This is a genomic window from Vibrio sp. 1S139, from assembly GCF_041439475.1.
Lineage (GTDB): Bacteria > Pseudomonadota > Gammaproteobacteria > Enterobacterales > Vibrionaceae > Vibrio > Vibrio crassostreae_C.
On the sequence record NZ_JBGOOD010000003.1, the window covers coordinates 1 to 162,004 of the forward strand.

The 162,004-nt window shown below is 44.8% G+C and carries 143 protein-coding genes, 5 pseudogenes, 1 riboswitch and 1 other annotated feature; of the genes and pseudogenes, 57 read left to right on the forward strand and 91 right to left on the reverse strand.

Going from position 1 to position 162,004, the window contains the following annotated elements; genetic code table 11:
• Nucleotides 1-203 precede the first annotated feature (203 nt).
• Nucleotides 204-2,651 carry a molybdopterin guanine dinucleotide-containing S/N-oxide reductase gene (locus ACED46_RS01540; RefSeq protein WP_017060333.1) on the reverse strand — a complete coding sequence of 816 codons (2,448 nt, stop codon included), beginning with the start codon at nucleotides 2,649-2,651 and terminating at the stop codon, nucleotides 204-206.
• Nucleotides 2,652-2,673: 22 nt separating this feature from the next.
• On the reverse strand, nucleotides 2,674-3,768 hold the full coding sequence (locus tag ACED46_RS01545; protein ID WP_371720792.1) for a NapC/NirT family cytochrome c: 1,095 nt from the start codon (nucleotides 3,766-3,768) through the stop codon (nucleotides 2,674-2,676).
• Nucleotides 3,769-4,075: 307 nt separating this feature from the next.
• Here ACED46_RS01545 and ACED46_RS01550 point away from each other — a divergent pair, with 307 nt between their 5' ends.
• Both ACED46_RS01550 and ACED46_RS01555 read left to right on the forward strand, forming a co-directional pair.
• On the forward strand, nucleotides 4,076-4,351 hold the full coding sequence (locus ACED46_RS01550) for a nitrogenase-stabilizing/protective protein NifW (RefSeq protein ID WP_017060331.1): 276 nt from the start codon (nucleotides 4,076-4,078) through the stop codon (nucleotides 4,349-4,351).
• Between the two features lie 135 nt (nucleotides 4,352-4,486).
• On the forward strand, nucleotides 4,487-5,611 hold the full coding sequence (locus ACED46_RS01555) for a M14-type cytosolic carboxypeptidase (protein ID WP_017060330.1): 1,125 nt from the start codon (nucleotides 4,487-4,489) through the stop codon (nucleotides 5,609-5,611).
• A 143-nt stretch (nucleotides 5,612-5,754) separates the two neighbouring features.
• Here the strand turns inward: ACED46_RS01555 and ACED46_RS01560 are convergent, their stop codons facing one another.
• Nucleotides 5,755-6,111 carry a hypothetical protein gene (locus ACED46_RS01560; protein ID WP_017060329.1) on the reverse strand — a complete coding sequence of 119 codons (357 nt, stop codon included), beginning with the start codon at nucleotides 6,109-6,111 and terminating at the stop codon, nucleotides 5,755-5,757.
• 267 nt (nucleotides 6,112-6,378) lie between these two features.
• Nucleotides 6,379-7,005 (reverse strand): LysE family translocator, encoded by a 627-nt coding sequence (locus tag ACED46_RS01565; RefSeq protein ID WP_017060328.1) that lies wholly within the window; start codon nucleotides 7,003-7,005, stop codon nucleotides 6,379-6,381.
• A gap of 209 nt (nucleotides 7,006-7,214) precedes the next feature.
• Here ACED46_RS01565 and ACED46_RS01570 point away from each other — a divergent pair, with 209 nt between their 5' ends.
• The 3 genes from ACED46_RS01570 to ACED46_RS01580 all read left to right on the forward strand — a co-directional run bounded on the left by ACED46_RS01570 (nucleotide 7,215) and on the right by ACED46_RS01580 (nucleotide 9,337).
• On the forward strand, nucleotides 7,215-8,453 hold the full coding sequence (locus ACED46_RS01570) for a DEAD/DEAH box helicase (protein ID WP_371720793.1): 1,239 nt from the start codon (nucleotides 7,215-7,217) through the stop codon (nucleotides 8,451-8,453).
• 232 nt (nucleotides 8,454-8,685) lie between these two features.
• Nucleotides 8,686-8,907: a hypothetical protein gene (locus ACED46_RS01575; RefSeq protein WP_017057116.1), complete on the forward strand. Its 222-nt coding sequence runs from the start codon at nucleotides 8,686-8,688 to the stop codon at nucleotides 8,905-8,907.
• 127 nt (nucleotides 8,908-9,034) lie between these two features.
• Complete coding sequence (locus ACED46_RS01580; RefSeq protein ID WP_017065764.1) at nucleotides 9,035-9,337, forward strand: thiamine-binding protein; 303 nt, start codon at nucleotides 9,035-9,037, stop codon at nucleotides 9,335-9,337.
• A gap of 57 nt (nucleotides 9,338-9,394) precedes the next feature.
• Here ACED46_RS01580 and ACED46_RS01585 read toward each other — a convergent pair whose 3' ends face one another.
• Entirely contained in the window at nucleotides 9,395-9,562 is a 168-nt protein-coding gene (locus ACED46_RS01585; protein ID WP_017060325.1) for a hypothetical protein, read from the reverse strand.
• A 109-nt stretch (nucleotides 9,563-9,671) separates the two neighbouring features.
• Nucleotides 9,672-9,935 (reverse strand): DUF1289 domain-containing protein, encoded by a 264-nt coding sequence (locus ACED46_RS01590; RefSeq protein WP_017060324.1) that lies wholly within the window; start codon nucleotides 9,933-9,935, stop codon nucleotides 9,672-9,674.
• Nucleotides 9,936-10,123: 188 nt separating this feature from the next.
• Here ACED46_RS01590 and ACED46_RS01595 point away from each other — a divergent pair, with 188 nt between their 5' ends.
• The 5 genes from ACED46_RS01595 (at nucleotide 10,124) to ACED46_RS01615 (ending at nucleotide 15,094) form a co-directional block, all read left to right on the forward strand.
• The gene (locus ACED46_RS01595) at nucleotides 10,124-10,570 is read left to right on the forward strand and encodes an META domain-containing protein (RefSeq protein ID WP_004734625.1); all 447 of its coding nucleotides are present in this window, start codon (nucleotides 10,124-10,126) and stop codon (nucleotides 10,568-10,570) included.
• 428 nt (nucleotides 10,571-10,998) lie between these two features.
• Entirely contained in the window at nucleotides 10,999-12,165 is a 1,167-nt protein-coding gene (locus ACED46_RS01600) for an ABC transporter substrate-binding protein (protein WP_017068055.1), read from the forward strand.
• Nucleotides 12,166-12,170: 5 nt separating this feature from the next.
• Nucleotides 12,171-13,871, forward strand: coding sequence for an ABC transporter permease (locus tag ACED46_RS01605; RefSeq protein WP_371720794.1), 1,701 nt, complete (start codon nucleotides 12,171-12,173; stop codon nucleotides 13,869-13,871).
• The gene (locus ACED46_RS01610) at nucleotides 13,837-14,487 is read left to right on the forward strand and encodes an ATP-binding cassette domain-containing protein (protein ID WP_017068056.1); all 651 of its coding nucleotides are present in this window, start codon (nucleotides 13,837-13,839) and stop codon (nucleotides 14,485-14,487) included. The genes ACED46_RS01605 and ACED46_RS01610 overlap by 35 nt, the downstream gene beginning before the upstream one ends.
• The gene (locus ACED46_RS01615; protein WP_371720795.1) at nucleotides 14,477-15,094 is read left to right on the forward strand and encodes a CDP-alcohol phosphatidyltransferase family protein; all 618 of its coding nucleotides are present in this window, start codon (nucleotides 14,477-14,479) and stop codon (nucleotides 15,092-15,094) included. Before ACED46_RS01610 ends, ACED46_RS01615 begins: the two co-directional genes overlap by 11 nt.
• 93 nt (nucleotides 15,095-15,187) lie before the next feature.
• Here the strand turns inward: ACED46_RS01615 and ACED46_RS01620 are convergent, their stop codons facing one another.
• The 4 genes from ACED46_RS01620 to ACED46_RS01635 all read right to left on the reverse strand — a co-directional run bounded on the left by ACED46_RS01620 (nucleotide 15,188) and on the right by ACED46_RS01635 (nucleotide 20,264).
• Nucleotides 15,188-16,141, reverse strand: a complete 954-nt coding sequence (locus ACED46_RS01620; RefSeq protein ID WP_017068057.1) for a class I SAM-dependent methyltransferase — start codon at nucleotides 16,139-16,141, stop codon at nucleotides 15,188-15,190.
• Between the two features lie 8 nt (nucleotides 16,142-16,149).
• On the reverse strand, nucleotides 16,150-16,848 hold the full coding sequence (locus tag ACED46_RS01625) for a TIGR01621 family pseudouridine synthase (RefSeq protein ID WP_017060318.1): 699 nt from the start codon (nucleotides 16,846-16,848) through the stop codon (nucleotides 16,150-16,152).
• Between the two features lie 177 nt (nucleotides 16,849-17,025).
• The gene (locus tag ACED46_RS01630) at nucleotides 17,026-18,642 is read right to left on the reverse strand and encodes a methyl-accepting chemotaxis protein (protein ID WP_371720796.1); all 1,617 of its coding nucleotides are present in this window, start codon (nucleotides 18,640-18,642) and stop codon (nucleotides 17,026-17,028) included.
• Nucleotides 18,643-18,830: 188 nt separating this feature from the next.
• A complete protein-coding gene (locus tag ACED46_RS01635) occupies nucleotides 18,831-20,264 on the reverse strand; it encodes a sodium-dependent transporter (protein ID WP_050546918.1) in 1,434 nt (477 codons plus the stop codon).
• Between the two features lie 366 nt (nucleotides 20,265-20,630).
• On the opposite strand from ACED46_RS01635, the gene cls reads away from it, so the two are divergent.
• Nucleotides 20,631-22,085: a cardiolipin synthase gene (gene cls, locus ACED46_RS01640; protein WP_371720797.1), complete on the forward strand. Its 1,455-nt coding sequence runs from the start codon at nucleotides 20,631-20,633 to the stop codon at nucleotides 22,083-22,085.
• A gap of 182 nt (nucleotides 22,086-22,267) precedes the next feature.
• The gene (locus ACED46_RS01645) at nucleotides 22,268-23,452 is read left to right on the forward strand and encodes a cystathionine beta-lyase (protein ID WP_371720798.1); all 1,185 of its coding nucleotides are present in this window, start codon (nucleotides 22,268-22,270) and stop codon (nucleotides 23,450-23,452) included.
• 244 nt (nucleotides 23,453-23,696) lie between these two features.
• On the opposite strand, the gene ACED46_RS01650 is transcribed toward ACED46_RS01645, so the two are convergent.
• The 7 genes from ACED46_RS01650 to pspA form a co-directional block, all read right to left on the reverse strand.
• Nucleotides 23,697-24,263 carry a DNA-3-methyladenine glycosylase I gene (locus ACED46_RS01650; protein WP_017065337.1) on the reverse strand — a complete coding sequence of 189 codons (567 nt, stop codon included), beginning with the start codon at nucleotides 24,261-24,263 and terminating at the stop codon, nucleotides 23,697-23,699.
• Nucleotides 24,264-24,339: 76 nt separating this feature from the next.
• Entirely contained in the window at nucleotides 24,340-27,450 is a 3,111-nt protein-coding gene (locus tag ACED46_RS01655) for an efflux RND transporter permease subunit (protein ID WP_017065336.1), read from the reverse strand.
• Complete coding sequence (locus ACED46_RS01660; RefSeq protein WP_029222096.1) at nucleotides 27,443-28,528, reverse strand: efflux RND transporter periplasmic adaptor subunit; 1,086 nt, start codon at nucleotides 28,526-28,528, stop codon at nucleotides 27,443-27,445. The genes ACED46_RS01655 and ACED46_RS01660 overlap by 8 nt, the downstream gene beginning before the upstream one ends.
• 1 nt (nucleotide 28,529) lies before the next feature.
• Complete coding sequence (locus tag ACED46_RS01665) at nucleotides 28,530-29,564, reverse strand: efflux RND transporter periplasmic adaptor subunit (RefSeq protein WP_102429172.1); 1,035 nt, start codon at nucleotides 29,562-29,564, stop codon at nucleotides 28,530-28,532.
• A gap of 157 nt (nucleotides 29,565-29,721) precedes the next feature.
• Complete coding sequence (gene pspC, locus ACED46_RS01670) at nucleotides 29,722-30,108, reverse strand: envelope stress response membrane protein PspC (protein WP_371720799.1); 387 nt, start codon at nucleotides 30,106-30,108, stop codon at nucleotides 29,722-29,724.
• Nucleotides 30,101-30,334 carry an envelope stress response membrane protein PspB gene (pspB, locus tag ACED46_RS01675; protein ID WP_004734605.1) on the reverse strand — a complete coding sequence of 78 codons (234 nt, stop codon included), beginning with the start codon at nucleotides 30,332-30,334 and terminating at the stop codon, nucleotides 30,101-30,103. Before pspB ends, pspC begins: the two co-directional genes overlap by 8 nt.
• A gap of 14 nt (nucleotides 30,335-30,348) precedes the next feature.
• Entirely contained in the window at nucleotides 30,349-31,020 is a 672-nt protein-coding gene (gene pspA, locus ACED46_RS01680; protein WP_010440091.1) for a phage shock protein PspA, read from the reverse strand.
• A 273-nt stretch (nucleotides 31,021-31,293) separates the two neighbouring features.
• Between pspA and pspF the strand changes: the two genes are divergently transcribed.
• From pspF to ACED46_RS01715, 7 genes are all read left to right on the forward strand, one after another.
• Complete coding sequence (pspF, locus tag ACED46_RS01685; RefSeq protein ID WP_017060309.1) at nucleotides 31,294-32,316, forward strand: phage shock protein operon transcriptional activator; 1,023 nt, start codon at nucleotides 31,294-31,296, stop codon at nucleotides 32,314-32,316.
• 102 nt (nucleotides 32,317-32,418) lie between these two features.
• Nucleotides 32,419-34,041 carry an ABC transporter substrate-binding protein SapA gene (gene sapA, locus ACED46_RS01690; RefSeq protein WP_371720800.1) on the forward strand — a complete coding sequence of 541 codons (1,623 nt, stop codon included), beginning with the start codon at nucleotides 32,419-32,421 and terminating at the stop codon, nucleotides 34,039-34,041.
• Nucleotides 34,041-35,003, forward strand: a complete 963-nt coding sequence (locus ACED46_RS01695) for an ABC transporter permease subunit (RefSeq protein ID WP_010440077.1) — start codon at nucleotides 34,041-34,043, stop codon at nucleotides 35,001-35,003. The genes sapA and ACED46_RS01695 overlap by 1 nt, the downstream gene beginning before the upstream one ends.
• Nucleotides 34,990-35,877: a putrescine export ABC transporter permease SapC gene (gene sapC / locus ACED46_RS01700; protein WP_371720801.1), complete on the forward strand. Its 888-nt coding sequence runs from the start codon at nucleotides 34,990-34,992 to the stop codon at nucleotides 35,875-35,877. Before ACED46_RS01695 ends, sapC begins: the two co-directional genes overlap by 14 nt.
• Nucleotides 35,877-36,878, forward strand: a complete 1,002-nt coding sequence (locus tag ACED46_RS01705) for an oligopeptide/dipeptide ABC transporter ATP-binding protein (protein ID WP_017060305.1) — start codon at nucleotides 35,877-35,879, stop codon at nucleotides 36,876-36,878. Before sapC ends, ACED46_RS01705 begins: the two co-directional genes overlap by 1 nt.
• Nucleotides 36,875-37,657, forward strand: coding sequence for an ATP-binding cassette domain-containing protein (locus ACED46_RS01710; RefSeq protein WP_017060304.1), 783 nt, complete (start codon nucleotides 36,875-36,877; stop codon nucleotides 37,655-37,657). The genes ACED46_RS01705 and ACED46_RS01710 overlap by 4 nt, the downstream gene beginning before the upstream one ends.
• A 36-nt stretch (nucleotides 37,658-37,693) precedes the next feature.
• Nucleotides 37,694-38,473, forward strand: a complete 780-nt coding sequence (locus ACED46_RS01715) for a DUF2927 domain-containing protein (RefSeq protein ID WP_029235328.1) — start codon at nucleotides 37,694-37,696, stop codon at nucleotides 38,471-38,473.
• 98 nt (nucleotides 38,474-38,571) lie between these two features.
• Here ACED46_RS01715 and ACED46_RS01720 read toward each other — a convergent pair whose 3' ends face one another.
• A complete protein-coding gene (locus ACED46_RS01720; RefSeq protein WP_004734596.1) occupies nucleotides 38,572-38,961 on the reverse strand; it encodes a DUF2750 domain-containing protein in 390 nt (129 codons plus the stop codon).
• 149 nt (nucleotides 38,962-39,110) lie between these two features.
• A complete protein-coding gene (locus ACED46_RS01725; RefSeq protein ID WP_017065328.1) occupies nucleotides 39,111-40,016 on the reverse strand; it encodes a manganese-dependent inorganic pyrophosphatase in 906 nt (301 codons plus the stop codon).
• 201 nt (nucleotides 40,017-40,217) lie between these two features.
• On the opposite strand from ACED46_RS01725, the gene ACED46_RS01730 reads away from it, so the two are divergent.
• The gene (locus ACED46_RS01730) at nucleotides 40,218-41,432 is read left to right on the forward strand and encodes a putative manganese transporter (protein WP_371720802.1); all 1,215 of its coding nucleotides are present in this window, start codon (nucleotides 40,218-40,220) and stop codon (nucleotides 41,430-41,432) included.
• Between the two features lie 294 nt (nucleotides 41,433-41,726).
• Here the strand turns inward: ACED46_RS01730 and torA are convergent, their stop codons facing one another.
• Genes torA through torE form a run of 3 tightly spaced genes read right to left on the reverse strand, consistent with a single transcriptional unit; the run spans nucleotide 41,727 to nucleotide 45,628 of the window.
• Nucleotides 41,727-44,189, reverse strand: a complete 2,463-nt coding sequence (gene torA, locus ACED46_RS01735) for a trimethylamine-N-oxide reductase TorA (RefSeq protein WP_017067667.1) — start codon at nucleotides 44,187-44,189, stop codon at nucleotides 41,727-41,729.
• A gap of 24 nt (nucleotides 44,190-44,213) precedes the next feature.
• Nucleotides 44,214-45,395, reverse strand: coding sequence for a pentaheme c-type cytochrome TorC (gene torC, locus ACED46_RS01740; RefSeq protein WP_004734592.1), 1,182 nt, complete (start codon nucleotides 45,393-45,395; stop codon nucleotides 44,214-44,216).
• Between the two features lie 50 nt (nucleotides 45,396-45,445).
• The gene (torE, locus tag ACED46_RS01745) at nucleotides 45,446-45,628 is read right to left on the reverse strand and encodes a trimethylamine N-oxide reductase system protein TorE (RefSeq protein ID WP_010440051.1); all 183 of its coding nucleotides are present in this window, start codon (nucleotides 45,626-45,628) and stop codon (nucleotides 45,446-45,448) included.
• 437 nt (nucleotides 45,629-46,065) lie between these two features.
• Between torE and ACED46_RS01750 the strand changes: the two genes are divergently transcribed.
• Complete coding sequence (locus ACED46_RS01750) at nucleotides 46,066-46,860, forward strand: ABC transporter permease (RefSeq protein WP_371720803.1); 795 nt, start codon at nucleotides 46,066-46,068, stop codon at nucleotides 46,858-46,860.
• Nucleotides 46,861-47,179: 319 nt separating this feature from the next.
• On the opposite strand, the gene focA is transcribed toward ACED46_RS01750, so the two are convergent.
• Complete coding sequence (gene focA / locus ACED46_RS01755) at nucleotides 47,180-48,022, reverse strand: formate transporter FocA (RefSeq protein ID WP_010440048.1); 843 nt, start codon at nucleotides 48,020-48,022, stop codon at nucleotides 47,180-47,182.
• Nucleotides 48,023-48,384: 362 nt separating this feature from the next.
• Nucleotides 48,385-49,692 carry an ATPase gene (locus ACED46_RS01760; protein ID WP_371720804.1) on the reverse strand — a complete coding sequence of 436 codons (1,308 nt, stop codon included), beginning with the start codon at nucleotides 49,690-49,692 and terminating at the stop codon, nucleotides 48,385-48,387.
• A gap of 257 nt (nucleotides 49,693-49,949) precedes the next feature.
• Here ACED46_RS01760 and ACED46_RS01765 point away from each other — a divergent pair, with 257 nt between their 5' ends.
• The 3 genes from ACED46_RS01765 to ACED46_RS01775 all read left to right on the forward strand — a co-directional run bounded on the left by ACED46_RS01765 (nucleotide 49,950) and on the right by ACED46_RS01775 (nucleotide 51,828).
• Nucleotides 49,950-50,180 carry a TIGR02647 family protein gene (locus ACED46_RS01765; RefSeq protein WP_017060280.1) on the forward strand — a complete coding sequence of 77 codons (231 nt, stop codon included), beginning with the start codon at nucleotides 49,950-49,952 and terminating at the stop codon, nucleotides 50,178-50,180.
• A gap of 114 nt (nucleotides 50,181-50,294) precedes the next feature.
• Nucleotides 50,295-51,149, forward strand: coding sequence for an NAD(P)H-binding protein (locus ACED46_RS01770; RefSeq protein WP_371720805.1), 855 nt, complete (start codon nucleotides 50,295-50,297; stop codon nucleotides 51,147-51,149).
• Complete coding sequence (locus ACED46_RS01775; RefSeq protein WP_371720806.1) at nucleotides 51,142-51,828, forward strand: YdcF family protein; 687 nt, start codon at nucleotides 51,142-51,144, stop codon at nucleotides 51,826-51,828. The genes ACED46_RS01770 and ACED46_RS01775 overlap by 8 nt, the downstream gene beginning before the upstream one ends.
• Before the next feature lie 60 nt (nucleotides 51,829-51,888).
• Here the strand turns inward: ACED46_RS01775 and ACED46_RS01780 are convergent, their stop codons facing one another.
• A complete protein-coding gene (locus ACED46_RS01780; protein ID WP_017060277.1) occupies nucleotides 51,889-52,467 on the reverse strand; it encodes a thymidine kinase in 579 nt (192 codons plus the stop codon).
• A gap of 98 nt (nucleotides 52,468-52,565) precedes the next feature.
• Complete coding sequence (gene cysS / locus ACED46_RS01785) at nucleotides 52,566-53,951, reverse strand: cysteine--tRNA ligase (protein WP_017060276.1); 1,386 nt, start codon at nucleotides 53,949-53,951, stop codon at nucleotides 52,566-52,568.
• 365 nt (nucleotides 53,952-54,316) lie between these two features.
• Here cysS and ACED46_RS01790 point away from each other — a divergent pair, with 365 nt between their 5' ends.
• The 4 genes from ACED46_RS01790 to ACED46_RS01805 all read left to right on the forward strand — a co-directional run bounded on the left by ACED46_RS01790 (nucleotide 54,317) and on the right by ACED46_RS01805 (nucleotide 57,607).
• Nucleotides 54,317-54,811, forward strand: coding sequence for a peptidylprolyl isomerase (locus ACED46_RS01790; RefSeq protein WP_017060275.1), 495 nt, complete (start codon nucleotides 54,317-54,319; stop codon nucleotides 54,809-54,811).
• A gap of 77 nt (nucleotides 54,812-54,888) precedes the next feature.
• Nucleotides 54,889-55,623, forward strand: a complete 735-nt coding sequence (gene lpxH / locus ACED46_RS01795) for a UDP-2,3-diacylglucosamine diphosphatase (protein ID WP_017060274.1) — start codon at nucleotides 54,889-54,891, stop codon at nucleotides 55,621-55,623.
• A gap of 123 nt (nucleotides 55,624-55,746) precedes the next feature.
• Nucleotides 55,747-56,964: an EAL and HDOD domain-containing protein gene (locus ACED46_RS01800; protein WP_371720807.1), complete on the forward strand. Its 1,218-nt coding sequence runs from the start codon at nucleotides 55,747-55,749 to the stop codon at nucleotides 56,962-56,964.
• Between the two features lie 118 nt (nucleotides 56,965-57,082).
• Nucleotides 57,083-57,607, forward strand: a complete 525-nt coding sequence (locus tag ACED46_RS01805; protein ID WP_171342026.1) for a YchJ family protein — start codon at nucleotides 57,083-57,085, stop codon at nucleotides 57,605-57,607.
• A 184-nt stretch (nucleotides 57,608-57,791) separates the two neighbouring features.
• Here ACED46_RS01805 and hisIE read toward each other — a convergent pair whose 3' ends face one another.
• The 9 genes from hisIE to ACED46_RS01850 form a co-directional block, all read right to left on the reverse strand.
• Nucleotides 57,792-58,442, reverse strand: coding sequence for a bifunctional phosphoribosyl-AMP cyclohydrolase/phosphoribosyl-ATP diphosphatase HisIE (gene hisIE / locus ACED46_RS01810; RefSeq protein WP_010440017.1), 651 nt, complete (start codon nucleotides 58,440-58,442; stop codon nucleotides 57,792-57,794).
• Nucleotides 58,439-59,212 carry an imidazole glycerol phosphate synthase subunit HisF gene (gene hisF / locus ACED46_RS01815; RefSeq protein ID WP_010440014.1) on the reverse strand — a complete coding sequence of 258 codons (774 nt, stop codon included), beginning with the start codon at nucleotides 59,210-59,212 and terminating at the stop codon, nucleotides 58,439-58,441. The genes hisIE and hisF overlap by 4 nt, the downstream gene beginning before the upstream one ends.
• Nucleotides 59,194-59,931: a 1-(5-phosphoribosyl)-5-[(5-phosphoribosylamino)methylideneamino]imidazole-4-carboxamide isomerase gene (gene hisA / locus ACED46_RS01820; RefSeq protein ID WP_017060269.1), complete on the reverse strand. Its 738-nt coding sequence runs from the start codon at nucleotides 59,929-59,931 to the stop codon at nucleotides 59,194-59,196. The genes hisF and hisA overlap by 19 nt, the downstream gene beginning before the upstream one ends.
• Nucleotides 59,932-59,974: 43 nt before the next feature.
• Nucleotides 59,975-60,589, reverse strand: a complete 615-nt coding sequence (gene hisH, locus ACED46_RS01825) for an imidazole glycerol phosphate synthase subunit HisH (RefSeq protein ID WP_010440008.1) — start codon at nucleotides 60,587-60,589, stop codon at nucleotides 59,975-59,977.
• Nucleotides 60,590-60,613: 24 nt separating this feature from the next.
• Complete coding sequence (gene hisB, locus ACED46_RS01830) at nucleotides 60,614-61,702, reverse strand: bifunctional histidinol-phosphatase/imidazoleglycerol-phosphate dehydratase HisB (protein ID WP_371720808.1); 1,089 nt, start codon at nucleotides 61,700-61,702, stop codon at nucleotides 60,614-60,616.
• 131 nt (nucleotides 61,703-61,833) lie between these two features.
• Entirely contained in the window at nucleotides 61,834-62,874 is a 1,041-nt protein-coding gene (hisC, locus tag ACED46_RS01835) for a histidinol-phosphate transaminase (protein ID WP_017060266.1), read from the reverse strand.
• A gap of 9 nt (nucleotides 62,875-62,883) precedes the next feature.
• Complete coding sequence (gene hisD, locus ACED46_RS01840; RefSeq protein ID WP_017065318.1) at nucleotides 62,884-64,185, reverse strand: histidinol dehydrogenase; 1,302 nt, start codon at nucleotides 64,183-64,185, stop codon at nucleotides 62,884-62,886.
• The gene (gene hisG, locus ACED46_RS01845) at nucleotides 64,185-65,081 is read right to left on the reverse strand and encodes an ATP phosphoribosyltransferase (protein ID WP_017060264.1); all 897 of its coding nucleotides are present in this window, start codon (nucleotides 65,079-65,081) and stop codon (nucleotides 64,185-64,187) included. Before hisG ends, hisD begins: the two co-directional genes overlap by 1 nt.
• A gap of 53 nt (nucleotides 65,082-65,134) precedes the next feature.
• Nucleotides 65,135-65,270, reverse strand: a sequence feature (His leader region).
• Nucleotides 65,271-65,460: 190 nt separating this feature from the next.
• Nucleotides 65,461-67,053, reverse strand: coding sequence for a Na+/H+ antiporter NhaC family protein (locus tag ACED46_RS01850; protein WP_017060263.1), 1,593 nt, complete (start codon nucleotides 67,051-67,053; stop codon nucleotides 65,461-65,463).
• A 112-nt stretch (nucleotides 67,054-67,165) separates the two neighbouring features.
• A riboswitch (Lysine riboswitch) is annotated at nucleotides 67,166-67,343 on the reverse strand.
• Between the two features lie 364 nt (nucleotides 67,344-67,707).
• Between ACED46_RS01850 and ACED46_RS01855 the strand changes: the two genes are divergently transcribed.
• The gene (locus ACED46_RS01855; protein ID WP_017060262.1) at nucleotides 67,708-68,118 is read left to right on the forward strand and encodes an H-NS family nucleoid-associated regulatory protein; all 411 of its coding nucleotides are present in this window, start codon (nucleotides 67,708-67,710) and stop codon (nucleotides 68,116-68,118) included.
• A 188-nt stretch (nucleotides 68,119-68,306) separates the two neighbouring features.
• Here ACED46_RS01855 and ACED46_RS01860 read toward each other — a convergent pair whose 3' ends face one another.
• Both ACED46_RS01860 and ACED46_RS01865 read right to left on the reverse strand, forming a co-directional pair.
• The gene (locus tag ACED46_RS01860) at nucleotides 68,307-69,611 is read right to left on the reverse strand and encodes an inosine/guanosine kinase (RefSeq protein WP_017060261.1); all 1,305 of its coding nucleotides are present in this window, start codon (nucleotides 69,609-69,611) and stop codon (nucleotides 68,307-68,309) included.
• A 102-nt stretch (nucleotides 69,612-69,713) separates the two neighbouring features.
• The gene (locus ACED46_RS01865) at nucleotides 69,714-69,983 is read right to left on the reverse strand and encodes a hypothetical protein (RefSeq protein ID WP_371720809.1); all 270 of its coding nucleotides are present in this window, start codon (nucleotides 69,981-69,983) and stop codon (nucleotides 69,714-69,716) included.
• Nucleotides 69,984-70,187: 204 nt separating this feature from the next.
• Here ACED46_RS01865 and mnmA point away from each other — a divergent pair, with 204 nt between their 5' ends.
• The 3 genes from mnmA to purB all read left to right on the forward strand — a co-directional run bounded on the left by mnmA (nucleotide 70,188) and on the right by purB (nucleotide 73,499).
• Nucleotides 70,188-71,324: a tRNA 2-thiouridine(34) synthase MnmA gene (gene mnmA / locus ACED46_RS01870; RefSeq protein WP_017060260.1), complete on the forward strand. Its 1,137-nt coding sequence runs from the start codon at nucleotides 70,188-70,190 to the stop codon at nucleotides 71,322-71,324.
• 43 nt (nucleotides 71,325-71,367) lie between these two features.
• Nucleotides 71,368-71,985 (forward strand): high frequency lysogenization protein HflD, encoded by a 618-nt coding sequence (gene hflD / locus ACED46_RS01875; protein WP_017060259.1) that lies wholly within the window; start codon nucleotides 71,368-71,370, stop codon nucleotides 71,983-71,985.
• A 143-nt stretch (nucleotides 71,986-72,128) separates the two neighbouring features.
• Entirely contained in the window at nucleotides 72,129-73,499 is a 1,371-nt protein-coding gene (gene purB, locus ACED46_RS01880) for an adenylosuccinate lyase (protein WP_371720810.1), read from the forward strand.
• A gap of 314 nt (nucleotides 73,500-73,813) precedes the next feature.
• Here purB and htpX read toward each other — a convergent pair whose 3' ends face one another.
• Nucleotides 73,814-74,677, reverse strand: a complete 864-nt coding sequence (gene htpX, locus ACED46_RS01885; RefSeq protein WP_029235495.1) for a protease HtpX — start codon at nucleotides 74,675-74,677, stop codon at nucleotides 73,814-73,816.
• Nucleotides 74,678-74,954: 277 nt separating this feature from the next.
• Here htpX and ACED46_RS01890 point away from each other — a divergent pair, with 277 nt between their 5' ends.
• Nucleotides 74,955-75,122, forward strand: a complete 168-nt coding sequence (locus ACED46_RS01890; RefSeq protein WP_017060256.1) for a hypothetical protein — start codon at nucleotides 74,955-74,957, stop codon at nucleotides 75,120-75,122.
• 114 nt (nucleotides 75,123-75,236) lie between these two features.
• Here the strand turns inward: ACED46_RS01890 and bioD are convergent, their stop codons facing one another.
• The 4 genes from bioD to bioB are packed head-to-tail and all read right to left on the reverse strand — an operon-like array spanning nucleotide 75,237 to nucleotide 78,971.
• Nucleotides 75,237-75,920, reverse strand: coding sequence for a dethiobiotin synthase (gene bioD, locus ACED46_RS01895; RefSeq protein WP_371720811.1), 684 nt, complete (start codon nucleotides 75,918-75,920; stop codon nucleotides 75,237-75,239).
• Entirely contained in the window at nucleotides 75,917-76,720 is an 804-nt protein-coding gene (gene bioC / locus ACED46_RS01900; RefSeq protein ID WP_371720812.1) for a malonyl-ACP O-methyltransferase BioC, read from the reverse strand. The genes bioD and bioC overlap by 4 nt, the downstream gene beginning before the upstream one ends.
• A complete protein-coding gene (gene bioF, locus ACED46_RS01905) occupies nucleotides 76,721-77,932 on the reverse strand; it encodes an 8-amino-7-oxononanoate synthase (RefSeq protein ID WP_371720839.1) in 1,212 nt (403 codons plus the stop codon).
• Nucleotides 77,919-78,971 (reverse strand): biotin synthase BioB, encoded by a 1,053-nt coding sequence (bioB, locus tag ACED46_RS01910; protein ID WP_016792500.1) that lies wholly within the window; start codon nucleotides 78,969-78,971, stop codon nucleotides 77,919-77,921. The genes bioF and bioB overlap by 14 nt, the downstream gene beginning before the upstream one ends.
• Before the next feature lie 159 nt (nucleotides 78,972-79,130).
• Between bioB and bioA the strand changes: the two genes are divergently transcribed.
• Nucleotides 79,131-80,408, forward strand: a complete 1,278-nt coding sequence (bioA, locus tag ACED46_RS01915; protein WP_371720813.1) for an adenosylmethionine--8-amino-7-oxononanoate transaminase — start codon at nucleotides 79,131-79,133, stop codon at nucleotides 80,406-80,408.
• Between the two features lie 124 nt (nucleotides 80,409-80,532).
• Here bioA and ACED46_RS01920 read toward each other — a convergent pair whose 3' ends face one another.
• From ACED46_RS01920 to lrp, 6 genes are all read right to left on the reverse strand, one after another.
• Nucleotides 80,533-80,799, reverse strand: a complete 267-nt coding sequence (locus tag ACED46_RS01920) for a DksA/TraR family C4-type zinc finger protein (RefSeq protein WP_136981604.1) — start codon at nucleotides 80,797-80,799, stop codon at nucleotides 80,533-80,535.
• Between the two features lie 221 nt (nucleotides 80,800-81,020).
• Nucleotides 81,021-82,328, reverse strand: a complete 1,308-nt coding sequence (gene serS / locus ACED46_RS01925; protein WP_017060250.1) for a serine--tRNA ligase — start codon at nucleotides 82,326-82,328, stop codon at nucleotides 81,021-81,023.
• A gap of 142 nt (nucleotides 82,329-82,470) precedes the next feature.
• Nucleotides 82,471-83,826 (reverse strand): replication-associated recombination protein A, encoded by a 1,356-nt coding sequence (locus ACED46_RS01930; RefSeq protein WP_017060249.1) that lies wholly within the window; start codon nucleotides 83,824-83,826, stop codon nucleotides 82,471-82,473.
• A 64-nt stretch (nucleotides 83,827-83,890) separates the two neighbouring features.
• Nucleotides 83,891-84,487, reverse strand: coding sequence for an outer membrane lipoprotein chaperone LolA (gene lolA / locus ACED46_RS01935; protein ID WP_371720814.1), 597 nt, complete (start codon nucleotides 84,485-84,487; stop codon nucleotides 83,891-83,893).
• Between the two features lie 75 nt (nucleotides 84,488-84,562).
• Entirely contained in the window at nucleotides 84,563-87,739 is a 3,177-nt protein-coding gene (locus tag ACED46_RS01940; protein ID WP_102332951.1) for a DNA translocase FtsK, read from the reverse strand.
• 163 nt (nucleotides 87,740-87,902) lie between these two features.
• Nucleotides 87,903-88,397 (reverse strand): leucine-responsive transcriptional regulator Lrp, encoded by a 495-nt coding sequence (gene lrp / locus ACED46_RS01945; protein ID WP_004734558.1) that lies wholly within the window; start codon nucleotides 88,395-88,397, stop codon nucleotides 87,903-87,905.
• 156 nt (nucleotides 88,398-88,553) lie between these two features.
• On the opposite strand from lrp, the gene ald reads away from it, so the two are divergent.
• Nucleotides 88,554-89,678: an alanine dehydrogenase gene (gene ald, locus ACED46_RS01950; RefSeq protein WP_371720815.1), complete on the forward strand. Its 1,125-nt coding sequence runs from the start codon at nucleotides 88,554-88,556 to the stop codon at nucleotides 89,676-89,678.
• 161 nt (nucleotides 89,679-89,839) lie between these two features.
• Here ald and ACED46_RS01955 read toward each other — a convergent pair whose 3' ends face one another.
• Nucleotides 89,840-91,042: a methyltransferase gene (locus ACED46_RS01955; protein ID WP_371720816.1), complete on the reverse strand. Its 1,203-nt coding sequence runs from the start codon at nucleotides 91,040-91,042 to the stop codon at nucleotides 89,840-89,842.
• 149 nt (nucleotides 91,043-91,191) lie between these two features.
• Complete coding sequence (gene cysB, locus ACED46_RS01960; RefSeq protein WP_004741986.1) at nucleotides 91,192-92,166, reverse strand: HTH-type transcriptional regulator CysB; 975 nt, start codon at nucleotides 92,164-92,166, stop codon at nucleotides 91,192-91,194.
• A gap of 322 nt (nucleotides 92,167-92,488) precedes the next feature.
• Between cysB and ACED46_RS01965 the strand changes: the two genes are divergently transcribed.
• Both ACED46_RS01965 and ACED46_RS01970 read left to right on the forward strand, forming a co-directional pair.
• Nucleotides 92,489-93,253 (forward strand): hypothetical protein, encoded by a 765-nt coding sequence (locus ACED46_RS01965; protein WP_017060243.1) that lies wholly within the window; start codon nucleotides 92,489-92,491, stop codon nucleotides 93,251-93,253.
• 143 nt (nucleotides 93,254-93,396) lie between these two features.
• On the forward strand, nucleotides 93,397-94,152 hold the full coding sequence (locus tag ACED46_RS01970; RefSeq protein ID WP_017060242.1) for a tRNA-(ms[2]io[6]A)-hydroxylase: 756 nt from the start codon (nucleotides 93,397-93,399) through the stop codon (nucleotides 94,150-94,152).
• Between the two features lie 104 nt (nucleotides 94,153-94,256).
• Here ACED46_RS01970 and pyrF read toward each other — a convergent pair whose 3' ends face one another.
• From pyrF to ACED46_RS02025, 11 genes are all read right to left on the reverse strand, one after another.
• Nucleotides 94,257-94,952, reverse strand: a complete 696-nt coding sequence (pyrF, locus tag ACED46_RS01975; protein WP_017060241.1) for an orotidine-5'-phosphate decarboxylase — start codon at nucleotides 94,950-94,952, stop codon at nucleotides 94,257-94,259.
• A gap of 124 nt (nucleotides 94,953-95,076) precedes the next feature.
• Nucleotides 95,077-96,252 carry a lipopolysaccharide assembly protein LapB gene (gene lapB, locus ACED46_RS01980; RefSeq protein WP_017060240.1) on the reverse strand — a complete coding sequence of 392 codons (1,176 nt, stop codon included), beginning with the start codon at nucleotides 96,250-96,252 and terminating at the stop codon, nucleotides 95,077-95,079.
• 12 nt (nucleotides 96,253-96,264) lie between these two features.
• On the reverse strand, nucleotides 96,265-96,537 hold the full coding sequence (locus tag ACED46_RS01985) for a LapA family protein (protein ID WP_017060239.1): 273 nt from the start codon (nucleotides 96,535-96,537) through the stop codon (nucleotides 96,265-96,267).
• A 129-nt stretch (nucleotides 96,538-96,666) separates the two neighbouring features.
• Nucleotides 96,667-96,951: an integration host factor subunit beta gene (gene ihfB / locus ACED46_RS01990; protein WP_017060238.1), complete on the reverse strand. Its 285-nt coding sequence runs from the start codon at nucleotides 96,949-96,951 to the stop codon at nucleotides 96,667-96,669.
• A gap of 121 nt (nucleotides 96,952-97,072) precedes the next feature.
• The gene (gene rpsA / locus ACED46_RS01995) at nucleotides 97,073-98,743 is read right to left on the reverse strand and encodes a 30S ribosomal protein S1 (RefSeq protein WP_010439921.1); all 1,671 of its coding nucleotides are present in this window, start codon (nucleotides 98,741-98,743) and stop codon (nucleotides 97,073-97,075) included.
• A gap of 106 nt (nucleotides 98,744-98,849) precedes the next feature.
• Entirely contained in the window at nucleotides 98,850-99,530 is a 681-nt protein-coding gene (gene cmk / locus ACED46_RS02000; protein ID WP_017060237.1) for a (d)CMP kinase, read from the reverse strand.
• A gap of 279 nt (nucleotides 99,531-99,809) precedes the next feature.
• A complete protein-coding gene (gene kdsB / locus ACED46_RS02005; RefSeq protein WP_017060236.1) occupies nucleotides 99,810-100,556 on the reverse strand; it encodes a 3-deoxy-manno-octulosonate cytidylyltransferase in 747 nt (248 codons plus the stop codon).
• Nucleotides 100,556-100,735 carry a Trm112 family protein gene (locus ACED46_RS02010; RefSeq protein ID WP_004736429.1) on the reverse strand — a complete coding sequence of 60 codons (180 nt, stop codon included), beginning with the start codon at nucleotides 100,733-100,735 and terminating at the stop codon, nucleotides 100,556-100,558. The genes kdsB and ACED46_RS02010 overlap by 1 nt, the downstream gene beginning before the upstream one ends.
• Nucleotides 100,716-101,723 (reverse strand): tetraacyldisaccharide 4'-kinase, encoded by a 1,008-nt coding sequence (gene lpxK / locus ACED46_RS02015; protein WP_371720840.1) that lies wholly within the window; start codon nucleotides 101,721-101,723, stop codon nucleotides 100,716-100,718. The genes ACED46_RS02010 and lpxK overlap by 20 nt, the downstream gene beginning before the upstream one ends.
• Before the next feature lie 13 nt (nucleotides 101,724-101,736).
• Entirely contained in the window at nucleotides 101,737-103,485 is a 1,749-nt protein-coding gene (gene msbA / locus ACED46_RS02020) for a lipid A ABC transporter ATP-binding protein/permease MsbA (protein WP_371720817.1), read from the reverse strand.
• Between the two features lie 31 nt (nucleotides 103,486-103,516).
• Complete coding sequence (locus tag ACED46_RS02025; protein WP_371720818.1) at nucleotides 103,517-105,847, reverse strand: DNA internalization-related competence protein ComEC/Rec2; 2,331 nt, start codon at nucleotides 105,845-105,847, stop codon at nucleotides 103,517-103,519.
• A 17-nt stretch (nucleotides 105,848-105,864) separates the two neighbouring features.
• Between ACED46_RS02025 and ACED46_RS02030 the strand changes: the two genes are divergently transcribed.
• On the forward strand, nucleotides 105,865-106,377 hold the full coding sequence (locus tag ACED46_RS02030; protein WP_017060232.1) for a DUF2062 domain-containing protein: 513 nt from the start codon (nucleotides 105,865-105,867) through the stop codon (nucleotides 106,375-106,377).
• A gap of 205 nt (nucleotides 106,378-106,582) precedes the next feature.
• Here the strand turns inward: ACED46_RS02030 and lolE are convergent, their stop codons facing one another.
• Genes lolE through lolC form a run of 3 tightly spaced genes read right to left on the reverse strand, consistent with a single transcriptional unit; the run spans nucleotide 106,583 to nucleotide 109,721 of the window.
• The gene (gene lolE, locus ACED46_RS02035) at nucleotides 106,583-107,827 is read right to left on the reverse strand and encodes a lipoprotein-releasing ABC transporter permease subunit LolE (protein ID WP_371720819.1); all 1,245 of its coding nucleotides are present in this window, start codon (nucleotides 107,825-107,827) and stop codon (nucleotides 106,583-106,585) included.
• Nucleotides 107,828-108,520 (reverse strand): lipoprotein-releasing ABC transporter ATP-binding protein LolD, encoded by a 693-nt coding sequence (gene lolD, locus ACED46_RS02040; protein WP_017060230.1) that lies wholly within the window; start codon nucleotides 108,518-108,520, stop codon nucleotides 107,828-107,830.
• Nucleotides 108,513-109,721 (reverse strand): lipoprotein-releasing ABC transporter permease subunit LolC, encoded by a 1,209-nt coding sequence (lolC, locus tag ACED46_RS02045; protein ID WP_371720820.1) that lies wholly within the window; start codon nucleotides 109,719-109,721, stop codon nucleotides 108,513-108,515. The genes lolD and lolC overlap by 8 nt, the downstream gene beginning before the upstream one ends.
• A gap of 227 nt (nucleotides 109,722-109,948) precedes the next feature.
• On the opposite strand from lolC, the gene ACED46_RS02050 reads away from it, so the two are divergent.
• From ACED46_RS02050 to ACED46_RS02065, 4 genes are all read left to right on the forward strand, one after another.
• On the forward strand, nucleotides 109,949-110,518 hold the full coding sequence (locus ACED46_RS02050; RefSeq protein ID WP_017065300.1) for a hypothetical protein: 570 nt from the start codon (nucleotides 109,949-109,951) through the stop codon (nucleotides 110,516-110,518).
• A gap of 6 nt (nucleotides 110,519-110,524) precedes the next feature.
• Entirely contained in the window at nucleotides 110,525-113,986 is a 3,462-nt protein-coding gene (gene mfd / locus ACED46_RS02055; protein ID WP_371720821.1) for a transcription-repair coupling factor, read from the forward strand.
• A 63-nt stretch (nucleotides 113,987-114,049) separates the two neighbouring features.
• Entirely contained in the window at nucleotides 114,050-114,817 is a 768-nt protein-coding gene (locus ACED46_RS02060; RefSeq protein ID WP_371720822.1) for a peptidoglycan binding protein CsiV, read from the forward strand.
• 137 nt (nucleotides 114,818-114,954) lie between these two features.
• On the forward strand, nucleotides 114,955-115,500 hold the full coding sequence (locus tag ACED46_RS02065) for a GNAT family N-acetyltransferase (RefSeq protein ID WP_017060225.1): 546 nt from the start codon (nucleotides 114,955-114,957) through the stop codon (nucleotides 115,498-115,500).
• Between the two features lie 111 nt (nucleotides 115,501-115,611).
• Here ACED46_RS02065 and ACED46_RS02070 read toward each other — a convergent pair.
• The 7 genes and pseudogenes from ACED46_RS02070 to hinT form a co-directional block, all read right to left on the reverse strand.
• Nucleotides 115,612-116,824 (reverse strand): annotated as a pseudogene (locus ACED46_RS02070) (NAD(P)/FAD-dependent oxidoreductase).
• Between the two features lie 492 nt (nucleotides 116,825-117,316).
• A complete protein-coding gene (gene ycfP, locus ACED46_RS02075; protein WP_009847155.1) occupies nucleotides 117,317-117,856 on the reverse strand; it encodes an alpha/beta hydrolase YcfP in 540 nt (179 codons plus the stop codon).
• Between the two features lie 108 nt (nucleotides 117,857-117,964).
• Nucleotides 117,965-118,819 carry a phosphotransferase gene (locus tag ACED46_RS02080; protein WP_371720823.1) on the reverse strand — a complete coding sequence of 285 codons (855 nt, stop codon included), beginning with the start codon at nucleotides 118,817-118,819 and terminating at the stop codon, nucleotides 117,965-117,967.
• 206 nt (nucleotides 118,820-119,025) lie between these two features.
• Nucleotides 119,026-119,616, reverse strand: coding sequence for a penicillin-binding protein activator LpoB (gene lpoB / locus ACED46_RS02085; RefSeq protein ID WP_017060223.1), 591 nt, complete (start codon nucleotides 119,614-119,616; stop codon nucleotides 119,026-119,028).
• 86 nt (nucleotides 119,617-119,702) lie between these two features.
• Nucleotides 119,703-120,086 carry a YcfL family protein gene (locus tag ACED46_RS02090; RefSeq protein WP_017060222.1) on the reverse strand — a complete coding sequence of 128 codons (384 nt, stop codon included), beginning with the start codon at nucleotides 120,084-120,086 and terminating at the stop codon, nucleotides 119,703-119,705.
• The gene (locus ACED46_RS02095; RefSeq protein WP_371720824.1) at nucleotides 120,086-121,477 is read right to left on the reverse strand and encodes a COG3014 family protein; all 1,392 of its coding nucleotides are present in this window, start codon (nucleotides 121,475-121,477) and stop codon (nucleotides 120,086-120,088) included. The genes ACED46_RS02090 and ACED46_RS02095 overlap by 1 nt, the downstream gene beginning before the upstream one ends.
• Nucleotides 121,478-121,754: 277 nt before the next feature.
• Nucleotides 121,755-122,105: a purine nucleoside phosphoramidase gene (gene hinT / locus ACED46_RS02100; protein WP_017065295.1), complete on the reverse strand. Its 351-nt coding sequence runs from the start codon at nucleotides 122,103-122,105 to the stop codon at nucleotides 121,755-121,757.
• A 277-nt stretch (nucleotides 122,106-122,382) separates the two neighbouring features.
• Between hinT and ACED46_RS02105 the strand changes: the two genes are divergently transcribed.
• Together ACED46_RS02105 and ACED46_RS02110 are read left to right on the forward strand one after the other, a co-directional pair.
• Nucleotides 122,383-124,374, forward strand: a complete 1,992-nt coding sequence (locus ACED46_RS02105; protein ID WP_229648073.1) for a methyl-accepting chemotaxis protein — start codon at nucleotides 122,383-122,385, stop codon at nucleotides 124,372-124,374.
• A 197-nt stretch (nucleotides 124,375-124,571) separates the two neighbouring features.
• Complete coding sequence (locus ACED46_RS02110) at nucleotides 124,572-125,738, forward strand: DUF1887 family protein (RefSeq protein WP_017065293.1); 1,167 nt, start codon at nucleotides 124,572-124,574, stop codon at nucleotides 125,736-125,738.
• Nucleotides 125,739-125,951: 213 nt separating this feature from the next.
• Here the strand turns inward: ACED46_RS02110 and udp are convergent, their stop codons facing one another.
• The 4 genes from udp to ACED46_RS02130 form a co-directional block, all read right to left on the reverse strand.
• On the reverse strand, nucleotides 125,952-126,710 hold the full coding sequence (gene udp / locus ACED46_RS02115; protein WP_017065292.1) for a uridine phosphorylase: 759 nt from the start codon (nucleotides 126,708-126,710) through the stop codon (nucleotides 125,952-125,954).
• A 282-nt stretch (nucleotides 126,711-126,992) separates the two neighbouring features.
• The gene (locus ACED46_RS02120; RefSeq protein WP_371720825.1) at nucleotides 126,993-129,350 is read right to left on the reverse strand and encodes a zinc/cadmium/mercury/lead-transporting ATPase; all 2,358 of its coding nucleotides are present in this window, start codon (nucleotides 129,348-129,350) and stop codon (nucleotides 126,993-126,995) included.
• A 153-nt stretch (nucleotides 129,351-129,503) separates the two neighbouring features.
• Nucleotides 129,504-130,967 (reverse strand): MATE family efflux transporter, encoded by a 1,464-nt coding sequence (locus ACED46_RS02125; RefSeq protein ID WP_017065289.1) that lies wholly within the window; start codon nucleotides 130,965-130,967, stop codon nucleotides 129,504-129,506.
• Nucleotides 130,968-131,138: 171 nt separating this feature from the next.
• Entirely contained in the window at nucleotides 131,139-131,555 is a 417-nt protein-coding gene (locus tag ACED46_RS02130) for a CBS domain-containing protein (RefSeq protein WP_017060213.1), read from the reverse strand.
• 302 nt (nucleotides 131,556-131,857) lie between these two features.
• Between ACED46_RS02130 and ACED46_RS02135 the strand changes: the two genes are divergently transcribed.
• On the forward strand, nucleotides 131,858-132,091 hold the full coding sequence (locus tag ACED46_RS02135) for a hypothetical protein (RefSeq protein WP_017060212.1): 234 nt from the start codon (nucleotides 131,858-131,860) through the stop codon (nucleotides 132,089-132,091).
• Nucleotides 132,092-132,258: 167 nt separating this feature from the next.
• The gene (locus tag ACED46_RS02140; protein WP_050622140.1) at nucleotides 132,259-132,555 is read left to right on the forward strand and encodes a hypothetical protein; all 297 of its coding nucleotides are present in this window, start codon (nucleotides 132,259-132,261) and stop codon (nucleotides 132,553-132,555) included.
• A 98-nt stretch (nucleotides 132,556-132,653) separates the two neighbouring features.
• Here the strand turns inward: ACED46_RS02140 and ACED46_RS02145 are convergent, their stop codons facing one another.
• Nucleotides 132,654-133,640 carry a glycosyl transferase family protein gene (locus ACED46_RS02145; RefSeq protein ID WP_371720826.1) on the reverse strand — a complete coding sequence of 329 codons (987 nt, stop codon included), beginning with the start codon at nucleotides 133,638-133,640 and terminating at the stop codon, nucleotides 132,654-132,656.
• A gap of 167 nt (nucleotides 133,641-133,807) precedes the next feature.
• On the opposite strand from ACED46_RS02145, the gene ACED46_RS02150 reads away from it, so the two are divergent.
• Both ACED46_RS02150 and ACED46_RS02155 read left to right on the forward strand, forming a co-directional pair.
• The gene (locus ACED46_RS02150) at nucleotides 133,808-134,416 is read left to right on the forward strand and encodes a TetR/AcrR family transcriptional regulator (RefSeq protein ID WP_017060209.1); all 609 of its coding nucleotides are present in this window, start codon (nucleotides 133,808-133,810) and stop codon (nucleotides 134,414-134,416) included.
• Nucleotides 134,417-134,539: 123 nt separating this feature from the next.
• Nucleotides 134,540-135,034 carry a peptidylprolyl isomerase gene (locus ACED46_RS02155; protein ID WP_017060208.1) on the forward strand — a complete coding sequence of 165 codons (495 nt, stop codon included), beginning with the start codon at nucleotides 134,540-134,542 and terminating at the stop codon, nucleotides 135,032-135,034.
• Between the two features lie 130 nt (nucleotides 135,035-135,164).
• Here the strand turns inward: ACED46_RS02155 and ACED46_RS02160 are convergent.
• The 5 genes and pseudogenes from ACED46_RS02160 to ACED46_RS02180 form a co-directional block, all read right to left on the reverse strand.
• A pseudogene (locus ACED46_RS02160) lies at nucleotides 135,165-135,281 on the reverse strand (cytochrome c); the annotation flags it as partial.
• A 42-nt stretch (nucleotides 135,282-135,323) separates the two neighbouring features.
• Complete coding sequence (locus tag ACED46_RS02165; RefSeq protein ID WP_017060207.1) at nucleotides 135,324-136,190, reverse strand: DMT family transporter; 867 nt, start codon at nucleotides 136,188-136,190, stop codon at nucleotides 135,324-135,326.
• A 110-nt stretch (nucleotides 136,191-136,300) separates the two neighbouring features.
• Nucleotides 136,301-137,398: an alkene reductase gene (locus ACED46_RS02170; RefSeq protein ID WP_017065285.1), complete on the reverse strand. Its 1,098-nt coding sequence runs from the start codon at nucleotides 137,396-137,398 to the stop codon at nucleotides 136,301-136,303.
• A gap of 14 nt (nucleotides 137,399-137,412) precedes the next feature.
• A complete protein-coding gene (gene gloA, locus ACED46_RS02175) occupies nucleotides 137,413-137,790 on the reverse strand; it encodes a lactoylglutathione lyase (RefSeq protein ID WP_371720827.1) in 378 nt (125 codons plus the stop codon).
• Between the two features lie 203 nt (nucleotides 137,791-137,993).
• Complete coding sequence (locus ACED46_RS02180; RefSeq protein ID WP_017068098.1) at nucleotides 137,994-138,929, reverse strand: LysR family transcriptional regulator; 936 nt, start codon at nucleotides 138,927-138,929, stop codon at nucleotides 137,994-137,996.
• A gap of 773 nt (nucleotides 138,930-139,702) precedes the next feature.
• On the opposite strand from ACED46_RS02180, the gene ACED46_RS02185 reads away from it, so the two are divergent.
• The 4 genes from ACED46_RS02185 to ACED46_RS02200 all read left to right on the forward strand — a co-directional run bounded on the left by ACED46_RS02185 (nucleotide 139,703) and on the right by ACED46_RS02200 (nucleotide 144,317).
• Entirely contained in the window at nucleotides 139,703-140,377 is a 675-nt protein-coding gene (locus ACED46_RS02185) for a magnesium transporter (RefSeq protein ID WP_371720828.1), read from the forward strand.
• Nucleotides 140,313-141,302 (forward strand): efflux RND transporter periplasmic adaptor subunit, encoded by a 990-nt coding sequence (locus tag ACED46_RS02190; RefSeq protein WP_012604427.1) that lies wholly within the window; start codon nucleotides 140,313-140,315, stop codon nucleotides 141,300-141,302. The genes ACED46_RS02185 and ACED46_RS02190 overlap by 65 nt, the downstream gene beginning before the upstream one ends.
• A 329-nt stretch (nucleotides 141,303-141,631) precedes the next feature.
• The gene (locus ACED46_RS02195) at nucleotides 141,632-143,608 is read left to right on the forward strand and encodes an alkyl sulfatase dimerization domain-containing protein (protein ID WP_371720829.1); all 1,977 of its coding nucleotides are present in this window, start codon (nucleotides 141,632-141,634) and stop codon (nucleotides 143,606-143,608) included.
• Between the two features lie 220 nt (nucleotides 143,609-143,828).
• Complete coding sequence (locus ACED46_RS02200) at nucleotides 143,829-144,317, forward strand: hypothetical protein (protein WP_102321364.1); 489 nt, start codon at nucleotides 143,829-143,831, stop codon at nucleotides 144,315-144,317.
• Between the two features lie 96 nt (nucleotides 144,318-144,413).
• Here the strand turns inward: ACED46_RS02200 and cyoE are convergent, their stop codons facing one another.
• From cyoE to ACED46_RS02235, 7 genes and pseudogenes are all read right to left on the reverse strand, one after another.
• Nucleotides 144,414-145,286, reverse strand: a complete 873-nt coding sequence (gene cyoE, locus ACED46_RS02205) for a heme o synthase (protein ID WP_371720830.1) — start codon at nucleotides 145,284-145,286, stop codon at nucleotides 144,414-144,416.
• A 7-nt stretch (nucleotides 145,287-145,293) separates the two neighbouring features.
• On the reverse strand, nucleotides 145,294-145,605 hold the full coding sequence (gene cyoD / locus ACED46_RS02210; protein ID WP_371720831.1) for a cytochrome o ubiquinol oxidase subunit IV: 312 nt from the start codon (nucleotides 145,603-145,605) through the stop codon (nucleotides 145,294-145,296).
• Nucleotides 145,605-146,240, reverse strand: a complete 636-nt coding sequence (gene cyoC / locus ACED46_RS02215) for a cytochrome o ubiquinol oxidase subunit III (RefSeq protein ID WP_080967339.1) — start codon at nucleotides 146,238-146,240, stop codon at nucleotides 145,605-145,607. The genes cyoD and cyoC overlap by 1 nt, the downstream gene beginning before the upstream one ends.
• Nucleotides 146,212-148,085 (reverse strand): annotated as a pseudogene (locus ACED46_RS02220) (cbb3-type cytochrome c oxidase subunit I). The gene cyoC and the pseudogene ACED46_RS02220 overlap by 29 nt, the downstream one beginning before the upstream one ends.
• A 5-nt stretch (nucleotides 148,086-148,090) precedes the next feature.
• The gene (gene cyoA / locus ACED46_RS02225; RefSeq protein ID WP_371720832.1) at nucleotides 148,091-148,987 is read right to left on the reverse strand and encodes a ubiquinol oxidase subunit II; all 897 of its coding nucleotides are present in this window, start codon (nucleotides 148,985-148,987) and stop codon (nucleotides 148,091-148,093) included.
• 754 nt (nucleotides 148,988-149,741) lie between these two features.
• Nucleotides 149,742-152,840 carry an efflux RND transporter permease subunit gene (locus tag ACED46_RS02230; protein ID WP_371720833.1) on the reverse strand — a complete coding sequence of 1,033 codons (3,099 nt, stop codon included), beginning with the start codon at nucleotides 152,838-152,840 and terminating at the stop codon, nucleotides 149,742-149,744.
• Between the two features lie 8 nt (nucleotides 152,841-152,848).
• The gene (locus tag ACED46_RS02235; protein WP_371720834.1) at nucleotides 152,849-153,961 is read right to left on the reverse strand and encodes an efflux RND transporter periplasmic adaptor subunit; all 1,113 of its coding nucleotides are present in this window, start codon (nucleotides 153,959-153,961) and stop codon (nucleotides 152,849-152,851) included.
• Nucleotides 153,962-154,197: 236 nt separating this feature from the next.
• On the opposite strand from ACED46_RS02235, the gene ACED46_RS02240 reads away from it, so the two are divergent.
• Nucleotides 154,198-154,812, forward strand: a complete 615-nt coding sequence (locus tag ACED46_RS02240) for a TetR/AcrR family transcriptional regulator (RefSeq protein WP_017078915.1) — start codon at nucleotides 154,198-154,200, stop codon at nucleotides 154,810-154,812.
• 94 nt (nucleotides 154,813-154,906) lie between these two features.
• Here ACED46_RS02240 and ACED46_RS02245 read toward each other — a convergent pair whose 3' ends face one another.
• The gene (locus tag ACED46_RS02245; protein WP_017060193.1) at nucleotides 154,907-155,425 is read right to left on the reverse strand and encodes a lipocalin family protein; all 519 of its coding nucleotides are present in this window, start codon (nucleotides 155,423-155,425) and stop codon (nucleotides 154,907-154,909) included.
• A gap of 317 nt (nucleotides 155,426-155,742) precedes the next feature.
• Between ACED46_RS02245 and ACED46_RS02250 the strand changes: the two genes are divergently transcribed.
• Complete coding sequence (locus tag ACED46_RS02250) at nucleotides 155,743-157,497, forward strand: amidohydrolase (protein WP_371720835.1); 1,755 nt, start codon at nucleotides 155,743-155,745, stop codon at nucleotides 157,495-157,497.
• Nucleotides 157,498-157,596: 99 nt separating this feature from the next.
• On the opposite strand, the gene ACED46_RS02255 is transcribed toward ACED46_RS02250, so the two are convergent.
• Nucleotides 157,597-158,085, reverse strand: coding sequence for a hypothetical protein (locus tag ACED46_RS02255; protein WP_371720836.1), 489 nt, complete (start codon nucleotides 158,083-158,085; stop codon nucleotides 157,597-157,599).
• Between the two features lie 267 nt (nucleotides 158,086-158,352).
• Here ACED46_RS02255 and ACED46_RS02260 point away from each other — a divergent pair.
• The 3 genes and pseudogenes from ACED46_RS02260 to ACED46_RS02270 all read left to right on the forward strand — a co-directional run.
• Nucleotides 158,353-159,590: pseudogene (locus tag ACED46_RS02260) on the forward strand (amidohydrolase family protein).
• Nucleotides 159,591-159,747: 157 nt separating this feature from the next.
• Nucleotides 159,748-160,998, forward strand: coding sequence for a lipase family alpha/beta hydrolase (locus ACED46_RS02265; protein WP_371720837.1), 1,251 nt, complete (start codon nucleotides 159,748-159,750; stop codon nucleotides 160,996-160,998).
• A gap of 556 nt (nucleotides 160,999-161,554) precedes the next feature.
• Nucleotides 161,555-161,674: pseudogene (locus ACED46_RS02270) on the forward strand (IS6 family transposase); the annotation flags it as partial.
• A 53-nt stretch (nucleotides 161,675-161,727) separates the two neighbouring features.
• On the opposite strand, the gene ACED46_RS02275 reads toward ACED46_RS02270, so the two are convergent.
• The gene (locus ACED46_RS02275; protein WP_371720838.1) at nucleotides 161,728-161,955 is read right to left on the reverse strand and encodes a GNAT family N-acetyltransferase; all 228 of its coding nucleotides are present in this window, start codon (nucleotides 161,953-161,955) and stop codon (nucleotides 161,728-161,730) included.
• Nucleotides 161,956-162,004 lie beyond the last annotated feature (49 nt).

Here is a 162,004-nt window from a genome sequence, read left to right on the forward strand (position 1 = left end):
TGGCGGTATCTGTGTTGAGGCTTGAAAGTCAATGAGTCGATTTAAAGACGCTTACGATTCATGAGTTTATTTCTCGCTTAGATGTCATTGATTATTATGGATTGTCTAGCCGACACTGAGTAATAGTCTTCGTCGCAAGAAAAGGATCAAAAAAAGCCAGCGATTAGGCTGGCTTCATTCAGTTAGCTATTACTTGTTAAAGATTAGCCGTTTTTAGGTGGATCAAATGCCGTGAGTTCTAATACTGGACCTGTGTATTTTTCAATCTTCACAAGCGCAGAGTTTGCAGCACAGCCATTCGCCAAACGAGAAGTCGGGATATCCAACGTAAGCACGTTACAGCCACCGTTTTTACATAGACCTGTGTCTTTATCTAAATCAGGCCAACCGCCTTCATGGATACATACAGAGCCTTGTTTGATGCCATCCGTCACTAATGCACCCACCAATACTTGTCCACGACCATTATGTGCACGAACCAAGTCACCCGTTTTAATGCCTCGAGCTTTCGCATCTTCAGGGTGAATTGAAATCGGCTCACGGTCTGCAATCGCATACTCTTCGCGGATCTTCGCGTAGTTGAACTGGCTATGCAGACGGTGCGCGGCGTGCGCTGTCATCAGTTGCAGTTCGCCATCTTTAGCGTTGCCTGTGTACTCTGTTGGTTCTAACCAAGTTGGGTGTGCAGGGCAATCATCTAGTTGGTAACCTTCAATGGTTCTTGAGAATATCTCGAACTTGCCACTTGGTGTACCTAGTGGGTTCATGATTGGGTTCTCACGAAAATCAGCGTAACGAACAAACTGTGCGTTCTTCTCGTTCCACTTCATCTCGATCAACTGATTATCTTCCCAGAACTTGCTGAAGTTAGGCATTACGATACGCTGACCACGACCACCTTGCTGTGCGGTTTTGTAAAAACCATACAGCCATTCCATCTCGGTCTTGCCTTCGGTGTACACATCACGACCACCCGGAGCAAGTAACTCAGACATGTCCGCAAATACATCGAAATCGTTACGAGCTTCACCTTGTGGCTCAACCACTTTCTTCATTGGCACTAAGTGTTGGTTACTGTAGTCACCCGTCATCGTCATATCATTACGTTCAAACGATGTAGTAATTGGCAGAACAATATCCGCGTGCTTAGCTGCTGCTGTCCAGTAAGGTTCTGAGATAACAATCAGCTCAGGCTTTTGCCAAGCTTTGATCAAGCGGTTGGTATCTTGGTGGTGAGTAAAGTTCGCACCGCCTGCCCACCAGATCATTTTGATCTCTGGGAACGTTAGGTTGTGACCATTGTGATGGTAGCTTGAACCCGGGTTTTCTAGCGCTTCAACAATACGCGCTACAGGGAATGCGTTCACAGATCCTGAAACAGCCCAATCGTTACCCGCCGAAGAACCACCGCCAAGTGACGCTGAAATCGCAGGAAGTACGCCTGCATCACGAGCAGGGTTACCACCGTTTGAGTAGTGGTAAGAAAGACCGAAACCACCACCAGGCAAGCCAACTTGACCTAGCATTGTCGCTAGCGTAACCAACATCCAGTGACGTTGTTCACCGTATTGTTGACGCTGCATACCCCAGCCAGACATCAGCATAGTACGGTTCTTACTGAAGATATCCGCAAGTAGCTCAAGCTGCTTCACTGGCACACCACAGATCTCAGACGCCCACTCAGCAGATTTTTCTACGCCGTCTTCCTTACCCATCAAGTAAGCTTCGAATACGTCGTAACCTGTTGTGTATTTACCCAAGAATTCTTTATCGTGCTTGCCCTGTTTCACTAACGTGTGTGCGATACCCATCATCATGGCTACGTCAGTCATTGGGTGAGGAGCAATCCACTCTGCGTTGTCACCAAAAAACTCGATAGTCTCAGAGCGCATTGGGTCAATCGCAATCACTGTCTTGCCCGACTTCTTCAACTGGTGGAAGAACTCAAGACCTGCACAGTCGGTTGAGCTCCAAGCGATCTTCAAGGTGTTAATTGGGTTTAGGCCCCAAAGTACCACCACATCACTGTGCTCAAGGATAACTGGGTAAGTCGTCTGCTGTTCATACACCTCAATCGAACCCACAACGTGCGGCATGATAACTTGCGCAGCACCTGTTGAGTAATCACCTAAGTGACCAGAGTAACCACCAGCCATGCTCATGTAACGTTGTAGAAGCGTTTGCGCTTTGTGCAGAACACCACTTGAACGCCAGCCATAAGAGCCTGCGAATACAGATTCCGCACCGTGCTCTTGACGAATACGTGAGTGTTGTTGGTGAATCAATTTGTACACTTCATCCCAAGAGATACGAACAAATTCATCACTACCACGTACACCTTCAGGTGCAGATGGGTTAGCCAAGTAGCCTTTACGAACCATAGGGTACTTAACACGCGCTTTGGTGTGTACTTGATCAGGGCCTGTGGTCTGCAGGCTATTTGGAACCGTTTGTGCCAGTGCATTCGTCGTCGACACTAACTTGCCATCTTTCACTTCACACAGCATTGGTCCCATACGACCTGATGTTAGAACACCAGAACCACGTTTGTCCGAAGCAATTGCGCTCATCGGCGTCAAAGATGTGAATGCCAACGCACCAGCTGTAATACCTGTGCCTTTCATAAATCCACGACGTGTCATATTAGTCATAATTTTATCCTTCTAATTCTCTTTAGTGACCAACAACGTCTTTCGCGTGGTTTTGGAAGTACTTAGTCAGCAGCTCAAGGTTTTGCTCAGAAATGTCTGTACGGTCGCCCATACTTTTCGCAACAGGTCCCCAAGCATTCACAGTGAAGTGGTTTGAAGGAATTTTCGCGTGACACGTTGCACAGTAAACGTTGTCCAACTCTTCTGCGTAAGACCAGATTGGGTCTAGTTTATCGACAACTGGAGAAGTGATATCACCCGTTAGCGCAACTGAACGCCACTCGTTACCGTAAGCATCGGCTTTATAGTCACCAGTAGTCAGTGCTTCTTGACCTTTGTCTGTCAATGTCGCAACGATTGCACGTTGGCCTTCACCGAAGTAAAGCACTTGCTCTGCACCTTTCATTTGGAATGCATTCAAAGTCACAGTACGGTTGTCGCCTTCAGCCTTGACCACTTGCAGTTCTGCTGTTGGGTTTACACTGCCGAAGTCACCCATTGCGATATCGGTTACTGGGTAAACCACTTTCGCATCTGCTGGCGTGTTTTTCGTAAATGCGATCAGGGTATCGAACGCTTTGCTATCTAGCTGAGCTTCAGGAGCAAAATGTGCAACGCCTTTGTGACAATCGATACACGTTTGATTATTTTCACGACCATAAGCATGCATTTTTGCTGCATCACGAGATTGCTCGAACTCTTCCATTGCATCGAATTCGTGACAAGAGCGACAAGCCGCTGAGTCATTCTCGCGGAATTGAGCCCAAACTGTCTCAGCCATCTCTTCACGGTGTGCTTCATATTTCTCAGGCGTGTCTATCTTACCTGAAATAAATTCGTGGTAGATGTCTTTGGACGCTCTTACTTTGGTGATCACGTAGTCAATCGGATCTGTTGGAATGTGGCAATCGGCACATTCAGCTCGAATGCCTTTTGCGTTACTGAAGTGTACAGAACCTTGGTATTCTTTGTGGGGTGCTTCCATTGTGTGACAAGAAACACAAAACTCAGTGCTCGATGTATAGTGCATAACGGCTGCAGTTCCCCCTAAGGTTAACCAACCAATACCTATACCAACCGCCGCTATTAGTGCGATATAACGTTTTTTTATTGTCATAATTCTTAATCATCTTCAACAATTGGTTACAATTAAGATCAGAATAGTACTTTAGGGGTAGATCAGTTTGATTTGGAGCATAAATCGCATTCTGAGGAACAAAAATTGAACCTTTATGAGAACCCAAGGTCACTTCACGAAATTATTCCCCACCAGATACAATCACCCACCAAATAAGAAGCAGCGGTTAAATATTCATTATTGACTAATCCAACATCAACGAGACAAAACGGCTTTCTAAGTCAAAGAAGTAAATTGTAAATCTATTACAATATTGGCTATCTATTTTTCATAAACTCCTCACTCAATGAACCAAACAGAATTCCAACAAAAAATGGCGAGTTTCACCTCGATTGAACAAGCGCTTGATTACTTCGAAATTGGGTTTGATAGCAAGTTCATCAACCAAAATAGAGTCGAGCTTATGAAACGCTTTAATGGTTATCTGATCCTGTCAAAACCCGATGATTGGTTCTCAGGAAGAAGAGCGCTGAAAAACGCTTATTGTAAGGTTCAACGCAGCAAGTTAGATCGCCACACACGTTCAGCCTGTCGTGGGTGTACAACTTGTCAGCGTCGATAGATAGGAAGTACTGCTCAAAGTAGAGAACTAAAAAGTAGATAGTTGAAATAACATCTCATTACGATTTAGTTAGTGGTTTGCTCGAAAAAAAGTGTGCTAGTCTTACGGCAACTCAACTACGAGATAAAAACTACAATGAAAATTTTCAGCAATTTCGAAAGCGGCAACATTCACGTCGTTTCTGCAGATTCACCACAAAACATTCAACTGACGATCCCAGCAGACTACCAAACTGAAATCTCTCAGTGGTTTCACTTCCGCTTAGAAAGTGAAGCTCAACAATCTCACCACTTTGAAATCGGTCAATTGGCAACATCTGCCTACCCTGAAGGCTGGAAAGATTACGATGTAGTTGCATCGTATGACCGTGAAGAGTGGTTCCGTATCCCATCTCAGTTCGATGGCGATACATTAAGCTTCGATATCATCCCTGAACACGATTCAATGTACTTCGCGTACTTCGCGCCGTACTCATACGATCGTCACCAAGATCTTCTGCACAATGCTCAAACGCACCCTGCTTGTAAGCTTGAAACTCTAGGTCAGACGCTAGACAACAACGACATCACTTTGCTAACCATCGGCGAGCCAAGTGAAGAGAAGAAAAACATCTGGGTTATTGGTCGCCAACACCCTGGCGAGACGATGGCTGAATGGCTGATCGAAGGCCTGCTACAACGCCTACTTGATGAAACAGATACGGTTGGTCGCTCTCTTCTAGACAGCGTTGTGTTCAGAGTTGTACCAAACATGAACCCAGATGGCAGCATCCGCGGTCACCTGCGTACTAACGCGATTGGCGTAAACCTGAACCGCGAATGGCAATCACCTTCTATGGAACGCAGCCCAGAGGTATTCCTTGTTCGCGAGCGTATGCTGGAAACGGGCGTTGACCTGTGTCTAGATATTCACGGCGACGAAGCGATTCCATATAACTTTGTAGCAGGTAGCGAAGGCACACCTTCTTACAACGAGCGCATCGCGAAGCTAGAGAGCCACTTCAAGCAAGCACTGCTCACTATCACGCCAGAGTTCCAAGATGAATTTGGTTACGATAAAGACGAACCAGGCAAAGCAAACATGACAGTTGGCACAAACTGGATTGGTGAGCAATTCAAGTGTTTGGCTTACACCGTCGAGATGCCATTTAAAGATCACATCAGTCACGCTGACGAACTTTACGGCTGGTCTCCAGAACGAAGTGTCGCGTTTGGTCACGATATGCTAGCCGCAGTTTGGGCTACAGTAGACGAGCTATAAGGCGAACTAAGCTCATTAGCTTTACCTGTATCGCCTTTGGTTTATAAGAATCTGGGCTATAGATAGAACAAAGCCCAGCACTTGTGAAAGTGCTGGGCTTTTTAATATCGGCTTGGATGAGTGAATCTAACTTTAAAAGCTTTCTATGCCACTCTGAGGCTAGCAAAAAACACTGGGTATCTTTGCCTAATGTGGCGTTGTTCAGACACCATATCTTTGAAGCTCGGACCTTGTGATAACTGAACGATCACTTCGTCACCTTCTTGTCGCAATACAGCACCGCTAATATCGATACTGTTGTTGTCATGCAACCTCAAGGTGCCGGCCATTGAAAAGCCACGATAAACCGGAATGATGTTACGCATCATCAGGCGTACACCCTTTTCAGAAACTTCGCTGACATGAAAAAGCTCATCCTTAATTCGCATCACCGGACGAGCCTTTTGAGGGTACTTTAAGCGGTAATATTTGCGTTTCTGGGTGAATGAATCTTCACGCATTAGTGACTCCCTGTCTCTGTTATTTCGGTCAAGCAATAGGCTGTAGCTTCAATTGGTCTCAAATAAACACATTCACCAAATTGATAGCTAATAATTATATCGACTTTCCGAGCTAATGCTTTAGAGATTTATACAGAGAAACACGGATTGCTTAGCATTCAGTAAAAAATGAGAACTGAATCGGAAATGAAAACTAAGATGGAAACGAGAACTAAGCCGGAAATGAACTGAACCAATAGCTAAAAACCCAATTCTTCGCATCGCACCCTAAAGCTGAAACAATGCCAACTGAATGCTGAAGCCCACGAATAGAATCCCACACACAATGTTCATCATTTGCGAGGTGCGCTTTTGAACTAACAAGCGCTTAAAGGTATCCGCCATTAAGATCACAACTAAGAACCACATCGACACCACTGACGCTTGAATTGCACCAAGTATCAAACTGTCTGTCACAATCGCATCTGTTGAAACAAATTGAGGGAATATAGAAAGATAAAACAGGACAATTTTAGGATTCAGTAGATTAGTGAGAAGCCCTTTGAAAAATTGCTTATAAAGCTTACTTCCCGATGCACTGACCACAGAGAGCACGCCCTCTTGAGCGCGCAGCGCCGCACGAAAATGGTTATACCCAAGCCAGACAAGATACAAAACCCCAGCCCACTTTAGCCCTTCAAAGGCCATGGGAGTGTTCGACAGTAATAAGCTTATGCCGTTAGCCGAGATAAAGGCATGAAAAAAGAAACCACATGACACGCCCAACACGTTCACAAATGCGAACAGCTTCCTTTGAGTTAAGGCTGTGCTTAATACCAACAGCGCATTTGGGCCCGGGATAATGGCAATAAAAAACACGATAACGATAAACAGCCAGATACTGTCCCAACTCATTTCGATCTCATTTCATGAACATTTTTAGGGCGGACATTGTACGTCCATTCAGTGCCATTACAATATGATAAACGCTTAATTATCGCGTATAGCTAACAGACATAATTCGCGCGTATAATGAATGTGTTTATCGTCTAACATACAAAACTGATTCTCTAACATTTGTAGCCCTGATAGACTCCACCTCCTTTTTGATACTTGGTTCATTTATGTCATTTGATAGCCTAACCCTTAACGCAAAAACCGTCTCCGCGCTCTCATCTCAATTCAATAAGCCGACAGAGATACAGCAAGCGGTAATTCCTACCATTATTGCGGGGAAAGACGTACTCGCATTGGCTCAAACGGGCAGCGGTAAAACATTGGCGTTCGGCTTACCTTTACTGAATAACATCAACCAAGATGTGAATGAACTGCAAGCACTGATCATTGTTCCAACCCGTGAACTTGCATCTCAAGTGACCAAATCTTTAGAACCGATCGCGACAACGCTCAATATCAAATTGGTAACGCTAACGGGCGGCGTAAATACTGATGATCAACAGCAACAATTATCGACTAAATCACAATTAGCCATCGCCACACCGGGCCGCCTACTTGCTTTAATCAAAAGTGATGAACTGGATATAGCTCGGTGTTCATCATTGGTTCTTGATGAAGCCGACCGCCTGATCGACATGGGATTTTGGCCAGATATTCAAGCGATTACTGCAGCACTACCAAGTAAACGTCAGTCACTGTTGTTCTCTGCGACACTTCCGCCCGAATTAGTAGGGCAAGCTGAAGAGCTTCTTTTAAATCCAGTTAAAGTCACGACACATCAAGAAAACAGCGTGGTCGCGACTATTGAAGAAACCCTGTATTTAGTGAACAAAGGCAGTAAAGCTCAAGCGCTCATCGCACTACTCAATCAACACACATGGCCGCAAGTATTGGTATTTATTGGCGCAAAAGACAATGCCGATGCATTAACCAAACGATTGAATAAAGCCAAAATCAGTGTGAGTGCGTTACATGGAAATAAGAGCCAAGAAGAACGAGAGCAAGCATTAGAAAGTTTCAAAAATGGCGAGACTCGTGTGCTTATCGCGACAGACGTGATGGCTAGAGGCATTCATATTGATCAGTTACCTGTCGTAATTAACTTCGAATTACCTTCTCACTCAGCAACTTACGTACACCGCGTTGGTCGTACAGCAAGAGCAGGAAGTACTGGCTGCGCGGTCTCTCTGGTTAGCCACAGCGAAACTGACTACCTCAATGCGATTCGCACCTTGACCAATAAGCCGTTAGTGCTGCAACCATTAGAGGGTTTCCCGGTTACCGACAAACCTGCATCTGAAACGACCGCTCGCAAGCGTCCACCTAAAGATAAAATGGCCAATCGAAGAACAGCTAAAAAGAAAAGCATTAAGCAATTTAAAAGCAAACCAAATAGCTCTAAGTAACCAGAAATAGAATGGTCAGCTCAGTTTGTACTGGGCTTTTTTATATGCAACAAAATACAAATTCACACCCGAAAACTTCCCTAAAGTTGCCAACTTAAATGACACTTTTGTGAATTATGATGCCAACGTATTGATTCTTGGTTGCTCAAAAAAATACTCTTAAATCACGTTGACGCCCCTATATCTAGCAACTAGATTTTTCTATTAGTGTCTACAACAGGAGGTCATTGAAATGAAACGTGCTAGCTCTACATATCGATTACAACTGATTAAGGAAGTGGCAACTCGCCGAGATCGTCAACGTTCCAATGACCCGATGGCAAACTACATACAAACCCTAATAGATAATAAAGATGATTGTGATACTTCGGTTGAACGCAACCAGAGGTTCAGTGGCAGTCATTTTGATGAGCACATAGGTGGTTGGGTAAGTGACCACTGGGGTAACAAGTAGGACAAAGAGAGTAATCCAACCAGCATAATCGCTGTAGAATTCGTCTCCGCATTAACCTATCATCTGCAACAATTCCCTATCCTAGAGTAAGCAGAAAGTGTCTGAGTTAAAAAGAGAAAAAGAAGTGATGGTTGCCTTCCAAGTGATACCTCGCGTTAAAGAAGGCAACAACTTCGAAGTGGTTGATAAAGCCATTGAAGTTGTGAAAGCTGCCGATGTGCCTTTCCAAGTCGGTGCGATGGAAACTACGATGAAAGGTGAACTCAACCAATTACTCGATATCGTTAAAAAAGCAGAACAAGCTTGCTACGATGCAGGGGCGGTAGAAGTGATCACAAACATTAAGATTCACAGTAAAACCACCGAGGCCGATGATACATTTTGCACGTACCATCGTGGTGTAACGAAAGCGAATCACATGTTTGTTTAATCACATTTTTGTTTCTGAAAACTGAGCTTTAAGAAAGGCTCTGAAGAACCAGTGGTGTTATTGGAAAGGCATGTCTGAGAGGTGAGAAAGGATTTCCATTCGTTCTTCTTCTGACATCGAATGCCAATCACGCGGAGTCTCTTCAGGGTCATCTTTTGCCCCGATCGGTTTTCGGTCAAGTGCTTTGACTGGCTCTTTTTTGATTTTTACGTTCTTTTTATTCATACCGACACCACTCCTTCAGGTACAAAGGTACCTACTTTAATATTACACCCCAACCATTATGTAAAGTAATAGTTACTTCGGAGTTAAATAAAATCTAAATACTTCCTCTTTAGCCAAAAAGATCTCTTTGGGGACTGGTATTTCCCTCTTCATCGACCTGCTTACCAATCAAGTTTTTTTGATTCATTATTTTTCTTCTATAGCGCTGACGACACAGCTTTATCACGTGCAATTGTTCTGACGGTGTCATCGACATCCAATTAAAGCGCTCTTCTCTCTTGCGCATACAACCGTTGCAATAGCCTTTGTCATCGCTTGAACAAACCCCAACGCAAGGGCTTGGAACTTGGAAAAACTCTAACTGCTCCACCATGCCTCCTTACACATTCAAAATTACGCTTACTCTCTCAAAAATAAGCGATTAATTTGTCGCCTGGATCATGAAATCCATACTAAACTATGACCTTATACTGACACATATAGTGTTTTGTAAACTATACTTTGAACCCATCAAGTTACACTTATCCGGTAACTTCGTTCTTTCCTTTGGAGCCTTATAATATGAAGTTTAGTTCAAAAAAATTACTAGCAGTAGCCGCTTTACCTATGATGCTAGCAGCATGCACAACAACAGGTGACAACGCGATGCAAGTAACACCAACCGATCTACAGCACCATAATTGGGAACTTGCGCAAATTGATGGCAAGGACATTGTGAAAAGCGAAGACCAAGCAGCTCCTCGTCTAGAGATCGGCGAAAAGATGACTGCAAACGGCATGGCTGGTTGTAACAACTTCTTCGGTCAAGGCGAGCTGAAAGACGGTCAATTCCGTATCAAGCAAATGGGCATGACAATGAAAATGTGTCACGGCTCTGCGATGGAAATCGAACAATCGGTTTCTGCTACTCTAAGCGAGTGGAGCGACGTAACGCTAACAAACGATACGCTAGTACTGAAAAACGATGTACACACGCTAACGTACACAATTCGTGACTGGGTAAACTAATCCGTCATCGAAACCAAATACTGATTAAAGGAGCCTGATGGCTCCTTTTTTATTGTCAGCTTGCCCTCACTACTTCTTCAAAATTGACACTCATCGCCGACTTTTCGTACCAGCCTCCAATAAACCTCAAAAATCTCTCATTTAGATGCAATAAATTCAACGGTTCAGCGGTCTGTTGCTAGGATGGCAAAAGCCTAGAGTCTGTCGAGTTTTCGAGGTGATTACAGATCGAACAAAACTCAACCGAGAACTCCCTGCTTGTTCTCAAGTAATTGATTGAATTTACTGTTGAATTAGAATTTATTTCAGAAACAGATAGAATAACTATTAGGGCATGTTGATCTTTCGTTAACCACGAAGGGTCAACACGCCCTAGGTCGTTTGAAAATACAATGCTCTTGCCCGTTCACTACCAAATGGAAAAGTTTATGAACAATATAGTAAGTACGTTAGGAATCATGGCAACCGTTGCATACAGCGCAACCATTTATGCTGATGAAGCAACATCCATCGACAGCTGGAACCAAATAGAACAGCAGGCAGAGGGAGAAACTGTCTACTTTCACGCTTGGGGCGGAAGCCAAGAGATCAATCGTTACCTACAGTGGGCAGGCAAGAAATTACAAAGTGACTACGGTGTCACGTTAAAGCATGTGAAAGTGACCGATATTGCGGAAACCACCACTCGACTGCTTGCTGAAAAAGCAGCAGGAAAGAACAGTGAAGGCAGCGTCGATATCGTCTGGATTAATGGCGAGAACTTCCGCTCGATGAAAGACAACGCGCTATTGTTTGGGCCATTTACAGAGTCACTTCCAAATTGGCAGTATGTCGATAAGTCTCTGCCGATTGATGTTGATTTCTCAGAGCCGACAGAAGGCTTGGAAGCACCGTGGGGCGTGGGACAACTGGTGTTCATTCATGACCAAGAAACACTTCACAACCCGCCACAATCATTCTCTGAGATGTTAAGCTACGCTCAGGCTTTCCCGAACCGCTTAAGCTACCCTCGCCCACCAGAGTTTCATGGCACGAGCTTCATTAAGTCACTACTGATTGAACTAACAAACAATAACCCTGCGCTGGCTCAGCCGGTTTCAGAAGACAACTTCCAAGAAGTAACGGCACCACTGTGGGCTTACTTAGATAAATTCCATAAAGTGGCGTGGCGCGGTGGAAAGCAGTTCCCAGCAGGCACATCGGAAAGCATCCAACTTCTGGATGACGGACAGATCGATCTCGCGATTACGTTTAATCCAAACTCTGTTTATTCAGCACAAGCCAGTGGTCGCTTAGCCGAAACCACTAAGGCTTATGCTCTAGAAAGCGGCGCTCTATCTAACATTCACTTCCTTGCGATTCCTTGGAACGCCAATGCAACCGCGGGTGCTCAAGTGACCATTAACTTCTTACTGAGCCCTGAAGCACAGTCTCGCAAGGGGGACCTCAATGTTTGGGGCGATCCTTCGGTTCTGAGCAGCAAGTACCTCACTGGCAGCGCTAAAAACACCCAGCAATTTAAATCGGTTGATGAACCACACCCTAGCTGGCAAAACGCGCTCGAGAAAGAGTGGCTTAAGCGATACGGTAACTAGTCTTCATGCTACGCGCTCTATATTTTGTTGTTATAGCTGTATGCATTATCCCGACCATTCCTGGGGTAGCGGGAGTCGTGGCTTCGTCACTGAGTTTCATCCCGCCCCTTGGTTTAGAGGAGCCGACACTCAACGGTTTTAGCCAAGTCTTTCAATGGGAAGGGGCTTGGCACTCTATTGGCTTAAGCCTAGGTTCAGCAATTGCAAGCAGCTATATAGCCTGCTTCCTGACCTTTTGTATTCTTCAAGCCTCTTGGGGAAACAAGTTTTGGAGAAAGATTGAGTTTACACTATCGCCAATGCTTGCCATTCCACATGTAGCTTTCGCTATCGGCTTTGCTTTTCTGTTTAGTCCAACGGGGCTTGGCGCAAGAGCGGTACATCACTTGCTCGGCGAATCGGCTACCAGCTCTGAATTGGCGTTATTGGTGAAAGACCCATACGCGTTCGGCTTAATTATTATGCTCGCACTCAAAGAAGTCCCCTTCTTATTGCTGATGAGCATTTCGATACTTCAGCAAATTGATGTAGAGCGTATCACCAAGGTCAGTGCATCGCTCGGTTACAGCCGCGCTCAGATCTGGTGGAAATGTATTTTCCCACAATGGTTTACTAAGCTTCGTTTCCCAATGCTGGCGGTACTCGCTTACAGTGTCTCGGTTGTCGATATTGCTTTGATCATAGGCCCAACCAACCCGCCGACCTTTGCCGTTTTGGTATGGCAATGGTTCAACGATCCGGATCTTAACCTACTTCCGCGAGCTGCTGCTGGTGCCATCGTTTTGTTTGGTTTAGCTTCGTTGATCATCGCCTTGGCGCGTTTAGTTGAATGGGCGGTTCTTAAGTACTTTCGAACTTGGCAGTATTCCGGAAGAACAGGGGAAAACCTTCCGGGGAAAACGGTATTCACTGTCCTTGCTAGCCTTTCACTGCTGATCATTCCTTTAATGGTAATTTGGAGCGTTGCTCAGCGTTGGCGCTTCCCTGATTTACTGCCGAGCCGCTACAGCACGCGCTTCTGGGAGTTCGAGTGGGAAGGCATCATGAGCACCGTTGGTCAAAGCTTATGGATTGGTCTGATTGCTGCTTCAATCGCTTTGTTGCTTGCGCTGGTTGCTCACGAATACAGAATCAAATACAAGTGGCAAGTTCCGGGCTTCATTATCGCTATTCCAATGCTAATACCGCAGCTTTCAGTGTTGTTTGGTATGCAAGTCACGACCCTCTACATCGGCAGTAGTGCCTATGAGTTCTGGGTGATTTGGGCGCATGTTTTCTTTGCTTTCCCGTTTGTGTACCTGTCTTTGGATGGCCCGTGGAAAAGCTTCAATGATGGGTTGATTAAAGCCTCGCTGAGCCTAGGTAAATCGCCATTTCAGAGTTGGTATTCGATCAAACTACCAATCTTGCTTCCTGCGATTGCCTTTGCTTGGGCGGTCGGGATCAGCGTGAGTTTGGCCCAATACCTTCCAACATTAATGCTCGGCGCGGGCCGTATTAGCACGATCACCACAGAAGCCGTTGCACTTACCAGTGGTTTCGACCGCAGGGTGACAGCAATCTATGCCATTTGGCAGGCCCTATTGCCTCTGTTCTTTTTCTCTTTAGCGATATTAGTCAGCCGACTTCAACTGAGATATCGCCGTCTTACTTTTAAAGGTTTCCTAAGTAATGAGTCTGTACCTCAACGACCTCGCCATCCGTAAAACCGATGGAGATTCGCTGTTCTCAGCGCTAAACGTCACATTAGAATCTGGCCAAATACTGGCTTTGATGGGGCCGAGTGGCTGCGGAAAGTCGACCTTACTGGATGCGATTGCTGGTCACTTAAGTGAAGATTTTTCGTACTCTGGCACCGTTGTGTTGAACAATATTCAGCTCGACGAGCTTCCATCACATCAGCGTGAAGTCGGTATTTTGTTTCAAGATGACTTGTTGTTTCCGCACCTCAAAGTATGGGAAAACTTGGCCTTTTCGTTACCGAACTCTGTTAAAGGTTCCGCTCGCCAAAAACAAGCAATGGCTGCACTAAAAGACATAGAGCTAACTCACTTAGCTGAATCTTTCCCGGATCAAATATCCGGCGGTCAACGCGCAAGAATAAGCTTGACTCGTATGTTGTTAGCCAAGCCTAAACTCGCCCTGCTTGACGAACCGTTCAGTAAGTTAGACCAAGAGCTCAGAGCACAATTTCGCGATTGGGTCTTCGAACAGCTGACCAAAGCGAATATCCCTACATTAATGGTCACGCACGACGAAGCCGATGTACCTCAAGGGGCAGAAGTACTGTCTTGGCCATGGAGAAGTAACCATGCTGGATAAGTACTCCATTAAGGTCATTAAGTGGCCATTAAATCAGTCTGCTAAGTTACTAAACCAATTGGGTATCACGGCCAATAAAACCACGTTATTCGGATTTCTGATTGGGTGTTTAGCGTTTCCAGCGTTGGCATTTCAACAATATGAGTGGGCGTTAGGCTTCATTGTGTTTAATAGAGTATGTGATGGGCTTGATGGAGCCTTGGCTCGAATCCAAGGCATTAGTGATGCGGGCGGTTTCCTCGATATCAGCCTAGATTTCCTATTCTACTCGCTGATCCCTTTTGGATTTGTCATTGCCAACCCAGAACACAACGCCATTGCCGGTGCATTTTTGATCTTCTCTTTTATCGGCACAGGCAGCAGCTTTTTAGCGTTTGCGGTTATGGCAGGCAAGCGAGGCATTGAAAACCCAGTCTATAAGCATAAGTCTCTGTACTACATGTCAGGGCTAACCGAAGGCACTGAAACCATCGCCTGTTTCATCGCGTTTTGTATTTGGCCTCAACACTTTGCGGTTATCGCTTACACCTTTGGTGCAGCTTGTTGGCTAACCACGTTCATGCGTATTTATTTTGGTTTTCAGACACTAAAAAACCAAGCTAGTTAATAAATGAGTTAGTTTCTTGCACCTATAAAAACGCCGCTCATTGTGAGCGGCGTTTTCTATATTAGTATGGATAATGCCCGCTAAATCATGACATCAAGCTTCAGCTGAAGCCGTGATTTTAAACCTCAATACCTTTAGGCTTGAATCAAGGTCGACATCGACAAACTCAGGCGGGTTGTCCAGACGCTCAATGAACTCAACGCTTGGTGCTTCTTCTGCCATCGTCTCAATCAGGAAGTTTGGTGATACTGCTGGTGAGTTCACACACGCAATCACTTCACCGCCTTCAGTTAGAAGTTCAGGCAAACGACGTAAGATTTTTTTGTAATCTTTGGTTAGAGCAAAGCTGCCTTTTTGGAACGAAGGTGGATCGATGATAACGAGCTCGTAAGGACCGCCCTTCTTGATTTTCCCCCACGACTTAAAGATATCGTAGCCAAGGAAGTTAACCGAGCGCATATCGTGTTCATTCAGACGGTGGTTATCGCGACCTTTGTTTAGCGAGCCACGTGACATGTCCACGTTCATGCATTGACGAGCGCCACCAGCGATAGCCGCGACAGAGAAACCACAAGTGTATGCAAACAGGTTAAGAACGTTCTTATCCTTGGCATTATCTTGTACCCACTGACGACCATTACGCATGTCTAGGAACAAACCGAAGTTCTGATTACGGCCAATGTCTAATTGGTACTTAAGGCCATGCTCAACCACAACCGGAGAGTCATTCAACTCACCCCATAGAACCTCTGAAGGCGCACCATCGGCATAACGGTGTTGCAGAACAATGCTTGTGCCCTGCTTTGATTGCCAGATATCTTTGTTGGTGAGTTCAACCAATCCAGCTTTAAGAGATGACAAGAATTCATCGTCGACTTCTTTAAACACGTTAACCAGTAGCTGTCCATCAACCCAGTCACATGTCAGTTGCTCTAGACCAGGCCAAAACTTACCGCGCCCGTGGAAAATACGGCGTAGTTCGTTTGGTACTTCATTAAGTTGCTGTTCAATATGACTAAAAAACAGAGGTAAAGCTGATGCTTCCATTATTTCACTCACTTAGTGTTTAGCTTTGGCCAAGTTAATGACCAAGGTTCAAGCCAACTGTCCAAACCGTTCGACACGGTTTCTTGATGCCACTTCTCACCCAAGGAGTTTAGGCTTCTTGGATCGCAGACATATTCGTAGGCTTGTGATTGATAGGCAAATCGAATCGCGAAGGCATGCAGATAACCTCTGTCAGCCTCACTCGATGGATTATAAATAGGGTCACCAACAATGGCTGAGCCGATCGACTTCATCGCGACACGGATCTGGTGAGTTCGCCCCGTATAGGGTTTGCATAACAGCAGACGCTCACCGGGTTCAGCCGTTGCTGATAAAAACTGAGTAATCGCAGGGTTCTCTTTGGATGTCAGAAGTTTCCAACTTGAGCGTCGTGAGCGCTCCATGTCTCCTGAGATCAAACCTTGCTTTTTCTTTGGCTTCTTAGAACCGATCGCAAGGTAGTATTTCTCTACTTCACGCTTTGCAAATAGCTGTGAAAGCTCGCTCGCCGCCGACGCATTTTTTGCCAGCAGCAGAATGCCCGAAGTCATTTTATCTAGTCGATGAACGAGATACAACTTAGGCTCATTAATTGCCTTAGCAACTTCTTGAAGCAACATGGTATCGCCATCGTCTTTGTGGACGCTGACTCCAGGGTGCTTATTGATAAGTAAAAAATCAGAGTGGTTCAGAAGAATATCGAACATTAAAGGCTAGCTCCATTGTAGAACGTGGAGTATACCTCGTCTGAACCCAGATTCCAGCTACGAAAAAGCCCAACTCACTCAATAAATATTGAATCGTTGGGCTTCTTTTCAGCAACTAGCGATCAGTGCGTGGTCTTTACTCGATTACCAATAGGTAAATAGAACCAAGCTACCGCTTTACCCCAGTTTAAACTTACCAACTAATGCTTCTAGCTCAGCAACCTTAGCGTTCAAGCCTGATGTATTTTCGGAGCTACGAGTTGCTAGCTGCAGAGATTGCTCAGAGATATCGCTAATCGCGGTAATGTCCGCTGCAATTTCTTTGGTCACAGCCGTCTGTTCTTCTGCCGCAGTCGCAATAGAGTTAACCATGCTTTGTACATTGCCCGCACCGCTCACAATCGCTTCTAGAGCCGAAACAGCACCTGAGCTTTGCTCAACACCAATCTCAACTAAACGACAGTTATCTTGAGTGTAAGTCACCGCTTCTTGAGTGCCCGATTGAATCGATTGAATGATGCCCGAGACTTCTCGTGTCGCTTTGGTTGTTCTTTCTGCTAGCGCTCGCACTTCATCGGCTACCACAGCAAAACCACGACCAAACTCGCCTGCACGTGCCGCTTCAATTGCAGCGTTAAGAGCTAACAGGTTAGTTTGCTCAGCAATGTCTTCGATTACCTTGATAACGCTACCAATCTGCTCACCGTGAGAACCTAGAGTATTCATTTGCAACGACATATCGCTCATTTGAGTCGACACTTGTTGAATACTCGCCACCATCTCAACAATCACGTTGCGGCCATCTTCTGCAGAGGTTTCTGAGCGACGTGCTTCTTCATAAGTTGAAGTACCTTGCTGCGCCACTTCAGAAATGGTCAAGCTTAGCTCTTCAGCAGCCGTTGCAATCAAGTTAGCTTTGTCTGCTTGAGCTGATGCACCAGTAACGATGTCTTGGCTAATAGAAGAGAGCTCCCCTGTCACCGATTGGACTTGGTGAGTCACAGACGAGATTGAACCTAATAGGTCTACTAGTGATTTCTGCATCTGGTTAATCGATTTAGCCAGTTCAGCCAATTCATCACCAGAATCATCAATAATGTCGCCTGCCGTTAGGTCACCATTTGCTACACGTCGTGCTACTTGTTCTACACGAGTAAGACGATTGGTAATAGAGCTAGACAATAGATACGCAATCACACAACCAAAGACAATCGCAATAGCAGACAACACCATGGTGGTGCGCTCGATGGTAGTAAACGTGTCGGTTAGTGTCAGTAGTGACTGTTCTGTATCTGCGCGCTCACTTGCTGACGCTTGATCCAGTAAGTTCTCAATAGGGATAAGATTGCTCTCATACAAAGATCGTAGCTGTTGAATATTGGCTAGTAGCGCAGCTTCATCATTGATCTTCGGCACAAGCTTTGATTCAAACTCTTGAGTGAAACGCCCCATCAGGTCTTCAATTCGCTGAATACGGCGGTGGTCTTCCGAACCTCTACTCTCCAAACGCTTAGCCTGCTCGATAGCTTGAGCAAATTCGTTCTTGTTGGTTCGATAATCATTGAGTGCATTATCGACCAGAGTGATTGCACCAAGCGCATCTCGATATACATCACCCGCTTCATCAATCAGTACCAGGTAGGTAACAGTACCCGGAACATCGTCCATTCTAATTTCATCTGCGCTCTGGTGCGCGCCGATAACTTCTATCCATACAATACTGACTAACGTAACAAGCACCGCCAATATAGAGCCAAAACCGGCATACAGTTTCTTTCTCACTGACAATTTCACACAACACCTACCTAAATTAAATACCGATCAAAAATTCTTGATATTCAATATATCGGCTAGGTGACGGATAACTTTAGTGAATGTAATGTTTTATTTTTTGATAAGAATTAAGTATTTGAATAAAAAAACGGGAGCCATTGGCTCCCGTTTCTTAACTTACTTTAGCTCGCGATTGTAGCTTCTTAAAACTATAGCTTCTTAGAGATAAGCGCAGAGCCAGCAATAATACCAATACCTAGTAGCATGATTGCACCTTTACCGCTGTCGAAGCCAGAAGAGATACCCATGAATGCAACGATTGCGATAGCTACTGGGATGATGTACTTAACTAGCGTGTACCATAGACCGAATAGTGGGAAAGATACTTCACCATCGTTAGTGATTTCTTTCTCTAGGTCAGCACGGTTTAGTCTCCAACCAGCGAAGATACATACTAACATACCGCCAACCGCTAGGAAAATCTTATCCGTTAGTAGGTCGAAAATGTCGAACGCGCCAGTATCAAACAGTGTTGGACCGAAGCCGCCAAGTGATAGAGAAGCGAAGATACATAGAATCGCCATTACAACACTTGCAGACAGTACCGCTGTTACACGCTTCATGCCTTTCTCATCGATTAGGTAAGAAACCACAACTTCAAGTAGAGATACTGAAGATGTTAGTGCCGCAACACTCAAACCAACGAAGAACATAAGAGCAAATAGAAGACCAACTACGCCGCCCATTTCAGCGAACAGCTGAGGAACAACAACGAATACTAAACCAGGGCCCGCTGCAGGTTCCATACCGAACGCGAACATTGCAGGGAACATTGCAACACCAGCTAGAATAGCAACACCAGTATCCATTGCGGTTACCATTGCTGTTGTCTGAACTAGGTTCTCTTTCTTCTTAAGGTAAGAACCGTATGTCATCATACAACCCATACCAAGACTTAGAGAGAAGAATGCTTGACCTAGAGCGGCTAGAATTACATTGCTGTCTACTTTAGAGAAGTCAGGACTGAATAGGAACTCAAGACCAGCCATCGCGCCCGGAAGCATAATGCCTTTGATAGATACTACAATAAGGATAATGAAAAGAAGCGGCATCAGGATCTTACCTGCTTTCTCAATACCACCAGAGATACCTTTCATAACGATAACAACGTTAAGTAGTAGATATAAGCCCATCCACATTAGTGGTTGAACTGGGTTTGAGATAAAGCCACCAAAGCTATCACCAATTGCTTCTGGTGCGTCTAGAAGACCACCTGCAATTTTACCGATGTATGCGATTGACCAACCGCCTACTACTGGGTAGAAACCCATGATAAGTAGACCACTGAATACGCCGATAACGCCAGCGAACGTCCAACGACGGTCAGTTGTTTTAAATGCACCTACTGCTGATTTTTGCGTATGACGGCCAATCGCAAATTCAGTCAGCATGACACTGAAACCAATAAAAATTACAAAAAACAGGTAAATGGCAACGAATGCACCACCGCCACTTTCGCCTGCTGTGTATGGGAATTTCCAAATGTTACCTAAGCCAACAGCAGAACCTGCTGCAGCCATTACGAATCCTAACTTCGAACCCCAGGTATCGCGGGGTGTTGTGGTTGTATTACTAGTAGCCACGTGTACTCCAAACTTTTGTGTTATGTGATGTTGTGTTTTGCTTTGGGTGGCGTCTTTAAAAGGAAGGTGTATACAAAAGTTTACATACCTAAAAGATTTGATTGACGCTCGTTGTCTAGCAAGTAAACCAGTTTAAGAATAAAATTGGAAGCCCGAACCGTACAAATTTCGTTGCCAATGTAAATTTTTATGGTTAAATGCCGCCTTTTCATACAAAACAATCGTTTTCGTCTTAAGTTAACCAAAACTTAACAACTATTACCTATTTACAGCTTTTGCTCTATTTTGTAAATAGTTGATTCCTTAAATTCCCATATCCGCAAAATAGCATTACTATCTAAGTGTCTCTTTTTTCGAGTATTCAATGTGGAAAAGTTCTACCATTTTTTAACTTTAGCTTCTGTCGCTTTGTACTGGGTACTGGTTGCCGGTGTGACCTTCCGTGTTGTACTAAAACGGCGCTCTGTCAGCGTTTCTCTCGCGTGGTTGATGGTTATCTACATTATCCCAATTGTAGGTGTCGCTTGTTACTTCCTTTTTGGAGAGCTAAACCTAGGCAGAAAAAGGGCTGAACGCGCTCATCGTATGTTTACCCCTTTCGGCGACTGGTTCCGTCAATTGAATGATTGCCAACTTCACCAACCAGGGAAAGTCGGCTCCCCTATCCATAAGATTGACGAACTTTGTAACAATCGAATGGGCATCCCTGCGCTCAGTGGAAACACTCTATCGCTGCAATCTTCACCAAACGAGATCCTACACGCAATTATCGAAGATATAGAAAATGCACAAACCAGTATCAAGATGGTTTTCTATATTTGGCATCCAGGTGGCCTGACCGATTCGGTTGCCTCTGCGCTGATTCGCGCTGCAAAACGTGGCGTAGATGTTAAAGTTTTGCTCGATTCAGCAGGTAGCCCACGCTTTTTCAAAAGCCACTGGCAGTCAATGATGAAGGACGCAGGCGTTCAAGTCGAACAAGCACTAGAAGTGAGCCCATGGCGTATTTTTTTACGTCGCCTAGATTTAAGACAACACCGCAAAATCATTGTGATTGACGAGACTATCGCCTATACGGGTTCAATGAACATGGTCGATCCTGCTCACTTCAAACAAAGTTCCGGCGTTGGTCAGTGGATTGATGTAATGGTCAGAGTGACTGGGCCAACCGTTAATGTTTTATCCGCTATTCATGGCTGGGATTGGGAAGTTGAGACTGGTGAACGCATTCTCCCTGATATACCTGAATGCCCAGTTGAAGAAATCATGACACATCATCCGGTTCAAGTAGTGCCGTCTGGCCCTGGCATGCCGGAATATTTGATCTTACAAGTACTGACCATCGCCATCAATCAAGCGAATCATTCTGTACGTATTACTACACCTTATTTTGTGCCAAGTGCTGACTTACTCGAAACACTTAAGATGACAGCTCAACGCGGCGTAACTGTAGAACTGATCATTCCACACAATAACGATTCACTAATGGTTAAATGGGCTTCTCGTGCGTTTTATACCGAGTTGCTTGAAGCTGGCGTGAAGATCTATGAATTTTACGGTGGCCTTCTTCATACCAAATCGGTAGTGATCGATGAAGAGTTTTGCTTGATCGGAACCGTCAATATCGACATGCGCAGTTTGTGGCTCAACTTTGAAGTGACTCTGGCTGTGGATGATGTGCATTTCACGCAAAAACTGTCTGAGCTGCAGAAATCTTATATCGCTTCATCCCACTCTGTAGAGTTAGAACAGTGGGAGCAAAGAAACCTTAGTAATCGCTTCTTTGAGAGGCTGTTCTACTTGTTCAACCCACTCCTATAATTCCAGCAATGAGTCGATTATGGCTCGTTGTTTCCCCATCGATCATTTTTAACCTTTCACTGTTAACTGAGTGAAAGGTTAAAAATCGTAAGAAAAGCGCAAAAATCCCCGCTCCGCTCTTGCTTTGAACACTCTTGGCATGTTTTAAATAGGACATAACCGATTGATAAGGAATTCACAGCATGTCCGAGAACAAAACCACTAAACTTATCACTGCCGGTCGTGATAAGAAGTGGACCAATGGTGTTGTTAACCCACCAGTACAACGCGCTTCAACTGTCGTATTTAACTCAGTAGAAGAGAAGCGTAAAGCTACGATTAACCGCGCTAACAAGACCCTTTTTTACGGACGTCGTGGAACCAACACTCATTTTGCCTTCCAAGATGCGATGGTTGAAGTAGAAGGCGGCGCGGGTTGTGCACTGTACCCGTGTGGTACAGCAGCAATTTCGAATGCTATTCTCTCTTTTGTAGAAACAGGTGATCATATTTTAATGGTTGACACCTGCTACGAACCTACTCGTGATTTCTGTGACACCATCATGAAAAAGATGGGGGTAGAGACAACTTACTACGAGCCAACGATTGGTGAAGGCATCCAAGACCTTATCAAGCCAAACACTAAGGTGCTGTTTACTGAGTCTCCAGGCTCTGTCACCATGGAAGTGCAGGATATTCCAACACTAGCGCGTATCGCTCATGAACATGACATCATCGTTATGCTAGACAATACTTGGGCGGCTGGCGTGAACTTCTCACCGTTTGATTTTGGTGTTGATATCTCGATTCAAGCAGCGACCAAATACATCGTGGGTCACTCTGATGTGATGCTAGGTACGGCAGTCGCCAATGAGAAATGCTGGGATCAACTAAGAGAGCAAAGTTACTTGATGGGGCAATGTGTCTCACCTGATGATGCTTATTTAGGGCTTCGCGGCATTCGTACTCTTGATGTGCGTCTACGCCAACACGCAGAAAGCAGCTTGAAGGTCGCAAAATGGTTAGAGACTCGTCCTGAAGTTAACCACGTTCGTCACCCTGCTCTTGAGTCTTGCCCAGGCCATGAATTCTTCAAACGAGATTTTACTGGCGGTAATGGCTTGTTCTCTTTTGTACTAAACAACTCTAATATCAAAGCGACGACAGCGTTACTTGATGGAATGACACATTTTAGTATGGGTTACTCTTGGGGTGGATTTGAAAGTTTGATTCTAGCTAACGAACCAAGCAGTTTTGACAACTTGAGAACTGTTGCCAATCCTAATTTCGAAGGTACCTTGATACGTGTTCATATTGGGTTAGAAGATGTTGATGACCTGATTGCTGATCTAGAGGCGGGATTAGAACGTTATAGCGCTCTGATTTAATCTGAGACGATAGGTCTAATATGCAAAAAAGGCTGGATATTCCTGCCTTTTTCTGTTTAAAGCATAACTCAAAATACTCATATTCAGATACTTCAGCTCATAATACAAACCGCTCATAGTCCAGAAGCTTTCAAAGCCAATATTGAACCTTAAAGCACATCTACTTAAAGATCTCAGAGCGATGAAAAAATGGCTATGAATTTTTCAATTTCTAAGTGATTGTTCCGCTGAAATAAATAACACTTTATTTGTGTGGGCAACCGACTAAATGATCATTGACCATACCTGTTGCTTGCATAAATGCGTAACAGATTGTTTCTCCTACAAACTTAAAGCCTCTCTTCTTCAAAAACTTACTCATCGCTTTAGATTGCTCGGTAGAAGCGGGAACTTGAGACATCTCAGTCCATTGATTCACGATCACTTCATTATCAACAAATTGCCATAAGGCATTAGAAAGAGAGCCGAACTCTTTCTGTAATTCAAGCGTTGCTCGTGCATTGTTGTATACCGAAGCAATCTTACCCCTGTGTTTAACCACATCGAAGTTTTCAATGATGTGCGGCACGTTGTCTTCATTCAGCTCAGCTAGCTTGTTTAGATCGTAATTATCGAACGCGGCACGATAGCCTTCACGCTTTTTAAGGATCGTAATCCAACTCAGACCTGCTTGAGCGCCTTCTAAAGTAATGAACTCAAACAGAACTTGGTCATCATAAACAGGCACGCCCCACTCTGCATCGTGGTACTCCCTTTCAAGCTCATGTTTAAGCGCCCATGCACACGTTCTATCCACTGTATTCGCTTCCATTTCGATAGTCTCTTTTAGTAATCGTACATAAAAATAATGCCCCAATTAGGGGCATTATTTCAAAGGTTAGTTGACGTTAAGCCACTTCAATTTTATGGAATAAACGATACAGCACAGGTACTACGATTAGCGTGAGTACAGTCGCAAAGCCTAAACCAAACATGATGGTTACTGCCATTGGTTTAAAGAAGATATCCGGTAGTAGAGGGATCATACCAAGAATGGTGGTGATCGCTGCCATACATACCGGACGAACACGACTCAGAGCCGCATCAACAACCGCTACATACGGATCTTTACCAGATTTCATCTCAATCTCAATTTGATCAAGTAGTACGATACCGTTCTTCAGAAGCATCCCAGATAGACTCAAGAAGCCCAACAGCGCCATAAAGCCGAATGGTGTATTCAAGGCTAGCAAGCCTGTCGTCACCCCTATCAACGCCAATGGAACCGTTAACCAAACGATCAGAGGCTCTTTCACCGAGTTAAACAAGAACACAGTGATTAAGAACATGAACAAGTAACCCAGAGGCATGGTTGTGAACAGTGACGCCTGTGCATCTGCTGACGACTCATATTCACCCCCCCATTCCAATGAGTAACCCGGAGGCATCTCAATCGCTTCAATCTGTGGTTGTAAGCGTTTCTGTAGAGTTGAGGCCGTCTCTTCACCCAATAGATCAGGATCCGCCATTACCGTTAGCATACGCTTACGGTTCTTACGGATGATCAGTGGATCTTCCCATTCTAGCTCGTAACCTAACGTTACTTGTTGAAGTGGGATGTACTCACTTAATGCTGGGCTCCAGATCTTCATGCCTTCGATGTTACGAATATCGACACGCTCGTCTTCAGGCAAACGAGCCACAATCGGCATTAACGTTGTACCATCACGATACACACCAATCGACTTACCAGAGAAAGACATTGCTAGGAAATCATCAACGTCAGATTTAGTAATACCATAACGACGCGCTTGGCTTTCATTGAACTGAGGCTCTAATACCTTAGTTCTTTCACGCCAATCGTGACGAACGTTAAATGCGCCTTCATCAGCACGCATGATGTCCATCACTTGTGCAGCGATTGAACGTAAAACCGTTGGATCAGAACCCACAATTCGCGCTTCAATTTTCGCACCGCCACCAGGACCTAATTCGATCTGTTTAAGCTTGTAGTCAATCTCTGGGAACTGACCATTTACATGTTCACGGAAGCGTTTCATTAGCCCTTCAAGTACTTCATAACTTTTCACACGAACCGTTATCTCGCCGTAAGCGCTATAACTTTTCTCTGGCGCATAAGTCAGCATGAAACGTTGCAGGCCTTTACCCGCGGTTGTCGTGATATGTTCAACTTCGTCCTGCTCAGCTAGCCAACTCTCAAGCACTTTAAGCTTGGTATTGGTCGCTCGAATATCGGTACCTTCTGGCATCCACACATCCACTTGGAACATAGGTGTGGTTGAAGACGGGAAGAAGGCTTGCTTAACGAAACCAAAACCGTACACACTCGCGCCTAAACCAATAATCAGAACAAACATGGTTAACCAAGCACGCTTCATACAGAACTCAAGGAAGTTTTTGTAGATAACAAAAACCATCCCGTTGTATGGGTCCTTACCTTCGTTATCTGGATCGACCTTCTGACCTTTAAAGAACATGTCGGCAAAGAACGGCGTGAGCGAGATGGCAGTAAACCAACTCAGCATCAAGGAGATCAGTAGCACCGTGAACAAGGTGCCACAGTATTCGCCTGTTGAGTCTTCAGATAAACCAATTGGAGCAAACGCAGTCACCGCAATAACCGTCGCACCAAGCAGCGGCCATTTGGTTTGGGTTACGATATCGGTGGCGGCCTGCATCCGGGTTCGCCCCTTCTGCGTGCCGATCAATATCCCTTCCACCACCACAATGGCATTATCCACCAGCATCCCCAAGGCGATAACCAACGCGCCCAGTGAAATACGTTGTAGGTCGATCTTGAAGTACTGCATGAAAATGAATGTACCGAATACGGTCAATAGCAGTATCAAACCAATCAATAGGCCCGATCTTAGTCCCATGAAGAACAGTAACACCACGATTACGATCGCAACCGCCTGCCCTAAACTCACCACAAATCCGCTTACCGACTTGTCTACCTCTTTAGGTTGGTTATAAACCTCGGAGATGTCGATGCCGACGGGTTGTTGATACTTTAGCTCGGCCAATCTTCGATCAAACGCTTCACCAACCGCTACTACGTTCACGCCTTGCGCAAAAGAGACACCAAGGTTAAGTGCGAGCTTGCCGTTATAGCCAATGATGTTACTTGGCACTTCAACATAACCACGAGTTACATTCGCCACATCTTTTAAATAGATGAGACCTTGAGCACCACCTTCTGTCAGAATTAAATCGCCAAGCTGCTCAACATTCTGGAACTCACCCGTTGGATGGATTCGAATATATTCATCACCAATCCTTACCGCTCCTGCACTTGATACAATATTTTGAGTCGATAAAAGGTTAAATACCGTGCTTGGAGACAGACCCAGAGAGCTTATCCGTTTCATCGATATCTCAATGAACACTTGCTCTTGTTGTTGGCCGGAAACGGAGACTTTACTGACCCCATCAACCAACTCTAGCTCTCGCCTTAGGTAATCAATGTAATCCAGCAGCTCTTTGTAGCTATAGCCATCCCCCGTCACCGCCAGCAAAATACCGTAAACGTCACCGAAATCATCGATGACTTGAGGATCATTGACGCCGGGTGGCAGTTCAACCTTGAGATCATTCACTTTTCGGCGAAGTTCATCCCATATTTGCGGAAGATCATCTGGGCCGTAGTTGTTCTTCATCGTCACCGTTACCTGTGATAGGCCGCGGCTAGAGATAGAGTTCACTTCGTCCACATAGGTAAGTTGTTGAATCGCTTTTTCTAGTGGGTAAGTAACTTCTTCTTCAACTTGTTGAGGTGTGGCCCCTGGGTAAGAGGTCACAACCATCGCATCTTTGATGGTAAAGGCAGGATCTTCTAAACGACCCAAGCCGAAAAAGGCAGAGACACCACCAATAAGAAAGATCAGAGATAGCATCCAGCTAATGACTTTGTTACGTATAAAGTAAGAAGCAACACCTGTGATCTGATCATCACCCTGTTGATCGTCATTTTGGGGCTTGTTATTTACTTCACTCATTGTTCGTCTCCTGAGACAATACTTCCACTGTCATCCCATCTCGCAATCGCGATACGCCTGCAACAACGACATGCTGCCCCATTTCTAATCCTTTCATGATCTGCAATGTTTTCTGATTGGCTTTTCCTATTACGACTTGCTGTTTTGAGACGGTACTGTCGTCATTAAGCACCCATACATAAGAGTTCTGGCGCGTTAAATCATCGCCATCCGCATTAAACACAGCTTCGATTGGGATAAGTACCCCAGCTTTTAACTCCAAGCCGATATCTCGCCCATTTGACGTCACCTCAACGGCCATACCATCCAGAATCAAATCATCTTCCGGCATAGGTAGAGCAAGCGTCACCGTGAACGTGCCCGTGCTTGGGTCAGGTTCAGTGGTAAACTCCTTAATAGCCGCCGTGTATTCATTGCCACTGGGTACTCTTACCACAGCCTCAACATTCGATAACAGCTGTTCGCTAGGCTGATTCACGTAAATCTGGTCAGGCAGTTGGATAACAACCTCAACATCCTCGACACTGTGAATGTTCACGACCTGCTGGCCTACCTGAATATTTTCATATTGATCGACACTGACACGAGAAATGATCCCATCAACAGGAGCACGAAGCTTAGTGAACGACAAGCGCAGTTTTGCGAGTTCCAGCTCGGCATAAGCGATCTGGCGTTGAGCAGCAATTTCATCAAACTGTGACTTCGCCAATAAGCCTTTCTTCACTAGCGGACTTGAACGTCTGTATTGGCTGTTAATTACCGTGTAACGCGCCTGAGCATTGTCGACATCCAGTTGATAATCGGTAGGGTCAAGCTCTGCAATGATGTCTCCTTGTGAAACACGCTCACCTTCTTTCACATCAAGCTTATTGATTTCACCAGCGACTCGAAAGCTGAGATGAGCCTTCTCGGCAGCGTTTGCAACCGCTGGGAAATAGAGTTTGTCGCTAAAGTCGATGACTGAAATCTCGATAGCTTTAACCAAGGGCGTGTTATTCACTTCTACAACTTGTTTATCTTCACAAGCCGTAAGTAAAGCCAAACACGACAGTCCAGCGGCCACTTTAAGTGTTTTCATGTTATAGCCCCCTTTCCTTGATCCACTCTCGAACTTTAACGCCCGGTTCAAGACCATTAACACCAGAAGTTACGATGCGATCACCATCGTTCAACCCTGAAACAATATGGCGCTTTTCATCGATGATGATTGCGACATTTTCAACAATACCGTCGCTATTCACGCGCCACACAGAGACATCATCGCCATCAGTCATCATTGCTGATGTGGGAATTTTTGTGGCGGCTGCTAACGCTGAAACTAAATGAACTGTGCCTGACATACCCGGCAAAATACCAACATCGGTGGGTCTTTCCATTACCATGGTGACTTTGTACGACCCGGTTTTGGGATCCGCTTCAGTATCAACTTCTTGGAATGCTAAAGCGTAGGAGCTACCAGGGAAAGCATCAAAAACCATGGTTGCATCCGTCTCAAACCCTGAAGAAAAGCGCGTGATAAGTTGGTCGGGTAATAAGAATACGACTTTGAGGATTTGATTCGTTTGAATATTCATCACGCCTTGTTTAGCCGCAATGTATTCATGGTTTTCAGCAGGAATGATGGAAATGGTTCCGTCATACGGCGCAACCAAAGTGGTGTAGCGAAGATTCGCGTTAGCTTGATTAAGCACCGCGCGAGCTGAATTGTGGTTCGCTTTCGCTTGGTCGAAATCTTGCTCTGATACCACACGATCTTTACGAAGTTTGATCGCACGTTGATATTGAACATCGGCTAGCTGAAAATTCGCTTTTGCTTGCTTCTCGAGTAGTTGATATTCATCGGGATTTAACTTAGCAAGCTCGTCGCCTTTAGACACGTGCTGCCCAGCGGTCACATCGATGCTCTGCAATAACCCAGGAACACGGAATGCGAGTACCGCTCTGTCACCAGCTTCTGTGGTGGCTGGAAAGCTACGTTCAAAAGCATTACTACCGACGGAGACAGTGAAGAGTTTGGCGGGTCTAGAATCAGGTTCAGGTACGGGAGGAAGCTCCTTACCACACCCAGACAACCCAGCTAAGGCTGTCAATAGGACAACGGAGGCTCTATACATTAGTGATCATCCATAACTATAAATATTTTTATAACATAGATTAATTACATGTAACTTACCAGTTATCGTAAGATTTATTTAGACAAAATTATTAAAAAAAATAACGGCTTGGAATAAATTTTCCTAAACCGTTATCTAATGTTTTTCAGGTTTACCACTACATGTTCTTAAATGCGCGGTCGACTTTGAAAGTATCCGAAGTCACATAAGCTTCCATGTTGCGGACACTGGTCTCTAACTTCTGGAAATCACCCTCTAAAGTGTTCAATAGCGACTCTGCAGTTTGCCCTTTTTCCCAAGGCTTTTGCTTCAGCGTATGCTCTTGTTTCGCCTTCATTTGGTCGACATACTGAGGTGGTTGTTTTTCAAGCATAAATGTCAAAGCTAAATACGCTAATAACACCAGAAAACTACCACCAAGCAGTGCTGCTGAGATAACTAAGATGCGAACCAACCACACTTCAAGGCCAAAATAGTTCGCTAACCCTGCACACACACCAGACAATTTGCCGTTAATCGTGTCGCGATACAGTTCTCTACTCATAGTTTCGTCTCCAGTTAGGCGACTCCGCATCCAGTATTTTTTCTAGCGTTTTCACTCGGTCTTGCATGGATTCGGCTTGCGCAGAAAGCTTATGCAGACGTTGAAGATCCGTTTCAGAAAGACCATTGCTGGATTTCTTCTTGCTGCGGTAATGTAAGAATAACCATAGCGGTGCCACGAAGATTAAAAAGACAATCAGTGGACCTGCAATTAGAAATGTTGACATAGACAACTCCTAGATTATTTATCGCGGTTTTCAACTTGTTGCTTCAGTTTCGCTAGCTCTTTTTCGATTTCATCTTGAGCTTGTAGCTCGGCAAACTCTTGGTCTAAAGATTTTGCGTTGCCAGTCTTAGCGTAAACGTCCGCTTCAGCTTCTAATTCATCCACTTTACGCGAGAATTGCTCAAACTTCGCCATTGCTTCGTTGGTTTTGCTTGAGTGCAGGTGTTTTTGAACATCACGACGGTTGCTTGCCGCATTGTTACGAATCATTAATGCTTGTTGCTTTGCACGAGTTTCTGCGATCTTTGTTTCAAGTTTACCAATTTCACTCGTCAATTTTTCGATGGTTTCATGAACCAAGGTTTGTTCGGTGTGAAGGCTCTTGATGATGTCTTCCAGTTTTTGCTTTTCGATTAGCGCCGCTCTCGCCAAATCTTCGCGTTGTTTGGTCAGGGCAAGTGTCGCTTTATTTTGCCAATCTAGAATCTGTGTTTCGATAGCTTCTACTTTACGCGCTAGCTCTTTCTTGTCAGCAATTGCTTTTGCTGAGTTGGTACGAACTTCAACTAAGGTGTCTTCCATTTCTTGGATAATAAGACGAATCATCTTTTCTGGATCTTCAGCCTTATCTAATAGTGCACTGATGTTTGAATTTACAATGTCTGCAAAGCGAGAAAAAATACCCATGAGGAACTCCTTAATTACAATGATGGCAAATGCGTTTCAAATCGTTGTGCGACTTTATCAATCCACTTGCTCAAAAATTTACGTTTGTTGTTAAACCTACCATAAATAATCCAAGTAGCGTGCCAACTTTTAAGCCATTTATTATCAGTTACTTACAATAAAATGGTGATTAACTCGAACCATGCTATGATGAATTTAGCCAAGTATTGGTATTTTTCACCACTATGGCTCTTACATGACCTCTCCAGCGATTAATTCATACAAGGACCCGCTATGCAGCAGAACCTCATTGGTGAATCACCTAGCTTTCTCTCTGTGTTAGATAAAGTTTCCCAACTCGCACCAATAGAAAGACCCATTCTGATCATTGGCGAACGTGGCACAGGTAAAGAGTTGATCGCACAAAGACTGCATTACCTTTCAAGACGTTGGGATCAACCTTTGATCTCATTGAACTGCTCAACCTTAAGTGAAGGTTTGATTGATTCAGAACTGTTTGGTCATGAATCGGGATCCTTTACGGGTTCGAAAGGGCGTCATCAAGGTCGTTTTGAAAGAGCAGAAGGCGGAACGCTGTTTCTGGATGAGCTGGCGACCACTCCCCTTGCGGTTCAAGAGAAACTACTGCGCGTTATTGAATACGGGCAATATGAACGTGTCGGTGGGCAAAAGGCGCTAAGTGCCAATGTCAGACTGGTGTGTGCAACCAATGCCGACTTACCAGACATGGCATTAAAGGGCGAATTCCGAGCAGACCTATTAGATAGACTGGCGTTTGACGTCATTACTATCCCTCCTTTGCGTGAGCGAAAAGAAGACATCATGCTACTGGCAGAATATTACGCCATTAAGATGTGTCGTGAATTGGAATTGGAGTTGTTTGTTGGCTTTGCCCCCTCTGCCGTTGAATCGCTTTTGGATTATTCTTGGCCAGGGAATGTACGAGAACTCAAAAACGTCATTGAGCGAGCTATCTATCAGCACGGAAAAGATCCATATCCTATTGAATATTTGGTGTTTAACCCATTTAAACCCGCATGGAAAACAGAGCAAGATTCCTCTCCGGAAACTGGCAATGAGCCGTCTAACAGCCATACTTCATCAGAGAGCTTGTTTTCTTTGCCGCTTGATTACAAAGCATGGCAAGAACAACAAGACATCAAGCTACTCAACCAAGCCCTCAAACAGAGCAAATATAACCAGAAACAAGCCGCAGAATTACTTGGGTTAACCTACAACCAATTACGTGGAATGGTGAGGAAGTACGCGATTGTCGGACAAGCTAACGATAAATAGCTGTCCACGCTTGATTATTATTTGGAGCCGAATAAATAAAATGTTAAATTGTCCGGATCTTGAGGCTCCTCTAACGCCTCGTTTCGAAAAGTATTTCTTTTTATGAAAGCACTAATAAGACTATCACTGAGCATCTGCACGTTGAGCTTTCTCGCTGGATGTGGTGAGAGTGTGAATCACGAGCAAATCCGTGAAAAAGGCTTCATTTATTGCGGCCAAGGTAATCCTAGTACCTTCAATCCACAGCTAGTTGATAGTGGCATTACCGCAGAATCGCTGAGTCCTCAAATCTTCGATACACTGCTCACTCTTGATCCGATGACGTACCGACCAAAACAGAACTTAGCGACAAGTTGGTCTGTTGATAAATCAGGTACAGAATACACGTTCAAACTGCGCCCAAATGTTGCGTTCCAAACCACAGACTGGTTCACCCCAACTCGTAGCATGAATGCACAAGATGTGGTGTTTAGCTTTGAACGTGTCATTGATAGTTCAAACCCATTTCATTATGTGGGTGGCGGCCTATACCCATGGTTTGCCGGAATCGACTTCAAAAACCTGATTGTCGATATCACCGCAGTTGATGACCTAACGGTGAAATTCCAATTAAGTCGCCCAGACAATTCGTTTCTCAATAACATCGCCACCAGCTATGCAGTCATTCACTCTAAGGAGTATGCCAATCAGCTCATTGCAGCGGATGAGAAAAATCGAATCGATTCCAATCCAGTCGGCACTGGCCCTTTCTACTTAGATGAATACCAAATCAACGACCTAGTGCGCTTGAAAAAGAACAAGCACTACTGGAAAGGTGAAGTACAAATGGACCAAGTTGTGTTCGATACTTCGCAACGTGGAACAGGCACACTTGCCAAGCTTCTGCGTAGTGAGTGTGACGTGCTCAACTCACCAATTTCTAGCCAAATCCCTATTATTCAGGCTCATGAAGAGTTGAAGATTTCTGCTACTCCGGCGGTTAATGTCTCTTTCATCGCGCTGAATACTGAGCACCCTGCACTGCGTGACTCTCGAGTTCGTAAAGCGCTCAACTTAGCCATCAATCGTCAGAACATTCTTGATTCTGTGTATTACGGTACAGGAACCAAAGCCTACACCTTGCTTCCTCCGACTTCTTGGGCTCACCAAAAAGACAGCGTTCAGGTTCGCTATGACCGAAACTACGCCTTAGCGCTTCTTAAAGAAGCCGGTGTTGAACCAGGTTTAGAGCTTTCAATGTGGGTACCGCTAGAACCAAGAGCATACAACCCAAGCCCGAGAAAAACGGCAGAGCTTATCCAAGCTAACTTTGCCGATATCGGTGTTGAACTGAAACTCTATACCGACGACCGATTCGACCGTACACAGCTATCATCGATTGCCTCAACAGATCTGCTTCTTACTGGTTGGATAGGCAATACCGGAGATCCTGATAATTTCTTGCGTCCTTTACTCTCTTGCAGCTCTGAACGTGCCGGGCTAAACGTCTCTATGTGGTGTAATTCGGATTTTGATTTCCTTCTCGACTTAGCCTTGGAAATAAATCAACAAAGGCACCGTGTGAACCTGTATCGACAAGCCCAAAACATATTGAACGAAGAAGTTCCTGTGATACCTCTCGCACACGGCGTGCAATTCCGCGTCCACGATCGTTCACTGACCGGTTTCAAACAGAGCCCGTTCAACGCTCAACCTTTTGATCAAGTCAGAAGAGAGGTGAACTGATGTTTTGGTATACATTAAGACGTGTAAATTTATTTGTTATTACGCTTGCGATCCTGACTTTAGTGGGCTTTTCGCTACTTCGACTAGACCAAACTTCTCCTTGGGCAATTCAAGATTTCTGGCCCGGTTGGATTAGCTATATTACTGAGTTATCGACCCTTAATTTTGGCCTAAGTAAACACGGTGCACCTATCATCGATGAACTTGCCATCGTATTCCCAGCAACGTTAGAACTGTGTTTCTTTGCTTTCGTTCTGGCTCTATTTATTGGCATTCCTTTCGGCACCATCGCCGGTATGAGACAAGGTAAATTGGTCGATACCACGATCTCGTTTACCTCAATGGCAGGTTACTCTGCTCCTATATTTTGGGTCGCGTTGTTGATGATCATGGTGTTTTCACTGCACTTTGAAATGTTCCCTGTTGGCGGTCGCTATGATCTGCTTTACGAGATTGAACACGTAACTGGGTTTGCCATGATCGATGCCTTTTTTGCAGAAGGTCGATACCGAGCACATGCACTACAAAGTGTTATCGAGCATATGGCGTTACCTTGTCTTGTTTTAGCGTTAGCCCCGACAACTCAAGTTATCCGACTGATGAGATCATCGGTGGCTGAAGTGATGACGCAAAACTACATCCGCGCGGCACGTATTAAAGGTCTGTCTACCAGAGAGATCGTCATGCAACACGTATTAAGAAATGCGATCCCACCGATCATTCCGAAAGTCGGCGTTCAACTATCAAGTATGTTAACGCTCGCTATTATTACCGAATCCATCTTTAACTGGCCTGGTATTGGCCGCTGGTTGCTAGATGCTCTTTCGAATCAAGATTACGTTTCGATTCAAGCTGGCGTAATTGTAGTAGCGACACTGGTTTTGACCGCAAACATTCTGTCCGATCTATTGGGCGCAATGGTTAACCCACTGGTAAGGAAGGAATGGTATGCTAACAAATAACGTCTACCAAGAAGAGCAAGTTCCAACCCAGTTCGAACGTTTCTGGCGCAGCTTTCGCAGCAATAATCTAGCTATGTTTGGCTTGTGGTGTTTGGTGCTTATCATTCTGGTCACCGTCACTTCACCGTGGCTAGCCCCGCATGATGCACAAGAACAAACCGGTCACCTATTAACGCCGCCCTCTTGGGATCCTGCGGGAACGGTAGAATACTTTTTGGGTACGGATGACTTAGGCAGAGATATTCTCTCTCGCCTAATAATTGGCTCTCAGTTAACCTTCGGCGCCGCGGTGGTGATTACCTTTATCGCAGCCGTCATTGGTTGTCTGATTGGCGTACTTGCTGGTATGACGCGCGGTTTACTATCAAGCACGCTAAACCACCTGCTTGATACTGTTATGTCGATTCCATCTCTTCTGCTGGCGATTATCTTCGTGGCATTCCTTGGCTTTGGGGAGTTTAATATCTTGCTCGCCTTGTGCTTGGCACTGATCCCGCGCTTTATACGCTCGGTGTACATTGCCGTGCATGCTGAAGTAGAAAAAGACTATATTCTGGCTTCTCGCCTTGATGGTGCGAACGATTTTTACCTGCTATGGAACTCAATCCTTCCGAACATCCTTACCGTGATCGCTCTTGAAGTTACGCTGGCACTGTCAGTCGCAATTCTTGATATCACGGCTTTAGGTTTCCTAGGGCTTGGCGCTCAAGCACCGAGTACCGAATGGGGCTCCATCTTGGGTGATTCGGTCGAGTTGATTTACCTTGCGCCATGGACAGTTACCCTACCCGGCTTAGCTATTATGTTTACAGTTATCGTGATTAACCTCGTCGGTGAAGGTGTTCGCCAAGCGCTAAATGCAGGAATCGAATAATGCCGTTACTTGATATTCGACATCTAACCATCGAGATTGAGACCCCTCAAGGGATGGTTAAAGCCGTAGATCGAATGAGTATTACCCTCAATGAAGGGGAAATTCGTGGCTTAGTAGGTGAATCAGGCTCAGGTAAGAGTTTGGTTGCAAAAGCGATCGTCGGAGTATGTAAAGAAAACTGGAAGGTTTCTGCAGACCGAATGCGCTTAGGTAATATCGACCTACTGCAACTGACGCCGAAAGAAAGACGCCGAGTGATCGCCCGCGATATCGCAATGATCTTCCAAGAGCCATCAACGTGTCTTGACCCTTCTGAAAAAGTAGGTAACCAGCTCGTTGAAGCGATCCCTTCCCATTCGTTTGAAGGTCGTTGGTGGCAACGATTTAAGTGGCGTAAGAAGCAAGCGATCGCATTACTACACAAAGTCGGCATCAAAGACCACTCTCGCCTAATGGACAGTTACTCTTATGAGCTGACAGATGGTGAGTGTCAAAAAGTCATGATCGCAATGGCGATCGCTGCCAAGCCAAAAGTCTTGATTGCTGACGAGCCAACCAACGATTTAGACCCAATTACACAGTCTCAAATATTGCGTCTTTTGAGTCGTATGAACCAGATCAATAACACCACCATCGTGTTGATCGGCCATGACTTAACCACCATTACCCAATGGGCGACTCGCATTACCGTGATGTACTGTGGTCAATCGGTAGAATCCGCTGATACACCGAAGCTGTTGGATGCACCAAAGCACCCGTACACCGTTGCTTTGTTAAAAGCGATGCCAGACTTTAACGACTGGATTCCCCACAAGGAGAAGCTCCAGTCTTTGCCGGGGTCAATTCCACCGCTGCAACATCTTCCTATTGGTTGTCGATTAGGGCCTCGCTGCCCATACGCACAAAGGCAGTGTGTCGAGATCCCACATACGAAACGTATCAAGAACCATAAGTTCAACTGTCACTTCCCTCTGAATATGGAGAAGAAAAAGAAATCATGAGTGCATTATTAGAAGTCAGTGATTTGTCTAAAGACTTTACGACTCGCTCTGGTCTTTTCCGTAAAAAGATTCATCAGGCGGTGAAGCCAGTTAGCTTTTCTCTTGAAGCAGGCCAGACAATTGGTTTTATCGGCCAGAATGGTTCTGGCAAATCAACATTAGCCAGAATGCTCGCAGGCATGGTGGAGCCAACCGCAGGCGAGATCCGCGTGAATGGCGAAAAGCTAGAGCACAAAGACTACTCGACTCGTTGTAAGCTGATTCGAATGATCTTCCAAGATCCGAATACGTCACTTAACCCGCGCATTCAGATCGGTCGAATTCTTGAAGGTCCATTAAAGCGAAACACCAACATGCCTCCAGAAGCTCGTATGCGTCGTGTGAAAGACACACTACTGCGCGTAGGCCTTCTACCGGAACATGCGTATTTCTACCCTCAGATGCTTGCTGCAGGCCAGAAACAAAGGGTTTGTTTGGCTCGTGCCTTAATACTTCAGCCATCCATCATTGTTGCTGATGAAGCTTTAAATGGTTTGGACATGGCAATGCGCTCGCAAATCATCAATCTGTTCTTAGAGTTACAAGAAGAGATGGGCGTATCGTTCGTTTATGTATCTCAACACCTCGGTATTGTTAAGCACATTACCGACAAGATTATTGTCATGCATGAAGGCAATGTGGTTGAGAGTGGGGAAACAGATCAAGTGCTAACCAATCCAACTCACCAAATCACCCAAAGATTGGTTGAGAGCCATTTCTCCAAAGCGCCGAACCACTAACCTGGAATCACGCTACATTTAGCAGAGGGGAAAAGTATGTATCGAACAGCTTCAATGCTTCCCCTCTTGTTGGTGCTGTTGTCCTTTAACGCGACAAGCACACCGCTCACATGGCTAGATAGAAGCTTCGTCGAAACTGCCTTTTATAACGTCGCGCTTCAACACGAATACTCCCAAGGCAACAAACCGCTCGCCAAGTGGAAACAACCGATCAAGATTTGGATCGATCATCGAGTGGGCGATGAGGAACTGCATCAAGAGATCACAGAGCTTCATATCAAACACTTATCTGAAGTCACCCAACATCCAATAACAATCGTCAGTAAAGAGTCCGAAGCGAACGTTAAATGGATATACACAAGGCAGAGCCAGTGGGTATCTGAGGCGAAATCGGTGCTCAAGCTCAAATCAACTCAACATTTAAATAGCGCCATCTGCACGGCGGGCTATAGAACCAATTCTAAAGGCGAGATTGTATACGCTGGGATTGTAATCCCGGTTGATCAGGCAAGATCGCGAGGTAAGCTGGTCGCCTGTATCGTGGAAGAGATCACACAAGTTCTAGGCCTGCCGAATGATTCAGATAAAGCCTACCCTTCTATTTTCAACGACCACACGCCAGAAGACTTATTATCGCCGTTAGACGTAGTGCTACTGCAATTGCTGTATGAACCAGAATTGAAAGCTGGAATGACAAAATCTGAAGTAAAACCTATCGTTCGAAAGATACTCAAGAGATACAGCAAAACAGGTGTGCTTCAGCAAGCTTCTAAAGCCGCACAGCAAGCGCCTTTGTATCAGTTGATTGGGTATTGACGAATATACGTTGGAAGTAACTTAGATGGGATAATTGAATGATAGCGCTGCCTAAGAAAGGCAACGCTGACTTACGATGTTACTGTATTACGAAAGAACTAGCGCTTAGCTGCCTGCTTTTTCAATTCGAAGTCGAACTCATCCGGGAACAAGATAACGCCTTCTTCTTGCTCGTTCGGGAATACTACAACAGCAAGTTCGTCGTCTTCTAGACCGTTCGTCCAGCGACTGTGCCATTTGTTCAACGAAATAGACTCAGCTTTACACTCAGACCAATCACCCGTTGCCCATGATTCTGCGAACTCTTGGTTTGGCCATACTGGAACACAATCTTCATCTTCTGTGTTCAGCATTACACAACCGTGTTCATCGGTTAAGATCCATACTTCACGGTTTGCTACGATTTCTTTCACACAGTATTTCAGGCGTTGCTCGCCCGTATACTTGTTGATTTCAGCGATTTTTTTATCGTCTAGCTGTGTAGTCATCTTAATTTCCTACTTTAGTCAGTAACTTTGCTCTTAAAGCTATTTTATGCCGAGTGTTGTTAACTTCAAACATTATCGATGAAGAAGAAAGTCTACTTCAAAGAAAAACGCCTGCTAAATAAGCAGGCGTTTAATATTAAGCGACTTGATTAAACAAGCTCACCTTGTAGCCAAGGCCAGCCTTGCTTCTTACGGCTTAGTGTATTTTCCATCATTAATACGCCGCCTTTCTCGTGCTTAACCAATTTCTCAGCCCACTCACCTTTGTATAGAAGACGAGTTTGAGCAGTAGTGATATCTGTTAGCATTACCGCAGCGAACGCTAGACCGTCTTTCTCACAACGCTCTTCAAGATCAGCTTCTAGCGCTTCGATCATGCCGTCTACTTGCTCAAGAGTCGCAAGTTCAACTTGACCAACAACAACATCACGACCGTTGAATGGGTAGCCTTTAAGGTCTTTTTCTACTAGCTGTGCAGCAGATAGGCCTTCGATGTTTGTTTTTGCGATTAGAAGCGCTTTGATGAATGCATCAACGTCAGTTACGCCAGCAATTTCAGCAAGCTCAGCAACCGCGTCTTTGTCTTTTTGAGTACATGTTGGAGAAGCGAAACCAACTGTGTCTGAAAGAATTGCAGACATCATTAGTTTAGCGATTTGTTGAGAGATTGCGTGACCTTCAATCTTGAACATGTTGAAAAGTACAGTGTTTGTACAACCAACAGGCCAGATCCAAGCTTCCATTGGGTTTACTGTCATCACGTCGCCTAGACGGTGGTGATCAACAATACCTACGATCTCTGCATCAGCAACATCATCTGGTGCTTGTGCTAGATCTGAGTAGTCTACTAGCCAGATTTTCTCACCAGCAACAGAAGTACGAAGCTCTGGCTTTTCAGCACCAGCGACTTCTAGAATGTGTTGAGTTTCGCGGTTGATCTCGCCTTGGCGAATTGGTGTCGCTTCCTCGCCACGAGCCTTAAGAAGCTCAGTTGCAACTAACGCACTACAAATACTGTCACTATCAGGGTTTTTGTGACCAACAACTAAAATCATGTTTCTTCCTATTACACTAACAATTATGACTCTACCTTTAGAGCCTCTCTTTATTAGCCATACTTTACCTCATTTTTTTAGATTGGTCATGTTTCGTGGGTTTAGCCAATAGTAACAATAGATAAAAAAACAACAAATGCAATTGATAATTATTATCATTCGTATATATTTATCTTAAGCCACTAATTTTGAGTAACACCTATGGATCGACTAATCTCTTTTTTGCCAAGCAGTAGTGCTGCGAAAACAACTCAGTTTTCACTGTCATTTAAGCGCCTGCTTTTGCCTGTCTCACTTGCAGCTTTGGTTGCAGCCCCAGCTACACGAGAGCTGACGGTGACTACTTTGTCAGACGCGTTTTGGGCAGTGTCTTGTTATGTTGCTTTAACCTTGGCTATTTACCACTGGTTAAGTCTGTACATAAACAAAGATAACGTCTTCAATAAGCTCGTCCATCAATCTCGTTCAAACCAAGTGGTATTCGCGGCTCTCATGGGCGCGTTGCCCGGCTGTGGCGGTGCGATAGTGGTAACCACACAATTTATCTCGGGAAAACTCGGATTTGGTGCGGTAGTTGCGGTGCTCGTCTCAACCATGGGTGACGCGGCGTTCCTGCTCATAGCGAGCGAGCCTAAGACAGGTTTAGCCATGATGGCGATGGGCGTGATCGTGGGTACTGCGTCAGGCCGAATCATTAACTTGTTTCACGCAGACGACTTCTTACGCCCAAAAAAAGCACAGAAAAATGAAGCCGTTCACAGTTGCTCATCTCAATCCCAAGACAAAGAATCCGTCTCTAAAAAGGCGATCAACCTGCAAGGTTACCTATGGTCAGTGCTGATTATTCCCGGCGCTGCAGTAGCTCTACTTGGCTCTTTTCAAGTCGATGTGAACGAGTTACTCGCGTTGCCTGAAATGTCGATGGAATGGGCGGGAACAATTTTATTGATTAGCTCGATGTTTCTATGGGGCCTCACTCGGGAAATTGAAGATTACAAATCAGCAGTAAGTGAAGATGAGAAATGTTTAGGCTCACATCCACTGCAAAAAACCGCTCAAGACACCAACTTTGTGACAGCGTGGGTTGTGGTTGCCTTTCTTTTCTTCGAATTTGGTTCTGTGCTAGCAAATGTGGATTTTGCGACGCTATTCTCAAGTTGGGGGATCATGCTCCCCCTGGCTGGCGTGTTGATGGGTTTGCTACCGGGCTGTGGACCGCAATTATTGGTCACTAGCTTATACCTTTCAGGCGCCCTGCCACTTTCGGCTCAGGTAGGTAACGCAATTTCAAATGATGGTGACGCGCTATTCCCTGCGATTGCGATGGCTCCCAAAGCGGCACTGGTCGCGACCTTATACTCTAGTGTGCCCGCACTAATCTGTGCTTATAGCTACTGGTTTATATTTGAGATCTAACTTGAGTAGAGTTAACTCCATAGGCTTCTGTAAGGTCGGTACTTTGTATCGGCCTTTTTGTTTCCGCCTGCTTAAGTCTTTCCACAGGTTCTTTTTACATTCCCTTCCTGCTTCACTGCTTATACCACCTCTCTCAAACAGCGCGTTACAGCCTGTCTCAAAAACGCCCTCTATTAGCCCTGTATAATGCTTATTTAGAAACACCAACACTGATATCAAAAATACAAAAAGCCCCTGTAAGAGTGCTTACAGGGGCTTTAATTCAAGCTTTAATCTTGGTTCTTAAGACAAGACTTAAGAAACTTCGATTGGACCACCGAATGAAGTTACTGGAGGCAGTTTGCCTTGGAACTTCTCGAAATCAACCAAACATGTGTTTGCTGACGTTGCTTGAGCAAGTTCAGACGTACCGATATCTTGAGTCAGTGTGTTTGGATCGCCGTATGTATCTAGCGCGCCCACTTTCTCGTTGATCGGACCGTACCAAGCACCTTCTTCGATACGAACAACACCAGGAGCGTAGCTATCCATTAGAACAGCACCTGCTAGTAGTTGACCACGGTCGTTAAACACACGTACTACATCGCCATCTTTGATGCCTTTCTTCTTAGCATCTACTGGGTTGATGTAGATTGGCTCACGGCCTTGTACCGCGTAAGTCGCACGCCACTCTTCAGATTCACACATCTGAGAGTGAAGACGCTTGTCTGGGTGACAAGATTGTAGCCAGTACGGGTGCTTGTCAGAGCCTGGACCACCGTGTGAACGTTCAGATTTCTCGAACCACATTGGGTGTTCTTGACAGTGCTCGTAACCCATGTTGCCAACAGTACGGCTTGTGATTTCGATGAAACCAGAAGGCGTGCCTAGTGCGTTGATCTCTGGATCTTCACGGAATGAAGCGTGACGAGTCCATGGCTTACCTTTGCCGAAGTCTAGGAAACCTTTCTCCCAGAACTCAGCAAACTCAGGCATTTCGAAGCTACCTTCGTTTGATGCGCGACATTCGTCGTACAGAGATTTAACCCACTGCATTTCGTCCATACCACGCGTGTAATCGTCGTAACGACCCCAACGCTTAGTTAGGCTAGACATGATCTCGAAGTCAGTCTTAGACTGGAACAGAGGATCCACTAGCTTGTGCATTGCGATCAAACCACGGCCAGAGTACGCGCCGTAACCATCGATATCGTTACGTTCCCACTGAGTACAAGCTGGAAGAACAATATCAGAGTGACGACAAGTTGCAGTCCAAGCGAAATCAACAGCCACTACAGTTTGTAGGCTCTTGAATGCTTTACGCATCTTGTTGCGATCTTGGTGGTGGTGCCACGGGTTGTTACCACTGAATACCATCATCTTGATGTCAGGCAGTGTCACTGTTGCGCCGTTTGCTTTGATCTTCTTACCTGGCTCTAACAGGCTATCTACCCAACGAGCAACAGGGATTACGCGGCTGTAACCGTTGTAATCAGTGTTAGTGTGCTTAGGCGATTGACCTTTGTCGATGTTCAGCGGGAATGAACCCGGAGCAGCGAAGCCAGTTGAAGATACACCGATACCAGAGTAGTGGTGACCGTAAGAGATACCACCGCCCGGAAGACCAATTTGGCCAACCATTGCTGCGATAACTGCACACATCCAGTAAGGCTGTTCACCGTGTTCTTGACGTTGGATACTCCAACCAACAAGAATCTGTGTACGACCGTTAACCAGCATCTTAGCGAAGTCACGAATAGAGTCCGCGCTTGCGCCACAGATAGCAGAAGCCCATTCTGGCGTCTTCTCAACTCTGTCTTTCGTTTCACCTTGAACGTACTTGATGAAATCTTCAAAACCTAGACAGTAAGTTTCGATGAACTTCTTGTCGTATAGGCCTTCGTTGTAAAGAACGTGAGCAACACCAAGCATGAACGCCACATCAGTTTGTGGGTTGATGTACATTTGCTCGTTTTCTAGGTAACGACCTGTTTTGTTTTTAACAGGGTCAACAGAAACAACGTTGATCTCTTTCTTAGCAACTTTTTCTTTCAGCTGTTCTAGGTATGCGAACGACTCGTGAGTCTCACATGTCCAACCTACTTGAAGGTTTTTAACTGGATCGTTACCCCAAAGAACAATGTTGTCACTGTTTTCTAGGATAAGTTCCCAAGATGTACCTTGTGCGTACACTTCAGTAGAACCTAGCACGTAAGGCATGATCGTTTGACCAGCACCTGTTGAGTAGTCACCGATTTTCTTCACAGAGTAACCGTGAAGTGCCATTGCACGTTGCATGTGGTTAGTACAGCTATGGAACTGACCCGTTTGTCTCCAACCAGTTTGACCGGTGTGAAGTGCCCATGGACCGTAATCTTTCTGTACGCGCTCTAGCTCGCGGTAAACAAGGTCTAGTGCCTCATCCCAAGTCACACGAATAAAGCGGTTGTTACCACGCGTGTCTGCGCTGTACTTATGCTTCTTCAACCAATCTAGGCGAACCATTGGGTAACGCACACGTGATGGGCTGTAGATAATACCTTTAATACCTTTCAGCATCTCTGTTGGGTGCTGATCGATTTCTAGAGGTTTAATTTCTTGTACTTTACCCGCGTAAACGCGAGCTCGGAATGCACCCCAGTGAGAACCAGAGACTTTCCACGCGCCGTCTGTTTCTGCAGCAGACGCTGATGCCGACGCCAATAAGCTTGGACCGATAACCGATGCCGCACTTGTAGTAGCGACACCTTTCAGGAAACTTCTTCTTGTAATTGCCATTGTGTTACTCCAATTGACGTCTTATTAGTGATGGCCTTCAGAAAAATCTGATGAGTGCTTCTGTAGATACTTAAGAACAAGTGCTTCTGTATCTGTATCGAAGTTAACGAACGCAATCATACCATCTAGCATGCCTACCCAACCGTTGGCGCTGAAGTGAGCTTCATCTGGCTGTGAGTGACACGTTGAACAGTTAGATTGGTACGCTTGACCCGCTGCGTTCCAGATTGGATCGAAGTTATCAACCATAGACTCTTTCTTCATCCAAAGTGCTAGGTTAACTTCTTCCCATGGAAGGCCAGTAAGCTCATCTTCTTTCTTCTCACCAACAGTGATAACGTCACTTTGAGATACTTCTTTCGTCAAGATTGCAGTCGAGATGTTCATACCGAAGTCTTCTTGGATTACACGTCCGAAGCCTTTCGCTTTACGCCAACCGTCGATTTGAATCTTGATCATATCGCCTTTTTCGTCGATAACCGCAACTTTACTTGCAGGGCTTAGTAGACCCGCTTCAACTGTTGCTGTTTCATCTGTGTACATTGGTAGGTGACGAATAGAGATCACGTCAGAACCATTTGCGTAAGATGTGCTGCTTGCTACATTTTCTAGCTCGCCAACAATACCGCTCGCTGATGCCATATCTAATGGAAGGTTGTGAGCAATACCTTTGTGACAGTCAACACAGCTTTGATCACGCTCTGCCGCGTTCTTCATCTGGATACGCGCTGTTGGGCGCATGTTTTCGAAATCCATTGAATCGTAGTTGTGGCAGTTTTTACACTCTAGAGATTTGTTCGAAGAAAAACGATCCCATTCATGTTTAGCCAGTTCAATACGACGCGCTTCGAATTTCTCTGGTGTGTCTAGGTCACCAAATACTTGAGCGAATACTTCTTTAGATGCTTGCATCTTACGAGCAATTTTTGCTGTCCATTCATGTGGAACGTGACAGTCAGGACAAGTTGCACGTACACCTGAAGTGTTTTTCCAGTGAACCGTTTCTTGTAGCTCTACGTACACGTTGTCACGCATAGTGTGACAGCTTACACAGAACTCTTCTGTATTTGTGTGTTCTAGCGCTGTATTGAAACCGCCCCAGAAAATAACACCGGCGATAAAGCCACCCATAGTTAGTACACCAAGACTGATGTGTACTGCTGGGCGAGTCATTGTGCGCCATAATTTAACTAAAAATGATTTCATGTTTAGCTCTCTTAAATATTGATTTTAAAAAATGTTGTTACTAGAGGGCATTACATGCCGCCATGAGCACCAGGAGGTCCGAATACAAATACTTGCAGTGCCCAAACTATGAAGCCGTAACCGCCTACAAAAGCCACACTTAATATTGGAAAGAGAACAACCGCAATGAAGAGGAATGACTTCCACTCCAACGAGCGTTTTTCGCCAGTTTCAATTTTTTTAACATCACTCATACATTTTGCCTATTTTGTATTTAGTAATTCTGAGTAGCTCATTCTAAGGAGCTAAAGTTCTTGAGTATCTAACAACAAATTTTAGACCATACACAAAGTAAGGTTCAATCAAATCCCCCGTTATAACCCTTGCTAATCAATACTTTTTTGAGCTCATCCAAACTTGTTTTCAGTTAAACAAAGTTATTAAAAACTATTAACAAATGTGAAGAATTAAGTAAATTTCACAAATGTTAAAAACAAACATTTGCGCAACTATTTAGCAACCAATTTTAACCTTTCACCTACTAAGTAGTAGCTAAAAAAGCCTAAAATCACCAATATTTTGTGTTTTGTTTGTTAAATCATTGGGTGTTTTTTGAGTAAGCTGGAATGAAGCTAAAATGCATCATTTAACACTTTCATATATGATGTGTATCCACTTAAAAGGAAGCACTATGCAAGACGTTATTGATATATCTTGGTGGCAATTGTTGTTATTCAGTACACTTCTAGTACTCCCCATAGGGATAAATTACTGGCTAAAACTGGGCCTTGGCAAAGAAGCTTTTATCGGTATTGTTCGCATGGTTGTGCAGCTGTTTCTTGTCGGTCTCTACCTAGAATATTTGTTCACTCTGAACAGTTTGTGGATCAATGTATTGTGGCTGTTCACCATGATAATCGTCGGTGCAAGCTCGATTGTTGAAAAGTCTAAACTACCGAAAAACCTACTTTTGGCCCCAGTTGCCGTGAGCCTCTCTGTTACATGTGTGCCCGTAGTCATGTTTATCTGCTTCTTTATTATTAAACCGACACCGATTTTGAACGCGCAATACCTTATCCCTATCGCAGGAATGTTATTGGGTAATAGCTTGAGCAGTAATATTGTGGCACTGCAGAACTTGTTTGGCACTTTTGAGACGCAGAAGTCAGAATATGAAGCGGCAATCGCTTTAGGCGCTGCTCCAACCTATGCTGCAGCACCTTTTATACGTAATGCTATACAGAAGGCGATGTCTCCTATTATGGCTTCCATGGCAACCACAGGCTTAGTGACACTTCCAGGAATGATGACAGGACAAATCCTAGGTGGTGCTTCACCAATGATTGCTATCAAATATCAGCTTATGATCATGTTGGCGATTTTCGTGATGATGAGCTGTTCTTTGGCACTCTCACTTCACCTAGCTTTGAAGACCTCTCTAACAAAAGAAGGTCGAGTTCTCGCCCGTATACAACCAACAAACTAGCTACCTCCTCCCCCTCAGTTCTGGTTACTCACCGAATTTGAGACAGGTTATCCACAGAAATTGTGGATAACCAAATCAACATCGATCCTTTTTTGGTCACTTTGACTCAACAAAAGATCATTGCCATTGATCCTTGGGGGTTTTCAAAGACATATGCACACATGAAAATCAGCGTTGTTGGGCGTTCGTTTCAATAATTAGAGAAATGAATAAGTAAGTTTTCCACAAATAAAAAACGGCCTGCAATGCAGACCGTCTTGTAAATGTCATAAGTCAGTTCAGCGTTTTTACTGAGCCCGAGTTAATTTTGTAAACTGGATTAATCGCGTAAGTAAATTAGCCAATACCACATACCCACAAAGATACCGCCGCCAATGATGTTGCCTAAAGTCACAGGTAACAGGTTGTTCATTAAGAAATCCATCATGTTTAGGTCAACATAGTCGGCAGGGTTAGCACCCGTCATTGTCCAGAATTCAGCGGGAGCAAAGGTTTTAATTCCGATAGCGAGTGGTACTTGGAACATGTTCGCAATACAGTGCTCAAAGCCTGCCGACACGAACATCGCGACAGGTAAAATCATTACTGCGATTTTGTCCGTTAATGTACGGCCACTGAATGTCATCCACACCGCAATACAAACCAAAACATTACACATGATGCCTAACGCGATAGCTTGGATAAAATCATGGTGCATCTTGTGTTGTGAAATAGCCATGGCATTCAAGCCCACTTGTCCGTTGTCGAACATGTATTGTTTGGTCAGAAGCATACAAGCTACTAGTAGCAACGCGCCAATCAAGTTACCGATATAAACCGTAGCCCAGTTCTTCATCAGGGTACGCCAGCTAATTTTTCCGCTCGCTCTTGCCACTAAAGTTAAAACAGAGCTAGTAAATAGCTCACCACCAGTCACGACGACTAGAATCAAGCCCAAGCTAAATGCAAGGCCACCCAATAAGCGAGTAATACCCCATGGTAAATCACCCGCACCCGTCGTTACGATGGTATAGAATACAAAGGCAATACCGATATGAATACCCGCAGAAATAGCGAGAAGAAAAGATTTAATGGGATCTTTGGTTGCTTTACCTACGCCAATATCTGCAGCGCGCTCAGCCATTTGTGGCGGTAATAATGAGTCAAATTGGTTTAGATTCATGTGATTTACATTTTGAAACATGTTGTCGGGGAGCGCGATAATCCTCTCTTTCATTTCTTAATTCAAGAGCTATTTTTCTCACAAATTCACTTTAACTATGCATAAAGCACTAAATTCTGAATGATATTAAAATTTCATACGACTTTAGTAGTAAAATCAAAACTATTATGAATGAATCGTTATCAACAATAAAAATAACACATCCATAAATATCAACAGGTTACGAAAAAACCAAAAGAATAACGTACACTCTAACCGTGTTTAACGGGCTTTTATTTCGAGATTTTGATATAGATCAACAGAACGTAAAAAAGCGCCCTTAGGCGCTTTTAAGTCAGTCACAAATAAAGACATTAGTTATGCTAAACTGCTGGCTCAATCACTTCTTCTGATGGTTGTGTTAAAGTCTCATCTTCAAGGTTAGATTCAACGTTAGAAGGAACAAGATCAGAATCGCTTCCGTTAGCAACTTTACCATCTAATCCTTTCAAACTATCCACCAGCTCTTCTAAGCTCTTTATGTGTGCATCGCTCTTAGTGACCTGCTCACCTAATAACTCATTGTGCTTAGTCGCTTCAAACAATTGCTGAGCTTGCTTTTGATTATCGCTTTCTAACTTAACTAATTGTTCAGTCAAAGCTTCAATCTCTGACTTTAATAAAGATGTCATATCCGAACTTTTTAATGCCTTAACGCTAGCAACAATCTTTTGAGATTGGAGGCGCAACACAACATCACGATAGTCCTTGTCATTAATTACCTGAGAAATACTTAACAATTGGTTCTCTGCATTCAAAACCGACTGTTCGAACTGGTCGCCTTTTACGCTCGCCAGCACTTTGACTTCATGAGCAACACTACGTACGTGGTTTAATTCGAACTCCGCAGCGTGAACTGCGTCTTCAATGATAGACTTTTCACGGGGACTGGCTTTCACTTGGCTTTCTGCCAAAGCAATTTGAGATGCCGCTTTAGCAAACGTCAGTGGAACAACGTCATCGAAATCTTCATCTTCCAAGAACTCTAATTCGTTCTTCAAAGGTTCGATGTATTTCTTATGCGCCACTTTAACTTCTAGTAAGCGAGCATTGTTAAGAAATTCCACCTGCGCTTCTTGAGCGTCTTCAAGCTCATCGACCAGCACATACTCGAACAACTCGCTGTATTCTGAATACAAACGTTTGTAGCTCGAGGTAAACATGGTATCTGCGCCAAGAAACTTCAGGTAATCCATTTGGACAATCGAATCCGCGAGTACTCGATCAGCCTTCTTCTTTAACACTAAGATCGAGTCATAGTTTGATTTGATCAAAGCGATTTTTTCATCGAAGGCTTCAGCGTAAGTTAGGCTCGAAAAAATGGAGTAACTCTTGGTTATCCGAGTTTCGTCTTTAAGTAAGTCCGCATAAATGCTTTCAGCATCATCCCATGCGTCTAATAGTTCATTGTAATTCTCTGGTGCATAGAGAGACAATTGAGCATGGTCTTCAAGCTTAACTTCCCATTCGGAGTAAACGCTTTGGACAGACTGAAATGAACGGACCTCTATTGTCGATTCATTATTGTTGTTTGTGGTTTGGTTCGCGTCTGTCTGCTCTGAGGGTGTACTTTGACAACCTGAGATAGCAAATAGCATACTGATCGTTAATGCTACTTTGTTCGCTCTCACTTATGCATATCCTTTTTATACAATATTCGCTCAATGCAAATTATTTCTAGTCACAATATATTACAACCACTTAGCAATAAACATCACTGATGATTTAAGTGGGTGCAAATCACCCAATATAACCAAAATAAACTCATCACTCGATGATTAATCATTCAATTTGGTATCACTTATCAATTCTATTTATTTGCTATTGCTTGAGCCGTGAATGCGCACTAAGGTGAAGGTAGAGAACGTTATGAATATATAGGTTAATTATGAAGTACAACGCTGAACATATTGCTGATTTAAACCTCCTTCTTCAATTTGATGTAAGTAGCGCCGCTACTGGAATTAAAGTTCATCAAGAGGCTGCTCAAGAAACTCAAGACGCTGTTAAGCGCCTATTCGAAAAGAATCTTTGCACTCAGCCAGACGGTGGTTACCTAACAGATGAAGGTATCGAGATGGCAGAGCGCGCAGACAAGCTTCTTCGCGTACTGAACTAAAACTCCACGGTTCTAGTAAAAACTCCACTCGCTTCGGCCGTGGAGTTTTTTCATTTTTGGCCAAAGGTTTGTTAGGCTTATTGTAAATTCGTCATTTGCAGTTGTGAGGAACACATGGCTTCTATATTTATAGTTGGTGCAGGATGGGTCGGTGCACCTTTATCTGAACATTTAGAAAAACATGGTAACCAAGTTGTGGTCACGAAAACGACCCAAGCAGGTGCAGACGCTGTTGGGAACAAACGAGTTCCATGTGAAGTGTTTAGTTTTGACTCATCAAAGCCAGATGAGACTATCGGCGAACTCTATTCGTTGTTACTCGAAAACAACACTGAGATAGTGATTGGTAGCTTCCCTCCAGGCTTTAGAAAGGGAGCAGGACAAGAGTACGCCGACTACTGGCAGCAACTCACCAATTCATGCCAAAAGGCCAACATTAAAAAGCTCATTATGGTTAGTTCAACTACGGTATACCCAACTAAGCCGGGTGTGCTGAACGAGCTGGATGTATCACTCCCTCTTTCGACCTCAGATAACGAGCACGCGTCTTTATTTTCCGATAACGCACGAATCATGCTGCAAGCTGAACAGTCAGTGATTGATTCCGGTATCGACTACACCATTCTTCGCTTTAGTGGCTTAATCGGCCCAAGCCGTCACCCATCACGCTTCGCAAGCAAGTTAAAACAAGTCAGCACTCAAGCTCCAGCCAACATGCTGCACCTTGATGATGCAATTGGTGCTGTCGATTTCGCTATCAGTCAACTGCACAATGAAATAGTTAACGTGACCACACCAAATACAGTCAGTAAGGCGGAGTTTTATGCCGCGGCACTGAAAAGCGCCAACAGCAGTGAGCCTCTGCCCGCTGTTGTTGATACCCCAGACAAGTTAATCTCTTCGAAGAAGATTCTCGACTTAGGTTATTCATTTAAATTCGAATCCACACTGGACGCACTTCATGACTGAACAATCTATTGCTAACAAAAATCCCAACATAAAACTGCATCGCTCAGTCGACACCCTTTGGAACTTTATGTCGATGGGTCACAAGGTTACGCCTTCCGACTGTATCTTTGTATTGTGTAGCAACGATACTCGCGTAGCTGAATATGCAGCCGAGCTTTATCACCAACAGATCGCGCCTTACATCGTTTTTTCTGGCGGTGTGGGGCGCTTTACCGAAAGAAGCTTTGAACGCTCAGAAGCAGAAACATTCGCTTCTATCGCACGAGATTGTGGCGTGCCTGACTCTGACATTATCATAGAGAAACACGCAACAAATACTGGGGAAAATGTACGATTCACTCATGAGTTGCTGACAGAAAAAGGGTTATCGCCGAAGAGGCTAACCTTAGTTCAGAAGCCCTTCATGGAGAAACGTACCTACGCAACCTTCAGTAAACAATGGCCTGACGAAACTTCCGAGATTACCGTGACGTCGCGATGGCAAACTTGGGATGATTACTTTAACGAAGAGTTGCCGTTAGATATGGTGTTAGGCGCATTAATTGCTGATTACGAGCGAATCAAATCCTACCCAGAGAAAGGCTTTCAGATTGAGATGGCGATCCCCGACGACGTTGACCACGCCTATCAAGCATTGAAGAAGCTCGGCTTGGAAGAAAGCAAAACACAGGCCCAATAAACAAAAACGGTGACACTTGGTCACCGTTTTTCGTTCTTTCGCGTTAGCAAATAGAGCTGCTTATTTACCTAACGCTTCTTTGTAGTGCAGACGGCAAACAGAAACGTATTTGTCGTTACCGCCAATAGCCACTTGGTCGCCCTCAGCAATCGCCACACCGTGCTCGTCGGTACGAATTACCATGTTCGCTTTACGGCCACAGTGACAAATTGTTTTAAGCTCAACAAGTTTATCTGCCCAAGACAGTAAGTAACGGCTACCTTCAAACAGTTCACCCAGGAAATCGGTACGTAGGCCGTAACAAAGTACAGGGATGTGCAGCTTATCAACCACTTCTGTTAATTGGTACACCTGCTCCTTCGATAAAAATTGGCACTCATCGATCAAAACACAATGACGCTTTTCTTCCTCATTGAGCTTTTTGATCGCATCAAACATGTTGGTGTCATTTTTAAACAGCTGAGCTTCAGATTGCAGACCAATTCGTGAGCTCACTTTACCGATACCATAGCGATCGTCCAAAGCTGCCGTAAAGATCACTGGCGTCATGCCACGTTCTTGGTAGTTGAATGAAGATTGAAGAAGCGTTGTTGATTTACCCGCATTCATTGCCGAGTAATAAAAATACATCTGAGCCACAGAAATATTCCTGTTAATTAAAAGTTGAAGATAGAAAAGGTGAAAATAGAGAATTCGTGCTAGAAAAAAGGGCTGAAAATCAGCCCTTTTTATAAGATTTACTTACGACGCCAAGTCGTACCTTCTGGGCCATCTTCCAGAACAATACCCAACTCGTTTAGCTTATCACGTGCAAGGTCGGCATTTGCCCAATCCTTTGAAGCACGAGAGTCGTTACGCAGTTTGATCAACGCTTCGATTTCAGCCACTTCGTCGTCGTTACCTGCCGCATCACCTTGTAGGAAGGCTTCTGGCTCTTGGTGAAGAATACCGATGATGTCTGCTAGTTCACGCATCAATGCACCCAGTCCGCTTGCTTTTTCAATGCTTTCAGGCTTGATACGGTTGATTTCACGAGCCATTTCAAACAGTACTGAATAAGCTTCAGGTGTGTTGAAATCATCGTTCATCGCTGTAGAGAATCGAGTCACGTACTCTTCGCCACCGGCAGGAGCGGCTGTAAGGTCTAGGCCACGAAGTGACGTGTATAGACGCTCTAGTGATGCGCGAGCTTGGTTTAGGTTATCTTCGCTGTAGTTTAGCTGGCTACGGTAGTGACCAGACATTAGGAAGTAACGTACCGTTTCAGCATCGTAATGTGCTAGCACGTCACGGATAGTGAAGAAGTTACCTAGTGACTTAGACATCTTCTCTTTGTCTACCATCACCATACCACTGTGCATCCAAGTATTTACATACTGAGTGCCGTGCGCGCAGCAAGACTGTGCGATTTCGTTTTCGTGGTGAGGGAACTGCAGATCTGAACCACCACCGTGGATATCGAAGTGGTTACCAAGAATAGACGAGTTCATTGCTGAACATTCGATGTGCCAACCTGGACGACCCGGGCCCCATGGCGATTCCCATGTAGGTTCACCTGGCTTAGACATCTTCCAAAGAACGAAGTCTAGTGGGCTGCGTTTTGCAGATTCAACATCAACGCGAGCACCCGCTTGAAGCTGATCAAGGTCTTGCTTTGAAAGCTTACCGTATTCGTCGAATTTCTTTACTTCAAACATCACGTCGCCGTTGCTTGCAACGTATGCGAAACCACGTTCAATCAGCTTTTCAACAAGCTCGATGATTTCAGTGATGTATTCTGTCGCACGAGGCTCAACATCTGGACGCTTCATGTTCAATGCATCAAAGTCAGCGTGCATCTCACCGATTAAACGCTCAGTCAGAGAGTCACAAGACTCACCGTTTTCGTTAGCGCGTTTGATGATTTTGTCATCGATATCTGTGATGTTACGAACGAAATTCAAATCGTAACCAAGGTAACGAAGGTAACGAGTTACTACGTCGAAAGAAACGAACGTACGACCATGACCAATATGACAGAGATCGTATATGGTTACCCCACAGACATACATGCCGACTTTGCCAGCTGTAATTGGTTTGAATTCCTCTTTCTGTCTTGTGAGCGTGTTATATATCTTCAGCATGATCTCTATCTATTTTATGGATTAATCAAAATAAGCTCGCAGTATAACAAGTCATACCTTAATAGGTAATCCCTAAAAGCAGGAATTATACCAATCACGGTAAGTAGATGGTCATAAATAGCGCAGAAAAAATGCTTGAGAACAAGGAAGCTCTTTTCGACAAAAAGTTTCGATAAGTAGTTATTCTACATTCAAAATTTCTAACGACGTTATCAAGTGTTTTAACAAGCTAGGATGGCCAGTTATTTACTACGATTGGTATTACCTCAAACATCCGAGTTAAGTTAATGATTTGGTGATTTGAAAGTCTGCCAACATGCGCTAGAATTCGAACTTCATATTAAAAAGACAGTAAGGTAACAATCATGATCATCCTTCACACAAATTTTGGTGATATCAAAGTTCAACTTAACGAAGAAAAAGCACCAGAAACAAGCGCAAACTTTCTACAGTATTGCCGTGACGGTTTCTACGACAACACACTATTCCACCGTGTTATCGATGGTTTCATGATTCAAGGCGGCGGCATGACTTCTGGCCTTAAAGAAAAGGCAACTCGTGCAACGATCAAGAACGAAGCAAACAACGGTCTAGCGAACAAAGTTGGTACGCTAGCAATGGCTCGTACTATGGAACCACATTCAGCGAGCTCTCAGTTCTTCATCAACGTTAACGACAACTCTTTCCTAAACTTCCGTAGCGAAAGCCTAGACGGTTGGGGCTACTGTGTATTCGCAGAAGTTGTTGAAGGCATGGACATCGTAAACAAGATTAAAGGTGTTAGCACTGGTTCTATGGGTATGCACCAAGATGTACCTCTAGAAGAAGTGATCATCACTGGTACTACAATCGAAGCTTAATTCATCGCTTTCGGTTAGTATTGATGAGCCGATAAAATCAGGATATAGGGAGCGAATCGCTCCCTTTTTTTAGACCTATGAAAACATATTTTATATCAGATCTGCACCTTTCTCCGTCACGAGAAGACATCACAGATTGCTTCTTAACCTTTATGAAGAAAGAAGCCGTAGAAGCGGATGCACTTTACGTATTAGGTGACCTTTTCGAATTCTGGATTGGTGACGATGATAAGAGTGAATTCGCGACTTCTATCCGCCAAGCGTTTATCGACTTAGTGAAAACAGGCGTGCCTTGTTACTTTACTCAAGGGAACCGCGACTTCTTAGTCGGCAAAAAATTTGCTAAGCAAACGGGCGTACAACTTCTCGACGAAGTTTCTACGATCGATATCTACGGGCAAAAAGCGGTAGTATTGCATGGAGACACTCTATGTACTGAAGATGTAAAGTACCTCGCCTTTCGCGAAAAAGTGCATCAGCCATGGTTACAATGGGTCTTCAACCGAATTCCATTTTTCATCAAGAAGAAAATTGTTTCAAAGGTTCAATCAGATATCAAAGATGACAAGCAGACCAAGTCTCTCGACATCATGGATGTGACACAGCAAGAAGTCGAAGATGTGATGGAACGAAACAATGTCGATCTGATGATCCACGGCCATACTCACCGCCCAGACATCCATACATTTAATGCTAACAATTGCACTAAAACCCGTATCGTACTTGGCGATTGGTATACGCAAGGCTCAGTGCTGGTGTTCACGCCGCAAAGTTTTGAACTACAGAATCGAGCGTTTAGCAATAGCTTTTAACATAACGCTTAAACTTTCACTTTGATTATTATTGTCGGTCAGACTTTCTTAGAAAGTGTATGGTAATTTCTAGTGAATTAGCTATTATCTCTCTACCAGAAATAAACCGAACACAGTACCAAGTTGAAATATTCATACGTAGCGCGTCAACCAATACTCGACACAGGCAAGAAAACCATAGGTTACGAGTTGCTATTCAGGGATGGTCCTAAGAACACTTTCCCTGAAGTAGAGCCGGAGCTCGCTACTAGCCGTTTGCTTTCCGATCACTTCTTATCGACCCACTATAATACGTTGGGTGATAAGCTTGGGTTCGTGAACTTCCCATATGCAAGCCTAATCAACTTAGTCCCTACTCTGTTCCCCAAAGAAAGCCTCGTTGTTGAGGTTCTTGAAGACTGCGAACCAACAGACGAATTACTTGAAGCAATCAAAACCATCTTTGACGCGGGTTATACCATTGCGCTAGACGACTTTGTGCCAAGTAAAGCTTGGAAGCGCTTCTTACCCTACGTTTCAATTATCAAGTTCGATATCCGTTTGACGCCAATTGCCAAAGCAGTGATGTTTATGAACTCTCTCAAAGGGCTAGATATCAAGTTCCTTGCTGAGAAAGTAGAAACGTACGAAGAATACCAAGAAGCGAAAAAAGCAGGCTTCACCTACTTTCAAGGTTATTTCTTTAGCAAGCCAGAGATGATCCAAACGCGTGCGCTCAACCCGGCATTCCTGACTATCGTTCAGTTACTAAAAGAAATAGCCCACGATCCTATCGATTTCAGTGAAGTCGAACGTTTGATCACATTGGATGTAACACTCTCTTATAAGCTACTCACCTACGTAAACTCTGCGGGCGGTTCAGCGACGACTATCCGTTCATTTCGCCAAGCACTCATTTACCTTGGGGAACAGAAACTGCGTAAGTTCGTTTCACTAGTGGCAATCGCATCTGCGAAAGAAGATAAACCGGATTCACTTTATGGTTTAGCGGTACTGCGCGCTCGTCAATGTGAACTGTTAGTAGAAAAGATGAATGTGAAAGTTGAACCTGGACAAGCCTTTTTAACCGGCATGTTCTCGCTACTCGATTCACTCTTTGATCAGCCTTTAAAGCAAGTATTGGACTCAGTACCCATCGATGAAGAGATCAAACAAGCTCTTATTCAGCGTAAAGGTGTACTTGGTGCGATCATGGCGATGGTCATTGCGTACGAGCAAGCTCGCTGGGATGAAGCGACACGCATTCGTAAGCTGCTCAAACTGAGCGAAGCAGACCTCGGACAAGCGTATGATGAGGCCACTACTTGGGCTCAAGATCTGTTATCACCTTCATTGAAATAATACACTCCCTACAAAAACAGCAATAGAAACTAAGCTTTGGTGAGCGATCGTTTCTTGCTAAACTCCAATGCATTCATTTATGGCCTCTTAATCGAGGCCATTTTTACAGGAACTGACTATGTCTTTATGCCCTTGTGGTAGCAAAAATACTTACCAACAGTGCTGTGAATCCGCACATCTTGACCACAATTCAGTCGAAACACCTGAACAATTGATGCGCTCACGCTATTCTGCACATGTACTTGGTTTGGTTGATTATGTGGTTGCTACTTACCACCCGACTTGTAATGCAGAAGCGCAGAGAGAAGGTATTGCTGAATCCATTGATAGTGATTGGGCGGGTTTAGAAGTCATCGATACTGCCGCAGGTTCACATGAGAACGAAGGCTTTGTTGAGTTTAAAGCTTACTTCAACGACGGGGCTGAGCAGTTCTGTATGCAAGAACGTTCTCGCTTTGTTCGTGAAGACGGTATTTGGTTCTACATTGATGGCGCTTTCCCCAATCAAGAAAATGAACAAGAAGACGCTACACAACCAGAGATAGATCCTCGCCTAAACCAAACTGTAGAGAGCTTCAAGATCGGCCGTAATGACCCGTGTATTTGTGGTAGCGGTAAGAAGTATAAAAAGTGCTGCGGCTAACTCATGTGTCTAGGAAGTTAGATTAAGAGGAGAGTTTCCTGATGTCGCTTAGACTCCTCGGAATGACGAGGCCTAAAGTCGAAGAGATATGCTCAAGAATTGAACGCTAAAAAAGCCCCGTAAACATAATTGTTTAAGGGGGCTTTTATCTATCTGTTACGTAGTCGATTAATCTAAAGAGAGCTTACTTATGACGCTCTTTTAATTTGTTCACCACATCGTTCATCGATAAGCCTTGGTCTTGTAAAAGAACCATCAAGTGGTAAATCAAATCTGCTGATTCACACACTAATTCCGCCTTATCGCCCGACGTCGCCGCAAGCGCGACTTCAACGCCTTCTTCGCCCACTTTTTGCGAAATACGCTTGGTGCCACGGGCATATAAACTGGCAGTATAAGAAGACTCAGGGTCTGCGTCCTTGCGGGCAGCCAGTAGCTGCTCAAGCTGATGAAGCCACACCATCTGTGTTTCTTCTTGTTTGTCTCCATCCCAACACGTTGTTGTACCTGTGTGGCACGTTGGGCCAATGGGATTTACCTTAACAAGTAAAGTATCGTTATCGCAGTCCAAAGCGATGTTTTTCAGTTGCAATACGTTGCCCGACGTTTCACCTTTCGTCCAAAGACGCTCTTTAGTACGAGAGAAAAACGTAACATTGCCAGTTTCACCGGTTTTCTCAAGTGCTGCAGGGTTCATGTATCCCATCATTAACACTTGGCTAGATTGGTAATCTTGAACAATGGCAGGAACTAAACCATCTACTTTTTCCCAGTTAATACGCTCTGATAATGCGCCTACTGTTGTTTTTGATAAGCTTGCGGTTTCAAAACTCATAGTCGCACCTCTACATCTTGTTGTTTTAAATACTGTTTAAGTTCACCAATATTGATGACTTGTTTGTGGAATACCGAAGCCGCTAGTGCCCCGTCCACGTTTGTCTTCTTGTAGGCTTCAGCAAAGTGTTCCATCGCACCTGCACCACCAGACGCAATCAAAGGTACATTACACACTTCGCGTACCATGTTTAACTGATCAATATCGTAGCCATTACGAACACCATCTTGGTTCATCATGTTTAACACAATCTCACCTGCGCCACGCTTTTGTACTTCCTTCACCCAATCTTTGGTTTCCCACTTGGTTGCTTTAGTACGCGCTTCATCGCCAGTGAACTGGTAAACCTGATATTTACCGGTATCTTTATCGAAGTATGAATCGATACCAACAACAATACACTGCACGCCAAACTTATCAGCAAGGTCAGTAATCAGTTGTGGGTTAGCCAATGCAGGCGAGTTAATTGAGACTTTATCTGCACCAAACTCAAGAATGCGTGCTGCATCTTCCGCTGACTTGATACCACCAGCCACACAGAAAGGAATATCAATCACTTCTGCTACGCGTTTCACCCAGCTTTTATCGACCACACGTCCATCACTTGATGCAGTGATATCGTAAAACACTAATTCATCAGCGCCCTCTTCTGCATAGCGTTGTGCTAGCGGAACGATGTCACCAATAATTTCGTGGTTGCGGAATTGAACGCCCTTAACCACTTGTCCATCACGGACATCCAAACAAGGGATTATTCGCTTTGCCAGCATGCAAATGCCTCCTCTGCGGTGAATTTGCCATCAAGCAGTGCGCGACCAACAATCACACCCGCAACGCCGCTGCCTTTCAGAGCTTCGATATCAGCTAGGCTGCCAATGCCACCCGATGATTGGAATTGCACTTGTGGGTACTGCTTACAAAGATCAACATAGAGCTCTACGTTTGATCCTTCTAGCGTGCCATCGCGTGAAATATCGGTACACAGCACGTGTTTAAGACCAACTGTGAGGTAGTCTTCAATCAGCGCTTCAATGGTCACACCTGAATCTTCTTGCCAACCTGAAATCGCCACTTTACGTATGCCGCTTTCGTCAATATTGATGTCCAGAGCCAGCACGATTTTTTCCGCGCCGTACTTCTCCATCCAACCTTTCACCAACTCAGGTTGCTTAACGGCTGTAGAACCAACCACAACGCGCTGTGCGCCAGCTTCTAGCAGATCAACGACATCTTGTTCGTTACGCACGCCACCACCAATCTGGATGTTCGCAGGCGTGCTTGCAAGTAGCTTGGCGATTAAGTCTAGCTGGCGAGCTGTTGTATCTTTTGCGCCGGTTAAGTCTACTAGGTGAAGCCAACCTGCGCCTGCTTGGTGATACAGATTAAACTGCTCTGCTGGGTCTACTTTGTATTCTGTTACTTGCCCGTAATCGCCTTGGAATAAGCGAACTACTTGGCCTTCAATTAAATCTAATGCGGGAATAATCATTTACATTCCTTATAGGGCAGCGTTAGCCGATGCCTAATCCTTATTACAGTTCCAAGAAGTTTTGAATCAATTTAGAGCCTGCTTTTGACGAACGCTCTGGGTGGAACTGAACACCATAATAGTTGCCACTTTGAACGGCAGCGGTAAACGGATTGCCGTAATCACATTGTGCGATTGTGTAGTCACCTACTGGCATTGCAAAGCTATGTACGAAGTAAAAATACTCGCCTTCTTCAATGTCTTTAAATAGCGGGTGATTCGGTGTTGCGGTTACAGTGTTCCAACCCATGTGTGGTAGTGGCAAATCCCCCGTTTCAAGCAAGCGAACTTCGCCATCACACAAACCTAAGCATTCCACTATCTCGTCGGCTTTTTGGCCTTTCTCTTGAGACAGTTTACCTAACAGTTGCATACCTAAACAGATACCAAGCAGAGGCTTCTCGACTTGCTTCACAAGGCTAACGAGGTCACGCTCTTGCAAATTCTTCATTGCCTCACTTGCTGTACCTACACCGGGTAGGAATAACTTATCGGCAGCTAGAACAACTTTTGGTTCTTTCGAAATTTCAACTGCGTAGCCCAGACGTTCAATCGCAAACTTCACTGAGGAAACGTTGGCACAACCAGTATCAATAATAACGACTTTTTGATCTTTCATTGTTTTTCCTTGCTAACGTTAGCCTTACAGTACGCCTTTGCTGCTTGGTAACTCGTTACCTTCAACTTTAATTGCTTGACGAAGAGTACGACCAAACGCTTTAAATAGGCTTTCAATGATGTGGTGGTCATTATTGCCATTAGAAGAAAGGTGTAGCGTACAAGCTAGCGTATCGGTTAGAGAACGGAAGAAGTGAACCACCATCTCAGTCGAAAGATCACCCACTTGTTCGCGGCTGAACTTAGCATCAAATTTCAGGTATGGGCGGCCAGAAAGGTCTAGTGCACACTGCGCCAAACATTCATCCATTGGTAGACTGAAACCAAAGCGGCCAATCCCACGTTTATCACCTAGCGCATCTTTAAGTGCTTGGCCTAGAGCTAAAGCCGTATCTTCTACTGTGTGGTGATCATCAATGTGTAGATCGCCTTTCACAGTTAGATTCATCTGGAAACCACCGTGTGTCGCGATTTGATCAAGCATGTGATCGAAGAAACCCATGCCCGTATCGATCTTGTTGCCACCGGTTTCATCAAGGTTTACTGCAACCTTGATATCAGTTTCTTTAGTCGTACGAACCACTTCAGCAACACGTGCATTAACCGTCAGATCTTTAACAATCTGTGGCCAGTTAAGCGTACCTTCCGTTTCCTCATCTGGGCCATATTGAATCCCGCGAATTGCCATGTTCTCAGCAAGTTGAAGATCAGTCATTCGATCGCCAATCACAACAGAGTGTTGGAAATCGACTTTACCGCCTTGTAGGTACTCTTTAACCATACCCAGTTTAGGCTTACGGCAAGAGCAGTTGTCTTCGTCAAAGTGAGGGCAAATAAGCACGTCGTCAAACTTAACGCCTTGAGATTCGAAGAACTCCATCATCATATTGTGTGGTGCATCGAAATCTTCTTGTGGGTAGCTATCGGTACCTAGACCATCTTGGTTAGTCACCATCACTAGACGGTAACCAGCGTCTTGCAGTGCAAGTAGGCTAGGAATTACTCGCGGTTCGAATTTTAGCTTGTCTAAACGATCTACTTGAAAGTCAACTGGCGGCTCTACAATTAAGGTGCCGTCACGGTCTATAAAAAGTATTTTCTGTTGTTTACTCACTTGAACTTCCTTTTAATTTTAAATCTGGTGGCCTAGCTAAAATCAAACGCTAACCCAAAATATTGGTTTCACTTGCCAATCTGCGATTAATCAACTCAAACTGGCAAATGTTATTACTGGTAAGCCTTTCGTTACTGATAAAAGTTACGAATGAATCCAAGTGTCTTTTCGCACTCTTCGCGGTTACCAATACTAATACGAACACAGTCTTCAATAGGTGAATTACGCAAAATAATGCCCGTATCCCAAGCCGCTTTAAATAACTCATCGCCGTTCGGGAATTTCACCAGTAAGTAGTTACCCCAGCCATCAAAAACCGTCACTTGAGGCATACCTAATAGACCCGCCTGCAAATACGCTCGGTTAGCACTTAAATCCAGAACTTGGAACTTAGCTCGCGCGAGTCCTTGCTCTGAAAGTGCTTGAACGGCAATGTCAGCAACAGGGATTGGCACTGGATAAGGAGCAATCACTTTCAACAGTACATCGATAAGCTCTTTGTTCGCTAGCGTAAAGCCACAACGTAAGCCCGCCAAAGCAAAGGCCTTCGACAAGGTGCGCAGAATCGCTAGGTTTGGATATTGCTCAAGCAAATCAACGGTTGACGCTTCTGGACAAAAATCGATATACGCTTCATCCATCACCACAATCGCTTTGTCTTGTGTCATTTCAAGCAACTTGATGATGTCTTTGCGATCAACCAAATTACCGGTTGGGTTATTTGGGCTACAAACAAACACCACTTTTACGTTGTCGAGCTGAGCTTCGATAGCTGGAAGATCCAATTGCCATTCAGAAGTCAGAGGCACAACCTTACGCTCAACACCAATCGTCTCTGCACTGATTGCGTACATACCGTAAGTGGGTGGGCAGTAAAGAATAGCGTCTTCGTTCGGCTCACAGAAAGCACGAATCAGTAATTCAATACCTTCGTCAGCACCACGCGTTGTCAGAGTTTGCTCTGATTTCACGCCTGCGTATTGAGCGTAAGCATCAATCAGCTCTTTTGGCTGACATTCGCTGTAACGGTTAAGACGAGACAAGTTCAGGTTGTACTCGTTATCAAACGGAGATTCGTTGGCGTTTAGCCATACATCACCAGTACCGCCTATGCGTCTTGCAGACAAGTAAGGTGTTAGAGCCTGAACTTGTTTTCTTGCTAACTTTTCCATGCCCTACCCTTATTTCGCTTTATTTAACTTTTCAACTCGGATAGTCACAGCGCGTTTGTGTGCATCCAAACCTTCGGCTTCCGCCATTGTTACTACTGTTGGCGCTAGGCCTTTCAACCCATCGGCTGTTAGCTCCTGCACCGTCATTCGCTTAGAGAAATCAGCCAAACCTAGGCTTGAATAGGTTTTGGTATAGCCGTAAGTAGGAAGAACGTGGTTTGTACCTGATGCGTAGTCACCTGCAGACTCTGGAGACCAGTCACCAAGGAAGATTGAACCTGCATTGTCTAGTAACGGCAGCAATTCACGTGGGTTCTTGGTTTGAACGATCAAGTGCTCAGGACCGTAGAAATTCGAAATCGCAATCGCTTGAGTGATCGATTCAGCAATGATGATTAAGCTTGAAGCCAATGCTTGCTGAGCGATGTTCGCACGAGACAGTTCTTTCAGTTGCTTTTGAACCGCTTCTGTTACTTGGTCTGCAACCACTGGAGATGGAGTTACCAATACTACTTGAGAGTCAGGCCCGTGTTCCGCTTGGCTCAACAAATCCGCTGCAATGAAGTCTGCATCAGCCGTTTCATCAGCAATCACTAACACTTCAGATGGGCCAGCTGGCATATCAATAGCTGCTCCGCGGAAGTCATTACTCACTTGGCGCTTTGCTTCCGTAACGTAGGCATTACCTGGGCCGAAGATCTTATCGACTTTAGCCACACTCTCGGTACCGTAAGCCATTGCTGCAACCGCTTGACCACCACCAACGTTGTAAACTTCGTCGATCTTACAAAGCTTAGCGACATACAAGATTTCATCAGCGATTGGCGGAGGTGAACAAAGCACAACCTTACGACAACCCGCGATTTGAGCAGGAACACCTAACATAAGAACCGTTGACGGTAGTGGCGCACTGCCACCGGGAATATAAAGGCCAACAGTATTAATCGCGCGCGTCACTTGCTCACACACAACACCAGGCTGTGTCTCAACCTTAATTGGCTGCGGCTTTTGAGCTTCGTGAAACTTAGCAATGTTGCTATAAGCTTGCTCTAACGCTTGCTTCATCTCTGGTGTTAGACGAGCACACGCCTCTTCAATCTCACCCGAACTGACTCGGATAGATTCTGGAGTTACACCATCAAACTTTGCAGTCAGCTTTTTAAGCGCGGCATCGCCTTCATTTCGTACTTTTGCAATAACATCAGAAACAGTCGCTGTGATGTTTGCACCTTCAGTAATAGCTGGACGCTCTAATACCGAGTCTTGCTGTGATTCACTTAAAGATTGCCAAACAACGGTTCTCATCGTCACTACCCCATCATTTTTTCGATTGGTAATACTAGAATCGAGCTTGCACCCAACTCTTTCAGCTGTTCCATTGTTTCCCAGAACAAGTTCTCTGTACTTACTAGGTGCACGGCAACTTTGTCTTTGTCTGTAGATAGAGGAAGAACCGTTGGATCTTCAGCACCAGGCAGTAGTGCTTTGATTTGCTCTAGTTGAGAGGTTGGCGCGTGAAGCATGATGTACTTCGACTCTTTCGCTTGTTGAACACCCTGCATACGAGTCAGTAGTTTTTCAATCAGTGCGGTCTTGTCTGCGTCGAAGTCGCCAACACGTTGAATCAGTGTTGCTTTCGATTGGAAGATAGCTTCTGCTTCTTTTAGGCCGTTCGCTTCAAGCGTTGCACCTGTAGAAACTAAATCAGCGATAGCGTCTGCAAGGCCAGCGCGAGGCGCGACTTCAACCGAACCTGTTAGCATACAAGTGCTGAACTCAACACCCTGCTCGTCCATGTAGGCTTTAAGTAGTTGTGGGTAGGTTGTCGCAATACGTTTGCCCGCTAAGTCTTGTGGGCCGTTGTATTCTTCGTCTTTATTAATAGCGATTGAAAGGCGGCAACCACCGAAGTCTAAACGACGTAGTGTGCGGAACTCTGAAGGCTCTTTAAGAGCAACACGATCTAGACGAACTTCTTCTAGTTCATTTTCACCGATGAAACCAAGGTCAACTACACCATCCATGATAAGACCTGGGATGTCGTCATCACGAACGAGTAACAAGTCGATTGGCATATTTAGTGAGTGAACCACTAGGCGCTCACCCATGATATTAAATTTAACACCACATTTTTTAAGTAGGTCTTGGCACTCTTTACTTAAGCGACCTTTCTTTTGAATTGCGATTCTTAGGCGTTGTGTCTGCATTGCTGTATCCCTGTGCAAGTATTTGAATTTATTGATTATTTAAAAGCGCTAAAACTAAAAAACCCTCGGGGACTTTGTCATCCCGAGGGTTTAAATCTAAATTCTTTTGACTTAACCTCCGGGAGTAATCTTGCTCCCGGGTATACGTAAATCTCCCCGAAAGACTAGATAGGGTGATGATGGTGATGAATGTTCATTACTAATTTACGCATACTTATCAGCTCTTAGGTTGTTTGCTGTCTTGTCTCCACACTAACTAAGCTGACATCCTTTTTCAACCATTTATTCGAACTTTTTTCACGAAACTTAAAATTAAATTAACAGGCACAAAAAAGGGAGGCAAACGCCTCCCTGATAGTTTACTGATTAACTTTCAATTTTAGCTTTTGCACGTCGCCATTTTGCAGCGAGAGAAGTAAGCCAATGCAAAACATACAGCAACAAACGTTAGAGACGCTGCGCCAAATGCGATGCCAATTGAAGATGTCATACCTAGAGTGATGAAACCAATGCACGATACGAACGCTACAGACAACGCGTATGGAAGCTGAGTCGAGACGTGGTCGATGTGGTTACAACGAGCACCAGTAGAAGACAGAATCGTCGTATCTGAGATTGGAGAACAGTGGTCACCAAATACTGCACCCGCTAGAACCGCACTTAGCATTGGAAGAATCAGTGCGATATCCGATGCTGCAGCCATATCACCCGCGATTGGTAGCATGATACCGAACGTACCCCAAGATGTACCTGTAGAGAACGCCATAACGCCCGCTAGAAGGAACAACATAACCGGTAACCAGTGGTAATCAATGCTGCCTGTTACTAGAGACGATAGGTAAGAACCCGTTTTCATGTCGCCGATAACAGAACCGATAGTCCATGCAAACACAAGAATCAGAATCGCGCCAAACATAGAGCTAGCACCGATCCACATTGTTCTTGCGATATCAGTCATAGATAGCTTTTGCTTGAATACTGTCGCTAGTGCTACTAGTAAGCCAATAACACCACCGTAAACAAGAGACTTACCTACATCCGTGTTTTCGAATGCGCCTAGAAGGTTGAATGCTTGGCCATCAGCAGCCAGCGCTTGGCCGCCTGTGTAAAGCATTGCAGCCACTGTCGCTACAATTAGCGATACGATTGGCATAACAAGATCAGAAACTGAACCGTTTTCGCTCTCTTCGATATCTAACTCTTCGTTTAGATCGTGAGCTTGCTTTTGATCGTTGTCACCTTCAAAGCCACGGCCTTGAGATGCTTCGATCTCATGCTCACGCATCTTACCAACGTCTAGACCGAACCATGCTACTGCGAACACCATTAGTAGTGCGAATACAGCGTAGAAGTTCATTGGGATAAGACGAACGTAAGCACCCAGTGCAGAATACTCTGTCACACCGTGTGTCACTAAGATGCCACCAATGATCGTGATGATGTAAGCACCCCAGCTAGAAGCAGGCATGATCACACACATAGGAGCAGCAGTTGAATCTAGGATATAAGCAAGCTTAGCGCGAGATACATAGAAGCGGTCTGTTACAGGACGAGAGATAGCACCAACCGCTAGGCTGTTAAAGTAGTCATCAACAAAGATGAATACACCTAAGAAAGCAGCAAGTAGTTTTGAACCACGTTTGCTCTTAACGCGAGACTGTGCCCACTCCGCGAATGCGCGAGTACCGCCAGACAGTGTTAATAATGCCGTTGTCATTCCAAGAATAATTAGGAATGCAATGATGCTCATGTTCCAAGTGTTGATGCCACCATCTTCGATGAAAACACCAGATGCTTTAGTAAACACGTAGCTAGCTGCGTTACCTACTGAGTAATCAGCAAGTAGAATCGCACCCATGATGATACCGACACCCAAAGAAACCAATACACGGCGGGTAACAATAGCAAGGCTCAAAGCCACAAGGGGCGGAAGCAAAGATAAAGGTGATGTTGCAAAATCTATTAAATTCATGATCTTCAAAAACCAGTTTTTTATTTGGCTAGAGATCTACTGCAGACAAACTTGATACGGCTGACCAAGCTCATGTTGAACTAAGCGAAAGGGAAGTGAACACTTCACCCAACCCTACAGTAGCGCTCCATAGTTTAAAATTAAGACTATGGCAGTGTTGTACCTATTGAGCACAACCCCAGCAAATTGCTTAGATATACAATTTACTTCGGCAATTACACCTTTCATTCCCGTTCATTGGCATCACCCCAACGGAAGTTACTTTTTATAATTGCACCTCTACGTGCGATAACATTATTAACCGTGTAAACCAGAGTTTAACAACAAATTAACCAACACCTCGCATCAGGTAGCCGCAATTGTACTCATCAAGAGCAACAATGCAACATATCATTCCGAGAAAAATAGCTTTTTGTTAATGAACTAATCAATAGAAGAATAGTCTACATAAGTTGACTACTCCACCTGTCACATATCATTTTTTAAGATATTCTTAATAATTATTATAAATTCAATAGAAATACTGCTCTGAATTTTCAACTATTCATCTCACTTTTATATTTAAATATGTAATAGAAGAAATACTATTTGTTTTATTCCTAGGCTCTGTTTATTATTAGGAAGATTATTTAGTTTACCTTGATGGAAAATATCATGTCTGAATTAACAAAAACTCTATTAAATATCCGCAGCCTTCGTGCGTTCTCACGTGAATTAACTCTTGAGCAACTTGAAGAAGCGCTAGACAAGCTGACTATTGTTGTACAAGAGCGTCAAGAGTCTGAAGCTGAAGAGCGTGCTGCTAAAGCAGAGCAAGAAGCTAAGCTTTCTGCTATTGCTGAACAAATTGCAAAAGACGGAATTGATGTTGCCGATCTTATTGCTGCACTTTCTGGTGAAGCAAAATCTAAAACAACAAAAGCTAAACGCGCTCCTCGCCCAGCGAAATACAAATACGTAGACGCAAACGGCGACGAGAAGACTTGGACAGGTCAAGGCCGTACGCCTTCAGCTATCCAAGAACAGCTAGATGCTGGTAAATCTCTAGAAGAGTTTGCTATCTAAACATTTAGTTTACTTAGTGAGTAATCAATTACACGCTAAGCGATAGAATTAATATTTAAGTCGACCAAAGTATTATTTACGACTTCAATATATTCAGAAACAAAAAAGGCTCCTTTCGGAGCCTTTTTTATATTTGTACTATCAGTATTAGAAACCAACTGATAGTACTACTGATTAAAGAAAGTAACTTATCTTTCCCAGTACGCTTCTTCTAGGCTATCTTCTCTTTCAGGAAGGCCACGAGATAAACGTGGAGAGTGTTGAACCAACACTTCATAGCTAGCACGGTTAGAATATTTACAAACTTGTGAGAACGAAGAGTACGTCAAGAATGAATGTTGGTGTTTACTTGAGTTTGGCACGTTTTCTTTGTGGTACTTATTAGCAGCCATATCATGTAATAAAGCTGATAACGCAGCATCACCTGCACCATTGGTATTTTTGATCTTTTCTGGTCCACCCATGTATGGCGCAATGTGCGAATACACTTTAGTTGGGTTTTCACATAAATCTTTATGCGCAGGACGGCTAAATTCAAAACGGTTGAATTCCGCAATTGAACCTGGAAGTAAAGGCAGTGACGTTTCACGCTTAGCTGCATCTTCTGTATAACCAGCCATAAATAGGCCAACAGGTCCCGCAGTACATAGAACAAGGTCTACCCAGTCTAGCGCTTTATCTGATGCAGCCAGTGGATCGCTTTCACCCGTTAACGCTTCAGCTTCGTCTTCATTCATTGCAACAACCGTTACGTGTTGCTCAAGGAAATCTTTCCAGAATTCTGGATCATCTTGAATAACGAACTTAGTACCTAGTGTAAGAACGACTGGCACATCGTATTTCTTCGCGTATTCGATCGCTTTCATTGTTGCTTCAGGCATCGGGTCGCCTGGCTTACAGCGAACTAAATAAGCCGTTAAAACTAAAGCAGAAGCACTTTTGAAGATTTTTTCAGGAATGCTTTCTGGTTTTAATTGGTTCATTTGTCCTTCGCTAATTGCGAAAGTACGTTCACCGTCTTCTGTAATTAATGCAAAGCAGCGACCAATTGCGCCATCTACCCCTTGTAAATGGTTCAGATCCATTCTGCTTGATGTATTACATAAATAGCGATAACCGTAACTACCAATCTTAATATCTTGGCTCATTACACCTAACAGTGTAGAACGGTCATCCGCTAGCACTGAATAGTTGTGTAATGTGTTACCAATTGTGCCACCAGCGTATTCATTGGTAATCAGGCACTGCTCTTTTAATTCTTGATACAAAGATTCAGCGGCTGCGTCGCCAATAACCAGTGAATGTCCCTTGCTCAAACCATACTTCTCAATAAGTTCAGAACTCACCTTTGCTTCAATATCCACCAATGTTTGGTCAATACCGATAATATGAGTGCGTGACATTCTTTTACTGCTTTGAGCTTGGCTCACTAGAGGATCACGAGCGTGAACCGGAAAGTAGTGCTTTGATTTACGTTGTCCAGGGAATTTCATAGGGCTAGTCTAAGTCAAGGGGAAATAGGTGGCGGATTCTACCGCGCTATATTTAACGCGGCAATCTTTCAAACTATAGCAAACGTTTGCTGAAGGTTTTTTTTATTCGGCTTCCATAAAGCTTAAATCAGGCAGCATGCCCAAATGCTCTGCGTAACGTTTTTGATTAAACTCCGCGCCGTTTTTCATAACGTCAAATACTTCAATTGCCAGTGCACATGCCATAGCCGCAATTGCTTCTTCACGTGGAGTGCCTGTCATCATTAAACGCATCAACGTCTCTTTCACTTTCACTGGTTCGCCATCTTCAAGCTGGTTCTCGATGATCTCAATCAGCTCTTCTTCTTGCATAAATTCATTTTGTTCAGACATTTTTTTATCTCAGGTCTTGGATTTCGAGCGACTATGCCACATATACTTCTGACATCATAGCGACTCACCTCGCTCTCATGCGATTCTCCAACAAAGTCAGCGCACTATTTGTGCAAATGAAACTGTGATTCCGGTCTCGGATCTGTCACGGCGTTTCTCTTTCTGTTAGAATCTGCGACCAAGTAATAGTAACGGTGTTTAGACATGTCAGATATCAGCTCTGGAAACAGCGAAAAGAAAGTAATTGTCGGTATGTCCGGCGGTGTAGATTCGTCAGTATCGGCGTATCTTCTTCAGCAACAAGGCTATCAGGTAGAAGGCCTTTTCATGAAAAACTGGGAAGAAGACGATAACGAAGAATACTGCACGGCAGCTGAAGATCTTGCTGATGCTCAAGCGGTATGTGACAAACTAGGTATCCACCTTCACACTATCAACTTTGCTGCAGAATACTGGGACAACGTATTCGAATACTTCCTTGAAGAGTACAAAGCAGGTCGTACACCTAACCCAGATATTCTTTGTAACAAAGAAATCAAATTTAAAGCATTCTTAGAGTTTGCGGATGAAGTGCTAGACGCAGACTACATTGCGATGGGTCACTACGTTCGTCGTACTTTCCCAACTCAAGAAGAGCTTGATGCTGGCGTAAAACCAGAAATGCTACGCGGTCTAGACAGCAACAAAGACCAAAGTTATTTCCTATACACGCTAAGCTCAGATCAAGTGGCACGCAGCCTATTCCCTGTCGGTGAATTAGAGAAGCCAGAAGTGCGACGTATTGCTGAAGAGCAAGACTTGATCACAGCTAAGAAGAAAGATTCAACAGGCATCTGCTTTATCGGTGAGCGCAAGTTCACTGAGTTCCTAGGCAAATACCTACCAGCACAACCGGGTAACATCGAAACACCTGAAGGCCAAGTGATTGGTCAACACCAAGGTTTGATGTACCACACGCTAGGTCAGCGTAAAGGCCTTCATATTGGCGGCACTAAAGGTGGTGGCGGTAACGAAGAACCATGGTTTGTTGGTGAAAAAGACCTTAAGCGTAATGTACTTATCGCAGTACAAGGTAAAGACCACCCTCTTCTGAAATCAGAAGGCTTGATCGCATCTCAACTTCATTGGGTAAATCGCACACCAATTACTGAAGTTATGACATGCACGGTAAAAACACGTTACCGTCAAACAGATATTCCTTGTACAATCATCCCAATTGATGATGAGAACATTAAGGTTATTTTTGATGAGCCACAAATCGCAGTGACCCCAGGTCAATCTGCAGTGTTCTACCAAGGCGAAGTATGTCTTGGTGGTGGTATCATCGAAAAGCGCATCTAATCAATCAAACGACAAACGATAGAAGACAACTAGGAGTTACTACGTGGCTAATACACTTTATGACCGTACTATTGCTTTCGCCGGAATTTGCCAAGCTGTGGCTTTGGTTCAACAAGTAGCGAAAGACGGCCATTGTGATAAAGATGCCTTTGAAGCTTCACTCAGTGCCATTTTAAATACCAACCCATCGAATACCGTGGGCGTATTTGGACGTGAAGCGAACCTAAAGCTTGGCCTTGAGTGCTTAGTAAAAGGTATCGATAGTACTCCAGCAGGTAGCGATATCACGCGTTACATCATCAGCTTGATGGCGCTTGAGCGTAAGCTGTCTTCTCGCAACGACTCTATGTCTCAGCTTGGTGACCGCATTCAAACTGCAGAGCGCCAAACTGAACACTTTGATCTGTTTGACGAGCAAATGATCAGCAACCTTGCAAGTATCTACCTTGATGTCGTCAGCCCTATCGGCCCTCGCATTCAGGTTTCTGGTACTCCGTCTGTACTTCAGCAGACATCGAGCCAACATAAGGTTCGCGCACTGCTTCTATCAGGGATTCGAAGCGCTGTGTTATGGCGTCAAGTTGGCGGTAAACGTCGCCACCTTATCTTCGGTCGTAAGAAGATGATCGAGCAGGCTCAAATCCTACTAGCTCGAATGTAGTTTATTAGCTCGCGCCTCGTCGCGAGCTTGTTTTTTGTATCAACACAACTCTCACGCAAACGATTGCGCAATGTGCGTGACAATTGAGATTGTTACTGGTATAAACCTCTCAAAATTTAGAAAACTCAATTCAGGAGAACACCATGGAACTGTCAGCATTGACTGCTGTTTCACCAGTAGACGGCCGTTACGGAAGTAAGACTATTGCATTACGCAGCATCTTTAGTGAGTTTGGACTACTAAAGTACCGCTCTATCGTTGAAATTCGTTGGTTACAAAAGCTTGCAGCAACTGATGCAATCAAAGAAGTACCAGCGTTCAGTGCAGAAGCTAACCAGTTTCTTGATGAACTAGCCGCTAACTTCAGCGAAGAAGATGCTCTACGTATCAAAGAGATCGAGCGCACGACTAACCACGACGTTAAAGCGGTTGAGTACTTCTTGAAAGAGAAAGTTGCTGGCGTTCCTGAACTTCACGCTGTAAACGAATTTATTCACTTTGCATGTACTTCTGAAGACATCAACAACACCTCTCACGCGCTTATGCTTAAAGAAGCTCGTGACACAGTGATTCTTCCAGAAATCCGTAACGTAATTGATGCTATCAAAGCACTTGCGAACGAGTACCGTGATATTCCATTACTGTCTCGTACACACGGTCAGCCAGCTTCTCCTTCTACTATGGGTAAAGAGATGGCTAACGTTGCGTACCGTATGGAACGTCAATACAAGCAAATCGAAAACGTTGAGATCCTAGCGAAAATCAACGGTGCTGTAGGTAACTACAACGCACACCTTTCTGCATACCCAGAAGTTGAATGGCACCAGTTTAGCGAAGAGTTCATCACTGAATCTCTTGGCGTAACTTGGAACCCGTACACAACTCAAATCGAACCTCACGATTACATCGCTGAGCTATTCGATGCAATTGCTCGTTTCAACACTATCCTTCTAGACTTCGACCGTGACGTTTGGGGCTACATCGCTCTTGGTCACTTCAAGCAGAAGACTATTGCTGGCGAAATCGGTTCTTCGACAATGCCGCATAAAGTTAACCCAATTGACTTCGAAAACTCTGAAGGCAACCTTGGTCTAGCGAACGCAGTATTCAGCCACCTTGCACAAAAACTTCCAGTTTCTCGCTGGCAGCGTGACCTTACTGACTCTACGGTTCTTCGTAACCTAGGTGTGGGTGTTGGCTACGCAATCATTGCATACACTTCGACTCTGAAAGGTATTAGCAAGCTTGAAGTTAACCGCGCTGCGCTACTTGCTGAACTAGACAAGAACTGGGAAGTATTGGCTGAACCAGTACAAACAGTAATGCGTCGTTACGGCATCGAAAAACCATACGAGAAGCTAAAAGAGCTAACTCGTGGTAAACGTGTAGATGGCGAAGGCATGCGTGCATTCATCGATTGTCTTGAGATTCCTGCAGACGAGAAAGTTCGTCTGAAAGAGATGACTCCAGCAAACTACATCGGTCAAGCAATCGAGCTAACTGACAAGCTGTAATATTCGAATTTCGAATCACAGAATAGACTAAGGCTTCCCATGTGGAAGCCTTTTTGTTGAGCGGAACAAAGTGTATTGAGCACAAGAGACGTCAGCAAAATAATACAAAGCAACCCAGTATCATTACCCTACTCATCTCAATCCGTGCGATATCAACCAATCAATATCGTAATGCTTCATCACCAGTAACCCTCTATCGCCAGACACCTATTCCTCGAATACTTACTGTCTTAGATGCCAAGATCAAAAAAGACCTCCCGAAGGAAGCCTTTCAAATGTATCTTGTCGATTAGCGACTGAAGAATACGTAGCGATTACATGTTACGTAGAGAAGCAATACGCTTGTCTAGCGGCGGGTGGCTCATTAGAAGCTCTGTTAGAGACTTCTTACCGTTGATACCAAATGCCATCATAGAACCTTCTAGTTGTGGCTCATGGCTCACCTTTAGGCGCTCTAGCGCTGCAATCATCTTCTCTTTACCTACTAGGTTCGCTGCACCTGCATCGGCATGGAATTCACGATGACGGCTGTACCACATCGTAATGAAGCTTGCTAAGAAACCAAATACCAATTCCAACACCATAGACACACCGAAGTACACCATCATGTTGCTGCCACCCTCTTCTTCGTTGTCATTCGACGCAACAATGTTGGCGATGAAACGAGATAGGAAGATAACGAACGTGTTCACTACACCTTGCATTAACGTCATGGTCACCATATCACCGTTCGCTATGTGGCTCACTTCATGCGCTAATACTGCTTCAGCTTCATCACGCGTCATGTTGTGCAGCAGGCCTGTTGATACTGCTACCAATGAATCGTCACGCTTAGCACCTGTCGCGAATGCGTTGATGTCTGGCGAATCGTAGATCGCCACTGTTGGCATACCAATACCAACTTGTTGAGATTGACGGCTTACCGTCTCCATCAACCAATGTTCTGTTTCGTTACGTGGGCTTTCAATGACCATGCCGCCTACCGAGCGTAGCGCCATTTTCTTCGACATCATTAATGAAATGAATGAGCCGCCAAAACCAAATACCGCAGCCATCACCAATAAACCTGAGAGGCTACCGGGTTGCATACCTGTAACTGCGTATACAACATTAAGAACAACACTTAGTACCAATACAACCGCTAGGTTAGTTGCAAGGAACAACATTACTCGCTTCATTACTTATCTCCGCATGAAAGCTGTTTTTATAAAACTTATTGTTATAGACAAGGCAGACAGCAATAGATTCCAACCTTGAAGACTTATACTTACTTATACATATAGTCTTAGATTAAGAAAACAAGGTTAAGCATTAAATTGCAACATTTGATTACGAGACCATATCCGAATTAAATCCACTCTATTAGACCTAAGTCGTATGGTGTCGATATAACAATCCGTTTACAGTGACTTCAGATGATTTATTGGCTAGTCCATGTACAAAAAGGAAAGGATCATGGTTGAAGGTACTAACACTCAAATGGCTATCGATTTACTGTGCTGTCACCTAGGGATTACTGAAGAAGAAGCGAAAAAGCAGGTTGGAATCCTAACACCGCAAACGGCACAGACAAAAATCACAGAAACTCAGCAAGCTTTAATGGGACTGACTAAAGAACATTAGTTCTAAGCTTGTTTATTAAAAGACCGGTTGTTTATCAACTCAAGGTCTAAAGGCTTAAAATAGCAAAAGGGCTGCAATCGCAGCCCTTTTCTTATTTAGTACATAACGTGGTAATTAACGCTCAAGCAATGGCTGTACATTAATGTACTTGCCAATATTCTTAGACTTCGCTTTTGGTACGTAAGGGATCTCACCTAACTTTGGTGCACCTAACTTATCTTCAAGCATCGCAATAATATCTGCGTAGTGCTCAGTACCTGGATTGATACGGTTTGCGACCCAACCTACTAGGTTTAGGCCATCAGCACGAATCGCTTCTGCCGTTAATAGAGCGTGGCTCAAACAACCAAGTTTAATACCCACAGTCAGTACCACTGGCAGTTGCTCTTTTTTAACCCAGCTAGAAAGATATTCATCGTCTGAAACCGGGACTCGCCAACCACCAGCACCTTCAACTAACACGATGTCAGAGTTTTTCTTATGCTCTTCTAGCTTCGCTGATAATACCGCCTCATCAATTACAACACCATCATGCTTAGCAGCGATGTGAGGCGATGATGGTAGCAACAACGCGTATGGATTGACGTCTTCGTAAGCAATATCTTGCGTCGCCGCTTCTTGAAGATGCAGTGCATCACTATTACGTAGTCCTTCAGGGGATTTTTCACTCCCTGCAGCAACTGGCTTGTAACCAATTGTTGATAAATCTTGTGCGGCCAAAGCTTGAAGAATCGCTTTTGAAACCACAGTTTTTCCCACTTCGGTATCCGTACCTGCAATGAATAATGCATCAATCATAATTGAATAACCCCTAAACAAACTTGATATGTTGCTGGTAAGAAACCTTGATGGTTCTTAAACTCTCGATATTCCCGATCAACAAGCTGCAACATGCGACGACTTGTTAAACCTTGTGAGCGACCACTTACGTGATTAGCGCCGATACCTTTAAGGTCGCGCATCAGTTCAAACGCAGTGTCGTACCAAACGGTGATGGTGGGCAAGTCTAGTTGATGAACGGTACAGCTAGATTGCGCTAACGCAATTTTTACCTTATTGATTGTAATAAAACGGTTAACGTGTTGATGTGCGTCAATTTTGGACCACGACTTTTTCAGTTCAAACAGCGACCCATCAAGCAAAGTTGAGAAAATAACACGCCCACCAGCCGCTGTAACACGCTTCATCTCTCTCAAAGGCGACGACAAATCGTCACACCATTGCAACGCAAGGCTAGAGAAAACGATGTCAAAGCACCCATCTTCAAACGGCAATTGTTCGGCATCGGCTTGTTGATATAAAGATACAGATGCACCACACCGCTTCTCTGCTGTTGCTAGCATTCCAACAGAAAGATCAGCGCAAACCACTTCGGCGCCTCGTTTTACAAGTTGCTCGGAGAAATAGCCAGTACCACAACCTAGATCCAGCACCTTAAAGCCTGACAGATCGCTGGGTAATTTATCCAGTAATCGGTGGCCAACATCGCGTTGAAATTCAGCGTGTTTGTCATAGGTTGTTGCCGCTTTACCAAAGGCTTCGGCAATCGCACTCTTATCTTGGCCAACGTAATTATGCACTACTGCTTCTTGTGACATTTACTGAGCCTCTTTATTTGATTCAAAGCTTGGATGGATACCCGGTTCAGTGCTTAAGTCGATGTTTCGTTCAATGGCTTGATGCAACGACCTGGTTAACTGGAGAATCTGTTTTGGGCTATGGTTAGCTGTTAACGTGATTCGTAATCGAGCAGTTCCAGCAGGTATGGCTGGCGGCCTTATTGCGGTCACCCAAACTTGGTTTTGCTTTAACTCTTCAGCTATTGATAATGCCGCTTGTGCTTCACCTATCACAAATGGCTTAATCGGAGTCTGAGTATCCACAAAGCCTTTCAAGCCGCTCACCTGCTCTGCATAGAGAGACCCTAACTCAGTCAGCTTTTCTCGGCGCCACTCTTGAGTTTGAGTCATCTTACAGGCATGAGATAAAGCCACCGCTTGTGAAGGTGGCATCGCCGTCGAGTACACATGATGACGAGCAAACTGAGTTAAGTAATCACCCACTTCTGACGAACAAAGAATCGCAGCACCAGAAACGCCAAATGCTTTGCCAAAGGTCACCACCAAAATATCGGGGGAGATTTGTGCTGCACTGCAACTCCCAGCTCCTTTATCACCTAATACGCCGATACCGTGGGCATCATCAACCGCCAACCAACTGTCGTATTGATGAGTCAGGTTAGATATCTGGCTGAGAGGCGCTTGATCGCCGTCCATGCTGAATACGCCCTCAGTGACGACCAAGGATTGTAGAGATCGGCTTAATAGAGACTCTAGATGCTGCGTGTCGTTGTGTTTAAAGCGTTTCATGGTTGCATGAGAAAGCATCCCCGCTTCCATCAAAGAGGCGTGATTAAGCTTGTCTTGCAGCAGAGAGTCGTCTTTTTCGAGCAGAGAAAACAACAAGGCTTGGTTCGCACTGAAACCAGAACTAAAGAGAATCGCACGTTCAAAGCCCAACCATTCACACAGTTGAGCTTCTAAATTTCTATGAGCAGGACTAAAACCCGTGACCAATGGCGATGCCGCACTGCCAGCACCATAAAGGGAAAGCCCCGCTTGCCACGCCTCTACCAATTCAGGGTCGTTCGCCAAGCCTAGGTAATCATTACTCGAAAAATTAATAAAGCGAGAACCTTCGCAATTAAGCAAAGGACCATTACTGTTTTCGAGCACTTTAAGTTGACGAGTTAGCCCATGCTCACGGCGTTGAACAAGGGCATCTTTGATACGGGATTTAAACAGTGGCATCGTAGAACATGTCATCTTTCGTTGGACGAGCAGCAACGCGCTCCACTACTTGATCTAACAGTTCGTTTTCTTGAATTTCATCAGGCTTCTGAGCCACTTGTTGGCTGTTGATGCCTAACTTCTTAAACAGCTGCATGTCCGTGTCTTCATCTGGGTTTGGCGTAGTCAGTAGCTTACAACCGTAGAAAATAGAGTTCGCGCCAGCCATGAAGCACATCGCCTGCATCTGTTCATTCATATTCTCGCGACCTGCAGATAGACGAACCGCTGACATTGGCATCATGATACGAGCAATCGCAATCAACTTAATGAAGTCAAAAGATTCAACATCATCGACGTTTTCCATCGGTGTGCCTTTCACTTTCACGAGCATGTTGATTGGCACACTCTCAGGGTGTACCGGAAGGTTCGCTAGCTCTACCAGCAGGCCTGCACGGTCATTGGTACTTTCGCCCATACCAATAATGCCACCAGAACAGATCTTCATACCGGCATCACGTACGTGAGATAGCGTATCTAAACGATCTTGGTAAGTACGAGTGGTGATGATGCTGCCGTAAAACTCGGGAGACGTATCAAGGTTATGGTTGTAGTAATCCAAGCCTGCATCCGCTAACTCGCCAGCTTGATCAGGGGTTAACATGCCTAGTGTCATACAGGTTTCTAGACCCATACCTTTCACACCTTTGATCATATCAGTCAAGTGAGGCATATCGCGTTCTTTCGGGTTTTTCCACGCCGCGCCCATACAGAAACGAGTCGAGCCCGCGTTCTTGGCTTTTTGCGCCGCATCCAAAACACGCTCTACTTCCATTAGGCGTTCTTTGTCGACATCCGTTCGGTAGTGAGCACTTTGAGGACAATACTTACAGTCTTCAGGACAAGCACCAGTCTTAATCGATAGAAGCGTACTCACCTGCACGTGGTTGTGCTCTTGGTACTGTCTATGAACCACTTGAGCTTCAAACATTAAATCCATAAACGGTTTTTCAAGCAGTGCTGTTACTTCAGCAACTGTCCAGTCATGACGAACTTCCACGTGTCGATCCTTTTTTATTATTTGATGTTTCATCTCTATCAATAGAGATTGCATTTATGCTTGGCTAGTCTACCGACAAGCTTTAGACTGTCAACACATTGATAATATCAAAAGTTTACATCTGGTTATTTTTTAATCACACCAAGAATGGAAGTTACTATGGATCTCGCCTTTGATCGCCAGCATATCTGGCATCCCTACACATCAACGTTAACACCTCTGACCTGCTATCCAGTCACCAACGCAGACGGTGTTCACCTAGAATTAGAAGGCGGAAAACGAATTATTGATGGTATGTCATCTTGGTGGTCAACCATCCACGGCTACAATCATCCAGAGCTAAACGCTGCAGCTCATAGTCAAATCGATAAGGTTTCACACGTTATGTTTGGTGGCATCACCCACCAGCCCGCTATCGATCTATGTAAGAAGCTTTTGAATCTCGCGCCAAGTAATCTTGAGCATGTATTTTTGGCCGATTCAGGTTCAGTTGCCGTAGAGGTTAGCCTCAAGATGGCATTGCAATATTGGCACGCTAAAGGACAACCTCGTTCAAAGTTCCTCACACTAAGAGATGGCTACCACGGTGATACCTTTGCGGCGATGTCAGTGACCGACCCTGACAATTCGATGCACAGCCTCTACAAAGGCTTTTTGCCGGAACATATTTTCGCTGATTCGCCAAAAACAGGCTTTTGGGATGAGTGGAACTCAAGTGACATCGATAGTTTTCGAGAAAAGCTGGCAGCACACCATCAAGAAGTCGCAGCGGTGATCTTAGAGCCTATCGTTCAAGGGGCTGGCGGCATGCGCATCTACCACCCTGAGTTCCTAAAACAAGTTCGCTTGCTGTGTGATGAATTCAACGTATTGCTGATCTTGGATGAGATTGCGACCGGATTTGGCCGCACAGGGAAACTGTTCGCTTGTGAGCATGCCGATGTTCAACCGGACATATTATGCGTAGGCAAAGCTTTAACTGGTGGCTATATGACATTGTCAGCGACGCTTGCGAGTAAGGAAGTTGCTGACACGGTATGTGGCGGTGAAGCAGGCTGCTTTATGCATGGGCCAACCTTTATGGGCAACCCATTGGCTTGCGCAGTCGGTGCGGCAAGTTTATCCATCATCGAGCAAGGCCATTGGAAAAATCAGACTCAACAGATTGAACAGCTCTTTTCTGAGTTGTTACCACCGTTGCGAGAACATGAACTGGTTAAAGACGTGCGTTGGTTAGGCGCTATTGGCGTCGTTGAAACTCACACACCCGTCGATATGGAAGCCATTCAAGCTCACTTTGTAGAGCAAGGCGTTTGGATCCGTCCGTTTGGTAAGCTAATTTATATGATGCCTCCGTTTATTATCAAACCACAACATATTGAGCAATTGGTCGCTGCTATCGACACTGCATTACAAAATACTCATTGCTTTAAATAAGGCGTTTATTGCTCTAAACAAGAGCGACGATTATTTCTATATATCTTCATTAATAAATCATTTAATTAAACTAAAAGGCCTTACATAAAAGTAAGGCCTTAACTGCTTGAAGGTAACCGTCAGTTTAACGTAATTGGCTATCTTTACTTGCTCGACGGTTAAACAATGAATGTCGATGTGCGTCATGCTCTAATATTGACTGACATTCTATACACAAACGAACGCCTTTGATCGCGCGTCGTCTTTGTTCCGGAATCTCATCACCACACTCATAACAATAACGCAAACCCTCACCACCTCGAAGGTTTCCTCTTACACGAGAGATCTCATCATCAATGGTATTTTGTATTTGCTGGCTGACACTATCGTCACCAGCCCATCCTACGGCCATAAGCCCTCCTCAGTATTTGAACGAGAAAATCTATACCTACCGCGGTAAGAGCATATTATAGCCACATTTAAGGATTGTAATAATTATCAAAATCAATAAAACACTATTACACATAGGTAACAAAAATTATTTATTTCTCGCCACTGCACTATTCTAAAGGCAATAAAAAACCCAGCCTGTTGGCTGGGTTTTATAAGTAACCTAATGCTTAATCAATCTAATTAACCGATGTGCGTTACGCCGCCCATGTATGGTTGAAGTACTTCTGGGATAGCAATACGGCCATCTGCTTCTTGGTTGTTCTCAAGGATAGCAACCATAGTACGACCAACAGCAAGACCAGAACCGTTTAGTGTGTGTACAAGTTCAGGTTTTTTCTCGCCTTTACGACGGAAACGAGCTTGCATACGACGCGCTTGGAAATCCCACATGTTTGAACAAGAAGAAATCTCACGGTAAGTCTCTTGTGCTGGAACCCATACTTCTAAGTCGTAAGTTTTCGCAGAACCGAAGCCCATGTCACCTGTACATAGAATCACTTTACGGTAAGGAAGCTCTAGAAGTTGAAGTACTTTCTCAGCGTGGCCAGTTAGCTCTTCAAGCGCTGCCATTGAGTCTTCTGGCTTAGTGATTTGTACTAATTCAACTTTATCGAATTGGTGCATACGGATAAGACCACGAGTGTCACGACCGTAAGAACCCGCTTCAGAACGGAAACACGGCGTGTGAGCTGTCATCTTAAGTGGCAGTTCAGCTTCATCAGTGATCGTGTCACGAACCATGTTCGTTACCGGTACTTCCGCAGTAGGGATAAGCGATAAAGTCTTAAGAGGTACGTCACTTACTTGCTCAGTTAGCGGGCTTGTGTGGAACAAGTCTTCGCCGAACTTAGGAAGTTGACCAGTACCGTAAAGGCTATCGTGGTTCACTAGATACGGTACGTACATTTCTGTGTAGCCGTGCTCATCAGTGTGAAGGTCCAGCATGAACTGAGCAATAGCACGGTGTAGACGTGCAAATTTGCCTTTCATCACGATGAAACGAGAACCCGAGATTTTAACTGCGCTAGCAAAATCAAGACCGCCAGACATTTCGCCAAGATCGACGTGATCTTTCACTTCAAAGTCGTAAGTCTTAGGTTGACCCCAACGAGAAACTTCTACGTTATCGTCTTCATCTTTACCATCTGGCACTTCTGCATCAGGTAGGTTAGGAATAGACATTGTGATCGTTTCTAGCTCAGATTGAAGATCAGCCAATGCTACTTTAGCTTGGTCTAGTTCTGCGCCTAAGTTGCCTACTTCTGCAAGGATACGCTCAGCTTCTTCATGGTCGCCTTTTGCTTTCGCTTGACCAATGGACTTCGATCGAGAGTTACGTAACGCTTGTAGCTCTTCAGTTTTCATCTGAAGGGACTTACGTTTTTCTTCAAGTTCACGAATTGTCTCTACATCAAGGGTGAAGCCTCGACGTGCTAATTTTGCCGCTGTTTCATCCAGCTCAGCTCGAAGTAATTTAGAATCCAGCATTGCTAATCCTATGCTTTAGTTATTTGAATATTCAGTAGCTTGCTACTGAATCACTGCTAAACCCCTAAAACTGGTGTTATTTCGACCAATTTATAACGATTTAATTGAAATTTTATGACTAGGTAACGATATCCAAAAAAGACTACTTTTCATAGCGTTTTTGTGGGCTTTTTGCGTCCAAATCCGCCAGATAATCTAGCTTCTCGCCAATTTTGGTCTCTAAGCCTCGTTTTGTTGGGAAATAGTATTGCTTCTCTCCCATTTCAGGAGGCAGATACTTTTCACCAGCGGCGTAGGCTCCTGGTTCGTCATGAGCATAACGGTATTCTTGCCCGTAGCCCATGTCCTTCATCAAAGTTGTCGGTGCATTTCGCAAATGATGCGGCACTTCATATTCAGGAAGATTGTGAGCATCTGTTAACGCTTGCTTCCACGCGGTGTAAACGGCGTTACTCTTTGGTGCACATGCGAGATAAACAACCGCCTGCGCAATCGCACGCTCCCCTTCAGCAGGGCCAATGCGCGTGAAGCAATCCCAAGCCGACATCGCTACCTGCATGGCGCGAGGATCAGCGTTACCGATATCTTCAGAAGCAATCGCCAGCAAGCGTCTAACAATATACAAAGGATCACAACCCGCAGCAATCATTCGTGCTGACCAGTACAAGGCCGCATCAGGGTTTGAGCCACGAATTGACTTATGAACCGCGGAGATTAGGTCGTACCAAATATCACCCTTGTTATCGAAACGAGCGACTTTCTCACCAGCCACTTCAGCCAACAACTGCAAGGTTATCGCTTTCTCGCCTTTATCGTTGTCTTCTGCCATGTCATACAGCAGTTCAAGGTAGTTAAGCGACATACGCGCGTCGCCGTTAACCAGTTCTGCAAGGCGATCTAAAACATTATCAGCAAAATCAACAGGCACATCACCTAACCCACGTTGCTTATCTTCAATCGCTTGGCGAATGACAAGAGAAATATCATCTGTGTTCAGGGACGTCAGTTTGTAGACACGCGCACGTGACAACAAAGCGTTGTTCAGTTCAAAAGATGGGTTTTCTGTCGTCGCACCAATAAAGGTCACGGTGCCATCTTCGATATGAGGCAGAAAAGCATCTTGCTGACTTTTGTTAAAGCGATGGACTTCGTCCACAAACAGGATGGTTCTGCGCCCTGCTTGCTTGTTCTCGCGCGCTTTTTCAATTGCAATACGAATGTCTTTTACGCCCGAGGTTACCGCCGATACGCGTTCCACTTCAGCATTCGCATAGTTTGCTGCAACTTCGGCTAACGTCGTTTTACCGGTGCCCGGAGGCCCCCACAAAATCATCGAGTGGATATGGCCCGCTTCCAACGCTCTGCGAAGTGGTTTACCTGGGCCTAATATATGCTGCTGACCGATGTACTGTTCGACAGTTTCCGGTCTCATACGAGCAGCAAGGGGACGAAAATCTTCGTCCCCCGCAAAATCTAAGCTGTAATTACTCAATTGCAATCTCTTGATTCGTTGATGGCATTAATGCCTATCGACGTACTACCAAACGATCTGCTTGTTTAGATCAGTTTCTTTGGTCGTCGACCTCGACACCTTCCGGTGCCACAAAAGTAAAGCGGTCTGCTGCAGGTTTACCCAAATCAACATTGCTAAAGGTAAACTCACCTTTTTGACCGTCTTGTTCAATCACATTAAAGCCCTGAACAATGCCCTTTTCGGTGATATTAATCTGGAAGTCGCCCTGATTAGAATCGACAGCAGTTGGCGTTAGCGTGAATTGGTTACTCGTTTGCACCACATTATAGTTATCCCAATCACTTTCTTGGTTACGTGTAAGCAGGACAAAAGGTGTCTGTGATGTCGCTTGCTCTTGCCAATAAATGCTCACTTGCTCAATGAACGGGCTGTAGTACCACAAGCTTTGGCCATCAGATACCAACAAGTTTTCATCAGGGAACGTGGTCTCCCAGCGGAACAGGCTTGGGCGTGCAATCTCTACCGTGCCCTCACCTTCCATAACAACATCACCATCAGGGCTGGTCACGACTTGTTTAAAGTCAGCGCTGAAGCCTGCGTTTAATGCCAAGCGGCTACTCAACTCTTCTTTCGGAGAAGCAAACACTGAGAAGCTCATAAATAAAAGTGCGAATACTTTTTTCATCAATAATCCTGTTAGAACATAAGTCGGTCATATTTTCGATTTGACCGACTGAATAGTTATGAGTTCCTACCGGAACTAATCTTTTGGTGGCGCTGGTGCTAAGACTTCTCGGTTACCGTTATGACCTGGAGCACTTACTATACCTTGAGCTTCAAGTTGCTCGACAATACGTGCAGCACGGTTGTAGCCAATCTTGAATCGACGCTGTACGCCTGAAACTGAGCCACGACGTGAATGAACAACGTGTTCTACCACTTGATCAAACAGAGGATCGACCTCTTCATCACCTTCCATCTTCTCACCCGGAAGCAAGGTTTCTGGGGTTTGTTCGCCGTTGGTGATTTCATCAATATAGTTTGGCTTACCACGCGCTTTCCAGTTATTCACGACTGCGTGTACATCGTCATCAGATGCAAAGGCACCGTGAACACGAGTTGTATGGCTAGAACCCGGTGGCAAGTAAAGCATATCACCCATGCCCAATAGTGATTCCGCACCACCTTGGTCAAGGATAGTTCGTGAATCCGTTTTAGTTGATACCGTAAAGGCCACACGGGTTGGAATGTTCGCTTTAATAAGACCAGTAATAACATCCACTGATGGACGTTGCGTCGCTAGGATCAAGTGAACACCCGCCGCACGTGCTTTTTGTGCCAAACGTGCAATCAGTTCTTCAACCTTCTTACCAACCACCATGATTAGGTCGGCAAATTCATCAACGATAACCACAATGTAAGGCAGTTTCTCAAGCAATGGCGCTTCTGGGTCCATGCTGTCGCCCGGCTTCCACAGTGGATCGTGAATTGGGTGACCCGCTTCCGCTGCCATCTTAAGCTTATCGTTGTAACCTTTAATGTTACGAACGCCTAATGCTGACATCAGCTTATAACGTCGTTCCATCTCGCCAACACACCAACGAAGGGCGTTCGACGCATCTTTCATGTCGGTTACCACTTCAGACAATAGATGAGGAATACCCTCATAAACCGATAGCTCAAGCATTTTCGGGTCGATCATGATGAAGCGAACATCTTCCGGTGATGCTTTGTAAAGCATACTCAGAATCATTACGTTCACACCTACCGACTTACCAGAACCGGTTGTACCTGCAACCAGAACGTGAGGCATTTTCGATAGATCAGCAATAACGGCTTCACCAGCGATGTCTTGTCCTAGAACCACTGTCGTTGGCGATTTCGCTTCTTGGAACTGAGGGCTAGCAACCACGTCTGAGAAGAATACCGTTTGGCGACTCATATTCGGCAGTTCTAAGCCAACATAAGGTTTACCCGGAATCACTTCTACGACACGTACTGCCAATGCAGAGAGCGAACGCGCTAAGTCCATAGAAAGGCCAGAAATACGGCTTACTTTCACACCTGGAGCCAGATCAAGTTCGAATCGAGTGATTACTGGACCTGGGAAAATGTCGACAACGTCTGCTTTGATCTTGTAGTCCGCTAGCTTAGATTCAACAAGACGAGCAATTGCCTCTAGCGCATCACGGTCAATAAAGGTTTCACGCTTTTCAGGGTGGAATAACAATTCAAGCGTGGGTAATGGCTCAGCAGGCTTAGGTAAATTAACATCTTGTTGAACCAAGAACGGATTCTGCGCCGCTGCCATATTCGCTTGGGCTTCAGAAACAATGCTTTGGAATGCGGCGACATCTTGATCTTGATCTTGATGCGCAGGTTCTTCTTCCGTTACTTCTTCCCAAGGAAGATCAACAGTTGGCTCTAGGTTTTGTGCTGTTGGCTGTTCAGGTTCTGAATGTTCTTCTTGATAAGGGAAAGGTTCAAACTGTTCTTCGATTAATGCTGCGTCAGCTAATTCAGCTTCAGCCTGTTCTGATTCAAGCTCTGAGCCCTGTTGGTAGCTTTGCTCTTCCGTAACATCAAACGGTGAAGGTTGTGCAGAGAAATCGTCTTCCACGGTTGCTTCTGGCTCGCCCATAGGTGAAGCGTATAAAGATTCAGGTTGAACATCTTCAGAACCAAATTCGCCATTTACTTGTGGTGAGCTATCTAATTCTGGTTCAGCACTTCTAAGGTCAGCATGAGCAGGGCCAACTTCTGGTTGTTCGTTCTGCATGTATTGTTGGTAAGCAACCTGAGAATCATGCGCGTCAACCTGATCTTGTTCTGCTAGGTCATCTTCATACATGGCCGCATTTTCTAGCTGCTCTATCGTTGCATTCAACTGTTTAGAGCGCTCAATACCTTCTTCTAGCGGTTCTTCTGGCGCTTGGTAAACAGCTGCTGCAGGGATCGTTTGCTCTGACTCAATTACCGCTTGAGGCTGAACCTGAGGTTCTTCATGAACAGGAGCTTCTTGTTTCGCAGGAGCATCGACAGGCATATGAATATTGTAATGACGCTTCGGCGATGCAGCATTGTCTCGCGCATTTGTCGCCACGTCTGCCGACTCATTGGTCGCAGAAAAACTCATCGCAGGATCTAGCGGATCATGCTCTGTTGATTCTTTGTTGCCTTCTATAGCAGGAACATCGCGGTAAGTTGGCGCTTGATGCTGCTGATGACGTTCTTCGATTAAATCGCGGTCTGCTGATTCTCTTAATTGAGGCTCAAGCAGCTCTTGGTCTTGGCCACGAGCCTTATTAACAGTAGACGTGAAAAATTTGATGGCACATTCACCCAACCATTCCACAATGCTTAGCCAAGAGATACCGGTTAATAGAGTGAAACCAGCACCCCATAAGAAAAGAAGAACCAGCGTACTACCAAGAACATTCAACGTTGGAAGTGCAAGGCTTGTTAAAACGTCACCTACCACGCCACCGGATGAAAAGTACCAGATGTCGTCAAAGTTGATATCCGCTAAACCACAACTCGTAAGAATTAGGATAGTCAGGCCAAGTAAGCGAGTGCCCCACAGCATGAAGTCGATCTGCTCGTCTTCATTACGTTTGCGGAATAAAACCCACGCAGCAACCGTCACTAAGATAGGCAGAGGGTAAGCCAAAGAGCCAAATACGAAGAAAAGCGTATCCGCCAACCAAGCACCTAGGTAGCCACCCGCATTTTGAATGTCACCACCCCACGCCGTTTGCGACCATGATGGGTCTGCAGGACTAAAAGTTAATAACGCAACGGCAAGTAGAATAGAGAAGAGAACACCGAGAATCAGACTGCACTCTTTGAGACGTTGAGAACCACTCAAACGAGGAGACTGAGGCTCTTCACTCGTTTTAATGATTGTTTCTACTTTATTACTGCTCTGCTTGAACATAAACCAACTTAATAATTAAACGGGATAAAAACATCTCGAGCGGCCAAAGCCACTCGTTTCAATGAAACCACTGTTGATTTAACCATATCAAACAGAAAAACCCAATTCCAGAAAGCAAGAAAGCGGAACAAATGTCCGCTTTCTTTCATTTCACCAATTGTGACTAACGAGTTTTAATCACAAGTTGATTGGTTTGTTTCACTTCTTCCATTACTACGTAAGTTCGAGTGTCGTTTACGCCCGGTAGACGAAGTAACGTATCACCCAGTAGCTTACGGTAAGCACCCATATCAGATACACGTGTTTTTAGAAGATAGTCAAAATCACCCGACACTAAATGACACTCTTGGATGTCATCCAGTTTCTGCACAGCGGTGTTGAATTGTTCGAACACATCTGGCGCACCACGGTTCAACGTAATTTCAACAAACACTAAAAGTGAAGCATCAAGGTACTGTGGGTTCAGCAACGCTGTGTACCCAGTAATGTAACCTTGACGTTCTAAACGACGAACACGTTCAAGACATGGAGTTGGAGAAAGTCCTACTCGTTTTGAGAGTTCAACGTTTGAGATACGACCGTCTTTTTGCAACTCATTAAGAATGTTGCGGTCAATACGATCTAGTTCCTTGGACGGCTTCTTATAATTGTCTGCCATTTTTTATTCCACCTTATTACTTCCTTGCAAAAAAATATACTACAACTTTTTAATATTCAGTATCAAATTTTATCTAAACCTATCTATACTAGATATTAATTCGACAGAATTACCCTACACATAGATAAAACAACCAAAATAAAATGAGGAGTCAGGATGATCATTGGCGTACCTAAGGAAATCAAGAACCACGAATACCGCGTTGGTATGACCCCAGCTAGCGTGAGAGAACTAATCTCACACGGCCACCAAGTTTTTGTAGAAACCAATGCCGGTACTGGTATCGGTTTTTCAGACGATGATTACATCGCTGTAGGCGCATCCATTCTTCCTACTGCTGCTGACGTTTTCGCGAAAGCAGAGATGATTGTAAAGGTTAAAGAACCTCAAGCTGTCGAGCGAGCTATGCTTCGCGAAGGGCAAATATTATTTACTTATTTACACCTTGCACCAGATTTTCCACAAACTGAAGAGCTTATCAAGAGCAAAGCTGTCTGCGTAGCCTATGAGACTGTAACAGATAATATGGGTCGCTTGCCACTATTAGCACCAATGTCTGAAGTAGCTGGTCGCATGTCTATTCAAGCAGGTGCACAAACATTGGAGAAATCTAACGGTGGTTGTGGTCTTCTTCTAGGCGGCGTTCCTGGTGTTGAACCAGCGAAAGTTGTTGTTGTTGGCGGCGGTGTTGTAGGTGCTAACGCAGCACGTATGGCTGTTGGCCTTCGCGCTGATGTAACGATTCTTGACCGTAACGTGGACACGCTTCGTCGCCTTGATGAAGAGTTCCAAGGTCGCGCAAAAGTGGTTTATTCTACTGAAGACGCTATCGAGAAGCATGTTCTAGAAGCAGACCTAGTGATTGGTGCAGTACTGATCCCTGGTGCAGCAGCACCTAAACTGGTTACAAAAGAGCACATCGCTAAGATGAAACCAGGTTCAGCGGTTGTTGACGTTGCTATCGACCAAGGCGGTTGTTTCGAAACTTCGCACGCGACGACACACGCAGATCCAACTTACATCGTTGACGACGTAGTTCACTACTGTGTTGCAAACATGCCTGGTGCTGTTGCTCGCACTTCAACTTACGCACTAAACAATGCAACACTTCCTTACATTGTTAAGCTAGCGAACAAAGGTTACCGCGAAGCACTTCTATCAGACAAAGGCTTCCTAGAAGGTCTTAACGTGATTCACGGTAAAGTGACTTGTAAAGAAGTTGCAGATAGCTTTGACCTAGAATACGTAGATCCAGCTGAAGCTATCGCGATGTTCAACTAATGATGTCATGAGTCACTGAGCGTCAAATTTTCTCGTTGAGGCGCTCAGTTGAATCATACATATGAAAAAAGCCAGTCCGATTATGTCGAACTGGCTTTTTTGTCTCTGTAACACTAACGTTCGAAAGCTGTAAGGAGCATGCTTTCTACTAGACGCATCGTCTATCGGTCGTTCTTAACACCATGAATCAACAGGTTTCTGGGTGTGATACTACGTCCACAAAACTCTTCGATGCTCGCCTCATAGCCTTGCTCTTGTAGGTAAATCGCTTTATCTAAAGCTAGCCATATCTCCAATGGTCGTCTGAAAACTTGTTGAACCAAACTCAGCTTCTCCATTTCCCAGAAAAGTTTCTCGCCTTGAGCAAAATAGGATTCAAAATCGATATCCGAACCAAGTGTTATCTCTTTCACTTCAGAAGCCCAACGGCAGAAAGATTCAAAACCCTCAGCTAACTCTGATTTTTTGATGCTCGGTACAGGAATGTATTCGTCAATGTTAAGTTCAGCCTTAAGCAACTGGCTGAAGCCTAGACGATAGCTCATCTCTAGTTGACGATGTCTTTTTACTCTTTCACCACCAGTAACGGTTTCTTGAAGTGGGATTCGCAAATCACTCTTGCTCAATGTTAACGCTGAGGCTTTTGCCACTGATGACATTGTCTGGTAGTTGTCGTCTCGAATAAGGTGGTAACAACAAGGGGATATAGTCACCGCAGGAAGCCCATGCGATACGGACTTTTTAACTAACTCAACATGTAGATCGCCACAAGCATGCAGTGCTACCGCATGTTGATTGGCATTAAACACCTTGTCAGCACTATCACTGAAGGCATCACCTTGAACAAATGTCATTTCTAAACGTTGTGCATCTGCAATCTTTTGGCCGCTTTCACACAATGATTGTTGCCATTCAAAACTGGTCACCTTTTGGCTCGATTGCTGAGACAAAATTCGTCCTAGGAATCCTTTACCAGAACACCACTCCAACCACTCTTCACCGTGATGATGTTCAAGCGCGGCCTCCCCCATAGATACGATTTGCTGTAGCTTTCTTCCAGGGATACCGTCTTCAGTCCCTCTAGGAAGCTGCAGACCTTTGAGAGCTGTATTAGTAAATTGAGTGCTTTGATGAACCAGCGTAAGCTGAGGCAGAAAACGAGCGAGCTCAGTAATCAACAGATCAGGCTGCTCTTTTAACGTCTGAATATTTTCAGTCGTTAAGCTATTTAACCAGTCAACGAGTGGCGAGTTAACTTCTTGCCATGGCTGCTGCTGTGTTTGGCATAGGTGAAAAGGCTCAGAACGCCAATAAACTTGGTGCTCAAGCAAAAATGAGTCGAGTATTTTAAATCGTGAATGCATGCTTCCCCCTATGGTGCGTGGATTGTAGGGGTAACCGGCGTAAATGAAAAGGATCGAGGTAAAGAGAACGAAAGGTGAACGCTAAATGCCAAAAAGAAAAACGGCCTGTAAATACAGGCCGATTAAGAATCTAGTTTTGTATGTTGTGATTAACGAACTGGAAGCTCGATATCTTTAAACATCTCTTCGATTTCTTCATTTGATTTCAAAGAGATAGCTTGCTCTACCACTGGACGAGTTAAGTGAGGTGCAAAGCGCTCCATGAAATCAAACATGTAAGAACGCAGGAACGTACCTTTTCTAAAGCCAATGCTGGTTGTGCTCGCACCAAATAGGTGGCTCGCATCAATAGCAACCAAATCGGTATCTTGTTCATGGTCAATCGCCATGCTCGCAATCACACCAACACCAATGCCCATACGAACGTAAGTTTTGATTACATCGGCATCCGTAGCAGTAAACACAACACGTGGCGTTAGACCTACTTTATTGAAGGCAGTATCCAATTCAGAGCGACCAGTAAAGCCAAAGACGTAAGTCACCAGAGAATAAGCAGCCAGATCTTCGATGGTGATATTTTGCTTTTGAGCCAGCGGGTGATCTTTTGTTACCACGATAGAACGGTTCCAGTGGTAACAAGGCAGCATTATCGCATCTTGGTAAAGGTGAAGTGCTTCTGTCGCAATCGCAAAATTCGCTGTACCTTTAGCGACGGCTTCTGACATTTGGCTTGGCGTACCTTGGTGCATGTGAAGCGATACTTTTGGATAGCGCGCCGTGAAACCTTTAATCACATCAGGCAGTGCATAACGAGCTTGAGTATGAGTCGTTGAAATATTCAATGTACCCATCTCTGGATGTGTGTGTTCACCCGCTACCGCTTTAATACTTTCAACGCGCGCCAAAATCTCTTGAGAGATACGAATGATATCCTCACCCGCTTGGGTAACCTGCGTTAGATGCTTGCCGCTACGCTCAAAAATCTGAATGCCTAGTTCGTCTTCAAGTAATCTAACTTGCTTACTAATGCCAGGCTGAGATGTGTACAAACTCTCTGCTGTAGCTGAAACATTTAGGTTATGGTTTACAACCTCAACAATGTACTTCAGTTGCTGTAACTTCATATCTAACCTCGTAATCCTTTACTCATTTCTGTGCTAACTTATTTGCAAAGAGAGCGTTATAGTCGCGTGTAATATAATTAATAGTTATAACGCTTCGAACACAAAAATGACAGGAAAATTGAGTTTTTCTAGCTTAACAAACAAAAACATCACTAACGCTTTGCAACCCAACCCTCATTCTCATACATTAGTTGGTAAGTTTTGATTGCCGATTTCGCTCAACAAGAGATAATCAGAAATTGCAATTTACGAGTGCCGATACACAATGGAATCGTGTATCCTCTCCAGTTAGCTATAGAAAATAATAAGCAGACTCAAATATATGAATATTGGTTTAATAATCGTCTTAGTAGCCGTTCTTTTGGTGTTAGTTTTAGGCTACAACATCATGCTTCAATATAAAGTTAAGGTAGAAACAGCGAAGAAACAGGAAGCTTCTCGTTATCTAACCATTATTGACGGTACAGAAGAACTGATTGGCAACGCTCATCACATGCCGTTTAGCCAAGATCTTCTTGTATGCTTAAACAATCGAATTCTTGATGCATTAGAAAACATGTATCAACTCGATCCAAAAAATAAGCAGCTTGCCCAACGCATTGAAAGCGTAAAACAACAAATCACTCAGCTAAAAGAGAACTACAAAGGTGGCGAGAGTACCGCTTTCCGCGTACCAAGTAGTGACAAGCAAGCGATCATGATGCTTAAGTTAGTTAAACGCCTGCGTGATACGGTGCGCAACGAGCACAATAAAGGCCGTTTCGAGACTCAAGCTTATGTGGTTGAAAATGCTCGCCTAGAAACAATTCAAATCCGTATTAACATTGAAAATGTTATCAAACGTGCAAACGATTCGATTTCTCGCGGACAACCGGGAACAGCGATTCAGCTATTACGCAAAGGTATTGATGCTTTGGCGACTAAGAACGACTCGTACTCTAATCAAGCCAAAGAAAAGCTTCAACAGATGCTTAACGAGCTTGACCAGAAACGCCAAGACAAAAACGCTCAAGATTTGCAGCAGATGGAATCTAAAGAACGAGAAGACGATATGGATGCCCTCTTCGGTCAGAAGAAGAAATGGTAACAGTCTAACTCAACACTTAAAGGCCGCCTTATTTACATTAAATAGGCGGCCTTTTTTGTAGCTGTTGAATTTCCTTTCTCTGTATAGGGAGATCTCTTGAGCTGTGATAAAATCCCCGCATTATCAACAAACTTTCCCTGACCATGTATCAAGAATTACTCGCTCCAATCCACTCTTTTCTTAAAGCCGAAACGCCAGATTCATGGATAGATGAAGCCAAAAAGCCAGAAAATCTTCACATCATTCTACGCGATCACATGCTGTGTGAACTTAAGGCGGCACAGAGTGCTTTATTCCTTATTCGCAAGTACGCCGTCGATAAAGAAAGCGCGAAGCAACTGAATGAATGGATTTTGCCATACGAGCAATTTGCTTACCGTCGTATCGGAGACTTAGAGTCTCTGCGTGGTAAAAGCAACGTATCCAAGCAAATCACAGCGAAAGAAGGCTGTAATTACGGTGCTGACCTAATCGATAAGATGGTTTTACTGATCAAAGAAGAGCTGCATCACTTCTACCAAGTCATGGAGTTGATGGAGAAGAAAGGCGTGACTTACCAGCCAATCGAGGCGGGTCGTTACGCTAAGGGCTTGATCAAACAAGTTAAGACTTACGAGCCTGATGCTCTGGTTGATAAGCTTATCATCGGTGCGTTTATTGAAGCTCGCTCTTGTGAGCGCTTCGCTAAATTGGCTCCTTTCTTGGAAGAAGACATGGAGAAGTTTTACGTGTCTCTACTTCGTTCAGAAGCTCGCCACTACCAAGATTACCTTGAGCTAGCAGAACAGATCGCAGGGAAAGATATTTCAGAGCGTATTTCGCATTTTGCTCAAGTAGAAGCTGATCTTATCACTTCAGAAGACAGCGACTTCAAATTCCATAGTGGTGCTCCGGTTTAGGCTCCACACAGAACATTCAGTCCAGTTTAGACTAATCCAGACTAAAAAATTAAGGCCAGCAATTTGCTGGCCTTCTTTATTTATATCTCAATCCAAATATAGACTTAAGCAAGCGTACCGTTGATCTCTGCAAGTACAGCAGCAGGGTCTATCGCTTGCGTAATCGGACGACCAATAACAAGGTAGTCTGAACCTGATTCAATCGCTTTAGAAGGCGTCATGATGCGCTTCTGGTCACCAACATCTGCGCCGACAGGACGAATACCTGGAGTAACTAGCTTGAACTCTTGACCAAGTGCACCTTTAAGCAAAGAAGCCTCTTGTGCAGAACATACAACACCGTCTAAGCCAGAGTTTTTCGTTAGAGAAGCCAAGCGCATCACGTGTTGTTGTGGTTCAAGATCCAGACCGATACCCGCTAAGTCAGATTGCTCCATACTGGTGAGTACCGTTACACCGATTAACAGTGGACGATCTTTGCCATAAGGTTCTAAGATTTCGCGAGAAGCCGTCATCATACGCTCACCGCCACTTGCGTGTACGTTCACCATCCAAACACCCAGTTCAGCGGCAGCACGGACTGCTTTTGAACATGTGTTCGGGATGTCGTGGAATTTAAGGTCTAAAAATACTGAGAAACCACGCTTATGTAATTCACGAACAAATTCAGGGCCAAACAGGGTAAACATCTCTTTGCCCACTTTTAGGCGGCAAGATGCTGGGTCAATTCGATCGACAAAGGCTAACGCATCCGCTTGATTATCATAATCCAAGGCTACAATGATTTTTTGGTCGTTCATTTCATCTCCTAACGCAGTTAACTTTCTAAAAATTTCTAATCACCTAAGCAGGTGATAAATAACAGTCATAAAAATGCAGCCCGAAAGCTGCAATTAATAATTTGGTCTTAAAGTGACCACAAATCTATTCACCATCAAGCCCACGAATAGGCTTGATCGTCCCCCACCCTTTACATGAAGGGCAGTGCCAATACAAAGAGTGTGTCGAGAAACCACACTGACGACAACGGTAATGAGGCTTAACCTTAAGCTGTTCACCAACCATAGATTGAAGTGTGGTTAAGCTGTCTTTTGCTCGGCCTTCTTCTGCTTCCGCTAGGTGGTAATCGATTAATCGATAAAAACCTTTCATGGTTGGATTTTTAACAAGCTGCTTTGTCAGTAACTCTTGAGCAGAGCCTACATCTTCATGGTGAGCAACCAATTGCGCCAGCATCAGTTCGGCAGATACACCGGCTTTCTTCTGAATACACGCTTTGAGGAACTCGACCAATTGAGCTTCTTGTCCAAGCTTGTGGTAACACTCAGCAAGGGTTGGCAACACCTCACTGATAAAATCGATATCTTGTTCAAGTACCGATTCAAGACAATCAATTGTCTTTTGGTAATCTTCGTTCGCTAAGTGGAACTTCCCTAGTGCGATACTTGCGCGAACACATTTAGGGTCTTCAGAAAGCGCCTTCTTAAAATGCTGAAGCGCTTTAGAACGATTACCATCGGCTTGTTCTTGCATTGCAAGCTCACACCAGAAATGCGCGACTGTGGCACGCATCTTCATTTTTTTCTTGCCGAGCTTAACTAAGATATTTCCGTAATGGATAGCCTTGTTCCACTCACGGGTCTGCTGATAAATAGCCACCAACTGCTGTAAAGCGCCCTCTTTATGGTCAGGTTCTTCTACAAGTTGTTCAAAGATTTTTTCAGCGCGATCAAGGAAGCCAGAGACCATGTAGTCTTTAGCTAATTGTTGCAGTGCGAGATTTTTCTGATCGAGGGTAAGCCCCGAACGAGAGATGAGATTTTGGTGAATACGAATAGCGCGGTCGACTTCGCCTCTTGAGCGGAACAAGTTGCCCAAAGCCAAGTGAGTATCGATGGTTTCATTGTCTACTTGAAGCAGTTCAATAAAGTGATCAACCGCTTTGTCAGATTGATCTGACAGTAATAGGTTCAAACCCGTCACGTATTGACGGGAGATCTGGTGTGATTGCTTTTGTTTTTCTTGCTGAGCGTTACGATTACCCATATACCAGCCATAAGCGGCTGCGATGGGCAAAAGTAAGAACAGTAACTCTAACATCAAATATAGCCTTTAAGCTTTAGTATCAGCAGGGACCTGCTTTGATTGCTTATTGAGTTGCTTCTTCAAGCGATGAATTTTTAGCTGAGACCGCATGTGCATATTACCAAAGACTAACCAAGCAAGGGCGAAGCCTGAAACGAATACAACACCTAATAAACTTGATAGGTGGAAGTCACCTTGCGCTAGCAGATAGTTGAAATTCACAGTTGTTTGGTTTTGAGAGCCTAAAGCCAGTGCAATTAGGAAAAGTGCGATAACGGCGACTATTTTTATAATTTTCATAGTTCATCACTCATTGGTTGGTTAGCTGTACGATTATGCAGGAAAATTACTAATCAGACCACCATATTATGGTCATAAAAAAGCGGCATACATTATAGTATGCCGCTTTTCTTAATTCCGATAAGTAGGCTACATTCCTGAGTTTACTCGTTCACGCAGCTCTTTACCTGGTTTGAAGTGAGGAACGTATTTACCTTCTAACTCAACCTTGTCACCAGTCTTTGGGTTACGTCCAACACGAGGCTCACGATAATGCAGAGAAAAGCTGCCAAAACCGCGAATTTCGATTCGATCACCACTTTCTAGTGTTGAAGCCATATGCTCTAAAATGTCTTTTACAGCGTCTTCAATTTCTTTTGCAGAAAGATGCGTTTGCTCAGCGCACAGTCTTTCAATCAATTCAGACTTAGTCATAGTTACCCTCGTTGGTTTTCTTTTTAGAAATTATAGACCTATCGGAAAAATAAGCAAAAAAAAAGGAGCCTTACGGCTCCTTTCTTGGCTAGATAGCTATAATTCTCTTAATGAGAAGCTATTATTCGCCTTTAGCAGCTTTGAATGCGTCTGCCATTGCGTTACCGAACGCGCCTTCTTCAGACTTGTTCAGTGAAGCCATTGCTTCTTGCTCATCAGCTTCATCTTTAGCTTTGATAGATAGGTTGATTACGCGGTTCTTACGGTCTACACCAGTGAACTTCGCTTCAACGCTGTCGCCAACGCTTAGGATTAGAGATGCATCTTCGATACGGTCGCGAGAAACTTCAGAAGCGCGGATGTAACCTTCAACGCCTTCGATTAGCTCGATAGTAGCGCCTTTCGCGTCAACTGCAGTAACAGTACCGTTTACAAGAACACCTTTCTTGTTGTCAGCAACGTATGCGTTGAACGGGTCGTTTTCCATTTGCTTAACGCCAAGAGAAATACGCTCACGCTCTGCATCTACTGCTAGAACAACAGCAGAGATTTCGTCGCCTTTCTTGTATTCACGTACAGCTTCTTCGCCGGCAGCGTTCCAAGAAATGTCAGATAGGTGTACAAGACCGTCGATACCACCTTCTAGACCGATGAAGATACCAAAGTCAGTGATAGACTTGATCTTACCAGTAACTTTGTCGCCCTTAGCTTGCATTTCTGCAAATGACTGCCATGGGTTAGCTTTACACTGTTTCAGACCTAGAGAGATACGACGACGTTCTTCGTCGATATCAAGAACCATAACCTCAACTTCGTCGCCAACATTAACAACTTTAGAAGGGTGGATGTTCTTGTTAGTCCAATCCATTTCAGAAACGTGTACTAGACCTTCAACGCCTTCTTCGATTTCAACGAAGCAGCCGTAGTCAGTTAGGTTTGTAACACGACCAGAAAGCTTGTGACCTTCTGGGTAACGCTTAGCGATTGCTACCCATGGATCTTCGCCTAGTTGCTTAAGACCTAGTGAAACACGAGTGCGCTCACGATCGAACTTAAGAACTTTAACTAGGATTTCGTCACCAACGTTAACGATCTCTGATGGGTGCTTAACGCGCTTCCAAGCCATATCTGTGATATGTAGAAGACCGTCAACACCGCCAAGGTCAACGAATGCACCGTAGTCAGTAAGGTTCTTAACGATACCTTTAACTTCAGTACCTTCTTGTAGAGTTTCAAGAAGTTCGTCACGCTCAACACTGTTTTCAGATTCGATAACAGCACGACGAGAAACAACAACGTTGTTACGCTTCTGGTCTAGCTTGATTACTTTGAACTCTAGCTCTTTGTTTTCTAGGTGAGCAGTGTCACGGATAGGACGTACGTCTACTAGAGAACCAGGAAGGAAAGCACGGATACCGTTAAGTTCAACAGTGAAACCGCCTTTAACTTTACCATTGATGATACCAACAACAGTTTCAGCTTCTTCGCAAGCTTTCTCAAGTACGATCCAAGCTTCGTGACGCTTAGCTTTCTCACGAGAAAGTTGAGTTTCACCGAAACCATCTTCAACAGCGTCTAGAGCTACGTCTACTTCAGCACCAACTTCAACTTCAAGTTCGCCAGCAGCGTTCTTGAATTGTTCAGCAGGGATAGCAGATTCAGACTTAAGACCAGCGTCTACAAGAACGAAACCGTTCTCGATAGCTACTACAGTACCTTTAACGATGCTGCCTTGTTGGAATTCAGTTTCAGATAGAAACTCTTCAAAGAGTTGAGCAAAAGATTCAGTCATTATTTAATCTTCAATAATTAAACGTCCATGGGTATCCTACCGCATGGGGTTGATAAATTCGCCGGTCATCATCCTTGCGACCAACGTTCGTACTAGCTCGGCGAAATTACCCAGCCAGTTTCGATTCAATATAGTGTAGTGCTTTTTCTACTACCTGCTCAATATTCATTGAGGTGGAATCAAGCACTAGAGCATCCTCTGCAGGGCGAAGTGGCGCCACTGGGCGATTACGATCTCGGTCGTCTCGCTCTTGGATCTCGCTCAAAAGGTCGTCAAATTTAACATCTAACCCCTTCTGTTGCAACTGTTTAAGGCGGCGACTCGCACGCTCTTCAGCACTTGCATCTAAAAATATTTTCGCTTCAGCTTCAGGAAACACAACCGTTCCCATGTCACGACCATCTGCAACCAAACCAGGCGCAGCGCTGAATGCACGTTGACGACGAAGCAGTGCTTCGCGAACGCGAGGTAAAGCAGCAACTTTTGAAGCCGCCATGCCTGTCTCTTCTTTACGAAGTTCACCAGACACATCTTCACCTTCTAGGATAACCTTAACTAAGTCGCCTTCAGCAATAAACTGCACGTCTAAGTGTGTAGCAAGCGGTACTAAAGCATCCTCTGATTCAGTATCCACACCATGGTGAATTGCCGCTAAAGCCAATACGCGATAGATCGCGCCTGAGTCTAGAAGATGAAAGCCTAGCTTATCTGCTAGCAACATACACAGGGTACCTTTACCTGCACCACTTGGTCCATCAACCGTAATCACTGGGCTTTGAGAAGGCATCTTTTACTCCACGTTTTGTCGTAAGTTTTATTCTGTACTAGCGATTCGCCACTACTTTATAGGCGGCATATTATAGAGAAAAATTGGAACTCGAGCGAGGTAAATCTCAGATAATTCCGAGTTGATGATGCATAAACCAATGCAACCAGCCCAATATCCGTTTGCTTAGGTCAATACGCGAGCTTAGATCCATAAGACACGTTCGCAATTTTCTATAGACATAAAAAAGCCTCGCAATAAGCAAGGCTCAGTGGTGTTCTGTAAACAGCTCAAAGAAGCTTAGCCAATAATAGCTCGAACCGCTTCTAGGTCTTCAGGCGTATCAACACCAGCAGCCGGTGCTTCCGCCGCAACGTCTACGTGGATTTTTTCACCGTACCAAAGTACTCGTAATTGCTCTAGGCACTCAATACGTTCAAGAGTGCTTGGTTCCCAATTAATGTAGGTATTGATAAAACCCGCTCGGTAAGCATAGATACCAATATGACGAAGCAAAGGAGATTCCGCTGCAGTACCGTTGTTCGCGTAAGCATCGCGATCCCAAGGGATGGTTGCTCGGCTAAAATACAAGGCGTAACCGTCTTTATCGGTTACAACTTTAACGGCATTAGGGTTAAACACTTCATCAGCATGAGTAATTTCCACACCTAACGTTGCCATCGGGGCTGTACTGTTAGCAAGATTGTTGGCAACCTGATTAATGATTGAAGGTGGGATAAGTGGCTCATCACCTTGAACATTCACGATAATATGATCATCAGGAATATTCATAACTTCAATCACTTCAGCTAGGCGTTCAGTGCCCGATTCGTGATTCGGTGATGTCATACAAACGGTCGCGCCAAATGCTTTAGCCGCTTTTTCAACTCGAGCGTCGTCGGTAGCGATAATAACGTTATCGGCACCCGCTTTCATTGACTGTTCGTATACCCATTGAATCATCGGCTTTCCACCAATGTCAGCAAGTGGCTTCCCTGGTAAACGGCTCGATTGGTATCTTGCAGGTATAACAACCGTATAAGACATTACTTACCCTCATCCATAGAAACGGTGCGAGCTTCAGGTTCTAAAAGAACAGGAATACCCTCTTTAATTGGGTAAGCAAGGCGATCAATTTTACAAACAAGCTCTTGCTTATCCTTGTCAAAAGTTAGTTTACCTTTACATACAGGGCAAGCAACGATCTCAAGTAGACGGTGATCCATAGTATTCCATAACCTCTTTTATTCTTTTTAAAATTTGCTGTTGCGAATCTTCATCAAACTGCGCAGAAACTGGAAGATACCACCAGTTATCTTGCGCATATTCTTCGCATTTTACAGCGTCTTTTTCTGTCATAATCAGATTCATACCTTTATTAGCTAAGGCATGAAGTTCATCTTTATCAAAATCTTGATGGTCGGCGAAGCCCTGTGTGAAAACCACATCACCATCAAGATCTTCCAATGTTTTAAAAAAGCGCGGTGGGTGGCCAATACCGGCAAAAGCCACCAGCTTGTGTAATTTTGCCACAGACCTTTTCTGACCAGTCTTTAGGTTAACTGCTTGGCTTGGAAGCAAAGACATCGAGAACTCTCGACCGTGCGCTTTACCGCCATTGTTTACCAAAAAGTCGACTTCATCTAAACGAGAAACCGGCTCTCGTAATGGACCTAAAGGAATCAAACTCTCACTACCAAAGCGTCTTGCGCCGTCGATAACTGCAAATTCAATGTCGCGTTCAAGCGCGTAATGCTGAAGGCCATCGTCAGTGATAATCACATCAACGCCTTTGCTCAGCAATGCTTTCACTGCGTTAGCTCGCACAGGGTCGACTGCGACTGGCGCACCAGTTCGCTTACGAATCAAGCGAGGTTCATCACCCGAATGCTCAGCTGGGGTATTTTCATCCAACACCAACGGATAGCTTGGTGCTTTTGCACCGTAGCCACGAGATACGACTCCGGGTTTAAAGCCGTGAGCCTGAAGCATCTCAACTAACCAAATCACAACCGGTGTTTTACCATTTCCACCAGCAGTAATATTGCCCACAACAATAACAGGTAAAGGCGGGCGGTAGGTCTCTTTATTCCCTGAGAGATAAGCGTTACGACGCCGACTACTGATCATTTTGAACAGCAGACTCAGTGGCCACAAAAGCGGCCAGAGAAGATATTTCAACGGGTGATTGTTAAACCAAATCTTTTCGATCACAACAAGACCTAATTTATCCGCTGAACTGAATTCGGTGTAATTGTGCATAAGCACCATCATGCGCGATTAGCTCAGCATGTGCGCCCCTTTCTACAATATGTCCATCATCAACCACTAGAATTTCATCAGCTTGCTCGATGGTAGAGAGTCTGTGTGCGATAACTAATACTGTTTTGTCTTTCTGCAGTTCTTCTAGTGCAGATTGAATAGCTCTCTCTGACTCTGTATCCAGTGCAGACGTTGCCTCATCAAGAATCAAAACCGGTGCATCTCTCAATAGCGCTCGTGCAATCGCAATACGCTGTCTTTGACCACCAGATAGACTCGCGCCATTCTCGCCCACAACCGTATCAATGCCATTTTCCATACCATCGATAAACTCACTTGCATGAGCAAGCTTAGCCGCGTATTCGATCTGTTCACGTGAATACTGTTCTTCTGCTGCGTAAGCGATGTTGTTAGCCACCGTATCGTTAAACAGATGTACATTTTGAGAAACGAGCGCAAAGTGCTCACGCAGATTTCTCAATTCGTAATCACGAATGTCGTGGCCATCAAGCTCAATTGAACCAGAGTCTACGTCATAAAAACGAGTAAATAGGTTGGCAATGGTACTCTTACCCGAACCCGATCGCCCAACAAGCGCAACCGTTTTACCTTTCGGTATATTAAAGCTGACCTTATCAAGTGCTGGTTTTTCTGCACCGTCATAAGTAAACGTGACATCTTTTACTGCAACTTCACCCGTTACAGTTTCAGGTTTCAACGTTCCTTTGTTTTGCTCGGTATCTAGATCCATCAAGCCAAATAGAGTCGTACTCGCAGCCATACCACGTTGGAATTCAGACGTTACGTTAGTTAACGCCTTTAGCGGACGTAATAGACCAAACATTGCAGAGAAGACAACGGTAAACGTACCAGCAGTAAGCTCGGCTTTAATAGAATCGACACTAGCAAGGAATAGAACAACAACAATCGCAACTGATGCGATCATTTGAATAATCGGGTTAGCGGCCGCTTGAGCAGTGATTAACTTCATGCTTTGTTGGCGCATTTGGTTACTAACTTTATCAAAGCGGTGTTTTTCTAGATCTTGACCACCGTAAGTTAGAACCACTTTATGCCCTTTCAGCATTTGTTCAGCTGAAGAAGCAACGTGACCCATGCTAGTTTGCATGTTCTTAGAGATCTTTCTGAATCGCTTCGATACGATACTGATCGCCCACGCAACCAAAGGCGCTACAGCAAATAACACCAAAGATAACTGCCAATTATTCCAGAACATCAGCGTCAACAAGCCAATAATACTTGCACCTTCACGGACAATACTGACTAACGCTTTACTGGTTGCTGCAGACACTTGCTCTGAATCGTAAGTAATTCGAGATAGCAATGCGCCTGTCTGTTCTTTATCGAAGAAAGAAACAGGCATGTGCATGAAATGGCTGAAAATCTTACGACGAATTTCCATCACCACATTGCCAGAGACCCAACTCAAGCAATAGGTTGAAACAAAGCCACTGACGCCACGAACGAACATCATGGCAAAGATAATAAGTGGAAGTGTACGTAAAAAGTCAGATTCAGCATTACCAAAGCCTTCATCAAGTAACGGCTTTAGTAAGGAAATCATATAGGTATCAGAAACGGCATTTATAATAAGCGCAATTACCGCAACACCTAGGCCGGCCTTATATAATCGAATATAAGTCCAAAGTCTTTTAAATGTGACCCAGGTAGTTTCATCTGTTTGTGTTGACATAGAATCGCTTAATTTTCTCACAATAATCTATCTATTCTACTCCCTTACGGAGCATCTGCCTATACCACTGCCCGCCTTGTTGTTCTCTAATCGCATGATATTGCCAACCTTCTTTGCTAAGAGTGATGGTTATTTGTCCGCTTTCTCCAGTATCTAGCCAAGTACTCCCCGCTTCCTGATAACGTTCAATAACAAACTCACTCGGCATTCCCCACTGGTTGCCTTTGGCAAGAGAAGCTATCGCCAGCTGAGGAGACACCGCCTCAATAAACGACTTAATCGATGACGAATCGCTGCCATGATGCGGAACCAACATAACATCACTCCTTAGCTGTTCTCCTTCACGAGCAAGTAACCACTCACTTACCAGTTCAATATCACCAGTGAGCAACATTGAGAAATCAGCACTATGATCTGAGATCTTGACCACACACGAATGTGGGTTATACGCCCTCTTTACTTGCTTAGGCGGCCACAACACCTCAAAAACAACATCTTGCCAGTTCCAAACCTCTCCAATAGTACATGTTTGAATATTAGACGGGGCTTGAGTGATAGATTGGCGTTCTTGAATAATGTTCTGACTGGTTCTTATCCACTTTGGCGTATAGTTCTCAAGTAATGCCGGATAACCACCAGCATGGTCAGAATCGAAATGACTCACAATCACGCCTTCTAATTCATAAATCCCCCGCTGATTCAAAGTAGGAATCAACAAAGACTCAACAACCGAGCCTCCTGGCCACGCATTGCCAAGATCATAAACAACAATCTGATTGTTCTTTTCCAAGACCAAAGACAACCCATGCCCAACATCCAAGATATCAATAGTTAGTTTGTCTTGCTGGGGTTTGCTGAACTCCCACCACAGCACAAACACTGCAGTTACCAATATCGATAATGTTCGCTTGAAATACCGACTAACAAAGCTCAAAAACAAGATAAGGAATACTGATAATGCAATCGTCTGATTATCGACTTGGATCCAAAATCGCTCAGAGAAAGGAAGACTAAATACGAGAGGCTCAAGCGATAAGTCGACTAACTTCCACAGCTGACTGACCAAATCATTGTCTAGCGCTGTTATACCAACCACGCCAGACACTGACTCCGATATTAAGCTTAGAAACATTGCCAGAAACAACAGCGGGATCGTCACCATCGATACCCAAGGCAAAAGGAACAAGTTGTAGAAAACAGAGACTAAACTGACTCCTTTGAAAAACAACATCGAGGAAGGCGCGATAAGGAATGTCAGCATCAGTTGAAGCTTAATAAGTTGGAGTGCGTGGTCGATAAATGTAAAGCTTGAAGCTGAGCGCTGAGTATTACAGGCGATATAGAAAACAGCGCCCAATGCACCAAAGGACAACCAAAAACTGCTCGACAAAGCTGAAAACGGCCAAATCAGCAGAACCACGCACACACTTAAAGTAACATACCGAAGCAAACTGATATTTTGCCCACGCCACAAGAAATAACTCGCGATAACGCACATCACCAAAGCTCTCAAAGTTGGCAGCGTGAATCCAGCAAACCAACTATAGAAATACGCCAAGCCGAGCCCGAATATTGTAGGTAACCAAAGAAATGAAGGGGAAAGTAACCTTAATATCTTGCCAATCTGATAGCCGATACCAAAGGCAATCCCAATATGCAGCCCCGAAATAGCCATCAAGTGAATCAGGCCACTGCTTTTAAGCATATCCCACCGCTGAGGCGGAATAAGGTCTCGATATCCAAAACTCAAAGCGATAATGAGATCTTGATTTGCCAGCAGACTTAACCTTTCAAGGCTGGCTTCCAACCATTGGGCGCGTAAGTTGGTGCTAGAATGAATTCGGTACTTGGTATCTGCTCTGTAAGTTGCATTGGCAACCACGCCAGCACTAAACAAGTACTTTTCTTGGTCAAAGCCGGCTTCGTTGAGTTTGCCCCATATCGGCTTTATTGAGGCCGATAAATAGACATCATCTCCAAGCGTTAGCTTGAAAGGAGTAAACAAACGCAATTTTATCAATTGAGGAAAGATTAATTTTTCGCCGCCAATTGATCTGACTACTATTACGCTTTCAAAACCGTGGCTATTTTCACTAAAAAGGCTAACAACCGACGCATTTATGGTAGTATTCTGCCCTGATTGGAATAAGCGACTCGTTTGTATTTCAATCGCATTCCCTAGGCAGATAACTAGTATCAATGCTGTTACTGGACCTCTTTCACTCCGGAAAACGCTATACTTTGTTGGTGCTAGCAGTAACAACAGCATCAATGGTGCCCAAACCCAATGTGGCATCACAGGCCAGAAGCTGGCAGACACAACTGTCGCAGCAAATGAAATCAAGAACCAAGTGTTAAACAAGAGAGTAGCTTCCTCCTATGCCAAGAAAGTTTATCAAACGATTTATGCCTGACCATGATCTAATCAAGCGTCAGAAAGCATTGAAAGTTTTTGGCAATGTTTTGTACAACCCCAACTTATGGTGCCTTAATCGTCGCTCTGCGGCTGGCGCGTTTGCTGTTGGGTTATTCATGGCGTTTGTCCCTCTACCAAGTCAAATGATTATGTCTGCAGGCCTTGCTGTCGCATGTGGCGTTAACCTGCCTTTAGCTGTCGCACTTGTTTGGATCAGTAACCCGGTTACCATGCCTGTTCTCTTCTACTTTGCTTATAAAGTCGGGGCGTTTGTTATGCATGTGCCACCTCAAGCCTTCCATTTCGAATTGTCTTGGGACTTCATCTTGGCGCAAATGAGCACTATAGGGCCTCCGTTCTTATTGGGTTGTCTGATTTGTGGCGTGGTTTCAGCAATGATTGGCTACTTTGGTATTCGCGGTTTATGGCGCTACTCAGTAGTAAGAAGTTGGAAGAAGCGACAAGCAAGGCACTGAACGCCATTTCTTGTTATTCAATCTAACCTTGTATGCGCTTCACTTAAAACGTACACAAGTTAAAATCGGATGAGCTACTTACCTCTGCAAGATTGGCATGTAACGAAAGTCGTAAAGAACACGAATTGAATTCAATAAAAAAGGATCCCACTGGGATCCTTTTTTGTATCGACTGAAAACTGACGGCCTGTTATTTAGGCGAATGCTATTTAGAACTCAGCACTGAGGCTGGATTCAACTTCGCCGCGCGTGATGCTGGGTACCATGTCGCCAGTAAACTCAGCACAATCGCAGTGCCGGAAACCACAACAACATCCGTCATATCAAGTTGTGATGGCAAGAAGTCGACAAAATAGATATCACCGGACAAGAACTGGTGATCGACCAACTTTTCAAGTCCTTTGATTAGTGTCGTGAGATTAAGAGCGACTAGCACACCTATTGCACTGCCCACTAAACTGCCTAACACGCCTGAGAATACGCCCTGCCAAACAAAGATGCGCTTCACAAGGCCGTCTGATGCACCCATGGTTCTTAAAATCGCGATCTCTGATGCTCTGTCTTTTACTGCCATCATTAGCGTCGAGACAATATTGAAACAAGCCACACCAATAACCAGTACCATCACCAGATACATGATGGTACGAACGAGTTGGATATCTCGATACAAGAAACCAAACTTCTGCTGCCAGCTTCGTAGATACACATACACATCAAGCTGATTGCCCACTTCACGCACAATAGAGTTCGCGTTCAGCACATCGGTCACTTTTAAAGAGACTCCAGTTACCGCCTCACCTAAGTTGGCGTAGACCTGAGCATCACCAATCGGAATCAGAGCCAAGCTGTGGTCAATCTGGCCATTAAGCGTCAGCAAGCCAACCACTTTCACTCGAACACGCTTTGGCGCCTGAACCTTCACAGAACCGTTTACCGCTGGAATCATCAAAGTCAGATAATCACCGACTTTCGCACCCAGCACATTCGCTACACCAGAACCTAAGATGATTTGTTGTTGCCCTGCTTTAAACTCACTCCAAGCTTGCTTATCGATAAAACTCGACAGGCTCGATACTTGTTGCTCAAGTTGTGGGTCAACGCCGCGAACTTCAATTGCTTTGAGTTCTTTGCCCTTTTCAGCAAGCGCTGTAATTTTTACATAAGGCGCAGCAGCAACGACTTTATCGTGCTTAACCGACTCCTCAATCACGAGCTCCCAACGAGTCACAGGCTCATTCACGCCTTCAAATTCACCATGAGGAATGACAGAAAGTACTCGTGATTGAAGCTCTCGCTCAAAGCCATTCATCGCAGATAAGCCGATAATGATCACCGCGACACCAACCGCAATACCAATGGTCGAAGACAATGAGATGAACGACACCATCTTGTCTCGTTGTTTCGCACGGCTAAATCGGCCGCCTATCAATAGAGATAAAGAGGAAAACACTTAGCTCTCCTCTTTTTCTACGTTGACCAATAAACCATCTTGCATGTGAAGCTGGCGATCCATCTTACCGGCAAGTTCACCATCATGAGTTACTACCAAAAAGGCCGTGTCGTACTCGCGGTTTAGTTCACGCATTAAGTCGTAAATAGAAAGTGCGGTGTTGTGATCAAGGTTGCCGGTAGGCTCATCCGCCAACACCAAAGCAGGTTTATTCACTAAAGCTCGAGCAATCGCCACACGTTGCCTCTCGCCACCAGAAAGCTCTGAAGGTCGGTGGTCCACGCGGTGACTCAATCCAACTTTGTCCAACAAACGTTGTGCTTCTTGCTTTGCTTTAGCGGGCTTTTCGCCGCCAATCAATAACGGCATCGCCACGTTTTCTAAAGCTGAAAAGTCAGATAGAAGATGATGGAACTGATACACAAAGCCAAGATGCTGGTTGCGAAGCTTCGCCTGCTTATTCGAACTCAAAGATGCTAAATCTTGACCAAGAAAACTCACACTGCCCGCAGAAGCATCGTCTAATGCGCCTAAGATATGCAGTAAGGTACTTTTGCCCGAGCCAGAGGTACCGATGATTGCTACTAGCTCACCCTTTTCGATGTCAAAGCTGACTCCCTTGAGCACCTCAGTATCTAACGAGCCTTCACGGTACGTTTTACGGATATCATTACATTGAAGAAAATTACTCATAACGAAGGGCCTCAGCAGGTTTCACAGACGATGCACGATAAGAAGGGAATACAGTGGCAATCAGGCTAAGTGCAATAGCCAGAACCACAACAACAGCGATTTGAATTGGGTTAATCAAAATAGGTAACTGACCACCAAACGAGAATAGAGCAACACCCATCGCTTCTAAAATCGGGTTAAGGTTCATTGCCAGAACAACACCTAGTGCGCCGCCGGATAGTGCGCCAATCACGCCACTACTCGCGCCCTGAACCATAAAGATGCCCATCACTTGGCCGTCAGTCATGCCCTGAGTTTTAAGTATCGCGACCTCAGATTGTTTCTCCATCACCACCATAATCAGCGCAGAGATAATATTAAATGCAGCAACCCCGATGATCAGACCAAGCATTAGGCCCATCATGTTTTTCTCCATACGAACCGCTTGGAACAGCTCGCCACGTTGGTCACGCCAATCGCTCCACAACCATCCATCAGGTAAGGGTTGGTTCGATAGTTCCGCGACTTCAAATGGGTCTTCAAAAAACAGTCGCCAACCTGAAATGGTGTCTGACTTATAACGCATCAAACGCCCAGCGTCTTGGATGTCTGTCACCATCAGTTGAGCGTCGATATCAGAACCTGTATTGAAAATACCGGCAACGGTGAAATTTCGTTGGCTTGGAATACGACCTAATGGGGTGTACTGGCTCGCGCTGGTCACCATTAGACGAACTTTGTCACCCATAGATACCTTCAAATTTCTCGCCAAGGTGTGACCAAGAAATAGCTGATACTGGCCCGCTTTAAGTGAAGACAATCTGCCCGCAATCAAGTGGTTTTGAAGAGGGTCATCTGAATTAGGTTCAATACCGATTAATAGCCCCGCAGATAACTGAGCCGGACTCTGAATCACCGCCTCACTGCGGACAATCGGTTCAACGTGACCATTAAGCGAGATTTGCTCTGCAAAATTAGGCACTTGGGCAAAAAGAGAAGTGGTGCCACCTTGCTCATAAACCACCGCTTGAGGAAGAACTCCAAGAATTCGGTCTTTTAACTGCGCTTCGAATCCATTCATTACCGATAAAACAGTAACCAAAGACAGCACACCAATGGTGATACCTGCCGTCGACATATAAGAAACAAAACGGCTAAAGCGATCACCTGAACGGCCTTTCAAATAGCGTAGGCCAACAAACAACGAAATAGGATGAAACATACTTTGAACCATCTAAAGGGGATGCGGGTTAATGTAACGGGTATTGCTGTTACTGTGTAGGGGTTAATTGAAAATATAGAGTGAATTAACTCAATTAGTTAGGCTTGAAAAACAGAACCTTGTCAAATTGCCAAATTTCAAACAACTATTTGAGACTTTCAATTAACTGACCTTGATTACTGCGGCCACATAGCGATAATCAATAGATCACTTCAAGGAACTAACGCATGACAGAACAAGAGTTTTTCACCGTTCACCATAGCCTTACCGCTAATATTGAACCAATGGACAGCGGCTTCACTTTACCCTCTCAAATTCAATTCGAATCTGAGATCCCAGCACCATTTGTGGTGGCAAGTGAATTTAGCCAATTGGATCTGTTAGCTGACAGCGCTCGAGCGGAACTGAAAAACAGCGACTTGAAGAATGTCACCAGTTTATTGGATGCACAAAACTCAAAATTAAACCTCTTGTTGAGCTTTATGTTATCGCAGCAAGATGATGAGAAATTTCGCACTCACACCTATTCATTTGGTGCGAGTCAGTTTTCCTGCTTTTCAAAAGCAGACATCGAACCGGGTCGCTTAGTAAAAGCCAAACTTTTTCTAGAGCACCCAGCTGCAGCCATTTATTGCTACGCAGAAGTATTTGCTAGCGAGGCGAAAGACTCAGGTTTCGAAATCAAATTTAAATACGCTCATCTTCGCGATACCGACCAAGACCTGCTAATTAAAGCGGCACTTTATCAACAACAGAAACTCTTGCGTCAACGCTCTCTAGACCGAGATAACAAGTAAATTAACATGACCAAAAAATCCATATTTACACTACCTAAACTTAAAGGTGCCGGTGACAAAAAGCACATCGGTAACCTAGTCGGTTCGTCTCTCGCTCTTGCCATTGCCAAACTCGCAGAGCAACACAACAGCCATACCGTCTTGGCTGTACCCGACCCACAAGTGGCGCTTAAGCTTCAATCTGAAATTGAACAGTTTACGGCACATGAAGTCGCATTATTCCCTGACTGGGAAACGCTGCCATACGATAGCTTCTCGCCGCACCAAGAGATCATCTCAGATCGTATCGCACGCCTTTACGCACTGCCAACATTAAAAGATGGCATCACGATCGTTCCGATCAGCACGTTATTGCAACGCCAGTCACCGCGAGACTTTTTGCTACAACACACGTTAATGGTGAAAACGGGCGATCTCTACTCGCTTGAGAAACTTCGCCTACAGCTTGAAAAATCCGGCTATCGCTACGTTGATCAAGTGTTTGGCCCAGGTGAATACGCAAGTCGTGGTTCGATTCTCGACCTGTTCCCGATGGGCAGCAAAGACCCGTATCGTATCGATTTCTTCGATGATGAGATCGATACCATTCGTACCTTCGATCCTGAAAACCAACGTTCTATTGAAGACATCTCTGAGATCCGCCTGCTGCCTGCTCACGAATTCCCAACCTCGGAAACGGCAATTGAAGATTTCCGTATTCGTTGGCGCCAACAGTTTGATGCCCGCCGCGAACCAGAATCGGTTTATATGCAGGTATCTAAAGGCACATGGCCTGCTGGTATTGAGTATTGGCAACCACTGTTCTTCGATCACACAGAAACCTTGTTTGATTACGTTGCCGATGAAGCGCAACTGCTGATTCTAGGTGATGTCGAGACTGCAGTAGACTCATTCCTAACGGACGTTGCTCATCGATACGAACAGCGCGGTGTTGACCCATTACGGCCACTTCTCACGCCTGAACAACTGTGGCTGAAGAAAGACGAGCTGTTCGCACACTTCAAACAGAAGCCACAAGTCAATCTGAGCTTAGATTCAATTGAAGAGAAAGCTGGACGTACCAACCTTCCGGTTGTGTCTCTTCCTGATCTCAGTGTTCAGCATCAGAATAAAGAGCCACTCGCAAACCTAAGAAAGTTCACTGAAGCCTTCGAAGGCAAAGTCGTCTTTTCAGTTGAGTCAGAAGGTCGTCGTGAGGCTCTGAGTGAATTACTTCGAGGTATCAAAGTTCGTCCAAGCGAAGTTGAAAACCTCGATGCGGCGATTAAAGGTAAACATAAGTTCAGCCTGATCCTAGGGTCAGCGGAACATGGCTTTATCCACGAAGAGCAAAACATCGCCCTTATCTGTGAAAGCGACCTGTTGGGTGATCGCGTTGTTCAGCGCCGTAAGAAAGACAAAAAAAGTGTTAACAGCGACACTGTCATTCGTCACTTAGCCGAACTTAAACCAGGTCAACCTGTAGTGCACATTGACCACGGTATTGGTCGCTACATCGGCTTGCAGACACTCGAAGCCGGTGGCATGAAAACCGAATACGTGACACTTGAGTACCAAAACGATGCCAAGCTGTACGTGCCCGTTGCGTCTTTGAACCTTATTGGACGTTACTCTGGTGGCGCCGAAGAGTCTGCACCGCTACACAAACTAGGTGGTGAGGCGTGGCAAAAAGCGCGTAAGCGTGCCGCTGAAAAAGTACGTGACGTTGCTGCAGAGCTGCTGGATGTTTACGCCAAGCGTGAGCTTAAACCTGGCTATAAATTTGTTTTAGATCGCGGGCAATACGCAACCTTCAAATCTGGCTTCCCATTTGAAGAAACCGATGACCAAGCGATGGCAATCAATGCGGTGATGTCTGACATGTGCCAAGCAAAAGCCATGGACCGCTTAGTGTGTGGTGATGTTGGTTTTGGTAAAACAGAAGTCGCAATGCGCGCAGCATTCGTTTGTACGGATAACAGTAAACAAGTGGCGGTGTTAGTTCCTACTACCCTACTTGCTCAGCAACACTTCGAGAACTTCCGTGACCGTTTCGCCAACTTGCCGATTCGTGTTGAGGTTCTATCCCGATTCAAATCAGCTAAAGAGCAGAAGTTGATCATGCAAGATGTCGCCGACGGTAAGGTCGATATCTTAGTGGGTACTCACAAGCTACTTTCGAGTGATATTAAGTTTAAAGACCTTGGCTTGCTGGTTGTCGATGAAGAACACCGATTTGGTGTGCGTCAGAAAGAGAAAGTGAAAGCGATGCGTGCCGATGTCGATATTCTAACGCTTACTGCGACACCGATCCCGCGAACGCTGAACATGGCAATGAGTGGCATGCGTGACCTTTCGATCATCGCTACACCACCCGCACGACGCTTGGCAATTAAAACCTTCGTTCGCGAGAGTGATGATGCCATCGTCAGAGAAGCGGTGCTGCGTGAAATCATGCGTGGTGGCCAGGTTTACTTCCTACACAACCAAGTCGACACGATTGAGAAAACAGCAGAGTCATTGCAAAAGCTGATTCCAGAGGCGCGCGTGACTGTAGCTCATGGCCAGATGCGAGAGCGCGAACTGGAACGCATCATGAATGACTTCTACCACCAGCGCTTCAACTTACTGGTGTGTACAACCATCATTGAAACCGGTATCGACGTACCAACGGCAAATACCATCTTGATGGACAGAGCCGATAACCTTGGTTTAGCACAGCTGCACCAATTACGTGGTCGTGTAGGTCGTTCGCACCACCAAGCTTATGCTTACTTGTTAACGCCACACCCTAAAGCAATGACCAAAGATGCGATCAAGCGATTGGATGCGATAGCTTCGCTCGAAGACTTGGGCGCAGGCTTTACCCTAGCAACTCACGATTTAGAGATTCGTGGTGCGGGTGAGCTGTTGGGTGATGAACAGAGTGGTCAAATCCAGTCGGTTGGTTTCACCTTGTACATGGAGATGCTTGAACAAGCGGTTGAAGCGTTGAAAGAAGGTCGAGAGCCTTCGCTTGATGATCTATTGCGTGAACAAACTGAAATTGAGATGCGTCTGCCTGCACTATTGCCAGACGACTATATTCCAGACATCAACACGCGTTTATCAACATACAAACGTATTGCGAGTGTGAGTGACACCGACGAATTGGCAGAGTTGAAAGTCGAGCTGATTGATCGCTTCGGCCTTCTGCCTGATGCAACCAAGAACTTGTTATCAGTTTCTGAGCTAAAATTAGCCGCAGCGTCTATCAAAGCGAAGAAAATTGAAGCCCACGATAAGGGTGGATTCTTAGAATTCTACCCGGATGCTGACATAAACCCTACCTACCTTGTTAAACTGTTGCAATCTCAACCGCAAAAGTTTTCAATGGAAGGACCAACAAAGTTCAAGTTTACGATACCATTGGTCGACAGACGGAAGCGAATTCAATTTGTTAGTGATTTATTGGGCGAATTCAGACAAAACTTGCTGCCTTCAGCATAAGACCCAATCCACTTGCACATATAAATTATCCAGCCGGTAGTTCGGCTGGAAGACGGAGTAAAAATGAAAAGACTGATCCCACTGCTACTATTGTTCGTCTCACTGCCAAGTTTGGCGCAGAGACAATTTGATATAGAAGTGATCATTTTTAAGCGCGCTGTTGATGCAGAGAAGGTGAACGAATCTTGGCCAAATACACAGCCTAAGATTTCACTTGAACGCGTTGGTTCATTTCAAGATACCCAATACCGAGCAAAGAAAGGCGTTCAAATGCTACCTTACTCGGAATACAAGTTAACGCCTCAGAAAGACAAGCTACGTAAACACGCTGGCTTTGAAGTTCTGATGCATACCGCTTGGCGTCAAGGCGACCAAGGTAAGAGCTCTGCACCTGTTTTCCACATTCAAGCAGGTAAAGATTTCTCTAAACAATTTAATGCTGATGGCTCTGAAAAAGGCGCAATCACTGCAGGCAGCGCTGATGGGTTCCAAGAAGAGACCATTGATAAGCCACTCTACGAATTAGACGGCAAGCTGCAAATCTACGTTCAGCACTACCTATACGCTGAAACGACATTAGATTTAAAAGCGCCAAGCGTTCGTGAAGTGACTCTACAAGAGCAACAAATCGAGCTAGATTCACCAGTAAGTGGCGCAGAAAGCAACGTCCAAGTGGGCAACCTAACTGAGATTTCTCCGAAGGTTGAAGTCCAAGAGTTCCTTAAGAGCTACCGCATGGACCAAAAACGTCGTATGCGCAGTACAGAAACTCACTACCTTGACCACCCACTTCTTGGAATGGTGATTCAAGTTAGACGTGTAGCGCAGTAAATTACTTGCCGATTCGGCTATAATTATATAAATAATTCAATCCGCCCTCCTAGTGAGGGCGTTTTATTAAGTGCTATCTATCTTTATTCTGTACTGACTTTCTTTGCTCAGTACTTACACGTTACTTGGTACGCTCTATGAGCCCTGAATTTCAGATCAACACACAAAATCTTAGCCTTAAAATCATTGAGGCCTCAGATGCTCAAGAATTTTCTCAGCTGGTTAAGTCCTCCCCTAGCTTGCTGCCATGGGTCGACTGGTGTCATAAAGAGTTTTCTATCGTCGAGGCCGAGAAATTTATTCTGGCAACTCGCCTGAACTGGGTGAAAGCCGATGCGTTTGGCTTTGGCATCTTTGAACGAAAAAGCGATAAGTTAGTCGGTATGGTTGCCATTAATGAGCTTTACCACACCTTTAATATGGCGAGTTTAGGTTATTGGGTCGGTGATGACTTTCAAAGGAGAGGGATCGCCAAAGAAGCGATGTTCGCCCTATTTGAATTTTGTTTCGCGCAACTCAAGTTAACGCGTTTGGAGATTGTCTGCGATACCGAGAACCTACCCAGCCAAAAGTTGATCGAGAAGTGTGGCGCTGAGCGAGAAACCATTGCCCAGAATCGATTTCTGTTTAACGGTAAGCCGAAAGATGGCGTGGTTTATTCTGTGCTACCTCCAACGTCTTAACAGCAGAAACGAGTTCAACACCTGCGATAATCCATAATCGACACGATCAAAAAAGAGCTCCGAAGAGCTCTTTTTTATTATCAGCGTAATGCTCTGAGAAAGCTTACCTGATTAGTGAAGCTTTAGGTTTGGACGAAGTACACGGTTAATACGACCAACCAGCATCATCAGTGATGTTTTGATTAAGCCGTGAAGCGCCATCTGGTGCATGCGGTACAAAGAGATGTAAACCACACGAGCAATACGACCTTCGACCATCATCGAGCCTTTCGTCAGGTTACCCATCAAACTACCTACCGTAGAGAAACGGCTAAGTGAAACTAGCGAGCCTTTGTCTTTGTAGATGTAGTCTTTCAGGTCACGACCGTTCAACTTAGCAATGATGTTGCTGAATGCACAGCTTGCCATTTGGTGAGCCGCTTGTGCACGTGGCGGAACGAATGAACCGTCTGCTTGTGTACATTGCGCCAAGTCACCGATTGCAAAGATGTTGTCATCCAGTGTTGTTTGCAGCGTGTTCTTCACAACCAACTGGTTGATACGGTTGGTTTCAAGACCACCGATATCTTTCATGAAATCTGGTGCTTTGATACCTGCTGCCCATACCATAATTTGAGCTGGGATCTTGTCACCATCTTTGGTTGTTAGGCCGTCAGAATCCGCCTGAGTCACCATCGTATTCGTACGAACGTTCACACCAAGCTTGGTTAGCTCAGAGTGTGCTGCACTTGAAATACGAGGAGGTAGAGCTGGAAGAATACGCTCACCCGCTTCAACTAGGTTTACGTTCAGCTTGCTTGAATCTAGGTCGCCGAAGCCGTAAGTACGAAGTTCTTTAACGGCGTTGTGTAGCTCTGCAGAAAGCTCTACACCAGTTGCACCAGCACCAACAATCGCGATGTCTACCGTGCCTTGACCGTTCTTAGCGTGAAGCTTTAAGAACTGATTGTTCATTTCTGTACGGAAACGGTGTGCTTGCTCTGGGCTATCAAGGAAAATACAGTTGTCACGAACGCCTGGAGTGTTGAAGTCGTTTGACGTTGAGCCTAGCGCCATCACTAGAATATCGTATTCAAGTTCACGGCTTGGCATCAGCAGTTCACCGTGCTCGTCTGTAAGCTCGCTTAGTGCAATCACTTTACGCTCACGATCGATGTCGTTCAGGCTGCCCATTTGGAAATCGAAGTAATGGTTTCCATAGGTGGCTTGCTTTACGGTCTACCAGAGTAATCTGGGCACGTTTCTTACGACCTAAAGTGCGGCCTAGCTTAGTTGCTAGCTCTAAACCACCAGCACCGCCGCCTACTACGATAATTTTTGTCACAATGACAATCCTCTACAAAATGAATAAATGGGGTTCGGCTCGATTACTCCAACCGATAAATTCTATGTATCTACTCGGCCTTGAATGCGAAGGCTGTTACAAATTGGATTACCGCGAAAAAGAATAACGACAGCTCACCGAGTAGTTAGAGGGGTTACAAACAACAAGTATTGGTTTGTTGTTTTGCTCACATGGATAAAAAAGGTGACTACCTGAGAGGCAGAACACAAATTATGGGCAAGTTTTTTCACTCGCTCTCAATTTTTTTTGATATTTGTCAAAATATTTTGCTTGGGAACATTATATATAGCAAAAAGATGACCGCAACAAAAAAATCCTTACCCTCAATGAGGATTCGCGACTAATTAGTTAACGTTTGCGCAAACTCACAGATAAAACAGCGATAACCGCTTTATGAAACACGAACGCAAAAGTTCAGATGTAAAAAAGCAGCACTCATTGAGCACTGCTTTTATAAAGCATCCAGATTGATTAAGCGTTTTTGAACGCTTTCATTGCTTGAAGATGTTGAGAGATCTTTTTGAATTTATGACTCTCTTTCTCATCCCAGATTACGTCGTAGTAATCTTCTAGCGCGGCAGCGGTTTTGGTATTGTCGTGGATTTCATCTTCACGAGACAACACTACCAAACAGCGTCCTTTGTTTTTCATGCGGTACTGAGCAACACATTTAGTTGCGATATCTTCGTACTCTTCTGGACGGTCAATTCGACCTACCATGTTGTTCTCAGGGTGCAGATTAGGGTTGAACACCACCTGCTTAATCCCACATAAGAAACCAATACGCTCAGACCAAAAACCACCTAAACCTACACCACAAATAATGGGATGCGGATCATCGGATTGCTCTATCACTTTATGCACTTCTTTTAGCAGATGCTGCATATCGTGTTTTGGATGCAAAGTACTGTAGTTGATGAAACGAACGTCATCATCAATGAATTGCAACTGCAGTATTTTTTCGTGATTGCCCGGGCTTGTTGAGTCGAAGCCATGTAGATAGATAATCATTGTACCTCCCCCGTTGAATATTGGTACGTTTTGATCAATCTAACACGAAAAACCAGGTTTTAAAGGTAACAGCTGAGAAATTATATTTTTCACTTCCTAAACGTGATCCTAGCTACATAAAGTGTGACTCAGAGCCTCTGCTTCACGCAGATAACTTTCATCGCCCCAAAGCTGATGAGCAAGTAAATACCATAGCATCGCCATCATCTGGCTTCTTGGTAACCATGCTTCTACACCATCGAGCCAAGGCTGAACATCATGGATACCTCGCAGCTGACAATACTTCTCAACCGCTTCTGTGACTGGCACGCCAGCAACCGCAATGGTTAATGTTAAATCGAGCCTAGGGTCTGCGAGCGCAGCGTATTCCCAATCAATAATCTTAATGCCGTCACTGTTTCTCACTAGGTTATAACCACCTAAGTCAAAATGGCACAAAGACAGGTCAACATTGGTAATACTCGGAGCCACGCGCCACTCTTGATAAATCTTAGTGCAGGCTTCGGTCTTATGAATCGCATCAAGCTGCAGCCAGTAATGGTCGACTCGCGCCGTGAAACTGAATGGTTGCAGTGGTAATCGCGCAGTATTAACCAGATGCACTGAGATCAGCGTCTTCAACAAATCATCAAGCTCTAAGCCTTCGTAAAGCGTCTCACCCGCAATCCATTCAACCAATAAGCCTTGCTCATTGACCACTATTGGACTTGGTCCAATACCTAGACGTTCAATCGTAGACAGCACTTGGTACTCTTCATGACGAGAGATGAAGAACGCTTTGGTGATAGGAGTGGTTGGCCGCCAAACATACGCTGTGCCATCGGCTAACACCAACTTCCAACATCGATTGGTCAAACCGCCTGTTAATGTCTGCGCTCTAACTGGAGGCTCAGAAAAGTAACCGTCAAGCGAACTCAAACTGGTATCAAGAAGCTTAGCTTCAGACCAAGAAAAAATTGCCATATTTACTCCCTATAAACGTCTTAACTGCCCTATAAACGTCTTCATTTCCCTACAAAAAAGACACTGACCAAAAGCCAGTGTCTCTTCATAAACAGCACATCATGCACTGCATTGGCGTGTGACCAAGCTATACGCTGTCAAGATTAAGCGCTGCCAATACTAGACATTGTCAAATCCGGCTGCGCATAGTTGGCAAGTAAGCGAAATCAAAGGCCTAGTAGGCTCTTAGATTGTTGCTTACGGATTTCAGTCTCGTCAGCCCATTCAATCAAGCCAGACTCAAGGTCCATTAGACGCATCGTCATTTTGTAGTATACGTCTTCATCGCTACCCGCTTTCTTAACGATGCTTGATAGGTTGCCGTACAGCATGTACTGAGCACCAACCATTTTACCGAATTGAATCGCTGAACTTTGATTTACAAGCTCATCGTTGTTTTGGAAGTTCAATTGGTCACGAACAGACTCTACACGGTCCATATCAACGAAACGGAACTTACCAGAGTTCAACATCTTAGTACTGATAGTGTCAGTGATTGACTCAGTATCGATGTGCTCACTTGTTTTGTTCTTGATTCGCTCTACAAACACGATTGGACGTTGTTCACGAGTAATGTAAGACACAGAACCAGACGCCATCATGCTATCGACCATTTCACCCGCAATCGTTTGAAGGTCAGTTGAACCGAAATCGATTGTCGTGGTTTCTACTGCTTGTGCATCACCGTAGCTTACCTTGTTTGAACAACCGCCTAAAATAACCGCTAAACCTAGTAGCGCAATGACACTCTTTTTCATTTTGTTTCCTCAACTTATCACTGAGCGGGGTTCCCCACACTCTTAAATTCTTGTATTTACGAATCATGAGACCCGTTTAATCTAACTTACTGCTCTCGGAACTGGACTCTGAACTGAGTCGCTTTCGGGTTTACCGACACTTCCGACAACGAAATACTTTCAAAACCACGAACAATCGCTTGCTTCCAAGGACCTTGTTTAAGGTTGACCTCAAGCCCGGCATCGTCGTACCAGTAAAAACGATAAAGAATATGTTGATCGCCTTTATAGTTACTGTTTAAACGAACGATTCCTCGCGTATGACCGTCGACCAGATCGGTGCGAATATCTTCAACCTGTAAACGGCTGCCCAATACCTTGTCACCAAAGAAAACGTTCTGAGTCAGACTATCGACCCTTACGCCAGCTGTATTATCAGCACAACCAGCCAGAGCCATAACCGCTGCTAAGCTCACTAACCACTTTTTCATTACAGCCTCCCTAGCTGTTTATGCCACATTGTTGCATTGTTTCCTTGTCGAGAAATCCACACCAAGGTGGTCTGCCCTCCTCGAATATCAAAGTCGTACGTTTTAGCGCCCGCTTCCAACGTATATTGACCGCTGTTTGCTACAAACGTGCTGCTCTTAATCTCTGCAGGTAATGATTGCCAACTACGAGTGTCTGGTTGCTCTGTCAGTGTGTTCCACACGTTGAACAGAATATTACCGACATCATCGCCTTTGGTTGCCTCTTTACGAATGCGATCTTTCGCGACTACACGTAGCGCTTGGCGAATAACAATGCTCGTCATACGTTCAGATAGATCGTTCTGCGCCATCGCGTTTACATCAGTGATCAAATGTTCTTGTAGCGGCTGTCCGCTGATTCGCAAGGCAGAAAAGCGCTCTACGTTTTGACTTGGGTAATATGGCAGCGCAAGAGAGTATATTGCCCCCTGATCGCGACTGTCATAAACAGGTAAATCCAGTCGCCAACTGTCCATAGCTTGTACAGCGCTCTGCTCTTGAAGAACAATCACTCGCCCTTCACCTGCACTAAGTTTAGAAGATTGCTTATAGCGTTTTTCTAACGTCGCTAAATCTTGTCGCATCCCTAAACGAGCGGCTGTTGCCATGGTTCTATCGATGATTTCTTGGTTCTCTGGCATCACAGCCAAAGCACGACGATAGTCAACGTAGGCGCTGTTTAAGTCATTTGACGCTTCATAAAGCAGACCAGACAAGAACATCAGATACGCATTCTGTACTGACTGTAGCTTTTTACCCGCATCAGGGTAATTAGCAAGGATGCTACCCACATTGGCAGACAAGCCTTGCTTCTTCGCATCGCTGGCTGCTTTGTCTAATTCTGCTTCGCGTTGCTTCTTCGCTTGTTCTTGAACTTGGTTGGCGCGACGCATTTCGATCACCGCACCTTCTAAGTCGTTTTTCTTAAGGTAATTTAAACCGAGATATAGATGAAGAAAGCCCAACTCATAATCGGCTGGCACATACTCGGTAATATTGTCATTCACAGCCAACGCACCCACACTGGTTGCACTGTCTGAGATTGAGATCACGGCTTTGCGTTGCTGCTCAGTAACCGCCTGATCAGCCACTTCAAACGAAGCCTTACTCTCAGGGTATTTTTGATCCAGCAGATTAATTCTGCCTCTTTCAAAGTTATCAAGGATGTCGCCTGCCGCGTAATCTGGTAGCTCTTGCTGAGCCTCTGAATAATCTCCAGATTTAACGGCTTGGTAGATCGCTTTGTTCTGTGCGCTGTAATGGCTGAACAGGCTTCCTGCAGACATACTCGCACAACCTACGGTCAACGCCGATAACAGGGCAATGGAAGCGAATCTAAACTGTTGCTTCACTTATCGTCTCCGTGCATGTTTAAAATGCCTACTTTATTAGGGTCTGCTGACCTTTAATGGTCTCATTATCAAAACGAAACGTGTTGTAAAAAGGATCTCAAGCCAGTTGAAATCCTACTGATATAGCCTCTGCCTAAGCGATGCCGACATTCAGACAACAGATAGAACTTAAAGTTGGCATACAAACTACAAATTTTCCAACTAACTACTTGTGTTAACCCACTAATGAGCGCGTTTAAACTAGCTCATTAGCTTTCATTAACTCGTTAGCTTTTCATTAGCTCATTAATAGGGGGCCAAGTGGACGACCACCAACCAAGTGCATGTGAATATGATAAACCTCTTGGCCACCGTGAGAGTTACAGTTCACGATAAGACGATAGCCATCTTCTGCGATGCCTTCTTCTTTTGCTAACTTACGAGCAACAGTAAACATGCGCCCCATCATCGCTTCATCTTCGACTTCAACATCGTTGGTTGTCGGAATCAGCTTGTTTGGGATGATTAGGATATGGCTTGGCGCACGAGGGTTAATATCGCGGAATGCGGTTACTAAATCGTCTTGGTATAGTAGATCTGCTGGGATTTCTTTGTTGATGATCTTAGTAAAAATGGTTTCTTCAGCCATGTTTCTCTCCGATAAAACATTTATTTTTTAATGCTTTGAGTATGCGCTATGCCGCATCAAACCACAATAAATCTGCTTTAAAGCATAATAAAAAACACCGTTCAAATCAAAGAAAACGAGCCTTAGCTCTCAAGAATGGCATGTTGGTTATAACTGAGCGTTATTTTTGACGTATGCGTCATAAAACGCGTAAGCCGAGCTCAATAGAATGCTGACAATTTTGTTAGTTTTACTTTGACCTGACATTAGGTCTGCATTTTTATTTAGGGAGAAAGCCATGAAGGGATCTGTGATCAAGCGTATGTACGCTGGTTTCGCACTGATCATCATCATGTTCGCAGTCACGATAACCATCATGATGAACAGCATGAATCAGATACACAGCAATTTTGAGAGTGTCTCAGAAACCTCATTGCCACTTGTTGCGCTTTCAAATCAAACAAGTGTTCAATTGCTTTCTGCTGATAAGTCATTCAAAGATTTCTTAACCACACAAAACGCTGAACGCATGTCTGCAATGCGTACAGAATTTGCTGCATCACAAAACTCGTTTTCAGAAGTTCTCGGTAGTTTAGAAGCGGCAAGCCAAAACAATGCTTCACTTATTGAACGTATCGCGCAATTAAGAGCAATGGAAGAACGCTACTTCGCCGAAGCTGACGAAGCGATGAACAACTACGTTGCGATGTTCGAAGCGCAAGAACAAGTGCAAAAAGCCTCTCGTGACTTCCAACGTTTACATTCAGAATTAACCGTTGGCATGAAAGAGTACGTCGCCGACCAAAAAAGCATCTCTGTAAAAGTGATGGCAAAGAGCTACTTCATTAAACTGCAAGATGCAGAAGTCATCACCTCTGATGCACTTGCGAGCTCTGATGTTGCCTTCGTTCAGAAAGCCGTTAACCAAAACAAAAAGGCCGTTACTCATCTTAACTACGCTTATCGCGGCCTATCAACACAACTACCAGCACTTAAGAATGTCTTCGATGAGTCAGTTCAGAAGTTCACCAAAGACGTTGGTCAGAAAGGTGGCGTACTAGACAAACACAACAACTACCTACAAGCCAAGCAAGCGCTGTACGTGAACATCGCCAACCTAGCCGTAGAAGTTGACCAAGCAATGGCTGTTTTGGACTCGTTCAACGTGACTGCTGAAGAGCAACTCAACTCATCACTAGCAGACGCAAGCAGCATCTACGACAAAGGCCTATTCAACGCGATTGCCATTGGCATTGTTGTGACCGTGTTCGCAGCTGCAATTGGTTACCACATTGCACATAGCGTAAGAGAGCCATTAACTCGCATCCTAGGTACATTAGAAGGTCTAACCGAAGGTGATATGACTCAGCGTATCGATATTCGCTACGACAACGAGTTCAGCCGTGTGAGCCGTCACATCAATACCTTGGCGGACAACCTACACAACATCCTTGTGAAGCTGAATGACGCTTCAGATGACCTAACCAAGACAGCAAGCGTCAACCAAAAAACCTCTACAGAAACACAGGCTCAACTGAACAGCCAACGTGAGCAAACCGCTACCGTTGCGACCGCAATGACAGAGATGTCTCATTCTGTACAAGAAGTAGCGAACAGCGCGCAAAGCTCACTAAGCATGGTTCAACAAGTAGAATCGGCTTCTGAATCTGGTCGTCAGATCATGAACACCAACATCAGCACCATTAATCAGCTTGAGGTTCGCCTTACTGAATCAGTGGGCGCTGTAGGCGAACTGCAACAGATGAGTAGCCAGATTGGTTCAATCCTTGACGTTATTCGTGGTATTGCAGAACAAACCAACCTACTTGCACTTAACGCGGCAATCGAAGCAGCGCGTGCTGGTGAACAAGGCCGTGGGTTTGCAGTCGTTGCCGATGAAGTACGAGTGCTAGCGCAAAAGACCACTCAATCGACCTCTGAAATCGAGACCATGATCAGTAACCTGCAATCAAGCTCGAAAACAGCAAGCAACGTTATTGAAAGCTGTATGAGCGATATGGACATGTCGGTTCAACAAGCTTCAAGTGCAAACAGTGCGATGGAAGAGATCCAAGCCTTGATTCTAGAGATCAGCCACATGAGTACACACATCTCTCAAGCAGCCGCTGAGCAGAGTGAAACGTCTGGTGATATTGCACGCAACATCGAAGACATCAACCATATCGCAGATAAGAGTTACCAAGCGATGTCTTCAATTGCAGAAGCCAGCCAAAACCTAACAATTTTGGCGAATCAGCAAGGTGATTTAGTACATCAATTCAAACTATAGATAAATGAAGAATCGATAGATATTTAGTGAGATTGTTGAGACTTCTTACCCAATAGTGGTAACTAATTGAGCTAGGGCAACTTTTATCAAGGGTTGCCCTTGTTTTTTACGAGCTTTGTCATTATATGATTATTAAGGCTTGCTGCTTCCCGTTTTTTCTTTCACCTTTATGAGCGAGCCGCTATTAAGGAATTTATATGGCTGTTCATGTTGGCATTATCGATCAAGACCCCATTCGCTTGCTCACCCCATTACTTGATAACCGAACGGTCAGCACCCACATCGTGTTTATCGGCGACAAGAATCAAGTCAGTATGTACAAACGTTTAGACAGCGTTTTGCATAAGCGCGACATTACGAGTGAGTTTTTCGAAATTCCGACCATCGTAAATACGTCCGTCATTAAAGAATCTATCCAAACCCTTGCCGAAGACCTCAAAGCACGCGGTCAAGAAGTGAAGCTCAACGCAAGTTGTGGCCTTCGTCACCGCCTACTTTCTGTGTACGAAGTATTCCGTACTTACCACTGGCCAATCTTCGTGGTTGAACCAAACAGTGACAAGCTGTGTTGGTTGTACCCAAATGGTAAAGAAGATGCACAAGTTCAAGACCGCATCACCATCGACGACTACCTGACTGTGTTCGGTGCTCGCGGTGAATTCAGCGATGTTCAGCTGTCTCCGCAACTGGATCAGAAACTTTATGAACTGGGTGAACGTTGGGCTAGTAACGCACTCGAACTAGGCCCTGGCCTTGCGACATTGAACTACCTAGCAACGACCTGCCGTAAAGAACAAAAACTTGATGTAGGGCTATCTGAGAAGCAACAAGGCTATCGAGAGCTCAACATGCTGCTGAGCGATTTGGTTGAAGCTAAGATTGCGACTTACGACAACGGTATTTTGACCTTTGCCAATGAAGACGCACGACGCTTCTCAAACGGTGAATGGCTTGAAACCTTGGTTCACAGCACAGTTAAACAAATCCAAGATGACATGCCGACCATTCAAGACCGTTCTTTGAATGTTCAGGTATACCGTCAACTGGGTGAGCGTGAGGTTCGAAACGAGCTTGATGTTGCCTCTGTGGTGAACAATAAGCTGCACATCATCGAATGTAAGACCAAAGGCATGCGTGATGATGGTGATGACACCTTGTACAAACTGGAATCGCTTAGAGACCTGCTAGGTGGCCTACAAGCACGTGCAATGTTAGTGAGCTTCCGCCCTCTTCGCCATAACGACATCACACGAGCTGAAGATCTTGGCCTTGCATTGATTGGCCCTGACGAATTGAAAGATCTTAAAACACACCTAACGGCATGGTTTACGGCTGCGGGTGGCAGTGAAGATCTAGAGTACTAAAAACCAATAAACTCATGAGAGCTCAATGCTCTTAAGCAGATTGTTAAAAAGGCGAATGACGATTAAATCACTCGCCTTTTTTGTTGTCTGTTTTCTCTATTGATTACTTTCAGACGGCACAAAAAAATGGCCGCATCATACGATGCGGCCATTTTCAAAATTTAATGTCACTTGAAGACTTAATGCTCTCTAAAACTCAGAGCACTTTAAGACTTAAAGCATTTTACGAGCGGCTTCTACAACCACTTTGATTGAACGTGCTTCTGTTACTTTTAGAGTGTCGTGATCAGGCGTCTCTTTTTGAGTACGGTTGATGATTACACCAGCAACACAACCTGCTTTCAGACCAGAACTTGCACACATAGTTAGCAGTGTTGCAGATTCCATCTCGAAGTTTAGAACGCCCATGTCTTGCCATTCTTGCATAGAGCCTTGGAAGCGCTTAACAACGCGACCAGAGAACGTGTCGTAACGCTCTTGACCTGGGTAGAACGTATCGCTTGATGCCGTTACGCCCATGTGAACTGTTGCACCTGATTCATCAACTGCCGCTTTCATTGCTGTTGCAACTTCAAAGTCAGCCACTGCTGGGAACTCCATAGGAGCAAAGTGTAGGCTAGCGCCGTCTAGACGAACAGAACCTGTAGAAACAATCATGTCACCCACGTTTACGTGAGGTTGGATAGCACCAGTCGTACCAACACGTAGGAAAGTGCGAACACCAAGTTGAGCAAGCTCTTCAACTGCGATAGAAGTCGATGGACCACCAATACCTGTTGAACATACAACAACTGGTTTGCCGTCTAGCTCTGCGCGGTAAAGCGTGTATTCACGGTGACTAGCAAGGAATACTGGGTTCTCCATCTCTTCTGCAATTTTTTGCACACGAGCAGGATCACCAGGGATGATCGCAAGAGTAGCACCGTTAAGATCTGCTTCAGTAACACCTAAGTGGAAAACAGCTTGAGACATAGTTCGCTCCTTTTGGCTTATTGGGCTTTTTACCCTTATTTAAGCTCATAGTAAATTCGTGGGGTACGAATACACTCTAACCAAGCTCATTACAAAATGAAGTGACACATGTCACATGAATGATCGCAACAATAATTCAAGTTTCACAAAAAACCGATTGGCATCACAAAAATAAGCAATCCGCACGTCTATGTTGCATACTAATGAGACAAAAAGCGCCTTTAACGTATTACCGCTAAAGGCGCTTTTATATTAAGAATGCTCTATGTCGGTGAGCTCGATTTAGTCCGCTTTAGATTTAAATCGAAGCAGACGCAATGCGTTCAATGTCACCAATGCAGTTGCACCACTATCCGCTAAAACTGCCACCCACAAACCGGTAATACCTAACAAGCTTGTCACCAAGAATACGACCTTCAAACCAAGCGCAAGGGCTACGTTTTGACGGATGTTGTTCATGGTCGCTTGCGACAGTTCAATCATCGCTGGCAGCTCAGTTAAACGGTTATGAGTCAGTGCTGAATCCGCCGTTTCCAAAGCGACATCCGTACCACCACCCATTGCGATGCCGACATTCGCCGTTTTCATTGCTGGTGCATCATTAATGCCATCACCGACCATCGCCACGTGCGACTGTTGAGATAACTCCTCAACGTAAGATACCTTGTCGCTTGGCAATAGGCTTGCCTTGTACTGCATACCAATCTTGCTACTGATCGCTGCTGCACTGCGCGGATTATCGCCGGTCAACATGATAGATTGAATACCTAATTCATTAAGTCGTTCAATCGCAAGCTTAGCGTCACTGCGTAACGTATCTTGCCAAGCAATCAGACCAATCACCGTCGTAGCTTGCTCTGTTGATTCTTCTTGATCTTTAACCTCAAGAGCAACCACAACCGTCTTGCCCTCACCTTCTAATGCTTCTACCTGAGAAACCACATCGGCACCAAGTTCGAACGTGACTTTAGACGGTGACAGAACCTGATACTTAACACCATCAACATCCCCTTCAACACCACTACCAATCAACGCTTTCTTGTTGTGTGATTCAGGAATCTCAATATTCAGGTCTTTTACTTTAGCGACAAGTGACTGCGCCAACGGGTGAGTAGAGCCAACTTCAATCGCCCCAACCACACGCAGCATCGCGTCTTGTTGCCACCCCGATAGAGGTTGAATATCCGTAACCTGAGGCTTACCTTCGGTCAGTGTGCCTGTCTTATCGAAGGCGATGGTTTGGATTTTACCAAGCTGCTCTAGCGCTGCGCCGCCTTTAATGAGCGCGCCACGTTTCGCTGCTGCTGCTAAGCCAGAGGTAATCGCTGCAGGAGTCGAGATAACCAAGGCACACGGACAAGCAATCAACAATAGCGCTAGGCCACGGTAAACCCATGTTTCCCATGGCTGCGCAAACAACAATGGTGGTGTGATGATGACCAACAGAGCCACTACCATCATTAACGGTGTGTACCAACGGCTGAACTTATCGAGGAATCGCTCTAGTGGTGCTTTACGAGACTCTGCTTCTTCAATCAGATGAAGAATGCGATCGATCGCGTTCTCACCCTGTTTTGAAGTGATGGTGATACGAACCACTTTATCGACCACCACAGCGCCAGCCATGATGCTATTGCCTTCGATGTGTTCAACAGGAACAGATTCACCGGTTAACGCACTTTCATCAAAGCTTGCCGCGTCTGTAATCAATTGGCCGTCAGCAGGTAAACGAGAGCCCGCGGCCACTTCAATCACATCACCTGGAACCAGTTCACTGACTGCTACTTCTACACGCTCGCCGTTGATGATCTTAGTCGAGTTTTCTGGTACCAATGCCATTAGCGCTTGAACGCCACTTCTTGCTCTTGATGAAGCAAACGCTTCTAAGCGCTCACCAATCAAGAACAACAATAGAACCATCGCTGCTTCCGCAGTTTCGCCAAGGTACAAAGCACCCAGCGCGGCAACACTCATTAAGGTTTCAATAGCAAACGGTGTACCTGAACGCGCCAGCTGAACCGCTTTCTTCGCCACCGGATATAAACCAAGCAGACAAGTTACCGTAAACAAGCCTTCACTTAATTGAGGTGAGGTGATTTTTACAAGCGCCGCAAACAGCATTGCCGCTGCAATCGCGATAATCTGTAAATTAGGTTGGATATAAGCTTGCCAAAAAGTCTCAGGTTGTTGTTTTTCTTTCTTTGAACCGACTTCCGTAAGAGGGAAACCCGTTTTGATAGAGACCTGTTCAATGGTGTCAGCAAGGCTTTCATTATCGAATTTCACAACCAGCTTTTCGGTAGCAAAGAGAACCTTCGCTTGAATAACACCGTCAATATTGCTGATCGCGTTTTCTATTTTTCTTGCACAAGCTGGGCAGTCCATTCCGGCAACCAGCCAACTTTTCGAAAATTTGGCATCGAGAGATAAAGTTGAGGACTGACTGTCTTCTTCTCCACTGTCCGACGAGCTACAACAATCATCTCCAGACGATGACGGAGCAGCAGAAGAGCTACAACAACCAGATGAAGTGCCTGCTGCTGTGATGCTTGAAATTTTAGGGCTAGAGCAACTTGCTCCTGCCGCTTGAGGTTGAACGTCCACTTTTGCTGAGCGGCACGCTGCATGTTTTGCGCACATAATGTATCTCCTTAATACTCAAAAGCCTTGAGGTTGTTGCTAACTTACGAGCAACAGAACCTTAAGTTCATCAAAAGTATAAACCTTGGAGGCTACTCCAAGGTCAAGAAGAAGTTTTCAAGAAAACAAAAATATTATGCCAGCGCCGATGGCTTACTGAGATTTAAGCTCCGCACACTCTTCACGGTTAGCGGATACATCATCAATAAGAACCGCATCGTGTGAACAGAATGGCTGAGTGTTCAAGCTGACAATCGACACATCATCTTCCACTGGATCAACTTGAGATCCTTGCATCAGTTCAGCGATATGATGTCGAAGCACCAAGATACCTAAAATTCCGAACAAAACATTACCCAAAGCTTGACCATAGAGAACACCCAAAGCGCCATACCATTGCGAACCTAGATATACGAACGGCAGAGTACCTAACGTCGCTTTACCCAAATTCAATGCTGTCGAGTAAAGCGGTTTACCTAGGTTGTTGAAAGACGTGTTGGCAACAAATAGTGCACCGTTAAAGGTGAAGGTTAACGCCACATAGGTACAGAAAGCCGCCACAATGATTGCTGCATCACCTTGTAAGCTAAAGCCTTGAATGACATAACCTTGAACGAAGTACAACAGAATACAAACAGCGATGGTGTATGCCGTAGTAACCAGCAATGAGTTATTGAGTGTTTCTTTTACTCGGTCCATGCGTTCAGCACCAAAGTTCTGACCAATGATTGGCCCCACAGCGCCAGACAAGGCAAAGATAACCGCAAAACAAACTGGCGTCAGACGACCTATCACGGCAAAGCCCGCGACAAAATCCTCACCATATTGTGCGATACCCGTTGTTACAATCGCATTACCGATAGGCGTTGCGGTATTGGTGATAATCGCAGGCAGCGCAATCGCCAATATTGGTCGAATATTAATGCGCCATTGCACAAAAGAAGGCGGAGCTACCAGCTGATGGCTGCGAATAAGAGGATAAAGCGAAAAGAATAGCACCGAGAAACGAGCGACAACCGAAGCGATAGCCGCCCCTTCGATGTTCCAACCAAAACCAAAAATAAACAGAGGATCGAGAATCGCGTTAACAATGCCGCCAGACAAAGTTGCCCACATCGAACGCTTAGCATCACCTGCCGCTCTTAAGCCCGCACCCGCTGCCATCGCTAACGCCAAAAATGGACCACTAGGTAGCAAAATCTGTAGGTAAGCTTGAGCGCGTTCGGCTGCAATGCCTTTGGCGCCTATCGCGGCTAGCAGCTCTGGAATATAAGCGAACATGATTGCAGTTATGGTTGAACTGATAACAAACGCAGTCAGCATGATACTGGTGCTTAGATTTCGAGCGTGCTCTTGATTCTTGGAGCCGATGGCTTTGGACACTAATGCGCCCATGGCAATGGAAGTACCGATAGAAACGGAGGTAGAAAAGAAAGTCAGCGTACCTGCAAAGCCTACCGCAGCAGCCAATTCAACCTGTCCGAGCATACTGATAAACAGCATGTCGAGCAGATCGACCACAAATAACGCCATCAAACCGACAGAGCCAGCCCCCGACATCACCAATATGTGGCGCATCGTTGAACCTTCAACAAACTTTGCCGTTTGATTTGACATGAAACCTCCAAAAGTTGGAATACCCAAGAGCTAAAGCCTAATCAACTGTTCAACTGGCTAGGGATCCAAAAAGAAAGGATCGACCAAGAAAAGCGCTATACAGAAAAAAGGCGCTAGTGCGCCTTTTTTCAATTGAGAGTATTGAGAAAAATAATCGTTCTTAACACGCTACTATACCTGATGTTTGAAGCATTCTTCCAAGTTCTTGCCAATTGCTCTCAAAACATCAGTTCTGGTGATAATACCCACCAGTTTTCGATTATCGATCACAGGGTATGCTTTAGGTTTTCCAACCTGCATCATGTCCGCCAATTCAATAATGGATAAGTCAGGTGACACCGACAGCACTTCTTGGTACATACAGTCACCCACAAGGTGTGTGTCTTGGCAGAAGTAACTGACCTTCACAAGTTTCTCGAGTAAATCCTGCTCTGAAAGGAAGCCAATCACTTGTTCGTTATCATCGATTACGGGCCCACCCATATGGTGGCTACGCATCACTTTGTCTAACGCTAGACTTAACGGCATATCAGGAGTAAATGTCACAACCTGCTGCGTCATGTAATCTTTCACTTTAATAGAATGCATTGCGTTCTCCCTAAATACTTTGCGTCATATATTTTCTATCTTGTTAAGTTAATTGTTGTCTAAAATCTTGATTTTACTAAATGGATTTCAACAATTTTATTGATAGGCAAAACCTAACAAGACAAAAAAGTGAGACAAACAAAGGGTTGAGCACGTTTTCGAACGCCAGAAAAAAGAAAAAAAAGAGCCCTTACAAAGCCTTACTTTCCCTTGCTTAACCTTACTTAGCCGAGCTAGCCTGCGTAAATAAACCCTGTAATCTTCACCTCACTAATAATTAGAAATCCCGTTTTAGGAAGTTTATGCAACACGACAACAACATGTACGCGTATATTTACGCAGGTAACGACGGCACAGAAAACACACTCATCGCCACTATCGATAATCAAGAAAAACCGCTGATATCAAGCTGCGTTGATGAGATAAAACGCATGTCATGCTTAGCCATTGATTTAGCAGCAAAACACGACCTAAAAGTGAAGCTGGTGAAATATCAAAGAGAACAAGAGATCGACTTCGGCCTATTCGTTAAATAGTGAATCCGACACTGATTTGGTTAATCTCTAACTGGCAGCCATAGTAGCATTAGCAAGCGCAATAGCCGTGAATGGCTGCCGAATTCGACCTGACAAGCCTAACGGGTAAAGGCTATAATGATCATACGGCGCCATTGCCGATTTTCATTGTCCCAATACGGTTTACTATGTCTTCTCAAACCTCACCTAAAACGTATCTAACGAATTCCTTATCTAAGTTAAAAAGCTACTTTAGTGAGTTATTGGATTTCCAATCACGCATTTGGGTGGTTCATATCTTTGAAGACTCTATTACCGATCAGTCGTTTGTGATTAATGAAGATGGCTTTAAAGAACCGCTAGAGTGGATGAAAAAACGTGATTACCAAGCAAGAATGCTTGATCGTGTTGATAAGATGAAAATCTCACAGGTGATTGAGATTCAGTTCGAAGACAAAATGCATCGCTTGATGCGAGTGAAGTAGCTCTATTGTTTGGGCACGTACGAAAAGCCATTACTAGAAATTAAGCATAAAAAAGGCCAGCGCTCGCTGACCTTCTCTCATTGATTACAAACCACCATCTAACGCGCACAATACTCATGCCACAGGCGCACCGCTTTCTGGTATGCCTCAGTTTTATCGTGCGTTTCTGCAAAGAGAATAGCTGTCATGCTGTCGACAACGGTATTCGCCATTAGCGCCATCTCTTCAGCCGATGTGCCAAGTACACATTGACTAGGAAGTGGCAGCTCTAGGTTCATCATCTCTTCCCAGTAGAACGATTCGACTTTGTCAGGAGAGCTCATCCACACCGTTTGGCTAACTTTAGGATTATATTCCGACTCACCGTTCATCCCTTTGAATGAAATCACCGAGTGGGATTTATTGCCAATAACATGCTCAACTTCCGCATGAAGTTGTGGGAAGCCAGGATGGAAACTGCCACGCAGACCTAAACGGCCACCACCAGGATTCAATGCTCGAACTACCGTGTTAATTGGTGTTCTCAAACCGTAGCGGTGTTTCCAACCAATCATGGTTTGTGCTTCGGGCGCAAAGTTAGCTAGCGGTAAATAAGCAATGCCGTCTTGTTCAAGAATCGACTTAGCATGTTCAGGGTTCTCAGCACTTTGCACACTGACATCTTGCAAATGGCTTTCAACGTGCGTCCTACCGCTCAGCTTATCCATATAGCCATGCATTAACACTTTATAACCATTGTCAGCGAGTATTTTTGCTGCCAACAAGTTCCAAGGCTTGCCACTGGCGTTATCGTTACGTTTACCCGCGTAACACGGCCAATCAATATCGGCGCCTAAATCTGGCACTCGAGATTGAAACGCTTTTACAAAGCCAGCGATCTCTTCATTGGTTTCATTCTGCACACGAATCAGCATCAGTAGCATAGCCATTTGGTCGTCACCGACTTCTCCGCTTAAATACTCATCCATGATGCGGTAGGCTTGTTCGAACGATAAAGGCTTACGCCCTCTTTCTCCTCGTCCAACTGTACGAATACACTCTAAAATACTACTCATTGATTGTTTATTCTCTTCCGTTGATATCAATAAAATTCGAATACACTTTCGATTCTATGATACCCACAGTGCATTGCAAAGCGATTCAGTTGCTATCGACCGAATTACCAATACGCGGATTGGTGTTCTAAAAGTAAACTTACTGGTGTAAAATTAGCGTATGTAATGCTAACCGCGACATATTGAGTAGTATCCCGATGACTGTAAAAAAAACGCTGAGCCAAAGAAAACGTGAATCGATCGTTGCCGCTGCTATCGCAGAGTTTACTGAGCATGGCTACAAGGCCACCAGCATGGATAAAATATCGAGCCGCGCAGAAGTATCAAAGCGAACCGTATACAATCACTTTGCCAGCAAAGAGCTGCTTTTAGATGAGATTCTGGACAGCATTTGGAGCAAAACTCTGGCCGCGACGCATTTCCCTTATCAAGCAGAACTGCCACTTGAAGAACAGCTTTCGTCGATAGCCAATCAAGAGCTTGAGTTACTTGAGTCTGAAGGCTTCATCGACCTGTCACGCGTGTTGTTCTCAGAGTATTTCCATAACGCCGAACTGGCGCATCAAGCGATGGAAAAATATTCCCAAGCAGAAAGTGGACTTACAACCTGGGTTAAAGCCGCGTTGGCAGACGGTCGTTTAGTAGAACTAGACCCACAATTCGCCTCCACGCAGTTCATTGGTCTGCTTAAGTCTTTTGCGTTTTGGCCGCAAATCATTGGTCATGTGCCGTCACCGGATGCTGCGCACAAACAAGTGATCATTACTTCAAGTGTCGAGATGTTCCTTAAACAATATCAGGCGTGATTTTGGTGGTTGATGAGAATTCAACCACAATAAAACCATCACTAGTATCTGCTGTTATTTTCCCTATACTGCAACCCACTTTCGTCATTACGACTCAGTAAAACTTCAACTTTAGGTAACCCTATGATTACTTTCACCACCAACTTTGGCGATATCGAGATTGAACTGAACCTTGAAAAAGCGCCAGTAACGTCGAAAAACTTCCTTAAATACTGCCAAGACGGTTTCTACGAAGGCACGACATTTCACCGTGTTATTGAAGGTTTCATGATTCAAGGTGGTGGTCACACTATCGACATGACAGAAAAACCAACTCGTGCCCCAATCGTCAACGAAGCAAACCGTGGCTTGAAGAATGTGATTGGTTCTGTGGCAATGGCTCGGACTGATGCACCACATTCTGCAACGGCGCAGTTCTTCATCAACCTTGATGACAACGATTTCCTAGATCACACCTCAACAACCAATGCTGGCTGGGGTTACGCGGTATTCGGTAAGGTTTCAGCAGGTATGGATGTGGTAAACAAAATTGCGAAAGCACCAACAACCATTCGCTGGGGACACGAAGATGTGCCTTGCGAAGATATTGTGATTACAAAAGTCACTATTCGCGACTAATTCATTCACGTCCTTTCCCGCCCCTAGTGCATTCGAATTGATGGCATAAAGAAAAGAAGGCTGTGCGATAGGACTATGGTGGTAAGGGTTCGACTTTACCACCTGTATTCAAAGCTCGTTGTTAGAATAGTTACCAGCGAGAACGATAAGTACGGTGACACCCTTTGCACGTCTTATTCGCAGAATTTAACCCTTGCTCTGCACTCGACAAGTCTTGTTCAACACTCGCCTGATAAAGCTCAGAAAAGCACTTGAAGAACAACCCACACTCGGCCTTGCGCCGAGTGTTTTATTTTCGTCTCGACCATTTGATATAGCAAAATAGTGAAGCAATGATCACCGCCCCACCGAGCAACTTCTGCATCTCTACACTTTCGCCAAGCACACTCACACTTAACAGCAGCGTCCACACAGGCTCAAGAATCATGATCAATGCCGCCACTTCCATGTTCACGGAGTGCTGACCGACCGTTTGTAGCAAGTAACGAATAGACGTTGCGATCACCGCAGAGACAATAAACCAGAAGACTAAGGTTTTGGTGATTTCGAACTCCGGCTGAGCTGTCATAGAAGCAAAGGCTAAACCACTCACACCCACCACAAACAGTTGCACACAGATTGATGCGATAGGCTTGATATTGGTAATCACACGCTTGTTCATCACAAAGTGAACAGACAACAACATCGATGCTAGTAAGAAATAAATCTGACTCTGCTCAACATGCCAGCCGTTACCCAAAGTCAGCAACAGCATGCCAATAATCGCGATCGGGAAAGACATCCAAAACGCGCGATTAGGCTTAACTCGAAACAAAATCCAAGACACAAACGGTGCAATGATCATGGCTAAGCTCATGATGAATGCCCCTTCCGACAAGCTTTCAGTCACCGAAACTGCAAACACCCATACCTGCAATGAGGCAGACAACAACAAACCCACGCCGCAAAGAGACAGAATCTGCTTAAACGAAAGCTTACGAATATGGTGAATACAAAATGGCAGAAGAATAAGACTCGCGACGAGGAATCGCACACCAATGAACACTGGCCCAGGCATTTCTAATACCACCAGCTTAGATGCAATCCATCCCACCCCAGCTAGCAGGGTGGCAAATAGAAGGTAAAGCTCTCCGCGCATCGCTTTCACGTTCATCATTTTACTTAGTCCAATAACAAAAAAAGCAACCCGACTCTGCAAGGTTGCTTTTTATAAACATTCAACAGGATCGAGATACTATCTCAATACTCTGCTTCAGGCAGCTGTTTTTAGCCTGCGTATTCTGGGTAATCCGTTAAACCTTTTTCAGCACCACCGAACAATGTGTTTGGATCGTGCGCTGCAAGTGGGTAACCATTTTGAATACGAGCTGGTAAATCTGGGTTCGCAACGAATGGACGACCAAAACCAACCATGTCAGTTACGCCTTCAGCAACGGCTTTTTCGCCACGCTCGCTATCGTATTTACCCGCATAAATAAGGACACCCTCGTAGGCTTCACGAACTGCTGCTTTAAATGCTTTTGGCGTTTCAGGTGCATCGTCCCAATCAACTTCTGCAATGTGTAGGTAAACAATTTTGTATAGGTTAAGTAGTGCTGCCGCCGCTGTGTAAGTCTCTACTGGTGTAGCGTCAACCGTACCATTCAACGATGTGAACGGAGCAAGGCGTACACCAACACGGTCAGCACCAATCGCTTCAACCATAGCTTCAACCACTTCGCCTAGGAAACGTAAACGGTTTTCAATTGAACCACCGTATTCGTCAGTGCGGTTGTTTGCTTCAGAATCGATGAATTGGTTGATTAAGTAACCATTCGCTGCGTGAAGTTCGATACCATCAAAGCCTGCTTCAACCGCATTCAAAGCCGCTTGGCGATACTGTTCAACCACCTCTTTGATGTCTTGTTTCGTCATTTCACGAGGTTCAACCACATCAACAAAGCCCGGTTCATCAGTACCGTTATCGATGAATACCTTTACGTTTTGTGCTTTAAGTGCAGAAGACGAGATTGGCTGTTCACCACCAATGTTGTCTGGGTGTGTTACACGGCCTACATGCCAAAGTTGAGCGAAGATAACGCCCTCTTTTTCATGTACGGCATCAGTCACTTTTTTCCAACCAGCGATCTGCTCATCAGAATAGATACCCGGAGTCCAAGCATAGCCTTGACCCATAGGTGAAATTTGTGTGCCTTCAGCAATAATCAAACCTGCAGAAGCACGCTGAGCGTAGTAAGCCGCCATCATATCGTTTGCTGAATTACCAGGTTGCGTTGCGCGAGAACGCGTCATCGGTGGCATAACAATACGGTTTTTAAGCTCGATATTACCAAGTTGAATTGGTTGAAATAGTGCGTTTGTCATTGTTATATCCTCGATTAACCTAGTTGAATCAGTTCGATTTGGTAGCCGTCTGGGTCAGTAATAAAAGCGATATGAGTTGAGCCGCCTTTCACTGGACCCGCTTCGCGAGTGACGTTGCCACCTAGCGATTTGATTTTGTCACATGCTGCGTAAATATCTTCTACACCCAATGCCAGATGACCAAACGCGCTGCCCATCTCGTACTCATTCGTATCCCAGTTGTACGTTAGCTCGATAGTCGTGCCGCCTTGCTCATAGCCAACAAAAACCAATGTGTAGCGGTACTCTTTGTTTTCGTGGCGTTCAAGTTCCTTCATTCCCAATACCCTGGTGTAGAACTCGATAGACTTGTCTAAATCAGTAACTCGGATCATTGTGTGTAGGAATTTCATATTTCGCCCTTTTTAGCCCAGCAACCTGAGCCGATATAATCGTGAGTGGAGGTTACCCACTTCTTTGTTAGGGTTAATATACGAGCTGACAGCAAATAAATGAAATTATCATAAATTCTCATTGTGATAATTTTTTATTATAACTCACTTAATACAAGTGATTTGTTAAGAAGATATTTGGCAAACAAAAGATAGGGCGACGATCAGAAAGCGGAGCGCCAACTGTTTAGTGATTTAGACATGTCATTAGTCGTATTGATGATCTGCTCTCTCAACCACTTATGTGCCGGATCGGTGTTCTGTTTTTTCAACCAAATGAGGTAATGAGAGATAGGCTGATAATCGAAAGGCGGTTTGAACAACTGTAACCCAAGACGTTCCTGATACTGGTTCGCCATAGAAAGCGGCACAACAGTGATGTAATCAGTCTGGCTACACAGCATTAGGTTACTGGCCATAGAGCTGCCGTGAATTACAATTTTACGCGAGGATAAGTCTAACGAAGTGTAGTGAGTCAAACTTCTTACTTGGCGACGTGTTCTGGCTAAAACCGCATGTTGCTCACTGAGATATTGCGCCTCGGTGATCTCACCTTTGATCCTAGGGTGCCCATTTCGGCAAACAATCACAAACTCACTGTCGTAGAGCTTTTCGCTCATCATGCTTGAATGCTCAGGCAACACAATGTCGATCATCAAATCAAACTTCTGAGTTAATAGATCCTCATGGACTTGATCATCACTATCTGGTTGGTCATACACCTCAAGAGATAAGCCTTGGTTAGATAACTGAGAAAATCGATCGAGCAACATCCACTTTAAATGTTCGGGAACCGAAGCCACAAACCTGCGCTCTGTACTCGCTTCATCAAACCCAGCCATACCTTGAAACACGCCGTTGAGCTCGTGTATTGGCGCTTTGATTTGCTCATACAAGCTTTGCGAGTAAGCAGTAGGCACAACCCCTCGCCCACTGCGCACAAACAACTCTTGGCCAATTTCATTTTTCAGTCGGCCGAGCGCAGTGCTGATCGTCGATTGATTGGTATTCAAATGATCGGCAGCCTTACTCAAACTGCCCTGCTCCATCACCGCTGAAAACACAGCCAATAAGTTAAAATTCGGAATGTCATTACTCATGATTCAGTGCTCATTTGGCGATAGATTTAATTATCTTATCGTAAAAGCGATAGAATGAAACAACGGATGCTCATTGAGAAAACAAAACTGAGAAGGAAGCATCATATGGTAAAGAGCAAAAATGTCAGAACAACTCACTCTTTCGAATAGCTGCCACATTCGCCAGATTGGAATCTAAATCTCTTCGCTGTGCCAGTAACGCTTAATTCACCCAAACTCACCCTAGACTGGTCGGAGTATTCAATATTTCCGTCCTGCCTTATTGATACTTTTATAGCCACTTCTATGATCCAGGCTAATTAAATAGACATATTTTATAAGCCGAGTTTGAGCCTGTTCAAATAAACCCACCTCACGTTTAAGCAACCACTCAATTCATCGTAATTACGATAATTCAATATCGCAATAATGCGTAGATAGCACCAGTTACACTTCCTATTATTTCGCCAACAAATCAATTCTTAACCTAAACAGAAAACCTAAAAATGTGTAGATGATGGTGTTGCACACATCACGGAAGACGGCCTTAAAACCCAATGCAGCAAACGAACCTATCAATGGTAGACGTTACTTAAGAATGATTTCGCCAGGTGTTTTTAACACTCTATTCGCGAGAATGCGTTGTCTACGTGGTCAAAGCGATTTTTAATTGTCATCTAGTACTTTTGACTCAGTAGGTCTATACGGTTACGTGAGTTCAACACCTCTTTCAGATGTCTTCTAAAAGTCTTGTACCAAGGCTGCACTTTCTCTCTCCTTATTTAGGTTGAGATATGAACTTTATTAAAATCGTTTTCCAGAAAATCTGGGCCGTTGTGATGGTCTTGATTAAATTCTGCCTGTTTATGGCAGTGATGTTTGCTGGAGCATGGGCTCTTGCACCATTAGGCACAATCCATTCTAAAGACATCGACATGTCTCAATTCAACAATCATCCCAATGAAATGATGATGAACTTCTTCCAGATGGAGTCCTTCTCTGGTTACTTGTTCTCAGTGACCATTGCTGTGGTTTTAGCCGGTGTTTACGGCATGTGGCAGTTGCATGAACTGGGTGTGCATAAAGCAAAAGAGCACAAAAGCGCTCACGTTCAAATCGTGTTTGCACTGTCACTTTGCGGACTCTTCATCAGCAAAACATTCTGGGTTATCGCATTGGTTATCGCATTGGCGAACTGGAAACATATTGGTCAATCACTGAGTGATGTGATTCGCCGTGGTGTTCAGCCTAAACAAGACGCGACCAATACAGAGACAGCCGCAGTCCACGTATCACCTGAACAACCGGTAACAGAGCCGTCTTCAGTAGAGCAATCTTCAAAAGAACAGGCTTCAGAAGAAAAGACTCCAACAACACCATCCGCTACAGAAAAGAGGTCGCATAATGAAAGAGATGATGATTCCATACATCCTAATTGTATGGTCACTGTTTGCGACAGGCGCACTTAAGAAGAACTTCAAGAACTACACATGGGCTGCCATTGGCGGCGTAACGATTCTTGCGGTATTAGCGGTTATCTCTCGCTTGTGGGCACCCGTTGATCTAACCAACTCAACCACAGTGAAAGCACCACACGCGGTAATGTCACCGATCTTTGGCCAGCAGATCGACCAAGTGCTTGTTGAACACAACCAAATGGTTAAAGAAGGCGACGTAATTTACACACTCGTCGACATTGACTCAGCCGCAGACAAAGCAAAGATCGAATCTTCAATTGTTCAGAAAGAAGAAGAGATCAAGCAAATGAATCGCGACTTAGAGCGTGCTGAAACGTCACCTGAAATTTTCAATATGCGTGACGTAGAAAAGTACGACTCTGATCTTCGAGTGCTGCATGCTGAACTGGTGTCGTTAAAAGCCGATTTACAAAAAGTAAATTGGGCGCAAGAGAAAAAGACCATTAGAGCTGAGTTTGATGGTCAGGTATCGATAGTGAATATTGCTGAAGGTTCTGTCATGGGTAACATGCACCTCTACAACACCAGCAAAAAGTTTCTTGAGATGCGTATTTCAGACCAAACTTATGGCTATGTTCAAGTAGGAGACTTCGCTGAGTTCTTCGTTGATGCATACCCAGGCCACGTGTTCCGAGCAAAAGTACACAGCTTTAATGCCGGTACGGGAGAGTCGAGTATTTCTCCACTTCAGGGGCCACAAAGCGTCGGTCAACACGTGGTCAGAAACGGTAATGGTTTAGGTCGTACTATCGTACTTGAGATCATCGAACCAGAAGGTTACAACATCCCTATTGGTTCAACTGGCGCGGCTTGGATTTCAGCAGAAAAACCACATCCTTTCTGGGGCTTCATTGATGTTATTGGCGCAGCAACCGTTCGCCTACAATCATACAAGTCATACCTAGGTGCTTGGTAAACAATTAAGCTCTTGGTAAACGATTAGCTCTTGATAAGCAATTAAATATTCAATGATTTGGCTGTTATTCACTCGTATCACAGCCACTCATGAACTAGCGACTAATTGTAAAACAAATGCCCTGAATTTCAGGGCATTTTTGTATCTGTTGCAAGCTCATTTACTAATTGATTTAGATCAAAATTAATCGCCAATACAATCGTTTATCAAACAAATCATCGAAAAAACGATAGATTGAAATATTATTAGCGCGTAGATAGCGACCTCCCCCACCTCTATCATTTGGCTCAAGAAATCCAATTCCTGTATCCAAATATAAGGTCACTACCATGACTAATACATTCAAAAAAATGGCGCTTCCTGTTGCTATTGCGAGCACTCTACTTGCTTCTGGTTTTGCATCTGCAACGCCAACTGTAGAAGCGACATCGAAAATAGGCCAAGAACTTCAGACATCAAATGCTGCGCAATACCAAAACATTGATCTTGATGCTCGCTACAAGAGCGAGGTTCTATTCGAACACAAATCAAACATGTTCTGGGGAAAAGGCGAACGTATTCAAGTTGTTTCTAAAACAGGCGATTCTCTAGCTTACACTGCTGAGTCTGACCATGTTCACCCAATCCTCACCAAGCATGGTCGTAAAATGGACCAAGCAATCATCAAAGTAGATGACAACGTATATCTTGGTTACGGTTTCGGTCTAGATACACCCGTCATGATTGAAGGTACGGACGGCATCATCATTGTTGATCCAGGCGAGTCGGTAGAAATGGCTCAATCGGTTAAAGAGCAATTCCGTCAAATCACCGACAAGCCGGTTAAAGCAATCATTTATTCTCACAACCACATCGACCACATCTCTGGTGTGCGTGCGTGGGTGACTGACGAAGAAGTGGCATCAGGTGAAGTAAAAATCATCGCTGAAGAAGGCCTAACCGCTGCAGTGGCTAACTGGTCTTCAAACCTAGGTACTCTATTTGGTCACCGTACTTCTTACACAGGTGCTAAGCACGTAGAAGAAGGCGAGCACGGCACAGTAAACGACGGCCTTGGTCCACGCTTCATGCAAGGTGCTATCTCGTTCATCGAACCAAACCTGCTTGTACCAAGCCAAAGCCACATCGAAATCGAAATTTCTGGCGTGAAAATGCACATCGAGAACGTGCCATCTGAAACTAAAGATGAGTTAGTGGTTTACTTCCCAGACCAGAAAATCCTGCACGCGGCTGAAGTACTTCAAGGTGAGAACTTCCCTAACCTTCACACCATCCGTGGTACTAAATTCCGTGACCCATCAATGTGGTTCAAGGGCATCGACGTAATGCGTAAGTTCGACACTGAGATCATGATTAACTCTCACGGTCGTCCTGTTGAAGGTAAAGAAGCAGTAGCTGACGTACTAACGGCTTACCGTGATGCGATTCAATACACTCATGATCAAACTATCCGTTACATGAACAAAGGTATGACGCCAGACGAGCTAGTTGAAGTAGTTAAACTTCCTAAGCACCTTGCAGAACACCCTTGGTTAGGTGAACACTACGGTACTGTTGCACACGCCGTGCGTCAGATTTACGTAGGTTACAACGGTTTCTTCGAAGCGGATCCATGGCAGCTAGAGCCAATGGCTTACGAGCAACGCGCTAAAGCATTCGTAGAGATCATGGGCGGTCGTGACAACATCCTTACGACTGCACAAGCAGCAATTAAGGCTGAGAACTACACATTTGCAGCAGAAATTCTTTCTTACCCAATCACGGTAAACAAGCAAGATATGGAAGCTCGTGAGATGAAAGCACAAGCTTACAAAGCATGGGCTGCAGACCAAGTGAACATCAACTGGCGTAACTGGGCGCTCAACGCGGCGGCTGAACTAGAGAACAAACGTGACTTCTCTAACATGATCAGCTTCGCTTCTGTTGACGTTCTTACTGCACTACCAAGCAAGCAGATCTTCGACATGATGACTTCAACGCTTATCGCAGAAAACTCGTTAGACGTGAACATGATGCTAACGTACAACTTCTCTGATACGAACGAAGCATTCACTATCGAAATTCGCAACGGTATTGCTCAGTTACACGAAGAAGCAGTGAAAGGCGCAGACGTTCAAATCGACACCACTCGTGCAGTATTGAACCAAATCTTGATTGCAGGTCCAAACGCTCAACAAGTGATTGGTACCAACCTACAGTCTGGTGCATTCACGTTCTCGAATGGCGACATCAAAGGCTTCGGTCAATTCATGAGCTACTTCGATAAGGCAATGACTCCAGAAGAGATCATGCTCATCGTTCGCTAATAGCGAGCTCGAACGGTCACTCTTTGGCGATAGATCTTCGACGATGGCTCTTTGACGAAAGCTACTTAGCAAACAATCTCGCTAAATAGCTATCAATCGATTCGCTGACCGTTACATGGACGACAAACAAATACAGGGACCCTTTGTGGTCCCTTTTTTATCGTCAGGTTCGGCTGCTGCCGTCAGATTCTTAATCCTTTTACAGGTCTCGATAACCATTATGTTAAAACGATTTGCTTTGATTCTTTCACTCACCTCTTCACTCACGTTTGCCTGTGGCCTTCACCAAGATACCGGGTTTAGTTTGGTGACAGAGCCCGGTTCACTAGAGGTGTTTGGCAACGTCATCACAGCCAGACAAGACAATGAATTCAACAACCTCAATAAGCCAGATCACTTTCGACTCTTTGCCATCAAAGCTGCGCTTTCAAAACCCCACCCAAGCAAAATTGAGTTCAATTTATTCGAAGCAATTAAAGGTCATTACAGCCAAGTGAAGTTTGAGAAAGGTGTCGATGTGTCAGGCAGAGATACTTTGCCTACCGAGGAAGATCTCTTACTGATTACGGAACTCGATGTGTTCGATGCGCTAGCAACTGGCACCATCTCTTGGGATCACGCGATACTAAACGGCTTAGTGATCATCAACGGCCCACAAGATAAACGAGAACAGCTTGAAGATTGGCTTGGTGATATTTTTGAAGGGTAATAGCTTAAAGCAGAACAGATAAAATAAAGCGGAACAGATAAAAGGTCGTCAAACCCTCGGACTTCAGAACATTGAGGGTTCAACGACAAACTTAAGTCAAAAAAGCGTAGGCAACGGAATCAACTCCAGCCCCAGCACACCACTGATGCTCATTACCACCAGCAGAGAGACCTTGAAGACGGTCTTTGACCACTGGAGGTAGTTGAGGCAATCAACCTTACGAAACGTCACTTTAGTCCACATAAAACAGACTGCCGCCGACACAGCTAGGTATTCATAACCTGCGTCTCCGAGTAGGAACAGCGCCAATGAGACTGCGCCAAACGCCACCACATAGGCTTTCATGTGTTTATGTGCTTTGTCGACGCCCTCTTTCACCGGTAACACGGGAATGCCTGCATCTCGATAATCTTGTATCCGGAACATCGCGATCGCGTACGAGTGTGGCATTTGCCATAAACAGAACATCACAAACAACAATACCGCTTCAAGGCTGATGTAATTAGTCACCGCCAAGTAACCCACCAATGGCGGAACTGCGCCCGAAATACTGCCGACTAAAGTGCCGTACACCGATGCACGCTTGTACCACATGGTGTAGAAAAAGACGTAAAACACATAGCCAAGCAACACCATGACCGCAGAGATCGGATTAGCGAACTGAAACAGAAGCGCTGTGCCTAAGAGCAGTAAAACCAAGGCATAAACGAACGCGACGTCCGTATTGATGTTGCCCTGAACCAATTCTCGATTTTGTGTGCGCTTCATCTTTTGGTCGATGTCTCGATCAAAGATGTTATTCACCACACAACCTGATGCAATCACAAGTCCCACACCCGCTAATGTTGTCAGTAACAACATCGCATTGGCTGGTTCTGTTTTTGCGGCGAGGAAGAACCCCGCCGCAACAGAAATCAGGTTGCCGAAAATGATGCCCGGTTTGGTGATAGACAGATATCTTTTCAGCATACCTAGCCTACAACTTCATGTTGACGTTCATGTTGTAGATGATCCATACCGAGCCAGCGATAAGAATCAATACAACAATGGCGGTAAACATCAATGACACCAAGTTCCAACGCCCATCGGGAGATTTCGCTTCCATGTGCAAGAAGTACTTAAAGTGGACAAAGATTTGCACCAGCGCACAGCCGAACAAGATCACGTAAGTTTCCGTACTTGGTAGCGCATGTGCACACACAATGTAGAACGGAATAATGGTGAGAATTAGTGAAGCAATAAAGCCTTTCACGTAATCCGTTGCACCGCTGTCTAGATGCTGTTCCATTACATCACCCCCATTAAGTACACGATGGTAAATACACAAATCCAAACGATATCAAGGAAATGCCAGAACAAACTTAAGCACTGGAAACGCATCGACATGTTGTCGTTCAAGCCTTTGGTTGAAAGTTGGTGATACGCCACCGCCATCCAGATAAGACCGAACGTTACGTGCAAACCGTGTGTACCAACCAAGGTAAAGAACGCTGAAAGGAACGCACTCTCTTGAGGACCATAACCTTCTGCAATCAAGTGGTGGAACTCATACACTTCCATACAGATAAAGGCTAAGCCCAATACGAAAGTCACTTTGATCCATCGCTTCAGTCCGGTCACGTCTTTTCGCTTCATTGCAATCATGCCAAAACCAAAGGTGATGCTACTGAACAGCAGCATCATGGTTTCGACAAACACGAACGGCAGTTCAAAGATGTCTTTACCTGTCGGCCCTGCAATTGATCCACTCTCAAGCACGGCATACGTCGCGAAAAGCGTGGCAAACAGGACACAGTCACTCATCAAGTAAACCCAGAAGCCAAACAACTTATTCCCCGCAGCTTCGTGGTGATGATCATGCGAGTGTGCAAGATCATAAGTGTGTGACGGAGTATTAGCTTGCATACGTCGTCTCCAAGTCATCTTTTTTGTCGTTGTTATCAGTGTCAGCGCTGTTACCACGACCAGAATGGTCGCCTTTCACTGACTGTTTCTTCGCTTCTGCAAGCTGTGCACGTCGAGCCGCTTCAATCGCTTTGATCTCTTCAACTTCCACGTAGTAGTCCACATCGTCGTTGTAGCTGTGTTGAATACACGTCACCACGATGCCTACTAAGCTTGCAGCCGCTAGCCACCAGATGTACCAGATCATTGCGAAGCCAAATGCCAACGCCCATGCAGACACATAAATGCCTGTCGGTGTGTTCTTCGGCATGTGAATACGTTCGTATTCTTCTTCCTGAGTTGGATCAAACTCACCACTTTGCTTTTGATACCAGAACGAATCGATCTCATCGCCCTTAGGCAATTTTGCAAAGTTATAGAACGGTGGTGGTGACGATGTCGCCCATTCGAATGTACGTCCGCCCCAAGGGTCACCCGTTAGATCTCGGTTTTGGTCGCGGTCACGAACACTCACGTAAATCTGAACGAACTGACACACCACACCCATCGCAATCACGCCCGTACCTGCAGCCGCAACCGCCAATAGTGGGAAGAACTCAGGGTTAATGTCTTGGCTCAAACGACGCGTCATGCCCATAAAACCTAGAGCGTAAAGCGGCAAGAACGCCATCAAGAAGCCGATGATCCAGCAGTAGAACGCGCGTTTGCCCCAAAGCTCGTTCAAAGTGAAACCGGTCGCTTTCGGGAACCAGTAACCAATCGCAGCGAAACAACCGAACACTACGCCACCGATGATTACGTTGTGGAAATGCGCAATCAGGAATACTGAGTTATGCAGAATGAAGTCTGCACCCGGTACTGCCATTAACACGCCCGTCATACCACCAACGGTGAAGGTGATAAGGAAGCCAACTGTCCACAACATAGGTGTTGTGAAACGGATACGACCTTTGTACATGGTGAACAGCCAGTTGAAGATCTTAACCCCGGTCGGGATAGAGATAATCATGGTTGCGATGCCAAAGAAGGCATTCACATTGGCGCCTGAACCCATGGTAAAGAAGTGATGCAGCCAAACCACAAACGCTAAAATAGTGATAGCCACCGTCGCCCATACCAGTGAGGTATAACCAAACAGTTTTTTGCGAGAGAAGGTTGCAGTCACTTCAGAGAACACACCGAAGATAGGCAAGATTAGGATGTACACCTCAGGGTGTCCCCATGCCCAAATCAAGTTCACATACATCATCACGTTGCCACCAAGGTCGTTGGTGAAGAAGTGCGTGCCGATGTATCTATCCAACGTCAGAAGCGCGATGGTTACCGTTAGGATTGGGAAAGAGATGATGATCAGGATGTTGGCACACAGAGATGCCCAAGTGAATACTGGCATCTTCATCATTGGCATAGAGGGAGTACGCATGCGCAAAATGGTCGCAAAGAAGTTCACACCCGTTAGCGTAGTACCCACTCCGGATATTTGCAGCGCCCATATCCAATAATCGACCCCGACTCCCGGGCTCGCCTCAATACCAGACAGCGGCGGATACGCCAACCAACCCGTACGGCCAAACTCACCTAAGCCAAGCGACATGTTGGTTAGGATAATACCCACCACAAATAGCCAGAAGCTCAAGTTATTCAGATAAGGGAATGCAACATCACCATCGCAACCGCAATGTACATGAAGCCCAGTTTTTTGTGGTCTAGAGAGGTAAACCATTCATTCCAGAGGTATTGCCACTTACCGGCTTTAGTGACCGCGTACACCACTAAAGCACCCACCAAAGCAATCATGGTTAAGGTGACCAAAATAATGGGTTCGTGGTAGGGAATAGAGTCTAGAGTTAATCTTCCAAACATGACGATTATCCTTGGGTTTCCGGCAAACAGTTCATTGAACCAGGGTGCTGGGTCACGACATCGGTGAATAAAAATGGTGGGATACTGGAGAACAGAGTGACGGGTTCAGCCACACTTGGCGCAGCCAATGAACGGAACTGCTCCCAATCTTCAATGCGATCAGGGCTTGCTTTCACTTTTTCCACCCAGTTTAGAAATGCCACTTGATCAGGCATCGCTGATGCAGTGAATTTCATCTGTGAGAAACCTTTGCCACTGTAGTTCGATGCAAAACCTTTGAAGTCACCTTCATGGTTAGCAATCAAGTTCAGCTTGGTCACCATTCCCGGCATCGCGTAGATCTGCGAACCAAGACGCGGGATAAAGAACGCGTTCATGATGTTGTCTGAAGTCAGCTTAAACGTCACCGGTACATCTTTCGGGAACGCAACATAGTTAACCGTCGCAATGTTTTGCTCCGGATAGATGAACAGCCACTTCCAGTCCAGAGAGACCACTTCGATCACCATAGGTTGCACATCACTTTCCAGAGGCTTGGAAGGCTCTAGTTCGTGTGTTGTTCGCCAAGTGATGGTGGCAAGAATCGCGATGATGATGATTGGAATCGTCCATACCACCACTTCGATCTTGGTTGAGTGTGCCCAGTCTGGTGCATACTCTTCCGTGGTATTGCTCTCGCGGTATCGGTAAGCAAAGTAGATGGTCATCAGAATCACTGGGATGACGACAATCAACATCAGCAACAGAGCCGTGATAATCAGCTCTTTTTCCTGAACGCCAACGCTACCTTTTGGGTCGAGCAATGCGGAGTTACATCCTTCGAGCATCAGAACGGTTCCCAGCAAACCAATCTTCAACAAATTTGTCCTCGATAAAATGCGTTTATATCTTGAAGCTTCCATTAACTTTCTCGATGGTTATCCAGCCTCAGAACGAACGTCTGAGTACTGGTTGTCATGATCATTAGAATATTTATGTGTTGAGCATGTGAAACGCCGCATCTCAAAAAGCAATGCAATAAGGTTCGTTACTGCTGGGTTAAAACCACACAGAAAACATGACTTAATTGTTACACTTTGAAATACATTGTTACATTTGGCGCATTATGAAGAGTTGAAATTGAAAGCTCACCAAACAAACTTGGAAACTAACCTTCCATTTATGAAGACGAAAACTAAGAAGCAGTAAGCGATTAAGACACACATCAATAGCGTGCTACACAGATGGAACCAGTACTGACAAGGGATTTAGAAAAAGTAGATAAACACTCGCTCACCACCAAAGCTCGGGGCAAGTTCAAGGTACATTAGAAAGAGCGAATAAATAGAAGTGTGACGCCCGTCAAAATTGTGAATTCACATACCATTTACAAGGTATTCACTGGTTAGATTATTCAAAACACCCACTCATTCACCAACAAGATAATCAAGCATTCATCGATGCACTAATGTGACGAATTGAAAGAATATAATGACTAACAGAAAGAATATTGTGGCTAACAGAAAGGATAATTTGACTAATTGAGGGCGTAATAGCGGTGAAAAGCACAACAAAATGGTAGGAATTGGGATGAATTTATCGAGAATAACCACACCATAATCGAGCCAGATACGGCTCGATTATGGGCAATTGAAAAGCAGTTAAATTAAAAAACAGTTATGCCGCTTGAGTCGCGATGGTTTTTCGCTGATTTCGAGTCATCAAGTGATAAACCACCGGCACAAAGTAGAACGAGATAAGCGTGGTTAATACCGTTCCGCCAACAATCGCGACCGCGAACGGAGGCCAGAAACCACCACCTGCAATAATCAGTGGCATAAAGCCGCCAACAGTTGTGATCGTGGTTGAGCTGATATGACGAGTACACGACATCACCGCCTCAACGACTGCATCGACATTACCGGATGAAGCTTGTTCATCGAGTTTCAATTCCGTCAGAATCACGATGGCAGCGTTAATCGCTAAGCCCGCAATCCCGAGCATGGCGATGATCACCGTAAAGCCAAACGGATAACCGAAGATCCATACCGACAACAGCCCTAGTCCACCAGCCAATCCTGCTACCATGAAGATGATGCTACTCATTCGGAACGAGTTGAACGACATCACCATCACCAACACCATCAATACCACCACAACGGCGACATTCGAGATCAGGCTGTTGACTGAATTGTCTCGTTCAGCGGATTCACCACCAAAACCAATCGTGTAACCCGATGGCATCTGATAACTTTCTAGGCGTTTTTGGAATTCATTGAGCACGGTTTGAGGCAAGACTCCCGCTTCAATGTAGCCCTCAATGGTATTCACACGCTGCCCGTTACGACGGGTAATCGCGCCGCGACTGGTCGTCAATTCCAGCTCAGCCAGAGTTGAAACATTAATCCCCGTCGAGTAAACATCAGAACTGATTGGCAAACGAATATTGCTTAAGTGCGCTAGATTTTCACGCGCATCATCCGCGACACGAACACGGATTGGTACCGACTCACTGCCTTCAATCACAGAACCACTTTCACGACCTGTCAACGTAGTTTGCAGCATACCTGCGAACTGGTTCAATGAAATACCATTCAGCTTTGCGGTGTCTTCATCGACCTTCAACCACACCTTCGGCGTACCCGGTTGCAGCGTTTCCCTTGTGTGCGTCACATGAGGAACACCCGCCAAAATCAATCGCACATCCTCACCAATCGCTTTCAACGTATCGAGGTTTTCACCATACACTCGCAATTCAACGGGCGCGGTAAATGGAGGCCCTTGGTTAAGCTTACGTACCAAGATTTGTGCTTCCGGCACCTCTTCATCCAACACCTTTTGCAACTGTGGAATTAGCGCATTGGCTTGGTCAAAGTTCTCTGTTTTCACCATCGCTTGCGAGAAGTACGGCGCGTTATTTTGCCTTGCTTGCAGGTTGTAATAGAAGGATGGGAAGTTTGCGCCCACTAGCCAATCGATACGCTCCACTTCAGGGTAACGATGAATGATATCGTCAATTTTTTCAGAGGTGTTTTTAGTGGCGTAAATGCTCGCTTGCGGCGGCATGTAAACCTGAATCTCAAACATGTCTCGGTCTGATGGCGGGAAGAATTGCTCAGTCAGCTGAGACATACTCCAGTAACCGGTAAACGGAACCAACAACACCAAAGCAATCGTGATGATTGGATGCGTGACACCAAAGCGGACAGAAGATGAGAACCAGCGCGTCAAAGCCGGGATTCTCAAACCCGTCATGTACCAATGGTGCTGCCCTTTCTTGTCGACATCACTGAGTTGTTTCGGCAGTAGCTTAGTCGCTAAGCCTGCGATTAAGGTGTGCGAGATAATGTAAGAGCCGATCAATGAGAAAGAAACGGTAATCGCAATTCCCCCCACGAACTCACCTGATGCACCCGGCATCAAGATAATCGGGGCAAACGCCAACACGGTAGTTAAGGTTGAGCCTAATAACGGCACCCATAAATGCTTCAATGCATTCATGGTCGCTTCAGCGCGCTGTTGCCCTTTCAAGCGATAAGCTTGAATGGTATCGACCATCACCACCGCGTTATCAACCATGATACCGAGCGCCACAATTAGGCCTGTCACCGACATTTGGTTAATCGGTACACCGGTCATTTTCATGATCGACAGGGTCAATAATGAGGTTAACGGCAGAGAAATGGCCACTAAGATCGCGGCACGCACGCCTAAAGTGACAAACAGAACAATCAAGATCAGACCAAAACCGATCATCAAGCTTTTGCCTAAATCGTCTAAGCGAGTTTCGGTATAACCTTGCTGATTAAAGAGCACGGTCACCTTAACGTTACTTGGTAACTCTTGCTCAAATTTACCAATCAGAGCATTAGCTCGCGACGTCCAGTTATCAACTCGCAGATCAGGGTGCATTCTTGCCGCGACAATCACACCCGGCTCACCATCAACAATAGCAATCTGGTCTTGTGGGGTTTTCTCACCACGTTTCACCGAAGCAATGTCTTCCATACGGATGATGTGACCTTTGCTATCAGTGGCTATTGGCACTTGCTTAATGCGTTCAATGGAATCAAGTTCAGATTTAATTTCTAAGCCAAAGCGAGAATAAGCACTGACCAGTTCACCCGCCGAGTTCTTGGCGTCTGCCCCTTCGAGCGATTCAGCGATATTGGCGCTTGAACGCCCTAGAGCAGCGGCATCGGCCGTACGTAAACTGATTTGAATCTCTTCTTGTGGCATCCCGTATTCATCAACGAATTCAGTACCCGACAAAGTTCTTAGTCGCTTGGCGAGCTCTTTGGCATAACGGCCCAGCGTTAACCTATCAGGCTCGCCTGCACCAGACCAAGTTAGAGATGCGATGGTTGTGAAAGCATAGGTATGGTCACTGTCGAGATCGGGAGAATGAGAACCCGCAGGTAAAATGGATTCGATGTCAGACAGTTTGTCACGAGCTTGAGACCAAACCGGCTCAGGCTCGGTGATGGTGTCATTCAATTCTAAGGTGACAATAGACACGCCCGGTCTTGAGGTTGAGCTCACGAGTTTAACTTCACTCAGCTCGCGCAGCTTGTTCTCGATAACTTCTGTTACCAAGGTTTCAACACGCTCGGCACTGGCTCCGGGGAAACTGGTAGTAATGTTCGCGTAACGGTTGATGATTACTGGGTCTTCTGCACGTGGCAACGTCATGAACGCCGAAATACCACTCACCATCAGCAGCGCGGTCATCAAGATAAGCAGTCGAGTGTTGGAAATAGTCTCTATTATTTTCATACTATTACCTACTCAGCCGCACTGACTGGTTTCACGATTTGGCCCGGAACTAAGCGATGTAAACCACTGGCGATGACCTGTTCACCGTCTTCAATCGCCCCACTCACGTACGCTTGTTGATTGTTGGCAAACAACACCTGAACACTTCTACGTTCAACCTTATTGTCTTCACCAATCACAAAGATGTTCCACACACCGCGCAATCCATCAATCAAACTCGTTAATGGCACCCAGTAACCTGAGTCATCAATCTGCTCATCAAATTTAAGGTAGGCAAGTTGCCCTTCCAATACCGATGATTGTTCAGGGAATAGGTAACGCAAACCGACACTGCGAGATTGGGTGTCGACCATTGCGCCGGGATTCAATAGCTCCACGGCATAATCTGTTCTCCCAACTCGGATGTTAGGCGAAGAAAGTGAGGTGACTTTTTGCATTTGGTGAGCAGGAATACCGATGAAGGCCTCTTTGCCCTCAGAAGCGAGCAGTGTAAGAGTTGGATTACCCACATTCACCACATCTCCGAGCGAAACAAAGCGCGTCGCGATGGTTCCAGAATAAGGCGCAAGCACTGTCGACTTCACCAATTTCAGTTCGTTGCCTTTTACCGATGCATCGATGCGCAACAAGTTCGCCTGCAATACGCGCTGTTCACTGGTTAACGAATCAATTTCCGCCTCAGCACTGAAGCCTTTTGCTTTCAATGAGCGCTGACGCTTTAAGTTCGCGGCCACAAGACTCAGTTGAGCTTTCACTTCTTCGGCTTGTGCTTTCAATTGGCTAGATTCAGTCTGCAGCAATTGAGTATCTAACCGGATTAACGGTTGACCTTCGGTTACTGTGTCACCGACATCCACTAAAATCGCATTTACTTTTCCGGCCAACTCGAAACCTAAATTGGCCTGCTGACCCGCCTTAACCACACCCACATATTCACGCTGCACTGCATAAGAGGAAGACAGCGCCAAGGCCATCGTTTCTACAGTTAAAATGGTTTGGACGCTCGAAGCCGTTTCAGCGGTTGAATCAACCGACTCTTGGGCTTGTTCCTTTTCGCCACATCCAACAAGAAAAGCCGATAGAGACAACGCCACCGCACTTCCCTTCATCAATTTATACATACTCACTGTTCCTATGCAGTACTCAATCATGTTCTTTTTTTAGACTAACCAAACCAAACTAGACTGTCTAGTTTGATTATGTTAAAAATAAGTTTCATCGTTAATGATTGATAAAACCATCACAAAAAGCATAATGCTTAGCGTAAAACGAGACACATAGAACTGAGCACCAACAGGCACCAAGCAACGAGACAAACTAGATAACGAGACAACACTAAGTAACGAGAAGCAAGCACGTGACTAAAATCATCAAGAGTGAACAGAAGAGATCGCAGATCTTAACCGCAGCCAGCCAACTTTTCTCTGAGTATGGCTTCAAGATCAATATGGATCAGATAGCAAAAGCAGCGAACGTTTCAAAGCAAACGGTCTACTCTCACTTTAAAAACAAAGACGAACTTTTCGAAACCTGCATGCAAACCAAGTGTGCGGAACGCGAACTCAGCCCTGCAGCCTTTGATATGGATGCTGCGGTGGGTGATGAGTTGGTGAAATTTGGTGTGAAGTTTCAGGATTTATTACTTGATGAACAATCTAGACAAACCTTTCAAAATGCCATTAGCCAAGCGAATACGCATCCAGAGATCGCCTCTATCTATTTAGAAACTGGGCCTCAGAAAACCACCAAGTTACTTGCTGATTATTTGCAGTCGAAAATAGACTCTGGTGATCTCACACTGTCGACATCAAGCTCGCCAGTCATTGCAGCACGCCAACTGTTGCTGATGTTTCACGGCAAATCGGCGTATTGGGGATTCTTCGGACACGACAGCGGAGAATCTGAAGAAGAAAGACTTCACTACACTCGCGAATGTGTCGCGCTATTCTTGAACGGCAACCAGCCTCGTTAATTGTAGCTCTATCTTTGAATAAAAAAGGCACAGAGAAATTCATCCTCTGTGCCTTATCAATCATCAGTCACTCTCAGCAATAACAGCGATCGGTTTATTGGGTATGTTCCACAACGATCAGCTCATCGGTATTGAAGCCACGCTCTTTCGACATGGCTTTAAACTTCTCCATCACTTCTGGTGCGACTTCAGGCGTTCTTGCGAGTAGCCATAAGTAATCAGTGTCGGGCCCAGAAACAAACGCGTATTGGTAGCCCTCTTTGTCTAATTCAAACACGACATAAGCGCCGTAGAAAGGGCCAAAGAAAGACACTTTCAAATAGCCTTGTTCAGAGCCCTCAACGAAGTACGCTTTTCCTTCCGCTTCGTTCCACTCACCTTCTTCCGCCGAATAACCACGGTTAATCACCTTCACGCCGCCATCATCACGAAGGCTGTATTCAGCGCTGATGTTGTCTAAGCCACGCTCAAACGAGTGATCCAAACGAGCCACTTCGTACCATTTCCCTAGGTATCGTTCCAACTCAAACTGTTGAACAGGCTTTACCGTTTCGGGCATGCCAACACAACCACCCAATAAGATCACGCTAAGCAGCAATAATATTTTTTTCATCCTAACCTCGACTTGTTTTTATTAGTAATGCGAGTAAGTCTCTTGAAAACATAAACTTACATCCTTGGTAATACGTTAAATCCATTTTTATAGCTCACTTAACTGTAATTTATTCAGAACCTTATGTGAATTGTTTAGTCTGCGAATGGATTCGCAATCCTTTATTGACGGGCTGTATTCCCACAACCACCTCAAAAGGCACTGGAATTACATTCAAACAAGAGAGCAACCAAGGACACTTTATTAAAAATTCACGATATGATTCTCGCCACTCGCTTTCTATACTTACTAAACCGTGGAACATGGAAGACATAATAATGAATAACAAGCTCACTCTGCCACGTACTGCATGGATAGCATTACTCACAAGCTTATCGGCCGTAGCGCCGGTGCTTGCACAAGCCAACACTATTGTTCAAACACAAACACAAACACCAGTTCAAGCGCAAACATCTGTTCATAACCAAAGTGCTGACCAGATCTTTATCAATGCTGATATATACGGGCATCGTGAGTCGGACTCGATCGTTACCCACAAAGGCAAGATCATCTTCATTGGTAACCAATCACAGGCGCAAACTTTTCAAGGGCAAAGCACTGATGTCATTGATTTAGACAATGCCTTTGTCCTTCCGGGATTTATTGATAACCATAACCATGTGTTTGAAGCCGCCTCAGAGCTGGGTGGCAATTGTGAACTCGACTCTGAAGCAACGTTAGAAGAGCAAATCCCCTACTTAGAAGCGTGTAAGATCAATGCTGATACCGATGGCAGAGGTTGGCTTATGGGCTATGGTTTTTCTTTGGAAGCGACGCTCGATAGCGACTCTGACTACACGCCACTAGAGATCATCGACAGTGTCTTCCCTAATCGCCCCGTGGTGCTTATGGAGCAGACTTCACACTCGATGTGGGTCAACTCAAAAGCACTAAAAATCGCTCGAATCAGCCAACAATCTCCAGACCCACAAGGCGGTGTTTATTTAAAAGACCAAGACAGCAGCAAGCTCAATGGCATATTGCTAGACAATGCTGGCGATCAAGTGATGGAGATGGCTTGGAATAGCCAAAGTGAACTGTTTGAGCAAAGCTACCAAGGCTTAATGTTCGGGCTTGAGGAAGCGGCAACCCACGGCATCACCACCATTGGCGACGGTCGCATGTATTGGAAACGAGGTTGGTATGACGTTTGGCTAGAGGCCGAGCAAAATCAAGACTTAACGGCGCGAGTATCGCTACGCCCTTGGGTGTACCCATCGATGGTGATGTCTTCTCAATTAGAAGTCTTTGAGAAAATGCATTCCGACGATAAAAGCCATCTGTTACTTGTCGATCAGGTGAAAATGTACAGTGATGGCATCTTTATCAATGGCACCGCCAAAACACTCGCGCCCTACTTAGATACTTATCTACCCCAGTCTCCTAATGGCTTGAACTATATTCCGCCAGAACAAATGAAAGAATGGTTAACTGCGCTCGAGAAAATCGGCTTTAGCGCCCACATTCATGCGATTGGTGATGGAGCGGTTCGTGAATCTCTTGATGCGATAGAAAGTATTCGCAAACAAGGTTCAACCAAACCCTACACCCTAACCCATGTCGAATTAATCAATGATGAAGATGTGCCACGCTTTCGCCAGTTAGATGTAACTGCAGATTTCCAAGTTGGCTCTGATTACGTTGCAAGGCATCAACACCAATGGGCTGAAGCTTTCCTAGGTGCTCGCCGTGCTAAAGCCATGATGAACCTCGATGCAATACTCAAGACCGACGCGAATATCACCTTAAGCAGTGACTGGAACGTACACGACATCAACCCTTTAGTCGGCATCGCGAACAGCTTAATCATGGGCCAAACCGGCCTAACCGATATCTACACAGCCATCGACGCTTACACGCTCAATGCCGCCAAAAGTCTTGGAATTGAAGATGTAACAGGTTCTATTGAGGTAGGCAAATCCGCTGACTTCGCCATTCTCGACCGCGACATCACCACAGTATCAGCAAGACAAATCGCTAAGACTCAAGTGTTGATGACGGTGTTACGCGGGGATGTGGTTTACGAAAAATAAAGCCAATTCGCGTATCGAATTGGTTATCGCAACTCAAACGAAAACGAGCCAGCTTATTCAGCTGGCTCGTCTGTTATTCACATTTGTATTTTAGTTCTATTACGCGTTGGTCTCTTTAAGCGCTTTCACATTTGAATCTTGTTTGTCATCCAGAGCAAAGTAGATCTTCGATACAATCACTTCAGCAACCAGAATCGTAAATACCACCGCGAAGAACGCTACCACGCCGCCCCAAGGGCCTGTAAAGCTCACCTTCTCGCCGAACAAGAGGTTAATTGCTTCTAGCATCACAAACTTAGAACCCACCAAAATAATATAAGTGGTGATTGCTCGATAAACCTTAGGTGCTGTGCCTGGCTTGCTTTTGAAGTGCTCAGCAATTTTATGTTCTAAACCAATAGAGAGCTTCAGTAATAGCTGCAACAACAACGCTGCAATCAAAGAGATCGTGAAAGACTCAATGTTCACAAAGTCCCAGTACTCATCGAAGAAGTTAAGTACGACCAAGTCCACCAGCACGGCTAATGTGTAACCTACGAATAGACGTTGTGGTGTGTTGAATCCGTAAACTTTGTCTGATTTAGTCATTCTGTCTCTCTCTAATCTAATTTGATAAGTCGCCTTGATTTGAAATACATCTTAGCGTTCGAATCAAAGCAAAACTTACCATTTCATGACATCGCCAACATTCATTCCTCAAATTAATAATTCGACAGAAATCCCCCTTGCCTTTCTTATAGCAATCGCAAAAACACACCCAATTCATCACTGTCACCAAATGGCCATTCATTAAATGCTGCGCCCCATAAGATGACTCCATCAGCGACACACACTCATTTCCAAAAGGTGCAGACTATGAAAAAGCTAATCACTAACGCGAACGTATTTAACGGTGTTGAGAGCAACTTAATCGAGAACGTATCGATCCTCATCGAAGATAACTTGATCACTCAGATTGGAGAGATTGACCCAACGATTGCCGATGAAACGATTGATGCTCAAGGTGGCACGGTCATGTCAGGCCTGATTGATGCGCACGTTCATATCACTTTATCTGCACCATTCAATGTGATTGATACCATGACGCGTGAAGAAGTGGCGATTCGCTCAGCAAAGATTTCTGAAGAGATGTTAATGCGTGGCTTTACCACCATTCGTGATGTAGCAGGTAACACGCTTGGCCTTAAAAACCAGTATCGACAACGGCTATGCCACTGGCCCACGTATTCTGCCTTCAATGGCAGCTATCTCACAAACCTGTGGTCACTCCGATTACCGTCAAAACCAAGCACAAGAGCGTTTAGCAAACGGCCATGAAGACTCACCTATGAGGAAGCTTGGCGCAATGAAAGTGGCCGATGGTCGTTCAGAAGTCTTAAAAGCGGTTCGCGAACAGCTATTTATGGGCGCATCCCAAATCAAGATCATGGCGGGTGGTGGCGCATCTTCAACGTTTGATCCGCTAGACACATTGCAGTTCACATCTGAAGAGATGAAAGCTGCGGTTGATGCCGCTTCAGATTACGGCACTTATGTCGCTGCGCCGAGCCGCTGAAGCGGGCGTGATGTCTTTCGAACACGCCACCATCATGGACGACGACATTGCCGAGATAATTAAAGAGAAAGGCATTTGGGTGATTCCTTCTTACTTTACCTCTTCATTGATTGCAGAGCGTAAGATCCCGCTGCCGAATGAGGAGACATACCGCAAGACAGAACGTGTAGGTAAAGCCATGTTCAAATCGGCAGAACTGATTAAGAAATACGACATTCAGAACATTGCTTTTGGTACTGACTGTGTGGGCGAAACCAACGTTCATGCGACACAATTAAATGAACTTGGTGCGATTGAGCAAGTATTCGATACCATCACCGCGCTTCGCATGGCGACATCAAACTGTGGACGTTTGTTCGAGATGTCGACTTATCAACACCCGTACCAAGAAGGCAAACTTGGTCAAGTGGTTGAAGGCGCGTATGCCGACCTATTGATCATCGATGGCAACCCACTGGACAGTGTTGCTTGTGTGGCAAACACAGAGACACAAAAACTGATCATGAAAGACGGCAAGGTATATAAAAACACGCTTTAGTGTTCAATATACTCACTAAGTAATGAAACCTCTCAGGCAAGCAAGCGAACTTTATAGTCGTTTGCTTGCCTTTTTATTAAGCGCTGTTTTATTGCTACTATTAAACTCAGGTTATTGATTTATGGATAAATCGGGGTGGGATAAGGATGAAATTAGAATGAAGCTATTACTTACTGCACGCTTAATCAGCACAGTGCTATTACTCAGTTCACTGCTGTCAGGGTGCGGTAACTTTAGAAATCTATCTAATGAGATACAAGCCATCGACTCCATAACCAATCAATACATGGTTACCTTGAATCAACATGCCTCCGGTTCTGCCGTGGTGATTGAACAAATCAAAGACATTAACAAAGGCGAGGTTGATGGCTACGATGGCATCATAGACAGTGACAGTATTCACTTACATGTATCGAATAACATCCACTACCTACTTATCTTTGAAGATAAGAATCAAGATCTTACCCTACAAGCCGATGAAGCTTTCAGTCTAATCAACCTACGTGATCACCAAGACAGATCAACAATAGAAGTCTCACTAACGGTTAATGAGAGTGAAGCCCCAAGAGCGTTTGTTGATCGTTCACTATCTTCACTGTTAAAAATCGAATTGGATTTGATCGACATAGGCACAGTCGTGAGCTTGGAAGCTCCACCTTTTGACAGAAAAAATGGCAAACTCGGCATGTGGCAGCCGCTGACCTTTTTGCTCGAAGATAACGCTGGGCTCTACTTTCTGTCAGAGTTCGACCCAAACAAAATCCCGATCTTGTTTGTGCATGGCATCAACGCCACTGCGTTAGATTTTGCCCCACTGATTGAAAAAGTCGACCAATCTAAATATCAGATCTGGGTCTTTAACTATCCTTCAGGCTTGTCTCTGGCTTTGAACTCCAAAGGCCTGAATAACCTCATGCACACGGTGTTAACGGAATACAAAATCCAACAATTACATGTTGTGGCACATAGTATGGGCGGGCTTGTCGCCACCAACAGTCTTCGCCAGTGCCGTATTGGGCAGCTATGCGATTTTGTAAGCAGCGTAGCCACCATATCTTCGCCGTTTGGTGGTGTCGAGTCTGCTAAACAAGGGGTCGAGTACTCTCCCGTAGTAATGCCGGCATGGGTTGATTTAAATCCAGACGGGAAATTTATCGCTGACTTATTAATTGACAGCAGTAAGATTCACATTCCCCACTTTTTAGCCTTTGGTTATAACTCGGGCGACCTATTTAATACCAACAGCAACGATGGTGTGATCAATTTATCAAGCCAATTGTCGCGCCCAGCCCAACTCCACGCGTCACAAATCCTCGGCTACAACGAAACCCATTTGAGCATCTTAGATAACGATGACCTTTTTGAAGACCTGTCCGAGTTTTGGTTAAGAGCTGAAGAAGCACATTGATTTATGATTCGGTGCACTAGGCGGCGTAGGTAAATCAGATATTAAAATTGGAACGCTTAGGCATTCCAATCTTTTGGGTGAAGCGTAATGTTTTTCTGAATTGAGAGCATTGATATCCTGTGCGTTCAGGCTGATTTCGAACACCCACCCCCTCTAACTCCCCCTCCAATTAAGTTTATCCCCCCTCTAGATTGACGACCGAGGGGGAGAACCTTCTTTAGCGCTGAATGTGTAACTGCACATGTAACGATCTGTATTCAGTTCCTCCCCTTTCTACGAACCACAATGGATTGTAGATACTGATTAAGGGGAGGCTAGGAGGGGATTTTTAGTAGGACTAACACGGATTTGCCCCATTGTGTGTTCACTTCGATGAGTGAACTACATCGGCAATCTATTTTTACAATACATAAACTAATGGTTAGGAAAAGGCCCGACACATTTTCTTTCTTCACTCTAGGTAGTCAGCATATTTAGATAGTATGGACAATAGGATAGAGTCAGACCATACTCCAGTCAAAAAGCTCATCGAAGCGATTCAAGATCTTTAAAGGTTACGAGACTGAATAAGAGTCAATTTGATTGTTGGTTACTCTGTGACCGGGGGGAGGTGAGAGTGCACGAGGGGTCAGCGTTTTTGAATGAACTCTTCAATACCTTTACAGTTGAAGTATAAAATGAGGCGGCCAAATAGCCGTCCCAGACACACCATCTGACTTGTTTATCCACTCATTCCTTTAAGCCAAAAATTAATTCAATTTCATCATCAAGTCTTCTGCCCGTTGGTATAAAACCAAGCTTTTGATAAATAGAGAGCGCATTGCCTTTTTCTTTATCCATCGTGGTCAGGGAGACGCCTTTTAAACCGGTAATGGAAGCGTATTTCTTACTGAAGTTAATCGCTTGACTCCCCAATCCTTTTCCTTGGAAACGATGGTCAATCATGACGCGCCACATAGACAGGATCTTAAGAGCTAACTTGTTTATTTAGATAGAAAAAAGGCTT

Bases quoted from the DNA above. Each gene is read 5' to 3' on its own strand.
- ACED46_RS01540 (WP_017060333.1), bottom strand. From the start codon at position 2,651: ATGACTAATATGACACGTCGTGGATTTATGAAAGGCACAGGTATTACA.
- ACED46_RS01545 (WP_371720792.1), bottom strand. From the start codon at position 3,768: ATGACAATAAAAAAACGTTATATCGCACTAATAGCGGCGGTTGGTATA.
- ACED46_RS01550 (WP_017060331.1), top strand. From the start codon at position 4,076: ATGAACCAAACAGAATTCCAACAAAAAATGGCGAGTTTCACCTCGATT.
- ACED46_RS01555 (WP_017060330.1), top strand. From the start codon at position 4,487: ATGAAAATTTTCAGCAATTTCGAAAGCGGCAACATTCACGTCGTTTCT.
- ACED46_RS01560 (WP_017060329.1), bottom strand. From the start codon at position 6,111: ATGCGTGAAGATTCATTCACCCAGAAACGCAAATATTACCGCTTAAAG.
- ACED46_RS01565 (WP_017060328.1), bottom strand. From the start codon at position 7,005: ATGAGTTGGGACAGTATCTGGCTGTTTATCGTTATCGTGTTTTTTATT.
- ACED46_RS01570 (WP_371720793.1), top strand. From the start codon at position 7,215: ATGTCATTTGATAGCCTAACCCTTAACGCAAAAACCGTCTCCGCGCTC.
- ACED46_RS01575 (WP_017057116.1), top strand. From the start codon at position 8,686: ATGAAACGTGCTAGCTCTACATATCGATTACAACTGATTAAGGAAGTG.
- ACED46_RS01580 (WP_017065764.1), top strand. From the start codon at position 9,035: ATGGTTGCCTTCCAAGTGATACCTCGCGTTAAAGAAGGCAACAACTTC.
- ACED46_RS01585 (WP_017060325.1), bottom strand. From the start codon at position 9,562: ATGAATAAAAAGAACGTAAAAATCAAAAAAGAGCCAGTCAAAGCACTT.
- ACED46_RS01590 (WP_017060324.1), bottom strand. From the start codon at position 9,935: ATGGTGGAGCAGTTAGAGTTTTTCCAAGTTCCAAGCCCTTGCGTTGGG.
- ACED46_RS01595 (WP_004734625.1), top strand. From the start codon at position 10,124: ATGAAGTTTAGTTCAAAAAAATTACTAGCAGTAGCCGCTTTACCTATG.
- ACED46_RS01600 (WP_017068055.1), top strand. From the start codon at position 10,999: ATGAACAATATAGTAAGTACGTTAGGAATCATGGCAACCGTTGCATAC.
- ACED46_RS01605 (WP_371720794.1), top strand. From the start codon at position 12,171: ATGCTACGCGCTCTATATTTTGTTGTTATAGCTGTATGCATTATCCCG.
- ACED46_RS01610 (WP_017068056.1), top strand. From the start codon at position 13,837: ATGAGTCTGTACCTCAACGACCTCGCCATCCGTAAAACCGATGGAGAT.
- ACED46_RS01615 (WP_371720795.1), top strand. From the start codon at position 14,477: ATGCTGGATAAGTACTCCATTAAGGTCATTAAGTGGCCATTAAATCAG.
- ACED46_RS01620 (WP_017068057.1), bottom strand. From the start codon at position 16,141: ATGGAAGCATCAGCTTTACCTCTGTTTTTTAGTCATATTGAACAGCAA.
- ACED46_RS01625 (WP_017060318.1), bottom strand. From the start codon at position 16,848: ATGTTCGATATTCTTCTGAACCACTCTGATTTTTTACTTATCAATAAG.
- ACED46_RS01645 (WP_371720798.1), top strand. From the start codon at position 22,268: ATGTCCGAGAACAAAACCACTAAACTTATCACTGCCGGTCGTGATAAG.
- ACED46_RS01650 (WP_017065337.1), bottom strand. From the start codon at position 24,263: ATGGAAGCGAATACAGTGGATAGAACGTGTGCATGGGCGCTTAAACAT.
- ACED46_RS01655 (WP_017065336.1), bottom strand. From the start codon at position 27,450: ATGAGTGAAGTAAATAACAAGCCCCAAAATGACGATCAACAGGGTGAT.
- ACED46_RS01660 (WP_029222096.1), bottom strand. From the start codon at position 28,528: ATGAAAACACTTAAAGTGGCCGCTGGACTGTCGTGTTTGGCTTTACTT.
- ACED46_RS01665 (WP_102429172.1), bottom strand. From the start codon at position 29,564: ATGTATAGAGCCTCCGTTGTCCTATTGACAGCCTTAGCTGGGTTGTCT.
- pspC (WP_371720799.1), bottom strand. From the start codon at position 30,108: ATGAGTAGAGAACTGTATCGCGACACGATTAACGGCAAATTGTCTGGT.
- pspB (WP_004734605.1), bottom strand. From the start codon at position 30,334: ATGTCAACATTTCTAATTGCAGGTCCACTGATTGTCTTTTTAATCTTC.
- pspA (WP_010440091.1), bottom strand. From the start codon at position 31,020: ATGGGTATTTTTTCTCGCTTTGCAGACATTGTAAATTCAAACATCAGT.
- pspF (WP_017060309.1), top strand. From the start codon at position 31,294: ATGCAGCAGAACCTCATTGGTGAATCACCTAGCTTTCTCTCTGTGTTA.
- sapA (WP_371720800.1), top strand. From the start codon at position 32,419: ATGAAAGCACTAATAAGACTATCACTGAGCATCTGCACGTTGAGCTTT.
- ACED46_RS01695 (WP_010440077.1), top strand. From the start codon at position 34,041: ATGTTTTGGTATACATTAAGACGTGTAAATTTATTTGTTATTACGCTT.
- sapC (WP_371720801.1), top strand. From the start codon at position 34,990: ATGCTAACAAATAACGTCTACCAAGAAGAGCAAGTTCCAACCCAGTTC.
- ACED46_RS01705 (WP_017060305.1), top strand. From the start codon at position 35,877: ATGCCGTTACTTGATATTCGACATCTAACCATCGAGATTGAGACCCCT.
- ACED46_RS01710 (WP_017060304.1), top strand. From the start codon at position 36,875: ATGAGTGCATTATTAGAAGTCAGTGATTTGTCTAAAGACTTTACGACT.
- ACED46_RS01715 (WP_029235328.1), top strand. From the start codon at position 37,694: ATGTATCGAACAGCTTCAATGCTTCCCCTCTTGTTGGTGCTGTTGTCC.
- ACED46_RS01720 (WP_004734596.1), bottom strand. From the start codon at position 38,961: ATGACTACACAGCTAGACGATAAAAAAATCGCTGAAATCAACAAGTAT.
- ACED46_RS01725 (WP_017065328.1), bottom strand. From the start codon at position 40,016: ATGATTTTAGTTGTTGGTCACAAAAACCCTGATAGTGACAGTATTTGT.
- ACED46_RS01730 (WP_371720802.1), top strand. From the start codon at position 40,218: ATGGATCGACTAATCTCTTTTTTGCCAAGCAGTAGTGCTGCGAAAACA.
- torA (WP_017067667.1), bottom strand. From the start codon at position 44,189: ATGGCAATTACAAGAAGAAGTTTCCTGAAAGGTGTCGCTACTACAAGT.
- torC (WP_004734592.1), bottom strand. From the start codon at position 45,395: ATGAAATCATTTTTAGTTAAATTATGGCGCACAATGACTCGCCCAGCA.
- torE (WP_010440051.1), bottom strand. From the start codon at position 45,628: ATGAGTGATGTTAAAAAAATTGAAACTGGCGAAAAACGCTCGTTGGAG.
- ACED46_RS01750 (WP_371720803.1), top strand. From the start codon at position 46,066: ATGCAAGACGTTATTGATATATCTTGGTGGCAATTGTTGTTATTCAGT.
- focA (WP_010440048.1), bottom strand. From the start codon at position 48,022: ATGAATCTAAACCAATTTGACTCATTATTACCGCCACAAATGGCTGAG.
- ACED46_RS01765 (WP_017060280.1), top strand. From the start codon at position 49,950: ATGAAGTACAACGCTGAACATATTGCTGATTTAAACCTCCTTCTTCAA.
- ACED46_RS01770 (WP_371720805.1), top strand. From the start codon at position 50,295: ATGGCTTCTATATTTATAGTTGGTGCAGGATGGGTCGGTGCACCTTTA.
- ACED46_RS01775 (WP_371720806.1), top strand. From the start codon at position 51,142: ATGACTGAACAATCTATTGCTAACAAAAATCCCAACATAAAACTGCAT.
- cysS (WP_017060276.1), bottom strand. From the start codon at position 53,951: ATGCTGAAGATATATAACACGCTCACAAGACAGAAAGAGGAATTCAAA.
- ACED46_RS01790 (WP_017060275.1), top strand. From the start codon at position 54,317: ATGATCATCCTTCACACAAATTTTGGTGATATCAAAGTTCAACTTAAC.
- lpxH (WP_017060274.1), top strand. From the start codon at position 54,889: ATGAAAACATATTTTATATCAGATCTGCACCTTTCTCCGTCACGAGAA.
- ACED46_RS01805 (WP_171342026.1), top strand. From the start codon at position 57,083: ATGTCTTTATGCCCTTGTGGTAGCAAAAATACTTACCAACAGTGCTGT.
- hisIE (WP_010440017.1), bottom strand. From the start codon at position 58,442: ATGAGTTTTGAAACCGCAAGCTTATCAAAAACAACAGTAGGCGCATTA.
- hisF (WP_010440014.1), bottom strand. From the start codon at position 59,212: ATGCTGGCAAAGCGAATAATCCCTTGTTTGGATGTCCGTGATGGACAA.
- hisA (WP_017060269.1), bottom strand. From the start codon at position 59,931: ATGATTATTCCCGCATTAGATTTAATTGAAGGCCAAGTAGTTCGCTTA.
- hisH (WP_010440008.1), bottom strand. From the start codon at position 60,589: ATGAAAGATCAAAAAGTCGTTATTATTGATACTGGTTGTGCCAACGTT.
- hisC (WP_017060266.1), bottom strand. From the start codon at position 62,874: ATGGAAAAGTTAGCAAGAAAACAAGTTCAGGCTCTAACACCTTACTTG.
- hisG (WP_017060264.1), bottom strand. From the start codon at position 65,081: ATGCAGACACAACGCCTAAGAATCGCAATTCAAAAGAAAGGTCGCTTA.
- ACED46_RS01850 (WP_017060263.1), bottom strand. From the start codon at position 67,053: ATGAATTTAATAGATTTTGCAACATCACCTTTATCTTTGCTTCCGCCC.
- ACED46_RS01855 (WP_017060262.1), top strand. From the start codon at position 67,708: ATGTCTGAATTAACAAAAACTCTATTAAATATCCGCAGCCTTCGTGCG.
- ACED46_RS01860 (WP_017060261.1), bottom strand. From the start codon at position 69,611: ATGAAATTCCCTGGACAACGTAAATCAAAGCACTACTTTCCGGTTCAC.
- ACED46_RS01865 (WP_371720809.1), bottom strand. From the start codon at position 69,983: ATGTCTGAACAAAATGAATTTATGCAAGAAGAAGAGCTGATTGAGATC.
- mnmA (WP_017060260.1), top strand. From the start codon at position 70,188: ATGTCAGATATCAGCTCTGGAAACAGCGAAAAGAAAGTAATTGTCGGT.
- purB (WP_371720810.1), top strand. From the start codon at position 72,129: ATGGAACTGTCAGCATTGACTGCTGTTTCACCAGTAGACGGCCGTTAC.
- htpX (WP_029235495.1), bottom strand. From the start codon at position 74,677: ATGAAGCGAGTAATGTTGTTCCTTGCAACTAACCTAGCGGTTGTATTG.
- ACED46_RS01890 (WP_017060256.1), top strand. From the start codon at position 74,955: ATGGTTGAAGGTACTAACACTCAAATGGCTATCGATTTACTGTGCTGT.
- bioD (WP_371720811.1), bottom strand. From the start codon at position 75,920: ATGATTGATGCATTATTCATTGCAGGTACGGATACCGAAGTGGGAAAA.
- bioC (WP_371720812.1), bottom strand. From the start codon at position 76,720: ATGTCACAAGAAGCAGTAGTGCATAATTACGTTGGCCAAGATAAGAGT.
- bioF (WP_371720839.1), bottom strand. From the start codon at position 77,932: ATGCCACTGTTTAAATCCCGTATCAAAGATGCCCTTGTTCAACGCCGT.
- bioA (WP_371720813.1), top strand. From the start codon at position 79,131: ATGGATCTCGCCTTTGATCGCCAGCATATCTGGCATCCCTACACATCA.
- ACED46_RS01920 (WP_136981604.1), bottom strand. From the start codon at position 80,799: ATGGCCGTAGGATGGGCTGGTGACGATAGTGTCAGCCAGCAAATACAA.
- serS (WP_017060250.1), bottom strand. From the start codon at position 82,328: ATGCTGGATTCTAAATTACTTCGAGCTGAGCTGGATGAAACAGCGGCA.
- lolA (WP_371720814.1), bottom strand. From the start codon at position 84,487: ATGAAAAAAGTATTCGCACTTTTATTTATGAGCTTCTCAGTGTTTGCT.
- ACED46_RS01940 (WP_102332951.1), bottom strand. From the start codon at position 87,739: ATGTTCAAGCAGAGCAGTAATAAAGTAGAAACAATCATTAAAACGAGT.
- lrp (WP_004734558.1), bottom strand. From the start codon at position 88,397: ATGGCAGACAATTATAAGAAGCCGTCCAAGGAACTAGATCGTATTGAC.
- ald (WP_371720815.1), top strand. From the start codon at position 88,554: ATGATCATTGGCGTACCTAAGGAAATCAAGAACCACGAATACCGCGTT.
- ACED46_RS01955 (WP_371720816.1), bottom strand. From the start codon at position 91,042: ATGCATTCACGATTTAAAATACTCGACTCATTTTTGCTTGAGCACCAA.
- cysB (WP_004741986.1), bottom strand. From the start codon at position 92,166: ATGAAGTTACAGCAACTGAAGTACATTGTTGAGGTTGTAAACCATAAC.
- ACED46_RS01965 (WP_017060243.1), top strand. From the start codon at position 92,489: ATGAATATTGGTTTAATAATCGTCTTAGTAGCCGTTCTTTTGGTGTTA.
- ACED46_RS01970 (WP_017060242.1), top strand. From the start codon at position 93,397: ATGTATCAAGAATTACTCGCTCCAATCCACTCTTTTCTTAAAGCCGAA.
- pyrF (WP_017060241.1), bottom strand. From the start codon at position 94,952: ATGAACGACCAAAAAATCATTGTAGCCTTGGATTATGATAATCAAGCG.
- lapB (WP_017060240.1), bottom strand. From the start codon at position 96,252: ATGTTAGAGTTACTGTTCTTACTTTTGCCCATCGCAGCCGCTTATGGC.
- ACED46_RS01985 (WP_017060239.1), bottom strand. From the start codon at position 96,537: ATGAAAATTATAAAAATAGTCGCCGTTATCGCACTTTTCCTAATTGCA.
- ihfB (WP_017060238.1), bottom strand. From the start codon at position 96,951: ATGACTAAGTCTGAATTGATTGAAAGACTGTGCGCTGAGCAAACGCAT.
- rpsA (WP_010439921.1), bottom strand. From the start codon at position 98,743: ATGACTGAATCTTTTGCTCAACTCTTTGAAGAGTTTCTATCTGAAACT.
- cmk (WP_017060237.1), bottom strand. From the start codon at position 99,530: ATGCCTTCTCAAAGCCCAGTGATTACGGTTGATGGACCAAGTGGTGCA.
- kdsB (WP_017060236.1), bottom strand. From the start codon at position 100,556: ATGTCTTATACGGTTGTTATACCTGCAAGATACCAATCGAGCCGTTTA.
- ACED46_RS02010 (WP_004736429.1), bottom strand. From the start codon at position 100,735: ATGGATCACCGTCTACTTGAGATCGTTGCTTGCCCTGTATGTAAAGGT.
- msbA (WP_371720817.1), bottom strand. From the start codon at position 103,485: ATGTCAACACAAACAGATGAAACTACCTGGGTCACATTTAAAAGACTT.
- ACED46_RS02030 (WP_017060232.1), top strand. From the start codon at position 105,865: ATGCCAAGAAAGTTTATCAAACGATTTATGCCTGACCATGATCTAATC.
- lolD (WP_017060230.1), bottom strand. From the start codon at position 108,520: ATGAGTAATTTTCTTCAATGTAATGATATCCGTAAAACGTACCGTGAA.
- lolC (WP_371720820.1), bottom strand. From the start codon at position 109,721: ATGTTTCATCCTATTTCGTTGTTTGTTGGCCTACGCTATTTGAAAGGC.
- ACED46_RS02050 (WP_017065300.1), top strand. From the start codon at position 109,949: ATGACAGAACAAGAGTTTTTCACCGTTCACCATAGCCTTACCGCTAAT.
- mfd (WP_371720821.1), top strand. From the start codon at position 110,525: ATGACCAAAAAATCCATATTTACACTACCTAAACTTAAAGGTGCCGGT.
- ACED46_RS02060 (WP_371720822.1), top strand. From the start codon at position 114,050: ATGAAAAGACTGATCCCACTGCTACTATTGTTCGTCTCACTGCCAAGT.
- ACED46_RS02065 (WP_017060225.1), top strand. From the start codon at position 114,955: ATGAGCCCTGAATTTCAGATCAACACACAAAATCTTAGCCTTAAAATC.
- ycfP (WP_009847155.1), bottom strand. From the start codon at position 117,856: ATGATTATCTATCTACATGGCTTCGACTCAACAAGCCCGGGCAATCAC.
- ACED46_RS02080 (WP_371720823.1), bottom strand. From the start codon at position 118,819: ATGGCAATTTTTTCTTGGTCTGAAGCTAAGCTTCTTGATACCAGTTTG.
- lpoB (WP_017060223.1), bottom strand. From the start codon at position 119,616: ATGAAAAAGAGTGTCATTGCGCTACTAGGTTTAGCGGTTATTTTAGGC.
- ACED46_RS02090 (WP_017060222.1), bottom strand. From the start codon at position 120,086: ATGAAAAAGTGGTTAGTGAGCTTAGCAGCGGTTATGGCTCTGGCTGGT.
- hinT (WP_017065295.1), bottom strand. From the start codon at position 122,105: ATGGCTGAAGAAACCATTTTTACTAAGATCATCAACAAAGAAATCCCA.
- ACED46_RS02105 (WP_229648073.1), top strand. From the start codon at position 122,383: ATGAAGGGATCTGTGATCAAGCGTATGTACGCTGGTTTCGCACTGATC.
- ACED46_RS02110 (WP_017065293.1), top strand. From the start codon at position 124,572: ATGGCTGTTCATGTTGGCATTATCGATCAAGACCCCATTCGCTTGCTC.
- udp (WP_017065292.1), bottom strand. From the start codon at position 126,710: ATGTCTCAAGCTGTTTTCCACTTAGGTGTTACTGAAGCAGATCTTAAC.
- ACED46_RS02120 (WP_371720825.1), bottom strand. From the start codon at position 129,350: ATGTGCGCAAAACATGCAGCGTGCCGCTCAGCAAAAGTGGACGTTCAA.
- ACED46_RS02125 (WP_017065289.1), bottom strand. From the start codon at position 130,967: ATGTCAAATCAAACGGCAAAGTTTGTTGAAGGTTCAACGATGCGCCAC.
- ACED46_RS02130 (WP_017060213.1), bottom strand. From the start codon at position 131,555: ATGCATTCTATTAAAGTGAAAGATTACATGACGCAGCAGGTTGTGACA.
- ACED46_RS02135 (WP_017060212.1), top strand. From the start codon at position 131,858: ATGCAACACGACAACAACATGTACGCGTATATTTACGCAGGTAACGAC.
- ACED46_RS02140 (WP_050622140.1), top strand. From the start codon at position 132,259: ATGTCTTCTCAAACCTCACCTAAAACGTATCTAACGAATTCCTTATCT.
- ACED46_RS02150 (WP_017060209.1), top strand. From the start codon at position 133,808: ATGACTGTAAAAAAAACGCTGAGCCAAAGAAAACGTGAATCGATCGTT.
- ACED46_RS02155 (WP_017060208.1), top strand. From the start codon at position 134,540: ATGATTACTTTCACCACCAACTTTGGCGATATCGAGATTGAACTGAAC.
- ACED46_RS02165 (WP_017060207.1), bottom strand. From the start codon at position 136,190: ATGATGAACGTGAAAGCGATGCGCGGAGAGCTTTACCTTCTATTTGCC.
- ACED46_RS02170 (WP_017065285.1), bottom strand. From the start codon at position 137,398: ATGACAAACGCACTATTTCAACCAATTCAACTTGGTAATATCGAGCTT.
- gloA (WP_371720827.1), bottom strand. From the start codon at position 137,790: ATGAAATTCCTACACACAATGATCCGAGTTACTGATTTAGACAAGTCT.
- ACED46_RS02180 (WP_017068098.1), bottom strand. From the start codon at position 138,929: ATGAGTAATGACATTCCGAATTTTAACTTATTGGCTGTGTTTTCAGCG.
- ACED46_RS02185 (WP_371720828.1), top strand. From the start codon at position 139,703: ATGAACTTTATTAAAATCGTTTTCCAGAAAATCTGGGCCGTTGTGATG.
- ACED46_RS02190 (WP_012604427.1), top strand. From the start codon at position 140,313: ATGAAAGAGATGATGATTCCATACATCCTAATTGTATGGTCACTGTTT.
- ACED46_RS02195 (WP_371720829.1), top strand. From the start codon at position 141,632: ATGACTAATACATTCAAAAAAATGGCGCTTCCTGTTGCTATTGCGAGC.
- ACED46_RS02200 (WP_102321364.1), top strand. From the start codon at position 143,829: ATGTTAAAACGATTTGCTTTGATTCTTTCACTCACCTCTTCACTCACG.
- cyoE (WP_371720830.1), bottom strand. From the start codon at position 145,286: ATGCTGAAAAGATATCTGTCTATCACCAAACCGGGCATCATTTTCGGC.
- cyoD (WP_371720831.1), bottom strand. From the start codon at position 145,605: ATGGAACAGCATCTAGACAGCGGTGCAACGGATTACGTGAAAGGCTTT.
- cyoC (WP_080967339.1), bottom strand. From the start codon at position 146,240: ATGACTTGGAGACGACGTATGCAAGCTAATACTCCGTCACACACTTAT.
- cyoA (WP_371720832.1), bottom strand. From the start codon at position 148,987: ATGGAAGCTTCAAGATATAAACGCATTTTATCGAGGACAAATTTGTTG.
- ACED46_RS02230 (WP_371720833.1), bottom strand. From the start codon at position 152,840: ATGAAAATAATAGAGACTATTTCCAACACTCGACTGCTTATCTTGATG.
- ACED46_RS02235 (WP_371720834.1), bottom strand. From the start codon at position 153,961: ATGTATAAATTGATGAAGGGAAGTGCGGTGGCGTTGTCTCTATCGGCT.
- ACED46_RS02245 (WP_017060193.1), bottom strand. From the start codon at position 155,425: ATGAAAAAAATATTATTGCTGCTTAGCGTGATCTTATTGGGTGGTTGT.
- ACED46_RS02250 (WP_371720835.1), top strand. From the start codon at position 155,743: ATGAATAACAAGCTCACTCTGCCACGTACTGCATGGATAGCATTACTC.
- ACED46_RS02255 (WP_371720836.1), bottom strand. From the start codon at position 158,085: ATGACTAAATCAGACAAAGTTTACGGATTCAACACACCACAACGTCTA.
- ACED46_RS02265 (WP_371720837.1), top strand. From the start codon at position 159,748: ATGAAGCTATTACTTACTGCACGCTTAATCAGCACAGTGCTATTACTC.
- ACED46_RS02275 (WP_371720838.1), bottom strand. From the start codon at position 161,955: ATGTGGCGCGTCATGATTGACCATCGTTTCCAAGGAAAAGGATTGGGG.